The organism is Biomaibacter sp. TOL, from assembly GCF_059717795.1.
In genome coordinates this window covers 288358-519043 of sequence record NZ_AP046092.1, presented here as the reverse complement: position 1 = coordinate 519043, position 230686 = coordinate 288358, and the positions used below count along the sequence as shown (strand labels likewise).

Annotated in this window: 216 protein-coding genes, 1 other RNA gene, 11 pseudogenes, 1 riboswitch and 1 other annotated feature (1 of these 230 cut by a window edge); of the genes and pseudogenes, 195 read left to right on the top strand and 33 right to left on the bottom strand. The window is 43.8% G+C overall.

Going from position 1 to position 230686, the window contains the following annotated elements; all coding sequences use genetic code 11:
• Positions 1-187, bottom strand: partial view of a hypothetical protein gene (locus tag AC6I1H_RS02675; protein WP_497739486.1) — the 5' end (the start) only. It extends 347 nt beyond the left edge of the window; 187 of the gene's 534 nt are visible here — the first part of the coding sequence; the start codon lies at positions 185-187; its stop codon lies beyond the left edge, outside the window.
• 112 nt (positions 188-299) lie between these two features.
• Positions 300-491 carry a hypothetical protein gene (locus AC6I1H_RS02670; RefSeq protein ID WP_497739485.1) on the bottom strand — a complete coding sequence of 64 codons (192 nt, stop codon included), beginning with the start codon at positions 489-491 and terminating at the stop codon, positions 300-302.
• Between the two features lie 672 nt (positions 492-1163).
• On the opposite strand from AC6I1H_RS02670, the gene AC6I1H_RS02665 reads away from it, so the two are divergent.
• From AC6I1H_RS02665 to AC6I1H_RS02625, 9 genes are all read left to right on the top strand, one after another.
• Positions 1164-3047, top strand: a complete 1884-nt coding sequence (locus tag AC6I1H_RS02665; protein WP_497739484.1) for an anti-phage protein ZorA-like protein — start codon at positions 1164-1166, stop codon at positions 3045-3047.
• Positions 3048-3069: 22 nt separating this feature from the next.
• Positions 3070-3882 (top strand): OmpA/MotB family protein, encoded by an 813-nt coding sequence (locus AC6I1H_RS02660; RefSeq protein WP_497739483.1) that lies wholly within the window; start codon positions 3070-3072, stop codon positions 3880-3882.
• Positions 3872-5257, top strand: a complete 1386-nt coding sequence (locus tag AC6I1H_RS02655; protein ID WP_497739482.1) for an EH signature domain-containing protein — start codon at positions 3872-3874, stop codon at positions 5255-5257. Before AC6I1H_RS02660 ends, AC6I1H_RS02655 begins: the two co-directional genes overlap by 11 nt.
• Positions 5258-5279: 22 nt before the next feature.
• Positions 5280-8201 (top strand): DEAD/DEAH box helicase, encoded by a 2922-nt coding sequence (locus AC6I1H_RS02650; RefSeq protein ID WP_497739481.1) that lies wholly within the window; start codon positions 5280-5282, stop codon positions 8199-8201.
• Between the two features lie 294 nt (positions 8202-8495).
• Entirely contained in the window at positions 8496-8738 is a 243-nt protein-coding gene (locus AC6I1H_RS02645; protein WP_497739480.1) for a hypothetical protein, read from the top strand.
• Between the two features lie 227 nt (positions 8739-8965).
• Complete coding sequence (locus tag AC6I1H_RS02640) at positions 8966-12187, top strand: ATP-binding protein (protein WP_497739479.1); 3222 nt, start codon at positions 8966-8968, stop codon at positions 12185-12187.
• A 30-nt stretch (positions 12188-12217) separates the two neighbouring features.
• The gene (locus tag AC6I1H_RS02635; protein ID WP_497739478.1) at positions 12218-12829 is read left to right on the top strand and encodes a DUF7680 family protein; all 612 of its coding nucleotides are present in this window, start codon (positions 12218-12220) and stop codon (positions 12827-12829) included.
• Between the two features lie 12 nt (positions 12830-12841).
• Positions 12842-16096, top strand: a complete 3255-nt coding sequence (locus tag AC6I1H_RS02630) for a DUF1156 domain-containing protein (RefSeq protein WP_497739477.1) — start codon at positions 12842-12844, stop codon at positions 16094-16096.
• 28 nt (positions 16097-16124) lie between these two features.
• A complete protein-coding gene (locus AC6I1H_RS02625) occupies positions 16125-20039 on the top strand; it encodes a helicase-related protein (protein WP_497739476.1) in 3915 nt (1304 codons plus the stop codon).
• A 350-nt stretch (positions 20040-20389) separates the two neighbouring features.
• Here the strand turns inward: AC6I1H_RS02625 and AC6I1H_RS02620 are convergent.
• Positions 20390-21098, bottom strand: a pseudogene (locus AC6I1H_RS02620) (histidinol dehydrogenase); the annotation flags it as partial.
• 140 nt (positions 21099-21238) lie between these two features.
• Between AC6I1H_RS02620 and proB the strand changes: the two are divergent.
• The gene (gene proB / locus AC6I1H_RS02615; protein ID WP_497739475.1) at positions 21239-22078 is read left to right on the top strand and encodes a glutamate 5-kinase; all 840 of its coding nucleotides are present in this window, start codon (positions 21239-21241) and stop codon (positions 22076-22078) included.
• 56 nt (positions 22079-22134) lie between these two features.
• Positions 22135-23376 carry a glutamate-5-semialdehyde dehydrogenase gene (locus tag AC6I1H_RS02610; RefSeq protein WP_497739474.1) on the top strand — a complete coding sequence of 414 codons (1242 nt, stop codon included), beginning with the start codon at positions 22135-22137 and terminating at the stop codon, positions 23374-23376.
• Here AC6I1H_RS02610 and AC6I1H_RS02605 read toward each other — a convergent pair.
• Positions 23345-23761 (bottom strand): hypothetical protein, encoded by a 417-nt coding sequence (locus AC6I1H_RS02605; protein WP_497739473.1) that lies wholly within the window; start codon positions 23759-23761, stop codon positions 23345-23347. The two genes, AC6I1H_RS02610 and AC6I1H_RS02605, sit on opposite strands and share 32 nt — an antisense overlap.
• A 138-nt stretch (positions 23762-23899) precedes the next feature.
• Here AC6I1H_RS02605 and AC6I1H_RS02600 point away from each other — a divergent pair, with 138 nt between their 5' ends.
• The 9 genes from AC6I1H_RS02600 to AC6I1H_RS02560 all read left to right on the top strand — a co-directional run bounded on the left by AC6I1H_RS02600 (position 23900) and on the right by AC6I1H_RS02560 (position 32475).
• Positions 23900-25609, top strand: coding sequence for a sigma-54 interaction domain-containing protein (locus tag AC6I1H_RS02600; RefSeq protein ID WP_497739472.1), 1710 nt, complete (start codon positions 23900-23902; stop codon positions 25607-25609).
• A gap of 246 nt (positions 25610-25855) precedes the next feature.
• Complete coding sequence (locus AC6I1H_RS02595) at positions 25856-26764, top strand: bifunctional enoyl-CoA hydratase/phosphate acetyltransferase (RefSeq protein WP_497739471.1); 909 nt, start codon at positions 25856-25858, stop codon at positions 26762-26764.
• A 28-nt stretch (positions 26765-26792) separates the two neighbouring features.
• Entirely contained in the window at positions 26793-27836 is a 1044-nt protein-coding gene (locus tag AC6I1H_RS02590; RefSeq protein ID WP_497739470.1) for a Glu/Leu/Phe/Val family dehydrogenase, read from the top strand.
• 33 nt (positions 27837-27869) lie between these two features.
• The gene (gene buk / locus AC6I1H_RS02585; RefSeq protein ID WP_497739469.1) at positions 27870-28982 is read left to right on the top strand and encodes a butyrate kinase; all 1113 of its coding nucleotides are present in this window, start codon (positions 27870-27872) and stop codon (positions 28980-28982) included.
• 21 nt (positions 28983-29003) lie between these two features.
• A complete protein-coding gene (locus AC6I1H_RS02580; protein ID WP_497739468.1) occupies positions 29004-29249 on the top strand; it encodes a 4Fe-4S dicluster domain-containing protein in 246 nt (81 codons plus the stop codon).
• On the top strand, positions 29224-30282 hold the full coding sequence (locus tag AC6I1H_RS02575; protein ID WP_497739467.1) for a 3-methyl-2-oxobutanoate dehydrogenase subunit VorB: 1059 nt from the start codon (positions 29224-29226) through the stop codon (positions 30280-30282). Before AC6I1H_RS02580 ends, AC6I1H_RS02575 begins: the two co-directional genes overlap by 26 nt.
• Positions 30279-31028: a thiamine pyrophosphate-dependent enzyme gene (locus tag AC6I1H_RS02570; RefSeq protein ID WP_497739466.1), complete on the top strand. Its 750-nt coding sequence runs from the start codon at positions 30279-30281 to the stop codon at positions 31026-31028. Before AC6I1H_RS02575 ends, AC6I1H_RS02570 begins: the two co-directional genes overlap by 4 nt.
• On the top strand, positions 31025-31579 hold the full coding sequence (locus AC6I1H_RS02565; RefSeq protein WP_497739465.1) for a 2-oxoacid:ferredoxin oxidoreductase subunit gamma family protein: 555 nt from the start codon (positions 31025-31027) through the stop codon (positions 31577-31579). The genes AC6I1H_RS02570 and AC6I1H_RS02565 overlap by 4 nt, the downstream gene beginning before the upstream one ends.
• Positions 31576-32475 carry a radical SAM protein gene (locus AC6I1H_RS02560; RefSeq protein WP_497740694.1) on the top strand — a complete coding sequence of 300 codons (900 nt, stop codon included), beginning with the start codon at positions 31576-31578 and terminating at the stop codon, positions 32473-32475. The genes AC6I1H_RS02565 and AC6I1H_RS02560 overlap by 4 nt, the downstream gene beginning before the upstream one ends.
• Here AC6I1H_RS02560 and AC6I1H_RS02555 read toward each other — a convergent pair.
• Entirely contained in the window at positions 32472-33518 is a 1047-nt protein-coding gene (locus AC6I1H_RS02555; RefSeq protein ID WP_497739464.1) for a zinc-dependent dehydrogenase, read from the bottom strand. The two genes, AC6I1H_RS02560 and AC6I1H_RS02555, sit on opposite strands and share 4 nt — an antisense overlap.
• Positions 33519-33592: 74 nt before the next feature.
• Positions 33593-34441, bottom strand: a complete 849-nt coding sequence (locus tag AC6I1H_RS02550; protein ID WP_497739463.1) for a class II fructose-bisphosphate aldolase — start codon at positions 34439-34441, stop codon at positions 33593-33595.
• A gap of 214 nt (positions 34442-34655) precedes the next feature.
• Between AC6I1H_RS02550 and AC6I1H_RS02545 the strand changes: the two genes are divergently transcribed.
• The 3 genes from AC6I1H_RS02545 to AC6I1H_RS02535 are packed head-to-tail and all read left to right on the top strand — an operon-like array spanning position 34656 to position 36294.
• Complete coding sequence (locus AC6I1H_RS02545; RefSeq protein WP_497739462.1) at positions 34656-35771, top strand: aminopeptidase; 1116 nt, start codon at positions 34656-34658, stop codon at positions 35769-35771.
• 47 nt (positions 35772-35818) lie between these two features.
• Positions 35819-35965: a hypothetical protein gene (locus AC6I1H_RS02540; protein WP_497739461.1), complete on the top strand. Its 147-nt coding sequence runs from the start codon at positions 35819-35821 to the stop codon at positions 35963-35965.
• Entirely contained in the window at positions 35962-36294 is a 333-nt protein-coding gene (locus AC6I1H_RS02535; RefSeq protein WP_497739460.1) for a tRNA-binding protein, read from the top strand. Before AC6I1H_RS02540 ends, AC6I1H_RS02535 begins: the two co-directional genes overlap by 4 nt.
• 9 nt (positions 36295-36303) lie before the next feature.
• On the opposite strand, the gene AC6I1H_RS02530 is transcribed toward AC6I1H_RS02535, so the two are convergent.
• Positions 36304-36516 (bottom strand): DUF3006 domain-containing protein, encoded by a 213-nt coding sequence (locus tag AC6I1H_RS02530; RefSeq protein WP_497739459.1) that lies wholly within the window; start codon positions 36514-36516, stop codon positions 36304-36306.
• Positions 36497-37447, bottom strand: a complete 951-nt coding sequence (locus AC6I1H_RS02525; protein WP_497739458.1) for a ComEC/Rec2 family competence protein — start codon at positions 37445-37447, stop codon at positions 36497-36499. The genes AC6I1H_RS02530 and AC6I1H_RS02525 overlap by 20 nt, the downstream gene beginning before the upstream one ends.
• A gap of 159 nt (positions 37448-37606) precedes the next feature.
• Between AC6I1H_RS02525 and AC6I1H_RS02520 the strand changes: the two genes are divergently transcribed.
• The 4 genes from AC6I1H_RS02520 to AC6I1H_RS02505 all read left to right on the top strand — a co-directional run bounded on the left by AC6I1H_RS02520 (position 37607) and on the right by AC6I1H_RS02505 (position 40980).
• Positions 37607-38212, top strand: a complete 606-nt coding sequence (locus AC6I1H_RS02520; RefSeq protein WP_497739457.1) for a TetR/AcrR family transcriptional regulator — start codon at positions 37607-37609, stop codon at positions 38210-38212.
• 103 nt (positions 38213-38315) lie between these two features.
• Positions 38316-39053, top strand: a complete 738-nt coding sequence (locus AC6I1H_RS02515) for an HlyD family secretion protein (protein WP_497740693.1) — start codon at positions 38316-38318, stop codon at positions 39051-39053.
• Positions 39053-39847: an ABC transporter ATP-binding protein gene (locus AC6I1H_RS02510; protein WP_497739456.1), complete on the top strand. Its 795-nt coding sequence runs from the start codon at positions 39053-39055 to the stop codon at positions 39845-39847. Before AC6I1H_RS02515 ends, AC6I1H_RS02510 begins: the two co-directional genes overlap by 1 nt.
• Positions 39847-40980: an ABC transporter permease gene (locus AC6I1H_RS02505; RefSeq protein WP_497739455.1), complete on the top strand. Its 1134-nt coding sequence runs from the start codon at positions 39847-39849 to the stop codon at positions 40978-40980. The genes AC6I1H_RS02510 and AC6I1H_RS02505 overlap by 1 nt, the downstream gene beginning before the upstream one ends.
• Here the strand turns inward: AC6I1H_RS02505 and AC6I1H_RS02500 are convergent, their stop codons facing one another.
• Complete coding sequence (locus AC6I1H_RS02500) at positions 40981-41172, bottom strand: DUF1540 domain-containing protein (protein ID WP_497739454.1); 192 nt, start codon at positions 41170-41172, stop codon at positions 40981-40983. It abuts the gene before it with no gap.
• A 211-nt stretch (positions 41173-41383) separates the two neighbouring features.
• On the opposite strand from AC6I1H_RS02500, the gene hprK reads away from it, so the two are divergent.
• The 29 genes from hprK (at position 41384) to AC6I1H_RS02355 (ending at position 73591) form a co-directional block, all read left to right on the top strand.
• Positions 41384-42310: an HPr(Ser) kinase/phosphatase gene (hprK, locus tag AC6I1H_RS02495; protein WP_497739453.1), complete on the top strand. Its 927-nt coding sequence runs from the start codon at positions 41384-41386 to the stop codon at positions 42308-42310.
• 13 nt (positions 42311-42323) lie between these two features.
• On the top strand, positions 42324-43379 hold the full coding sequence (locus tag AC6I1H_RS02490) for a bifunctional phosphoglucose/phosphomannose isomerase (RefSeq protein WP_497739452.1): 1056 nt from the start codon (positions 42324-42326) through the stop codon (positions 43377-43379).
• 15 nt (positions 43380-43394) lie between these two features.
• Positions 43395-44144 carry a phosphatase gene (locus AC6I1H_RS02485; protein WP_497739451.1) on the top strand — a complete coding sequence of 250 codons (750 nt, stop codon included), beginning with the start codon at positions 43395-43397 and terminating at the stop codon, positions 44142-44144.
• 18 nt (positions 44145-44162) lie between these two features.
• Positions 44163-45014, top strand: a complete 852-nt coding sequence (gene dat / locus AC6I1H_RS02480; protein WP_497739450.1) for a D-amino-acid transaminase — start codon at positions 44163-44165, stop codon at positions 45012-45014.
• Between the two features lie 291 nt (positions 45015-45305).
• A complete protein-coding gene (locus AC6I1H_RS02475; RefSeq protein WP_497739449.1) occupies positions 45306-45563 on the top strand; it encodes a hypothetical protein in 258 nt (85 codons plus the stop codon).
• Positions 45564-45717: 154 nt separating this feature from the next.
• On the top strand, positions 45718-46629 hold the full coding sequence (murB, locus tag AC6I1H_RS02470) for a UDP-N-acetylmuramate dehydrogenase (protein WP_497739448.1): 912 nt from the start codon (positions 45718-45720) through the stop codon (positions 46627-46629).
• 26 nt (positions 46630-46655) lie between these two features.
• Complete coding sequence (locus AC6I1H_RS02465) at positions 46656-48323, top strand: hydantoinase/oxoprolinase family protein (protein WP_497740692.1); 1668 nt, start codon at positions 46656-46658, stop codon at positions 48321-48323.
• Positions 48316-49635: a histone deacetylase family protein gene (locus tag AC6I1H_RS02460; protein ID WP_497739447.1), complete on the top strand. Its 1320-nt coding sequence runs from the start codon at positions 48316-48318 to the stop codon at positions 49633-49635. The genes AC6I1H_RS02465 and AC6I1H_RS02460 overlap by 8 nt, the downstream gene beginning before the upstream one ends.
• A gap of 252 nt (positions 49636-49887) precedes the next feature.
• On the top strand, positions 49888-51210 hold the full coding sequence (locus AC6I1H_RS02455) for an AAA family ATPase (protein ID WP_497739446.1): 1323 nt from the start codon (positions 49888-49890) through the stop codon (positions 51208-51210).
• A gap of 125 nt (positions 51211-51335) precedes the next feature.
• Positions 51336-52106 (top strand): DeoR/GlpR family DNA-binding transcription regulator, encoded by a 771-nt coding sequence (locus tag AC6I1H_RS02450; protein WP_497739445.1) that lies wholly within the window; start codon positions 51336-51338, stop codon positions 52104-52106.
• A gap of 84 nt (positions 52107-52190) precedes the next feature.
• Complete coding sequence (locus tag AC6I1H_RS02445) at positions 52191-53711, top strand: sugar ABC transporter ATP-binding protein (RefSeq protein WP_497739444.1); 1521 nt, start codon at positions 52191-52193, stop codon at positions 53709-53711.
• Between the two features lie 167 nt (positions 53712-53878).
• Positions 53879-55402 (top strand): sugar ABC transporter ATP-binding protein, encoded by a 1524-nt coding sequence (locus tag AC6I1H_RS02440; RefSeq protein ID WP_497739443.1) that lies wholly within the window; start codon positions 53879-53881, stop codon positions 55400-55402.
• 68 nt (positions 55403-55470) lie between these two features.
• Positions 55471-56469, top strand: coding sequence for an ABC transporter permease (locus tag AC6I1H_RS02435; RefSeq protein WP_497740691.1), 999 nt, complete (start codon positions 55471-55473; stop codon positions 56467-56469).
• Positions 56470-56472: 3 nt separating this feature from the next.
• Positions 56473-57468 (top strand): ABC transporter permease, encoded by a 996-nt coding sequence (locus AC6I1H_RS02430; RefSeq protein ID WP_497739442.1) that lies wholly within the window; start codon positions 56473-56475, stop codon positions 57466-57468.
• Between the two features lie 77 nt (positions 57469-57545).
• A complete protein-coding gene (gene rhaS / locus AC6I1H_RS02425; RefSeq protein WP_497739441.1) occupies positions 57546-58628 on the top strand; it encodes a rhamnose ABC transporter substrate-binding protein in 1083 nt (360 codons plus the stop codon).
• A gap of 130 nt (positions 58629-58758) precedes the next feature.
• Positions 58759-59085 carry an L-rhamnose mutarotase gene (locus tag AC6I1H_RS02420; RefSeq protein ID WP_497739440.1) on the top strand — a complete coding sequence of 109 codons (327 nt, stop codon included), beginning with the start codon at positions 58759-58761 and terminating at the stop codon, positions 59083-59085.
• A gap of 274 nt (positions 59086-59359) precedes the next feature.
• A complete protein-coding gene (locus AC6I1H_RS02415; RefSeq protein ID WP_497739439.1) occupies positions 59360-59692 on the top strand; it encodes a hypothetical protein in 333 nt (110 codons plus the stop codon).
• Complete coding sequence (locus AC6I1H_RS02410) at positions 59683-59805, top strand: hypothetical protein (RefSeq protein WP_497739438.1); 123 nt, start codon at positions 59683-59685, stop codon at positions 59803-59805. Before AC6I1H_RS02415 ends, AC6I1H_RS02410 begins: the two co-directional genes overlap by 10 nt.
• Before the next feature lie 261 nt (positions 59806-60066).
• Positions 60067-60873, top strand: coding sequence for a DeoR/GlpR family DNA-binding transcription regulator (locus AC6I1H_RS02405; protein ID WP_497739437.1), 807 nt, complete (start codon positions 60067-60069; stop codon positions 60871-60873).
• 161 nt (positions 60874-61034) lie between these two features.
• Positions 61035-62249, top strand: a complete 1215-nt coding sequence (gene rhaI, locus AC6I1H_RS02400; RefSeq protein WP_497739436.1) for an L-rhamnose isomerase — start codon at positions 61035-61037, stop codon at positions 62247-62249.
• Positions 62250-62396: 147 nt separating this feature from the next.
• Positions 62397-63449 carry a class II aldolase/adducin family protein gene (locus AC6I1H_RS02395; protein ID WP_497739435.1) on the top strand — a complete coding sequence of 351 codons (1053 nt, stop codon included), beginning with the start codon at positions 62397-62399 and terminating at the stop codon, positions 63447-63449.
• 114 nt (positions 63450-63563) lie between these two features.
• Positions 63564-64829 carry a zinc-binding dehydrogenase gene (locus AC6I1H_RS02390; protein WP_497739434.1) on the top strand — a complete coding sequence of 422 codons (1266 nt, stop codon included), beginning with the start codon at positions 63564-63566 and terminating at the stop codon, positions 64827-64829.
• A 60-nt stretch (positions 64830-64889) separates the two neighbouring features.
• On the top strand, positions 64890-66176 hold the full coding sequence (locus AC6I1H_RS02385; protein WP_497739433.1) for a PHP domain-containing protein: 1287 nt from the start codon (positions 64890-64892) through the stop codon (positions 66174-66176).
• A gap of 142 nt (positions 66177-66318) precedes the next feature.
• Positions 66319-67143 carry an SDR family oxidoreductase gene (locus tag AC6I1H_RS02380; RefSeq protein ID WP_497739432.1) on the top strand — a complete coding sequence of 275 codons (825 nt, stop codon included), beginning with the start codon at positions 66319-66321 and terminating at the stop codon, positions 67141-67143.
• Positions 67144-67158: 15 nt separating this feature from the next.
• Positions 67159-68196, top strand: coding sequence for a zinc-dependent dehydrogenase (locus AC6I1H_RS02375; protein ID WP_497739431.1), 1038 nt, complete (start codon positions 67159-67161; stop codon positions 68194-68196).
• Positions 68197-68247: 51 nt separating this feature from the next.
• Entirely contained in the window at positions 68248-69669 is a 1422-nt protein-coding gene (locus AC6I1H_RS02370) for a rhamnulokinase (RefSeq protein WP_497739430.1), read from the top strand.
• A 187-nt stretch (positions 69670-69856) separates the two neighbouring features.
• Entirely contained in the window at positions 69857-71809 is a 1953-nt protein-coding gene (locus AC6I1H_RS02365; RefSeq protein ID WP_497739429.1) for an NAD(+) synthase, read from the top strand.
• 34 nt (positions 71810-71843) lie between these two features.
• Positions 71844-72677 carry a Cof-type HAD-IIB family hydrolase gene (locus AC6I1H_RS02360; RefSeq protein WP_497739428.1) on the top strand — a complete coding sequence of 278 codons (834 nt, stop codon included), beginning with the start codon at positions 71844-71846 and terminating at the stop codon, positions 72675-72677.
• Between the two features lie 83 nt (positions 72678-72760).
• The gene (locus tag AC6I1H_RS02355) at positions 72761-73591 is read left to right on the top strand and encodes an SDH family Clp fold serine proteinase (protein WP_497739427.1); all 831 of its coding nucleotides are present in this window, start codon (positions 72761-72763) and stop codon (positions 73589-73591) included.
• A gap of 29 nt (positions 73592-73620) precedes the next feature.
• Here the strand turns inward: AC6I1H_RS02355 and AC6I1H_RS02350 are convergent.
• A pseudogene (locus AC6I1H_RS02350) lies at positions 73621-73695 on the bottom strand (LytTR family transcriptional regulator DNA-binding domain-containing protein); the annotation flags it as partial.
• The gene (locus AC6I1H_RS02345) at positions 73694-73969 is read right to left on the bottom strand and encodes an accessory gene regulator B family protein (protein WP_497739426.1); all 276 of its coding nucleotides are present in this window, start codon (positions 73967-73969) and stop codon (positions 73694-73696) included. The gene AC6I1H_RS02345 and the pseudogene AC6I1H_RS02350, both read right to left, overlap by 2 nt.
• 196 nt (positions 73970-74165) lie before the next feature.
• Between AC6I1H_RS02345 and AC6I1H_RS02340 the strand changes: the two genes are divergently transcribed.
• A complete protein-coding gene (locus AC6I1H_RS02340; protein WP_497740690.1) occupies positions 74166-74261 on the top strand; it encodes a putative holin-like toxin in 96 nt (31 codons plus the stop codon).
• A 177-nt stretch (positions 74262-74438) separates the two neighbouring features.
• On the opposite strand, the gene AC6I1H_RS02335 is transcribed toward AC6I1H_RS02340, so the two are convergent.
• Positions 74439-74681 (bottom strand): ATP-binding cassette domain-containing protein, encoded by a 243-nt coding sequence (locus AC6I1H_RS02335; protein WP_497739425.1) that lies wholly within the window; start codon positions 74679-74681, stop codon positions 74439-74441.
• A gap of 199 nt (positions 74682-74880) precedes the next feature.
• Between AC6I1H_RS02335 and AC6I1H_RS02330 the strand changes: the two genes are divergently transcribed.
• Positions 74881-75471 (top strand): hypothetical protein, encoded by a 591-nt coding sequence (locus AC6I1H_RS02330; protein ID WP_497739424.1) that lies wholly within the window; start codon positions 74881-74883, stop codon positions 75469-75471.
• A gap of 90 nt (positions 75472-75561) precedes the next feature.
• Positions 75562-76131, top strand: coding sequence for a hypothetical protein (locus tag AC6I1H_RS02325; RefSeq protein WP_497739423.1), 570 nt, complete (start codon positions 75562-75564; stop codon positions 76129-76131).
• A gap of 56 nt (positions 76132-76187) precedes the next feature.
• Here AC6I1H_RS02325 and AC6I1H_RS02320 read toward each other — a convergent pair whose 3' ends face one another.
• Positions 76188-77360: a class I SAM-dependent rRNA methyltransferase gene (locus AC6I1H_RS02320; protein WP_497739422.1), complete on the bottom strand. Its 1173-nt coding sequence runs from the start codon at positions 77358-77360 to the stop codon at positions 76188-76190.
• Between the two features lie 127 nt (positions 77361-77487).
• Here AC6I1H_RS02320 and AC6I1H_RS02315 point away from each other — a divergent pair, with 127 nt between their 5' ends.
• Positions 77488-78465, top strand: a complete 978-nt coding sequence (locus AC6I1H_RS02315) for a helix-turn-helix transcriptional regulator (RefSeq protein WP_497739421.1) — start codon at positions 77488-77490, stop codon at positions 78463-78465.
• Between the two features lie 158 nt (positions 78466-78623).
• On the opposite strand, the gene AC6I1H_RS02310 is transcribed toward AC6I1H_RS02315, so the two are convergent.
• The 3 genes from AC6I1H_RS02310 to AC6I1H_RS02300 are packed head-to-tail and all read right to left on the bottom strand — an operon-like array spanning position 78624 to position 80797.
• On the bottom strand, positions 78624-78980 hold the full coding sequence (locus tag AC6I1H_RS02310) for a YlbF/YmcA family competence regulator (RefSeq protein ID WP_497739420.1): 357 nt from the start codon (positions 78978-78980) through the stop codon (positions 78624-78626).
• A gap of 3 nt (positions 78981-78983) precedes the next feature.
• Complete coding sequence (locus tag AC6I1H_RS02305) at positions 78984-79700, bottom strand: HAD family hydrolase (RefSeq protein WP_497739419.1); 717 nt, start codon at positions 79698-79700, stop codon at positions 78984-78986.
• Complete coding sequence (locus AC6I1H_RS02300) at positions 79697-80797, bottom strand: mandelate racemase/muconate lactonizing enzyme family protein (protein WP_497739418.1); 1101 nt, start codon at positions 80795-80797, stop codon at positions 79697-79699. The genes AC6I1H_RS02305 and AC6I1H_RS02300 overlap by 4 nt, the downstream gene beginning before the upstream one ends.
• Before the next feature lie 140 nt (positions 80798-80937).
• Here AC6I1H_RS02300 and AC6I1H_RS02295 point away from each other — a divergent pair, with 140 nt between their 5' ends.
• From AC6I1H_RS02295 to leuB, 17 genes are all read left to right on the top strand, one after another.
• Positions 80938-81717, top strand: coding sequence for a PHP domain-containing protein (locus AC6I1H_RS02295; RefSeq protein WP_497739417.1), 780 nt, complete (start codon positions 80938-80940; stop codon positions 81715-81717).
• A gap of 196 nt (positions 81718-81913) precedes the next feature.
• Positions 81914-82792 (top strand): RNase adapter RapZ, encoded by an 879-nt coding sequence (gene rapZ, locus AC6I1H_RS02290; RefSeq protein ID WP_497740689.1) that lies wholly within the window; start codon positions 81914-81916, stop codon positions 82790-82792.
• The gene (locus tag AC6I1H_RS02285) at positions 82782-83723 is read left to right on the top strand and encodes a gluconeogenesis factor YvcK family protein (protein ID WP_497739416.1); all 942 of its coding nucleotides are present in this window, start codon (positions 82782-82784) and stop codon (positions 83721-83723) included. Before rapZ ends, AC6I1H_RS02285 begins: the two co-directional genes overlap by 11 nt.
• Before the next feature lie 96 nt (positions 83724-83819).
• Entirely contained in the window at positions 83820-84785 is a 966-nt protein-coding gene (whiA, locus tag AC6I1H_RS02280; RefSeq protein ID WP_497739415.1) for a DNA-binding protein WhiA, read from the top strand.
• The gene (locus AC6I1H_RS02275; RefSeq protein ID WP_497739414.1) at positions 84778-85044 is read left to right on the top strand and encodes an HPr family phosphocarrier protein; all 267 of its coding nucleotides are present in this window, start codon (positions 84778-84780) and stop codon (positions 85042-85044) included. Before whiA ends, AC6I1H_RS02275 begins: the two co-directional genes overlap by 8 nt.
• A gap of 89 nt (positions 85045-85133) precedes the next feature.
• A complete protein-coding gene (locus tag AC6I1H_RS02270; RefSeq protein WP_497739413.1) occupies positions 85134-86432 on the top strand; it encodes a DRTGG domain-containing protein in 1299 nt (432 codons plus the stop codon).
• 9 nt (positions 86433-86441) lie between these two features.
• Positions 86442-89876: a DNA polymerase III subunit alpha gene (locus AC6I1H_RS02265; protein WP_497739412.1), complete on the top strand. Its 3435-nt coding sequence runs from the start codon at positions 86442-86444 to the stop codon at positions 89874-89876.
• A gap of 4 nt (positions 89877-89880) precedes the next feature.
• Positions 89881-90075 carry a hypothetical protein gene (locus AC6I1H_RS02260; RefSeq protein WP_120767537.1) on the top strand — a complete coding sequence of 65 codons (195 nt, stop codon included), beginning with the start codon at positions 89881-89883 and terminating at the stop codon, positions 90073-90075.
• Between the two features lie 14 nt (positions 90076-90089).
• Entirely contained in the window at positions 90090-91049 is a 960-nt protein-coding gene (gene pfkA, locus AC6I1H_RS02255) for a 6-phosphofructokinase (protein ID WP_497739411.1), read from the top strand.
• Positions 91050-91064: 15 nt separating this feature from the next.
• On the top strand, positions 91065-92474 hold the full coding sequence (gene pyk, locus AC6I1H_RS02250; RefSeq protein WP_497739410.1) for a pyruvate kinase: 1410 nt from the start codon (positions 91065-91067) through the stop codon (positions 92472-92474).
• Between the two features lie 624 nt (positions 92475-93098).
• Positions 93099-94763, top strand: coding sequence for a biosynthetic-type acetolactate synthase large subunit (gene ilvB / locus AC6I1H_RS02245; protein WP_497739409.1), 1665 nt, complete (start codon positions 93099-93101; stop codon positions 94761-94763).
• A gap of 5 nt (positions 94764-94768) precedes the next feature.
• Positions 94769-95272 (top strand): acetolactate synthase small subunit, encoded by a 504-nt coding sequence (ilvN, locus tag AC6I1H_RS02240; RefSeq protein WP_497739408.1) that lies wholly within the window; start codon positions 94769-94771, stop codon positions 95270-95272.
• A 2-nt stretch (positions 95273-95274) separates the two neighbouring features.
• Positions 95275-96273 (top strand): ketol-acid reductoisomerase, encoded by a 999-nt coding sequence (gene ilvC, locus AC6I1H_RS02235; protein ID WP_497739407.1) that lies wholly within the window; start codon positions 95275-95277, stop codon positions 96271-96273.
• Between the two features lie 50 nt (positions 96274-96323).
• Positions 96324-97841, top strand: coding sequence for a 2-isopropylmalate synthase (locus tag AC6I1H_RS02230; protein WP_497739406.1), 1518 nt, complete (start codon positions 96324-96326; stop codon positions 97839-97841).
• 13 nt (positions 97842-97854) lie between these two features.
• Positions 97855-99123 (top strand): 3-isopropylmalate dehydratase large subunit, encoded by a 1269-nt coding sequence (leuC, locus tag AC6I1H_RS02225; RefSeq protein WP_497739405.1) that lies wholly within the window; start codon positions 97855-97857, stop codon positions 99121-99123.
• Positions 99120-99620, top strand: coding sequence for a 3-isopropylmalate dehydratase small subunit (gene leuD / locus AC6I1H_RS02220; RefSeq protein WP_497739404.1), 501 nt, complete (start codon positions 99120-99122; stop codon positions 99618-99620). Before leuC ends, leuD begins: the two co-directional genes overlap by 4 nt.
• Complete coding sequence (gene leuB, locus AC6I1H_RS02215; RefSeq protein ID WP_497739403.1) at positions 99613-100680, top strand: 3-isopropylmalate dehydrogenase; 1068 nt, start codon at positions 99613-99615, stop codon at positions 100678-100680. Before leuD ends, leuB begins: the two co-directional genes overlap by 8 nt.
• A 324-nt stretch (positions 100681-101004) precedes the next feature.
• Here leuB and AC6I1H_RS02210 read toward each other — a convergent pair.
• Positions 101005-101154, bottom strand: a pseudogene (locus AC6I1H_RS02210) (IS3 family transposase); the annotation flags it as partial.
• 20 nt (positions 101155-101174) lie between these two features.
• Positions 101175-101477 (bottom strand): YjcN family protein, encoded by a 303-nt coding sequence (locus AC6I1H_RS02205; protein WP_497739402.1) that lies wholly within the window; start codon positions 101475-101477, stop codon positions 101175-101177.
• Positions 101478-101941: 464 nt separating this feature from the next.
• Here AC6I1H_RS02205 and AC6I1H_RS02200 point away from each other — a divergent pair, with 464 nt between their 5' ends.
• Genes AC6I1H_RS02200 through AC6I1H_RS02190 form a run of 3 tightly spaced genes read left to right on the top strand, consistent with a single transcriptional unit; the run spans position 101942 to position 104659 of the window.
• The gene (locus AC6I1H_RS02200; protein WP_497739401.1) at positions 101942-102223 is read left to right on the top strand and encodes a FitA-like ribbon-helix-helix domain-containing protein; all 282 of its coding nucleotides are present in this window, start codon (positions 101942-101944) and stop codon (positions 102221-102223) included.
• Entirely contained in the window at positions 102220-102612 is a 393-nt protein-coding gene (locus AC6I1H_RS02195; protein WP_497739400.1) for a PIN domain-containing protein, read from the top strand. Before AC6I1H_RS02200 ends, AC6I1H_RS02195 begins: the two co-directional genes overlap by 4 nt.
• 40 nt (positions 102613-102652) lie before the next feature.
• A complete protein-coding gene (locus tag AC6I1H_RS02190; RefSeq protein ID WP_497739399.1) occupies positions 102653-104659 on the top strand; it encodes a PAS domain S-box protein in 2007 nt (668 codons plus the stop codon).
• Between the two features lie 231 nt (positions 104660-104890).
• Here the strand turns inward: AC6I1H_RS02190 and AC6I1H_RS02185 are convergent, their stop codons facing one another.
• Together AC6I1H_RS02185 and AC6I1H_RS02180 are read right to left on the bottom strand one after the other, a co-directional pair.
• Entirely contained in the window at positions 104891-107851 is a 2961-nt protein-coding gene (locus tag AC6I1H_RS02185; RefSeq protein WP_497740688.1) for a GAF domain-containing protein, read from the bottom strand.
• 30 nt (positions 107852-107881) lie between these two features.
• Positions 107882-108633: pseudogene (locus tag AC6I1H_RS02180) on the bottom strand (ATP-dependent chaperone ClpB); the annotation flags it as partial.
• A 224-nt stretch (positions 108634-108857) separates the two neighbouring features.
• On the opposite strand from AC6I1H_RS02180, the gene AC6I1H_RS02175 reads away from it, so the two are divergent.
• From AC6I1H_RS02175 to ilvE, 9 genes and pseudogenes are all read left to right on the top strand, one after another.
• Positions 108858-109319, top strand: a complete 462-nt coding sequence (locus tag AC6I1H_RS02175) for a response regulator (RefSeq protein WP_497739398.1) — start codon at positions 108858-108860, stop codon at positions 109317-109319.
• Positions 109282-109677 carry a GGDEF domain-containing protein gene (locus AC6I1H_RS02170; RefSeq protein WP_497739397.1) on the top strand — a complete coding sequence of 132 codons (396 nt, stop codon included), beginning with the start codon at positions 109282-109284 and terminating at the stop codon, positions 109675-109677. The genes AC6I1H_RS02175 and AC6I1H_RS02170 overlap by 38 nt, the downstream gene beginning before the upstream one ends.
• A gap of 389 nt (positions 109678-110066) precedes the next feature.
• A complete protein-coding gene (locus tag AC6I1H_RS02165; protein ID WP_497739396.1) occupies positions 110067-110276 on the top strand; it encodes a hypothetical protein in 210 nt (69 codons plus the stop codon).
• Between the two features lie 65 nt (positions 110277-110341).
• Positions 110342-111250, top strand: a complete 909-nt coding sequence (locus tag AC6I1H_RS02160; protein ID WP_497739395.1) for a methyl-accepting chemotaxis protein — start codon at positions 110342-110344, stop codon at positions 111248-111250.
• Positions 111148-111555 carry a PDC sensor domain-containing protein gene (locus tag AC6I1H_RS02155; protein ID WP_497740687.1) on the top strand — a complete coding sequence of 136 codons (408 nt, stop codon included), beginning with the start codon at positions 111148-111150 and terminating at the stop codon, positions 111553-111555. Before AC6I1H_RS02160 ends, AC6I1H_RS02155 begins: the two co-directional genes overlap by 103 nt.
• Before the next feature lie 39 nt (positions 111556-111594).
• A pseudogene (locus tag AC6I1H_RS02150) lies at positions 111595-112581 on the top strand (IS1634 family transposase); the annotation flags it as partial.
• A 54-nt stretch (positions 112582-112635) separates the two neighbouring features.
• Positions 112636-112767: an EAL-associated domain-containing protein gene (locus AC6I1H_RS02145; protein ID WP_497740686.1), complete on the top strand. Its 132-nt coding sequence runs from the start codon at positions 112636-112638 to the stop codon at positions 112765-112767.
• A 648-nt stretch (positions 112768-113415) separates the two neighbouring features.
• Positions 113416-113678, top strand: a binding site (T-box leader).
• A gap of 52 nt (positions 113679-113730) precedes the next feature.
• Complete coding sequence (ilvB, locus tag AC6I1H_RS02140) at positions 113731-115410, top strand: biosynthetic-type acetolactate synthase large subunit (protein ID WP_497740685.1); 1680 nt, start codon at positions 113731-113733, stop codon at positions 115408-115410.
• A gap of 107 nt (positions 115411-115517) precedes the next feature.
• Positions 115518-116402: a branched-chain-amino-acid transaminase gene (gene ilvE, locus AC6I1H_RS02135; RefSeq protein WP_497739394.1), complete on the top strand. Its 885-nt coding sequence runs from the start codon at positions 115518-115520 to the stop codon at positions 116400-116402.
• A gap of 121 nt (positions 116403-116523) precedes the next feature.
• On the opposite strand, the gene AC6I1H_RS02130 is transcribed toward ilvE, so the two are convergent.
• On the bottom strand, positions 116524-117204 hold the full coding sequence (locus AC6I1H_RS02130) for a hypothetical protein (protein ID WP_497739393.1): 681 nt from the start codon (positions 117202-117204) through the stop codon (positions 116524-116526).
• A 180-nt stretch (positions 117205-117384) separates the two neighbouring features.
• On the opposite strand from AC6I1H_RS02130, the gene AC6I1H_RS02125 reads away from it, so the two are divergent.
• The 13 genes from AC6I1H_RS02125 (at position 117385) to AC6I1H_RS02065 (ending at position 132520) form a co-directional block, all read left to right on the top strand.
• Entirely contained in the window at positions 117385-117837 is a 453-nt protein-coding gene (locus tag AC6I1H_RS02125; protein ID WP_497739392.1) for a sigma-70 family RNA polymerase sigma factor, read from the top strand.
• A 697-nt stretch (positions 117838-118534) separates the two neighbouring features.
• Complete coding sequence (locus tag AC6I1H_RS02120) at positions 118535-119116, top strand: DUF6431 domain-containing protein (protein ID WP_497739391.1); 582 nt, start codon at positions 118535-118537, stop codon at positions 119114-119116.
• Between the two features lie 60 nt (positions 119117-119176).
• On the top strand, positions 119177-120526 hold the full coding sequence (locus AC6I1H_RS02115; RefSeq protein ID WP_497737976.1) for a transposase: 1350 nt from the start codon (positions 119177-119179) through the stop codon (positions 120524-120526).
• On the top strand, positions 120519-121322 hold the full coding sequence (locus tag AC6I1H_RS02110) for an ExeA family protein (RefSeq protein WP_497737977.1): 804 nt from the start codon (positions 120519-120521) through the stop codon (positions 121320-121322). The genes AC6I1H_RS02115 and AC6I1H_RS02110 overlap by 8 nt, the downstream gene beginning before the upstream one ends.
• A 237-nt stretch (positions 121323-121559) precedes the next feature.
• Complete coding sequence (locus AC6I1H_RS02105) at positions 121560-121928, top strand: type II toxin-antitoxin system MqsR family toxin (protein ID WP_497739390.1); 369 nt, start codon at positions 121560-121562, stop codon at positions 121926-121928.
• Positions 121929-121940: 12 nt separating this feature from the next.
• Positions 121941-122945: a type II TA system antitoxin MqsA family protein gene (locus AC6I1H_RS02100; protein ID WP_497739389.1), complete on the top strand. Its 1005-nt coding sequence runs from the start codon at positions 121941-121943 to the stop codon at positions 122943-122945.
• Positions 122946-123400: 455 nt separating this feature from the next.
• The gene (locus AC6I1H_RS02095; protein WP_497739388.1) at positions 123401-124426 is read left to right on the top strand and encodes a sugar phosphate isomerase/epimerase family protein; all 1026 of its coding nucleotides are present in this window, start codon (positions 123401-123403) and stop codon (positions 124424-124426) included.
• A gap of 21 nt (positions 124427-124447) precedes the next feature.
• Positions 124448-125950, top strand: coding sequence for a xylulokinase (xylB, locus tag AC6I1H_RS02090; protein WP_497739387.1), 1503 nt, complete (start codon positions 124448-124450; stop codon positions 125948-125950).
• 26 nt (positions 125951-125976) lie between these two features.
• A complete protein-coding gene (locus tag AC6I1H_RS02085) occupies positions 125977-127179 on the top strand; it encodes an ROK family protein (protein ID WP_497739386.1) in 1203 nt (400 codons plus the stop codon).
• Between the two features lie 120 nt (positions 127180-127299).
• Positions 127300-128400 carry a D-xylose ABC transporter substrate-binding protein gene (gene xylF, locus AC6I1H_RS02080; RefSeq protein ID WP_497740684.1) on the top strand — a complete coding sequence of 367 codons (1101 nt, stop codon included), beginning with the start codon at positions 127300-127302 and terminating at the stop codon, positions 128398-128400.
• A 195-nt stretch (positions 128401-128595) separates the two neighbouring features.
• Positions 128596-130119, top strand: coding sequence for a xylose ABC transporter ATP-binding protein (locus AC6I1H_RS02075; RefSeq protein ID WP_497739385.1), 1524 nt, complete (start codon positions 128596-128598; stop codon positions 130117-130119).
• Complete coding sequence (locus tag AC6I1H_RS02070; protein WP_497739384.1) at positions 130119-131285, top strand: sugar ABC transporter permease; 1167 nt, start codon at positions 130119-130121, stop codon at positions 131283-131285. Before AC6I1H_RS02075 ends, AC6I1H_RS02070 begins: the two co-directional genes overlap by 1 nt.
• 290 nt (positions 131286-131575) lie before the next feature.
• A complete protein-coding gene (locus AC6I1H_RS02065; protein ID WP_497739383.1) occupies positions 131576-132520 on the top strand; it encodes a hypothetical protein in 945 nt (314 codons plus the stop codon).
• A gap of 159 nt (positions 132521-132679) precedes the next feature.
• Here the strand turns inward: AC6I1H_RS02065 and AC6I1H_RS02060 are convergent, their stop codons facing one another.
• Positions 132680-132838 (bottom strand): hypothetical protein, encoded by a 159-nt coding sequence (locus tag AC6I1H_RS02060; protein ID WP_497739382.1) that lies wholly within the window; start codon positions 132836-132838, stop codon positions 132680-132682.
• 100 nt (positions 132839-132938) lie between these two features.
• Here AC6I1H_RS02060 and AC6I1H_RS02055 point away from each other — a divergent pair, with 100 nt between their 5' ends.
• The 10 genes and pseudogenes from AC6I1H_RS02055 to AC6I1H_RS02010 all read left to right on the top strand — a co-directional run.
• Entirely contained in the window at positions 132939-133334 is a 396-nt protein-coding gene (locus AC6I1H_RS02055; protein WP_497739381.1) for a stalk domain-containing protein, read from the top strand.
• A 146-nt stretch (positions 133335-133480) separates the two neighbouring features.
• Positions 133481-133879: a hypothetical protein gene (locus tag AC6I1H_RS02050; protein ID WP_497739380.1), complete on the top strand. Its 399-nt coding sequence runs from the start codon at positions 133481-133483 to the stop codon at positions 133877-133879.
• Positions 133880-133904: 25 nt separating this feature from the next.
• Positions 133905-134165: a hypothetical protein gene (locus tag AC6I1H_RS02045; RefSeq protein ID WP_497739379.1), complete on the top strand. Its 261-nt coding sequence runs from the start codon at positions 133905-133907 to the stop codon at positions 134163-134165.
• Positions 134166-134228: 63 nt separating this feature from the next.
• Complete coding sequence (locus AC6I1H_RS02040; RefSeq protein ID WP_497739378.1) at positions 134229-135647, top strand: DL-endopeptidase inhibitor IseA family protein; 1419 nt, start codon at positions 134229-134231, stop codon at positions 135645-135647.
• A gap of 268 nt (positions 135648-135915) precedes the next feature.
• A complete protein-coding gene (locus AC6I1H_RS02035; protein WP_497739377.1) occupies positions 135916-136047 on the top strand; it encodes a hypothetical protein in 132 nt (43 codons plus the stop codon).
• 237 nt (positions 136048-136284) lie between these two features.
• On the top strand, positions 136285-137070 hold the full coding sequence (locus tag AC6I1H_RS02030; protein WP_497739376.1) for a hypothetical protein: 786 nt from the start codon (positions 136285-136287) through the stop codon (positions 137068-137070).
• 127 nt (positions 137071-137197) lie between these two features.
• Positions 137198-137374: a hypothetical protein gene (locus AC6I1H_RS02025; protein WP_497739375.1), complete on the top strand. Its 177-nt coding sequence runs from the start codon at positions 137198-137200 to the stop codon at positions 137372-137374.
• Entirely contained in the window at positions 137337-137579 is a 243-nt protein-coding gene (locus AC6I1H_RS02020) for a hypothetical protein (protein WP_497739374.1), read from the top strand. Before AC6I1H_RS02025 ends, AC6I1H_RS02020 begins: the two co-directional genes overlap by 38 nt.
• A 121-nt stretch (positions 137580-137700) precedes the next feature.
• Positions 137701-139134 (top strand): leucine-rich repeat domain-containing protein, encoded by a 1434-nt coding sequence (locus AC6I1H_RS02015; RefSeq protein WP_497739373.1) that lies wholly within the window; start codon positions 137701-137703, stop codon positions 139132-139134.
• 10 nt (positions 139135-139144) lie between these two features.
• Positions 139145-139951, top strand: a pseudogene (locus AC6I1H_RS02010) (copper amine oxidase N-terminal domain-containing protein); the annotation flags it as partial.
• A 4-nt stretch (positions 139952-139955) separates the two neighbouring features.
• Here the strand turns inward: AC6I1H_RS02010 and AC6I1H_RS02005 are convergent.
• Both AC6I1H_RS02005 and AC6I1H_RS02000 read right to left on the bottom strand, forming a co-directional pair.
• Positions 139956-140375 carry a hypothetical protein gene (locus AC6I1H_RS02005; RefSeq protein ID WP_497739372.1) on the bottom strand — a complete coding sequence of 140 codons (420 nt, stop codon included), beginning with the start codon at positions 140373-140375 and terminating at the stop codon, positions 139956-139958.
• A gap of 3 nt (positions 140376-140378) precedes the next feature.
• Entirely contained in the window at positions 140379-140576 is a 198-nt protein-coding gene (locus AC6I1H_RS02000) for a helix-turn-helix transcriptional regulator (RefSeq protein ID WP_497739371.1), read from the bottom strand.
• Positions 140577-141138: 562 nt separating this feature from the next.
• Between AC6I1H_RS02000 and AC6I1H_RS01995 the strand changes: the two genes are divergently transcribed.
• From AC6I1H_RS01995 to AC6I1H_RS01935, 13 genes are all read left to right on the top strand, one after another.
• Positions 141139-141714, top strand: coding sequence for an RNA polymerase sigma factor SigX (locus tag AC6I1H_RS01995; RefSeq protein WP_497739370.1), 576 nt, complete (start codon positions 141139-141141; stop codon positions 141712-141714).
• 3 nt (positions 141715-141717) lie between these two features.
• On the top strand, positions 141718-142899 hold the full coding sequence (locus AC6I1H_RS01990) for a zf-HC2 domain-containing protein (RefSeq protein WP_497739369.1): 1182 nt from the start codon (positions 141718-141720) through the stop codon (positions 142897-142899).
• Positions 142900-142903: 4 nt separating this feature from the next.
• The gene (locus AC6I1H_RS01985) at positions 142904-143830 is read left to right on the top strand and encodes an ABC transporter ATP-binding protein (RefSeq protein WP_497739368.1); all 927 of its coding nucleotides are present in this window, start codon (positions 142904-142906) and stop codon (positions 143828-143830) included.
• Positions 143802-144644, top strand: coding sequence for an ABC transporter permease (locus tag AC6I1H_RS01980; protein WP_497739367.1), 843 nt, complete (start codon positions 143802-143804; stop codon positions 144642-144644). Before AC6I1H_RS01985 ends, AC6I1H_RS01980 begins: the two co-directional genes overlap by 29 nt.
• A 74-nt stretch (positions 144645-144718) precedes the next feature.
• Positions 144719-147355: a cation-translocating P-type ATPase gene (locus AC6I1H_RS01975; RefSeq protein WP_497739366.1), complete on the top strand. Its 2637-nt coding sequence runs from the start codon at positions 144719-144721 to the stop codon at positions 147353-147355.
• Between the two features lie 138 nt (positions 147356-147493).
• Positions 147494-147793 carry a hypothetical protein gene (locus AC6I1H_RS01970; RefSeq protein ID WP_497739365.1) on the top strand — a complete coding sequence of 100 codons (300 nt, stop codon included), beginning with the start codon at positions 147494-147496 and terminating at the stop codon, positions 147791-147793.
• A complete protein-coding gene (locus AC6I1H_RS01965; RefSeq protein WP_497739364.1) occupies positions 147790-148275 on the top strand; it encodes a macro domain-containing protein in 486 nt (161 codons plus the stop codon). Before AC6I1H_RS01970 ends, AC6I1H_RS01965 begins: the two co-directional genes overlap by 4 nt.
• A 167-nt stretch (positions 148276-148442) precedes the next feature.
• The gene (locus AC6I1H_RS01960) at positions 148443-149333 is read left to right on the top strand and encodes an MBL fold metallo-hydrolase (protein ID WP_497739363.1); all 891 of its coding nucleotides are present in this window, start codon (positions 148443-148445) and stop codon (positions 149331-149333) included.
• A 59-nt stretch (positions 149334-149392) separates the two neighbouring features.
• A complete protein-coding gene (gene typA / locus AC6I1H_RS01955) occupies positions 149393-151216 on the top strand; it encodes a translational GTPase TypA (RefSeq protein ID WP_497739362.1) in 1824 nt (607 codons plus the stop codon).
• A 38-nt stretch (positions 151217-151254) separates the two neighbouring features.
• Entirely contained in the window at positions 151255-151857 is a 603-nt protein-coding gene (locus AC6I1H_RS01950) for a hypothetical protein (protein WP_497739361.1), read from the top strand.
• Complete coding sequence (locus AC6I1H_RS01945) at positions 151821-152024, top strand: RCC1-like domain-containing protein (protein WP_497740683.1); 204 nt, start codon at positions 151821-151823, stop codon at positions 152022-152024. Before AC6I1H_RS01950 ends, AC6I1H_RS01945 begins: the two co-directional genes overlap by 37 nt.
• A 262-nt stretch (positions 152025-152286) precedes the next feature.
• Positions 152287-154536, top strand: coding sequence for an RCC1 domain-containing protein (locus tag AC6I1H_RS01940; protein ID WP_497739360.1), 2250 nt, complete (start codon positions 152287-152289; stop codon positions 154534-154536).
• A gap of 203 nt (positions 154537-154739) precedes the next feature.
• A complete protein-coding gene (locus AC6I1H_RS01935; RefSeq protein ID WP_497739359.1) occupies positions 154740-154970 on the top strand; it encodes a hypothetical protein in 231 nt (76 codons plus the stop codon).
• Here the strand turns inward: AC6I1H_RS01935 and AC6I1H_RS01930 are convergent.
• A pseudogene (locus AC6I1H_RS01930) lies at positions 154925-155068 on the bottom strand (type II toxin-antitoxin system Phd/YefM family antitoxin); the annotation flags it as partial. The gene AC6I1H_RS01935 and the pseudogene AC6I1H_RS01930 sit on opposite strands and share 46 nt — an antisense overlap.
• An 84-nt stretch (positions 155069-155152) precedes the next feature.
• Between AC6I1H_RS01930 and AC6I1H_RS01925 the strand changes: the two are divergent.
• Together AC6I1H_RS01925 and AC6I1H_RS01920 are read left to right on the top strand one after the other, a co-directional pair.
• Positions 155153-155359, top strand: a complete 207-nt coding sequence (locus AC6I1H_RS01925; RefSeq protein WP_497739358.1) for a hypothetical protein — start codon at positions 155153-155155, stop codon at positions 155357-155359.
• A 22-nt stretch (positions 155360-155381) separates the two neighbouring features.
• Positions 155382-155675 (top strand): hypothetical protein, encoded by a 294-nt coding sequence (locus AC6I1H_RS01920; RefSeq protein WP_497739357.1) that lies wholly within the window; start codon positions 155382-155384, stop codon positions 155673-155675.
• 38 nt (positions 155676-155713) lie between these two features.
• Here AC6I1H_RS01920 and AC6I1H_RS01915 read toward each other — a convergent pair whose 3' ends face one another.
• Positions 155714-155872, bottom strand: a complete 159-nt coding sequence (locus tag AC6I1H_RS01915; RefSeq protein WP_497739356.1) for a hypothetical protein — start codon at positions 155870-155872, stop codon at positions 155714-155716.
• Between the two features lie 357 nt (positions 155873-156229).
• Here AC6I1H_RS01915 and AC6I1H_RS01910 point away from each other — a divergent pair, with 357 nt between their 5' ends.
• From AC6I1H_RS01910 to dapB, 3 genes are all read left to right on the top strand, one after another.
• Positions 156230-157249: a biotin--[acetyl-CoA-carboxylase] ligase gene (locus tag AC6I1H_RS01910; RefSeq protein WP_497739355.1), complete on the top strand. Its 1020-nt coding sequence runs from the start codon at positions 156230-156232 to the stop codon at positions 157247-157249.
• A gap of 136 nt (positions 157250-157385) precedes the next feature.
• Positions 157386-157586 carry a hypothetical protein gene (locus AC6I1H_RS01905; protein WP_497739354.1) on the top strand — a complete coding sequence of 67 codons (201 nt, stop codon included), beginning with the start codon at positions 157386-157388 and terminating at the stop codon, positions 157584-157586.
• A 221-nt stretch (positions 157587-157807) separates the two neighbouring features.
• A complete protein-coding gene (gene dapB / locus AC6I1H_RS01900; RefSeq protein ID WP_497739353.1) occupies positions 157808-158566 on the top strand; it encodes a 4-hydroxy-tetrahydrodipicolinate reductase in 759 nt (252 codons plus the stop codon).
• On the opposite strand, the gene AC6I1H_RS01895 is transcribed toward dapB, so the two are convergent.
• Positions 158561-158920, bottom strand: a complete 360-nt coding sequence (locus AC6I1H_RS01895) for a zinc ribbon domain-containing protein (RefSeq protein WP_497739352.1) — start codon at positions 158918-158920, stop codon at positions 158561-158563. The genes dapB and AC6I1H_RS01895 overlap by 6 nt on opposite strands.
• Positions 158921-159070: 150 nt before the next feature.
• On the opposite strand from AC6I1H_RS01895, the gene AC6I1H_RS01890 reads away from it, so the two are divergent.
• Genes AC6I1H_RS01890 through holA form a run of 3 tightly spaced genes read left to right on the top strand, consistent with a single transcriptional unit; the run spans position 159071 to position 163985 of the window.
• Positions 159071-160645: a ClC family H(+)/Cl(-) exchange transporter gene (locus AC6I1H_RS01890; protein WP_497739351.1), complete on the top strand. Its 1575-nt coding sequence runs from the start codon at positions 159071-159073 to the stop codon at positions 160643-160645.
• Between the two features lie 29 nt (positions 160646-160674).
• A complete protein-coding gene (locus AC6I1H_RS01885) occupies positions 160675-163017 on the top strand; it encodes a DNA internalization-related competence protein ComEC/Rec2 (protein WP_497739350.1) in 2343 nt (780 codons plus the stop codon).
• The gene (holA, locus tag AC6I1H_RS01880; protein ID WP_497740682.1) at positions 163017-163985 is read left to right on the top strand and encodes a DNA polymerase III subunit delta; all 969 of its coding nucleotides are present in this window, start codon (positions 163017-163019) and stop codon (positions 163983-163985) included. Before AC6I1H_RS01885 ends, holA begins: the two co-directional genes overlap by 1 nt.
• Before the next feature lie 52 nt (positions 163986-164037).
• On the opposite strand, the gene AC6I1H_RS01875 is transcribed toward holA, so the two are convergent.
• A complete protein-coding gene (locus AC6I1H_RS01875) occupies positions 164038-164625 on the bottom strand; it encodes a hypothetical protein (protein ID WP_497739349.1) in 588 nt (195 codons plus the stop codon).
• A gap of 116 nt (positions 164626-164741) precedes the next feature.
• Positions 164742-165017 (bottom strand): 30S ribosomal protein S20, encoded by a 276-nt coding sequence (gene rpsT / locus AC6I1H_RS01870; RefSeq protein ID WP_497739348.1) that lies wholly within the window; start codon positions 165015-165017, stop codon positions 164742-164744.
• Between the two features lie 168 nt (positions 165018-165185).
• Here rpsT and AC6I1H_RS01865 point away from each other — a divergent pair, with 168 nt between their 5' ends.
• The 39 genes from AC6I1H_RS01865 to AC6I1H_RS01675 all read left to right on the top strand — a co-directional run bounded on the left by AC6I1H_RS01865 (position 165186) and on the right by AC6I1H_RS01675 (position 204713).
• The gene (locus AC6I1H_RS01865) at positions 165186-165512 is read left to right on the top strand and encodes a phage holin family protein (protein ID WP_497739347.1); all 327 of its coding nucleotides are present in this window, start codon (positions 165186-165188) and stop codon (positions 165510-165512) included.
• 13 nt (positions 165513-165525) lie between these two features.
• Complete coding sequence (gene gpr, locus AC6I1H_RS01860; RefSeq protein WP_497740681.1) at positions 165526-166500, top strand: GPR endopeptidase; 975 nt, start codon at positions 165526-165528, stop codon at positions 166498-166500.
• A 68-nt stretch (positions 166501-166568) separates the two neighbouring features.
• Positions 166569-167729, top strand: coding sequence for a stage II sporulation protein P (gene spoIIP, locus AC6I1H_RS01855; protein WP_497739346.1), 1161 nt, complete (start codon positions 166569-166571; stop codon positions 167727-167729).
• A 173-nt stretch (positions 167730-167902) separates the two neighbouring features.
• The gene (locus AC6I1H_RS01850) at positions 167903-168250 is read left to right on the top strand and encodes a histidine kinase (RefSeq protein WP_497739345.1); all 348 of its coding nucleotides are present in this window, start codon (positions 167903-167905) and stop codon (positions 168248-168250) included.
• 35 nt (positions 168251-168285) lie between these two features.
• On the top strand, positions 168286-170088 hold the full coding sequence (lepA, locus tag AC6I1H_RS01845) for a translation elongation factor 4 (protein ID WP_497739344.1): 1803 nt from the start codon (positions 168286-168288) through the stop codon (positions 170086-170088).
• Complete coding sequence (gene hemW, locus AC6I1H_RS01840; protein ID WP_497739343.1) at positions 170081-171220, top strand: radical SAM family heme chaperone HemW; 1140 nt, start codon at positions 170081-170083, stop codon at positions 171218-171220. The genes lepA and hemW overlap by 8 nt, the downstream gene beginning before the upstream one ends.
• Positions 171221-171310: 90 nt before the next feature.
• Positions 171311-172342 (top strand): heat-inducible transcriptional repressor HrcA, encoded by a 1032-nt coding sequence (hrcA, locus tag AC6I1H_RS01835; RefSeq protein ID WP_497739342.1) that lies wholly within the window; start codon positions 171311-171313, stop codon positions 172340-172342.
• Between the two features lie 92 nt (positions 172343-172434).
• The gene (locus tag AC6I1H_RS01830; RefSeq protein WP_497739341.1) at positions 172435-174021 is read left to right on the top strand and encodes a TCP-1/cpn60 chaperonin family protein; all 1587 of its coding nucleotides are present in this window, start codon (positions 172435-172437) and stop codon (positions 174019-174021) included.
• Between the two features lie 23 nt (positions 174022-174044).
• Positions 174045-174656, top strand: coding sequence for a nucleotide exchange factor GrpE (gene grpE / locus AC6I1H_RS01825; RefSeq protein WP_497739340.1), 612 nt, complete (start codon positions 174045-174047; stop codon positions 174654-174656).
• 13 nt (positions 174657-174669) lie between these two features.
• The gene (gene dnaK, locus AC6I1H_RS01820) at positions 174670-176547 is read left to right on the top strand and encodes a molecular chaperone DnaK (protein ID WP_497739339.1); all 1878 of its coding nucleotides are present in this window, start codon (positions 174670-174672) and stop codon (positions 176545-176547) included.
• 44 nt (positions 176548-176591) lie between these two features.
• Complete coding sequence (gene dnaJ, locus AC6I1H_RS01815) at positions 176592-177743, top strand: molecular chaperone DnaJ (protein ID WP_497739338.1); 1152 nt, start codon at positions 176592-176594, stop codon at positions 177741-177743.
• A 13-nt stretch (positions 177744-177756) separates the two neighbouring features.
• Complete coding sequence (gene prmA / locus AC6I1H_RS01810) at positions 177757-178701, top strand: 50S ribosomal protein L11 methyltransferase (RefSeq protein ID WP_497739337.1); 945 nt, start codon at positions 177757-177759, stop codon at positions 178699-178701.
• A 14-nt stretch (positions 178702-178715) separates the two neighbouring features.
• Positions 178716-179477, top strand: coding sequence for a 16S rRNA (uracil(1498)-N(3))-methyltransferase (locus tag AC6I1H_RS01805; protein ID WP_497739336.1), 762 nt, complete (start codon positions 178716-178718; stop codon positions 179475-179477).
• On the top strand, positions 179470-180774 hold the full coding sequence (gene mtaB / locus AC6I1H_RS01800; protein WP_497739335.1) for a tRNA (N(6)-L-threonylcarbamoyladenosine(37)-C(2))-methylthiotransferase MtaB: 1305 nt from the start codon (positions 179470-179472) through the stop codon (positions 180772-180774). The genes AC6I1H_RS01805 and mtaB overlap by 8 nt, the downstream gene beginning before the upstream one ends.
• Before the next feature lie 110 nt (positions 180775-180884).
• On the top strand, positions 180885-181229 hold the full coding sequence (locus AC6I1H_RS01795; RefSeq protein ID WP_497739334.1) for a histidine triad nucleotide-binding protein: 345 nt from the start codon (positions 180885-180887) through the stop codon (positions 181227-181229).
• 73 nt (positions 181230-181302) lie between these two features.
• Complete coding sequence (gene rpsU / locus AC6I1H_RS01790) at positions 181303-181485, top strand: 30S ribosomal protein S21 (protein WP_120766996.1); 183 nt, start codon at positions 181303-181305, stop codon at positions 181483-181485.
• Between the two features lie 11 nt (positions 181486-181496).
• Complete coding sequence (locus AC6I1H_RS01785) at positions 181497-181940, top strand: GatB/YqeY domain-containing protein (protein WP_497739333.1); 444 nt, start codon at positions 181497-181499, stop codon at positions 181938-181940.
• A 200-nt stretch (positions 181941-182140) separates the two neighbouring features.
• Positions 182141-182410: a sporulation protein YqfC gene (yqfC, locus tag AC6I1H_RS01780; RefSeq protein ID WP_497739332.1), complete on the top strand. Its 270-nt coding sequence runs from the start codon at positions 182141-182143 to the stop codon at positions 182408-182410.
• A gap of 18 nt (positions 182411-182428) precedes the next feature.
• Positions 182429-183664 (top strand): sporulation protein YqfD, encoded by a 1236-nt coding sequence (gene yqfD, locus AC6I1H_RS01775; RefSeq protein WP_497739331.1) that lies wholly within the window; start codon positions 182429-182431, stop codon positions 183662-183664.
• Positions 183634-184617 (top strand): PhoH family protein, encoded by a 984-nt coding sequence (locus tag AC6I1H_RS01770; RefSeq protein ID WP_497739330.1) that lies wholly within the window; start codon positions 183634-183636, stop codon positions 184615-184617. Before yqfD ends, AC6I1H_RS01770 begins: the two co-directional genes overlap by 31 nt.
• A 4-nt stretch (positions 184618-184621) precedes the next feature.
• Positions 184622-186709 (top strand): HD family phosphohydrolase, encoded by a 2088-nt coding sequence (locus tag AC6I1H_RS01765; RefSeq protein ID WP_497739329.1) that lies wholly within the window; start codon positions 184622-184624, stop codon positions 186707-186709.
• Positions 186702-187187, top strand: coding sequence for an rRNA maturation RNase YbeY (gene ybeY / locus AC6I1H_RS01760; protein ID WP_497739328.1), 486 nt, complete (start codon positions 186702-186704; stop codon positions 187185-187187). The genes AC6I1H_RS01765 and ybeY overlap by 8 nt, the downstream gene beginning before the upstream one ends.
• Before the next feature lie 4 nt (positions 187188-187191).
• Positions 187192-187560 (top strand): diacylglycerol kinase, encoded by a 369-nt coding sequence (locus tag AC6I1H_RS01755; protein ID WP_497739327.1) that lies wholly within the window; start codon positions 187192-187194, stop codon positions 187558-187560.
• 67 nt (positions 187561-187627) lie between these two features.
• On the top strand, positions 187628-188686 hold the full coding sequence (locus AC6I1H_RS01750; protein WP_497739326.1) for a DUF3048 domain-containing protein: 1059 nt from the start codon (positions 187628-187630) through the stop codon (positions 188684-188686).
• Positions 188687-188716: 30 nt separating this feature from the next.
• Complete coding sequence (recO, locus tag AC6I1H_RS01745) at positions 188717-189493, top strand: DNA repair protein RecO (RefSeq protein WP_497739325.1); 777 nt, start codon at positions 188717-188719, stop codon at positions 189491-189493.
• Positions 189494-190090: a stage II sporulation protein M gene (locus AC6I1H_RS01740; RefSeq protein WP_497739324.1), complete on the top strand. Its 597-nt coding sequence runs from the start codon at positions 189494-189496 to the stop codon at positions 190088-190090.
• A gap of 90 nt (positions 190091-190180) precedes the next feature.
• Complete coding sequence (ccpN, locus tag AC6I1H_RS01735; RefSeq protein WP_497740680.1) at positions 190181-190813, top strand: transcriptional regulator CcpN; 633 nt, start codon at positions 190181-190183, stop codon at positions 190811-190813.
• An 18-nt stretch (positions 190814-190831) separates the two neighbouring features.
• Entirely contained in the window at positions 190832-191656 is an 825-nt protein-coding gene (locus AC6I1H_RS01730; protein ID WP_497740679.1) for a pyruvate, water dikinase regulatory protein, read from the top strand.
• A gap of 1 nt (position 191657) precedes the next feature.
• Positions 191658-194297, top strand: a complete 2640-nt coding sequence (gene ppdK, locus AC6I1H_RS01725; protein ID WP_497739323.1) for a pyruvate, phosphate dikinase — start codon at positions 191658-191660, stop codon at positions 194295-194297.
• Between the two features lie 245 nt (positions 194298-194542).
• Entirely contained in the window at positions 194543-195544 is a 1002-nt protein-coding gene (locus AC6I1H_RS01720) for a deoxyguanosinetriphosphate triphosphohydrolase (RefSeq protein ID WP_497739322.1), read from the top strand.
• A 191-nt stretch (positions 195545-195735) separates the two neighbouring features.
• A complete protein-coding gene (gene dnaG, locus AC6I1H_RS01715) occupies positions 195736-197559 on the top strand; it encodes a DNA primase (protein WP_497739321.1) in 1824 nt (607 codons plus the stop codon).
• On the top strand, positions 197559-198674 hold the full coding sequence (rpoD, locus tag AC6I1H_RS01710) for an RNA polymerase sigma factor RpoD (RefSeq protein WP_497739320.1): 1116 nt from the start codon (positions 197559-197561) through the stop codon (positions 198672-198674). The genes dnaG and rpoD overlap by 1 nt, the downstream gene beginning before the upstream one ends.
• 54 nt (positions 198675-198728) lie before the next feature.
• Complete coding sequence (locus AC6I1H_RS01705; RefSeq protein ID WP_497739319.1) at positions 198729-199418, top strand: tRNA (adenine(22)-N(1))-methyltransferase; 690 nt, start codon at positions 198729-198731, stop codon at positions 199416-199418.
• Positions 199415-200527, top strand: a complete 1113-nt coding sequence (locus tag AC6I1H_RS01700; protein ID WP_497739318.1) for a Nif3-like dinuclear metal center hexameric protein — start codon at positions 199415-199417, stop codon at positions 200525-200527. The genes AC6I1H_RS01705 and AC6I1H_RS01700 overlap by 4 nt, the downstream gene beginning before the upstream one ends.
• A 63-nt stretch (positions 200528-200590) precedes the next feature.
• Positions 200591-201298, top strand: a complete 708-nt coding sequence (locus tag AC6I1H_RS01695; protein WP_497739317.1) for a zinc ribbon domain-containing protein — start codon at positions 200591-200593, stop codon at positions 201296-201298.
• An 18-nt stretch (positions 201299-201316) separates the two neighbouring features.
• Positions 201317-201742, top strand: a complete 426-nt coding sequence (locus AC6I1H_RS01690; RefSeq protein WP_497739316.1) for a ribonuclease HI family protein — start codon at positions 201317-201319, stop codon at positions 201740-201742.
• A 189-nt stretch (positions 201743-201931) separates the two neighbouring features.
• Positions 201932-202361, top strand: an RNA gene (gene rnpB / locus AC6I1H_RS01685) — RNase P RNA component class A.
• 356 nt (positions 202362-202717) lie between these two features.
• Positions 202718-203959: a three-Cys-motif partner protein TcmP gene (gene tcmP, locus AC6I1H_RS01680; RefSeq protein ID WP_497739315.1), complete on the top strand. Its 1242-nt coding sequence runs from the start codon at positions 202718-202720 to the stop codon at positions 203957-203959.
• Positions 203913-204713: a radical SAM protein gene (locus AC6I1H_RS01675; RefSeq protein ID WP_497739314.1), complete on the top strand. Its 801-nt coding sequence runs from the start codon at positions 203913-203915 to the stop codon at positions 204711-204713. Before tcmP ends, AC6I1H_RS01675 begins: the two co-directional genes overlap by 47 nt.
• Before the next feature lie 5 nt (positions 204714-204718).
• On the opposite strand, the pseudogene AC6I1H_RS01670 reads toward AC6I1H_RS01675, so the two are convergent.
• Positions 204719-205825, bottom strand: a pseudogene (locus tag AC6I1H_RS01670) (transposase).
• Positions 205826-206127: 302 nt separating this feature from the next.
• Between AC6I1H_RS01670 and AC6I1H_RS01665 the strand changes: the two are divergent.
• The 13 genes and pseudogenes from AC6I1H_RS01665 to AC6I1H_RS01605 all read left to right on the top strand — a co-directional run bounded on the left by AC6I1H_RS01665 (position 206128) and on the right by AC6I1H_RS01605 (position 219936).
• On the top strand, positions 206128-206352 hold the full coding sequence (locus AC6I1H_RS01665; protein WP_497739313.1) for a DEAD/DEAH box helicase: 225 nt from the start codon (positions 206128-206130) through the stop codon (positions 206350-206352).
• On the top strand, positions 206349-207923 hold the full coding sequence (locus tag AC6I1H_RS01660) for an S-layer homology domain-containing protein (RefSeq protein WP_497739312.1): 1575 nt from the start codon (positions 206349-206351) through the stop codon (positions 207921-207923). The genes AC6I1H_RS01665 and AC6I1H_RS01660 overlap by 4 nt, the downstream gene beginning before the upstream one ends.
• Before the next feature lie 117 nt (positions 207924-208040).
• A pseudogene (locus AC6I1H_RS01655) lies at positions 208041-208324 on the top strand (IS3 family transposase); the annotation flags it as partial.
• Between the two features lie 267 nt (positions 208325-208591).
• Positions 208592-208698, top strand: a riboswitch (TPP riboswitch).
• Positions 208699-208778: 80 nt separating this feature from the next.
• Positions 208779-209441, top strand: a complete 663-nt coding sequence (gene thiT, locus AC6I1H_RS01650) for an energy-coupled thiamine transporter ThiT (protein WP_497739311.1) — start codon at positions 208779-208781, stop codon at positions 209439-209441.
• 273 nt (positions 209442-209714) lie between these two features.
• Positions 209715-211148 (top strand): stalk domain-containing protein, encoded by a 1434-nt coding sequence (locus AC6I1H_RS01645; protein ID WP_497739310.1) that lies wholly within the window; start codon positions 209715-209717, stop codon positions 211146-211148.
• A 480-nt stretch (positions 211149-211628) separates the two neighbouring features.
• Positions 211629-212111 carry a hypothetical protein gene (locus AC6I1H_RS01640; protein ID WP_497739309.1) on the top strand — a complete coding sequence of 161 codons (483 nt, stop codon included), beginning with the start codon at positions 211629-211631 and terminating at the stop codon, positions 212109-212111.
• Between the two features lie 858 nt (positions 212112-212969).
• Positions 212970-213347 (top strand): hypothetical protein, encoded by a 378-nt coding sequence (locus AC6I1H_RS01635; RefSeq protein WP_497739308.1) that lies wholly within the window; start codon positions 212970-212972, stop codon positions 213345-213347.
• Between the two features lie 42 nt (positions 213348-213389).
• Positions 213390-214460 (top strand): PAS domain S-box protein, encoded by a 1071-nt coding sequence (locus AC6I1H_RS01630; RefSeq protein ID WP_497739307.1) that lies wholly within the window; start codon positions 213390-213392, stop codon positions 214458-214460.
• 2 nt (positions 214461-214462) lie between these two features.
• On the top strand, positions 214463-214831 hold the full coding sequence (locus AC6I1H_RS01625) for a GGDEF domain-containing protein (RefSeq protein WP_497739306.1): 369 nt from the start codon (positions 214463-214465) through the stop codon (positions 214829-214831).
• Between the two features lie 190 nt (positions 214832-215021).
• Positions 215022-215363, top strand: a complete 342-nt coding sequence (locus tag AC6I1H_RS01620; protein ID WP_497739305.1) for a response regulator — start codon at positions 215022-215024, stop codon at positions 215361-215363.
• A gap of 147 nt (positions 215364-215510) precedes the next feature.
• Positions 215511-217166, top strand: coding sequence for an IS1634 family transposase (locus AC6I1H_RS01615; RefSeq protein WP_497739304.1), 1656 nt, complete (start codon positions 215511-215513; stop codon positions 217164-217166).
• Between the two features lie 359 nt (positions 217167-217525).
• The gene (locus tag AC6I1H_RS01610; protein WP_497739303.1) at positions 217526-217723 is read left to right on the top strand and encodes a hypothetical protein; all 198 of its coding nucleotides are present in this window, start codon (positions 217526-217528) and stop codon (positions 217721-217723) included.
• 440 nt (positions 217724-218163) lie between these two features.
• A complete protein-coding gene (locus tag AC6I1H_RS01605) occupies positions 218164-219936 on the top strand; it encodes a DUF262 domain-containing protein (protein WP_497739302.1) in 1773 nt (590 codons plus the stop codon).
• Here the strand turns inward: AC6I1H_RS01605 and istB are convergent.
• Both istB and istA read right to left on the bottom strand, forming a co-directional pair.
• Positions 219922-220668 carry an IS21-like element helper ATPase IstB gene (gene istB, locus AC6I1H_RS01600; protein WP_497737815.1) on the bottom strand — a complete coding sequence of 249 codons (747 nt, stop codon included), beginning with the start codon at positions 220666-220668 and terminating at the stop codon, positions 219922-219924. The two genes, AC6I1H_RS01605 and istB, sit on opposite strands and share 15 nt — an antisense overlap.
• Before the next feature lie 3 nt (positions 220669-220671).
• Positions 220672-222150, bottom strand: a complete 1479-nt coding sequence (gene istA, locus AC6I1H_RS01595; protein ID WP_497739301.1) for an IS21 family transposase — start codon at positions 222148-222150, stop codon at positions 220672-220674.
• 246 nt (positions 222151-222396) lie between these two features.
• Here istA and AC6I1H_RS01590 point away from each other — a divergent pair, with 246 nt between their 5' ends.
• Entirely contained in the window at positions 222397-223212 is an 816-nt protein-coding gene (locus tag AC6I1H_RS01590; RefSeq protein ID WP_497739300.1) for a hypothetical protein, read from the top strand.
• Between the two features lie 750 nt (positions 223213-223962).
• Here the strand turns inward: AC6I1H_RS01590 and AC6I1H_RS01585 are convergent.
• A protein-coding gene (locus tag AC6I1H_RS01585; RefSeq protein ID WP_497740697.1) for an IS3 family transposase occupies positions 223963-225100 on the bottom strand; the annotation gives its coding sequence in 2 pieces (ribosomal slippage) (positions 223963-224826 and positions 224828-225100; 1137 coding nt in all).
• A gap of 732 nt (positions 225101-225832) precedes the next feature.
• On the opposite strand from AC6I1H_RS01585, the gene AC6I1H_RS01580 reads away from it, so the two are divergent.
• The 9 genes and pseudogenes from AC6I1H_RS01580 to AC6I1H_RS01540 all read left to right on the top strand — a co-directional run bounded on the left by AC6I1H_RS01580 (position 225833) and on the right by AC6I1H_RS01540 (position 230532).
• The gene (locus tag AC6I1H_RS01580) at positions 225833-226414 is read left to right on the top strand and encodes a DUF6431 domain-containing protein (RefSeq protein WP_497739299.1); all 582 of its coding nucleotides are present in this window, start codon (positions 225833-225835) and stop codon (positions 226412-226414) included.
• Positions 226415-226474: 60 nt separating this feature from the next.
• A pseudogene (locus AC6I1H_RS01575) lies at positions 226475-227475 on the top strand (DDE-type integrase/transposase/recombinase); the annotation flags it as partial.
• Positions 227476-227478: 3 nt separating this feature from the next.
• On the top strand, positions 227479-227826 hold the full coding sequence (locus tag AC6I1H_RS01570) for a Mu transposase C-terminal domain-containing protein (RefSeq protein ID WP_497740894.1): 348 nt from the start codon (positions 227479-227481) through the stop codon (positions 227824-227826).
• A gap of 18 nt (positions 227827-227844) precedes the next feature.
• Positions 227845-228645, top strand: a complete 801-nt coding sequence (locus AC6I1H_RS01565) for an ExeA family protein (RefSeq protein ID WP_497739298.1) — start codon at positions 227845-227847, stop codon at positions 228643-228645.
• A gap of 15 nt (positions 228646-228660) precedes the next feature.
• The gene (locus tag AC6I1H_RS01560; protein ID WP_497739297.1) at positions 228661-228969 is read left to right on the top strand and encodes a DUF6618 family protein; all 309 of its coding nucleotides are present in this window, start codon (positions 228661-228663) and stop codon (positions 228967-228969) included.
• A 210-nt stretch (positions 228970-229179) separates the two neighbouring features.
• Complete coding sequence (locus AC6I1H_RS01555; protein ID WP_497739296.1) at positions 229180-229347, top strand: ATP-binding protein; 168 nt, start codon at positions 229180-229182, stop codon at positions 229345-229347.
• A 63-nt stretch (positions 229348-229410) separates the two neighbouring features.
• Positions 229411-229845: pseudogene (locus AC6I1H_RS01550) on the top strand (Mu transposase C-terminal domain-containing protein); the annotation flags it as partial.
• Complete coding sequence (locus AC6I1H_RS01545) at positions 229838-230263, top strand: ExeA family protein (protein WP_497739295.1); 426 nt, start codon at positions 229838-229840, stop codon at positions 230261-230263. The pseudogene AC6I1H_RS01550 and the gene AC6I1H_RS01545, both read left to right, overlap by 8 nt.
• Positions 230264-230298: 35 nt before the next feature.
• Entirely contained in the window at positions 230299-230532 is a 234-nt protein-coding gene (locus AC6I1H_RS01540) for a hypothetical protein (RefSeq protein ID WP_497739294.1), read from the top strand.
• Positions 230533-230686 lie beyond the last annotated feature (154 nt).

The following is a 230686-nucleotide window of genomic DNA, read 5'->3' as shown; positions in this document are numbered from 1 at the left end:
GATATGAATGGCTGAAGACCTTGAGCAGATAAATGGCACCTTGATTTTGCGAAAATTCTGCAAGCATGTTCAAAAACTCCTGACCGTTGGAAGGTTTTATTACGATATGGCCCGTCATTTCAGCCCTGTAGTCGAATGCGGCCTCTGTGCCATACCCCTGCGCCGAGATTGCGATGGCTATTGACATAAATTCTGCACCCCGCCTTTCCGGTATATATTTCAATATATTCGTACCAAACTGACCCACCCTGGCTTTTTAAAATTAATCACTGGTATGGGGATACTGTAAAGCCCTGTTTTTACTGTCTTTCAGGCGGCAGCTGGATTATATAAGAATAGTGTAGTATCCTGTCTAGAACTACAGTGACAATAACATCTATGGGTAATGTCTTGGAGATATTATTGGATGAAACCGAAGGATTATCAAAGGTAGCTTTAAGATTTATTTTGTTAAAGAACTTTGCTTTCTTTTGTTTATTTGGTAAAATCATTAGAGGGAATTCTCCTTTCTGGGTGTTTTCCCTACTAACATTTTACCAGAAAAAAAGGGCGATTCCCATTGCTTTACTAAAAAAATATGAATCTTTTTTCGTTGTCAAAAGACGATGTATCAATGTTTTTTATATTTACTTATGAAATCAAAGATTAAAAAATTTCGTTATTATTTTTGAAGGAATTTTATCTTTTTTATCGAAAATATATCTTAAAAAAATTTTACTAAGATTATACATAAGGCGATTGGTAAATGGTAAACGTTTTTTATGTGTTGAATTAATTTAAAGTCTTAGACAAATTCAGAAAAAACCAAAATCAATGAATGTGAAATGTTCGCGACAAATATGTCGCGAATGATGCTTTTTTTAGGAGTATTTGCGACATTGTTTCGGTTAAAATGAATTTTCCGCTCTTTTGTCATTCTCACAAGTATTTCCGGTACAGGAAAGACAAATCTAATTAAGTTATTTGCGAGGTGCTGGGTGCGACGGGTGAAAATGGTAAATTTGAGCTTTATATCTGGAGAGAGAAAAACAACTTTAAAAAGAAATCCCAAGACTGGGAAAAAATCAAAGGGAGAGTTTAGAACCAACATATAACTATTGATAAATAAAAATTGATGAAATTGAGTTTGATTAAGTTTATTTATCAAAGGTGGTGTTTGCTAAATGTTTAGCATAATAGCAATGTGGACGGCTTCTTTTCAGGGTGCAATATTTATTTCTGCACTCATAGTTTCGTGGGCTGTTTATCATTTCATAACTTTTTTTGGTGAGACTAAGAAGCTTCTTATTCAACTAAAACAAGTAAATTCAAAATTGAAAGATTATGAAAACCCCACAAGTTTTGCAGAGGCCTTCGAAGAGTTTAATTTATGGGCATATAATCACGAACTGATAGGTGAGCTCTGGAAACAATTCCATGAAATATTAATCTTACCTGAACCAGATTTCCAACCCTTTGTTATACAAAAAAGTGTTGGGGCAGAAATGCTATTTAGCGAGGCAAATGTTATTCATCCCAGACTCAATTTGCGCTTTTACAATGCCTTTCCAAACTATTTGACCGGAGCTGGAATTTTAGGCACTTTTATCGGTTTAGTTTTTGGTATATTTCTTGCAAAACAAGGTCTTGCCTCAAATGACATAATACAGATGCGAGAATCACTCGGTGGTTTACTTGGAGGAGCTGACACTGCTTTTCTAACAAGTATTGGAGGGCTTTTTTGCTCCATTGCATTTTCCATTTGCGAGAAAAATAGAATAAGACAATTAAATGATGAGCTTGAAACTTTACGCAGTTATCTTAATAAATTGATTATTTCAGTTACCCCGGAACAATTAGTAATTAAAATGTACAATAATTCACTTGAACAAACAAGTGAATTAAAAAGATTTAATAATGAATTGGCGGTATCTATAGCTCAAGCTTTGGATGAGAAACTTGCAGGCAGACTAGTACCTGCACTAGATAAGCTGATTCAAACAGTAGATGGGCTGAGAGCTGACCGTAATTCAACAAATGAAGAGATACTAAGGCAAATGGTTAACGACTTCAAGATTACACTTAGTGAGGCAACCAATACAGAAATGAAAGATCTTCTACATACAATGAAAGAACTTATGAAAAACCTTACAACTATCGGTGATACCCTTGAAAAAAGCCGTGAAGGGTTGCTTAAAGGTTTAGAGGGCGGACTTGCAGTATTCCAACAGGGGGCAGAAGATGTTTCACGCCAATTTAAAGAGACGATTAGAGATTTTCGTTCAGAGATTACAGGAACTTCCCAAAAAGAGATTGAATTACTGTCATCAACTATTCAGAATTTGAACATAGAACTCTTGAATATTTCCGAAGCCATAGATAAAGGCCGTCAAAGCTTTGTCGCCAGTCTAGAAGGAGGTCTTGTAGCTTTCCAACAAGGTGCCGAAGATGTCTCCAAACTCTTCATTTCTAATTTCAAAGTGTTCCAGGATGCAATAGGCCAACTAAGTGCCAGTATAGAAAAAGCAGGAAATGTGGTTTACCAGGTTACGGAAATAGGTGATTGGTGGCGTTCCATTTCCAAGGAAACAACCAGTGAAATAGCCAGTTCTTTACTAATGCTTAGAGAGAGTCAAGACCGCTTGGGAAATATGCTCAATACAATTACCAAAACGCATGAAGAACTTCAGTCTTTAACCCTTGCATTAGATAATTGCGTGGCCACTCTGCAGAAGTCTTCCGAACAATTTGATGAGTCATCGCAAGCTTTACAGCGCCACAATGAACAGATCACCCGTGTTTGGCAAAGCCAAGAGTTACGGTTTGAAGGCCTTGATCAAGAACTTGGGAAGACTTTTCAAGCTATCGACAATGGGGTAAATGCCTATACTCAGCAAGTTAGAAGTTTTATAATGGAGATGGAAAAATTTCTATCAGATGTAATTCAAAAGCTATCCGGAGCTTTAGGTGAATTAAGCGAAGATATAGAGGAATTAAACTACACGGTAAAAGACCTGGTTGATCCGAGACGACAAAAAGATGGCGATTCTTATATTAAATCGGTCTGAGAAATTAAGAAGGTGATTCTATATGTTCAATCGGTTTAGTATTAATGTTCACCAAGAAGAGGCTGGCGACAACTACCTTGTGTCTGTTAGTGATTTAATGTCTGGATTAATTTTCGTTTTTATTTTAACTTTGTTGGTATTTGTTTTACAGTTCAAAGATGCCAGCGAAAAAAATCGTATTGCCGAGGAGCAGAAGAGGATTACCATTGAAAACTTGACGAATGCAAATGCTGTTAGACGACAACTTCTTGCAGAAATTCAAGATTCTTTATCCAAACGCGGTGTTTTAGTTAGGGTAGACTTGGAGCAGGGGATTCTGCATTTGCCGGAAGCCATACTATTCCCGTCAGGAAGCGCAACTTTTCGACCGGAAGGAGAAAAAAACATAAAAATATTGGCAGAAGTTTTAGCTAATGTCTTACCATTGTATACTGGTAGTCCTGAGGAAGATAGTGCCAATAGCGAAGAATCAAAGTACCAGGGTAAGTTAGAAGCAATTTTTATTGAAGGTCACACTGACGACCTCCCAATAAACACACCGCAATTTCCCAATAACTGGACACTTTCTGCCGCACGTGCTATTACAACATACCGGGCTTTAATAAGTATGGAACCGAGCTTGGAACAACTGCAAAATTTTGCAGGTCAACCTATCTTTAGTGTGAGCGGATATGCTGACCAGCGACCGGTAGTTCCTAATGTCGATGATTCCAGCCGGCAAATGAACCGCCGCATAGATCTTAGATTTATAATGGCCACTCCTAAGGTCCCTGAGCCAGTCAATATAATAGAAGAAGAACTTGAGAAAACAGGAGAGAGCCGAGATGTCCAATAACAAAATTATGTTACGTGAATTGGTTACGACCTGGGTTCTACCACCATTGCCACGTTTTCCAGAGCGTCCTGTTAAGCTCGAACAGGCCTGTAAAATTGTGGAGGAATGTTTTAGCGACATTACACCAAAACAGCCAACGAAATACGATCTCGAAGAGACCTTGCGAATCTTAAGACAAGCATGGTTATCGCGACACAAATTAGACAGAGTGGCCTACATTCATTTAAAGCGAGCACCTTATGTTTTATTTCTTGGAGAAAGGCCATGGCTAGGAGAAGATAGTAGGTTTTTACGGGAATACTTCCATATCGTCGCCCAGCGCCCCAGAGCGTCAGTTATCGCTGCTTTGATTCACGTCTTCTTACGTGACTATCCTCAAAATATCAACTCTTTTGAGGATTTACGGCGGGGGATAGCCTATCTTCTTGCGAAAACGGTCTCTAATCGAATTAAAGCTTGGCAGAAACGCTGCAATGATTTTCACCTCTTGGAAACAGATGATATAAACAAATTTACAAGCCTAATCTATAAAAGAGAAAATGAATCTATAGAAGAACTTTTAAAGAATGCCGGGTTAACTGGGGAACTTGCTAGAGGGGGTTTCTTGCAGTCAGTTTTTCTTTATTCTTTGGAAAAGATCAAGAAGAATCTTTGTGATAGACTATCAATGAACGAGCTTAAACGAATAATAGAATTTGCAACGCTGGAAGGCAAATTGCGTTTTCCCAGAGAAAAAGCTCGTCTTGCCGAAACGCTTCTAATGCCATTTGACAATAATGTTCCACCAATTGATATCAAAAACTTAATTAAAAAATTCCTTTTGGAGCAAATGGGACATCCTAGGCTGAAAGTGGGTGCCTGGGCTGGGGTATCGGAAGCAGCTCAAAATGTACTCTTGCGCTGGTTGGCAGAAGAGGCTATTGAAGACTTTTTTGCTCTACTTGATACTACATCTCTTGATCGTCATTGGAGGTACCGACGTGCTTTTTGGAAAGCATATTTAGATTATATAGATGATGCCTGGATCGTTTTAGGGACAAAGGTTTATCAATTAGCCAGACAGTGGCTTCCCAACCGTCGAGGGTCCTATGGCCTCCTTAAAGGAGCTTCCGATCAATCTGTCCTCCTTTTAAAGATTCAAGGTTTAACGGTGGCTGAATGGAGTCACAATGGTAGTTGCCGAATATGGGTCCATGGGAACAACTACGCACCCCCTCTTTATAGAAATTCTTATACTCGAGAGCAGCTTGCTTACGGAGAAGATGAGAGCTTTAAACATATTTATTCCGATAGAGGTTATTGGCAGAGCAAAATAGCTTCCTTTATTTACCAGTATACCAATATCAAGATTACGCCGCGAGACTATATGATTTAATTTGATATAGAGGTGACCATCTTTGGAAACCCAAATAAACTGGTCAATTGAAATTGACGGCGTGCAATTTTCAATAACCCGAAATTGTCAAATTCTATTGCCGGAACAATGGGCTTATGAAATAGCCCCTTCTTCTTCAAAAGTTAAATCTGCAATCCCGATTTTGCTTCGGCTATTGGAGGAAGAACGAATCAAGGAACTTTCTAACGGAGCGGTTCTATTGCCTCACAGCGTTATTGCCAACCTTAGTGAAACAGAGGCGTCGATGCTAGGCCTGCCACCAGTTGCGCCTTATAACTTAGTAATACAAGGAAAAGGTACAATCGACCAACAAAGTTTTAAATTTTTGTGGCGCTTGGTTGATAATAGAGGTAGAAATATAATCGGTCCAAAAATTAAAGGGGCATTTGTTGAGGTTGCTGGGCTTTCTTATCGTTTGGCTGAACCCCTTTATTCATTGATTTTAATTATGGAAAACTATAACGCTGCTCCACCGATGGATATAGAACAGCGGTTTTTAAAATGGGCAAAGATTAGAGAGCTTATATCTGACAATATCGTGGTTGATAGGTATTTAAAAGACATGAGGGTGGTTCTGGGCACAGCATTTACATTAGACGTTTACCTGAATGAACAAGGTGAATTGACTTTTGACCCTGTTCTTATTCGCAAAGAAGTTAGTTCTGCAAATGTTCCTAATGAAGTTCAATTTGAGAATGAATTATCTTCCGTTAAACAAATTCTTCCCGAGGCATATCAGAAAACATTTGCCAATCAATTTCGTAAGTTCTATGACAGTCGTTCTCGTTATGCACTAGGCGGAGGATGGTATCTTGTTATCGATAAACCACTTCAGAAGGCTCTATCCGTAGTGCGCAAAAAAATTGATGCACCTGAATCTGAACGTCGCTCCTTTTTAATGAATCCTTACGCAGCTTTACGCGAAGAACTTGGAGAAGTAATGGATTCTTTACTCCAGCCAGACCAGGATTTAGAGTATTTCTTAGACCAATTGTTTCATGAACCACCTGCATACGGGGAACGTGTCAAAGAGATTGGCCTTTGGACACCTAAGGTACTCCCTTGGATTATTCGTCCCAGAGAACCCTGGCTTCCACCTGAAGAAATGGGGGTTCGGATCGGTGAAAAGGAAGTACGGATTGATAGTCAGAATTTGGGAAAGCTGCGCGAGGAGTTGCAGGAAGCTATACAGGCCGGCAAATCGGAGATTAATTATCAAGATCAACCCATTCCTGCCACTCAGGAAACCCTTGAGGCTCTCGACATTCTAACCGAAACTATATCAGGCCAAGAACCCAAACGACCAACCGTACTCTTGATAAAAGATAATCTAGAGACTTTAGATTACACACGGCCACCACGTCCAGGCCGCGCAAATATAACGTCTGCCCCTACAGTGTTCGATCTTAATCGCCTTAAACCTCATCAAATAAAAGGGCTGCAATGGCTGAAAGAACACTGGTGCAAAGGAAGTCCTGGTGCCTTGCTGGCTGATGACATGGGACTCGGGAAAACCCTGCAGACCCTGGTATTTCTTGCTTGGGTTCAAGAGTTAATGAATTCTGGTCAAATACCAAGGGCTCCTTTCCTGGTGGTTGCCCCCACCGGTTTATTAAAAAACTGGGAAGACGAACATAATAAGCATCTAAGTAAACCGGGCCTGGGCAAACTTATTCGCGCTTACGGTGCAGGATTAAAAGCACTCAAACGTTCAGTTACTTTGGGAGAACGGGGAGAATTGTCCAAAGGAGTACCCCTCTTGTCTTACAAGGCGCTTGAGGAAGCCGATTGGGTATTAACTACTTATGAAACCTTGCGTGACTATCAACACAGCTTTGGTCGCATTCGTTGGGGAGTCATTGTTTTTGATGAGGCTCAAAAGATTAAGACCCCTGGAGCATTAATGACTGAGGCAGCAAAGGCTATGAATTCAGAGTTTGTTATTGCTTTAACTGGAACACCGGTAGAAAACAGGTTAGCTGATTTATGGTGCATCATGGATACTGTCCAACCTGGATACCTAAAAGACCTTAAATCATTTAGCAAGACTTACGAAGATCAATCTGCACAAGAAAACGGTGCCTTATTGGAACTTAAGAGTAGGATTGATGATGCTGAACCCGAACCGCCGAATCATCCAAAACCAATGCTTCGCCGTTTAAAAGGGGAACATCTTTCGGGCTTACCAAAAAAATACGAACATATATGCAAGGCGATTATGCCCAAAATTCAGGCAGAACTTTATTTGGAAACTATCAGAGACGCGAAAAATAGTGAAAGACATAAGGGTGCAATGTTAGAAGTCCTACATCGCCTGCGAAACATCTCCCTTCACCCCCTCCAATATGAAAATATTGACGACAACGAATTCATTTCAGCTTCTGCTCGATTAGTCCAGACAGTAAATATTCTTGACGAAATAAAAAAACGTGGTGAGAAGGCTCTTATTTTTTTGGAATCCATCGAACTACAAAGTGTTTTGCAAATTATATTTCAGCGCCGCTACCAATTACAATCACCACCACTAGTTATTAATGGCAGCGTATCTGGGGATAAACGCAAACGAAGGGTTGATGAATTTCAATCCAGGTCCGGTTTTGATGTTATGATTCTATCGCCAAAGGCCGGTGGAGTAGGTCTAACATTAACGGCCGCTAATCATGTAATCCATTTATCTCGTTGGTGGAACCCGGCGGTTGAGGATCAATGTTCAGACAGAGTTTATCGAATTGGTCAAAATAAAGAAGTTCATATTTACTACCCGATGGCTATACACCCGACTTTAGATAGACATAGCTTTGACATACGCCTACATGAACTCATTGAATCTAAGCGCAAACTTAGCCGAACTCTGCTGACACCACCTGTAGGAACCGATGAAGATATTAAACGTCTTTATGAACAAACGGTTGATTCTGCTTAAAATACCATAGCGAAGCGTAAGCTTTAGAAGGATACAATCAAAGCAAACTGGTTGCATACTCATGTATGGGTTATTTTGAGTTGTTGAGCAGGACAATTTTTAATAATCCTTATGCTTGTGCACAAGAGATTAGAAAACTCTATTTAGACCGAAAAAAATTATTTTATTCTTAAAAATGCGGCTTTTTGTTTTTAGCCTTAGAATAAAAATAGAGGTTTAATAAATAAAATTTCTGTATGAAATAACTTTATATTAACAGATTCAAAAGTTCGACATTAAAAGGAGGAGGTCATTATGGCAAATAGAGATGATTTATGTGATTGGTTATTAAAAGCTCTAAAAGCTAATAATGGTTGTGCTTCTATTGTTGATGTTTGCAAATATGTGTGGGAAAATTATGAGAATCAATTGAGAAACTCAGGGGATTTGTTTTTTACCTGGCAGTATGATATAAGATGGGCTGCTACACAGTTAAGAAAAAGCGGGATAATAAAAGCTGCTGAATTAAGTCCATCAGGAGTTTGGGAACTAGCTTAATTCTTTTTTCATTAATTGCATAAAAGTTGGATAATAGGTTTAAACCCACAAAAGCTCTCCTAGCCTAGGTCAAAATCTTGTGAGATTGCCATTCCAGCTTGAATCGACGATTTTGTTATTTTTTTTGGAGGAAATTGATGAAGTTTTATAGAACTAATTTATATTTAATTATTTTAGTTGGGCTAGACCCTATGTTGGGGGATTGAATAAGAATAGGAGGATGAACTGTGAAATCGGTACGGGATACATGCAAGCCGCGCTCCGAGATTCTGGCGGGTACATTTAACCCTGAAGTTTTCACGGCGTCGCTCAGCCCGATCATCGAGTATTATCGCACCGGTCGTGGTATTATTGACAGTATTTACACTAATGCGGAACTCTTCTTCCGTGAGGCAACGTATCCTACACAAGGTCTTCGCTTGACTCTGACAGAAGTTTTTGGCCGAATTGCGGGCGATATGACGGTTCCGGCTATTCACCGGTTGGAAACGGCCTTTGGAGGCGGTAAAACCCATACGTTGATCGCATGCACACATATAGCGTATAAAGGTACGGACCTGCGCGACGTTGTCCAGGATATAATTGATCCAAAGCTTCTTCCAGAGCCGGGTTCAGTGGCTGTCGTTGGCGTGTCGGGTGACGAAATCCCCGTACATAAGCCTAAAGGCAATATGCTGGTGCCTTACACACTCTGGGGTGAGATTGCTTACCAAATCGGTGGGGAAAGGCTTTACCGCGAAGTAGAAGAGGAGGCTACCTCTTATGCGGCACCCGGCAAAACGTATTTTGAAAGGGTGCTGAAAGACCAAAAGGTAATTATCATGCTGGATGAGCTGGCTCAGTATGCTGCGCGGCTTGAAGCGGCCCGGCCTGATGGTACAAGCCAGCTTGCCGCTTTTCTAATGGGGCTTCACAGTTATGCCCGCAATCATCCCGGTATTGCGATCATCCTTACACTGGCAAGTGCAACAGATGCCTTTGCCAGGCAGACGGAACTTTTAGCAAAACTCATCAGCCAGGTGCGCGGTGAAGAGGTGGGTGAAGATGATGCTCTTGGAATTGGCGAAAAAGCTGTAAGAGGTGTGGCCAGCGTAGTGGCTCGTGATGCCGTTCAGATCACGCCGGTACAAGCTGCGGAGATATCCTCCGTCCTCACCAAGCGGCTGTTTTCTTCGGTAGACCGTGACGCTGCGAGAGAGACCGCTGAGGAATATATGCGGATGTACCGCCGAAATGCCAATATGCTTCCCGACGAGGCCGCCAGTGAGGATTTTAAAAACCGTATGATCGCCAATTATCCGTTTCATCCAACCCTTGTGGATTTTCTTAACAAAAAGCTTGCCAGTGTCGAGAATTTTCAGGGCACGCGGGGTGTCCTGCGGGTACTTGCCCTGGCTATTCGCAGCTTATGGCTGAAACAGCAGGATGTACCCATGATTCACACCTGTCACCTGGACCTTCGCTCGGATCGAGTGGTCAATGAGATCCTGGGCCGGACAGGTAGTTCGGACCTGCTGCTCGTCCTCAACGCCGATGTGGGCAGCGTCGATACAGGCGCACTTGAGGGAGGCCACAGCAATGCGGAACTAGCTGACCGGCGCAATCCGCACCCCGAGGGCCATCCTCTCTATGAGTACACATGGAAAACTGTATTCCTGCACAGTCTGGTAGGACGCGAGGAAGGCATCGACTCCAAAATATTCGGAATTACCGAATCTGAAGCTCTGTTTAGTGTATCTTTCCCCGGTCTGACCCCGCCACAGGTTCGCACGGCACTGGAGGAGATCAATGAAAGCGCCTTTTACCTCCACTACGAACAAGGAAAATACTTCGCAAGTGAAGAGCCGACAATCAACAGCATACTTGCCAGAATCCGAAGGACTCTAAAGGCAGATCAGGTGAAGGGGCTGCTGGAGGCCACGGCGCGAAAGATCATAAACAAAGGCTCAGATCTATTCCACATTGAACACGATGTCTCATTGCCTGAGCATTTACCCGACGGGAAAGGCAGACCGGTGCTGGGGGTCGTTTCCCTTACTGCAGAGACAGTGGATGTTGAAGTTATAGTGACCACCAAGGGTGTTAATAAACCCAGGCAACAGCAGAACCTTATATTTCTTCTTGTCCCCGAAACCGTTACTGTAAAAGATACGAACTGTCAGCAGGAGCTCTTCTCAAGCCAGAGTAGAGCACAGGACGCCCGGCAGCGGATCGAGGGCATCGCTCGTCAGGTGTTAGCGATGCGCGTATTAATAGAAAAACCTCAGAGCTATGGCGTCAATCCTCATCGTCTGGAGGACGAAGATTTTCAAAAACGCTATCGTGAGAGAGAGCAGGCACTAATTACTGCCGTTTCAGGCCTCTATACCAGCCTTTACTACCCCTCAACAGCAGGGCACATCATCCGGAAAGAGATAAAGACGGCCGGAGGCGAGGGCGGGCTGCCTTTTATAGAGCAAATACGCCAAGTATTAATAAGCGATGGCGAGCTTCTAACCAGCCAAAACACGACCCAGGCGGATCTTTTGAATCTGAGCAAGCTTTTCTTTGAGCATGGTGACACTGTAACGCTGGAAAAACTGCGTGAGAACTTCGCCTGTGTGCGAAACTGGCCGGTACTGGAGAACTCCGGGGTTTTTGAGCAGATTATACGGGCCGGGGTTCAAAAGGGCGTATGGTGTGTCTTCCGAATGGGCGCCGAGGACAGCGTGAAGCCAGCCGAATTCTACCACCGGAACAACGAGATCCCTATGGGAATTAACCTGGCTGGAGCGGGTTACAGCCTCGTTACCATGCAGGGAGCAAATCAGCGCGGTTGGACCGAACCCCGTAAAGTTGATTCAGCCAAGGTACGAGAAGGTGTAGTTTATGCTGTTAGCCAAAGCGGAGTTGCTACGGTGAAGGAAGTGTCAAGGAACCTTGAGGATAAATACGGAGAAGTCCCAACTCAGGATTTTCAAGAAGCAGTAGTGGCGCTCGTAAAAAACGGCCGTCTGATGGCCTTCCGTGGCACACCGGACCAGAAAGAAAAACCCGACCTCATTCAGGGAGCCGGTGCAGCCCTTTATACCCCTCAGCCTGGAGATGTACTGATTACACCGGCAAAGGCTGCTGAGCTGGGATGGGTCACCGCTAATCGCCGCACGTTTATGCTTTCAGGCAAAGAAGGAGCCGAAAAACTTCTTCCCCTCCTTCGGCGTTTGGGCGCCATCTATAACAGGGGAGCCAGAACAACAATTGACAGCATGGATCTGGTAGACCTTGAGCTTCCTGAAGGTGGCACGATCCGAATCCAGCTTAGCGGCGTCACTCCTGGTTCCATGAAAGCCCTGGGCGAGCTATTTGAGGTATTGGATGGAATTGTAACAAAAGGAGAGCATACGGAGGGATTTCTTGAGATCGTTGACCCCGATGACGATTGCCCGTTCATCCAGGAGCTCAAGAAATGATAATGATAACAAATGTAGTGAGGGATACAAATGACAAACCAGAAATCTACTGCTGACTGGGACTTGGAGCGAGATTTCCAGCAACGCATCAAACCGCTTTTGGTACGGGCTCCCTGGGTCCTTCGGATAACCGAATATAAGGACAAACCTGCACCCGTTTTTGTGGTCAAGGAGCGATTTTCACCTGATGAAGACCAGAAGAAAAACGACAGGGGTACGGGTAAAAAAGTCCTGAAAGACCGGGGGCTGCTGTACGGCCAGGCCCTGCGCCGCTGTTTACCTGTAATCCGACTTATTCTCGGCGGCGTGTGTGATGATAAAGGGGTTCCGCTTGACCTGCAGCGGTTTGTCGATAATGGGCGCATCGCATTCCGGGGGAATCTGCCCCTGGACGAGGAGGCCGGTATTAAATTGTCGCTTATTTTTAAACTGCAGGAACGGGTAAAAGAAATGGACCGCGTTGAACTTATCGCCTGGCGCGTGGAGCGCTTCAGCCGCGAAGAAGCCGCCTACTGGCTTAGCCGGGTGACTCAATACGGTGAGGCGGCTAACCGGTGGGCGCAGGCAGGTATGCGCATAATGCTCGGGGGCCAGCCCGGGGACCAGGCGGTCCTTCATATGCTGGAAAAGCTGCGAAGATAGGGGGATGAAGATATGCGTGACAGCACGAACAAAACCGACGTCCGCCTAATCGAAGCGGGTTTTCCCTGCCACCAGGTGGGGGCAGAAACGCAGCGGGAACGTGGAGCCAGCTCAGCCCTCCCACCACTTTATTTTCTCCACGTCTGGTGGGCGCGGCGGCCGCTGACGCCGAGCCGCGCCGCCATCCTAGGTTCTCTCCTGCCCGCCGGAACGGATCCTGACTGGTTCCTTCGCCAGCTGGGCATCGAAAAGGTGCAGGCAATAGTCAACGGTGAGCCGTGGACACTTGTCGGGGATATACAAAATTACATTAAAACCGACGAATCAGGGTCTGAATGGTTATTTGTGGATGATGTAGTTCTCAGGGCAATTGAAAGAGAACAAAAACGCAGAGAAAAAAATAGAAATATAATCAAAAAACTATGTGACTCCGCCCCAGAACTATGCAATCATCCCATAATCATACGCTGGGCAAAGGATTCTCAGCCCCTGCCCCAACCCTGGCCGAAAAAAGGCGATCGCATTCAGATCCGACGGGTAGCTGCGGACCCGGCGCATGTGAATGAGAGAATTGAATTCCGAAAATTAGAGCGGGTAAGGAATGTTATTGGTGAGGATTTTAAATGGGACGATGAAGATCTTTATAGTTACAGTCGTGCTTATGTGCATAATGCTAATGCTACTCTGACTTCAATAAGTAAAAATATAACTGTTCTCGATCCTACTGCTGGTGGTGGTTCCATACCATTTGAGGCATTACGACTGGGGTACAATGTAATTGCAAATGATTTAAATCCGGTTGCTACCGTAATCCTATATGCTACATTGGACTATCCTACCCGTTATGGTTTAGAGTTGCTAAATGACATCGAAAAATGGGGTAAAAAGTTACTTGATGCTTTGGATACCAAAATGGATAATTTATTTAATTGTACCTCACCATTACCTCAGGAAGAATTGAAGATTCTAAAAACACATCTGAGCAACTGTTCGGAACTGATAACTGAATATGATGAAGAAAATGTAGTGGATTACTTATACGCTCGTCAGGTTACCTGCCCACATTGCGGCGGTGAGGCACCGCTTTTAAATACCTGCTGGCTTTCAAAAGAAGGCGAAAAGTGGGGTGTGCGGATTATCACCGACGGCCGGAAGAGAGGCGGTAAGGTCCGGTTTGAGACTTACCGCATCACGGGTAACCGCGGACCGAACGGTGAAGATCCAAACTTCGCCACGGTAAAGGACGGCGTCGGTTTATGCGTCCACTGCCGTCAGGCCATTCCTGCCGATGAAATTAAAGCCCAGGCGCGGGGCGAATCACCGCACGGCAGATGGCAGGACAGACTTTACTGCGTCGTGGCCGTACGCTACCAGCCAAAACTGGACAGAAATGGCCTGCCGGAGCGCTATGCCAGCGGTGAACGAGCCGGGGAAATCAAGACTGAGAAGGTACGATTCTTTCGGCCGCCCAACGAGAGGGACCTTGAAGCCCTGGCGGAAGCCGAAAGGCGCCTTCAAGAGCGCTGGCCCGAATGGGAACGGCAGGGGCTTATACCGACGGAAAACATCCCGCAAGGAAACGATATGCGGCCAGTTATATATGGCATGACGCGCTGGTGCGATTTGTTCACCCCGCGTCAGCTCCTGGGGCACCTTACCATGTTAGAAGAGCTTAACCGCCTTAAACCGGAAATCCTGGAGGAACTGGGCGAGGAGCGCGGCCGGGCTGTGATTACATATCTTCAATTTATGATCGATAAATGTCTGGATTACAACAGTAAGCAGACACGTTGGGAATATACTCGAGGAATTGTAAAGGGAACCTTTGGCCGCCATGACTTTTCACTCAAGTGGACATTTGGCGAAATGGTTTTTGCGGGTCCCTATTCCGGTGCGGCATGGGCTTTATCGCAGGTAGTTGATGCATATAAAGGCATAGCAGAACTGGTGGCACCGCTTCATGAAAAACTGGATGGAGAGGCTCCCCCGGTTACCATTCTGTGCAGCACCGCTGCCCATCTGAATATACCCGATCGTTCGGTTGACCTTATATGCATCGACCCACCCTATTACAACAACGTCCAGTATGCGGAACTGTCTGACTACTTCTATGTTTGGCAGCGGCGCACCTTACAAGATCTGTATCCGGCCATATTTAGACGGCGGCTTACCAACAAGACGGACGAAGCCGTTGCCAATCCGGCAAGGGATGGTTCCGCTGCCAGAGCAGCTAAAGAATACGAACGCCTGATGAGCGAAATTTTCGCTGAGTGCCGCCGTGTCCTCAAAGATGAGGGCATCATGACCATAATGTTCACTCACAAGACACAGGAGGCCTGGGAGGCGCTGACACGCTCACTGATTGAGAATGGCTGGACTATTACATCGTCGATGCCGGTCGAATCTGAAGCGGCAGAATCCATTCATCAAAAAGGAATGGCTGCAGCCGCTAGTTCTATTTTCCTGACCTGCCGCAAACGAAAGGAAGCAAATAACACACCCGCTACCTGGACCGGTTTCGGCGGCACCGGGGTCGCTCAGCGGGTACGTGAGGCCGTTCGTGAGGGCTTAAAAGAATTTGAACCGCTCAAGCTGAACCCGGTGGATGAAATGGTGGCAAGTTACGGTCGGGCGCTCCATGTACTTTCCGAAAACTGGCCGGTACTGGATGGCGATGAGCCGGTCAGTCCCATCTGTGCCATGAACGAGGCCAGCGCAGTGGTTGCCCAATACCAGATCTCACGACTGACGAATGGGCGCCTGCAGGTACATGACCTCAACCCGGAAGCAGCCGTGGCTTTGACGCTCTACGGTATTTTCGGCCTGGCTGATTTTCCCTATGATGAGGCGCTGAACCTCTCACGTTCACTTAATATCAGTCTGGAAGTCAAGGCCGCCGGATATAATGTAGAAGGGCGGATAATCGGGATTAATGATGAAAATCGGGTAAGACGAAATGAACGTTCCAATGCTGAGGACACTGGCTATCATGCGCCATTACTCCGCCGTGGGTCCAAGTTGCGACTGGCCCTGCCGGAAGAACGCAATAAGAAACGTATAGACAATCCTCAGACCGAATGGGATATTCTGCATGGGCTGACCCTTGCTTACCGACAAGGTGACATACCCGTTGCCCGTGTGTATCTGAGCCAACACGCGGAGGGCAAGGAACAGAAAATCTTAGACCTGCTTTCAGTTTGGGCGGCAAAAATGCCCAATAAAGAGCTGCGTCAAGAGGCTGAGGCAATTCTGTTCGGCCTTAAATGAATCAGAAGTTTTTTCGTGAGGGGATAACATGATTGGCCTAAATGAAGCCTCTTTGGAAAATAAGGGTCTGCGGTCCCGCCGATGGCTCCTTTCTTATAAAACATCTTCAACTATTATAAACGGTCGGCCTGTAGATATGTTACATGATTTCTACGTACCCGCTCTTCGCCTGGCGGTGCGATACGACCGCGTAGCCGGCTATTTCCGCTCGTCTTCCCTGGCCGCCGCATCAATGGGCTTTTCCGCCTTTGTCGGCCGAGGGGGAAAAATGCGCCTTATTGTCGGCGCCGACCTTGAACCCGAGGACGTGAAGGCTATTTTAGCCGGAGACCAAGAGCGGCTGGCGGCAAAGTTAAATGGTGAGTTCGACCGCCTTGATACTTGGCCAGAAGGCGTCCGAAACGGCGTGACACTGCTTGCCTGGATGGTGGCCCATGGCTATCTTGAGGTGCGTGTGGCTTTCCGGGTCCACAGGGAGACCGGTGAGCCGCTTCCTTTTGATGCTGTGGACGACGGCTATGTTCACGAAAAATGGTTCATTATGCATGATGAATTTGGCAACCGCCTGTACGGGTCAGGGACGCTGAACGAATCAAAGACCGCGCTTATGCTCAATGCAGAAAATATTGACATCCACTGCGATTGGTGGGGCGAGACGGATCGCCTCCGCGTTGACGAAGCTGTAGAGTCCTTTGAAAAATTATGGGATGGCAGGGTTCCCCACATGCCGGTGATGACCTTGCCGGAGGCCGTTCACCGCCGCCTTATCCGATTGGCGGAAGGCATAGACTTTCCAATGGAGGTAGACGGCACGAGTGCAGCACCCAGGATAGTGGAACCGCCATCGGCGATGGAACGGCTGAAGTTTGCCATACTTCGCGACGCACCGAAAATGCCAGGCGGACGTTTTGTCGGGGCAGAAACAGCTCCTGTAGAGCCATGGCCTCATCAGGCTATCGTCGTTCGGAGGTTGATAGAAACTTGGCCTTACTCATACTTGTTGTGCGACGAAGTGGGTCTCGGAAAGACTATTGAGGCGGGCCTTGCTTTTCGTTCTTTATACTTATCGGGCCTTGTGAAGCGTATCCTTATTGCCGCACCGGCGAGCCTTACACGGCAGTGGCATCGCCAGATGGCGTCGAAAATGCTGCTGTCCTTCGGTCTGGCGCGCACCATGCCGGAGACCTCTCATGAATATATTTTTCCCTTTAACGAAAATCGAACGGCGACTTCAATTTACGAGCCTGATCTGGTTATTGTTTCGACGGGACTGCTCGCCCGTCGCGAGCGAGCGGAGGCCATTTCCCGGGCAAAGCCGTTCGACATAGCGCTGGTGGATGAAGCCCACGCAGTTCGGCGGCGGAATCCTGCCAGCGGCTCCGAGGCGCATCCGGATTTCGGGCAACTTTATACCTGTGTAAAAGACTTTTTGCGCAAGAAGGCCCGAAGCTTGTGGCTGGCTACGGCAACGCCGATGCAGATCAACCCAGTAGAGGTATGCGACCTGCTGGCGCTGACCAATCGTGTAGGGGCGTTTCAGTTCGACCCATCATTAACATTGCAGTATTATGAAATTCTTGGCAGGCTCGTACGCGGCCAAGAACTCAGGGAGAAGGAATGGGAATTTCTGCGTCAAGTTGTAAAAGCAGTCCAGATACAGGATCCCCTGCTCTGGCGCTTTGTTGAGGAAAGTGTTATAGACGGACGCATCAGAACAACTCTACGTCAATGGCTTGAGTACGGGCGAATTCCCCGAGGTAGAGATCGTGAATTGATGTATCGCTTACTATTCAGTGTATCCCCGCTTTCACGGGTGATGCTCAGGCATACAAGACGGCTGCTGGAGATCTACCGAGACCACGGGCAATTACGACAAAATCTCGCCCGACGTCACATCCTGTCCATTCCCCGTATAATTTTTACACCGCAGGAGAAGCTCATTTACGATGAACTGGAGAAATATTGCGAGGGTTTGGCAAAGCAAATCCGCACTCACGGAGATCATCAGGCTCAGCAAATGGTTAGCTTTCTGTTGAGCTTCTTGCGGCTCCGGTTTGCGTCCAGCCTATACGCGCTGCGGGAGACGCTGCAGCGACGTTTGCGCAAGGTCGAAGCCACCCTCCGTCATCAGCTTGTTCAGGAAGAAGATGAATCAGGGACAGGAGTCTCTTCGCTGCAAGATCTGGTCTATGAAGGTGAGGACGAAGATGACCTGATGGCTGCCGTGTCTTTGCTAAAAAACAGGACTCAGGCCGACCTGGAATGGGAGCAGGAGCATCTAAAGAAGATGCTCGACAACATGGCCGACTTAACCGGGCCATCATCGAAAATGCAGGAACTTTTGAAAGTGCTTGACCAGCGTAAAGACCGGCATAATGGGCGTATTCGTCAAACAGTTATATTTACGCGTTTCTACGACACCCTCAAGGATATTGTCTCCCGGCTTCGCCAGGCAGACCCGCGCATGCTAATCGGTACCTATTCGGGAAAGGGAGCGGAATATTTCGATCCAGATAGTGCCCAAATGATACCTGTAGACCGTGAAGAAGTAAAGGAACGGTTCCTCCGGGGTCAAATCGATGTGCTCGTATGTACGGACGCGGCGGCGGAAGGCCTTAACTTGCAAACTGCTGATTGGCTTATCAATTTCGATCTCGGTTGGAACCCGATGAAAGTCGAGCAGCGAATCGGGCGAATTGATCGAATCGGGCAAAAGCACCAGGACATCTACATTCTTAATCTCTGCTATGCCGACAGCGCGGAATGGGTTGTGTACGAACGCTTGCTGTCTCGTCTGACTGAGGCAAATATGATAGTAGGTACGCAGCAAATATCCCTTCTTCCCGTTGAACCGGAGGATTTCCGTCAACTGGCCGAAGGAACGTTAACACCCGAAGAACTTGAGGCGCGCGCTCGAGAACGAATCGAACTGCAGCGAAGGCACACGGAGTCCATGGAAATTAATCCGCGAGAACTTTATGAGATCTACATGCGTATGAACCGATCGGATGATCGGCAGCGCGCTCCGGTAAATCTGCCGGCGATATGGGAGACGCTAAGCGGATCGAAATATTTGCGCAACTTGGGATGTGTAGCGTCGCAAGAGCCTGATAAGCCTATATTTAAAATATCCGGCATAGATGGTATTCCAAATGGAACTGTGCTTACTGTTTCGCGCGAGCTTTATGAAGAAGGTCTGTCCGATGGTAAAGTTCGTATACATTTTGCTTCATACGGAGATCCGTATTTTGAAGCAATTTTAAAGCACTTGGAGGAATTCAATCTCCCGGGGTGCGTTCGGCGAATTGTAGTTTCAGTTCCCGGTATGGATGGTGTTGAGGTGGTCGGTTATGCGGTTGCCTCTCGTGGGGCCGGTGGTATGCGCGAGATTCGATTGATTCGCTCATGGAGTGACTTAAAGGACCTGCATCTTTTAGAGGAGGAGACCCTGACGGAGACTGAAGTCGAACCGGTCAGAAAAGAACTGGAACGGATGGCAGGGGAGGAATTTGCCCCATATATTGCGGCGGACCGAGTCGAACGTGATAATTTACGCGCCGCCAGAGCGCAGGAGATACTGAATTTTTTGGTGATTCGAAATCTCCTTGATGTCAAGGCCAAGTTTGCAGGGGAAAGACCGCTTTTCGGGCCCGTTCTTCGTGAAGTTGCTTCTTTATACAACGATAGAGAGGAGATTCTGGTAACAGATTTGCCGAGGGACGTTCTTAAGATGCTCAGTGCGGATTTGCTTTTTAAGTGCCATGTGGCGAGTGGGGGTAAAACAGCCAACTTTTCGGTGCCGCGAATTTTGGCATGGGCGGCAAAAGATACTGCAAGCCGTCTGGCGGACAGCATGAAGGTGCGCAAAAGTGAGCTCTCTGTCGATACGGTATTAGCGCGTTTGCAGCGCGAAATTGAGATAAGACTACGCCAAATGCATTAATTCTTGTATTGTCTGCATTATACAAGACGGAGTCGGTATAATATTAGTGATGCCGATGTCGGCAGGTGTGAAGACAGTTGCTTCATCTCTCATCGCCCCCTCTCTGATGGGACATTTTTTTCTTCACACCGCCTTTACTGGCATCACATGAGACCGTCAGGAATCAAACCTGCCGGTCTCATATTTATTAATAAGAGAAGGGGACTACCTGCCTGAATTTTACAAACTTATTATACCAAAAATGTTGAAACTTATTTCTTTAATCACTTCTTGCTTTCAGTTTTTCCTGCGTTTGCAACCGCCTTGCAGCTATTTTACTTCAAGTGGATAAGTCCTGAAAATTTTATAGATTAGTGTTCCGAGAGGTTTCTCACCTCTGCCGCCAATTTGTCGAAGAGCCCTTCCAGTTCCGCCATGTGGCAGGCTGCGAGGGCAAGAAGTTTTGCATTTTCTTGTGTTATCTTCTGATAGCTTGATATCGTGATAAACGTTCCCACCAATACTCCCCAGTGTAGCGGGAGGCTTTCATTGTTGGGAGAATGTGATTGGTGCCGGAAACATAATATGTTCATCGGTGGTTATAAGTATCCCCCGGGCCTGGGGGTCATGTTCAGACTGCGCCAGCAGGTCCGCCGTTATGAATTTGAGGTTTGCGGCGTGATCGGCTATTATGAGCACTTCGCTGGGACCCGCCGGAAAATCTATTCCTACCGTGCCGCTCACCTGGCAGTTGGCCTCTTTGACCCATTGATTTCCGGGCTTTACTATGATATCTACTGGCTCTATGCTTTCTGTGCCGAAGGCCAGTGCTGTAATGGCCTGCGCGCCTCCCATACAGTATATTTCGGTAGAGCCGGCTATATCCATAGCAGCAAGAGTTGCGGGACGGATGGTGCCTGTAGCTCTGGATGGAGGCGATCATGTGGCTATCCTCTTGACCCCCGCCACCCGGGCCGGGATTATGGACATTAGTGCCGATGAAGGCAGGGGATAGTGACCGCCGGGCACATAAGCTCCGCAGGAAGCTACGGGGATTATGCGATGTCCCAGGATGACACCTTCTCTTTTATAATCATTTTATATTTTTTTACACAAAATTAAAGATACAATCCTGAAAATTAGTTGTAAAATTAAACACATGATGTTATAATTATACATATTTATGTATATTTATAAATTCAGCAAGCGAGGCGGGAACAATGAGCAACGAACAAAATATACCGTCAATAAATTTTTCCGGCAATTTTGCGTACAACATCATAGTATTTAAAGTTGGAACAACAACGCTGGTCCATGATAACGGCAGGCTTAATATAGCCCGGATGGAAAAGCTGGTGAGAGTGCTGGTAGATGTTAAAAACCGTGGGAAAAATGTGGTTCTGGTGACTTCCGGAGCAATAGGTGTCGGAGCGGGAAAACTGGGGATTAAAAATAAGAAAGACATAAAAATAAAACAGGCGCTGGCGGCGGTAGGTCAGGGTATACTCATGCAGTTTTACGAAAAACTTTTCTCGGAATATAACACCTCGGTGGCACAGATACTGCTCACAAGAGAAGACATTGAAAAGGGCCCCCGCCGTCAGAACGCCCTCAACACAATAAGGACGCTGTTTGATTTTGACATAATTCCAATAATAAATGAAAATGATACTGTTGCGGTGGACGAAATAGTGTTCGGGGATAACGACACCCTTTCGGCGGTAGTGGCTAGGCTCATCGGAGCGGATATATTAATTCTGCTTTCCGATATAGACGGGCTGTATACGGGCATCCCGTCTAAAAAGGGTAGCGTTAAAATTCCGGTAGTCGACTGCATAACTCCTGAGATTGAAGCGCTGGCAGGGGAGAGCGGGTCTGAATTCGGCACCGGCGGAATGAAAAGCAAGATTTTCGCAGCAAAAATAGCCACCCGCGCAGGGATAGCTATGGCAATAATAGACGGGACAAATCCGGAATTAATATATGATGTGCTGGAAGGGAAAAACCCCGGTACTTTTTTCGTGCCTCAGAAAAATTACAATGTAATCGGGCTATCATGATTTAGACAAGGTATTCAAGAGCATGCATTATTACTTTTTGAAACGGGGGTAATACTGTGGATATTTGGGAAATTGGAAAAAGAGCAAAAGAGGCTTCCAGAGTCCTTGCAGAACTTTCCGGTGATGTAAAAAACAGGGCTCTTCTTGAAATGGCGGAATCACTGTCGGAGGCGAAGCGGGAGATATTGTCAGCCAATGAAAAGGATATTGCCGCCGCCAGAGAAAAAGGCATGAGCCAAGCGCTGATAGACCGCTTGAAACTGAATGAGAGTCGTATCCTCAGTATGACAAGAGGCTTGCAAGCCCTGGCAGACCTTCCTGATCCGGTGGGTCAGGGCGAAGTGATAAAGCGTCCCAACGGACTTACCATCATGAGGACGCATGTTCCCTTCGGCGTTATAGGCATTATATATGAGGCGAGGCCCAACGTTACCTCCGACGCGGCGGGCATCTGCCTGAAAGCGGGGAACAGTGTAATCCTCCGGGGAGGTTCCGAAACTATAAATTCCAATAAGGCCATAGTTTCTGCCCTCGTTCTGGGGGCGAAAAAAACGGGGATTCCTGAAGGTGCAATTTCGCTCATAGAGGATACCGGGCATGAAAGTGCTATGGCTCTGATGAAAATGAGGGAATACGTCGACCTTCTTATCCCCAGAGGAGGCGCCGGCCTCATAAAGGCCGTGGCGGCCAATTCCACGGTTCCGGTGATAGAGACCGGCGTGGGAAACTGCCATGTCTATGTGGATGAAAGTGCGGACCTGAAAATGGCAAAAAATATCATAATAAATGCCAAGACAAGCAGACCTTCGGTCTGCAATGCTGCGGAGACATTGTTGGTGCATAAAGCGGTAGCCGGCAAGTTTTTGCCTGAAGCTCTGAACGCTCTGCAGGAAAAAGGAGTGGAACTCAGGGGATGCCCCGAAACATGTCAAATATTCCCTGGAATAAAACCCGCTTCCGAAGAAGATTGGGCTACGGAATATCTGGACCTTATACTTGCGGTCAAAGTGGTGAAAAACATCGATGAAGCCATAGAACATATTAACCGTTACGGCAGTTCTCATTCGGAAGCCATTGTCACCAAAAATTACGACAGTGCCAATGAGTTTCTTTCCCGGGTGGACGCCGCCTGCGTTTATGTGAACGCATCCACGAGATTTACCGACGGAGGGGAATTCGGTTTCGGAGCCGAAATAGGCATAAGCACACAAAAACTGCACGCCCGCGGTCCGATGGGTTTAAAGGAGCTCACCACGGTAAAATACCTCATTCTCGGAGATGGACAGGTTCGCCTTTGAGAGCCGCTTCTTTTAAAACCGGCAGCCAGCGGAAAAATTCTTCTACCGCTCTGGTGCCCAGTACGGGTATATGCCTGGGAGATGCCCCAGGTTCCGGGACCAGTTTATAATCTTCTGGAGGGAATGCAAAATAATGACAGTGGTCTTCCTCATATATCCAGTAGGGATAATAACCTTCCGCATCGTACCATTTCCCCCATCCCTGTGAATCCATCTCTTCAGGATCGCTGGCTACGAAGTAATTTTTTTGTTTTAAGATGTCCGTCAATCTTTTCAAGTTTACATAAAACGGCAGTTTTATATGGACTTTGTCATTTTTTATCTCATAGGGATAAACATCCCTTCCTTTTATGACCTCGCCTTTTGTGGCTTCTATTATCCGCAAATCGTTCACCTCATTTTTTTCGCAGTATCTGTCTTTTCTATTTTCTGTAATATTATACAGTTTAAACTGGTATTTTTAAGCAGGGAAATATTATAAAATGTAGAATAGTAATATATATAAATTATGAGGAGAGGCGCCATGCTTTCCATTGAAGAGTTCATTTCCATACTGGATGCCATCAGCGAAGGCCTGATTGCCGTTGACAAAAATGGATACATCACTATTATAAACAATTCTGCCGAAAAGCTGCTGAAATTGAAAAGGGACGAGGTGCTGGGCAAAAAAGTTTCGGAAATTGTTCCGAATACCAGGCTTCATATCATTTTGGAGACCGCCCAACCCGAGGTTAATCAATTTCAACATATAGATAATGTAACCATTCTGACAAATCGCATGCCGGTATTTGACAGAGACGGATGTGTGGCCGGAGCGGTGGCGATTTTTAAAGATATGACCGAAGTCAAACATCTGGCCGAAGAGATTACAAATTTGAAGGACATTCAGAGCATGCTGGAAGCTATAATAAATTCTACCCAGGATGCCATATCGGTGGTGGATGTGGAGGGCAGGGGAATACTCATAAATAAGGCTTACACAAAACTGATAGGTTTGACAAAGGAGGACGTTATAGGAAAACCGGCTACAGTGGATATCGCCGAGGGCGAAAGTGTGCACTACAGAGTTTTGAAGACCGGCAAGCCTTTGAAGGGGGTCCCTATGCTGGTGGGGCCCAACAAGAAGGAAGTCATAGTAAACGCCGCACCCATAATGGTGGGGGAGTGCCTCAGGGGCAGCGTCGCGGTGGTCCATGATGTATCCGAAATAAAAAGCCTTACGGAAGAATTGGATTTGATAAAGCGCCGGGTGCGCCATCTGGAGGCAAAATATTCTTTTGAAGATATAGTTGGCAAAAGCCCGTCAATTAGGGAAGCCGTTGAAGCCGCCAGAAATGCGGCCGATACCAGCGCCACCGTGCTTTTGAGGGGAGAGAGCGGCACCGGCAAGGAACTTTTTGCACATGCCATTCACAACGAGAGCGCGAGGCGACACCACCAGTTTATCAGGGTAAATTGCTCCGCCATTACAGACAGCCTGCTGGGCAGCGAACTTTTCGGGTATGCCGACGGCGCGTTCACGGGAGCAAGGCGCGGCGGAAGAAAAGGCCTTTTTGAAGAGGCCGATGGGGGCACCATTTTTCTGGATGAAATAGGGGAAATCAATTTAAACCATCAAGCAATGCTGCTCCGGGTTTTAAATGAAAAGGAGATAATCCGGGTGGGAGAATCAAGGCCAATACCCGTCGATGTGAGAGTTATTGCGGCCACAAATATCGATCTGGAGAAGGCAGTAAGGGCGGGAAATTTCAGAAAGGATTTATATTTCAGACTTAATGTTGTTCCCATCTATATTCCTCCCCTGAGAGAAAGAAAAGAAGACCTGCCTCTTTTGATTGCGCACCTTATAAAAAAATACAACCAGGAATACGGAAGGGCGGTGGAGGGAATATCCGACGAAGCTGTGGAATATCTTCAGGAATACGACTGGCCCGGGAATATCCGGGAACTGGAAAATGTCATCGGCAGAGCTATGATAAACATGAAATTTAGTGACATTAAAATAGAAAAAAAACATTTGCCGCAGTTATATATGGACACATATGAGGTAAAGAATAAGCCGGCTGAACGCATAGAATATATAAAGCCGTTGAAAGAAATGATGGAAGAAGCCGAAAAAGAAATAATAAAGGCCACTCTTGAAAAAGTAAACGGAAACAGAAGCGAAGCCGCAAGACTCCTGGGTATTTCCATAAGGAACTTTTTTTACAAATTGAAGAAATATAATTTATAGTGGGTGCGCAGGAAACCCCATGCCGATAATTGCATGCAAAAAAATGCACGGTCTGAAAAGACTTGCATTTAAAAATTTACCAAAAGCCCAATTTATGGGCTTTTTTAATTTATGAAAATGGGTACGAAATATGCAAATATGATTCTATTGTCAGGGTAAGCGGATACATAAGTGGATGATTATGGAGTGTTGAGTCTGAGAGCCGTTCCCTGACTCGTATTCGCATTCAAATTGAGGGGTGATGGTGTGAAACGATTGAAAGAATTGATGGAAAGCGTCGATTTATCGCAAGTGAAAATTATGGCCGTTATAAAGGCTGAAGACCCGGATGTGCTCAGGGCTGTAAAACGCACTATGAAAACCGGGCGCTTAAAATCCATACTTATTGGTTCGCGGGAAATTATAGAGCCTTTGATTAAATCTCTGGAAATGGATTGCGCCGATATTGAGCTTGTCGATGCAAAAGACTCCATTGAAGCCGTCGAAATCGGCGTAGACATGGCGGAGCAGGGGAAGGCTCACATGCTGATGAAAGGGCTTGTTTCAACAAGGGATTTTTTGAAGGGGATTGTTTCAAAAGATAAAGCCCTGGTAGGGAACAGACTGTTGAGCCATGTGGCGGTATTTGAATGTCCGGCACTTGAACGCCTTATTATGGTTACCGATGCTGCCATGAATATCAATCCGGACGTTGCCAAAAAATATGAAATTCTGAAAAACGGTCTTTGCGTGGCAAAAAGCCTTGGAACGACCCGGCCGAAGGTTGCTGTTCTTTCGGCTGTAGAAACGGTAAATCCCGACATTTCCTCTACCGTAGACGCAGCGGTATTGTGTAAAATGGCCCAGAGAGACGGGCTTTCCGCCATAGTGGACGGTCCCCTTGCTCTGGATATTTCGATATCAAAGGAAGCTTTACGGCATAAGGGCATAGTTTCGCCTGTGGATGGGGAAGCCGATATGTTGCTTGTTCCGGATCTGGTAAGCGGCAATATATTATATAAATCTCTGGTGTATTTTGCTGGGGCTAAAGTGGCGGGCATCGTAGCGGGGGCAAAAGTCCCGCTGATACTCACTTCCAGGGCCGATTCCGACGAGAGCAAAGCTTATTCAATAGCCCTGGGCATGCTCATGGCCAGTGTCGATTCTACTGTATAAAGTTAGTAAATAAAGAGGGGAAGATTTTATGGAGCTTTTCAATGAGACTTTTAAAAAGGGACATGAACAGGTAGTCTTTTGCAGCGACCCGGCGGCAGGCCTGAAAGCCATTATAGCCATTCATTCGACAACACTTGGACCGGCTCTGGGAGGTTTAAGAATGTGGGATTATCAGAGTGAAGAAGAAGCGCTCATCGATGTGCTGCGCCTTTCCAGGGGGATGACTTACAAAAACGCGGCAATGGGGCTCGGCCTCGGTGGAGGTAAAGCCGTAATCATTGGCGATCCGAACAGGGATAAGACACCAAAACTCTTCAGAGCTTTTGGAAGATTTGTAGAAAACCTTGGAGGAAGATATATTACGGCGGAAGATGTGGGGACCTGTGAGGAAGATATGAACTATATAGCGCAGGAGACCACGCATGTGGTGGGCCTTGCCGAAAAAAGCGGAAATCCGTCGCCTATGACGGCTTACGGTGTGTTTCTGGGGATAAAAGCCGCTGTGGAGTGGGTTTTTGGGAAAGATAACCTTGAAGACAAAAGTATAGCGCTGCAGGGCCTGGGGCATGTAGGCATGGAAGTGGCCCGTTTGCTTGTCGAATCGGGAGCTAAAGTGACAGCGACCGACATCTATCCGGATAGAATTAGAAGCGCTCGGGAAATACTGGGAGTTGAAATAGTGCAGCCTGAAAAGATATATGATGTGCCGTGCGATATTTTCTCACCGTGTGCCCTGGGTGCGGTGATAAATGAAAATACGATAGAGCGGCTGAGGTGCAGGATAGTAGCGGGCGCCGCCAACAACCAGTTGAAGGATGAGATTTTTGCAAAAAGATTAATGGATCGGGGGATCCTGTATGCTCCGGATTATATCATAAACGGCGGCGGAGTTATAAACGTTGCGGAGGAACTGTCTGGAATGCCTTACAGTGTCGAAAGGGTTTTCAGAAAGCTCTCCATAATACCGGCCAGGTTAAAAGAGGTCTTTGCCCTATCCGAATCAGAAGGCATCACAACCGCTGAAGCCGCCGATAGAGTAACAGAAAAACAGTTTGAAAAAGCACTAGTATAAAAATGTTTTCACAATGAAGGAGAGAAGGGTTTTATGGTGAATATTTCATATATAATTCTTGCTGTAAACCCTGGATCCACATCTACAAAAATTGCGATTTTTAAAGATGATGAACCGTTTATGACCGAAAATGTTAATCACTCTGTTGAAGAACTTAAAAACTTTGACAGGATTACGGATCAGTTTCTGTTCAGAAAGAACCTGATACTCGAAATGCTTCGACGGAGAAATTTTGACATGAAGGAGTTAGATGCCGTTGTTGGTCGGGGAGGCATCACAAGGCCGCTGGAAGGCGGGACATACATGGTGGACGAGTACATGTTTCATGATTTGAAAAGCGGTCACTATGGAGAACATGCCTCAAACCTTGGCGGAATGCTGGCTTACGAAATCGGGAAAGAACTTGGTATTCCGGCTTTTGTAGTAGATCCGGTGGTGGTCGACGAGTTGGAACCCATCGCGCGCATCACAGGGCTTCCGGAGATAGAACGCCGCAGCGTTTTCCACGCTCTAAACCAGAAAGCGATGGCCAGGAAGGCTGCATTCTTGATGGGCAAACGCTATGACGAGGTCAATATCATTGTGGCGCACCTCGGTGGCGGCATAACCGTAGGAGCTCATAAAAAAGGAAAAGTGGTGGATGTGAACAATGGCCTTGACGGAGAAGGGCCTTTTTCTCCGGAAAGGGCTGGCAGGCTCCCAGCTATGGACCTTGTAAAATTGATTTTAGAGGGCGGTCTGACATATTCGGAAATCAAGAAAAAGATAGCCGGCGGCGGGGGAATGGTGGCTCATCTGGGGACAAATGATGCAAGGCAAGTGCTGGCTATGATTGAGCATGGCGATGAGCGAGCCGGTCTTATCTTTGAGGCAATGGCCTACCAGGTGGCAAGAGAGATAGGCGCCTGTGCCGCCACCCTTGAAGGCCGGGTGGATGCCATTGTTCTGACCGGAGGACTTGCCTTTTGCGAGTGTTTCGTTAACTGGATAAAAGAGCGGGTGGCATTTATAGCCAGGATATATGTATTTCCTGGGGAAGATGAACTGGAAGCTCTGGCGCAGGGAGCGTTGAGGGTATTGAAAGGGATGGAGGAGGCGAAAAGGTATGATAGATTTCTGAAGGCGGCTGTTTGCACCGAAATATAATTCAGACAGGGGGCATCATATTTGAACAAGCTGATTATTGATAAAGACAGGTGTAAAGCGTGCGGACTCTGTATGGAAGTGTGTCCCAAAAAAATTTTACACTTTGATGTTTCTGTAGTAAACGCTCTGGGCTATCATCCGGTTGCTGCCGATGAAGGGTGCATTGCGTGCGGTTTTTGTTCGGTAATATGTCCCGACATTGTTTTTGCCATATACAAAGATGTAAAGGAGGAAGAGGCGGTTGGAAAAGCAGTTGATGAAGGGTAATGAAGCTCTGGCGGAAGCAGCCATCAGGGCGGGGTGCCAGTGCTTTTTTGGTTATCCAATCACTCCGCAGAGTGAACTGCCTGCCTATCTTGCCAGGGAAATGCCGAAAAGAGGCCGTGTTTTCCTGCAGGCCGAAAGTGAGGTAGCAGCTATAAACATGGTATATGGTGCGGCTGGAGCCGGAGCCAGGGTGATGACATCTTCTTCGAGCCCCGGCATAAGTCTCAAGCAGGAGGGGATATCCTACCTTTGCGGCGCGGAATTGCCCTGCCTTATTGTAAATATAGTAAGGGGCGGTCCGGGGTTGGGCGATATTCAACCAGCCCAGTCCGACTACTTCCAGGCCACCCGGGGAGGCGGCCATGGAGACTACAGGACTATTGTCTTTGCTCCGTCTTCTGTCCAGGAACTAGTAGATATGGTATATGATGCTTTCGATCTGGCGGACCTTTACAGAAACCCGGTGATGATCCTGGGCGACGGCATTCTGGGCCAGATGATGGAACCGGTGGTATTCAGGGAAAAACCCGGCAGGCAATTGCCGCCAAAGACGTGGGCCACAACGGGGATGAAAGGGCGAAAGCAGAATGTTATCAATTCTCTTTACCTTGACCCTGTCAAATTGGAGCAGCACAACTGGAAACTCTATAAAAAGTACAGGGAAATCATGGAGAAAGAATGTAGGTGGGAAATAATAAGCGGTGATGATGCCGAGTATTTTGTGGTGGCTTACGGCATCTGTGCCAGAATTGCCTTCTCGGCCGTAGAAATGGCGAGAAGCGAAGGAATAAAAGCCGGGCTCATTCGGCCGATTACTCTCTGGCCTTATCCTCACAAAGCCTTTGATGATGTTATGCATGCTGCAAAAGCATTTTTGACGGTAGAACTGTCTCTCGGGCAAATGATAGATGATGTAAAACTTTCCGTAAACGGGCGGGCGCCTGTTTACTTTTACGGAAGGCCCGGAGGCATGGTGCCTGCAGCGGAAGATATTTTCAACGAGATCCTCAAGATGAAGGAGGCGTCAAGATGAAGGCGGTCTTTGAAAGACCAAAATCCCTGCAGCCTACTAAAACCCACTATTGTCCCGGCTGCGGGCACGGCATTGCGCACAGGATTGTGGCTGAAGTCATTGACGAATTTGGCATTCAGGAAAAAACCATTGGAATTGCTCCTGTGGGCTGCTCAGTACTGGCGTACAATTATTTCGACATTGACATGCAGCAGGCCGCCCACGGACGGGCTCCAGCGGTGGCTACGGGAATAAAGAGGGTGTTGCCCGACAGAATCGTTTTCGCCTACCAGGGCGACGGGGACCTGGCGTCCATAGGTACCGCCGAGATTGTCCACGCGGCGGGCCGTGGGGAAAACATAACAGTCATATTTATAAACAACGCCGTATACGGCATGACCGGCGGCCAAATGGCTCCCACTACTCTGCTGGGTCAGAAAACAGAAACTTCTCCATATGGGCGGGATCCCAAATTTGCCGGATACCCCATAAAAGTGTGTGAAATGCTTTCTGTGCTGGATGGCCCGGCTTTTCTGGCCAGAGCGGCTCTCACGGATGTGAAAAATATCTTGAAAGCGAAGGCGTTTATAAAAAAGGCTTTTAAAATGCAGATAGAGGGCGCGGGCTTTTCGATGGTGGAATTGCTTTCCCCGTGTCCCACCAACTGGGGGATGGCTCCGAAAGATGCTATGAAATGGATCAGTGACGAGATGACAAAGGTATTTCCGCTGGGCATATTCAAACAATCAAGGGAGGTGCCGGAATGAAACTGGAAGTAATAATGGCTGGATTTGGCGGGCAGGGCATCATGCTTATGGGAGAGATTCTTGCCCACAGCGCCATGATGGAAGGAAAGGAAGTTTCGTGGATACCGTCGTACGGGCCCGAGATGAGGGGAGGCACCGCCAACTGTATGGTTGTAATATCAGATAAGAGGATACCATCTCCTATAATCTCCTCTCCGGATGTGTTGGTCGCCATGAACAAACCTTCGATGGAAAAATTCTCTCCGCAGGTGAAACCGGGAGGATTGATTATCCTCAATAAGGCCATGATCGATGTAAAGCCTGCCCGTTACGATGTTGAAATACTGGAGGTGGATGCCGGCGGGATAGCGGATGAACTGGGAAACATGAAAGTGGCAAACATGGTGGCTCTGGGCGCCCTTGTAGGGAAGTGCGGCATAGTGAAACCGGAAACTATCCTGAGTTCAATAGATTATTTTCTGCCTCCTCATAGAAAATCCATGTATGAGATAAATGAAAAGGCTTTCAGGAGCGGGATGGATATTCCATATTGGAAAGGCTTGACAAAATGAAGCATTTACTGGAAAAATGCAATCTATGCCCTCGAAAATGCGGAGTAAACCGCCTTGCTGGCGAAAAAGGCGCCTGCGGGGCTACAGCAGAAGTGTTGGTAGCTAAAGCTTTCCCCCACAGATGGGAGGAACCGTGCATCAGCGGAGAGAAAGGCTCTGGTACGGTGTTCTTTACCTGCTGCAATATGAAATGTATTTTCTGTCAGAACTACAGGATAAGTCAGGAAAGATTAGGGAAAGCCGTATCTACAGACGAACTGGCTGAGATATTCCTGAAATTGCAGCAAAAAGGTGTCCACAACATAAACCTAGTGACTCCCACCATTTATACGCCGCAGATAATTGAAGCCATAAAAACGGCAAAATCCGCAGGCCTTTCTATCCCTATTGTATGGAATTCCAATGCTTATGAGAATGTGGAGACGATAAAGGCCCTGGGCGGCCTGGTGGATATATACCTGCCAGATTTAAAGTATTTTGACGACGCTTTAGCTTTGAAGTATTCCGGAGCTCCAAATTATTTCCAAACCGCAGCTAAGGCCATTTCCGAGATGTCATCCCAGGTAGGCGAGCCGGTTTTCGATGAAAATGGGATTATAAAAAGAGGCCTCATCATTAGGCATTTAATATTGCCGGGCCATAAAGAAGATTCCAAAAAAATCCTCCGGTGGATAAGCCGCCATCTCCCAAAAGGAGTTTATATAAGCCTCATGTCCCAGTATATTCCGTATTACAAGGCGAAAAGCCATCCCGAAATTAACAGGAGGCTTTCCGCAGAAGAATATGATGATGTCATAAGATGTTTTTTCGAGTATGGCCTTGAAAATGGCTTCGTGCAGGAAGAAGGCGCCGCTTCGGACGAATATGTTCCGGACTTTGATCTGGAAGGCGTCTAGGGGTTTATTATTACTTTCAGGGCTTTTCCGCTGGAAGCCAGTTCGAAGGCCTCTTTGTATTGAGCAATCGGGAAGGCTTTTGTTATAAGGAGGTCCGCGTCTATTTTTTTGTTCTCAATCAGGCTCAAAACTTTTTTCATATGGACAACGGTGGAATCGGAAGTGCCGTGGACGAACAGTTCCTTATAATGGATGACGTTGCTGTCGATGGTGATGGTGGAGCGATCTCTGGGAAGGCCTCCGAAGAAATTTACCCTTCCCCGCTTCCTTGCGGCGGACAGAGCCTGTACCTGAGCTTCGCCCGAAGGGGCCGCCACGATGACCACATCGGCGCCATGGCCGTCGGTTTCCTCCATGACAGCTTTTACAAAATCCTCTATACCAGAATTCACCAATCTGTCGGCAACCTTTATTTTACCGGCTATCTCAAGCCGCTCCTGAGAGATTTCCGCTATTATGACTTTTGAAGCGCCAAGAACTCTGGCGATCATCGCATGGGTAATGCCTACGGGACCGGCTCCCACGACCGCTACCACATCATTCAAACCCGTGCCGGAAAGCTCCTGGCCGTTTAAAACACAGGACAGAGGCTCCACTATGGAAGCCTGTTCGTAGCTTACACCATCAGGAATGGGGATGACGCCTCCGGTCATGACCAGTTGGCCCGGTACGGCCACATATTCGGCGAAACTTCCGTCATACTGGTATGAAAGCGCGGTCTTATAATCGCAGAGATTTGTAAGACCCCGGAGGCAATAGTGGCACCTGCCACAGGGAACCGTCACGGAGAGCAGTACCCGGTCTCCTATGTTGAATCCCTCAACCCCATCGCTGACTTCCACTATTTCACCGGCAGCTTCGTGGCCCAGGACCCTGGGGAGTGTCATGCCGTGGGAAGAACCTCCCGCCTTTATATTTCTTAAGTCGCTGCCGCAGATGGCGCAGGCGTGAACTTTTACCAGCAATCCGCCCTTTGGCGCCGAAGGTTTGGGGATATCCTCCAATCGCAAATCACTTTTACCGTAAAGTCTCAATGCGAGCATCGAAATCACCTCTTTAAAAATGCTGCTGCCAATGGCGCTAAATATGCTCTTAAAGCAGCGGGGAATATATTCAACTAAGCTCTATTCTGACTGCCGCAGAGCCGAATCTTTTCTCTGACCAGCTGTTTCATCATTTCCATGGGCTTTTCATATATCTCATGGAGTGATGCGTGCTCGGGCAGTTCATATACCGAAAATTTCAGCCCCCTGTACAGGGCGATGCGAAGTTCGGTGGCGATATTCAGCTTGGAGATGCCTGCTTGTATCGCCGCTTTTATCTGGTCGTCGGGCGTCAATGAACCGCCGTGCAGAACAAGGGGCGTGTCGGTTGTTTTTGCTATGTCTTTCAGGCGGTCGATATCAAGCTGGGGTTGTCCTCTATACGGACCATGAGCGGTGCCAATGGCCACCGCAAGGGCGTCTACCCCGGTCTTTGCTACAAATTCCTCCACTTCGGACGGTACTGTAAAAAGGTTCTCTATGTCTTCATTCGAGTCCGAAAGCCCGACCCCCACATGACCCAGTTCGGCTTCTACACTGATTCCGGCAGCGTGGGCGAATTTAACCGCCTGGGATGTTATTTGAATGTTTTCAGAAAGCGGCAGGGTGGAGGCGTCCAGCATGACCGAAGTAAATCCGAGAGAAATATATCTTGCCACGGTATCAATATCTGCACCGTGGTCCAGGTGAATGCAGACAGGTATTCCGGAGTTGGAGGCCACTTCTTTCATCATGGGGACCAGATATCGCAAATTGCCATACTTCATGTCCGGATCAAGAACCATGGCAATGACCGGGGATTTTTCCTCTTCGGCGGTCTCCACCGCGGCCTTGAATGTTTCCAGATTATTTACATCAAAGGCCGGCACTGCGTATTTATTTTTTCGAGTGTCTGAAAGAATTTCTTTTAATGTTACAAGCATGAAAAACCCTCCTGTGATTGAACAAATGTTAAATATATGAAAAAAAGTGAGGTACATACTCTAAGATAATTCGCCAAATTATTTTAAAATCCTTCTCGATATAACCTTTCAAAACTTTATTTTGCTTGTAAATGCTTTTTTTTATGTTAAATTTATGTTAAAATTTTATAGACTCCGGCTAAACACAAAACAATATTCGAAAGGGGATAGAAAATTGCAGGATCCAAGGATTAAAAAATTGTCACACGAACTTATTCATTATTCGGTGGAATTAAAAAGAGGGGAAAAGATACTCATCGAATCCGGCCCCGGTGAAATTTCTCTCGTTCTGGCACTTATCCGTGAAGCTTATAATGTTGGAGCAAAGCCTTTTGTATCTTTGAATATGCAGCAAATAGATAGGGAAATACTCATGCATGTGGATGAAGAAACCCTGAAAATGATGGCGGATCATGACGCGGCCCGCATGAGGGAAATGGACGCCTATATCGGTATAAGGGGCGGTGACAACATAGCCGAACTTTCCGACGTGCCGCAGGAGAAAAAAGCCATGTATATGCAGCTTTATGTAAAACCGGTGCACGGCGAGATACGGGTTCCGAACACTAGGTGGTGCGTTCTTCGGTATCCCAACCCATCCATGGCGCAGCTGGCGGATACCAGTACCGAAGCCTTCGAGGATTTTTACTTCGATGTATGCTGCATGGATTATGCCAGAATGTCAAGAGCTATGGATCCTCTCGTCAAGTTGATGAATAAAACAAAAAAGGTGCATATCAAGGGTCAGGGCACTGATCTCACTTTTTCCATAGAAGGTATGCCCGCTGTAAAATGCGACGGCAAGAGAAACATACCCGACGGGGAAGTATTTACCGCGCCGGTTAGAGATTCGGTAAACGGAGTTATTTCTTACAATACCCCATCAGTGTACCAGGGTTTTACTTTTACAGATATTAGATTTGAATTCGAAAACGGGAAGATAATTAAAGCCACCGCCAACGACACCGAGCGTATCAACAAAATTCTTGATACCGACGAAGGCGCCCGATATATCGGAGAATTTTCCTTCGGTTTGAACCCCTATATTTTAAAACCCATGAAAGATACGCTTTTTGATGAGAAAATTGCCGGCAGCATACATTTTACTCCTGGCAAGAGTTACGAAGAATGCGACAACAAAAACAAGTCCGCCATACACTGGGACCTGGTTTATATCCAGCGGCCCGAATATGGGGGCGGAGAAATCTGGTTCGACGATAAATTAATCAGGAAAGACGGCATTTTTGTCCCAAAGGAACTTCAAGGATTAAACCCGGAACATTTAAAATAAAAAAGATGGGGAAAAGGATCCAGCAGTTATCATGGAGAAGATAAATATTGCTTTTGAAAGCCTTGACGAAAATAACAATGGTTGGAGATTATAATTATATAAACGGCAGACTGGGATTCCGGGCGGAACTGTATAAGATTGGCGAACGGTGGAAAATAACGAAAATGACCATAAAGGGAGATGATAGTGAGTGATTAGTTACGAGGATTTTGAAAAAGTGGATATGCGGGTGGGGAAAATCCTTAAGGTGGAAGACTTTCCCGAGGCCAGAAAGCCTGCATACAAGCTGACCGTTGATTTTGGGCAGGAGATAGGCATAAAAAAATCCAGCGCCCAGCTGACGGCCCTTTATAAAAAAGAAGACTTGATCGGCCGCCTGGTGATAGGTGTGGTTAACTTTCCGCCGAAAAGAATTGCCGGTTTTATGTCGGAAGTGCTTATCCTGGGGGTGAAGGATGAAGAAGGCCGGGTGATTTTGCTGCAGCCGGAAAGAGAAGCGGTGCTCGGAGAAAGAGTATTTTGAGAACAAACTTTATTCATCTTGAAAAATTTTTTCCCTCAGTATTCGTATATATTCTTTGCGGCGTAACGTTTCCTCTTCATCCACAGCCATGCTTTCAAGGTCGACGACATCGCCTTCCCTGGCTTTTTCCGGCAACAATTTTCTTTTTATGTTCATGATTTTTTTATCGTCGGTTTCAATTACGGCAAATTCACCTTCGAATCTATCGATAACACCGTACATATAAACCCTCCATTTTTATATTTTCTCCGTCACTGGTGACCAGTATGTTCCCGTTGTCGGCTGTGGTGTAAACTTTTACTCCGTGGTCGGCCAGGCGCTCTAGCGTTTCTTTATGCGGATGGCCGTAATCATTGTTTTTTCCGACGCTGATTATTGCGTACTCTGGAGAAACGGCAGATAGAAATTCTTTAGAAGTTCCAGAACTGCTGCCGTGATGGCCTACCTTCAGGACGTCGGCTTTCAAATCGTAATTAAGTTTCAGCATTTCTTCCTCCGATAACTTTTCGGCATCACCGGTGAAAAGGAAAGAAGTTTTATTGTAGGTCATCTTCAAAACAACGCTGTAATTGTTAAGGTCCTCGTATTTTTTGCTGTTCGGTGCCAGGAGTTCAATCTTTACATCGTCTTCCAGGGGTACGCTCATTCCGCCTCTGGCGCCGGTGATTTTTAAATTCCTGGCTGCGGCGGATGCGAGTACATCTTTGAAGGTTCGGGTTGTGGTAGTGACATTGGGCATATATATCTTTCCAATGTCAAAGGTGTTTATAATATCGTCCATGGCTCCAATGTGGTCTTCATGGGGATGCGTTCCAATTACCACATCCAGCTTTTTTGTACCCTGGTTTTTTATGTAATTTATAATGGTTTTGCCGTCATCATTGTTGCCTGCATCTATCAGCATGGTCTTGCCTTCGGGGAGTTTGATAAAGATGCTGTCAGCCTGCCCCACATCCATGAAAGTTACTTGCAAAAGATGGGAATCCAATGGCGAAATAGGAGTTTCCGTTAACTTATCTTCCGTTTGGTTTTGAGAGGTTTTTCCGGTTTCAGGAGAGGTTTGAATCGAACAACCCGATAAAAGTATTGTTATGATAAGAGTTGTCAGAAGCAGCAGATTAAAGATTTTTTTTCGGTGTAAAAAGTTAATCATTCGTCCAGTCTCCTTTTCATTGTTACAGATTAAATTATATCAGAAGATAATGATTTTGAGAATATATTTCACTTTACAAGAGAAATAAAAAGAATTATACTAAATGTAAGCAAGTAATTACTTACAACACTATATACTAATTTAAAAAAGGGGGTTGTTATGATGGACGAGACAGAGCAAAGGATAATCGAGGCAGCTATAAAAGTTTTTTCAGAAAAAGGTTTTTCAGGAACAAGCACCCGCGAGATCGCGACTGTAGCGGGAGTTAATGAAGTGACGCTGTTTAGAAAATTTGGAAGCAAGAAAAACATTCTCAATAAAATCATTCACAGAGCGGTGGAAGTCTATGGGTATCATGTGGTTGTCGAACCCGTGATGCAAATACTGGAAGATGAAAATATGGATCACCGCCAGAAGTTGATAAAACTATTGAAGAATCGTTATGACATCATCACGACTCATTATCCTCTTTTGAAAATTATGCTGCAGGAATCCGGTTTGAATGCGGATATCAGGAATCTATTTATTGAAAAGGTTGTTTCTAGAGCCAGGGCTTCTGGCGAAGAGTTTATTAAAAAAGCCATTGCCGAAGGGGATTTTAAAAAAAATATCGACCCGTGCATTGCGGTTCTTTCACTTATGGGAATGCTGATATTTCTCATTGTCTGGCAAAAAATGTTTTCGGAAGAGTTATCTGAACAGAAAATTGAAGGTAATATCGAAAAAATCGTGGACATCTTTTTAAATGGTGTATCAGCAAAGTAAATTCAAGAAGGTGAGCGAATGAAGCACGTTAAATTTTTATTATATATAATCGCTCTTCTATTTTTTTTTCAGCGGGTGCAGCAGCGTTTCTAAAGGAGATGTTATAAGTTTTTCTGGAACCATAGAAGCCGTGGAAGTGAATATTGTTTCTGAAATCGGAAGCAAGATAAACAGTATCCTCTTTAAAGAAGGAGATTCTGTCAGGAAGGGCGACCTTTTAATCCAGTTGGATGATACTTCACTAAAGCTTCAGCGGGATTCAGCAAAAGCCTCTGTTGAAATGGCAAAAGCGAAGCTGGACGAACTGCTGGCGGGCAGCAGGGATGAGTCAATAAAGGCGGCAGAAGCCAATGTAAAGCAGGCCGAAGCCGCTCTGGAAGAAGCTGAAAAAACCGAAAGCATCAGGGCAGCCAGAGCGTCTCTTTCTCAGGCTGAGGCCTCCCTCGCACTGGCCGAGGAAACATTGAAAAAAGCGAGTATATATTCTCCGATAGATGGAGTTGTATTGTACAGAAACTTTGAGATTGGCGAATCGGTATTTGCCGGTTCCACCATAATGACGATCCAGGACCCTGCAGATTTATGGGTTGAGGTATACATTCCCGAAAAGCTGCTGGGGAAGATCAAACTCCACCAGAAGTTGAATGTGAAGTTTGAGAACAGGATCTATTCCGGTGAAATCATATTCATTTCCCCCCAGGGGGAATTTACCCCCAGAAATGTTCAAGAAAAAAGCGAGAGGGAAAATATAGTGTACAAAGTCAAGGTTAAGCTGACATCAAAGGATTTAAAGCCGGGTATGGAAGTGGATGTGGAGCTGCCGAAAGGAGATGCGGAATAATGGAATATGCAGTGGAACTAAATGATCTTACCAAAAAATACGGTCAGCTTACGGCAGTTGATAATCTTAACCTCAACATACCCAGCGGCAGCATTTTCGGTTTTCTGGGCCCAAATGGTTCCGGAAAAACGACCACAATAAGGATTATATGCGGAGTCCTTTCTCCAACTTCAGGAAGCGGAAGAGTGCTTGGGTACGATATATTGAAGGATTCGGAACTGATCAAAAAAAATATAGGTTATATGTCGCAGAAGTTCAGCCTGTACGAAGACCTCACTGTGGAGGAAAACCTTGAGTTTTACGGTGAGATATATTCCATCCCTTCGAAGGAATTTAAAGTCCGCAAAAGCTTTATTATAAATATGGCGGGGCTTTCAGGCAGGGAAAAGACTTTGGCGGGAAATCTTTCAGGGGGATGGAAACAGAGACTGGCCCTGGGATGCGCCCTTATTCACAGACCCAGATTGCTGGTGCTGGATGAGCCTACTGCGGGCGTGGACCCGGTTTCCCGGAGGATCTTCTGGAAAATAATAAGAGAAGCCACCCGTCAGAACATAACCGTCATCGTATCTACCCATTATATGGATGAAGCCCAGACCTGTGACCTGATAGGATTTATATTTAAAGGAAAACTGCTTGATTTTGGGACCCCGGAAGAGATTATTAAAAAGGGGAAAGCCGAAAATCTTGAGGACATTTTTGTGAAATATGTGGAAGAGCTGACCGGCGAAAAAGTCGAAGACATATTCCAATCGGCAAATTTTTTATACGGATTAAAAAGAAGGAATGGCTGATGTTTAACTTGAGAAGGATTTATACGATTATTAAAAAAGAGTTCATTCATATAAAGAGAGACAGGGCAAGCCTTGCCATTGCTATTATGATGCCTTTAATAATGATGCTGCTTTTCGGATATGCAGTTAAAGTGGAAGTCGACCATGTTCCGACTGCTGTATGGGATGAAAGTCGCTCACGACAGAGTCGGAACTTGATACAGGCATACCAAAATTCAAATTATTTTGACATGGACTACTATGTTAAAAGCCGGGCTGAAATGCTGGAACTTCTGGACATGGGAAAGGCGAAGGCTGTAGTTCATATTCCACCGGAATTCGAGAAAAAGATCATAAGAGGCGAAACAGCTCCGGCAGAAATATTAATCGACGGCTCAGATCCTACGGTTGCCAGGACGGTCTTTTCCAGCGGTCTCATGATTGCCGAGAATTTTTCCCGTAAAATTTCCATGACCGCATTGTTGAAAAAGGGGGCATCGATTGTTCCTGCACCTGTGGATATGAGGCCCAGAATGATATACAATCCCACCCTGAGGGCGGAAATATTTACGATACCCGGCTTAATAGGACTCGTTATGCAGAATATAACCATCATGCTAACAGCTTTTGCCCTGGTGAGGGAGCGGGAAAGGGGGACCATAGAGCAGCTGATAGTCACCCCCATAAAGCCGGCAGAATTGATGGTGGGCAAACTTATTCCGTATATCTTTATCGCATTTCTTGATTTTACCATTTCGCTTTCATTGGGCGTATTCCTGTTCAAAGTCCCCGTAAAAGGAAGTTTGTTGCTGCTGTTTTTGCTTGCCATGGTTTTTATTATCGTAGCTCTTTCCATCGGCATTCTTATATCAACTATAGCAAAAACGCAGCTTCAGGCCATGCAGATGACAGTTTTGACAATCATGCCCAGCATTATCCTGTCTGGTTTCATATTCCCTCTGGAAGCGATGCCTTACACTATGCGATGGGCAAGCTATATCATCCCGGTGACATATTTTATCCGCATAATGCGTGGAATAGTAGTAAAGGGAGTCGGACTTAATGTTCTTTTTTATGACACTTTAATACTCACATTCATGGGCTTCTTATTGTTTGCCCTTGCTATTTTCAGATTCAGAAAGAAATTAGAATAACTAATCCCAACAGGAACTTCCGTCAGTGGTAATACATTTTTCTAAATCGTCATTTTTCTCATAGGCATCACAATAGGTGCCTTCTTTTGATGTACATCCGGGCCTGATGGAATTTACCATTACGTTTTCTGCGCAGCATTTACTGTCTCTGTTATATTTACAGGTGGAGACATTGCATTTTATGTTTGCCATGGAATACCCTCCCGACAATAAATTTTATTTCATTTATAGTATCCCGGGATTTGATTTAATTATTTATATGTTTTTGAAGGAATTCTATTTTCTTTTGTAGAATAACATTAACTATAACAGTTTTATGAGAGCAAATTTCAACTTGCCTCAATGTTTTTTAAAAGCCGTATCATGGAATAATAGTAGCAAAAAAAGGTGGAGGTGGTTTGTTTTGCAAAAAATAAACCTGAGAGATATAATGGAAAAAATGGACCTGGAAATCCTTTGCGAAAGCGGCAATACGCCTCCGGATATATATGTCTCGGATCTTAACCGTCCGGGATTGGAACTTGCGGGTTTTTTTGATTACTTTGCCTTTGAAAGGATACAGATACTGGGAATGACTGAAATATCCTTTCTTGAAAGCCTTCCGACCGAAACAAGAAGGGAGCGCCTGGAAAAATTGTTTTCCTATGAAGTTCCGTGCGTCATTATAACCAGAAAACTTGCGCCTCCAACAGAAATGATTGAAATTGCAAAAAAATACAGGAGGTATGTTCTGACCACTCCCGCGGCTACCACCCGGTTCATAAGCAGACTTACCGATTATCTTGAAAGCGCGCTGGCTCCCAGGACCACAATGCACGGTGTGCTGGTGGATATTTATGGAGTAGGCGTGTTGATACTGGGTGAGAGCGGTATAGGTAAGAGCGAGACCGCTGTGGAACTCATTAAAAGAGGCCACCGTCTGGTGGCGGACGATGCGGTAGAGATAAAACAAACGGCCAAGGATGTGCTGATAGGCAGCGCACCCGAACTTATCAGGTATTATCTCGAAGTGCGCGGCCTTGGGATTATAGATGTAAAGACCGTTTTTGGCGCCGGCGCCGTAAGGGACAATATAAAAATTGAAATGGTAATAGAGGTGGTGGAATGGGAAAAATATAAAGAAACCGACAGGTTGGGGCTTGTAGAAGAGAAAATAAAAATTTTGGATTCTTTTATTCCTAAAAAAACCATACCCATTCGGCCTGGCAGAAATTTGGCCGCAATACTTGAAGTGGCCGCCATGGATCACAGATTAAAAGACATGGGCTATAATGCGGCGCTGCAATTTTCCAGAATACTTTTCAAAGAACTCAATGATAAAAATAAATAATGGAGGTTTATGTATGCTGGATGATTTAAAAACCATAAAAAGTCTTGATAAAAGCGGAATGCTGGACTTAATCTACAATTTTCCGGAAACTAGCGAAGAGGCTATCAAAATCGCCCGGGATTCCATCAGAGGCTTGAGGTTTCACAGCATAATGAATGTGGTGGTTACAGGCCTTGGAGGTTCCGCTATCGGCGGGGATCTTCTCCGAATGCTATGTCAGGATCGATCAGTAATACCAATAATGGTAAACAGAGATTACACACTTCCGGCATTTGTGGATGAAAAGACTCTGGTCATAGCTTCAAGTTACTCCGGCAATACTGAAGAAACTCTCGCCTCTTACCAGGAAGCCCTGAAAAGAAAGGCCAAAATCCTGGTCATCACCACTGGCGGCGAATTGAAGAAAAAAGCTCTTGCCGATGAGGTGCCGGTCATAACAATTCCCGGAGGCATGCCTCCGAGAGCGGCTCTGGGGTATTCTTTCTTCCCGCTTCTGGTAGTCCTTGAAGAGCAGGGCATAATACCCAGGAAGCACTTTAAGCTCGATGAAAGTATCAAACTTTTGAAGGATATAAGGGGTCAATTTCATTATGAAACGCCAGAAAGCGAAAATCCTGCAAAACTTCTGGCAAGAAAGCTTTACGGAAAACTGCCGGTAATTTACGGCGTGGCAGGTGTTACGGAAATAATTGCTGTGAGATGGAAGGGCCAGTTCAATGAAAATTCCAAACACCCCGCATTTTTCAACGTTTTTCCCGAACTGAATCATAATGAAATAATGGGTTACGAGGGGGATAAGGATTTGCTTTCCAGAATGGAGATTGTGATTTTGAGGTCCCCCGACGAAATCGACCGCATAAAAAAACGCATCGAAATAACCAAAAGTTTAATCGAAAACACAGTCAGCGGAATTACGGAGATATGGCCCAGGGGAGAATCCTCTCTGGAAAGAATGCTTTATCATATAATTTTCGGGGATTATGTGAGCGCATATCTTGCCATTCTGAACCATAAAGACCCTACTGAAATAGATTTTATAAATACCTTGAAAGATCGCATGAAAAGTTGAGCTGGAGGAGTGAATATGATACTGGAAGTTGACACCCATTGCCATACCATTGCCAGCGGCCATGCTTACAGTACAGTGGCGGAAAACGCACGTGAAGCGGCAAGAAAGGGATTAAAAATGATTGCCATAACGGACCATGGCCCTGAAATGCCGGGCGGCCCCCACTTTTATTATTTCGGCAATATAAAAGTGTTGCCCCGTCAGATAGAGGGGGTTTATATACTGCGCGGCATTGAGGCAAACATAATGGATTACGATGGAAATCTGGACTTGCAGGAAACCTATTTAAAGAACCTTGACATAGTTCTGGCGGGCTTTCATACCTTGTGCTATACATGCGGCAGCGTCGAAGAAAATACCATGGCCGCAATTAATGCCATGAAGAACCCGTATGTGGACGTGTTGGTACATCCGGGGAATCCCGAATTTCCCATAAATATTGACAAAGTTGTGCAGGCGGCGATAGAATACAATGTGCTGATAGAAATCAATAACAGTTCTTTTACAGTCAGCCGCAGGGGCAGCGAGGAAAATTGTTTGCTCATTGCAAAAAAGGCGGCGGCTCTTGGAGCAAAAATATCGGTGGGAAGCGATGCGCATATCTGTTACGATGTTGGAAATTCCGACAAGGCTTTGAAAATAATAGAAGAGGCGGACATTCCTGAGGAAAATGTGCTGAACACTTCCGCAGAAAACGTGATAGCTTTTTTAAAGTCAAAGGGTCGGGACATTGTTCCGGAGTATAAATCCAGTGCAAAAATTTAACCTGAAGGAGGTTTGTTCATGTCGACTGTGGTGTATTTAAACGGTGAAAGGGTGGACTATGAAAATGCCAGGGTTTCGATTGAAGATAGAGGATTTCAGTTTGGCGACGGGATTTATGAAGTTGTGAGGGTGTACGACGGCAGATTTTTTTATCTTGACAGGCATCTTGCCCGCATGAAAAAGGGGGCGGATGAAATCTACCTCAACCTGGATTTCGGGGTAGACAATCTGGAAAAAGTTTGCCATCAGGCTGTAAAAGAGAGCGGCTTTAAAGATGCTTCGGTATATATCCAGGTCACCAGGGGAGCATATCCCCGCCAGCACGCCTTTCCGCCAGAAAGTTCGTGCACATGGGTGGTTATAGTGCGGGAGGTCAAAGCGCAGCCCCGAGAATATTACGAAAACGGCGTCACCGGCATAACGGTGCCCGATGAGCGCTGGAATCGATGCAATATAAAGACGGTTCAACTTCTGGCCAACAGCATAGCCAAAGAAAAAGCCAAAAAGGCGGGAGCCTACGAAGCCATTTTCCACCGGGGGGGATGTGTTACCGAAGCTTCCAGCAGCAATGTGTTCATAGTCAAGGATAAAAAACTTTTGACACATCCGGCCAACAACTTTATTCTTCACGGCATAACCCGTGGGGTGGTCCTTGAAATAGCCGGGAAGAACAATATCGACTATTCCGAAGAAGTATTTTCCCTGCAGGATTTATTCGAAGCCGAAGAGGTATTTGTATCCGGGACAATGACAGAGATCATGCCGCTGGTGAAAATCGACGGCAAGATTATCGGAGACGGGGTTCCGGGAGATATAACCCGAAGCATTATGAACTCGTATGAGCTACTTACGAAAACAGTCGACCAGTAGTTTTTTATTGAATAAACTTTTATGGAAATTAATATAAATAGGGTAAAAGGCTAGAGGGAGGAATAAACTGTGTGCAGGCGGCCGTTTACCCTATTTTTTCTTCTGGTTTTTGTCTTTGTATTTGTCGTTTCTATCGGTTGCGAATTTGAAAAGAAACATCCGGGCGTCTTTATTGATTTATGGCTTCTGAAAGTTGTCTTCGATTGAATAGTCGCTGACATTATGGGGAAAATAAGGTAAATAAAGTAATGCCAGAAAAATGTTTAAAAAATTGTATGCCGGAGGGTATGTATGGAACTTGAGGAAAACCAACTTATCGACAGAGTCGTCATGGGGCCGCCAAAAACGATTGGCAATATCACTTTTATACCCATACTGAGCGTTACCTTCGGTTGTTTTAAAAGTTTTGGAGCCGGTTTTGGAGGAAGCATTTCCCCGATAGCTTTTGTCACCATTGGTAAAGATGGAGATATGAGTTTCTATAAAATAGTCGCCGGAAAAGCCCCCGACGACATAATAAATGATGTCCGCCGAAACCGTGATGAATAAATAGACGATTCAGTTTTTATATCGCAATCATAATATATAATATAAAACCTCAGGAGTTTTTTTGAAAAATATGCAGGATTTATCTAGAATATATAGAAATAAAATATGATAGGCATTGTATATAAGTTTTTTGATTAAAAGAAGGGAAGGTAAAATGGAGGTTGAGCTGATATACCATAAATTGAAAAATTTTATACCCGAAGAAAGAATCAAAATAAATGAATCTATGAAAAACCATACCTCCTTTCGCATCGGCGGCCCGGCGGATATTCTGGTTTTGCCGCAAGATGTACAAGAGATTAAAGAGATTGTTGCTTTTTGCAAAGGGGAAGGAGTCCCTTTTTTTGTGATGGGGAATGGAACTAATCTTTTGGTAAAGGATAAAGGTATCAGAGGTGTCGTAATAAAACTTGCACAGAATTTTAATGACATAGAAGTAAACAAAAACTTAATAAGATGCAAAGCGGGAGTTGCCGTATCGACGATCGGCCGCGTAGCTATGGAAAACAGCCTGAGCGGGCTGGAATTCGCATGCGGAATTCCGGGCAGCGTAGGAGGAGCCGTTGTAATGAATGCGGGCGCCTATGGCGGGCAGATGGCGGATGTAGTGAAAAAGGTCAGTGTCATGGATTTTGAAGGCAATATCTACGATATGTCTAAAAATGAACTGGAATATTCCTATCGATATTCCGTACTTCAAAAAGGGGACAGAATTTTGCTTGATGTTGAAATGGAACTTTCACCCGGCGATTATAACGATATAAAAACCAGAATGGAAGATTTTTTGGCCAGAAGAAAGCAAAAGCAGCCTTTGAATCTGCCCAGTGCCGGCAGCGCCTTCAAAAGACCTCCCGGTAACTTTGCGGGATACCTCATCGAGAAGGCGGGACTCAAGGGTTATAGAATTGGCGGGGCGATGGTTTCAGATCTGCACGCGGGTTTTATAGTAAATATAGACAACGCCACATGCGAAGATGTATTGAATTTAATAAACCATATACAAAAGGAAGTGAAGCAAAAGTTCAATGTAGAATTGGAGCCTGAAATAAAAATACAGGGAGAATGAAACGCAAGGAGGCATGCAAATTGATTGTGGGGCTGGATATGGGGGGAACCCATGTGGATGCTTGCATTATAGACCGCGGAAATATTGTGGAGCAAGCCAAGACACCCACTGACCGCTCCGATCTTTTTGGTTCCATATGGGAGACATTGAATAGCCTGCTTTTGGGGAAAGATATTTCGAGCATCGAACATATCAATTTGAGCACCACGGTATCGACCAACGCCATAGTGGAGGAGAAAACCGTCCCCGTAGGAATGATTATAGAAAGTGGCCCGGGCATTGATCCTTCATTTTTATCTTGCGGGCAGGAGAACATTTTTATATCGGGTTATATCGACCACCGGGGGAGGGAGATAAAAGCCATAATCCCTGAAGAAATCGGGGAAGCGGCATCCCGGTTCAGGCGAAAGGACATAAAAGCCTGCGCCGTAGTAACCAAGTTTTCAATCAGAAATCCGATGCATGAAATTCAGATAAGAGAGATGTTGAAAGATGAATTCTGTCCCGTTACGATGGGACATACCCTTTCCGGGAAGCTCAATTTCCCGCGGAGGGTTTTTACCTCATACCTGAACTCTGCCGTGTATAAAGTATTTAAAGGATTTTGCGAAAGTTTTAAACAGGCTCTAGAAAAAGAAAAAATCAGCGCCCCCGTAAATGTGCTCAAGGCCGACGGCGGCACCGTCAGCCTGGATGCGGCGCAGGAATTTCCGGTATTTACCATTCTGTCGGGGCCGGCTGCAAGCCTCATGGGCGCATGCGCTTTCAATCCCGGCGACAAAGATGCGGTTTTTCTCGATATTGGCGGCACTACGACAGATATTTCTTTTGTAGCCGATGGCATTCCGCTTTTTGAACCTCTTGGAATAAGCATAGGCCATTTCAAGACGCTGGTCAGGGCCATATACAGTGTTTCCATAGGCCTCGGCGGAGATAGTGCCGTTTCGGTTGAGAAAGGAGAAATAAAAATTGGCCCGAGGCGGGAGGGATTTCCCATGGCACTGGGAGGCCCTGTACCTACCCCGAGTGACGCTATGATTCTGCTAGGCCTTCTTAATTTCGGGCAAAAAGACCGGGCGATATCAGCCATGAAAAATATAGGGGAACAGCTCGGGGTGGATGCGAAAACCGCAGCGCAAGCGATATATGAAAAGATGGGAGATATCATTAAACAAAAGGTGGACAGCCTTCTTGCGGATATAAACAGCCGCCCGGTGTATACGGTAAAGGAACTGCTGTACGGGAAGAGGCTGAAACCCGAGTATGTTTCTATTATTGGAGGCCCCGCCAGGGCGATGGCTCCTGTGCTGGAGAAAAAATTCAAACTCCCCTGCCGCGTCCCGGCATATTTTGAGGTGGCCAATGCGGTGGGAGCAGCCCTTGCTAAGACCACCGCCGAGATTACCCTTCTTGCCGATACGGCTGCAGGGACACTTTCGGTCCCGGAGATTGGCCTGTACGAGCGAATTGACAGAAATTTCACCCTGGATATGGCCAGGCAAAAAGCTTTGGAGCTTTTAAAGCAGAGGACTTCTATACTGGGAGCTGAGGGCAGCAAAACCGAATCAGAGATAACGGAGGAATCGAGCTTCAATATGGTGCGGGGGTTTTATACCAGCGGAAAAAACATAAGGATAAGAGCCCAGGTAAAACCCGGATTACTATATGAACTACGAGGTGTGAACTATGCTTAGGGCTAAGAATAAACTGGGTCTTGTTTTTTTCCCGGCTTTTGACTGGGCCATAAGCTCCACCCATCCCGAGAGGGAAGAAAGGCTGCTGTATACTCAGGACCAGGTATTTGAAGAGGGAATAGCCGATATTGAAGGGATCAAATTCTTTAATCCCGGCATGGCCACTGAAAAAGATGTACTGAGGGTGCATTTTTGTGTGCCTGACGTGATGTCACGGGTGACCGAGTCCCATCTCATTTCCGCCGGAGGTGCCATCAAAGCTGCAGAAGCCCTTATGGAAAAAGAAGTGGACAAAGCCTTTGCAATAGTAAGGCCGCCGGGACATCATGCCCAGAGGGTCGTCTTTGGCGATAGGGGCTTTTGCATCATAAATATAGAGGCGGTAATGCTGGAAAACATAAGACAGAGGTTTGGCCACCGGAGAATAGCCATAGTAGACACCGACTGTCATCATGGAGACGGCACCCAGGACATATACTGGAATGACAGGGATACCCTTTATATATCCTTCCATCAGGATGGCAGGACACTTTATCCCGGCACCGGTTTTATAGACGAGTTCGGCGGTCCTGCAGCCATGGGATACAATATAAATATACCCTTGCCTCCTGAAACTGGTGAAGAAGGTTTTTTATACGTGCTGGACAACCTCGTAATGCCCATACTGGAGGAATATAAGCCCGACCTTGTGGTGAATTCCGCCGGCCAGGACAACCACTACACAGACCCCATCACCAACATGAACTTTACCGCCCATGGCTATGCCGAGTTAAACCACAGGTTGAACCCGGACATTGCGGTCCTGGAAGGCGGGTATTCCATTGAAGGTGCCCTTCCTTATGTGAATCTTGGCATCATCCTGGCCATGGCTGGACTTGATTATTCACATGTGAAAGAACCGGACTATGATCCGGGGAAGCTTAAGCAATCTCCCCGCACTACCGAGTATATAAAAAAATTGTGCGAAACCATTTACCAGCGGTGGAGAAAAAAGGAAGATATTGCACGGGAGGCTCTAAAAACATTAAACGGCCGGGAGTATGTGGCAAGAATCAGGAATATATATTATGACACCGATGGCATCATGGAAGAACAGACGCAGAAGTTCAAAGTTTGTCCCCGCTGCTCAGGCGTAAATACCATCCATTCCCGCTCCGACTGGGGCTATGAGATATTCGCTGTCTCCATACCGAGGGATGCCTGTCCGGATTGTATTGACGAGGGATATAAAGCATATAAGGAAACACCGAAGGGCAAATACTTTAAAGTTTACCTGCAGGATAGGGTGAACGATGCATATATGAGTCAATGATTTTCATACTATTTAAGGTGGGGCAACCGGAGGACTTACGGAAGTTTTGAAAAAGTTAAAAGAATAAGATTTGGCAGCATTGAAAAATGCTGTCTTTTTTTATTAATGACTTTGGATAAATTTACTTGAATATCCTGAATGAAATGGTGGCCATAAAAGATAAAGATGAAAAGATAGAGATGAAGCTTGTTTAATATAACCCCTTAGGATATAATATAGTTAGTAAATTCAGGAAAAGAGAAGGGGATTAGTGTGCAGGATACCACAAGAAAAAAAGGATTACCTATCGGCATAGATGATTTTAAAGTATTGATGGAAAGAAACGGTTATTTTGTTGATAAATCTCTTTTTATTAAAGAAGTGATAGATGACATTTCGATGGTGAAACTTATCACCCGCCCCAGGCGGTTCGGAAAAACTTTGAATCTATCCATGCTCAGATATTTCAGTGGATTAAAAGGGAATCCCCATCTCAGGACAGCAGTAATCACCGGAATCTACCGAGTGGCAAAAGAGAGCATATTCTCTGGATTTAACAACCTGGAAGTCTACTCTGTTGTCAGTAATATTTTTGCGGACAAATTTGGATTTACAGAAACAGAAACAGAAGACATCCTTAGGTATTATAATATGAATGAAAAAATTAATGAGGCAAAAGAATGGTATAACGGATATGTTTTCGGAGAAGATACAATAATTTATAATCCTTGGTCAATTTTGAACTATGTAAAGCATAAAATATTTCAACCTTATTGGGTAAATACCAGCAGTAACGATATTATAAGAGATGTCTTAATTAAAACCGACAGTGATGTCAAAAAGAAAATGCAAGTATTGATGGAAGGCGGAGAGCTGAAAAATGAGATCATTGATACAAATACAAACTTCAGGGATATTCAGAGCAAGAAAATAATAGGTGAAGACGTATTATGGAGCCTGCTTTTAGTTAGTGGTTATTTAAAGTCGCAGAACCTGAGGTTTGAGAATGGATGTACGAAATGTGATTTAAAAATACCTGATAAGGAGATAAGAACCTTATATATAGATATTATTTCCGGCTGGTTTGAAAATGAAGTTACGACAGATAAGATAAAAGAGCTTTTAAAATATCTGGTAGAAGGAAATATAGAAGAATTTAAAGAAAGCTTTCAAAGGTTGGTCGATAAGACTTTTAGTTATTTTGACGTAGGCGAAAATGCAGCGGAAAACTTTTATCATGCTTTTGTTCTGGGTTTACTTGTAAATCTGGAAGATAAATACAGGATTAAATCCAACCGCGAATCGGGTGGAGGAAGGCCGGATATCATGATAATTCCCGTAGATAAAACAAAAAAGGGAGTTGTAATAGAATTTAAAACTGTAAAAAGCGGAGAAGATGATGTGATGGAGGAGAAAGAGAAGGAGGCCCTAAAGCATATAGATAGCATGAAATACGCGGAAGAACTTATTGATTGTGGAATTAAAGAAGCTGTTGAATTGGTTTTGGTGTTTTACAGAAAAAAAACACATGTCATGTGTATATTAGAAAGCTTACTTCATGAAATTTGTGCTTTTTGCGACTCTGATATATTTTAAGATATTAAAAGATGGATATTAAAGTGTATCCACCTTTTTTGTTCACAACAAAAAAATTAATCGCACACAAACGAAAATTATGTTAAAATATAATAATAATTGTTGATTTATGGAGAGATAATGTAATGTTTGCAATTGAGCGTCAGAATAAAATAAAAGAAATACTGTTTAAAGAAAAAAGGGTGGACGTTTCGGAACTCAGCAAACTTTTTGACGTGACGGAAGTCACTATCAGGCGCGACCTGGACAAGCTTGAACAGGACGGTTTCCTTATAAAGACTTACGGAGGGGCGGTCCTGAACGAGGAAGCTTTCAAAATCATCCCGGCCGATGAAGAAGAGTATGAAAATCTGGAGGATAAGCAATTGATAGGAAGCATTGCTTCCCATATGATAGAAAACGGGGAAGCAATCTTCCTCGGCCCCGGGACTACATGCCTTGAAATAGCAAAGAAAATTAAAGACAAGAAAATAACGGTTTTGACAAATGATTTACAGATAGCCCTTGAACTCAAAGATGCACTTGGAATAAAGGTTATAGTGTCCGGAGGGGATCTTATACCATCGACATCCATGCTGGTTGGCCGGTTTGCACATCAGGCGCTCGAAGGGATTTATATAAACAAGGCATTTATCGGTGTAAAAGGTGTAAACTTTGAGACCGGCTATACGCTCGACCGGTATGAAGAGGCCTTGTTCCTGCAGGAAGTGTACAAAATATCTCGAGAAGTAATCATTGTAGCGGACCATACCAAGTTCAATAAAATCGCCTTTGCCAAGCTGGGTGATTTGAAAATGGCCAAGAAGGTAATAACCAACAAACAGATACCCGATGAATACAAGAGTTTTTTCTTTGAACACGCGATAAAGCTTTATACCACTTACGAATTTGAATAATCAGCAAAGTTTCAAAAATGAAATGAATTACAAAAAAATCTCTGCGATTGCGTGTAAATTGTTGATAAATGCGGGGGACATATCTTGAGCTATTTTTTGGAAATGAGAAAAATAACAAAAAGTTTCAATGGCAATAAGGTCTTAAAGGACGTGGATCTTTTCGTCAGAAAGGGCGAAGTGCATGCGCTGGTAGGCGAAAACGGCGCCGGGAAATCGACGCTCATGAAGATTCTGGCCGGAGTTCTTCAGGCGGATTCCGGGGAGATTTATATTGAAGGAAACAAAGTTTTAATAAATAGCCCCAAACAGGCACATAATTTAGGCATATCGATGATATTTCAAGAAATAAATCTATTCCCGGATCTATCTGTAGCGGAAAATATCTTTCTCCAGAGAGAACCCTTCAGGAATGTCAAAGGCCCTCGGCTGATTGATTGGAAAAAAATGCATACATATACTCAGCAATATATCGATTATTTTGAGTTGAAGTTAAACTCTCGAATGCCTGTCAGGGCAATTACAATAGGAGAGCAAAAATTTGTGGAAATAATCAAGGCTTTATCCCAAAATGCAAAACTTATTATCATGGATGAGCCAACCGCTGCCCTTACGGAAAGGGAAGTCGAAATGTTGTTCAATGTGATAAGAGATTTGAAAAAACAGGGAGTTACTGTGATTTTTATTTCCCACAGGCTTGAAGAAGTCAGGAGAATATCGGACAACATCACTGTACTGCGGGATGGCGAAGTGGTGGAGACTGGAAGAGTGGATAGCTTTGATATAGAACAGATTATTAAAATGATGGTAGGAAAAGAGATAGAAGACAGGTATCCAAAGTTGCAGGTAAAAATCGGAAAAGAAGTGCTCAGGGTAAAAAGCCTGGGATTTAATGAAAGGATCAGAAATATAAACTTCAACCTAAAGAGCGGGGAAATTTTGGGGATTGCTGGTCTTAGCGGCGCAGGCCGAGGAACTCTGGCCAGGACGCTGTTCGGCATCAACAGGCCTTTTGAAGGGGAAATCATTATAAATGGAAGACTTTATAAGAGCATGACACCAGATATTGCAATAGATAACGGCCTTTGTTATGTTACTGGGATCGGAACAAGAGAAGGTCTCATTTTAAAAATGCCTGTGTCTCAGAATATTACCTTAACCAATTTAAACAGGATTTCCAAGAAGGGTTTTATAATTAATGTCGAGGAGATGAAAGCTGCAAAGGATTTGATTGTGAGATTAGAAATAAGGGCAGATGAAAAAGAAATAGCTCAAAATTTGAGCGGAGGCAATCAAAAAAAGCTCCTTTTTGCCAAGTGGCTCTTTGCAAATGCCAAGATTTTAATTATTGAAGACCCAACCAGCGGCATAGATATCAGTTCAAAAGTGGATATATACAATATTATCAATGAGCTGGTGCGATCAGGTGTCGCCATAATAATGATATCATCTGATATATCGGAACTTATAGGCATGTGCGACAGAATCCTTGTAATGTACAACGGGGAAATAAAAAAAGAATTTTCCCGTTCGGAAGCTACCCAGCAAAAGATAATGTATTATGCATCAGGGGGAGACGATTTAAAGAAAGAACAAAAACAAACATGATAATAAATAATCAAAAAATTTTTTTGAGCAAAAAGAGGATTTTTTATTTTTGCGTAGAATATTAATACTAAAAAATAAATAAACGCACATAAAAATACATTTAATGAAAGATTTAGTTTTATAATACAAAACAAAATAAAAAAACAAAAAGGAAAAGGAAAGTGGATATGGATAATTATATTTTGCAGCTTAAAGGTATTATCAAAGATTTTCCGGGTGTAAGGGCTTTAAGTAATGTGAATTTTGATTTAAAACATGGAGAGGTGCATGCCATTCTTGGTGAAAATGGTGCCGGAAAATCCACATTCATCAAGATTATTACAGGTGTACATCAGCCCGACAGCGGAGAAATTTTTCTAAATGGCCAGAAAGTTACATTTTCAAATCCAACTCTTGCCAGGGAAAAGGGGATAGCAGCCATTTACCAGAATATAACATGCTTTCCCGACATGACGGTGACGGAAAACATTTTTTTAGGGCATGAATATGTTGATAGAGGAACGAAACGCATCTTGTGGAAGCAGATGAATGAAAAAGCCAGGGAACTGCTCAGATCAATAGGCAGTGAAATAGATCCTGAAGAAAAAATGGGTAGTTTGAGTATAGCGCAGCAGCAGATGGTGGAGATTTCCAAAGCTTTGTCCCAGGATGCCAGGATACTTATAATGGATGAGCCTACCGCAGCTTTAACCCACAGAGAAACTAAGGAACTCTTTAGGTTAACCAGAAATTTAAAAGAATCCGGTACATCCATAATTTTCATATCCCACCGGCTCGATGATATCTTTGAAATTGCCGACAGGGTAACGGTTTTCCGGGACGGTTGTTATATAGGTACCTGGAATCTGTCGGAACTTACGAGAGACGATTTGATAAAACTTATGGTAGGCAGGGAAATAACCCAGCTTTTCCCAAAGAAAAAGGCAAAGATAGGCAGGGAAATATTGAAGGTGGAAGGACTCTGCAAAATGGGAATCTTTGCTGATATATCTTTCTGCCTGCATGAGGGTGAAATACTGGGGCTTACCGGGCTTATCGGTTCAGGAAGGTCGGAAGTTGCTCAAGCCATATTTGGAATAGACCCGGCCGACGAAGGCATTATATATGTAAATAATCATCCGGTAAAAATTGATAATCCGTTAAAAGCTATGAAACTCGGGATCGGTTATCTGCCGGAAGACAGGCAGAAACAGGGGCTCGTATTGCCGTTTTCTATAATGGAAAACATCACGTTGCCCGTAATAGATGATGTATCAAAGAGTGGCTGGCTGAATCCATCTAATGAATACATAACAGCCAAAAAACTGGCAGAACTTTTACAAGTTAAAGCAGCGAGCGTTTTTAACAAGGTTTATTCGCTATCCGGGGGAAATCAGCAAAAAGTTGTGGTGGCGAAATTGTTGGCTGCAAAGCTGAAAATCCTGATTCTGGATGAACCCACCAAAGGTATCGACGTAGGAGCAAAGGCAGCCATACATGAAATCATGAGCGATCTGGCCTGTCAGGGATTCGGAATTATTATGATTTCCTCGGAAATGCCGGAAGTTCTGGGTATGAGCGATAGAATACTGGTGATGCATGAAGGACGTATAACAGCTGAGTTTGATAGGTGTGAAGCTACTCAAGAAAAGATAATGAAGGCAGCTATAACCAAAGGCAGGTTTAAGGAAGAATCAGAACAGGCTTCTTAAAAGCAGGTTTTAAAACTCTAAGTATAAAATAGTTACAGTATAAGGGGTGGAAAATATATATGGCCCAGATGGCTATTAGAAAGGAAACGAGAATATCAAATATTGCTAAATTTAGAGAATTGGGATTATCAGGCTTTATAATATTACTTGCTGTGTTAGTACAATTACGCAATCCGAGTTTTCTGACAGTGGAAAATATTAATGATATGGTAAGAAATACTGCGATTCTCAGTATTCTTGCTATAGGTATGATGCTGGTCATAATTACGAGAGGTATTGACCTTTCAATCGGTGCGACGCTGGCCTTGTCAGGAATGATTTCGGCACTAAGCGTCAGTGCTAATCCTGATATAAAGCCCTTGCTGGCAATGATTATTGGAATGCTGATAGGAACGGTTTGCGGGGGAGTTATAGGGTTGCTTGTTTCAAAAGCCAGAATCCTCCCCATAATAGCAACCCTGGGCATGATGAATGTTTATCGAGGGCTCACATATATGGTTAGTAAAGGGAGATGGGTGAGTGCTTACCAGATGCCGGAAGGATTTAAAGGCATTGCAACAGGATCTATTTTAAAAATAAATACCCTGGTGTTTATAGCAATTATTATTTACATAATATTTTACTACTTTATCAACCACACAAGAACGGGGAGACAGATTTATGCAGTGGGGAGCAATCCGGAATCGGCAGAAATCAGTGGTATAAATGTTAGCAAAATATTGTTTATGGTTTATACAATAATGGGGGCTTTAGCAGGGCTTGCAGGCGTGTTGTGGGTTTCAAAATTTGCATCGGCTCAAGGTGATACTGCTGCGGGATATGAAATGACGGTTATTGCAGCTTGTGTTCTCGGAGGCGTAAATATAGCGGGAGGTTCAGGAAAAATTTCTGGAATTATCATGGGGTCTTTACTTTTGGGTATTTTGAATAATGCATTACCGATGATAAATGTTTCTCCTTTTTGGCAACAGGCGATTCAGGGACTTATTATCCTTATAGCCGTCATAGTGAATACCGTTGTCAAGAGAAGCGTAGACAGGAATAATCTCATGAGGAGGAAAATATGAGATATGAAGCAAAAAGACATTGTAGCGAAAAGAGAATTTAATTTAAAAGATTTTTTCTTCCAATGGGAATGGATGCTAATAATCATATTTATCATCATAAACATCATTAATTCATTCCTATCTCCCTATTACTTAAATTTTAAAGGCTTGCTCGATGCAACAATGACATTCCTGGACAAGGCGTTTATTGTTCTTCCCATGACTTTTGTAATAATACTCGGGGATATAGATATTTCAGTTGGCTCAACAGTTGCTTTATCTGCGGTGATAATGGCCGTTTTGTATAATTCAGGAATATCTATGGCATTAGCCATGATAATCTGCCTCGCAGTAGGCATTGTATGCGGCTTTATAAATGGCTTTTTGATAGTCAAATTTAAAGAATTGTCGGCAGTGATAGTCACGCTTTCCACAATGATAATATATAGGGGGATTGCCTATATAATCCTTCAAGATCAGGCGGCAGGCGGATTTCCTAAATGGTACAGTTTCCTCGGTTGGGGGCATGTGGGAGGCATCCCGTTTATCCTTATAGTTTTTGCGTTTTCCGCTGTAATATTCGGCCTGCTGCTCCACAAAACAACATTCGGAAGGCGCGTATTTGCCATGGGAAATAACATTACTGCATGCAGGTTTTCCGGGGTTCAGGTCGATAAGATCAAGATAATAGTATTTACACTCGCGGGTTTTATGTCCGCAGTTACTGCATTATTTCTTACTTCGAGGATGGGCAGCACAAGGCCAAATGTAGCGCAGGGTTACGAACTTGATGTAATAGCAATGGTTGTTCTCGGTGGTGTCAGTACAGCTGGTGGCAAGGGTAAAATAACAGGAACTATAATTTCTATTTTCTTGATAGGTTTTTTGCGCTATGGCCTGGGCCTTATAAATGTTCAGGCGCAGGCATTGCTTGTAATCATCGGTTTATTGCTTATATTTGCTGTAATGATCCCGAATTTAAAAATAGATGTGAAAAAATTTCTACATGCTTCAAAATGAGTGAAGCTGTAAAGTATATACAACAGTTATAAACTGTTTGTATATAAATTAAAATTAACAAATAGGGAGGAGAAAGAATGAAAAAGTCTTTAGCTGCAATTCTTATTCTCGCGTTTGTTATGGCTTTACTGGCCGGGTGCGGTGGTCAATCCCAACAGCCGGCGCAGCAATCCGGACAGACACAGCAGACAGAGCAATCACAGCAATCCAAAGAAAGTACGGGGTCAGCAAAGAAGTATGCTATTATAGTGAAAAGCACCGGAAATCCTTTTATGGAAAAAATGGCAGAAGGATTTAAAACTGCCATAGGAGAAGTCGGCGGTGAGGTGATTATCAAGGCGCCTGATCAGCCTACCGCTGAAGCTCAAATTCAAATGATAGAAGAACTTATTGCCCAGAAGGTTGATGTTATTGCTATTTCCGCAAATGATCCGGATGCTTTGCAACCTGCTCTCACAAAGGCTATGAATGCGGGTATTAAAGTTCTTTCATTGGATTCGGCTGTAAACAAAGATAGTCGTATGGTTCATATTCAGCAGGCGGACCCGGAACAGATAGGTCGTGTTGAAATCCAAGCCATTTATGAAATGATAGGCGGCAAAGGCGATATTGCAATTCTTAGCGCCACTTCTCAAGCCACAAATCAGAATACGTGGATTGAATGGATGAAGAAGGAATTGGAAGATCCAAAGTATAAAGACATGAAACTTGTTAAGGTTGCTTATGGTGATGATTTAAGGGATAAGAGTGTTTCCGAAACTGAAGCTTTATTAAAATCCTTCCCCAATCTTAAAGGTATAATTGCTCCCACTACAGTGGGAATTGCGGCAGCAGGCAAGGTTCTCACAGATAAAGGCCTGCAAGGCAAAGTATTTCTTACCGGTCTTGGGCTTCCCAGCGAAATGGCAGAATACATAGAAAACGGAGTTTGCCCATGGATGTACCTGTGGAATCCCATTGACCTGGGATATCTTGCTGGCTATGCTGCTGATGCCCTGGCGAAAGGGACAATTACTGGCAAGGAAGGAGAAAAATTTACAGCTGGAAAACTTGGAGAAAAAACGGTTACAAAAGCTGGAGACGGCGGAACTGAAATTATGTTGGGAGCTCCTTTCAAATTTGATAAAAACAACATAGGTGAATGGAAATCAGTTTATTGATAATGATATTCTATTATTAAAAATTATCAATCCTATCTACAGTAGAACACATCACAGAAAACGATGTGTTCTACTGATATTTCATCCCAAAAATCGATTTTTTATTTTAACTTTCACTGGAGGACGTTTTATGAAGAAAAGCAATAAATTTGCATGGACATGGACGGTAAAAAAAGAATACCTTGACGAATACGTAAGAATGCACCTTGACCCGTGGCCTGAGATTTTAGAAGAACATAGCAGGGCCGGCATAAAAAATTACTCGATATTCCAGAACGGAAATCAATTTTTTTACTGCTTTGAATGTGATGATGTAAAGGCAGCCTTTGATTATATTGCAAAAAGTGAAGCATGTCAGAAATGGAATGCCATTACCTCAAAAATGGTGGAGGGTTCATTTGACTTTAACGAGACCGAACCAATAAAACCAATGAGAGAAGTGTTTTATCTAGAATAGTGTGATAAGCAATATAAATCCTCAGTGAAGTTAAAAGCGGGTGCCAAGCAGGGTGCTCGCTTTTAACAAATATTACGTAAAAAAATTGAGAAATCTAAAATTGTTTTTGCATCCTTACATTTTTATGGCTTTTTGGTCATAATTAAACTTTGGAAAAATCGAATAGGAGAGTTATTATGAGCATTAAAAGCCTTTTTTCAAAAAACGATTTGATTAATATATTGACCAGGATGAACAAGCTATCTCTAATATACATACTGCATTGAAAGATTTCTTGGATAAGCAGATACAAGTAAGTGAAAAAGTGGAAGAGGTGTTTAACAATAAAAACCAGCTCATGGATTCCATTTCTGACATTGCAGCAGTAACCGAACAATCTGCCGCCACAAGTCAAATGGTGGCATCTGAATCTATGGAACAAAGCAACAAAGATGAGCTGATAATAGATATGATGAAAGCATTATGCAAACTAGTCTCAGACACGAATGAAAAACTGAATAAAATCAAAATACAGAATAATATAAGAACAAAGAAGCGTGTAGCCTTTATTTCTCTCGAGCAACAGGAATTTTACAGAGAAGTAGATTATGGGGGGAGATGGCGGTAAAACTGCTCAATAAGCTGTTTCAGGGAGAAAATGTCCCAGAATATGCAAACACAGGCATGTATGAAATAAATAAATCAAACATCAGTATTTTTGAACATGCAGTGAATGAATAGAAGGGGAAGTATATCTTCCGGATCGTGCCGAATCCGCACCGTTGACCTTAGTCGTTCGCGATGCAGTTATTTTTTAAGCGAGGGTCAAAATATAGCCATGAATTTAAAACTTTTATTTTTCCAATGAAAGATTATTGATAACAAAAAAATATTTTTTGATATCCCAAAAAATCTAGAGGATTTTTCGTTTGTTTATAGAATATATATAAAAAAGCATCGCAATGTAATAGATATTTTTAAAGGTTTTAAAGGAGGCGAGCCATGCGACCCGAGGAGCGGCGGCAGGAAATTATTAAACATTTGAATGAACGGGGCATTGCAAAAGTTACTGAATTAAGCGAGATATTCCAGGTTACGGAGGAAACCATTCGTCGGGACTTAGAATATCTTGAAGGCAAGGGTTATTTAAAACGCACTCATGGCGGTGCTTACAATATAAAACAGGTTCAGGAAGAGACGGCTTTTTATATCAGAAACATGAAAAACCGCTTGGAAAAACAAAGCATTGGAAAGGTTGCGGCAGAACTGGTCCAGCCGGGTGATGTCATAGCAGTGGATGCCAGCACCACAGCGCTGCAGTTTGTACATTTTTTGAAAGAAAAAAAGGACATCGTGGTTATTACCCATGCAATAAAAGTGGTGATGGCTCTGGAAAACAACCGTGACATTACGGTGATATGTACCGGCGGGACATTGCAGCCGAAGACCTTATCCTTTGTGGGACCTCTGGTGGAGAGGGCGCTTTCCAACTATAACATACGGAAGGCTTTCATTTCCTGCAAAGGCATAACTCTGGATGAAGGTATAACCGAATCTACGGAACTCCAGGCAAAAGTAAAGCAGGAGATGCTGAAGGCAGCAAAGGAGACTGTTTTGCTGGTGGATCACGATAAATTTGGGAAGGCTGCACTGTCAACTGTGGCTCCGGTAACGGCGGTAAATAAGATAATAACGGATGCGGGCACACCGAAAGATGAGCTGGATGAATTAAAAAAACTGGGCATAGAAATTATAGTGGCTCCAAGGCCGGATGAAACCGGCGGTGTAGCTGGTGCGGCAAGCAAGTAAAGTGAGTTTAAACAATAATCGGGCGGTTTTTGCAGCAAGTAGTGGTCGAAGTCGGACGTCAACCGAAAGAAGGATATCCCTAAAGCGCGTGTTCAAAATGTTGCATTTTGAGTCAGAGAACCGTCCCCTGACTCATTAAAAAGATTAAGGAGGTTTTGATAATGTCTAAAGAATATGAAGTATGGGAAGAGAGGCAAAGGGACAAAGGCATTGATGTGGAATGGGTCAAAAAGATGATTAAAAGCTTCAGGGTTGAGACTCCTTCCTGGGGCTACGGGGATTCGGGGACCAGGTTCAAGGTGTTCAAACAGGCTGGAGTGCCCAGAAGCCTGTTTGAGAAGCTGGAAGATGCGGCCCAGGTGCATAAATATACGGGCATCTGCCCTTCCGTAGCCATACATATACCCTGGGACAAGGTTGATGACTACAGTGAAGTGAAAGAATTCGCCGAAAGTCTCAGGCTTAAAATCGGCGCTGTAAACCCCAATCTTTTCCAGGAAGATGACTACAAATTCGGCAGCGTGTGCAATGCAAATCCTGAAGTCAGAAAAAAGGCGGTGGCCCACATGCTGGAATGCGTGGAAATCGCAAGGGCAGTCGATTCAAAGATCCTGAGCCTGTGGTTTGCCGACGGCACCAATTATCCGGGGCAGGGTGACTTCAGGGATAGAAAGCACTGGATGGAGGAAAGCCTGGCCGAGCTCGATGCTGCCATGGATGACGATATGAGGATGCTCATAGAGTATAAATTTTACGAGCCGGGATTTTATCACACGGATATAGCAGACTGGGGCATGGCGTACACCTTTGCTACAAAAATAGGCAAAAAAGCTCAGGTGCTGGTGGACCTGGGGCACCACCCCCAGGGGACCAACGTGGAACACATTGTTGCATTTTTACTGGATGAGGGCAAACTGGGAGGTTTCCACTTCAACAACAGAAAATACGGGGATGACGATCTCATAGTAGGTTCCATAAATCCCTATGAACTCTTCCTCATCTTTAAAGAACTGGTGGCGGGAGCCTACGATCCCGGGACGAAGGAAACCGCTCAAAATGTGGCATACATGATAGACCAGAGTCATAATATTGAGCCCAAGGTGCCTGCCATGATACGTTCGGTTTTGAATGTTCAGACGGCCTATGCGAAAGCGCTTTTAGTGGATAGGGAACATTTGAAGGAACGTCAACTAAATGGTGATGTCTTAGGGGCAGAAGCCCTGGTGAGGGAAGCCTTTGAGACTGATGTAAGGCCGCTTTTGGAAAATATCAGGGAGGAAATGGGTCTCGCTCCAGATCCCATGAAAGCATACCTTGAGAGCGGCTATGAACAAAAGAAGCTTGAAAGAGGTATAGGCGGCAAGGGCTGGGAGTAGGACTGCATTTACACGCCGAATTACGGGCATACCCCTGCAGAGCGAAGGAGCGGCTTAAAGCGTTTGGCTGAACGGTCAGGTGCCAGACCACAACCACCAGAATCGACTTTTTACACGAATAACTTTAAATGGAAAGAAGGTAATCCCATGAATGATGCTGCCTTTCAGGATCTCGAGATCATATCCCGGGCCGTGGGCAACTCCCCAGACATGGTGCAGGGGGGCGGAGGCAACACTTCGGTAAAACTAAATGATGAGCTTATGGCGGTTAAGGCTTCGGGCTATAAACTGAAGCAGGTGACTAGAAGCGAAGGATTCGTAGTGGTAAATTACAAAGATATTAAGGACTATTTTGACCGGGCGGATTTGGATTCCGGTATTGACTATGAAAAAGACAGCACTGCTTTTTTGAAAAAGAGTGTAGTTAAAGTTGAAGGATTAAAGGAACTCAGACCTTCTGTGGAAGCGGGCTTTCATTCGATTTTACAAAAATATGTGATTCATTCACATGCGGTCTATGTTAATATCCTCTGCTGCAGCAAAAAGGGTGAAGAAATCATCCGGGAGATATTTTCCGGCAAGCCCTATTGTTTCCTCTGGATTCCATATGTAAATCCGGGTTTTGCTCTTACTCTCAAGATACGGGAAGCGTTGGAGCGCCACATGAAAAGCGGCGGAAAGTTTCCAAAAGCTATATTTATGGAAAATCACGGCCTCATAGTAAACTCCGATAGACGTGAGGAAGTCATAAGACTCCATGAGGATGTAAACGGGTCTATAAAGAAATTCTTAAAACTAATGGAACCTTACCCGGAGATCCTTGTTGAGAAGATCGACGACGACATTTTTATGAGCCGCACCGCATATCTAAAAGACTTCTTTAAAAATAACAGCATCTCCTCTGATTTTTTTGATAAAAATGCCCTATACCCGGATCAATTAGTTTATCTGAACGATAACATCTCGCTGGATAATAGTGAAAATAAACTGAATATCAACACAAAAACCGGAGAAATAACTTATAGGACTTCTTTTCAGGAAGCTCTTACCATGGAAGAAACTCTACTTGCATATATTTATGTTTTGAAAAATATCAAAGAAAAAGGACTTCCCATAAAGAAAATGACGCCCGAAGAGATCAGATTCATCAAAAACTGGGAGAGCGAAAAATACCGTAAAGCCTTGATAAAAAGAAGTTAATTCTCCACCGGAGGCAGGATGAGCAAAGGTGCCGGGCCGTCTCCGGCAAATAAAACGGCTTTCTATGCTGGAATCGATGTTAATCAAAACATATTCTGCAAGGAGAGGATTTGCATGAAGACAAAAGCAGTAAGATTATACGGGAAAAATGACCTCAGGCTTGAGGAATTTGAGCTGCCGCTCATAAAAGACGATGAAATCCTGGCCCACATTGTATCGGACAGCCTTTGCATGTCTTCATATAAGGCGGCGGTGCAGGGACCGGAACACAAGAGGGTTCCAAAAGATATAGACAAAAGACCCGTCATCATCGGACATGAATTTTGCGGTGAAATTCTGGAAGTAGGGAAAAAGTGGAGCCAAAAATTCAAACCCGGCCAGAAGTTTACCGTTCAGCCGGCACTGAACTATAGAGGAACTCTTGCGGCACCAGGATATTCCTTCCAGTATATAGGGGGGGATGCCACATATATTGTCATACCCAATGAAGTTATGGAGATGAACTGCCTTTTGACTTACGAAGGTGAAGCCTATTTTTACGGGTCCTTATCCGAACCCATGTCCTGCATAGTGGGAGCCTTTCATGCCAGCTACCACACCGTCCAGGGTTCTTATGTGCATCACATGGGCATTGCAGAAGGCGGCAATATGGCCATGCTGGGGGCGGCAGGCCCCATGGGGCTGGGGGCGGTGGATTATGCCATCCATGGTCCGAGAAAACCTCGATTCCTTGTAGTGACCGACATCGATGATGCAAGACTTGCCAGGGCAGCCCGGATCATCACCGTGGAAGAAGCCGCCAAAAACGGTGTGGAACTCAAATATATAAACACTGCCGGCATCGAAAACGTGGATAAATACTTGGTGGACCTCACCGGCGGAAAAGGCTACAGTGATGTCTTCGTGTTTGCGCCTGTAAAACCCGTGGTGGAGATGGCCGATAAAATCCTGGGCAGGGATGGATGCCTAAATTTCTTTGCAGGCCCCACCAATCCCGCTTTTTCTGCGGAGTTTAATTTCTACAACGTGCACTACAACTCCACCCATGTAGTTGGCACCAGCGGAGGCAATACCGATGACATGATTGAATCCCTGCAGCTGATGGAAAAAGGTCTCATAAACCCGGCAGCAATGATAACTCACGTGGGAGGGCTCAACTGTGTGGTGGAGACCACCTTGAATCTCCCCAAAATACCCGGAGGCAAAAAGCTTATCTATACCAACATCGAAATGGAACTTACGGCTATTTCGGATTTCCGGGAAAAGGGAAAGACGGACCCGCTTTTTGCAAAACTTGCCGATATTGTGGAAAACAACAATGGTCTGTGGTGCACCGAAGCGGAAAGGTATCTGCTGGCAAATGCCAAACCAATAAAATAAAAACCCTTGCCACGTCATATGAAATATATATATATATATATATGGGAGCAAAGGAATATCATGGAAAAGAAATATGAGCGGTATATTGAGGAACTTAATAATGAGGATTTAAACATAAGACTTGAAAATCTTAGGAAACTTGCAGAAGCCATTGAAAATGGCTGCATATTGCGGCCCCAGACAGGCGATTGCGTGAACAACCATATTCACACCTTCTATTCCTTTTCACCCTATTCCCCCGCTAAAGCCGTATGGGCCTCATATAATGCCGGCCTTGCCACGTGCGGCATTGTAGATCATGATACCGTAAGCGGCGTTCCGGAATTCATAGAAGCGGGCAATATAATCGGCATAGCCACTACCATAGGGATGGAATGCAGGGCGGATTTTTCCCGGACACCCTTAAAAGGGAGAAAAATAAACAACCCCGATCAGAACGATATAGCGTATGTGACTCTACACGGTATTCCTCATACTCAGATAAATAAAGTAAAAGCATTTATTGAACCTTATAAGGAAGAGAGAAACAAGCGAAACCGGCTGATGGTAGAAAAGATAAACGGTACTATGGCCCCATCGGGCATTAAACTGGACTTTGATAAAGATATTGTTCCTCTTTCCAAAAATAATGAAGGAGGAAGCATAACCGAAAGGCATATACTTTTTGCCCTGGCAAAAAAATTGACGGAAAAATTCGGTAGAGGTTCTGAGCTTCTGGAGTTTTTAAAAACAAAAATGAAATTGCCCGTTAGCGAAAAGAATGAAAAATACTTGCTGGATTTGGAAAACGAATACTATCTCTACGATGTACTGGGAGTGTTGAAAAGCGACACATCATTCTTTTATATTAACGCCACCGGTGAATGCCCGGACGTGAAAGATTTTATTAAAATGGCGGATGAGGTAGGGGCCATCCCGGCGTATGCGTACCTGGGGGATGTAAAAGACTCTGTCACCGGAGATAAAAGAGCCCAGAAATTTGAGGACGGCTATCTGGAAGAGCTATTTGAGGTGTTAAAGAATGCGGGATTTAAAGCCATCACTTATATGCCCACCAGGAACAGTCTCCAACAGCTTGCAAGACTGAAGGCTCTCTGCAAAAAGTACGGATTCTTTGAGATAAGTGGCGAAGATATAAATTCTCCGCGACAACCTTTTATCTGCGACGCCTATAAAAAACCTGATTTTCGAAACCTTGTCGATTCCACATGGGCGCTTATAGGGCATGAAAAAGCTGCCACTCGGGATATCGAAGACGGCATGTTTTCACAAAGAACCATAAAAAAATATCCAGATTTGGAAGAAAGGATACAGATATTTAAAAAAATAGGTTTAAGCGACAGGTGATGAAAAATTTAATGTAAATGGTTTATGTGGCTGAGAGGCAAATGGCGAAGTTAGCATAACATGCAGCTTAACCGCGTATAGCTTTTCAGATGTACGGGTGATATTCTGTTTTATATTTTTATGTAAGATTGGAGGCATTAATATGGAAAAATCATGGCTTGGCCTTGAAGGCAAAGTCGCCATCGTTACCGGCGGCGCTTCCGGGATAGGGAAAGCCGTGGCCGAAGAGATGGCGGAACAAGGGATGCATGTGGTGGTATGCGATGTAAACCCGGCGGGGCAGGAAGTTTTAAATGAACTGTGCGGCGGTTCTGAAAATCATATGTTTGTTCAGGTGGATGTGACAAATGCTCAAAGCGTAGAAAATATGGTGCAAAAGGTCGTTGAAAAGTTCGGCAGAGTGGATATTCTCGTCAACAACGCCGGCATAAATCTGCCCAGGTTGCTGGTGGACCCCATGGATCCGAAGGGTAAATATGAACTGAAGGAAAAAGAATTTGACCTTATGGTGGCCATAAACCAGAAAGGCGCCTTCCTGTGCGCACAAGCGGCAGCCAGGGAAATGATTAAAAGAAATAGCGGGGTCATAATCAATATGAGCTCAGAAAGCGGGCTTGAAGGTTCCGAAGGCCAGAGCTGCTATGCCGCTACCAAGGCCGCTCTTTATTCCCTTACCAGGTCCTGGGCAAAAGAACTGGGGAAATACGGGATAAGGGTCGTAGCCCTGGCGCCGGGGATCCTGGAAAAGACCGCTTTGAGGACGGAAGCCTATGAGGAGGCACTGGCATACACCCGCGGAATAACTGTGGAGCAACTGAGAAAAAGCTATGAGAAAGTATCCATCCCTCTGGGAAGAGTGGGAACATTGAGAGAAGTGGCCGACCTTGTCTGCTTTCTGGCATCCGATAGGGCAAGCTATATACACGGCGTTACCTACAACATAACCGGTGGCAAATCCAGAGGTTAAAAACGGGGGAGAAAAATGAAAGCTGCCATTTTTGAGGGAATAGAGAAAATAGTAATTAAAGATGTCCCAATACCGAAAATGGACGACAACAGTGTCTTGGTGCGGGTGAAAGCCTGCGCTGTCTGCGGTTCGGATATCAGGATATTTCATCACGGCAATCCCAGGGTAAAGCCACCGCAGATTTTAGGCCACGAAATTTCGGGGGAAATTGTGGAAGTGGGTAAAAACGTGAGCAAATTCAAAGCCGGCGACAGGGTAGCCATGGGGGGAGATATACCCTGCGGCGAATGCGTATACTGTGAAAGCGGGATTGGTAACAACTGCAGCATAAATTATGCCCTGGGATACCAGTTCCCGGGCGGTTTTGCCGAATATGTGCTGTTGAACAGCCTAGTGGTAAATTATGGTCCGGTCCATAAGATACCAGATAATGTGTCCTATGATGAGGCGGCGCTTGCGGAGCCCCTGGCATGTGTGCTCAACGGGCTTGAACTTTCGAATGTAAGATTGGGTGACGTGGTCGTGATCATAGGCGCCGGCCCAGTGGGATGTATGATGATAGAGGTGGTGAAACGTATGGGCGCCGCAAAAGTGATTATGGTTCAGCGTTCAAAGCCCAGGCTGGAACTGGCCAGAAGATTCGGAGCGGATGTTTACATCTGTTCTTCTGAAGAGAACGCTGTGGAAAGGGTGCTTGAAGAAACCGGCGGGATGGGAGCGGATGTGATCATTTGCGCCAATTCTTCTCCTGAAGCCCAGATAGATGCCCTAAAGATGGCAAAAAATAGGGCGAGAGTCAATTTTTTCGGAGGGCTCCCCAGAAACAATTCTTTTGTGACACTTGATACTAACATTATACACTATAAGGGGTTGTTTGTGCACGGTTCCCATGGCGCATCGCCATCTCATCACAGGAAAGCTCTCGAACTAATAGGTTCCGGAGCCATAAAAATCGGCAATTATATTTCACATAAGTTTTGCCTGGACGATATCCTCGAAGGGTATAAAATGGCGGAAAGCCATTTAGGAATGAGGGTTGTGATAAACCCATGATATTCTAACGTCAAACATATTTTTTAGAATTTTATGAGGGAGGGATGGAGTTTGGCTACCATATATAATCTGGCGGCCGATTTCGGGGCATCCAGCGGTCGGGTGATACTTGGAAAATTTGACGGCGGAAAAATAGAACTGGAGGAAATTTACAGATTCCCCAATGAACCCGTAAGGATGGGCAAGAGGTTTTACTGGGATTTCCCAAGACTTTTCCACGAACTCAAAAACGGCCTGAAAAAGGCTGCCGGCGAAGGAATCGAAATATCCGGGATAGGCATCGATACCTGGGGGGTGGATTATGGTTTACTTGATAAAAACGGAGAACTGATATCCAATCCGATTCATTACAGAGATAATCGGACAGACGATATATTGGACGATATAGCAAAAACCATTCCGCTTGAAGAGATATACAATGTGACCGGAATACAGTTTATACAGTTAAATACACTTTGCCAGCTATACGCGGATTTGAAGTTCCGGCCCGATATTTTAGAAAAGGCTGATGCGCTGCTTTTTATACCGGATTTGTTTAATTTTTTCCTGACAGGCGAGAAATACAACGAGTACACGATAGCTTCTACATCCCAGATGCTGGATGTGTTTAAAAAAACTTGGGCTGTAGAAATGCTCGAAAGAATGTCGCTTCCGGCAAAATTCCTTCAAAAAATAATTATGCCGGGGAACATCATAGGGAGATTGATACAGGATGTTCGGGCAGAAGTGGGACTACCGGACATTCCGGTGATGTCAGTTGGAAGCCACGATACGGCTTCGGCTGTGGCCGCAACGCCACTGGAAGGAGAAAATTGCGCGTATTTGAGCAGTGGCACATGGTCGCTTTTAGGCATTGAAAGTAAAGAACCCATAGTGAATGAGAAATCTTTTAAAGAAAACTTTACAAATGAAGGCGGTCTGGAAGGCAGGATAAGATTTTTAAAGAATATAAACGGTTTATGGATGATTCAGCAGTTGAAAAAACACTGGCAGGAAAAAGGCATCGATATTGGATACAGCGAAATAAGCAAAGCTGCCGCCGAAGCAAAAAATGACAGCTTCGTTATAGACCCCAATGACAAAAGTTTTTTAGCGCCGCTTGACATGGCTTTTGCTGTGCAGCAATACTGCAAAAATGCCGGCCAGGGTGAACCTAAAGATATTGGAGAAATCGCCCGGGCTGTATACAACGGCCTTGTCCGGGAATATAAGGCAAGAATATCCGCTCTAGAAGATATCACAGGCAGAAGCATCGATGTGATAAACATGGTGGGGGGCGGAATTCAGGATGAATTTCTGTGCAGGCTCACGGCGGAAATCACCGGGAAAACCGTGCTGGCAGGGCCTGTGGAAGCGACGTCTTTGGGGAACATTCTGGCACAACTAATAGCCCTGGGAGAAATAAAAGACCTTTCTCAGGGTAGGGAAATTGTAAAAAATTCAATAAAATTAAAAATGTATACCGGAATTTAATACAAACATGTAAAATATATTCAATCAAACCACCCGTTTTGCGGGTGGTTTAGTCTTAATTTCGCATCTTTTCAGCTGCAAATTACATTTATTTATTCTAATTTAAAGTGCTTACAAATGTAGCTATTGTTAAAAGGATGATATATAATTAAAATAAAAATTAAAGAGTTATGAGAGGAAGAACTATATGGAAAATTTCGGATTCATACGGGTTGCGTCAGCATCACCCAGGCTTAAAGTGGCAAATACCGATTATAATATTGCCGAAATAGAAAAATTGATGCGGGAAGCCGCAGAAAAAAATGCGTGCATAATAGTTTTTCCTGAATTATGCATAACGGGTTATACATGCAATGACCTTTTTTTGCAGAGGCGACTGCTTGAAAAGGCCAAATCTGCGCTAATTGAGCTGGCGCACAAAACCCAAGATATCGATGTCCTGGCACTGGTAGGCTTGCCCCTTTCGATTGAAGGCAGGCTGTACAATTGCGCTGCAGCCGTTCAGAGGGGCCAAATATTGGGAATCGTTCCCAAGATGTTCCTGCCGAATTATAAGGAGTTTTATGAGAAAAGATGGTTTACATCCGGCTATAAAATCAGCAAGACTGTTTCGGAGATTTTATTTAATGACCGGGCGGTTCCTTTCGGCAATTTGTTGTTTCGAAACGAAAAATATGATATCACGCTGGGTGTGGAAATCTGCGAGGATCTGTGGGCAATTGTACCGCCCAGCTCATATCTTGCTTTAAGCGGCGCCAATATCATCGCAAATCTTTCCGCCAGCAACGAACTGGTAGCCAAAGCTGAATATAGAAGAAAACTCGTGGAGCAGCAGAGCGCCCGGTGCATCAGCGGATACGTATATTCGGGCGCGGGTGTACATGAATCTACTACCGATCTGGTTTTCGGAGGCCACTGCCTTATAGCGGAAAACGGTATTATCCTGGAAGAATCGGAAAGGTTCAACAGGGTGAGCGTCATCATCTATTCTGAAATAGATGTGGATCGGCTGGCGTCCGAAAGGCACTCCAACAAAAGCTTCGCCGATGACTATGACATGGAGGCTGGCCGCAGGATGTACAGGATTGTTGAATTCGGGTTTTCAAAAGAACTTGTGGCTGACGCCGATAGTTTCAATAGAAAAATTCACCCCCATCCCTTTGTCCCCGCGGATCCGGCTTCTGTGGACAAAAGATGCGAAGAGATATTTAACATTCAGACTGCCGGCCTTGCCAGGAGAATGGAACATACCGGTTCAAAGAAGGCTGTCGTCGGCATTTCCGGCGGCCTCGACTCCACTTTGGCGCTGCTTGTGACAGTCAAGACCTTTGACTTGCTGGGTATCTCCAGGCAGAACATTCAGGCTGTAACCATGCCCGGCTTCGGGACAACCGATATGACCTATTATAATGCGATTGATTTAATGAAATCTCTGGGGGTCGGCATCCGTGAAATTGATATAAAACCTGCCTGTTTGCAGCATATGAAAGATATAGGTCAGGATCCGGGCGACCATGATACAACATATGAAAACCTCCAGGCCCGGGAGAGGACCCAGATACTTATGGATATTGCCAACAAGGTTAATGGACTGGTGGTGGGGACGGGAGACCTTTCGGAACTGGCACTTGGCTGGGCCACCTATAATGGAGATCATATGTCCATGTATTCGGTAAACTGTGGAGTCCCCAAGACTCTGGTGAGGTTCCTGGTAAAATGGGTTGCAGATAACGTTGCAGAAGAAAACACCCGAAAAGTGCTTTATAGAATCATCGATACACCTATAAGTCCGGAACTGCTTCCTCCGGATGAACAGGGGCGCATCCGCCAGAAGACCGAGGATGAAGTGGGTCCGTATGAACTACATGACTTTTTTCTGTTCTATGCGGCAAGGTACGGTATGGCCCCCCGGAAAATACTTTTCCTGGCCACCATTGCATTCAAGGATAAATATGAACCCGAAGTGATAAAAAAATGGCTGAAGAAATTTTACCACAGGTTCTTTGCTCAACAATTCAAAAGGTCAGCCCTTCCCGACGGTCCAAAGGTGGGCAGCATAAGCCTTTCGCCCAGGGGAGACTGGCGCATGCCCAGCGATGCTGACAGCAGCATCTGGATAAAAGATTTGGAAGGTTTTTGATAAATACTTTTTCAGGTTTTAAAGGGGGTTTTTTATGTACCACATGCTTGTGACCGATATCGACGGCACGCTGCTTGACAGTGAAGGCAAAGTACCGGAAGAAACCAAAAAAATGCTGGCTATTTTAAGAGAGAAAAGAGGGTTTATTACCACCATTGCTACCGGTCGAATGCTGGCAAGGGCTGAATCTATTGCCCGGGAAATTATGATAAATGCCCCACTCATATGTTACAACGGCGCTCTCATAATAGACATTTATACCCGCCACCGAATACTTGAAAGGCCGATTCCAGAAGGAAAACTTGTGAAGCTCATAGAAATATTGAGGGCGGAGGGGTATGAGCCAATTATATATGAAAATGAAACTCTAAAAATTGAGAAATTTAATGAGAGGACTCAATGGTACATTAATGAATGTGAAAACATAGAATATAATGTGGTAGATGATTTAATGGATTATGTCAAACGAAAAAACCTGAGTTCTTACAAAGTATTTGCCGTGGGGGATTTGACTAGAACAGTCGGAGTTTCCGATGAACTGCTTTTAAAACTGGAACGGGACTTTGAAGTGAGTCTTTCGGATTCAAGCCATATGGAAATCAATCTGAAGGGCGTCACCAAAGGCAGCGCCGTAAAGTTTCTGGCTGATGCGTTTAAAATTGACAGCGCGGAAGTAATAACCATTGGAGACGGTTACAATGATATATCCATGTTAAAATACGCGGGGCTTGGTATAGCCATGGGCAATGCGGCAGAACATATTAAGGGCTGCGCAAAATACATCACCCTTAGCAACTGTGAAAACGGTCTGTTGGACATCGTAAACAAATTTATTGTGCCTCAGGAGAAGATAAACCTTGAAGACTAAGACTGAGTCAGGGGACGGTTCCTTGACTCATGACTCACCAAATGAGTCAAGGAACCGTCCCCTGACTCACAGGAGGTGTGCATATGTTCTGGAATTTTATCTGGCTGATTTTCCTGATATATTCATTTATGCCATTATTCAGACACAGGCAGATAGAAATAGCGCGGTTCCGCCTGATAAGGGAAATTGAAAAAAAGCGAAATTCAAGAGTAATCACTTTGATTCACCGGCAGGAATCCTTAAGCTTGCTGGGCCTTCCCATCAGCAGGTATATAAACATCGAGGATTCGGAACAGGTGCTTCGGGCCATAAGAATGACGCCCGATGATATGCCCATAGACATTATCCTGCACACGCCCGGAGGCCTGGTGCTGGCGGCAGAGCAGATAGCCCATGCCATCAATAAACATCCTTCAAAGGTCACCGTTTTCGTCCCCCACTACGCCATGTCCGGCGGCACCATGATTGCCCTGGCCTGTGACGAGATAGTGATGGATGAAAATGCGGTCTTAGGGCCTGTAGACCCTCAGTTAGGAAACTATCCCGCTGCTTCCATACTGAGGGTGGTGGCTCAAAAGCCGGTAGAAAGGATCGACGATGAGACCCTCATTCTGGCAGATGTGGCGGAAAAGGCCATGCGCCAGGTACAGCAAAACGTGTATGAGATTTTACGGGGCAATGACATGGAAGAAGAAAAGGCAAGGGAACTGGCCCGTATATTTACAGAAGGCCGGTGGACCCACGACTATCCCATTTCAGCCGAAGAGTTGAAAAACATGGGGCTTTCAGTTTCTACCGACCTGCCCACGGAAATCTACAAATTGATGGAGCTTTATCCTCAGACAGCGCAGATGCGCCCGTCGGTCCACTATGTGCCCATCCCTTACGAAAGAAAAACCAGCGAGAAAAAATAATACTAAAAAATGTACAATAAAAGCCCTGTTTATACGGCAGGGTTTTCTATTTTTTCAACCATTTCCATGTTCACAATGTATGATTTATGGACTCTATAAAAATTACCGTTTAAGGATGCTCAGGAAAACAGCTTGAAAATAACCCATCTGATCCAGCATAAAAAAGGTATTATTTAATAAAAAGATCGCTCCAAGAATTACTATGGTTATTTGTTTCATCTTTATTCTTACAGCAATGTCGGTCACTACATTTTTATCGGTACCAGCCGGCGCCCATTTCATGATTACAAAAAAAGACCTGCTATTAAGATCAGATCGCCCATCAATGTAAAAGGTAGCCTGGCACCAATTATCTTCACTGCCGCACTTGTAAAACATAGGACAGTAATGATTGGGGTATGAGAATTAGAGAATGGATGACATTTTGAAGAGGGGTGTAACTGGCGTATTTTGGGGGTTGAATGGCGTAATGGTTTGATTTGAAAACGGTCTTTTTTATTGTCGCAGTGTATTAAGTACGGTATAATTTTGCATAAGGTAATCGGATAAGCAGGGTGTGGTTGCCACCTCCTTGATGATAAAAGGAAGGAGGTGGTGCGGTATGAGTACATATGAGGCTCTGTCATTAATGATCGCATCCTCTATGTTTACCGTATCGCTGATTTCTTGATTATTGTTTTAATTAAGGCAATAAATAAAGGAAAAAAATAACAATCACCCTGCTCGGCCATAGGGTGATTGTTATTTAATAACCCGTGGCAACCGCACTATTGCGGTTCCGATTACCTCTTTATCTATATTATAACATTTTTTTTGCATATGTAAACAACAAAATATTCATTGTATTTTAGGGGTTGATTATTGCACCGTCCCGCAGCCTGATGCGCCTTTTGGCGTGAGCTATTACTTCCTGGTCGTGGGTTGCCACAACTACTGCCAAACCTTGACAGTTTAATTCGTCCAAAAGCTCCATTATGCTATCCCGCGTATCAGTATCCAGGTTCCCGGTTAATTCGTCTGCCAAAAGTACTTTGGGGTTGCGTATTAAAGCCCGGGCGACAGCTACCCTCTGCTGTTCACCGCCGGACATTTCTTGGGCGTCTATATGATATTCTGTTTGAAAGACCTACCCGCTCCATCAGTTCCATGGCCTTTTTCCTGGCTGAATTGTATTTTTCGTAGGGCAGCAATTGATATTTAGAAATATATGGAAGCGTAAAAAACATGCAGAAAAACAATTAAGAATGGCAATAATATATCTCGGAAATTCAAAAATGGAGGTGTCTTTTTTGGACAATCTACAGGCTATTCCCCATGCTTTTTCTGAGCAGAATACTGGTCTAGAAAATTTTTTTAAGCAGAGCCAGAAAAATTTTACAAATATAAATAATTTAGTTAAAAATATACAGGATAATTTACTTACCTTCAAGAATGATATTGATAACACATTGAAACAGATTGAAATGGATATCGAACAAAACAGGAACGTGCTCGCCAGGTGGGTAGATGGTTCCAATACCAAATTAAGGCAGGAACAAATTTCTCAAAAACGCATGGCCCTTCTGGAAGGTGTTAAAAAAATAAATGATGGTTTAACCCAATTTTCTCAGGAGCTTTCCAGGTATATAGATGAGTTCAATACCGCCTCCCGGCAATTTGCCATAAATTATAAAAATCTGGAAAACCAGTTAAGAGCCGGCATAAACGATATTCCGCTCCCGGTCTGGAATGAATCAACTGCTCCGGTGAACCCTGCCGTTCAGAATTTGCAGGATGCGCTGCAACAGGCCATAGATGCATTGAATACGGCTCAACAGGGCGTTTTGCAAAGAAAGGTTTTCTATGAATTGAACAGGTCTATAGACAATATGGTGCACTAAAACCCCGTTTTTGAAAAAATTTCATATATTATTCTGCTTATTCGAGGGAATATTAATATAGAAAGTCGATTTTTTGTTGGGGGTGCTAGATTGGCACGCAGGAAAGATTTAAACGAATATTTGCTTGAAAAGAAAGTGGATTCCGAGGTATCACATGAGCTAAACAACAGAACGGGCAGCACCGGTACCTATTATGCCGGCATGATAGGCGCCGGACAGCCGAAACAAGGAGGTTCTCAAATGATGCAAACTTCTCCACAGCAATTTCAGCAGCTGTTAAATCAATTGAAAAGTCAGGCCCAGACCCAGCAGCAGCAAACGGATGCTCAGGTAAACCAGGCAATTCAGCAGGCGATTAATGCGCTAACGCAGGCTCAGCAGAGCATCCAGACAAATCAGGTATTTTATCAAATGAACCAGCTTTTAGATCAATCGACGAAACAACTTCAGCAATTGCAGCAAATGCCACAGCAACAGCAACAGCAGCAACAACTCCAGCAATATATGCAGCAAATAAAAAACACCCAATCTCAGATAGAAAATACCCAGAGTCAGGTACAGAATACCCAGCAGCAGGCTCAACAGGCGCAGGAGGCAGCTCAGCAGCAGGCAAGGATAGCTCAGCAGAACAACGAGGCTGTTTCCCGATACTTTCAGTAAAACGGCAAAAGAGAGGTCCGTCAAAAGGCGCTCCTCTCTTTTTCGTTCTTTATAATTTACAGGACCTGCAGTATGAGAAATTTCAAATACCTGGTTTCTTCGGCAGGCATCAGTATGGGATGATCTTTTGCCTGAGTCCGGCTCTCCACAAGCCTGAGCCTGAGCCTGGCGTCAAAGGCCGCAGACTCAATGATTTCCCGAAAAAGGGCTTCGCTTACATGATGAGAACAGGACGATGTGACAAGATATCCGCCGGGTTTGAGCAGTTTTAAGCCTCTTAAATTTATTTCCTTATACCCTCTTACCGCATTTTCCAGAGCGAATTTGTTTTTGGCAAAAGCAGGCGGGTCCAGGATGACTACATCGAACTTCCGCCCTTCGTCATAAAACCGACGCAGTACATCAAAGGCATTTCCTTCGGCAAACCTGCATATGTGAGACAAATTATTAATTTCCGCATTTTTATTGGCATATTCTACGGCTTCGGCTGAAACGTCGTAAGCCAGAACATTTTTTGCGCCGAAGCGAGCTGCACAAAGAGCGAAAGCTCCGGTATAACAAAAACATTCGAGGACATTGGCGCCTTTTACCAGCGGTGCCAGTGCATGACGGTTTTCCTTTTGATCCAAAAAAAATCCGGTTTTCTGCCCTTTTTCCACATCAACATAAAACTTCAGGCCGTTTTCTTCGATAATTACTATAGGGTCAAATTTTCCGTACAGAAAACCCTTTTGCTGGGGCAATCCCTCAAGCTCCCTAACGGGAACGTCGTTTCGCTCATATATGCCCCTGGGGTTAAAGATTTCCTTCAACACATCCACAATGACCGGTTTAAACCGGTCCATCCCCAGCGCTAGAGTTTGGATGACCAGGATATCTTCAAATTTGTCCACAATAAGGGCGGGAAGAAAGTCCGATTCACCGTAAACAACCCTGAAGCTCCCGTGAAATTCCAGACTTTGACGGTACTTTAAAGCCGCAAGGATCCTTTTCTTAAAAAATTCCCTATCGATTACTTCATCTTTATTTTCGGTCAAAAATCTGACGACAATCTGAGATTTTGGATTTATATAACCCCTGCCCAGGAATTTTCCTTTAAAATTCACCACATCCACAATATCTCCGGGATTAAAATCCCCTTCCACGGTCTCAATCTCCGTTTTGAATACCCAGGGATGGCCGTGCTCGATTCTTTTTGAACGGTTTCTGGATAGAATCACTTTAGCCAAAGTCATTTTCCTCCGATAAAAAAATTTTGCATTGTTATTATACCATTTTTTCTCAAATATAGCACATATTTTGCAGGAATATGACATTTTTTATCGAATTTTAGAACAATGAAAGGAGCATTGATTTATGAGCAAATTTTCCCGCATGATAGATATAATGATGTATCTGCAAGCCCGAAATCTTGTAAAAGCGCAGGAACTGGCCGACATTCTTGAAACGGATTTAAAAACCGTTTACAGAGACATAGAGTCTTTGAGAACGGCAAACATTCCGATAGAGTCAAAACCTGGCAGGTATGGAGGTTTTTACATTCCTAAAGATTTTTACTTTAAGGCACCGAAGCTTACTCCGGAAGAAATCGCGGTGCTGTTCTTTGCAGGTGAAGTGCTTGTCAAGAAAAACGGGTTCATGTTTGAAAAAGATTTTAGAACCGCCCTTTCAAAATTGAAAAATACCCTGGCAAAAGATGAGATAAAAACTTCTTCGAACAAAATTTCTTCCATATCCTACGAAATCGAAACATTGAAAACAAGGCTGTGGGAAAATTTATTCTACATAATTGAAAAATGTATTTCAGAAAAGAAGAGCATCGAGGTTGAATACTATACCCTGAGCAGAGATGAAACAAAGCGGAGGATTCTGGATCCCTATCATTTGATTTACAAAAGCGGTGCGTGGTATCTTATTGCTTTCTGCCACTGGCGCAAAGATGTCAAGATATTCAGAGTAGACCGCATAAAAGCCGTAAATGAAACCGGAAAATCATTTGTAATTAGAAAAAATTTTTCGTTGAGAGAGTATCTTAAAAACTCATGGCAAATAACCCGGGGCGAAGAGGTTAACGTGATTGTGCGATTTTTTCCGCCTGCTTCCAGGATGGTGAGAGAAATGGAGTGGCTGCCCACCCAGAAGATTGTTGAAGAAAAGAATGGGACAATAATATTTTCTGCCAGAGTAAGCGGACTTATGGAAATAAAAAGATGGATCCTGGGTTATGGAAGCCAGGCTGAAGTGCTGGAGCCCCAGAGTTTGAGGCAGGAAATTTTTTCCGAAGCCGAGAAAATTTTAAGCCGATATATACCTGTTGATAACGGCATAAAATAGCCGAAAAAAAAGATACTTTTTTAACAATAAATTAATATTTTTATAACATTATCTTAATAAAGTCTTGCTAATATATAATCATCCACTGAATTTCAAACCGCTTTCTACCTCCTTATTTATTAAATTTTAAGCAAGCCCAATAAAAGGCTTGCTTATTTTTACTCATTTTTTGATTGTTCGTCAAAGTTTAGATCAAGCCCGACAGCCCTGGCGATAATGCCCTGAATATCGGCCATCAATACGGCAAACTTCGCTTCCGCTTCCAGGTACTGTCTTAATAAAGAATTATAACTTACGATGTTATATAAGTTTTCAAGATTTTTTTGGGCATCTTCCACAGGCTTGCCGGAAAGCTTTAAAGCTTCCACCTCGAGTTGCCTCGCCCTTAAATCTTTTAGCATGTTTTTAGCCTGGATGTCTTTTTCAAGTTCCTCTTTTGCCCTGGAAAATTCACGATATTCGGGGCACTGGCTCAAGGCGCGAGCCAGTTCGTGGGCCAGGTCATACACATTCATGCGTCATACCTCCTTTAATTTTTCGACAAAATCAAGAAGGTCGTTCAAGGACCCGCAATAATCGCATTTTATATCAAGATTTTTTCTGTTCAGCATATGGTCGGTCACCAGATATGTTTTCATCCCAAGCAGCCCGGCCGCCAGGTCCTCCTCCACATCGTTGCCTATCATTATGCATTCATCCGGGCTCTTTCGAATTCTTTCAAGGATTTCTTCATAATACTCCAGATGAGGTTTGGAAAAGTGCATGTTTTCATAGGTTGTAACGAGCCTGTACGGAAAATCGATGGCATCTATCCACCTGAGCCTTTCTAAAATGGCGCTTTCCGGGAAAATGGGGCTGGTGGCTATTACAAGATTATAACCCTTTTTTAAAGCAGTATTTAAAATCTTTGCCGCTACAGGATTTTTATTTACAATGCACGAAAGGGTGGGAAAGTCGTTTTTATAAAAATCGTCAAAAATCTGAATCAACTCTTTCTTTTTATCAGAGGGCATCCTGGGGAGAAAATCTTCCCAGAACACGTCCTTATTAGTCTTTGAAGGATTTAGGTCGTGAATCATGACATATGTAGATGACATAAGTTTCTGTATAAATTCTTCGGGCTCTATTAGTGAAGCAAGTTTTGAGGCAAGCAGTTTCAGATAATTGTCTATAAACTCATCGGTGTCTATGGGCAATAAAGTGCCGTCCAGATCAAAAAGCAGTGTGTCTATCATGGTCGAACCTCCTCGTGCAAAAAGTCGTTAGTTATTATTTCCGTAACTCCTGTCCCGGGTTCATTGCCCAGATGAAATATTGCGTTTTCGACTATGGCGCCGCCGATCACCGGGTCTTGCTTCAGATACATGGCCGAATCCAGGTCGGCTCTGGTTATATTCTTTACTCCGCAGGCAAGATGTACCGCAGGAAGTATGCTGGCTCTGGTCTCCACCATGCAACCCACCATGCATTCCATACCGGCGCTTTCAGCAATATGTGCTATCTGCAATGCTTTAAAAATTCCGCCGCACTTGGAAAGCTTTATATTGATAAGATCCGCCGCCTCTTTTTTAATGAGCATAATGGCATCCTGAGGCGTATGGCATGCTTCGTCGGCCATTATGGGGACATCCACGCTTTTCGTGACTTTTGCGAGACCGTCTATATCCCAAAAAGGGACAGGCTGTTCCACCAGCTCGATATCATATTCTTCGAGAGCCTTTATGATTCTGATGGCTTCCTTAGGCTTCCATCCCTGATTGGCGTCAAGACGTATTTTTACATCATAACCCACTTCTTCCCGAATTTTTTTTATGCGTTCCATATCCTTGGCCGGTTCTTCTCCAACCTTTACCTTAAGCGTTTTGAAACCTTTATTTTTAAGTTCCACCGCCTCTTTTGCCATGATTTCCGGTTCGTCGATTCCCAGTGTGTAATCGGTCTCCAGTACACCTTTATATCCGCCAAGAAACTTATATAAAGGCAGCCCCGCGGATTTTGCCGAAAGGTCATACAAAGCCATGTCTACTGCCGCTTTGGCTGCAGTGTTTTTAGTTATGATTCTATCCATTATTGCCGAAATTTTTTCCATATCGGTGGAGTCCTGACCGACTATGGCCGGTGTCAGAACTTCATTTATGACGTATTTTATAGATTCGAGAGATTCTCCCGTCACCTTCTCGGGGCCGGCGGTACCGCCTATACCGATCAAACCGTTTTCGCCGTGGGCATATACTATTATATTTCTGGCTACGGTGGTTGTCCCGTATGCCACTCTGAAAGGCTTCTTCATGGGAACCGCAACAGCTACCGCTTCTATCCCTGTTATTTTCAATTTATCACTCCCCAAAGATATTTGTCTGTGTAATAATATTCTACGGTTTTTTTGCCAATTCCTGCTTTAATGCAACGTAAAATCAAAAAAATAGATTTTGTCCATAATATATATTATACTATGTATAGAGGAGGAGTCACATGAGATTATGGGCTGACTTTCATACGCATACAATATATAGTCATGGAACGGGCACGATAAGGCAAAATGTAGAAGTTGCAGTAAAAAAGGGGCTTTCAGCCATAGGTATATCGGAGCACGGCCCCGCCAATATCGGCATAGGTACCGATCCTGACGACTTTGAAAGGATGAGGGAAGAGGTAGAAAATTTAAAGACAATTTTCAGCGGAATTCGCATATTGCTGGGTTGTGAAGCCAATATTATAAGCCTTGACGGCGACCTGGACATTTCAGATAAAATACTGGCCAAGCTCGATTATGTCATGGCAGGTCTTCATCCTATGGTATGGACTCGAAGTCTGAAGGATGGTTACCACCTGATGGTTGAAAACATGCTTCAATGGCGCATAGGATCGCTCAGAGAAAAGACACTCGACCAGAACACAAAAGCCTTAGTAAGAGCGGTGAAAAACCATAAAATAGCAATTGTTACTCATCCGGGCCTTCATCTGCCAATAGACACCGCTGCACTGGCGAAGACTGCTGCGGAATGCGGTACGGCACTGGAGATAAATGCAGGGCACGGGTATATGACCGCAGAATACGCAACAATAGCAAAAAAATACGGTGTCAGGTTTGCCATAGGCAGCGACGCCCATCGACCGTCGGATGTGGGGAATTTCAGAAGAGGTCTCGAAATAGCAGAGAAAGCCGGTCTGAATGAAAACGATATTATAAATGCTGTAAGGATTCCCGAAATATCCAGAACCCAAGGTGATTATTCAACATATGTCCCATGAATTGCAGTGCTGTTCCCTAACATTGACTAGTACACTATAACCATCCCGAAGCTGTAACTTAAGAATTATATTATAATATATTATTATATTATGTGAGAAGTGAGGGAAAAGATTTTTGCCTGGGTAAAAATCCGACTTAATTACACCTCATACCTCTCACTTCCCACGTCTCAAAGGGGGTGATAGAATGAAAGATATAAAATTCATAATCATAACCGGTCTTTCCGGTGCCGGACGCACCCTGGCATTGAGGGTGTTTGAAGACCACGGCTATTTTTGTGTGGACAATCTGCCGCCGGCCTTAATACCCACTTTTGCCGAACTTTGCAAGGAAAGTAGGAAAAGAATAAATAAAATAGCCCTTGTCATAGATATTAGAGGCGGAGATTTTTTCGACAGCCTTTTTGAAAGCCTCAAGGCAATGCACGACGCCGGATATACATATAAAATACTGTTCCTGGAGGCGTCGGATGAAGTTCTCATAAAAAGATTCAAGGAAAGCCGCCGCCGTCATCCGCTGGCGCCGGAAGGTCGTATAGTTGAAGGTATAATTTCCGAGCGCAAGAAAATGATAAGATTGAAGCAGGAAGCAGACTGCATAATTGACACATCGTATAAAACCCCGGGTCAATTGAAGGAAGAGATAGTTAGGAATTTTATAGAATCGGGAAAAGAAGAACCGCTATTGATAAATATAGTGTCCTTCGGCTTCAAACAGGGTATCCCCCTCGATGCGGATCTGGTTTTCGACGTGAGATTCATACCGAATCCGTATTATGTGGACGAACTTCGCTCCCTTTCGGGTGAAGACCCCGAAGTGAGGGACTATGTGATGAAATGGCCGGAAAGCAGGCAATTTCTGGATAAATTAAACGATTTAATTGAATTCCTGATTCCGTATTATATAAAAGAAGGAAAATCCCAACTGGTGATTGCCATAGGCTGCACCGGCGGCCGGCACAGGTCCATAGCCGTTGCCAATGAACTTTCCGCACAACTTAAATCCGCACATCATAAAGTAATAGTGAATCATCGGGATTTCGACAAAGATAGAGGTGAAACGAGTGAATCCTAATATTGTATGTGTTGGCGGAGGAACCGGGCTCCCAAACCTCCTCAGAGGACTTAAAAAATATACATCAAATATAACCGCCGTAGTTACGGTAGCCGATGATGGCGGAAGTTCCGGAATAATTCGAGATGAATTAAAAATTCCACCGCCGGGCGATATACGGAATTGTCTTCTTGCCCTAGCCGATACTGAACCGCTGATGGAAAACCTTTTTCAGTATCGTTTTACTGTGGGTTCATTTAAGGGGCACAGCTTTGGAAACATTTTTCTGGCGGCAATGACGGAAATGCTGGGGGATTTTGAACTGGCTATAAAAGAATCCAGCAAAGTTCTTGCGGTCAGGGGCAGGGTATTGCCTTCGACATTGGAGGACGTCATCCTTGAAGCCGAATACTCCGACGGAAGCACTGCTTGGGGAGAATCAAATATCCCTCAGCCCAGAAGGCAAATCAAGCGCATCCGGATAAGACCGGAAGATGCGAAACCTCTGGACGAAGCCCTGGAGGCATTGGAAAAAGCCGATGCTGTGATACTCGGGCCCGGAAGCCTGTATACCAGCGTGATTCCCAATCTACTCGTAAAAGATATGGTAAGGAGCATTGCAGAGTCTCGAGCAAAAAAAATATATGTGGTAAATATAATGACCCAACCCGGAGAGACCACCGGTTATTCCGCCTATGACCATGTACGGGCCATAATAGAACACTCAAGAAGCGACCTTCTGGAGTATGTGGTGGTCAATACCGGAAGAGTCCCGGAAGAATTGCTGCACCGGTATCTGGCTGACGGAGCGGGCCCCGTAATCTGCGATAGTGAAAAAATCCGAAAAATGGGTTATAATGTTGTGGAAGCGGATATTTTGAACTATACCGATGTAGTCCGTCACAGTCCGGAAAAGCTTGCGGGAATCATTATGAACATAATAAAAACATAAATTGCTACAGTCGAAGCTCAAGAAAATATTTTTATTTGGTAAGAAGGTTTTTCATTTTTTTTGTAGAATAACAATAAAGTTAAAGCAGGTGTCATTATGTCTTTTTCCTATGAAGTAAAGGAAGAGCTCGCCCGGCTTACTTCGGATACATGCTGCCAGCGAGCAGAACTTGCGGCTATGATTCGCATGGCGGGAAGCATAAAGATTACGGGCGGTCCAGGTAAAGCGGCGCTTCAAATTCAAACGGAACATGCCTCTACCGCCAGAAAAGCATTTAAATTGCTTAAAAATCATGTTAAGTCTTCCGTGGAGGTTGTCATAAGCAAGAACAATTTTTTGAAAAACCATGTAATGTATATTATATCTGTAAATATGGAAGAAGCGCGCGGCCTGCTCAAAGATCTGGGCATATTGACCGAAAGTGAAAAAAGGATAGGTCTTAAAGGCTCAATCCATCCGCTGCTGGTAAGGAAACGATGCTGTCGCAGGGCATATCTCAGGGGCGCCTTTCTCGGAGGCGGGTCGATTAGCGACCCTAAGGGACCATATCATATGGAATTTGTTACTATTGGAAAAAGGCATGCTTCCGCTCTTTCCCGGCTAATCAACAGCTTCGGGCTAAAGTCCGGGTTGATGGAAAGGAAAAACAGCCAGATGGTATACTTGAAAGATGGAAATAACATAGCCGATCTTCTCGGGATAATGGGCGCACACAACAGCCTGCTCAAATTTGAAGATATAAGAGTTATTAAAGAAATGAGAAACAGTGTAAACCGCATGGTAAATTGCGAAACCGCAAATTTAAACAAAACCGTTGACGCCGCGGTGAGGCAGATAGAATGCATAAAATTTCTTAAACAGCAAAACCTCTTTGATGATTTACCTTCAAATTTAAAACAGGTTGCCGAACTTCGGCTCAAGTTTCCGGATTTGTGCCTCAAAGAGCTGGGCCAGATGATGACCCCGGTTTTGGGCAAGTCCGGTGTGAGCTATAGATTAAAAAAAATAGAAAATATAGTAGAAAATTTACAGTCAATGAAAGGAGAAAAAAAACATGTTTGAAAAAAATGTTGTAGTCAAAAACAAAACCGGTTTGCACGCAAGACCGGCGGCATTATTTGTCCAGACCGCCAACAAATTCAAATCAGAAATTTATATTGAAAAAGAAGGCAAAAAAGTCAATGCCAAAAGTATAATGGGAGTAATGTCTCTTGCTGTAAGCCAGGGGACCGAGATCAAGCTTTCAGCTCAGGGAGACGATGAAAAAGAGGCTGTGGAAAAACTTATTGAACTGATAGAAAGCAAATTTGGGGAAGAATAATTTAAAAGCTACCGTGACGGTAGCTTTTAAATTAGGTATAATAATATGCAGAATGCGGAGGAATGTCCCCAATGTAGGCGGAGGAAAATATGACAAAGCACGAACAGATAATAAATCACATTAAAAATTTAAAAGTGGGCTCCAGGATTTCCGTAAGACAGCTGGCTCAGGAACTCGAGGTTAGCGAAGGGACAGCTTATAGGGCTATTAAAGATGCTCAGCTGGAAGGCTTTGTCTGCACAATGCCCCGTATCGGCACTGTGCGCATCGAAAAGAAAACCGATGAAGCTATCGAGAAGCTTACTTTTGCAGAAGTCGTGAATATTGTGGAAGGCAGTATACTTGGTGGCAGGGCTGGCCTTCACAAGCCTCTGAACAAATTCCTCATAGGCGCTATGGAAGTAAAGGAAATGGCAGAATACATCGAGCCCGAGAGTCTGCTCATCGTAGGCAACAGGAAGGACGCCCAGATGCTGGCGCTTAAAATGGGAGCGGCAGTCCTTGTGACCGGCGGGTTCGATGTGGATGAGGAAGTCGTAAAACTTGCGGACAGAGTAAACATGCCGCTAATTTCTTCATCTTACGATACTTTTACGGTTGCTACCTGTATTAACAGGGCCTTATACAAACTCCTGGTGAGAAAGGATGTAATCAGGGTAAAAGACGCTATGGTAAAAGACCCGGATTACCTCGACATGAATGCGACGGTGGGCGACTGGCGCAGGTTGCTCAAGTTGACACACCACAGCAAGTTCCCGGTGGTGGATGAGGAAAAAAGGGTGGTGGGGATCGCCACTACCAATGATATAGCCGGCCTGCAAGACGATATTCTCATAAAAGACGTCATGAGCAAAAACCCAATAGTCGTAGGCAGGGACACGCCAGTGGCCCATGCCGCCCATGTTATGGTCTGGGAAGGAATTGAACTTATTCCCGTAGTGGAGGATAAAAAGCTAATCGGCGTAATAACCCGTCAGGATGCCATAAAAGCGCTGCAAAACTTAAGCTTCCAACCCCAGATCGGAGAAACCGTCGACGGAATAATAATGAGCCGTTTTTCGTTGTCCAAGACCGAAAACGGCGTGAGAATGAAAGGCAAAACGGGCCCCATTATGTTAAATCCGTACGGTGTGGCAAGCTGCGGGGCTCTGATGACGGTTATGACCAATGCGGGGTTTGAAGCTTTCAGAAGCCAGAAGCGCATGGAAACCGTTCTTGACAGCTTTACTGTGTATTTTTCCAAACCAGTGGAACTGGAAGAAGAAATCGAAGTGACGGCTGACATAATCGATATGGGCAGAAAATCAGGCAAAGCCGAAGTAAATGTATACCACAGGGGTAAACTGGTGGCAAAAGCCCTGATTTCCGTGAAGGTCATCGACAGGTAGGTGAACGAAATGACTGACTTTGTTCATCTTCATGTTCATACGAATTACAGCCTGCTCGACGGTGCGTGTAAGATAGAAAGGCTGGCTAAGCGCCTGGTAGAACTGGGCGCAAAAAGCGCTGCCATCACCGACCATGGTGCAATGTACGGTGCTGTGGAATTTTACAAAACGATGAAATCCCACGGCATAAAGCCCATAATAGGCTGTGAGGTTTACATGGCAAAACGCACCATGGCAGACAATCAGCCGGGAATAGATGACGATCAATATCATCTGGTGCTGCTGGCGAAGGACAACAAAGGCTACAGGAATTTGATGAAAATTGTTTCGCTGGGATTTATAGAAGGTTTTTATTATAAGCCCAGGGTGGACATGCACGTGCTTGGACAGTACAGCGAAGGTCTGATAGCGCTCAGCGCCTGCCTGGCCGGAGAAATTCCGACACTGCTTTTGGCGGGTGAATATGAAAGAGCGCGGCAGAAAGCCCTGGAATTTAGAGAAATTTTTGGCGCAGATAATTTTTATCTAGAACTCCAGGACCACGGCATACTGGATCAGAAAAAAGTAAACGGAGATCTGATATCGCTCAGCCGTGAAACCGGTATCCCGCTTGTGGCGACCAATGATGTCCATTATATTTTAAAACAAGACGCCCCTGTGCATGATGCTCTGCTCTGCATTCAAACCGGCAAAACTCTGGAAGACGAATCCAGACTTAAATTCGCAACAGAGGAGTTCTACCTTAAATCCGCCGAGGAAATGCAAATTCTGTTTTCTTATGTACCCGACGCTCTGGAGAACACCATGCGAATCGCAGAAAGATGCAATGTGGAACTGGACTTTAACACACTGCACCTTCCGTCTTATAAAGTACCTGACGGTTACACCCAGGACGAATATCTTGAAAAATTGTGCTTTCAAGGCCTGGCGGAGCGGTATTCGAATATCACTCCGGAAATCAAACACAGACTCAATTATGAACTGGATACCATCAAGAGGATGGGATATTCCAGCTATTTTCTCATCGTCTGGGATTTCATAAACTTTGCCAGGAAAAATAGGATAATGGTAGGACCGGGCAGAGGTTCCGCAGCAGGGAGCCTCGTGGCATACTGCCTGCACATCACGAATATCGATCCCCTGAAATATAACCTTCTCTTTGAGCGATTTTTAAATCCGGAAAGGGTTACAATGCCGGACATTGATGTGGATTTTTGCTACGAGAGACGGCAGGAAGTGATAGATTATGTGGTGGAAAAATATGGAAAGGACCGAGTAGCCCAGATCGTGACGTTCGGAACAATGGCCGCCAGGGCCGCCATCAGGGATGTGGGCAGGGTCCTGGGATACCCCTATGGCGAAGTGGACGCTATAGCAAAGATGGTCCCTATGGAACTGGGCATAACAATAGATAATGCACTCACCCTAAATCCCGAGTTAAAAAAAATGTATGATGAAAAGGATAGAGTCAGAAGGCTTCTCGATATAGCGAGAGCCCTGGAAGGATTTCCGAGACACGCTTCAACCCATGCCGCCGGAGTGGTTATATCAAAAGATCCCCTGGTGGAGCATGTACCTTTGCATAAGATAGGCGACTCCAATGTGGCAACTCAGTATACCATGACCACTCTGGAAGAACTAGGCCTTTTAAAGATGGATTTTCTAGGTCTGAGGACTCTTACGGTAATCAGAGACGCACTGAACATAATACGCCATACCCGTAATATAGAGATTGACCTTGACACGCTGCCTCTTGATGATAAAAAGGTTTATGAGATGTTAAGTGAAGGCAGCACTGCGGGAGTCTTCCAATTGGAAAGCAGCGGTATGCAAAATTTGCTAAAGGAACTGAAACCCAGTGTTTTCGAAGATATCATAGCCGTAATAGGGCTTTACAGGCCGGGCCCTCTGGGCAGTGGAGCGGCGGAAGAATTCATTAAAAGCAAAAACGGTGAAAAATCCATCAAATACCTCCATCCGCTCCTGGAACCCATTCTTTCAGAAACCTACGGCATAATATTATATCAGGAACAGGCGATGAAAATTGCCCAGGAGCTCGCCGGTTTTTCACTGGCCCAGGCAGACATTCTTAGAAAAGCCATGGGCAAGAAAAAACAGGATGTAATGGCGGCCCAGAGGGCTTCCTTTATAGAAGGCTGTGTTAAAAATAATATAGACAGCAATACAGCGGCGAAAATTTTTGACGATATTTCCTATTTTGCCGGTTACGGTTTCAACAAGGCTCATACCGCGGCTTACGCGGTGATCGCTTATCAGACGGCGTATCTTAAAGCGCATTACCCGGTGGAATTTATGGCAGCTCTCCTGACCAGCGTTATGGACAACAGCGACAAAATAGCTTTTTATGTTAATGAATGCCGGCATATGGGCATTGAGGTGCTGCCTCCGGACATAAACGAGAGTTTCGACACTTTCACCGTCATCGGCAAAAAAATCAGATTCGGCCTGACTGCGGTGAAAAACGTGGGCCATGGGGTAGCTAAAGCGATTATCGATGAAAGAAAAAGAGGAGGCAGGTTTACGACGCTATGGGATTTTGCCGAAAGAGTTTCCGAAGAACTCAATAAAAAGACGGTTGAAAGCTTGATAAAAAGCGGAGCCATGGATTCCCTCGGAGCCCGGCGGTCGCAGCTTCTGAATATTTACGAGGAAGTATTGAGCGGAGCTTCCAAACAAGAAAAAAAGATGAAAAATCAGATATCATTATTCGAACTAATTGAAAGCCCTGCTCCTTCAGAGACACTGCCGGATATTCCCGAATACCCGAAAAGTCAACTGCTCGCCATGGAAAAAGAGATGCTGGGACTTTATGTCACAGGTCATCCGCTGAGAGAATTTGAAAAACAACTCTTGAATACGACGACATTTTATAGTAAAAATTTATATGAGGAGGATTGCGAAGACAATCTTCAGGTAGTGGTGGGAGGTATTATTGCAGGAGTTAAGACAAAAACTACAAAAAGCGAAAAAATAATGGCTTTTTTGACCCTGGAGGACCTCACCGGGACCATGGAAATCCTCGTGTTTCCGCAGACTTATGATAAATACCGTGCACTTCTTCAGGCCGATTTAAAAGTCATTATAAAAGGCAGAGTGAATTTTAAAGAAGATGAAACTCCGAAAATAATCGCTGAGGAAATCGCCCCGCTGGAAAAAGTGTCTCTTGAAGAAGACAAACAGGATATTTTAATTATATTTATCCGCGATATTGAATCGGATTTACTGAGATTGAAAGATTTTATCAGGTCTCATCCGGGCAGGACCAGAGTAGTTGTTTATTTACAGGAACAGGACAGATGTTTTTTGTTAAAATCCGGCCTGAATTCTTCGAAAGAAAATCTTGGACTTCTTCATGACTTATGGGGTTACAATTTAATTTTAGATAACGAAGGGTCAATAATAATTAATAAAAAGGAGGCTTGAATTCGTGTGGACTGTTATTTATATGGCAACAGATAAAGATACCGCGCAAAAAGTGGAGCAGGTACTGAAATCAGAAGGGATTCTGGTTAAGACCAGGGAAGCCATGCGCAGCAAAAAACACGGATGTTGCATAGAAATACTGGTGCCGGAATCCGAAGCTCAGGAGGCTCAGAAAGTAATTCTTGAAAAAAATTTATAAAAGGGGAGAGGCTAATGAAAAGGATAGGCGTACTTACAAGCGGCGGGGATGCGCCGGGGATGAATGCCGCTGTCAGGGCTATAGTTAGAAAAGCTGTATATTACGGGATAGAAGTTTATGGAATAAAAAAGGGTTATATGGGTCTTATTAATTCCGATTTTGTCAAACTCGATTCAAGTTCCGTGGGAGATATTGTCCATCGCGGCGGCACCTTTTTGAGGACGGCCCGGTGCGAGGAATTTAAGACCGAAGAAGGACAGAAAAAAGCTATAAAGAATCTGGAGGCTTTCGGGATAGAAGGTCTGGTCGTAATAGGCGGGGACGGTTCGTTCAGGGGAGCCATAGCCCTCTCCCGACAGGGCATACCCACAATCGGCATTCCAGGCACCATCGATAACGATATTCCCTTTACCGATTACGCCATAGGCTTTGACACGGCTTTGAACACGGTGGTGGAAGCCGTAAATAAAGTAAGGGATACGGCAACTTCTCATGAGAGGACATTTGTGATAGAGGTTATGGGAAGAGAAGCCGGACATATAGCACTTTATGCGGGACTTGCCAGCGGTGCGGAGACAATACTAGTTCCTGAAATCCCGTTCAATGTGGACGATATATGCAACAAGATTATCAGCGGCTACAGAAGGGGGAAGCTTCACAGCATCATCATTGTAGCGGAAGGTGCGGCCAGCGGTTTTGATATCGGCAATAGAATCAAAGAAAAAACCGGCTTTGAGACCAGAATTATAGTGCTGGGTCACCTTCAGAGAGGTGGGACGCCTTCTGCTTTTGACCGCATCCTCGCCAGCAGGCTGGGAGGAAAGGCGGTGGAGCTGCTCAAGGATAATATCGGGAACAAGATGGTGGGGCTTGTCAATGGAGAACTGCTGGTGACCGATCTTGAAAAGATACTTGTCACGCCCAAACCGCTGGATATGGAAATATATAAGCTGGCAGAAATTCTATCCATGTAAGGGAGTGTCGCCTTTATGCTCAAGACCAAAATAATATGCACTCTCGGACCGGCCAGCGAAAGCAAGGACGTTATCTCAGGGCTGATATCAGCCGGGATGAACATTGCCCGATTGAACTTTTCCCATGGAACCCATGAGGAACACATGAAAAGAATCAATAATTTGAGGGAAGCAGCGAAGGAACTGAAAGCGAATGTGGCTATCATGCTGGATACCAAGGGGCCGGAGATAAGGCTGGGCACTTTTGCAAAAACGAAGGCAGTCTTAAAAGAAGGCCAGGACTTTGCTCTGTCGCTGGTACCTGTAGAAGGGAACGAGGACCGTGTTTTTGTGACCTACAAAGATTTATACAAGTTTGTTGAAAAAGGCGACAGGATTCTACTGGCGGATGGCCTTATCGAACTTGAAGTGAAGGAGTCCGGGGAACGGGAAGTGTTGTGCAGGGTGGTAAACGGCGGCGAGATCAGCGATAAAAAGAGCGTCAATGTTCCCAATAAATCCCTTCCCCTGCCGGCCATTACTCAAAAAGACATAGAAGACATCCTGTTCGGTATCCGTATGGGTATCGACTTCGTGGCGGCTTCCTTTGTCAGAAAAGCTTCGGACGTTCTGGATATCAGAAGGATACTTGAAGAAAACGGTGCGGAAGATGTTCAAATAATAGCAAAGATTGAAAACCGTGAAGGAGTCAATAACATAGATGAAATCATCAGTGCCGCCGACGGAGTGATGATAGCCCGCGGAGACCTGGGCGTGGAGATTCCTGTTGAAGAAGTGCCTCTTATCCAGAAAGATATTATAGCAAAGTGCAATGAAGCAGGAAAACCTGTCGTAACTGCAACTCAGATGCTGGATTCGATGATACGCAACCCCAGGCCTACAAGAGCGGAAACTACCGATGTAGCAAATGCCATATTTGACGGTACCGACGCAATAATGCTTTCGGGTGAGACTGCTGCAGGCAGCTATCCTGTAGAAACGGTAAAAATTATGGTAAAAATAGCAAGAAAAGCAGAAGATTCAGTGCATATTAAAAAATACAAAGAGCCGAAAGTTATAAAAACCGTCACGGATGCCATTAGCCATGCCTCATGCTCAATCGCTCACGACCTGGGGGTCAGGGCCATAATAACATCCACAAAATCCGGATATACAGCCAGAGCGGTGGCAAAATTCCGGCCTGAAATTCCTATTATTGCTGTAACTCCGAGAGAAAAGGTCATCAGGACTCTGCAGATTGTAAGAGGGGTTTGGCCGCTGCAGGTCGAAGACACCCGTTCTACGGATGAAATGTTCAGGGAAGCGGTGGAAGGCGCTTTGAAATCCGGAATTGTGCGAAAGGGCGACATGGTGGTTATAACTGCAGGAGTGCCTGCAAATGTGACAGGCACCACCAATTTGATAAGAGTACATATCATTGATTAAGAGTAGAACGGGAACAACTTAAAAGAGTTTTATGTTAACAAAAAATTAACATATTGAGTATTGACATAATTCGAAAACTGATGATAAAATACATATCAATAAATAAGTGATGTCAGAGGTCATAATTTCTAGCTTACATCCCCTTTTTACTCCAGGGCTATTAATCAAATTGGTTATTGGTTATAGGAAGTGTACCTCAGGGTTCCGGCCGTAAGGTGTCAGCGACCGAGCGGTACAATCTAGGGTTATCCTTAGAACACCGTGAGCATAAAAAGCTCCAGCGGCAGGTTCCTATAAAGTATTGCTGCTGGATTTTTTATACCCAAAAATGTAATGACGGAGAGGAAAACGGAAAACCTGAGCGAAAGAGAGCCGGGGAAGGTGAAAGCCGGCCGAAGGTTGCCGTTTTGCGCTCGCTCCCGAACAGCCCGGATGAAACAGCAGTAGTCCGGCGCCGCTTTCAAGCGTTAAGATTGAAGTAGTTTAATCTACTTCCTGAGGCCCGAGCCGCAAGGCAGGGCAAAGCAGGGTGGTACCACGGGGTTAACTCCCCCCTCGTCCCTGGGAATTTGATTTCTCGGGGCGGGGGGGTTATTTTTTATCAAACAAAAGCGAGGTGGGAATATGAAAATTACTGCCGCAGAAGCATTGATAAGATCGCTGGAGATGGAAGGCGTAAGCGTAGTGTTCGGCTATCCCGGGGGAGCCATTCTTCCCGTATATGACTCCCTGTTTCATGCAAAAAAAATAAAGCATATCCTCACACGGTCCGAACAGGCGGCAGCTCATGCTGCCAGCGGTTACGCCAGGGTATCCCGAAAGGTGGGCGTATGCATGGCCACTTCGGGTCCCGGCGCCACGAATCTTGTGACCGGAATCGCAACAGCTTACATGGATTCGGTACCTGTGGTCGCCATAACCGGCCAGGTATCCACCAGCCTAATCGGCCGCGACGTTTTTCAGGAAGTGGATATTACCGGTGCCACGGCGCCTTTTACAAAGCACAATTACCTGGTTAAAAAAGCAGAAGATATTCCGCGAATCGTGAAGGAAGCCTTCTATATAGCTTCGACAGGGAGACCGGGCCCCGTGCTCATTGATTTGCCGAAAGATGTGGCAGAGACCAGAATAGAGTTCAAATACCCCGAGCAGATCGCACTTCGTGGATATAAACCGAAAACCGACGGACACCCGCTTCAGATTTCAAGGGCCGCCGAAGCCATCAACAAAGCTCAGCGACCCGTTATATGCGCTGGAGGAGGGATAAATTCCGCTGGTGCTGAAGAAGAGCTCCTGAAACTCGCGGAAAAGGCCCATATTCCAGTGGCTACGTCACTCATGGGCATCGGAGCTTTTCCGGAAGACCACCCTCTTTCTCTGGGCATGATGGGTATGCACGGCATGCCGTATGCGAATATTGCAGTAACGGAATCCGATCTGGTTATAGCCGCAGGAGCAAGATTCGGGGATCGATTGACCGGCAGGGTGGCAGGCTTTGCTCCAAGAGCGAAAATAATTCACATCGATATAGACCCGGCGGAAATAGGAAAAAATGTAAAGGCGGATATTCCCATAGTCGGCGATGTAAAGCGGATTCTCGCGGAAATACTGAAGGAGGTTCAGCCGAAACAGCCCGCCGAATGGAACAGCCGTATTGCTGAACTTAAGAAAAAATCTTTTTCATACAATAAGACAAACAAACTGTGTCCCCAGGAAATCATCGAGGCTCTCTCCGCAAAGACCGGCGGTGACGCCATAATTACCACAGAAGTTGGTTCTCATCAGATGTGGGTGGCTCAGTACTACAAATTTACAAAACCCCGCACCTTTATCAGTTCGGGGGGGCTTGGAACCATGGGTTACGGTTTGCCGGCAGCCATAGGAGCCAAATTCGCAAGGCCCGAGCAGAATGTAATCAATATATGCGGAGATGGCAGTTTCCAGATGAACCTGGCGGAGATGGCCACCGCCATGGAAAACAACCTTTCCCTGAAAATGATTCTGTTCAACAATAAAGGATTGGGCCTGGTAAGGCAGCTTCAGGAATTTTACTGCAAAAAGCGTTACAGTCAGGTGAATTTCGGTTTTGTGCCGGACTTCGTGAAGCTTGCTGAAAGTTACGGAATCAAAGCAAAAAGAATAGACAGCAGGGAAGAATTGGATAATGCTCTGGATGAACTTATTTCTGAAAAGGGATGCTTTTTGCTGGAATGCATGGTGGATATAAACGAAAATGTCTACCCCATGGTGTTGAATGGCTCACCCATCAATGAGATGATAGGAGGATGAAGCCTATGAAAACAACATTGTCGGTTCTGGTGGAAAATCATCCCGGTGTACTGTCGAGGGTGGCAGGCCTTTTCAGCCGCAGAGGCTTCAACATTGACAGTCTGGCGGTGGGCACCACCGAAAATCCCGAAATATCCCGCATGACTATCGTGGTGGACGGGGATGAATATATTGTCGAACAGGTAAAAAAGCAGCTGAACAAACTGGTGGATGTCATAAAGGTCAGCAAGATAATCCCTGAAGAGTCGGTGAGCCGGGAACTGGTCTTGATTAAGGTTGATGCAGAGCCTCAGGTAAGATCCGAAATCATTCACATAGCGGAAATTTTCAGAGCAAACATCGTGGATGTGAGCCGCAAGTCAATGATAATCGAACTTACGGGAGATAAGGATAAAGTTAGCGCCTTTGAAGAACTCTTAAAGCCTTTTGGAATCAAAGAATTGGTCCGCACCGGCGTAATTGCCGTGAATAGAGGAACAAAAACAATAAAAATTGAGGAGGAAGAATAATTATGGCGAAAATGTATTATGACAAAGATGCTGATTTGAAATTGCTGGAGGGCAAGACCGTTGCGGTCATAGGTTACGGTAGCCAGGGCCACGGTCATGCTCTGAATCTAAAGGACAGCGGAGTAAATGTGGTAGTAGGGTTGTATGAGGGCTCGAAATCCTGGAAAACAGCCGAAGAAGCCGGTTTGACCGTGAAGACCGTCAGCGATGCGGCAAAGGATGCAGACATCATTATGATGCTTGTTCCGGACCATGTGCAGGCAAAAATTTATGAAGAAGAAATAAAACCCAACCTTAAAGAGGGCAATGCTCTGGCTTTTGCTCATGGATTCAACATAAGGTACCATCAGATCGTCCCACCGGATTATGTGGATGTTTTCATGATAGCGCCCAAGGGGCCAGGGCATCTTGTGAGAAGAATGTATGAGCAGGGTGCAGGCGTTCCCTGCCTCATGGCGGTTGAAAGGGATTATACCGGTAGGGCAAAAGACATTGCTCTGGCTTATGCGAAGGGAATAGGCGGTACCCGGGCTGGAGTCATCGAAACCACCTTTGCGGAAGAGACCGAAACAGACCTCTTCGGCGAGCAGTGCGTACTATGCGGTGGTTTAACGGAACTAATCAGGGCCGGGTTTGAGACCCTGGTCAATGCGGGATATCAGCCCGAAATCGCATATTTTGAATGCCTGCATGAGATGAAGCTAATCGTGGATTTGATTTATGAAGGCGGTATCGGCTGGATGAGGTATTCAATCAGCGATACGGCCAAATACGGCGACATCACCGTCGGCAAGAGAATCATCAATGAGGACACCCGCAGGGAAATGAAGAAAGTGCTGAATGAGATCGTGACGGGTGAATTTGCCAGAAAATGGATACTGGAGAACCAGGCAAACCGTCCTGTATATAATACAATTCTTGCAAAAGAAGCCGAACATCCCATTGAAAAAGTGGGGGCAGAGCTCCGAAGCATGATGCCGTGGCTTAAAAAGCAGAAGTGAGATGTGAGAGGAATGGCATTGCTGATTTTCTAGGAGAGGAGGCATGTAAAATGGCAAGAAGAGTTGAGATTTTCGATACCACCCTGCGGGATGGAGAGCAGTCGCCGGGAGTTTCGCTGAATTCTCATGAGAAGCTGGAAATAGCCAAGCAACTGGCAAAACTCCAGGTCGATGTCATAGAAGCAGGATTCCCCATAGCGTCTAACGGAGACTTCAACGCCGTAAAGACAATAGCTGAAAATGTAAAAGGTCCCGTGATAGCAGGGCTTGCTAGGGCTAACTTTAAGGATATCGACAGGGCCGCCGAAGCTGTAAAAGCGGCGGAGCGGCCCCGTATTCATACGTTCATTGCGTCATCCCCGATTCACATGAAATATAAACTTAAGATGACGCCTGAACAGGTGCTGGAAGCTGCCATAGAAGCCGTAAAAAGGGCTAAATCTTATGTTGAAGATGTGGAGTTTTCGGCCGAAGACGCATCCAGGTCGGAAATAGAGTTTCTCTGCAAGCTGTTTTCCGCTGCCATCCGTGCGGGAGCGACTGTTATAAACATTCCCGATACTGTGGGCTACGCCACGCCGGAGGAGTTCGGCAAACTGGTGAAGACCCTTCGAGAAAGGGTTCCTGAAATGGATAAGGTAAAAATAAGTGTTCACTGCCACAATGATTTGGGCATGGCTGTGGCCAATTCCCTGGCAGCGGTGAAAAACGGCGCCGACCAGATTGAATGCGCGGTAAACGGCCTGGGGGAACGGGCAGGCAATGCCGCTTTGGAAGAAGTGGTAATGGCTCTCATTACACGAAAGGATATATACGATGTGGATTTAAACATAGACACAAAACACATTTACCGCACCAGTAAACTGGTGAGCACCCTATCGGGTATATATGTTCAGCCGAATAAAGCCATTGTCGGTGCCAATGCCTTTGCACATGAATCCGGCATCCATCAACACGGGGTGCTTTCGGAAAAATCTACCTATGAAATCATGACACCGGAATCCATCGGGCTTTCCTCAAACAGGCTGGTGCTGGGGAAACTCTCCGGCCGTCACGCTTTTGCCCAGAGGTTGAAAGAAATGGGATATGAACTGTCCGACGAAGAATTGAACAAAGCCTTTGAAAGATTTAAGGATTTAGCGGATAAGAAAAAGGAAATCACAGATAAAGATATAGAAGCGCTGGTGGAAGACCAGGTTCTTAAAATACCGCAGCTGATTACATTAGAATATTTTCAGACTTCCAGCGGGAATCAAACCATATCCACAGCTACGGTAAAGGTCAGAATAGGAGAAAAAAGTGTGGAGGAAGCGGCTACCGGTGACGGCCCCGTTGATGCCACCTACAGAGCTCTTGAAAGAGCATGCAATATAGATTGCAGGCTGGTAGATTATTCGATTAAATCTGTTTCCGGCGGCAAGGATGCTATGGGCGAGGTCATCGTAAAAATAGAAAAAGACGGCAAAACTCATACCGGCAGAGGCTTGAGCACAGATGTCATCGAGGCCAGCGCTCTGGCATACATCAACGCACTCAACAAAACCCTCGTAAACGGCAACGGTTCCTGAGGAGGTGTGCACCGTGGGCATGACCATAACTCAAAAGATACTTGCAAGACATTGCCATAAGGAGTATGTAGAGCCGGGAGAACTCGTCATGGCCGATGTAGATCTTGCTCTGGCCAACGATATCACCGGTCCTGTCGCCATAGAAGAATTTAAAAAGGCAGGCGCAAAAAAGGTTTTCGATCGGGAAAGGATTGCACTGATTCCCGACCATTTCGCACCGAATAAAGATATTAAATCCGCCGAACTCTGTAAAACATTAAGAGAATTCGCCCGGAATCAACAGATTACGCATTACTATGAAGTGGGAAGAATGGGTGTGGAACACGCTCTGCTGCCCGAGCAGGGCATCGTGCTTCCGGGCGATCTGGTGGTGGGCGCCGACTCTCATACATGCACCTATGGAGCTCTGGGCGCATTTTCCACCGGTGTGGGCAGCACTGACCTGGCTTTTGCAATGATGACAGGAAAATGCTGGTTCAAAGTCCCCGAAACCATAAAATTTATCTATCACGGCCAGCTAAACCCCTGGGTTACAGGAAAAGACCTCATCCTCTACACCATAGGAGACATCGGAGTGGACGGCGCCCTGTACAAAGCCATGGAATTTACGGGAGACGCTTTAAAGAACCTCACTATGGACGAAAGGTTTACCATGAGCAACATGGCCATTGAGGCCGGCGGTAAAAACGGTATCATGGAGCCCGACGAAGTGACTCTTGAGTATGTGAAATCAAGAGCAAAAAGAGATTATGAGATATTTAAAAGCGATAATGACGCAGAATACTGCCGGGTTATCGACTACGATGTATCGAAGATAGAGCCCCAGGTGGCGCTTCCGCACCTGCCGGAAAACTCCGTCAGTGTACATGAAGTCGGGGATATTTCGATAGACCAGGTGGTTATAGGGTCCTGTACAAACGGCAGAATAGAGGATATGCGCCAGGCTGCCCGGGTCATCAAGGGCCACAGGGTTCATCCGTATGTCAGGCTGATAATCATCCCTGCCACTCAGGAGGTTTACAGTCAGATGATAAAAGAAGGAATCATGGAAATTTTTATAGAGTCAGGTGCCGCTGTAAGCACACCTACCTGCGGACCTTGCCTGGGAGGATATATGGGAATACTTGCAAAGGGAGAAAAGGCAGTATCCACCACAAATCGGAATTTTGTGGGGCGTATGGGGCATCCCGAAAGCCAAATTTTCCTGGCAAACCCGGCGGTGGCCGCAGCTTCCGCCGTTAAAGGAAGAATAACTCATCCAGCGGAGGTGGCCGATATATGATATTCAGGGGTAAAGCATGGATTTTTGGAGACAATATCGACACTGATGTCATCATTCCGGCCCGTTATTTGAATACCACTGATCCGCAGGAACTGGCTTCCCATTGCATGGAGGATATGGACCCTGGCTTTCCAAAAAAAGTAAACCCAGGAGACATCATTATCGCAGGAAAAAATTTCGGATGCGGCAGTTCACGGGAGCATGCACCGCTGGCCATCAAGACCTGTGGGATAAGCTGCGTCATCGCACGGTCCTTCGCAAGAATTTTCTACAGGAACTCTATAAATATAGGCCTTCCAATCCTGGAATGCGAGGAAGCAGTGGATTTTGTCAAAGCGGGAGACGAACTGGAGATAGATACCGATACCGGTATCATTAAGAATCTGACTTCAGGCGGCTCTTATACTGCCATGCCTTTTCCCGATTTTATTAAAGGCATAATCCAGGCGGGAGGCCTGCTAAACTATGCTCGAAAGGCGGAAAATCGCGATGTATAAAATAGCTGTTCTGGCGGGAGACGGCATAGGTCCTGAAGTCATGGCTGAGGCTGTAAAAGTTCTCCACGCAGTAGAGAAAAAATTTGACTTAGAGTTTGACTTTCATGAAGGTCTTGCCGGTGGCGCTGCCATAGATGCTTATGGTATACCGCTGCCCGAATCCACTGTAAAGCTATGTGAGGAATGTGACGCTGTTTTGTTCGGAGCTGTGGGAGGGCCCAAGTGGGATGGCGTGGAGAGCCGGTTGCGGCCGGAAAGAGCCATTCTGGGCTTGAGGAAGCACTTCGGACTTTATGCCAATCTTCGTCCTGCCGTATTGTTTCCTGCCCTTATAGACGCTTCCCCAATAAAGCGGGAAATAGTTGAAAAACTAGACTTGTTAATCGTGAGAGAACTTACGGGGGGATTATATTTCGGCACTCCCAAAGGCAGGGATGAAAGCGGAGGAAAAGTCCGAGCCTTTGACACAATGACATATACTGAGCATGAAATTGAGAGAGTGGCGCATATAGCTTTTAAAGCCGCTCAAAAAAGGAAGAAACGCGTGACATCCGTAGATAAAGCGAATGTCCTGGAAACTTCTCGGCTCTGGCGGGAAGTGGTGGGAAAGGTGGCAAGAGCATATCCAGATGTAGAGCTTTGCCACATGTATGTGGACAATTGCTCCATGCAGATGGTGACAAGCCCTGGACAGTTCGATGTCATCCTCACCGAAAACACTTTTGGGGACATTCTCAGCGATGAATCCGCAGTGCTGACGGGGTCCATAGGGATGCTGCCATCGGCCAGCCTGGGGGATAAAAAACCTTACCTTTACGAACCAACTCACGGCTCAGCTCCTGATATTGCTGGCACAGGCAGAGCAAACCCCATTGCATGCATACTGTCCGCAAGCCTAATGCTGGAGTATTCTTTCGAGGCAGCCGATGCTTCAACCGCTATAAAACAGGCGGTAACCAGGACTCTGGATGAGGGCTATAGAACTTCTGACATATATACCGGAACGGAAAGACTGGTCTCCACCAATGAAATGGGAGATATTATTGTAAATTTTATTTGAATATTATTCTGGTATTGGTGAACTGAAGATAGATAGTATGGTGGCTAAAGATGTCAAGACATTTTTTTGACCTTGTATAAGGTGATTTTTTGCTCCTCCTTCCTTGTTTGGATTTAGTAATAGAATACATAAATGTTAAATATTAACTGGAAATTTTCTTTTAAACTTTTGGTAAAAAGCAGTAGCCGCAGCTGTGGATATGTGGGCAACGCTATGCATTGTCCAAGCAGTTGTGGGCCTTGCGGGTAACCCGAAGAGTTATCCATCAAGTCCACAACTGCGGCATATCCACGGCTGGTGAATATGTAGCCTTAATTACACTTCCTGATATTTGACGGTCCGCCAGAGGCTCTCTGTGAAAATGTTATCCATAGCCCGGCCACGACCATCCATGCTTATTTTTATCTGATTTTCAAGAAGCATTTTTGTGTATCGATTACTGGTGAACTGGCTTCCATAATCACTGTTTACAATGCACTAGCTCCAAAAGTTTCTCATGTGCCTGTGCCAATTGAAGTCACTGTCCATAAACCGACAGGACTCTTGTTTAAGTAAAAGAAATGCACTTCTTGACCCAATTGACGCTCATGATAACCCTCAACGAAAAATTGCCACCCGTAAGCCGTAGTAGCCCTGTGACGCTCGTAGAATCCCCCTGGTACAATTTTAACCTTCACTGCTGCAAAAGGGCTACCGTGTAGGGCAACATAAAAACGGATTGCCCCCGCAGGGGTAAGGTGAAAAACAATTACCAATAAAAAGATTAAGACTACTGTAAAAAATATTTTTTTCCGCACTTAATCCACCTCAAATTCTACGCATTTATTATCTACTGCGACTTAACCTCATTATACAATATAGTCCTCAACATACTTACGTTTTAATATAACTTTTACTATTTCACTACCTCATTAATATTTTTTTGTCTCTTAAATTCTGATTATTTTATGTTTTCACATATCAGATAGCGTCAAGTATTTTTAGGTTTTTTAAAAAAGACTCGATAAACAGCCAATTAATTTTAAATTATACATTTGACCTCACCTTCCTGTTGATTTTTTTAACTCGTTCTATTTGGAGAATGGTGAGGTCTTTTTTCTACATATAGCAGCCGTTTTCGAGCTAAATGATCTAATAAAATTTTACACTATCGCAGGATTTAACCAGTTCCCGATTAAGCTTTATATATTATTGCTATTGCAGAAGCATCAAATTAATGCTATAATGCAATCATAATGCAGCTATGATAGGGGGAGGCAAAATGGCAAGTTTAACTATACGCAATATACCGGAAAGCCTTCTTGAGCGACTGAGGAAGTTGTCAGAGGCTGAACGTAGAAGTTTAAACAGCGAGATTATAGTAATTCTTGAGAAAAGCCTTAGAGAATACACATCGGATTATGATAAAAATGTTATTTCTGTTGAAGCCCAGGTTGAATTATGGAACAAGCTTGCGGGTGAATGGGATGATTCACGTTCCACTGATGAAATTATCAATGATATTTTATCACATCGCACACCCGGACGTGAGGTGAAACTATGATACTTTTAGATACAGATGTCTGTGTTTCCCTGCTTCGAGGCAACAGGACTGTCATAGAGAAAAGAAAACAATATCCTGACCAAACTGCCGTGTCGTTTATGACTGTTGCTGAACTGTTCTATGGTGCGGAGAAATCCGGTAATCCCGCAAAGAATAAAAGCCTTGTTGAACAGTTTCTTATTACAGTTAACATTATAAATTCAAATAGAACGATAATGAAAAGATTCGGAAAGCTAAAGGCAAGTTTGGAGAAAAGTGAAGATGTGTTGGCAGATGCAGACCTTCTCATTGCCGCCACAGCATTAGAAACCTGCGATCTTCTTGTGACAGGTAATATAAAGCACTTTAGTAAAATAGGAGAGTTAAAACTTGAGAATTGGATAGGATAAAACTTTGTTGGATACCATTCCCGGAGGGGGGATTATATTCATGAATGCATCTATACCTAAGAAAATCCTAATTGTGGAAGACAGCAGGCTTAATGCACAAATAACGTCAGATATTTTAAGTAAATACGGATACAAAACAGAAATGGTACGTACAGGAGAAGAAGCTGTAGAAAAAGCCCGCAGCAGCCAAGGCACTGATCTCATCCTGATGGATATAGAACTTGGGAGGAAAATCGACGGGATAGATACGGCACGCATAATACAGCGGTTTAAAGACATTCCCATCGTATTCCTAACTGCCCATACCGGCAAAGAAATTATGGAAAAAATCCGGTCTGTTACAGGTTACGGCTATGTGCTGAAAGGTGTCGACGAATATGTGCTGGTATCTACAGTGGAAATGGCACTTAAACTTCACGAAGCAAATATCCGGGTAAAGCAAAGTGAAGAGCTGTTCCGCAATATGTTTGAAACCAATGAAGCGGTGATGCTGCTTATTGAACCGGAGTCGGGCCACATTATTGATGCCAACAGGGCTGCCTGTCGTTTCTATGGTTATCCGAAGGAAACTCTGCTGCAGATGGATATGAGAACAATTAATGTCTCTTCCAGCATAAATGGTGTCCAGGAGTGTATGGAAACTTTTAAAAACAACTGCAATCCCTGTGCCTGTGTCCATCGGCTGGCCAGTGGAGAAGAGCGGTTGGTTGAAATATATTCATCCCCTGTCAATTATCTGGGGAAGTTATTGCTTTATTTAATCATCTTCGACATTACCGCGCGCTGGCAGGCTGAAAAAGAATTAAAATTTTACCGGTACCTGTTCGAAAATTCACTGAACGAAATCTATATATTTCACCCCGAAACATTAAAATTTATTGCAGTAAACCGCGGTGCCAGAGAAAACCTGGGATATAGCCAGGAAGAACTGAATGAGATGACCCCCCTTAACCTGAAGCCAGATTTTGACCTGCAGAGCTACAGAGAGCTCCTTACTCCTCTATCTGAAGGGAAACAGAAGCGCATTATTTTTAACACAGTACACCGAAGGAAAGATGGTTCGCTCTATCCTGCAGAAGTTCACCTGCAGCTTGTAGAATTTATGAAAGAAAAAGTATATGTGGCACTTATAATTGATGTAACAGAGCGCAGAGCGATGGAAAAAGAACTGCAGGAAAGGAATAAAATTTTAAGCACTATAATGGAATCTGCGCGGGACGCTATTATCATGATTGACAATAAAGGGAATGTAACTTTCTGGAATCCTGCGACAGAACGGTTATTCGGTTACTCCAGGGAAGAAGTAATGGGTAAGGAACTGCACAGGTTGATGATACAAGATGAACGACTTTACGACGTATATAAGGAGGCATTCAAGAGATTTCAATTAAGTGGGAAAGGAAGTGCTGTAGGGAAAACGATTGAACTGAAAGCAAAGCATAAAGATGGTTATGAGATTGATGTAGAACTCTCGCTATCTGCTGTGAAAATTAAGGATGCCTGGCATGCATTGGGAATTGTGCGCGACATCAGCGAACGCAAAAAATATGAAGAATTGCTTTATCGGCAATCTATCACTGACCCTCTGACAAATATTTACAACCGGCGTTTTTTCATGCAGATGCTGGAACAGGAGATGGAGCGCACACGGCGGTACGGGAAGCCCTTTTCAGTTATTATGTTTGACCTGGACCATTTTAAGAGCGTAAACGACCGCTTCGGCCACGCTGCGGGGGATATGGTTCTCAAGAGTGTTGCTGATATGATAAAAGGAAGGATACGCAAAACAGACTATTTTGCGCGCTGGGGTGGAGAAGAATTTATAATTCTATTACCAGAAACTTCTGTGGAAGACGCAGCAGGTTTAGCAGAAGAGCTTCGAGAACAGCTGAGCAGCATGAACATACCGGAAGTAGGGGGTGTGACGGCGAGCTTCGGTGTAACAGGTTACAGATCATCGGATACAATTGATACCATCCTCATGCGGGCAGACAGCATGCTGTATGAAGCAAAAGATGCGGGAAGGAATTGCGTAAAAAGCCAGTAGAGAAGCGGTGACGAACTACGGGCTGCAGAGGTTATATGAAGCCCATAAAAAAACAAGAGAGCTTATTAAGTGTGTCGACTTTTCTCCTCATGCTCAAAAGTGTTGCCAGGAGGCACACGGAGCGAAAAACATAGGAGATAGGGATGAGGGCCGAGGCAAGGCTGAAAATACTTAAAAAATTTCACAGCTTGGCCCACTGTACTATCAACGGTGGGCCAAGCATGTTTTCACCTATGCCAGAATCTTTAAAAACGCCTCAACCACATGCGGGTCAAAGTGCCTGCCTGCTTCGTCCCTCAGATAGGAGCGTACTTTTTCCGGCGGCCAGGCTGGCCGGTAGGGACGGTCTGAACTTAGGGCATCCCACACATCCACTACGGCAAAGATGCGTGCCGCCAGCGGAATCTGTTCACCCTTCAGCCCTCGCGGGTAGCCGGTGCCGTCCCACTTCTCATGGTGGCAGTAAGGTATGTCCAGCGCCGGGCGTAAGTAGGCGATGGGAGATAACATCTCGTAGGCGTACTGAGGATGCCGGCGCATGATTTCCCACTCCTCTGGAGTAAGCGGCCCGGGCTTGAGCAGGACGCTGTCGGGGACGCCCATCTTGCCGATGTCGTGCAGCAGGGCTCCTCTGCGCACATGCACCAGCTCCTCTTCCTTCATTCCAAGCGCCCTTGCCAGGCGCAGGGTCATCTCCGTGACGCGCTGACTGTGGCCTTCGGTTTCCTTGTCCCGCAGGTCCAGGGCGCGCGACCAGCCCTCGATGGTAGAATCATATGCCAGGATCAGCTCCAGGTGGGAACGCTGCAGCTGGTCAATCAGAGCGACGTTGTCAATGGCAATAGCGGCCTGCCCGGCCAGAGCTTCCAAAAAATCCAGCCACTCTCCATCAGGGTCAGCGGGCGACCGGTGGCATACTTCCAGCACCCCCTGAATCTGCCCTTTTGCGATAAGGGGCACAGCACAGTAGGTGACAAAGCCTTCGTCCGCCAGAAGCGGGGCCTGGACCGGGTCGCGCTCGGCCTCGGGCAGGAAGGGAATGTATTTGGTGCGGCGTTCGAGGACTGCACGGCCGGCGTAGCCTTCTCCTAGGTGCAGGCGGACACGACGTAGAGCATCCGTGCGGAAGTTGCGCCAGGCGGCGTATTCCAGCGTCTGGGTGTGCAGGTTGAAGAGCAAAATGGCGGCAGCGTCCATGCCCAGTTGAGCGGTTATTTCGTCAAGTACCACGCTGAAAGTGACGCGCAGATCGAGACTCCCCGTGATGGCCAGGTCGATATTGCGCAGGGCATGCACGAACTTCAGTCGGCGCCGCGTCTCGGCAAACAACCGGGCGTTAGTAATGGCCTGAGCAGCCTGATCCGCTAGGCCCTGGAGCAGCGCCAGTTCTTCGACGGTAAAGTGGCGCACTTCTTCGCCTGAGGTGAGCAGGGTTAAAACACCGATGAAGCGCCCCTCCCGCTGCATCTTCACACCGATGCCAGTGCGGAGGTTGCAATCGACGCACAAGTCCGCCACGAGCCGGTCCGGGATGCTCCAAAGATCCGAAATTACAACGACCGACTCCCCATGGCAGATATACGCTTCATAAAGGGCCTGCGGAAGCGGTCTCATACGCTCGGCCAGTTCCGGCGGTAACCCTGAGCCGGCGGCCAGGTTGAGCGCGTCGTGCCGGGCGTCGTGCAACAGGACGGCTGCCACGGGTACATGGAGCGCGGCCCGGGTTTCCTCGCAAACCACCTGCAGCACGCGGTCCAGGTCAAGCTGGGCGTTGAGGCGGGAGGCGATGCGCAGCAACGCCTCGGAACGGGCGGCCTGGCGGCGGATTTCCTCCACCATTTGCTTGTGCTCGGTGATGTCGCGAACAATGCCTTGCAACAGCCCGTTGTCCAGCATTTTGATGCTTACCTCGACGGGTATGAAGGAGCCGTCCTTGCGCTTCAGCCGCCGCTCGACACGGATGGTTTTCCCGATCCGCAATTCGTCGAAGCGGATAAGCTGAGCGGGCAGGTCCTCTGGCGGAATCAAGTCTTGGATGCTGAGTTGCAGCATCTCATCTCGTGTATAGCACAACATGGCGCAACCGCTTGGGTTCACCTCCACAAGGCGCCCCTGTGCGTCGGCCAGGAAGATGCCATCGGAGGCCTGCTCCACCAGGGTGCGGTACTTCGACTCGCTCTTGTGCGACGCAATTCGGGCGCGCATGGACTGAACACCAAACGAGAGATTGTCTGCCAGTTTCCGCAGTAGCTCGACTTCGTCCGGCGAAAAAGCATCCGGTTCCGAAGCATAAATGTTGAGCGCACCGAACGTATGCCCTCCGGCACTGAGCGGCAGGGCAATGGATGAGGCATAGCCGCGCCGGGTGGCCTGCTCACGCCAGGGAGCGTAAGCGGGATTGGTCAGCATGTTTCTGAAAACCGCCGGCTGGCCGGTGCGTATGGCCGTGCCGGTAGGCCCGCGGCCGCTCTCGGAATCATCCCAGGTGATGGTTACCGTTTCCAGATAGCCTTCTTCAAATCCGGCCTGAGCCACCGCGCGCACCGTTTTGGCTGTATCCTGCTCAGCAAAGCCCACCCAGGCCAGACGGTACCCGCCATCCTCCACCAGCAGGCGGCAAACTTCCTGCAACAGCGTGGTTTCCTCCACTGCCCGCACTACTGCTTCGTTGCACTTGCCGAGCACTTTTAGGGCGCGGTTCGCCCTCCGGAGTTCTTCCTCCGCCAGCAGACTTTCGATGGCTGCTTTAAGCAGGTGAACCGCGGTTTCCACGATGGCTATTTCCGTGTTTGTCCACGCCCGCGGTTGGGACGCCGCCACGGCAAGTCCGCCGGTACGTTCCCTGTATTGGAGGGAGACGACGATGGAAGCCCGGATACCCAAACGCACTATCACATTTGCCAGAGGTACCAGTTCGGGGTGAGTCTCTCCGACCTTTTGCCAGTCGGAAACGACCTGCACGTGTGGGATGCTCAGGTTGGCTTGAGTAGCGGCTTGCCCGATCTCAAACACTTTCTCGGACAGTCCGCGCATCACCCTGTGGGGATGAAGCCAGATAATTCCCTTCTCCAGACCCACTGTCCGAAGTACGTGGTCGAGGCTGGTCTCTAAAAGCGAAAGTAAGTGGACGTGAGTTGCTGCGTTACCGGTCCCGGCGGTTGCAGTGTATGAAGCAACGTTTTTAAAATCCACAGTTTTTGCCTCCTTGAGTTTTGGAATTTTTATGATACAGTGGTGTAATGTATATTCGACAAAAAACGCTTTTTTCCTTGTTGTTGTCGACTCTAGATGAATACCTATCCACTGGCTTACCACCAGGGCTATTTCTTCTTCATCCACCTCTTCTTTTAAAAGAGCGTCTTTTGTATGCTCCTTCATCATGGCATTTTCTTCCTCGCTCAACCTTCTTTCTAGTTCGTTCGACCTACCGAATTTCAGTTCCGCCACTTTGTTTAAATCATATTCCCGGTTGGCTTTTTCAATCTGGATTTTAATTTCATCAATCTGTTTTTTTAGGTCGTGAATTCTTGTGATTAGGTCTTTTACCTTCATTAAAGCTGTTTCTTCTATCTGAAGCTGGGTAATTTTTCGCAGGATTTCATCCAGTTCCGCTGGCATGCTGCCGATTTCCGTCCGAAGTCGCGCCGCCGCTTCATCCATGAGGACTATGGCCTTGTCAGTAATCTATCCGGGATGTATCTGTCGGAAAGCACCGCAGCGGTGATGATGGTACCGTCTTTGATTTTGACTCCGTGATACATTTCGTATTTTTCTTTAAGACCCCTCAATATGGAAATGGTGTCTTCCACCGAAGGCGGCTCTACCAGCACTGGCTGGAAACGGCGCTCCAGAGCTTTGTCTTTTTCGATGTATTTTCGATATTCCTCTATGGTGGTGGCCCCGATGGTTCGAAGTTCGCCCCGGGCCAGCCTGGGCTTCAAGAAATTGCCGGCGTCCAGCGCACCCTCCGCGGCACTCCCCTTTTTGTACTTTAAGAAGCTGATAACATTTTGTTGTATGAAAAAAAGATTGTTTTTATTATTGTTTTTTAGAGGAATTTTGTTATTTTATGACGAATCGATTAATAGAGCAAAGACAGGTAAAAAAGGCCAGAAAAAGTATATCTAGAAAGGAGGACAATGAAAAGGCCGCTTTCTTTTTAAAGTTAAACGGTTCAAGGTGGCCTTCATAAAAGTATATGGAAGAAAAAAATGATAAAAAATATGTTCTTATAGTGGATGATTCCGCAATAATACGATTTATGGTCAAAGAGATATTGGAAGCAGAGGGTTATGATATTGAAACGGCCATTACCGCTGAAGAAGCAATGTTAAAAATAAAAAAGAATAAAGAATTATTTGACCTGGTAATAGTAGATATCAATCTACCGCGCCAAGACGGTTTTGCACTTATGGAGAAAATAAAATCATGTTCAGAATATAAAGATGTTCCTGTGATGATACTAAGCGGAGATGCCACAGCTTCCTCAGTTATGAGAGCGATAGAAATGGGTGCAGTAGAATATCTAAGTAAACCATTTAAAACAGAGGAACTTGTAAAACGTGTAGAAAAACTAATAGGTCTCCCTGCAGAAAAAAAATCTTTATTCAGAACTTCAAAGGTTGTTAAGAAGCGAAATAAACCGTGCCAAAAGAGGTAATCTAAATCTTTCTCTGATTCTTGTACAGTGCGAAAAAAAGTTTAAGAATGAGATTTCAGGGATTGCAGAACAAGTAAAGCAGAAAATTCGTGATATAGATACGGTATTTGAGATTAACAGTAATACTTTAGCTTTAATCCTCCCAATTACAGGAGCTAATGGTGCAATGGTTGTGATAAAAAAAATTAAGGATAGATTGCCCGGCAAGTGGCATTTTGGTGTGGCTACATACCCTGATAATGGCAAAGATGAACAAGAACTGATTAATTTTGCAAAAGAGAGCCTGATGAAGGAAATATCAAATTTAAAACCGGAGACGGCTGAAATAAAACAAAATCAAAATGGTAAGACTTCTTAGTTAGAGTAATTTTAGAAACAGTTAATAATTGCCTGTAAAAAATAACAAACCCAACCAAAAAAACAATAAACCATAACCTTTTACCAAAAGAATGAAGTGAAGAATAAAAAAACAAAGAAATAAAAAAACATACCAAAATAAAACCAAAAAAAGAGAAAAACCTCAGCCCAGATATCAAAATCATTATCCTTGGCGGCTTTTACCCAAACATCAAGCTGAAAGTTCATAGCAGCAAAATAAATAAAGAAATACCAATTCTTGCGGCTTTTAACCCTTCAGCGCTCAATTTCATAATCATTCTTAATACGCTCAAACGAGTGTTCCGAAGAAAACCGCATAGCATAAACCTTACGCCATGCCTTAGAATCCCTGGGAGTTTTAGTAACACTATGGTATCAAGATCCAACATCAACACAAAAGACCTTAAAATACACACAGGATCATATTTTACAGGCCTACCCATAGAAGAAGAAAAACACTTAGACAACAAAGAAACAGCAGGGTCCAGATTCAAAAACCAGACCTTAGTCAAAGACCTGGAGAAAGACATAAGCCTTTTTGAATTGACGGTCCACAACAAAGGAATCTGCTGGCTGTAAAAACTGTTTAAACTCAAGATGAGAAGAACATTTGATTTTCATCGCCATACTCCCAGGAACAGGCTATGAGTCTAGAGAAAAAGCTGCGCACACTGATACGGGATTACCAGCTAACAGCAGTTCAGGTTTTTTCCGCCGTAGAGCAGATGTCATTGGTAAGAGAAAACGCTAAAAAGGCTGTTTCCGCTTTTAACCAGCTACAGAAGGCGGCGGAGGTCATCTATAGTCTCGAAGATAGGTTAACCCAGGAAGTCTTGCAAAATCAAAGTTCACTAGATAATTGTCGAAAAGCATTGCAACAGGCCCTTGCGGCCATAGAGTGCATCTGTCTTTATTCCAGTAGAGTATCTGAAGAAATGACAGAGTTAAGGCAATCGGTCAGCCAGGTAGACGAGATTGTGGACAATATCGGGCAGATATCCCAGCGCACCAGGTTGCTCTCATTAAACGCCGCCATCGAAGCTGCCCGGGCTGGTGAGCATGGGCTTGGGTTCAATGTGGTGGCAGGGGAAGTGAAAAAACTGTCGGACCATACTCAGGAAGCTGTGAAGGAAACCGGTATTATCTTGTACAAGATCAAAGAGAAGACCAAACAAGTAATGGAACGCATCCAGACGGGGCAGGAAAGTATCAATGCGGGGGTACAGGCGATCGAAGAGGTTGAAGAAAGTATGACTCACTTTGAGCTTAAGATGGCTGGCGTAAAGTGCAAAGTGGACGAGGCCTATCACGAGATCAAAGAATATCTCTTACAACTGGGAACCGCGGTAGATATATTGGAGAACAGCTTCACCAGCATCCAACAAATAGGGCAGATGCTCGCGGAAGTAGCCCGTATAGTGGAAAGGAACGCTAATACAGGGGGTTTAGACTGGATAGCCGAGGAGGACACTTTAAAGAGGGACGGAGTGAAGCTAGAAGCCATAATAACTGCCTTACGGGAGCTGGCCTCCAGCCCGGAATCCAAATCTTAGAGCCTGACACTCACAGGGCGATACTTCTCGAATGGCTAGCTAAAAGGCCAGATGTAGAGGCGGTTTACTCTAACCGCAGTGACGGCTCTTTTATCTTCTCCCAACCGCCAGCCGCTCTAGCCAACGCCCGGAACCGCCTTTGGTGGCAAAAGGCCATGGCGGGCGAAGAGTATATTTCCCCCTTATATGTGTCAGCCATCACCCGGCAACCCTGTTGCACACTGTCTTTGCCCATACGGGATGGTGACGGCAGTGTCATTGGAGTCCTAGCGGCCGATGTTTCTCTTCGTGACCCCGATAAATAGTTTTGTACAGCCGGAAGTCAAGTATCATTTAATAAAGAAGACATTCTTTTTACCGGAGATAACGCTGTAGGCACTATCCCAAACTGCCTTCTGCTGAATAAAAACAACATCAGATTCATCGCACCCAGCCCTGCATCAAGCCTTTTTGAAGAAGCCATCCGTTCTGTTACTGTGGAAGAATTAGACGGTTGTATTTTTCCGGATAAAGATGGGACACCAAAATTTAAAGTAACAGAACGGGGAGTTTACATTCACCTTCAAGACAAAAAGAAACAACAAGAACTCAAAGACACCCCCGAATTCTGGGCTCGTTGCTTAATAATCTGGAGCAAGAGCCGTGCCAAGCTGGATCGAGAAAAAAGAGAAAAATACATGACTGATATAAAAGAACGACTGGAAGACATATCTGCAACAAAGTTAAACAAGCGGCGCTACAAAAACAAAGAGTATGCCCAAAAGCAGCTTGACAACTGCTTTCAAGGGCCAAAATCCTATCTTCGCCCCATCTTTGGCAATCCTACAGTAGAAGAAAAAGACGGTCAGCTCCAGCTTGTTTACAGCATAGATAAACAACTGCTGGCTGAGATAGAAAAACAAGATGGTCTTTATCCTGTCGTTACTAATGTCTATGACTACGAAAAATACTCTACAAGGGAACTGTTTCTGAGAACCCGAAAAAAATACAGTGTGGAACAACCCATGAGATACCTTAAATCGAAGATTAAAGTAAGGCCCATATTCTTACATAGAGAAGAACGGATTAAAGGGTTAACCCTGATCACGTTCATAGCTCTTATGGCTTACTGCATCTTGGAGCACCTTATCAAACAAAACATTGATCCAAAGGGAACCACCCACCAGCTTATGAAAGAATTTGCGGCCATAGTCTTTTCGGAAGGGGAGATGCTGGACGGTACTTATTTTTATACTGTCGGCAATGTAAAAGATCGGCATATCCAGCTGATATATAAGCTTGGGCTTGCTGTAGGAAGTTATGCTGTCCTTTCTGAGGTGCAGCAGGAGTAGATTCGTTTATTTGCTATCTGCTTGGAAGAATACGATGTGCCTAACCTGCGAATTATGGGCTTAGCTAATAAGTTAGGTAGGAGTATAGCCTCAGACCCTTACTTTGACCTGGAAACGAGAGCAAGGATATGGACATTCTGCTATTTCCTAGGTGATAACCTCTACTTGTTTATCGATATCGTGTAGAAGCGCAAGCAGGTCATCATAGCCCAGGCCATTGAAGCGGCGCCGGAGGTCCTGCAGGCGCTGGTCTAAGAAGAACGGGCCAGGGATGTAAAAGCGACCAAGCTGGTGCTGGAAATCGCTGGTCTGCTTCAACGGCTCGGGTCTAGTATGGCTCTACAAATGAACAAACCGCTACTAATTGAATATGGAGGCATAGTCGACGGTGAGGTTATAGAATGTCAGGAGGTCGGTAACGTAGCCCTGGTCGCCAGGCGTCACCAAATCTCCGAAAATACTATCCAGCAATTATCCTGTTGGTAGGCTTTGTTCCGATGGCCAGTAATGCCTATACCCATTCATCGTTTAGCCGGTCAATAATACCCTTCGCATAGTTACGTGGTTCGCATGGCGCGATCACTTAGTTAAAATATTACCGAAGAAGTTGTAGATCACTCACAGCGAAATCTTGACCATGGGGATGTGGTGTGAACATGTCCCTTAAAAGCCACCGTGAGTACCTTAAGACTATGCATAGCCGTTACTGCTGCACTACTCCTCGGACGGAGAAATCACTTTTTCAATTAAGTACAATATTGTAAATTTTATTTGAACATTTCATGGAAGTATTGTTTTCCGCTCCATTTAATGTTATAATTTATCACAATAGTGATAAAAGCCATGAAGAGAAGAGTAGCGGGAACTGCAGCGGCGAAAGAGAGTCGGGGTTGGTGAAAGCCGATGCCGGAGGTTCTCAGTGAAGATCATCTCAGAGCTGCCGGGATGAAAGCAAAGTAGTTCCGGCCGGGTCCCTGGTGGGAATTGGCTCCCGTTAGAGCGGCCGGGTATCGGGCCAAAAGCCCTGTACCTGTAGAGGTCTATACCGTGAGGTATGGATGAAGCAGGGTGGTAACGCGGAACCCTTCGCCCCTTTATGTAGAGGCGAAGGGTTTTTTGTTTGCAAAATTTTTTAAAGAGGTGAGAATAATGACCGGTGCGGAGCTTTTGCTGAGGACATTGGAAGAAATTGGCGTTGATACCATATTCGGTTTTCCAGGGGGATCAGCCCTGCCCATTTACGACGCTCTTTACAGTAACAGGAAAATACGTCATATTAAGACGGTGCATGAGCAGGGGGCGGCCCATGCAGCCGACGGCTATGCACGGGCTACGGGTAAGGTAGGGGTGGCTTTGAGCACCTCCGGCCCGGGAGCCACCAACCTGGTTACGGGCATTGCCACTGCGTATATGGATTCAATACCCATGGTAGCTTTTACCGGCCAGGTACCTTTGAGCCTGCTCGGCAAAGACTCTTTTCAGGAAGTGGATATCACCGGAGTTACTCTGCCCATAACAAAGCACAGCTTTATCATTCGGGATAAAAACGATATAGTGAAAAAGGTCAAGGAGGCTTTTCTGATAGCCACTACCGGAAGACCCGGGCCCGTGGTGGTGGATTTGCCGAAAGATGTGATGGCAGGGGAAGTAGACGAAGCAAATGTTAAAAAAGATGTGAACGGCTTTATGGCGTCTTTTACATCAAAACAAAAAGTTTCCGAAAGCTGGCAGAAAAAGCTGCATAAGGCTGCACGAATGATTGACGAGTCTGAAAGACCCGTTATTTACGCAGGCGGCGGAGTCGTGACTTCAGGTGCGAATCTTGAGCTTTTAAAGTTTGCGGAGAAAATCGGAGCCCCTGTCACTACAACGCTGATGGGCATAACTGGCTTTCCTTCTGAGCATCCCCTGTGCCTTGGAATGCTGGGTATGCACGGCACTGCATATGCCAATATGGCCGTTACAGAATGTGATTTGCTGATTGCTGTAGGAGCTCGTTTTGATGATAGGGTTACGGGTAAAGTAGATGCCTTTGCTCCTGGCGCAAAGAAAATCCATATTGACATTGACCCGGCTGAACTGGGTAAAAATGTGGATGTGGACCTTCCAATCAAAGGAGATGTAAAATCTGTTCTCGGAACGTTAATAGAGCTTGTATCACCTCGGAAGCTGGATCAATGGCTTGAGAAGATAGGCGAGTGGAAAAAAAATTATCCCATGAAATATTGCGACAGGGGCCTCAAACCACAGTATGTCATAGAAGAAATATCCCGAATAACTTCCGGCGACGCCATTATCGCTACTGAAGTGGGTCAGCATCAGATGTGGGCTGCGCAGTTTTACAAGTTTAAAAATCCCAGGAGCTTTATTACATCGGGAGGCCTTGGGACTATGGGATTCGGCCTTCCGGCGGCTATCGGAGCAAAATTGGGCAGACCGGACAAAGTGGTGTTTAATATAGCCGGAGACGGCAGTTTTGAGATGAACTGCCATGAGCTTATCACAGCCGCTAGCTACAACATTCCCGTAATAAATATAATTTTCAATAACAGGACCCTGGGGATGGTACACCAGTGGCAGGAAATGTTCTATGAAAAAAGGTTTTCGCATTCTGAACTGACGGAAATCACGGACTATGTAAAACTGGCGGAAGCCTGCGGGGCGACGGGATTCAGGATAACGGAAAAAGAAGAGGTGGCGGAGACGATAATTAAAGCAATGGAATTAAACAGGCCGGTTGTCATAGATGTCCGAATCGACTCAAAAGAAATGGTAATGCCCATGGTGCCCGCAGGAATGCCCATAAACCGCATGATTGGATTAGATTGATGTTGACATAATGTTAAAAAAGTATTATGTTAAATTTAACAACTTTACAATACGATGATTATGTGAAGTGCAAATATTATAAAATTTAAACCAGGGAGGTCTTCTTAATGAGCATTCAGGTTTACGTGAACGGGGAATACTATCCAAAAGAAGAGGCTAAGATATCGGTATTTGACCATGGTTTCTTATATGGAGACGGTGTGTTCGAAGGTATCAGGGCCTATGACGGTAGAGTTTTCAGACTGAAAGAACATATTGACAGGCTGTATAATGGAGCCAGAGCAATCATGCTCGACATCCCTCTTATAAAACAGGAAATGATCGAAGTGGTGCTGGAGTCACTGCGAAGAAACAGACTTAGAGATGCCTATATTCGGTTGATTGTATCTAGAGGAGAAGGAGACTTAGGCCTGGACCCGAGAAAGTGCCGCAAGCCCACAATAGTTTGCATTACCGACTCAATCGTGTTATACCCTGATAAAATGTACGAGGAAGGGCTTGAAATCATAACTGCTGCCACCCGGAGAAACCCGCCGGAAGCAGTCAACCCTCAGATGAAGTCCTTAAACTACCTGAACAACATAATGGCCAAAATTGAAGCAAACCTTGCCGGAGTTCCCGAAGCTTTGATTTTAAACGTTGACAACTATGTGGCGGAGTGCACCGGAGACAATATATTTATTGTTAAAAACGGGGTGGTTATAACTCCTCCGACCTATGCGGGACTGTTGATAGGCATCACCCGGGATGCTGTAATAGAAGCGGCTAAAAAAATAGGTATAAAAGTGGAAGAAAAATTATTTACCCGCTATGAAGTATATACTGCCGATGAGTGTTTCTTAACGGGAACTGCTGCCGAAGCGATCCCGGTGGTAAAGGTAGACGGCAGGGTAATAGGCGAAGGCAAACCCGGACCGGTGACCAAGCAGCTTCTTGCGGCTTTCAAAGAACTGATAAAAACTGAAGGCGAAAAGATTTATCCTGAGGAATAGAAAATATACAGGTCTTGAAACATAATAGTTTCAAGACCTGTTTGTATAACGAAAACCACCTGCTGCTATGCAGGTGGTTCCTAACGCGACAGGGGACGGTTCTCTCCCTGTCGCAAAAATATTATTCAGCTAATTTATCTGCAGCAAGCCGTTTTTTATCAATGTGTAATATAATAGTTTCATTCTTTTGCATATTTTTTTCATACCATGATATTATTGCTTCGTACTTAAAATCTTCCTGCCCCCGGGGAATGCTTGTGTCTTGCTCTTTTTCTTCCTGTGCTATGAAAATACCATTTTCAAACTTTGCAGATATAGAATGTCCGTTAATCGGAGATTTAAAGTAACAGTTGACATCATCCGTGTTCACATCATTTAAATTTTTCCCTTTATAAACCAATATCCAGTTTCTTTTAACTTTCATATAGTATTGATTTTTATTCTCACTATCCTTTTCGCAAATATCCGTATATTCATCAATATAAGTTACTTTCCAATTTTGACCTTCTCCTTTATAAGCTATTATGTTTTCATAACTAGACTCGTTTAGTATTTTTTCTATTTCTTGATTTGCCTTTTCTTCAAAGCTAATACTGCAACCACCTAATATGAAAACAAATAAAATGATGCTTAAAAGGACTGTTTTCCTCATAATATTAACCTCATTACATAACTCTTCGGTTAAATGGACGGATTTTATGGAATCATTTATATTATCTGGTGTAGCTGCATAAACGAAATTAAATGCCATCATGCAAAACACAAAGAAATGACTAATATTTTTTTTGTTTGTAGAGTGCACATCTGGATTCTTCCTTATGAATATTATTTTGAGATTTAATTGGTGATATTAATAATTTTTTTATAATCACCCAACGGAATCACCCTCTTTCCCATAAATTACCCCTCTACTATATAAAAGACATCGAGCCTCAAAAATTATTCCACAAAAACCCATATTTTAAAAAATTTTTTTAAAAACATGGAACTTTTTTCGAATTTTTTCGTCTTATATATAGGAAAATGCAAATGGGGCGTTTCCATGGAATCGTATATTGAAAAATGGATAAAATATAAAGCTTACCGGTTTTTGAAGAAAAACCATGAACAGAATAAAAGAGAGAAATTAATATTAAATTACCCGATTGTAATGGAAGATGAGGATAATAAAGTTGAGGCAATCGAGCTGGTAGCTGAAGAAGATAGTGTTTTTGAGGACCAGGCCCGCAATCGATTGATTTTGAGACAAGCTTTATCAATTCTTTTGCCTCTAGAGAGAAAAATTATTATCTTATCAGCGATAAGAGGTTACAATCAAGTCGAAATATCTAAAATGCTTGGAATCAGCCAGCCAAAGATAAGTAAGACAATAAAAAAATCCCTGGCGAAAATGAGGGATTATTTAAGCCACATGGGATACAAAAGAAAGGAATGATAAAAGTGCAATAAGAGACATGGCAACAAAAAGGCATTGATGAAGAATACATAACACAAAAATACATGCCTTTGATATTAAAATATTCCCGTTTGGCACCACAAAATATCAGGGAAGACCTTGAACAAGAATTGATTATGGAGATGATTGAGCTTTATAAAAAGGGCAGATGTCAATAATCATTAATTGGTATAAAATTTTATCTGGAAAGATATACAGATGGAAAATGGTCGAATTATAAAACATGGTCTACCATTGAGAACATAACACTTCTGAAGTATGGGGAAAGATAAATTCCGTTTCTGTACCAAAAGGTTATATGTATCGATTAAGAGCTGTTCATTCAGTTAAAGAAGGTAATGTGACAGAAACAGGCCAATCTTACAGTTCTGCAATAACAATAAAATAAATCTTGAAATGAGTTTTAGAGAGCAGAAATTTCTGCTTTCTTTATTGTGCTATTGTTTTTTCAAATTACAATAAATATGTAAAATTGATAATATTGTTTCCTCCCACTCTTTTTGTCTCCTTCCTGCTCAAATTTCCTGACCGTTTTAAGAAGGAATTTAACACCTATTGAAGAAATAAAAGAGAAAGAAGCAAGTCATGGGAGGGAGAAAAAAGAGAAAGCCTTCAAGTAAGGTGATAGTTTCCGACCTACCCTTACTGAAGGCCTTCTCCATAATATCAAGTCACTATGATTGTAACATTTTTAGGCTCAACAGTAAAGGAGTATCGTAATATTTTTTTGCATAAATTAGCTCAAATGAAACTACACTGTCCCATATGCGGTAGCGCCCTTGTAGGTTATGGGATGTACCTTAGGAAGATAAAGACAACGGCCGGGAAAGAAGAATTCCCAATAGCCAGATACTACTGCCCGGGATGCAAGAAAACCCATGCGATAATACCGGATTTCATCTTGCCCTATAAGCATTACCCGGCAAAAGTGATTGAAGAAGCGGTGGAAGATGTGGTGGAAAAACGGATTTCACCGGAATATACAGAGGGAGAGCAGGACATATCCACCACAAAACGCTGGGTAAAAACATTTAAACTCCTCTCAAGCGAAATTGTAGGCACTCTGGAGAGCATAGCGTTCAGACTGTATGGCAAGACGTCATCCATAGTCGGGGAAATAGAAAGCTGCTTTAGCCGTTTAAAAACCGTTTTAAAACTATTACCCGATATTCTTTCCTGCTGCCTGTTCGGAAAGATTAACACCTGGCTTTTCGTGGAAAACACAAACCTGTGGCTTTTAGGAAAAAAATCAACATAGTTTGCTCTTTTGGCCGTCTCCCCCTGGTGGTAGTCTTTAGATAAACAAAAAACAGGGGAGATGACCAAAATGAACAAAGAAAGTATGGAAAAAGCCCTGGAGCGCTTCGCACTAATCTCACCCCTTCTGGAAGAAGACCTTGAAGCAGCGGAAAGAAGGAAAAGAAGAAATGAAATACTGTCAAAAGGCCAAATCTCAGAGAGGACCCTGCGCCGCTACTTACAGGCCTACAGGCAAAAAGGCCTTAATGGATTAATGCCAAAAGAGCGCTCCGATAAGGGACAAACAAGAGCCATACCGGAAGATATCCTAAAAGAAGCCATAAGTCTAAAACAAGAACTGCCCCAAAGAAGTGTTACAAGGATACTTCAGATCCTGGAGGGGGAAAAGCTCATATCCCCCGGGGATGTAGCAAGATCCACCCTTACACGGTATCTTGCAAACTTAGGTTTAACCCAAAAAGAATTAAAGCAAAAAGAGCCCAAAGCCCTCAGGAGATTTCAAAAAGAGCACAGAAACAAATTATGGCAAGCTGACGTCAAATACGGCCCCTACCTTCCGGACCCGGCCAATCCAAAGAAAAAGATACGCTCATACCTCATATGCTTCATCGATGATGCCACAAGATTAATATGCCATGGTGAATTTTATCTAAATCAAAAGCTTCCCATACTGGAAGATTGTTTCAGGAAAGCTATACTTAAACGAGGCATCCCCGATGCGGTATATGTAGACAATGGCAAGATATTCATCTCACACTGGTTTAAAGTAGCCTGCGGTAAACTGGGCATCCGCCATATAAATACCCCAATATATTCCGCAGAGTCTAAGGGCAAAATTGAAAGAATTAACCGCACCGTAGAGGATTTTTTAGCCGAGGTAAGCCTCCAAAACCCCGGGACATTGGACGAATTAAACAAAGCCTTCTTTGCCTGGGTGGAAGAAGGATACAATCATCATTCCCACAGCTCCTTAGAAGGTGAAACCCCGGCCGGTCGATTCCAAAAGGATACCCGACGCTTGCGCTTTGCCAATATTGACGAGCTAAGGGATGCTTTCCTTCGAGAAGAAAGCCGAAAAGTTGATAAAACCGGCTGTGTAAAACTTTGCGGCAAAACCTATGAAGTGGGCCTTGAATGGGTAAGAAAGACTGTGGATTTACGCTATGACCCCTTTGACCTTGAAGAAATAGAAGTATGGCATAAAGGTCAAAAACGGGGTTTAGCAAGGCCGCTTATCATAGGAGAATACAATGAAGTGTCCTATAGCAAAAAAGATGCCCCAACTCCTCAAAAATCATCCGGTTCAAGACTTTTGAGCATATTGGAAAAACAAGCTCAAAACCGCATGAAAGACAAATTAGGTGCCATCCCCTTCCGCCGTATGGAAGGAGGGGAAAACAATGTTTGAGCCTTTCTTTGGATTTGAAAAAACTCCTTTTCAAAAAGATGTGCCTGTAGGAAAACTGTTCAGCACCCCGGCCTATGAAGAGTTAGTATCAAGGCTAAAATACACTGCAGAAAAACGCCTCTTTGCCCTAATAACAGGCGAAGTGGGCTCGGGGAAATCCACTGCTTTAAGAAAACTTCTTGAGCTTTTAAATCCGAATAAATACAGGGTTATCTACATCAGCGACTCAGCCCTTACCCCCAGGCATTTTTACTGGGAATCTTTAAGGCAGCTTGGATGTGAACCAAAGTTTAACCGGGGCCAGGCTAAAAGACAGCTTCATCAGGTAATATTGGACCTTGCGGAAAATGAAAGAAAAACACCAGTCATAATAATCGATGAAGCACACCTGTTGGATAAAGAAATGCTGGAAGAAATGCGCTTTTTACTCAATTTCCGGATGGACTCCTACAACCCTTTGAGTCTCATACTGGTGGGCCAGCCGGAACTTAAAAGGGTATTGCAGCTTCAAGTCTATGAAGCCATTGCTCAGAGAGTAAATCTCCGGTATCACCTACCACCCATGGACAGGCAGGAATCCAAAGAATATGTTTGCCACCATCTGAAGATTGCCGGAGCAACTTCCTCAATCTTCACTGATGATGCTCTGGATGTTATCTATGAATATTCCGGAGGCATTGCAAGAAAGATAAACAATGTCTGCCTTGCCTGTCTGCTTTCGGCCTCAGCCAGTCAAAAGCGTTTGATAGATGACCATATGGTCAGGATTGTAATTGAAAATGAGTTTGCGGTATAAGCTATTTATCCCTCAAAAGACGGCAGGAGTGAATGCTTGCCTCTTTTGAGGGGGATTTTCAAGGTCCGGGTTTTATGGTCAAATAAAGTGAGTTAAATTTGCGGACGTTCAATTTGAGCAGAATGCGGTCAGAAAGTGTGAGAGGCTACAATAATATATTATCTTATGATAATAATATGTTGCATATTTTTCAACCAAGACGTATAATATAACTGTAGAATCATGGAGGAAGAAACAATGGGGGTTATTACAACAAAAGAAGAAGTAATAGATTTTTTAAGAAAAATGAAAGAATGTATAAACAATAGTAGATATAGCTTCGAGCCAAGAGAAAAAAACTTGAATACCTTGGGTAAATTAGGATTGATGCCGACTCACGTAAAAGAATATCTTTTGCAGCTAACTTATAAAAACTATTTTAATGGACCGGAAACAGACAGAGATGAGAACAAACCTTCTGGAGAAATAATGCTTTTTGGAGCTAAAATAAATGATACGGAAGTATACATAAAAGTTAAGCTATTATCGCTGAACAACGATATCTTCTGCATATGCTTGTCTTTCCATGAGGCGGAAAAGCCTATATATTATCCCGAATGGGATTAGGGGGTAAATAACATGAGTTTTGTATTTTGTCCAAACTGCCTAATTAACGATAGCAGAATAATTTCCAAAAAAGAAACTCTTAATGTAAAAGGCGATAAAATCGATATAACATCCAATGTCCGAATATGCAATAAATGCGGTGAAGAAATTTTCGATGAAGAACTGGATAGTGCCAATCTAGAAAGAGCGTATGCTATATATAGAAAAAGATACGGCCTTATGACACCCGATGAGATCAGGAAAATTCGAGAAAAATACAGGCTAAGTCAAAGGGCCTTTGGGAAAATACTCGGATGGGGCGAAATAACGATTCATAGATATGAAACCGGCGCCATTCAGGATGAAGCTCACAACAATATACTTGAACTTTTGAAGAATCCGGAAAATATGAAAGCCATGCTTTTAAAAAATAGGGATAAATTGAACGACGCTCAATACAAAAGGGCAATGGCTGCAGTAAATCAAATGCTTTACGAAAATACAAATTCGACACTCTTCAGTCATATAAATGACACACTGCAGATGAAACCCGTAGATATATATTCAGGCTATAAAAAATTTGATCTAGAAAAGTTTCTAAACTCCATTCTTTTTTTCTCGACCAAGGATAATGAATTGTATAAAACGAAGCTTAATAAGTATCTGTTTTATTTTGATTTTCTAACATTCAAACACACAACCGTTTCTGCTACCGGTGCAAGGTATAAAAAATATCCGTATGGCCCGGTGCCCGAAGATTATGATTTGCTACTGTGGGTTGCAGAAAAAGAAGGTTATGTAGAAATACTGCCGACTCAGAAATACGATTATACGGGCGATATAATAAAGCCTCTGGCAGATTATGATGAAAGTATTTTTACGGAGGACGAATTTGAAATACTAAATAAAGTGCTGAACATGTTTATTAACAAAACTACCGCAGCAACATCCCAAATATCACATGATGAAGAAGGTTATAAACAAACGAAAGATAGAGAGCTTATTTCGTATGAATATGCAAATACCATGAAAGACTGATTCTTCAGCCTCATCATGTTAGGCAGTGAACTTTTCAGACCGACGTCCATATCCTTGATATGCGGTTGATGGCTGCAACCATGCTTATAATGTTGGTCATGCAGGTGGTATAATACCGGCCTGATATTCGCACAGCCGTCGTCAGCTTTATTACCGCAAGCTGTATGCGAGCGCAGCCCGAAGAAGCGGTGTTTCAGGTAAAGAAGCAGCCCAACAGATATCAAGGAGGATAGAAGGCCTTTGCCTGGAAACCCACTGCCATATACCTCAGCATTGCAGTCGGATGTGCTTCAAAGTAAAGGCCCGAAGAGGATATTACCAGGGTGATAAATAAAAGAGTTAAATTAAATGAACTTGCTGATAAAAAATTGTTTTACTTGGCAGGAATTTAAGAAAATGTGTAGAATATACTTTAATAGATTGTTGGTTGGATAAACAAACAAGGAGGTAAGAGGATGCAACGAGAAATAAAAAACAGTGTAGGGATTTGGGCTTTCGGAAGTAATGCCACAAGGTTTGTGCCGGGAGGTTATCATCTGGAGGCAAAAGATGAAACCATGGAAGCCAAGACCGAAAGAGCGGCAAAAGGCCTGGAGGAATATGTTGACGGGTTTGAATATCATTACCCCAATGAAATCAACGAAAAAAATGTAGACTCGGTAAACGGCATTTTAAAGAGCGCTGGGAAGGACATTTACTGCATAGCTCTCGGCCACCATGTAAATGAGAGGTATGCCCTCGGCTCATTTATAAATCCGGACCCTGCCATACGCCGGGAAGCTTTAGAAGTAGCAAAGGCCGGAATCGACCTTGCGGCTTCTTTGGGAGCAAATTTTATCATATGGCCCGGCGGAGAAGGATACAACTACCCTTTCCAAACTGACTACGAGGCCATGTGGAATCATTTCATTGATGCCATTTGCACCCTTGCGGAACATGCCAACAAAAAAAATGTCACCATCTTTCTCGAACACAAGAACAGCGAACCTGCCATGAAAATAGCCATGAGAAATATCGGCATGACCTTATATGTCATAAACAAGGTTAAGGAAAGAGGCATTGACACAAAAAACCTTAAAGTTAACATGGACTGGCAGCACCTAATCATGAACGGCGAAAACCTGGCCGAATACGCGCGGCTCCTCCACATGGAAGGCAGGATGGGCCATCACCACGCCAACAGCGGATGGGGAATTTTCGACGATGATAACATGGTGGGAGCTCTGTGCTTCATGCAGACTCTGGAACTGGCCAAGGAACTCCAGCTTATGGGCTACGGCACAAATGGCGAAAGGATAGGTTATGACCTTTTCCCATACACAGAAGACCAGATAGAAGCCGTAAAACAGAGCGTAATCAACTGGGAGTTTATATGGGACCTTGCCAAAAGGATAGACACCGATGAGCTGATAAAAGCAAAGAATAAAAAAGATGCGGTGATGGCATGCAGGGCGGTTTACAGGGCTATGGGAGCCAAATAATAGAATGGGGGCGAAAGCAAAGTGGCGTACCTTGGAATAGATCTTGGGACATCATCGGTCAAGATTGTACTGATGGATGAAGAGGGAAAGGTTGCGGCAAGCATTTCGAAGAATTACCCCATCAATTACCCAAAAAAGAACTGGGCTGAACAAAATCCGGAAGACTGGTGGAATTCTACAAAAGAAGGCATAAGGGAACTAATTGCAACAATCGGTACAAAGGCAGATGAAATCAAGGGTATAGGACTCAGCGGCCAGATGCACGGTTCCGTGCTGATGGATAAACAGGGAAAGGTGCTAATGCCTGCCATACTCTGGTGCGACCAGAGGACCCAAGAGCAATGCGAGTATATCACCGAAAAACTTGGGCAGGCTGCTCTTTCAAAGCATACAGGCAACAAGGCCCTGCCGGGTTTCACGGCTCCCAAGATACTCTGGATAAAAAAATACCTGCCGGATGTCTTTGAAAAAACTGCCCATCTGCTGCTTCCAAAAGACTACATAAGGTACAAACTGACCGGAGAATATGCCACCGAGGTATCAGATGCTTCCGGAACCTTAATGTTCGACGTGGAGAACAGAAAATGGTCAAAAGAGATAACGGAATTTATAGGGCTATGCGGGGATGTTCTTCCGCAATGCTTCGAATCTTTTGAAGTGACGGGAAAAGTGAGCCGAAAAGCGGCGGAAGAGACAAACCTCAGGCAGGGCATTCCGGTGGTGGGAGGAGGCGGAGACCAGGCAGCTGGGGCTGTAGGCACCGGAGCCGTAAAAAGTGGCATAGTTTCTGTAGCCCTGGGAACCTCGGGAGTTGTGTTTGCCAGCCAGGATACATACAATGTTGACGAACAAAACAGGCTTCACTCCTTCTGCCATGCAAACGGTAGGTGGCTTGTCATGGGAGTAATGCTGTCGGCGGCATCATGCCTGAAGTGGTGGGCAGAAGAAATCTGCAAAGTCGATGAAAAAAAAGGTTTTGACGAATTGCTGAGCGAAGCTGAAGGTGTCAACTCTGCAAGCAACGGCATCATCTTTCTCCCATACTTGATGGGTGAAAGGACTCCTTATCCAGATCCAGATGCCAGAGGTTCCTTTATCGGCCTGAATATCACTCACGACAGAGGTTATATGACAAGGGCCATCATAGAGGGAGTAAGTTTTGGCCTGAGAGATTCCCTGGAAATAATAAAAACTCTGGGGATTCCAGTCAAGGAGGTTCGGGTTACCGGTGGGGGCGCCAGGAGCAAGTTGTGGCGCCGGACTCTGGCAGATATATTTGACACAAACGTAAACATGATAAATGCCACCGAAGGCCCGGCCTACGGTGCAGCCATACTGGCAGCAGTTGGCACCGGCCAGTTTGCTTCTGTTGAAGAAGCCTGCGATGAGCTGATAAAAGTCACGGAAAGTGTAGAGCCGGTAGAAGAGAATAAAAAAAGATATGATGAAGTATATGAGATATACAAAGACATGTACCCTGTTCTGAGCCAAACTTTTCATAAACTAGCAGGGCTAAATGTCTGATACTAACTAAAAAACAGAGGTGCTACATGAAGACAGCCGATCAAATTCTTGTGAAACAAATAAACAAATCCCTCGTATTGAATTATATCCGAAAAAAGGTGCAGATTTCACGGGCGGACATATCAAAGAGGACGGGGCTGAACCGTTCAACCGTTTCCGCTCTTGTTGACGAATTAATATCCGATGGATTGATTGTAGAAGAAGGCATTGGAACTTCCAAAGGTGGAAGAAAGCCTGTAATACTTGCTATTAATAAAGAGGCGGGAAATATAATAGGCGTTGACCTGGGAGTCAATTATATACTGGTGGTACTGGTAAATCTTCTGGGGGAGATTATAAGAGAAAAAAGGATCAATATAAACCCGCGGGATTCTGTGGAAAAAAATGTTGAGGCGCTTCTTAACTTGATTCAGGAAGTATCAAATTGTGCCCCCAAAACGCTCAAGGGCCTCCTGGGCATAGGGATAGGGGTGCCTGGAATCGTAAATTACGAAAAAGGCCTGGTCTTGATGGCGCCCAATCTCAGATGGATGAATGTGGGCCTAAAGGACATAGTGGAACAAAGATTCAAAGTACCCGTGTTCATCGATAATGAGGCCAATGCCGGCGCGATTGGAGAAAAATGGTTTGGCCTGGGCAAAAAAGCTACCAACTTTGTTTACGTAAGTGCGGGCATAGGCGTGGGCACTGGAATCATAATAAACGATGAGCTCTATCGCGGATCTTCAGGCCTTGCCGGCGAGATGGGCCATATGACCATAGACATGAATGGAAAAGCCTGTTCATGTGAAAACCTGGGGTGCTGGGAGGAATATGCCTCAGAAAAAGCCCTTTTCAGATATTTGAAAGACCAATCCGCTTCCTTCGAAAAGAAATCAAAAATTAATTTAAACAGGATAGAACAAATGACAGTTTTTGATGTGGTGGACGCCGCCAAGTCGGGAGATCCCCTGGCCGTTTCTGCCTTCCGATGGGTGGGCAGGCACCTTGGAGTGGGAGTAGCCGGCATCATAAATACCTTCAACCCGGATCTGGTAATTATCGGAAATACCATTTCCATGGCGGGCGACATAGTCTTAGAAGAAGTAAAGAACGAAGTAAAACAGCGCAGCTTTATAACCAGATATTCCGAAGTTTCTATTGCCCTCTCGCGGCTTAACATGCATGCCTGCGCCATGGGGGCGGTATCGCTGGTTATGTCAAAGGTGTTTGCCACACCGGAGGTTTAAAACAGAAGTCAAGATTGGATTATAATAGCTGTTCTTCAAGGGGGGTGAGAATGAGAAAAGTTATTGCTTTAAACTAATCTAATTTTATTGAATTTTCAAAAGGGAGGCAAGAAAATGTTAATGTCAAAGGGATTGAAAGCTGTTGTTATTCTGAGCGTATTTTTACTGCTGCTTGCAAGCCTGGCGGGCTGCGCAAAAGCCCCAACCAGTGAAAGCCAGAGTTCTCAAAGCCAGCAGGCACAGGAGACTCCACAGCAGCCCGAGAAAATCAGGATAGGTCTCAGCATGGATGACCTGAGGCTGGAAAGATGGCAGAAAGACAGAGACTACTTTGTGGAAAAGGCGAAAGAATTGGGAGCCGAAGTTTTGGTACAGTCAGCCAACGGTGACGACCAGACCCAGATGTCCCAGTGCGAAAACCTGATAGCCCAGGGCATAAATGTTCTGGTCATAATACCGCATAACGGCGATGCCATGGCGCCCATAGTGGAAGAAGCTCACAAGTCGGGCGTAAAGGTGATTGCATACGACAGGCTGATAACCAATTCGGATGTGGATTATTACATCTCATTCGACAACGTGAAAGTCGGTGAACTTCAGGCGCAAGCCGTCGTAGACAGGGTGCCTTCCGGCAATTACTTCCTGATGGGAGGATCGCCCACCGACAATAATGCCAAACTGCTGCGGCAAGGGCAGATGAAGGTGCTGCAGCCCTTGATCGACAAAGGCGCCATTAAAGTGGTGGGCGATCAATGGGTAAAAGACTGGCTGGCTGAGGAAGCATTAAAGATCATGGAAAATGCCCTCACGGCCAACAAAAACAAAATAGATGCAGTTGTTGCTTCTAATGATAGCACAGCAGGAGGCGCAATTCAAGCCCTTGCAGCGCAAAAACTGGCGGGCAAAGTGGCAATTTCCGGCCAGGATGCCGACCTTGCCGCATGCCAGAGAGTGGTGGAGGGGACCCAGACGGTTACGGTCTACAAACCCATAAAATTGATTGCCACAGAAGCCGCTCAGCTGGCCGTTGCCGCTGCAAAAAACGAGAAAGTTGAAACCAACGGAGCCACAAATAATGGCAAGATCGATGTGCCCTCAGTACTCCTGACGCCAATACCGGTGAGCAAGGATAACATGGCTGAAACAGTTATAAAAGACGGATTCCACAAACTCGAAGAAGTTTATAAAAATGTTCCGAAGGACCAGTGGCCAAAAATCTAACTGAAAGAAGCCCGCATGATATTTTGCTGCGGACACGCCCGTACGCCGCTTGCGGCAGCAGTAGCCGACGGGATGAGCGAAACTAGTCCCGCTCCATAATACATGCGGGTCAAGTGAGTCTTTCAATGGGCTGAGGGGAATGAAAAAATCATTCCCCTGCTCATAAAAATCACTTGAACAAAGGCGGAGAGATATATGGATGATTTCATCCTGGAAATGAAGAATATAACCAAAGATTTTCCCGGAGTAAGGGCTTTAAACAACGTATGCCTGAAAGTAAAAAAGGGCGAAATACACGCCCTTTGCGGCGAAAATGGGGCAGGCAAATCCACCCTGATGAAGATATTGAGCGGAGTTTATCCCTGCGGCACTTATGAAGGAGAAATATTTTTAAACGGCAAAAAAGCAATATTTCATAGCGTAAAAGATGCTGAAAAATCGGGAATTTCTATAATACACCAGGAATTGACCCTGTTTAAGGAACTGCCCATTTACGAAAACATATTTGTTGGCAATGAACCGAACACCAGAGGCATAATAAACATCCACGAAAGCGTAAAAAGAACCACTGCCTTGCTGAAAGAGCTAAAGATGGATGTCAACCCATATACAAAGGTCAAGAACCTTGGGATAGGCCAACAGCAACTGGTAGAAATAGCCAAGGCGTTATCCAAGAACACACAATTGCTGATTTTGGATGAACCCACCGCCTCATTGACCGAGCTTGAAGTGGAAATATTGATGTCCATATTGAAACAGCTGAAACAAAAAGACGTAACCTGCATATACATATCCCATAAAATCGATGAGGTTTTCAGAATCGCAGATACAATAACTGTAATTCGGGACGGATGCACAATAGAAACCAGAGATGCTGAAAAAATTACAAAGGATGAAGTAATCAGACTTATGGTGGGGCGTGAAATTACTGACCTTTTTCCAAAAGAAGACCATGCCGTGGAGGAAGAATTTTTCAGTGTAAAAAACTTCGATGTATTCGATGTGAAAAATCCTGCAAGAAAAGTTGTAGATAACGCAAGTTTTAATCTGAAAAAAGGGGAGATTTTAGGAATTGCGGGGCTCATCGGCGCTGGGAGGACCGAACTTGTTTCGAGCATATATGGCTCCTATCCTGGGAAGTGGAATGGAGAACTATTTTTAAACGGCAAAAGGATAGTCATAAAAACCCCCCAGGACGCATTGAGATACGGCATTGCCATGGTGCCGGAGGATCGAAAAAAACTGGGCTTGATAGAACCGCTTTCAGTAAAAGACAACATAACGATAGCCAGCCTTGAAGATTACAGGGAAAGGCTTGATTCAATAAACAGCATGCGAGAGAACCTGGATTCTCTGAAAATTGTAAAGAAACTGCGCATAAAGACGCCCCATTTAAAGACACTGGTGAAAAATCTGAGCGGAGGAAACCAGCAGAAAGTTATTCTGGCAAGGTACCTGCTCAGAAAATTAAATATATTGATACTGGATGAACCAACCAGAGGCATAGATGTGGGAGCAAAATATGAAATCTACAGACTGATCAATGAACTCATCAGGGAAGGCATATCGGTGATTATGGTTTCTTCGGAGTTGAAGGAAATAATAGGCATGGCTGATCGGGTTATAGTTATGCATGAAGGAAAGATCAAAGGAGAATTCATAAATAAGAACCTGGACCAGGAGACTATCATGCAATGTGCTATAGGGAGGAGAAACTAATGGCAGTAAATTTGAATGAGACGCCCTCAACCGGGCGTGGAAAAAATATTCCGGGTTTCAATATAAGGACATATACGATGATAATAGCCTTGCTGTCCATATGGATCATCTTTACCTGCGCCACGAAAGGAGATTTTTTAACGCCAAGAAACCTGTCAAATCTTTTTAGGCAGATGTCGATAACCGGTGTGCTGGCCATAGGCATGACATTTGTAATAATTGCCGCTCAAATAGACTTGTCGGTGGGATCATTGCTGGGCCTGACCGGTGGTATCTCAGCCATACTCAACGTCTGGTACAACGTGAATGGGATATTTTCAATTCTAATCGCTCTTGTAGTAGGCCTTCTGATTGGAATCTGGAACGGATGGTGGGTGGCATACAAAAAGGTGCCTTCTTTCATCGTTACACTCGCAGGAATGCTGGTTTATAGGGGGATACTGATCGGGATTACAAGAGGCACAACCATCGCACCTCTGAGCCCTGAATTTAAATTTTTAGGCCAGGCATACCTCACAAACATCACAGGATATTTTTCGGGCGCACTGTTGATACTGGCCATCATATACAGTTCAGTAAAAAGCAGAACACAAAGAATAAAATATAATCTGGATGTGATGCCGGTGCCGCTGGAAATCGGCAAAACTGCAGGAATAATTATACTCCTTGTGGCTTTCATTGCAATTTTGAACCTTTATCAGGGCATACCATTTCCCATATTTATTTTGGCTGTGCTGGCCATTCTATTCTCATATATATTGAACAAAACGGTATTCGGCAGGAGGGTTTATGCCATAGGCGGAAATATTGAAGCCGCAAAGCTATCGGGAATTAATGTCAATAAAAACACCCTGATGCTCTTTGCCATGAATGGCCTGCTGGCAGCCACCGCAGGCGTCCTGCTGACAGCAAGGCTTGATGCGGCATCTGTATCTGCCGGGCAAAATGCCGAGCTTGATGCCATAGCCGCATGCGTCATAGGCGGAGCCAGCATGATGGGAGGCATAGGCACCATAAGCGGATCTATCATAGGAGCACTTGTCATGGCAAGCCTTGACAACGGTATGAGCATGTTGAATATAGAAACCTTCTGGCAGTATATAGTAAAAGGCCTGATACTTTTGACGGCCGTATGGATAGATATTTCATCAAAAAATAAGAGTTAAATGGGATTAACTTTTGCTGCACTCTCAAGTTTCCGCTTTTAGCACCCCTATCATGAATACTGTGCGAATTGGTATAATAGGCCCACTGAGCAATTGTTTCAAACCCTTGGGCTTTATGCTCGGGGTTTTTGTTCTGAAGGATGACGGAATTAGTTCCATATTTTTTTAAAAAAGACGGAACTTTTTCCGCCATTTTTCCGTCTATATATATAATGATATATAGTGGGAATGAACCTGAATGGTTGCAAATCCAATATTTAAAATAATTACAAGAATCAGGAGGAAAGATCATGAACAGTGAACTGGAAAAACGAATTCGGGAAGCGAGAGAAAAACGGGATACGGCTATAAGAATAAAGAAAAAATTGGATTCTGTTAAAAAAGATTTATCCCAATCAACGCAGAGAAAAATGGAATTAGCCGTGATTCTCGAGAAAGAAAGAAGAGATGTGGAAAATCTAAAACATTTGAGTCTTGCTAATGTTTTTGCCACCATCATGGGTAACAAAGATGAGAAACTTGACAAAGAACAGCAGGAGTATCTTGCGGCCAGGGTGGAATATGAAACATCTCAGAGAGTTGAACAAGAGCTTTTAAAGCAGTTAAAATCTCTGAGCTCTCAAATGGAATCACTGGAACACGCCGAGCAGGAGTATCAAATGCTCTTGAAAGAAAAAGAGGAAATATTGAAAAATAAGCAAAACCAGGCAGCGGGCGAACTGTTTCAGCTTTCCGAGGAAGAGGGGCGTCTTCAGGCCAGGGAAAAGGAACTCCTGGAAGCAAGAGAAGCTGCAGGTTATGTGCTTTCATCTCTGGGAAAGGTTTTGAACAGCCTGGATAGTGCCGCTGGTTGGGGAATATGGGATATGCTCGGCGGAGGCCTGATTTCCACTGCAATAAAACATTCAAAAATCGATGACGCCAGAGACGCCATAGCCGATGTCCAATACAATTTGCGACGCCTGCAAAGAGAATTGAAAGATGTCCAGATGGATACGGGTCTTGAAATAAACATAGATGGGTGTTTGACCTTTGCCGATTACTTCTTTGACGGGATCATAGTGGACTGGATGGTGCAATCCAATATCAATGAAGCACTGAACAGAGCCCGTGAAGTGAACGAAAGGGTAAAACGATTGAAGGATCGCCTGGAAGACGAGCTGAGTCAAAATGCCTCGGAAATGGCGCAATTGAGGCAAAGGAAAGAACAGCTGATAGAACAGACCATGATTTAAAAGAGGATTTTCGGATATTCTTTTCTCCAATAGCCGGAACATGGGGAGGCCTCGTAAATACACACCGCGAGTAGCCAAAGCCTTTTGTGCCTCTTTGGCAACGGTTTTGTGGTTTTGCCGCCGGCGGCTGTCACCGCATCTTCCGCAAATCGGGGCAATTCAACCAGAAACCTGCACGGGACGCGTCATGAGACCTGTGAGCAGGTTAACAAGATATCCCCTTTTACTCATTGTTTTTGGTCTGTTATATATCGTTCCTGACATAATGGTTCTCGTTTCTTCGAAATTTACCTGGTCTTCTTTAATATCTTCAATCATTCCTTTCCTCATATCCATTAGTCTTGTAATCGGAGGCATTCAAAGATATTTACGAATGAGAGACCGCAAGAAGAGTGAAAAATGAACGGAGGTTTTTAGAATGAATGTAAATTTTTTGAAGAAGAGCGGTATAATCATATTCGTGATTTCTATATTAATTATTAATACTTTTCCCGCTGCAGCTTTTGCAGATTCTATTCCCAATTATGACAACATCAAACTTCTTTTTACAGGGCCGTTTGCAGATCACGGCCCTTTTGGAGACGCTGCCCCTGTAATCATAAACGATGTCCCCAGGTTCATACTGACACCCCAAAAGGAAGGGCCGTTTATTCTGGGCGGCAGGGTATACCTTCCCATGCGCCTCGTATTTCAAATCCTCGGCTACAATGTAAACTGGCAAAAGGATAATCCCATCATCGAGATTTCGAAAAACGGTGAAAAAATAGAGGTAGACCGGGTCGGGAAAACGGTTCAAAAAGGAGAAAAAAAATAACGTCCGTGCCGATGCTTTTAATAAACAACCGGTATTACATAGCCCTGCGGGCCTTTTCCGAGGTGACGGGAGATGATATCCTCTGAGAAAGCGACACCCGGACCGTGATTTATAAGATTAAGGGTGCAAAAGGAGTGCTCCCTCCCGTGAGGATAATGGATATAAAATACGAGGAAGCCAGAGAATCTTACGCATATTTTGACAACGGTAAAATACATGAAGCTATCGTAGAGGGAAATAAGATTACCTATGCTCTTAAAAATACCTGCGGTGTTACCATCGAAAAATACAGCCTGATAAGGCTCTCCGACACGTGGAACCTTGGGGAAAACAAAAAGGCGTCTTTTCCCGGTGGCGGAAGTACGATTAGAGGATATGACGCTTATAAAAGAGAGTTGAAGCCGGGCGGCTTTACGGGTGAGCAGGAAATTTTTATTGCGTATGGCGACTACGAGATACTGATACTGGGTGTGGCCAGAAAGGACGAGTATGTAAATCAGGTGGACTCCATAGCTCTTCCGCCCGATACTGCAGGATGGGAATAAAGCTTGTGAAAGAGGAGGTTCCGGCATGTTTAAACTTTGGAATCATTCAGTCGGCAATGAAAAAAAGTTGGTTTACACCGCTACAGCGAACGGTCAATATTTAAAGATAATTGGAATATTAACTGAACAGGGTATTCCATACACCACAAGAAATAACAGCGTTCTTAGAAGCAGCGGCTTTCTGCAGGATCAATTTATTCAATATGAAATATTATGTAGACGAAAAAGATGCGGAGAGAGCAAAATCGGCTATTTTTTCATCGATCTAGTTTTAATATCGATCTAGTTTTAATATTGAGTGGTTTTCTTAAAATGTTATAATCGGTTACACGGAATAGGGGGTTTACGGATGAAACAGTCAAAAATAAAAATTAACTTGAAAGTCGTGTTAATGGTGTTATTAATCCTGTATTTTGGTTTCCGTGTTATCAGGTATGTACATTTTTCTCGGCCGCAGGAATTCGGAGAAATAGTTCCCCCGGACATAAACCTCTACAGGGGCTCTCTGATTGTTGAAAAAGCAGGCGATTCCAAATATGAGGGAGTAAGGCGGAGCAATGACATAAACAAAATATCCCAGCTCCTCAATTATTATAGGAAATTAAAGCTCCGCGAGACCTTATCGCGTGATTATGATAAAATGAATTATTACGACATATGCCTTCCGACGGAGCAAGGCCCGAACATCTCCGTGCGCTTTTTTAGGGACGGATATTTATCGGTGGAAAAGGGCGGAAAAATAAACTACTACAGGGTCCTGGATGGGAAAATCGACCTTGACTATATGGACCGCATGTTCGACTCCATGGAAAAGACAGGCACAACCGTGCAGCGAAAACTGGAGTTTCCCATGCCGCTGGAATTAACGGGCGTCCAGAGTATGGAGACGGATTTGAACGGTGACGGCATCCTCGAGCAAATATTTCTTTACTGTGACGAATACGCCGACCTTTTCAGATTGAGGATAAATAACTTATCGATAACCAGTTACGGCAGCCATATAGACAAAAAAATCGAGCTGGTGGATATCGATAAAAATGATACCGAAAAGGAAATCGCCATTCCGGAAAGCGGCCGCGATGGCAGGTGTGCCGTGTCCTTTTACCGGTACACCCCGGATAACATTATCTTTATCGGGAAAATTGAAGGTTCCCTCTACAATGGCGAAATAGTCATAAAGGGTGACGGGACGGTCCAGGGTAAAACCAAAGAAAAATATAAACTGCAGACTCATCATCTGTCAGGTGGCCTTCTTCTTGCTTCTGGCGCACCAGAAACAGAAAAAAACACTATGCCAAATGAAACACAAGTAAAATTAGCCTATCAACAAGCAGAAGAAGCGTATGGTTGGTTCGATATGACTACTATGCCAACAGATGATTCTGATTCAAAGGATTATAATGGAACAGCATATTACAGAGTTAAACATGAAACAATCAAAACTTATGCTGACCTAAAAAATCATCTGCAGAATTTATTTACTGATGATATTGTAAACCAACTACTTAGCCAATCAGACGCTTCTATGCATTACATGGATATTGATGGTGCTTTATATGCAATCCAAGCCGACCGAGGCACAGATATTAATAAAGGAGATGAAACACATCAGATTATCTATGAAAATGACAAGAAAATCATCTACCGTGTTGAGGTAGAAGTTATTGATCCGGATACACAAAAAGCTGTGGACAAAGAAACTCACGATTTTATATATGAAAATTTGAATGGCAAATGGGTTTTCAGTAAATTTTATTTAGTCAGATAGCCCCCGCCAAATGAGCATAATATGTGTCTGTTGTAAGTCGCATTATTTATACATACCCTCGAAGATGCTTTAGAGGACGGATTTGTGATAACAGCTCCGGCAAAAAACAGGGAGGAAGCTCTAAAGATTTCAACCGGGCTTATGCAGAAAAAACACAAGGTTAATTTTAAATAAGCGGCAGCGAACTGTTTTGAAGGCCCGGAATGAATTTTATGATATGAGCGCGCTTCATGTTTAGAAGAGAAACGATAAGAAGGTGAGTAAAACTGTGAAAAGACCAATTGCCATTTATATCGCCCTGTCATGGCTGGTAAGTGCCGGGGCCGGCATAATTGGATTCATGGTCACTATCGAAGCCCCGGTGGCTATGGGGCCATTTTGCGTTATTTCGGGTTTATGATCGATATCAAGTCCGCCGGGAGAAAAATTCCCGAGGCCGTGGTTTAGCAAGATATACCGGTCAGGGCCTGACACACTTCGCGTTGAATACCCTTATCACATCGGAGAATTCCATAAACACCCTGACGGCTATGAATATAGTGCCAACCAGGGCTTCTGGCATATTCGATCGGTGGTCGACATCAATAAAAAAACAGTAACCTCCTGGGAAGTAAAACAAGGTCCGGGAGGCTTAGAATTGACATACCCTCACCCTGTCAGGTCCGGCGACTTTCAAGCTATCTATGGGGACTTCAGGGAATCCATTCATATCACCGGGCCCGGTGCCGATGCCCGTATATGGTCCGCAGGCCGGGTAATCTGGTTCCAGAGTGTAAATCCGGACATTTTTTTGCAGCAGGTCAATGAAAGACAATATTTGCAGGTTTGGGACAGCTTCAAGGAGCAATTCATACGGTATGATATTCCGCCGGAGATAGATAAGATTAAAGATATATACTCAACGGACGCTATTTTCTCTGAAGAGAAAAAACTTTTTATCGCGGCCACTATGAAAAGTGACGGCAAGCTGTATTACTTTAAAGCAGACCTTGATGACTGCATCCTTGAAAGACAGCATGCCCTGGGCCGGTGGCGGCAGGAATTCACACATGAATGGAGCTTCAACGGCGATCTGGCATACAACTACCTTGCGGGCTGGACCGATGATGTGATTCTGGTGTACGGAGACGACGGCGGCCTCAGCGGATACCATTTCGATTCTTATTTATACTGTTTGGACAGAAAAACGGGCAGAAAGCTATGGTCGTATTATTTGAGCCATAAAGGAATGAGCTATTATTTCAGCAAAGATGGGAGATATATTTTTTTATCACAGCTTGCGGGTCCAAACGCAGCTTTGGCAAAAATAGAAGTCAATACGGGCCGCATAGTGTGGGAAAAACATTTCAACAATCAGATAAACATTGCTGGCTCAAATGGCATCGTGCTTGTGGCCCTGGACTATTTTTTTTATAAAATTTGATCAGGGCGACAAACAGACCATTGACTATCGTGTCCTTCGAGTTCTTAACGATGAGTATGCGGTAATAAACGACCTGAAATATCAAAAACCATCCGGATTCAGTTTGTATTCATTGGATAAGCATAAAGTGTTATGGAAAAAAGAGGCGCAGTTCAAATCTGCGGTGATAGAAGAAGACATACTGTATTATTACACGGATGATAAAGTCTCGGCTGTAGAATTAAGGACCGGCAAAGAGATATGGTCCGCTCCGTTTGTAACACAGAATGAGCAAAAAGGTTGGAAAAAAACCGGTCATCATTAAGGATAAACTGGTGATTGCCACATTTAGAGGCATATTTGCCTTTGATAAAAAATCCGGTGAATTTGTCTACAGGGTTTCAGATTTTTCGGTTGGCGAAGCAGAGGCAAGATTTTATGAAAATACTTTTGAAATGCTGACAAGGATAGGTGATGAACTGTATATAGGTTCTGATACAGGCTGCTTCAATAAATTGAAAATTGAGTGACAGATTAGCCTAAACCAGGAACTTTTTTATCGGGCTTTGCGTCTGATGTAATATGAAACGGAATTGTTGCACTTAAATTTGGCAGTTCATGTGCAATGATAAAAAAAGAAGGGAGACAATCATGATGAATTCTATGCCAAAATGTGTCAAGACTGGTATCATACCGAGAATTGAGGAATTTTACTTTATTATTACAAAGATTATTAAAAAAATATCTTTACCTGCTCTAGTGTGTACGGTAATGTTGTTTCAAGTATCGGCTGCAGCTGAACTCCGGGGCAGTTTCATACATTTTAAAGATGGGGTTCTGGAGACTGCTGTTCGGGAGAAATTAAAAACCACGGGGGAAATAACGGCAGAAGACATGGCCCGATTGACAGACTTGAAAATAGAGACGGGTGTGGTCCGGGACCTGACGGGGCTGGAATATGCATTGAGCCTGCAAAGCCTGATTATAAATAATACATCTATGATAAGAGATTTAAGCCCCCTCCGCGGTCTTAAAAACTTGCATACTTTGGTTCTGGGGGTGGGTGGAATAGTCGGCACACATCCCAATGAACTAAAAGAACTTCTCAAAAATCTACTTCCTGACGCAATTTTAGTAAACAATCCCTGCGGAATGATTCAAGATATTTCGCCCTTAAAAGACCTCACAAACATGAAAATCCTCAAATTGAACGGGAACCTTATCGAGGATATTTCTCCCCTGCGGGGAATGACAAACCTCCAGGAACTTTCTCTCTCCAATAATCTCATTAGTGACATATCGCCGGTTGAGGGCATGAAGAATCTCCAAAGGCTTGACCTCAGCGTAAATCGGATCAAGGACATTTCTCCCATTAAAGGTTTAACAAGGCTCAAATCCCTGACACTTCAGAACAACCAAATTGAAGATGTGTCCTCTATTGCAAATCTGACCGAATTGGAGGAACTCAATATCAATGACAACAACATAAAAGATGTCTCAAGTCTTTCGGGGCTCGGAAAATTAAATTATTTGGATCTTTCTCAAAATCAGATCCGGGATATATCTCCCATTTCAAATCTGCTGAGGTTAAGGGTCCTTCACCTTCGAAGCAATGAAATTAAAGATATTTCAACAGTTTCCCGCTTAAAAAATTTACAATACCTAAGTCTTGGTCAAAACTACATAGAAGACATATCACCTCTGGCAAAACTGACCGGAATAGTAAGCGTTGACTTGTTTAATAATAGGATTAAGGATATATCTCCTTTAATTAAAGCAGTGCCGGGACCGGGCGGTTCTGTGAATCTTTGGGAAAATCCCATTGATATTGATAAGTCGAAAAAATATTTAGATATACTTCAAAAAAGAGGTGTAAGCGTGGATTATGACAGGCAAGGTGAAACCTTTAAAGGCAGATCGACCAGGACTTCACCGGCCATTGTTATCAACGGGGCACAGGTAAGTTTGGACGTAGAACCGGTCACTGAAAAGGGCAGAATTTTAGTCCCCATAAGAGCCGTCTTTGAACGGCTGGGCGCCGAAGTAAAGTGGGATGGACAAACCAGGACGGTTACAGTAAAATAAGGATGAAAATACCGTCATACTTGAGTTAAATAAAAAATCGGCCATGAAAAATGATACTGAGATACCCCTGGATGTTCCGGCAAGGATGGTTAAAGGAAGAGTATTGATACCGGTAAGATTTGTTTCAGAGGCTCTGGGGGCTAAAGTGGACTGGAGGCCGGATGCCGGTATCGTGGACATAAAAGACATCTGTTTAGGAGTCTGGAACAAAGGGCCGGATGCTTTGACGTATGTAGGCCGGCAAGCCCCCTTTGATGTAGAATTATATCACCTTTCGTCGGGAGTTTGGCCGGAAAAGTTTGATGCCGGGCAGGATGTAATACTCAATTTAACACTGAGATATAACGCTGATTTAACCGATTCTCAGGGTAAGGAGCCCGAAACTCTCGATATAATAGAATATTCTCCTGTTATAACCATATATTCCGACAGGGATGTACCTGTGTGGGAAAAGGCCCTGCCCGCTTTAAAAGGGACCTTAAAACCGGGAGAATACTACAGCATTAAATTGGCGTGGAACCAGACCGATTTTTCAGGCAAACCCGTTCCGCCGGGAGGATACGGGGTTTTTCTTAAACCCGGATTAATCCATTATGCGGCTTCCGACGGAAACGATTACTTCCAGGTGGTGCATGATACAATAACAACTCAGACCGGTCTGACCATAGGCGGCATATGCCGATTTTATGTTGCCCTACACGGTAGCCCTTTTGCAGCAGCGAAGGTTAAAATTGTACCAGGGGGATTCTACGAGCGTCACATGGATACTACGGCTTACGGGTGGCAATTTTTCGTCGAGGGTTATCGTGAGCGTTAGATGATTAATATTTTTGTCCGTAGTAATAGGCAAAACCCATATTGAAGACAAGCTGAACGAGCAGGAGAACTGCCAGGGTCATGGATGCTTCTCTGAAGCCTGCCAGACCCGCCGCCAAGATACCAATACCTTCGATATAGAGCGTCACAGAATAAGTGGCTGAATTTGCTTTCGCCTTTAAAAAGAGTGTGCGCTCTTCATCTTTGGCAATTTCGACTTCCATCGCTCTTGCGGGGTTTTTAATCAATCGAAGGCAGGCAACAATACCCAGTATTCCGGTGGAGACAAGCCCGCCGGCTATCCCTGAAAGCACACCTTCTTTGAAACCGTCACTGAAATGAATAAAGATGGTGGCCAGCAATAAAATAATGCCGACAGCGGTTTGTATTAAAGCATAAATAAGCATCTTTTTAGCGTAATTCATAAATCATTCCTCCTCGAAAATAAATACTTGCTCAATCGACAATCCGAATATTTTGGCTATTTTATGGGCAAGGAGAATAGATGGATTGTATCGGCCGTTCTCAAGGGATATAATGGTCTGCCGTGTGACTTTGCAAAGTGACGCCAGCTCTTCCTGGGTCATGTGCTTTTCCCTGCGCAGCTCCTTAATACGGTTTTTCATATTTCACCTCCGGCCATGTTAAGCAAACTTTACATTTAAAGTATAGTTTACTTTACGTAATTTGTCAAGTGTATTTTACATAGCTGATTAAAAGAAATCGGGCACGAGGAATTTCTCTGTGCCCAATTCCCGGCTCTTAATTATTAATAGAAACTCATGGAATATAATAGAAAAACAGAGTACTTTTTTAAGACAGGCTTGGCTTAAGAATCAGTCTTTCATGGTATTTGCATATTCGTACGAAATAAGCTCTCTATCTTTTGTTTGTTTATAACCTTTCTACCATTGGAGAGCAGTTGGTTTTTGCAGCCTCTAAAGCATTGTCCAATAAGTTGCCAGCCAAGTGGGTGCCCCACCGTTTGCTTCAGTCAGCTGTGCCATCAACGGCAACCGCCATCGGCTTTTGCTAACGATATGGGTTAAGGCTGCCAAAAAGAACAGGTGTGGTAAAGTAAACAGTATTCGCAGCATGGGGTCGGAGATAACTTTGTTCTCAACCAGCTCTATCCCTTTCATATAAGGCAGTTTAATATCCAAGAAAGCCAGGGCCGGGCTTGGTTCTTTGTCTCATGCAACAGCCACCATAACTGGAATCATTGAGAATGTCACATTTTGTTATTTTGCTGTGTTTATATATATGGAAACCGGGCCCGGCGGAGGGGGTGTTCTTCTGGAGTTTAAAAAGATATTCATGGAATACTATGACAGGATCGAAAAGCAGCTTATATGCATGTTGCATGACCAGTATATGGCAGAGGACCTTGCGCAGGAAGTCTTTTTGAGGCTTTATGAATGCCCCCCGAAGAATGAGGAACATATAGGGGCATGGCTTTATAAGGTTGCGAAAAACCTGGCTTTAAATCATATAAGGAGTGAAAGAAACCGCATGTTGAGAGAGACCAGGGTGGGGGCTACGGATGCCCTTCCTGCATTTACGCCGTTTCAGCAGGACGATGCAATAGCCGTCCGCGAGGTTTTGCGCAGGATGCATGAAAGGGACAGGACCGTCCTGATAATGAAGCATTCGGGCTATTCCTACGCTGAGATAGCAAAAGTCATCAATGTTAAAAAGACTTCAGTAGGCACCCTTGTGGCCAGAGCCCAGAGAAGATTTAAAGAACTGTACGGGGAGGTGTGAAGCATGTGTTATGACGAGGGCATGATCCAGGCATATATTGATGGGGAGCTTTCCCCGAAAGAAATTCAAGAAGTTTGTAAGCACCTAGAAACGTGCGAAATATGCAGGGATAGGTTTGACGACCTGAAAAAAATTGATGCCTTTGTGAAGGGCAGGATTACCCTGAAGGAGATCTCAAATCCTCTCAACAGCGAGATGGCATGGGAGAGATTCAGGAGAAAGTTGGGTAAAAAATCTTATGAAAGACAGGGAGTGTTTTATTATATGATGAGGAAGTATAAAAAGCTGCTGGCAGGAACGGCTGCAGCAGTGCTGATTTCTTCAGCTATATGGGTGGCTCCGGTGAGGGATGCAGCAGCAGATTTTCTGAGCATTTTCAGGGTATCGCAATTCAAGACCGTAACCCTCACTTGCGACGATCTGGCAAATATACAGGATCAGCTGGAAGAAAAAGGCTTAAAGGACATAGATTTAAAACAGTACGGAAGGATAAAAATAGACGGAGGAGAAATGAAAAAAGAGTATCAAATTGATGATGACTCTTCTCTGGATAAGGCTTTAAAGTCAATTGAAGATGAAGTTGGTGTTAGCATATTGCCGCCGGAAGCTCCCAAAGGGTTTAAGCTTACAAATATACGTGTCTCAAATCCCGCGCGTATAGATGTAACCCCGGATGTTAAAAACCTCAATCAATTGATATCCACCTTCGGAGGGTCGACATTTTTCCCTGAAGCCCTGGATGGCAAGAAATTCACGATTTCAATAAACAATGACATCCTGTTGCTCTACGAAAGCTCATCAAAGCAGGAAGGCGTAACGCAGGATATAATCATACAGAAGACAAAGCTCCCCGACATTCATGTGCCCGATGGCGTTGACATGGATGCTGTAAGGCACGCGGTAATCTCCCTTCCGTTCATTCCGGAAAACCTGAGGAAACAACTGGCAGACATAAAAGACTGGAAAACAACGCTGCCGGTGCCTGTTGGAGAGGATACTGATGTCAAGGAAATTAATGTAAACGGCAACAGGGGCGTGTTCATGTCTGTGAAGCATATTAATTCTGTGAAGCATGTTGATTTTGCTGCAAATACCGTCATATGGTCCGACGGGGAATTCATGTACTGGTTAGCTTCTTCGCTGCCTGAAGACAAAGCACTTCAGATGGCAGAGTCTTTGAGGTGAAAAGATGGTTATAGAAACGTTCGACCTTACGAAGCAGTATAACGGCCGGGGCGGATGTACAGACATCCGCCTTGCGGTCGGTGAAGGGAAAGTCTTTGGTTTGCTGGGACCCAACGGCGCCGGTAAAAGCACCCTGGTAAAGACCCTGGTGGGGCTTTTGCAGCCCACTTCCGGCACCGCAAAAATTCTGGGCAGACCTCTGGGAGACACGGGAGTGAAAAGCCGCATAGGTTATCTGCCGGAAAACTTCAAGTACCACGACTGGATGTCTGGGCTGGAGGTCTTGAGATTCCATGCGGAGCTTTACAGGATGAAAAATCCCCAAAAAAGGATTTCCGAGCTCATCGACCTGGTGAAGCTCACCGACCATGAGAAAAAAAGGGTGTCTGGCTACAGCAAGGGCATGCAGCAGAGGTTGGGCCTGGCTGTGGCGCTTCTCCCTGACCCGGACCTTCTGTTTCTCGACGAGCCCACATCGGCACTGGACCCGGTGGGGAGAATAGAGGTGCGCGGGATTATTAAATCTTTGAAAGAAAAGGGTAAAACCGTGTTTTTAAACAGCCACCTGCTGAGCGAAGTGGAAATGGTGTGCGATGAGGTCGCCGTAATAAACCGGGGGAGGATCATTGCCCGGGGCGAACTTGCGGATATGCTGGAAGCGGGGACCCGAATGGAGGCCAGGATCTCGAACCCATCAGAAAATCTTTTGAACGCTCTAAAAGGGAAAACAGAACATCTGGAGCTCAAAGGCGATATGCTCATCTTCAAGGTAAAAGACCGGCGGGACGTGCCGGAAATCAACAAAATAATCGTGGAATCCGGGACTTTGCTGTATGAAATAAAGCCTGCAAACAATTCTCTTGAGAACTTTTTTGTAAAGCTGCTGGAGGAGGGCGGCAAACATGATGACGATAGCAAAATTCTCGTTTAAGGAAATGCTCAATAAAAAAGCCCTCGGCCTTGTAATTCTTCTTACCATAGTGTATCTCACTCTTTACGGCTTCGGCTTAAGAGAGGTTTACCGGCACGGTACTTCCAATGAGATATACAGGGCGGCACTTTCGTCACAGCTGATTTCCGTGGGGCTTTATTTTGCAAACTTCATTGTCGCGTTTCTGGTGGCTTTCTCGGCAGTGGGCGCCCTTTCGGGGGATGTGGAAAGCGGCGCCATGCAGGCTTTGCTGGTAAAGCCCATCCGGCGATGGGAAGTGGTGATTGGCAAGTTCCTGGGTATAGGAGCCATGATATCCCTTTACAGTGCCTTGTTTTTCACGGCCATTATCGCCTTAAATAAAATTCTGGGGGCTAAGATTATTATTCAAATTCCGAATTTAATACAGGGCATGTTGCTGTTCATACTGGGCCCCATTATCCTGCTTTCGGTGGCCCTGTGGGGCAGCTCCAGGCTTTCCACCCTCAACACCGGCATCCTAGTGGTGATGCTTTACGGATTTGCCATGGTGGGAGGTATGATGGAGCAGGTGGGTTCCATGATGGCCATGGCGGGACAAAAAATCCAGGGTCTCATAAATGTGGGTATCATATCCAGCCTCATCATGCCCACCGATGTGATTTTCCGCAAGATGAACTCCACCCTTTTCACCGGCGCAGGTATAAACTTTCTTTCGGGCGGTTTTTTCGGGGCCGGTTCCGAACCCAGCATCTGGATGATGGTGTATACAGCATGGTACATTATCGCAGCTTTATATATGTCGGCAAGGTATTTTGAAAAAAGGGACATATGAATAATTTAGACATAATCCCCGAAGGCCAGGCATAAGTAATTAAATGTAACATTAACCGGCGGAGGGGATTTTTAATGGAATATTTGGGCACAGATTTGAAAAAAGGCTTATCTAGCCGTGAGATACCTCTTAAAAAGAAACTGTTCGGAGAAAACCGGATTGAAGAAAAGCGCAGAATTTCTCCGTTGATGATTTTTATAAATCAATTTAATGACTTCATGACCATGACCCTCATAGGAGCCACCGTTATATCAGCCTATCTGGGCGAACTGGCGGATGCTGCTGCCATCACCGCCATTGTCGTCATTAACGGCTTTCTGGGTTTTATTCAGGAATACAGGACCGAAAAATCGCTTCAGGCTTTGAAAGAACTGGCAGCGCCTGTGGCAAAAGTACTGAGGGATGGGCAAATTAAGGTGATTCCGGCTAAAGATGTGGTTCCGGGAGACGTGGTACTGCTGGAAACCGGTGACAGGGTGCCGGCTGATGGCTTACTCATTGAAATACAGGGGCTTTCCATAGACGAGTCAATACTGACTGGGGAATCGCTGCCGGTGAAAAAGTCAATTGAACCCGGAGAAACCCCGGATATAAAAATTCACAGGGAAGATTTTGCCTTCATGGGCACCCTGGTCGTATCCGGCCGTGGCAGGATGATTGTGACCGAGACCGGCATGAGCACCGAGATGGGCAAAATAGCGGGCATGATGGAAGGGATAGAAGAAGAAGAGACGCCGCTGCAGAATCGCTTAAATGTCCTGGGCAAACAGCTAGTGATCGCCAGCCTTTTTATTTGCGCGATGGTGTCACTCCTTGGCATCATCCGTGGAGAAAAAACTTATGACATGTTCCTGTTTGGAGTAAGTCTGGCTGTAGCCGCCATTCCCGAAGGTCTTCCCGCCATTGTAACAGTTGTTTTAACCCTGGGAGTGCAGAGGATGATTAAGAAAAATGCGGTCGTAAGAAGGCTGCCGGCAGTTGAGACTCTAGGATGTGCCACCATTATCTGCAGTGATAAGACAGGCACTTTGACCGAAAACAAAATGAGCGTGCGAAAGATATTCATAAGCGGCGAAACCATAATGGTTGCTGGCACCGGTTACAGGCCTGAAGGCGATTTTATTTCATCTGACGGCAGACTTTTCAAAAAACCTGAAGGGGAACTAAGGCGGCTGCTGGAAATTGGTGCATCGTGCAACAATGCAGCAATTGAACAGCAAAAGGGCGGGCTGTTTAGGGGATTTTTAAACACCGGAGAACTGGTGACTTCCGGAGACCCCACTGAAATTGCCATACTTGTGGCGTGTTTGAAGGGCGGTGTTCAAAAAGAAAATGTAGATAGAAATTATAGAAGAATAAAGGAAATACCCTTTGATTCCGACAGAAAAAGAATGTCGGTAATTGTGAAAAACCGTAGAGGTGAAATCTATCTGTTCTTAAAAGGTGCGCCCGATGTCGTATTGTCCTTGTCAAACCGAATAGAAAAATACGGTCAGGTGTTACCGCTTGATAAAAAAACCGAAGAAGAAATTTTAAGAGTAAATGAGGATATGGGTAAGGAAGCCCTTCGCGTGCTGGCGTTTGCCTACAGGAAATTGAGTGTGCAGCAAATGGATGAACGAGACCCGGAGCATGACCTTGTTTTCGTGGGGCTTATGGGCATGCTCGACCCTCCAAGGCCCGAGGCTGCAAAAGCAGTGGAAAAATGTTTTTCAGCGGGCATCCGACCCGTCATGATAACCGGGGACCACAAAACCACTGCATGGGCTGTGGCAAGGGAATTGAAGATGATAGACATAGACAGTAAGATTCTGACAGGCCGGGAATTGGATGAAATGACTGAAGCAGAATTTGCAAACTGTGTGGAAGACGTGGCTGTCTATGCCCGCGTAACCCCACGTCACAAGCTTAAAATAGTAAGAGCCTTAAAAAAGAAAGGCCACGTTGTGGCCATGACCGGGGATGGCGTAAATGACGCTCCCGCTGTAAAAGAGGCCGATATCGGTATATCTATGGGTATGAGCGGGACGGATGTGACAAAAGAAGCATCCTCCATCATCCTGATGGATGATAATTTTGCCAGCATAGTGGCTGCGGTGGAAGAGGGCAGAATTATTTATGACAATATAAGAAAATTTATTAGGTATCTTTTGTCCTGCAACGCCGGCGAAGTATTGACCATGTTCTGGACATCAGCCCTGGGGCTGCCTCTGCCGCTTTTGCCTATTCAGATTCTATTGATGAATCTTGTAACCGATGGACTTCCGGCTATGGCTCTGGGGGTGGACCCTCCTGAAAAGGATGTAATGAATAGAAGACCCAGGCCAAAAGGGGAAAATATTTTTTCCGGCGGTTTTGTAAAAAGGATAATATACAGGGGCTTATTTATTAGCGTTGCGACGGTGGCGGCTTTTGTCCTGACTGGATATTACGGCGACGGAAACTTAACCCTGTCAAGGACTGCGGCTTTTGCTACCCTGGTACTTTCTCAATTGATATTTGTTTTCGAGTGCAGGACTGAAAAGCGCGGCATATGGGAATTCAATCCTTTTTCAAATATATCCTTGACTCTGGCTGTTTTGCTTTCGCTGATTATGCTTGTGGCGGCAATACATGTGCCTTTTTTACAGGATATTTTTCATACAATTCCTCTAGACAGAAACGTATGGATGCTCATAATATCGCTGGCAGGATTGAGTGCGCTGGCATAAACACTGCCTTATTTTAATTTATCAATATCAATATTGAAAAGCCTGTTTGTATGGGGAAGACTTTATTGATTTAACAGGCAGGAAATTTTAATATTTTGTGGAATAATTAATTATAGCACATGCCGGGGGGTTATAAATATGTTCAAAAATCTGGAATTTAGCATCAATCTTTATACCGAAGGTGAAAAATTTTTCGACATACTTAAAGCATTTATACGGGACTCAAAAAAGTCCCAGTGGCCCCATGAGAGAGAAAGAGCCATTTTCGCACAGGAACTGTTCAGAAAAGCCCTCGATACTTTTGAAGGAGGGATCAAAGCTGCTGAAAACAAAGCGGAAGAAGGATTTCATACCGAACAGGATTTGAAGCTCATTAAAGACATGAGAGCCAGATGCGATTACTGGAAGAAAAAATTTGAGGAGGTGGCAGTTGATTGATGAAAGCTGTTGTAGGGGATATAACCGGGGCTGCAGCCGACGTCATAGTCAATGCCGCCAACGGTATCGGCCCCATGGGCGGAGGGGTGGCCTATGCCATAAAAAAGGCTGGTGGCAAAATTATAGAAGACGAAGCTGTAAAAGTATGCAAAGAGCAAAACCCGCAGCCAGGGGATGTATATGTTACTACTGCCGGCAAGCTTAAAGCGAGGTATATTTTCCATGCGGTCACCATGAAATATCCCGCGGAGCCTTCCAGTGTTGAAATAGTAAAAAAATGCCTTATATCTATACTGGATAAAGCTCGGAACATGGGAGTAAAATCAATTGTGATTCCGGCACTGGCCACCGGCGTAGGTGGCGTTCCCAAAAAGGATGTGGCCCAGGTTTTCAAGGAAATTCTGGGGAAAATAGAGGATATCGATATTACGGTTATGGACATAAATCAGGATTTTATAGACATGTGCAATGCCGAAAAATAAAAGAGTCTTTATAAAAGCAGGAGCGCTCCTGCTTTTTTCTTATTTCTTGATTTTGCGATGATGGTTTTTGTATAATATATGAGTAAAGTTGTGCCACTGCATAAAATTTACTTTGCTTCTGACATCCGGCATCATACATAATGAAAAACAAACAGGGGGAAAAATAATTGGAACTCATCAAGCTTAGAGGTCATACTTATTATATCCCCGGAGCTACCAATGTGGGGGTTTACAGGTTCAAAAACGGCTTTTGCGCTCTTGTGGATACAGGCATTGAAAATACTGCTGGCAAACGGATTCTGGAGACGCTGGAGACGGCAAATTTGAAGGTGAAATATATTATAAATACACACGCCCATCCCGATCACTTTGGAGCAGATAACTTTATAAAGGAAAATCATACCGGCACGCTTATTGCAGCGTCGAAAAATGAAAAACTTTTTATGGAAAACAGTTCCATGGAAGGTATCGTGTTTTACGGAGCAAGTCCCATGCCTGGCCTTTCTGCAAAATTTGTGAAAGCCAAGGAAACTCGCGTAGACATGGAACTTTCGGAAGGGCCGGTGGAACTTTCTGACAGGAAATTTTCAATAGTGCCGTTAAAAGGTCACAGTATAGACCAGATAGGCGTTGTCACCGAGGATAATGTGATTTTTTGCGGGGATGCCTTTTTCAGCGAGGAGAAACTTTCAAAATATCCTTTTCCATTCCTTTTTGATATAAAGGAACAGTTTAAGACATTGGAGTTTTTGTTGGCTTCAAATTATGATTTTTACATCATTTCCCACAGTGATAAGCCCACTGATGACCCTAAGGCAGTGATTCAGAAAAATATCGACAACCTGAATGAAAACATAAACATGATTTTAGAATGCCTTGCTCAGCCTTTGACCAGGGAAGACCTGGCAGAAATGATAATAAAAAAGTATAACATTCCCATGAACGTTTCCCAGTACTTTATAACCATGACATCAGTGAGCGCATTCCTGACATATCTATTGGAACGACAGTCCATCCATATGGATATCATAGACGGAAAAATGTACTTTTATGTCTAGGCTAATAAAAAAATTTGCGATGCATATCTCAATTACGTTTATTTTAGGAGAGATAAAAAATGTTTTTGGAAAGAGACGATGTAAGAAATATTGCCATTATAGCCCATGTAGACCACGGCAAAACCACACTGGTGGACGGCATGCTGAAGCAGAGCGGTATTTTCCGCCAGAACCAGAGGATAGAAGAAAGGGTGCTGGATTCAAATGCACTTGAAAGGGAGCGGGGCATAACCATACTTGCAAAAAACACTGCCGTAACTTACAACGGCGTTAAAATTAATATAGTGGACACCCCGGGACATGCGGATTTCGGCGGAGAAGTGGAACGCGTATTGAAGATGGTGGACGGCGTCCTTCTTTTGGTGGATGCCTTCGAAGGCCCCATGCCGCAGACCCGCTTTGTGCTCAAAAAAGCTCTGGCTCTGGATTTGCCTGCAATAGTGGTTATAAATAAAATCGATAGGCCTGATGCCCGGATAAATCAGGTCCTGGACGAAGTGCTGGAGCTTTTTATTGAACTGGGAGCAAGCGATTCCCAGATAGATTTTCCGGTGGTTTATGCATCGGCAAAAGACGGTATAGCCAAGTCTTCGCTGGAAGAGTCTTCTGACAATTTAAAACCGCTATTTGATACCATCATAAGCCACATTCCCGCCCCTGCGGGGGATTCAGATGCGCCAGTTCAGACATTGATCACCACCCTGGACCATGATGACTATGTGGGCAGGATTGCCATAGGCAGGGTGTTTCAGGGGACTATTGTTTCAGGAAACGAATATGCCATATGCAAGAAAGATGGCAGCATCCAAAAGACTAAGGTAAGCAACCTTTATGAATTTATGGGGTTAAAGAGGCAGGAAATATCCCGTGCCACTGTAGGAGATATAGTGGCTGTAACAGGAATTCAGGATATAGACATAGGGGAGACCATAGCGGATCTGGAAAATCCCGTGCCTGTACCTTATGTAGATATTGATGAGCCGACTCTTTCCATGATATTCAGCGTGAACACCAGTCCGTTTGCCGGTCAGGAAGGCCAGTATGTCACATCAAGGCACTTGAGAGATCGGCTTTTCAGGGAAGCGAAGAGTAACGTTAGCCTCCGGGTAGAGGAAACCGAGAGCCCCGACAGCTTTAAGGTATCGGGCCGGGGGGAGCTACATCTGTCAGTGCTGATAGAAACCATGCGGCGGGAAGGATACGAATTCCAGGTATCCAGGCCCATGGTCATAATCAAGGAAATGAACGGCACGAAGATGGAGCCCATGGAATCAGTGGTCATAGACATACCGGAAGAATACATGGGCATCGTCATGGATAAGATGGGCGCCCGCCGTGGGATGCTTACAAATATGGAAAATATGGGCAACGGCACATTGAGGCTGGAATTCGAGATTCCTACCCGAGGGCTCCTGGGATACCGCTCGGAATTTATGACGGACACCAAGGGAGAAGGAATTTTGAACTCCGTTTTTGCCGGGTACATCCCATTCAAGGGTGAAATTCCCACGCGGAACCGGGGGGCTCTGGTGGCTTTTGAAAGCGGTGAATCCAACACTTACGGTCTTTACAACGCTCAGGACCGTGGAACCCTGTTTATCGGACCGGGAGTAAGAGTGTATGAAGGAATGATAGTAGGCGAAAATTCCCGGCCGGGGGATTTGGATATAAATGTATGCAAGAAAAAACATGTAACAAACCTGCGCTCATCCACCGCAGACGAAGCCTTGAGGCTTACTCCGCCGAAGGAAATGACCCTGGAAAAATGCCTGGAGTTTATAGAAGACGATGAACTGGTGGAAGTGACCCCCAAAAACATCCGTATGCGCAAAGCTATACTTTCCAGGCAGGACAGGGCCCGGAGCAGGGCAAGGGGAGTGTAGGAAAAGTTTATGGTATTTCGAAGAAAGTCCTCATAATAATGAGGGCTTTTTTAGTTACAATTATTGCCATATTGATATTCAGTGCTATTTGGCTGTTTTCCTATTATTATGTTACCTACGATGAATTCTATAAAATAGCTTTACAAATAAAAAAAGAATTTAATCCCAAAGGGTTTGATATTTTAACCAAAGATCAAGCTCATGTGTATTCCGACATTACTGTTTATCCTAATCCCAAATGGAGTTCTGCAAAACAAAGATTTAATGCTTATAATGATAACGCTATACAACCGAAGCAAATAACCTGTTATTATCGTCCCCAAAATATTGATGGCGTCATTTCTAAAATTATGTTGGTTTATTACCCGTATTCATTTAAAAAAGACTATATTATAGTAGATTATTATGACCATTTAAAAGAGGGAGCCGTAAAGCCAGATTATCAGGACATGTTGGTTACTCCTTATTACCAGGTAGGATTTAGTGAAAACGGTTATTATATTTTTGTAACATCATCATTCACAGAGGAATATCTAAAAAATAAAGTAATCCCCAATACTGAAAAGAAAAGAGCAGCGGAAGAAAATGCAAATCTGGTTCGCCAATTACAGGAATTCTTGATCACGAAATTACAGAAATAAATCTGCCTGAGAAAATACAGAAAATTTCAGCCGGCTATGACTATGCCATGGCTTTGAGCGATTCCGGAAATGTATACGTATGGGGCAATAATAAAAGCGGTCAATTGGGCCTGCCGGCGTCGTATATTGATTATAACGAGGCGAAAAAATGTCCCCAACCTCTTTAGGTGGCGGGCAGCGATTTGTTTTTCAGGCGGCGGGTTCTAATCCCCCGCCTCGTTGCAGCGGGTGTTGAAACTGCTCCGCAGTTTTTTCCAATGCTTAAATAGATAAAGTTAAACATCGACCGAAAAAGTTTAAAAATTGACAGTTAAAGTTCAAAAATATGCAGATAAGGGTGTTTAATCCAAAAATGAGTAAAATTGGTTGTATAATATAATTGATATTTCATTCATTTGAAGAAAACCGAATTGAAAACCGGAGGTATTTATGAAGAGCTTTATAAGGAAAAGCTTTATAAGAGTAGTTTGTTGCCTTTTGCTAGTCAATTTAACTGCTTGTTCGAATCCTGAAACCAGGCTATCCAGCCAGCAAGTTGCTGTTGGCGATGGTTTCAGTTTGCGTCTTTCACAGGATGGAACTCTTTATGCATTCGGCGGTGCAGCAGGGGATCAAGAGACTGAAATTATGCCCGGCAAAAAATTTAAAAAGTTAGACGCGAATCGCAGTTGCGCTGCAGTCATAGACGAAGAAGGCAATCTATATCTTTTAGGAAATATTGCTTTTTCACGTGAAAATGCCACAGAGGCAGGCAACGGCTACTTGACATCGCCGGCAAAACAACCGTTGGAAGAACCGGTACAGGATGTATCTGTAGGAGTGCAACATATAATTGCTGTAACCGAATCGGGGAAGCTTTACGCCTGGGGAAACAACGAATACAGTCAGCTTGGAGGAGTGGAAGATGCCAGCAGCAACAGTGTCCTGACACAGCCGAAACAGATAACCTGTGCCGGCAATGTATATTTTAAAAAAGCAACCGGCGGGCAATTATCATCTCTGGCAATCACCCGGGATGGAACGATCTACGAGTGGGGAAATTTTGATGTTCCCATAACGGGAGATATATTAGACCGGACGACGGTGATAGGGTATCCAAAAATAATTCCATCGTTGAGTAAAATCGCAGATGCAGACAGCGGATTTTTCTTTGATTTATTGCTTACCGAGGATGGCAAGGTCTTGGGGCGGGGCCATAATGAGTACGGGCAAAGCCAACCCGGCGGTGGGATATATATTGACCGGTTTACAGAAATAAATCTGCCCGAGAAAATACAGAAAATTTCAGCAGGATATGATTATGCCCTTGCTTTGAGTGACTCCGGAAATGTATATGTATGGGGCAATAATAAAAGCGGTCAATTGGGCCTGCCGGCGTCGGATATTGTACCGCCGACCAAGCTTGCGCTGAATGAGAAAATTGTTGCACTTTCGGCCGGCAGCAATCATAGTCTATTCCTCACCGAAAACGGTAAAAAATACGTAACCGGCGACAACACCTCCCATACCTTCGGTCCTTTAGATAAAGGGAACACGAATATGGAGAGCCTATATGTGACGAATTCCATGCCGCCTGAAAAGCCTGAGTTCTTTATACAGCTAAGTTCGGGATATTCTATGAGCGCAGCCATTGATGACAAAAAAAGAGCATACGTGTGGGGAAGTTCTTGGAATGGCTGCCTTGGACGTAAAAGCGTAACCGATATAGCAGAACCCACAGCCCTAGAGTTTTTTGATCAAAATTGCGCCCAAATCGACACGACCTTTGGAGTTACCACCATCCTTTTGGATAACGGGGACATCTATAACTGCGGCAATAATCAGAATTACCGGCTGGGCCTGGGACATTCACTGAACATGTGGGAACCCGCAAAAGTCGAATTGCCAAGCCCCGTATTTAGATTCTATGCCGGAACTAGTGCTACCATCGCACAAACAGTAGATGGAAAATGGTTTGCATGGGGAGATAACGAATTTGGCAGCCTCTTGACGGGAGACCAAGCGATATATTCCAAGCCGGTAAAAATAGACTTACCCTTTTCGGTGGAATCTATTTCCAGCCATACAACCCATAGTTTATTGCTCGATACAAACGGCATCGTATATCAGTGGGGAAGCCCTACTGACACGGAAAATCTAAAATTGGCCTTTCAAAAAGTTGACATACCTGAAAAAATAACCGGTATCGCCACATCTTCTAGCGGCTGCTTTGCTTTGTCCGAAGATAGGAATGTATATGCATGGGGCGATAATAGGAACGGAGCTCTCGGTCTGGCACAAAAGAAATTATACACCACGCCTTCAATGATACCGCTTAAAGCAAAAATTGCTGAAATAGCCGTATCTCCTGTCTTTGGAGTAGTGATGGCGCTCAGTACCACGGGGGAGGTTTACACCTGGGGCTATGATGTGCTTCGCAAAGGAACGGACGAAATCTTAACCAAACCCACTTTGGTCTCTCTGCCCGAGAAGATTTCAAGGGTTGTTGCCGGCGATGTTACGGCATATGCAATTTCACAATCCGGAAATGTTTATACTTGGGGAGGCGTAATTAACAATACCCAGGGGCATCCCCAAAGAACGCCGATTTTAATGCCCTTTAAATGTGCGCTGGAAAGACCTTATTTCTATGGATGGGACGAGGAAGAAATGCGGTATATACTATATTTCGAAGCTTAAGCGGAGGGAGGATAACATCCCTTCGCTTTAGCTTTCGGCTATTGTCTTTACCTGTTCAATGCCCTATCCATTTTTTTTGTAAATTCGTTAAAAAAAATGGAACCTTTTTGCCACTTTTTCCGTCTATATTTGTGGAAAAGAATTTGCCTGAATTTGGTAGTATATACCACCAAATTCGGGGAGGAAGGAGATATAGGCGGAAAATGAGCAATGCAGACATAGTATGTTTTGATCTTAAAGATGCAAATGAGACTGTTTTCCTTGATCCAAACGAAATTGTAATGGTCTGCTGTCTAAAAAATAAATTAGCCGAAATATATACAAAAACCGGGGAAACTTATACTATTAAAAATACTTTAAAGGAGATCGAAAGCAAGTTGAAGGGTTGCAAATCCGCATATTTTTCAAGACTTAACACAACCATAGACCCATAATCGTTTTTTGTCAAATATACAGGTTGTCCCTCCCTGACAACAATATCTTCAATATCCGGAAACTTATTCCTTAAATCAGAAACAGGTCTGATTTGAATTTATATATCCTCGGAAAAGACATTTTAAATTATTGAGTTACGGAAATAATAATCGTGAAAGTAAAATTTCAGGAGGGATATGCTATGGCCAAAAGAAGACTGCCGAGGGAAAGGGTTGAAAAAAATAGACTCATCCCCCAAATGCAGAAGATGAGATTCAAAGGGGACCTGGTGGACGATGAGCGGCCGGAAAACTATGAGCTATCCGAAGAATTTGCAAGAAAAAATCCTCTCAAAACTCCTCCCAACAATCTCACAAACAAAGACAAAGAAACGGAAGAAAAGGCCTGATCATGCAAAGGCAGGGATTTTTATGCTCAATTCCATTCGAGAGACTCGCACCGTAAAAGAAAGCCTGCATAATATCATGCTGGAAATCGCTGAAGAAACATACACCACTTTCTATGGCAATATCAGCGAAGACAATGCCATGGATATATTAAAACAATATCTCAATTACCATCAGGATGACGGCGTGCCGCAGGATGTAAAGATAAAGCATAACCGGAATACCCACACCGTAAACATATATGCCAACCTTCATTATCTGGACAATGAAAAGAGCTCCCCCAGGTATTATGCTGATGACGTAATCGACGGGCAATAGAGAAAGAAGTGACGGTCCATGGGACCGCCACTTCTTAATCATTTTTTTGCCTGGGGAATTTCAACTATATTGTCTATCTTATAGTTGCCGTATTGGTCTTTTTCCTGAACAGGGACAAATTTGAATACCCTGCTTTTTGAAAGGATTACACCTAAAGCCAATGTTAATGTAAATACTAAACTGAATTTCTTTAACAAGCTTAACCCCTCCTTTTTAATTGGGGACATTTCTCCGCATCCCGCAGTTTCCTGTCCTAGCAAAGGAGGTGTATCCCTTTTCCTTAATAAAAAAGTTTACATAACATATGTTAACATATATGAATGTTGCGGGCGACGGACACTTTCAGGAAACAGAGGCAGAAGATATCCGCCTTGTCATTTTGTTCCTGCAGGACTAAACTCTCGACAGAGATATGGTGCCGAGACTTCTCAGGCAGAAAAGCACTTTTTAGTGTGGCCGGACAAAATTTCATTGCGGCGATAGGATCATTCCGGCTTGTTCTATATCGAATAAAACAGTATAATAATGATATAGGAATCCAACGGAGGAAGATTATGTCTGCAGAAAAAACTATCGAAATAGTCCGCGACAAGCAGAACCCTGACCGGCTTCTCACGATGATGCTGCAAGCTGAGAGCGGTTATGTTTCCGGAGAGGAAATAAGCCGTAAATTCGGGGTAAGCCGTTCAGCCATCTGGAAACAGGTGAACCACCTGCGGGAAATAGGATATGAGATAGAAGCTTCCACGCGCCTGGGATACCGTATTTTAAAGTCGCCGGACCTGATGCTGCCCGAGGAAATCTGGTCAAAAGCAAAGCTTTCATTTCTGGGCGATAGGATATACTATTATTCCACAATAGATTCCACAAACACTCAGGCGAAAAAACTTGCACAGCAAGGCGCTCCTCACGGCGCTCTTGTAATCGCCGATGAGCAAACGGGGGGCAAAGGCCGCATGGGGCGGGCTTGGTTGTCGCCCGGAGGGACCGGCATATGGGTTTCTGTCATATTAAAACCGCAATTGATGCCGTTTGATGCGCCAAAGCTAACTATCCTCACTGCAGTGGCGGTTGCCGAAGCCATCAGGGATAAAACTGGCATCTTAGCCGAAATAAAGTGGCCCAACGACATTCTGATTGAAGGCAAAAAAGTGTGCGGGATATTGACGGAAATGAGTGCAGAAGTCGATGCGGTAAATTTTGTCGTCATAGGTATTGGAATAAATGTGAATAACGACTTTTTCCCCGAGGAAATAAGGAATAAGGCAATTTCGCTTAAAATGGCCGGAGGGGAGAAAGTAAGCCGTACAGATGTAATTGCAGGCTTTCTGGAAAGATTGGAATATCATTATAATGTTTCCATGTCGCAGGGGTTTGAACCGGTATTTGAAAAGTGGAGGAAACTTTGCCTCAATCTTGGAAAACCGGTGGAAATTGTTGCCGGAAGCAGGGTTATTACCGGAATTGCATTGAATATCGATGAACAGGGCGCCCTGATGATAAAAAAGAACAACGGGGGAATTGAAAGGGTTTTGAGCGGAGAAGTGTCGTTAAAGTATTGCAAGAGGCAGTGACCGACGATATTATCAAATTCCGCAAAGAATAAAAAACTCTTCGAGAGTTAAGAATAAAGTCAGAAGACAACTGCATTAGAAAGTAGCAGCCCTACACCGATAGAAGATGCCGTACAGATGATAAGGAGGATTTCGCGTGGACAGGGAGACGCAGATTGAAGAAATCATTGATTTTGTAAGCAGGCATAAAAGTTCTTATGCCAGCCGCACAGTATGTGCCAGGATTTTGGGCGACAGTTTTATGGGAATAGACGACGATGCCATAGATGAATTAAGAGCCAGGCTTCCCAGGACGGATAGCGATGAATTGGAAGCATGCTACTATATAATAAAATAAGGAAACTGTTCGGCATTATGCGCTGATGCAGCGGTTTTTAGCCGCTGAACGGTTTTAATGCCGCTGCCGTGATTCCGGGCCCAATGTTACAAGGCGTACATGGGCACCGGAATCTTTTTTTAAATTGAACTCAATTTTATGTAAAAAATTTTTGATTATGAAGGAACATTCTTCTTTTTATAGAATAATATATGTTTAAATAGTTTTGGAGGGATGTTTTTATGCTGGAGTTGATTCTCAGCGGAGCAAAAGGTAAGATGGGAAAGACTATTGCGGAGCTTGTAGAGACACAGCCCGATTTAAAGATCGCGGCGGGAGTCGATATTACCAGGGGAGAAGGAGTTTTTCCCATATACGACAGCGTGTACGAAATTGCGGAAAGAGCCGATGTTATCGTGGATTTTTCCAATCCTAAAGCTCTCGGAAGCCTTTGCGGATTTGCTCTGGAAAGGCAGATTCCTATGGTAGTAGGTACAACGGGACTTGCCGACGTACATAAAAAAATGCTGGCAGATGCCTCTAAAAAAATTCCGGTATTTGTCTCCCACAACATGTCTCTGGGTGTTTTTCTGCTTGTCACCCTGGTACGCCAGGCAGCCGCAGTACTTGACGATTTTGACATAGAAATTGTGGAAAGACACCACAATCAGAAGATAGATGCCCCCAGCGGTACATCTTTAATGATCGCCGACGCGATTAAAGAAGTAAGGGCGGATACCGAATATGTTTTCGGCCGGGCGGATAAAAACAAGAAACGTGAAAAGAGTGAAATAGGAATACATTCAATCAGAGCAGGTAACCTCGTGGGCGAACACCGGGTGATATTCGGCGGCGAGGATGAAACCATAGAATTATCCCATACGGTTACATCAAGAAAAGTCCTGGCCGCCGGAGCCCTGAGAGCAGCTCGATTTATTGTTTCACAATCTCCGGGATACTATAGCATGGCGGATCTGGTGAAAAGTCTCGGCGGATCATAACTTTGTGCCGCAATAGGGGCAAAAATTGTACCCGGGATTGACATAATTTCCGCAATTTGGGCAAAAACCGCCAGTTGAGCCCGCTTTTTTCAACCTGCTAAAATCTATTTCACCGCTGCGAATAATATCCGCCGCATATTCGCTTTCCACTTCATAAAGACTTCCGCAGCATCGAAGCCTTAAAAAATATTTGCGGTTCCATTTGAACAGGGGAATAAAAAAGAAATGAAAATAAGTGTAGTATTCTATGAATTCGGCTCTGGACAGCCTGCCGCAGGTCGGGCAGATAATATTGTCAAATTCTCTGATTAACCTCTCCTTGTTCTGTATGCCGAATATTCCTATAAAAAACATAATTACCTCCCATAAGTTTAGTTGCTTGTTTTTATTTTCATTGTACAATATTATAATATATATAGTTTTTTATGGCAAAGAGAGATTGATATGACAGAAATGGCTGTATAAAAATGCGTAGAATAAATGCAGGCAACAGGGGGTTAAAAGTTGAGAGTTAAAAAAAGCGGAATTTATAATACTTTGGTAAACTGGAAGAATTTTAAACAAAAACTTATTGCCGAAGGCCTCGCAATCGGCATTGCAGCGGGAGCTGTGGCTGCTCTGTACAGGTTTATTATAAAAGAAGCCGATCTATTTCGAGAACAAATTTATCATAATCTAAGGGCAAGCGGTAATTCCGCTATTCTTATCTGGTTTGTATTTCTATTGGCCACGGCCTATATTCTCGGTGTTATTGTAAAAAAAGAGCCGTCTGTGAGCGGCAGCGGTATCCCACAGGTCAAGGGCGTATTATCCGGCCAGATGCGCATGAACTGGATAAGGGTAATATTATATAAATTTTTTGGCGGCATCATCGCTCTGGGGGTTGGACTTTCCCTGGGGAGGGAGGGACCGTCGGTTCAGCTGGGAGCCGCAGCGGGGCAGGGCGTGAGCAGGATTCTTGGAAGGATAAAAGTAGAAGAGAAATACCTTATCACCTGCGGCGCCAGTGCAGGGCTTGCGGCAGCTTTCAGCGCTCCGCTGGCCGGCACCATATTTGCCCTGGAGGAACTGCACAAAAACTTTTCACCATTGGTTCTGGTGCCTGCCATGGCTGCATCAATGATGGCGGGGTTCATCTCCCATCAGTTTTTCGGGCAGGCGCCGGTGTTCAATTTTGGAAGGCTTGATCCGATACCGCTCAGATATTATGGCTATGTGTTTATAATGGGGATAATTATTGGAGTGTTTGGCGTTATCTTTAATCTGGCACTGATAAAAACTCAAGAAATATATAGAAAACTAACATTTCTCAGGCAGGAAACAAGACCCGTCATACCTATTTTTATGGCGGGAGTATTGGGATTTTTTATGCCCCAGGTTCTGGGAGGTGGCAATGCTCTAATAAATTCACTTGATAAAATCCAATATGCAGTAGGTTTTATTATCATTTTGCTTATAGTAAAATTTTTATTTACCATGATAAGCTATGGTTCGGGAGTACCAGGCGGCATATTTTTGCCTATGCTTGTCATTGGTGCGCTGGTGGGCGATGTCTATGGAACTTTTATAGTAAACGTTCTACACATAGACCCCGGATATGTCAAAAATTTTATAGTGTTGGCCATGGCCGGATACTTCTCCGCCATTGTAAAAGCCCCTATTACAGGCGGTATACTGATAACCGAAATGACGGGATCCTTTGTCCACCTTCTGGCATTGACCTTAATTTCCCTTACTTCCTATCTTACCGCCGACCTGCTAAATGGCGAAGCAATTTATGATCTGTTGCTGGACAGGATTCTTGATGAAAATAAGAAACGGCAAATTGTAAGTGGCAGCGATAGAAAAGTCTTGATGGAGATTCCGGTATGCGTAGGGTCCGAATTGGATGGGAAAAGGATCAGAGATGTGGAATGGGACCCGCACTGTCTGCTGGTTAGTATAAACAGGGGCACAACCGAAATCATCCCTAGGGGCTATACGAGAATTTATCCCGGAGATTATCTGGTAGTGCTTGCCGATAATGATAGGGCTGCGGAGATAAGAATAAAATTGACGGCAATGGCTGAAAAAACCTGAAGCACAGAGGCTCTAAAAGGGGTATTGTAATGTACCGACCGTTTTTATTTTCTGCTGTATTTTTTCTATCCGGAATAGTGGCAGGGTACTTTATTAAAAGCATCCGGCTTTTTTTACTATTTATCGCAATAAGTTTCTTTGGCCTGCTGTTTTCCAGAGGGAGAAAAACTAAAAGCATTTTAATCGGCATTATGATATTTTTCGCCGGTGCATTTTATTATAATTTCAGGGCTGCCGGGACAGCCGGCACCATTGTAAATTATGCCGGAAAGCAGCAAATTGTGGTCGGTATGGTTAACGATTCCCCTGCCATTGAAGCCGACAGGGCGAGATATGATATTAAGGCTTTGTATATATTAGAAAACAACAGATATAAAAAGGTATCCGGCAGGATACTGCTTTCGGTGCTTCGGGATGAAAAAAACCACTACATCTTCAGATATGGAGACGTGGTAAAATTTTCCGGAAAACTCAAACTGCCTCAGGAAAAACGCAACCCCGGCGGGATGGATTACAGAGCAAGCCTTTTGCAAAAAGGCATTTCCACCACCATGTTTTCCCGGGAAATAGAATATGTATGCCCCTATAATGCAAATTTGTTTATCAAAGCCGCATATTCTCTGAGAGAAAGGATTTCCGCATTTTATGAAAAGAATCTTCAACCAAACACTGCATCCTTACTGATGGGCATTGTCCTGGGCTTGAAAGGCGGCATTTCGGGAAATACCCTGAGGGCCTTTTCGGATTCGGGGACAATTCACCTCCTGGCAGTATCGGGGATGAATACTGCGATAATCTATGGAGCTCTCCAGTGGCTGTTTGACATTTTTCATATCTCCCGAATCATTTCGTTTCTGGCAGGTTCGTCGGCGATAATATTTTATTGTTTCATGGCAGGGCTTTCCCCTTCGGTTTTAAGGGCTGCCATAATGATAATGGTTTTAATGCTGGGCCGGGCGGCAGGAAGAAAAAACGACCCTTTAAACTCCCTGGGTCTGGCAGCGCAAGTCCTACTCCTGTTTAATCCGCTGTATCTTTTTTCAGTAAGTTTTCAGTTCTCCTTCGCAGCCACCCTGGGGATTATACTCTTTTATAAGCGCTTCAGGGATTTTCTTTCATCCCTTCCGCATTTTCTGAGAGATTCTCTGGCCGTGATAATATCCGCACAACTTATGGTATGGCCTTTTGCCGCGTATTATTTCCACAAAGTATCACTAATAAGTTTTTTTTCTAATCTGGCAATAGTTCCTGCCGTGGGCCTTATATTGATTTTGGGTATTGTATCGGGATTGATTGGGCTTGTTTTTCCACCGGTCGGAATTATACCTGTTAAAATAACAGGTGCGTTATTATCTGCTGTAGAGCACGCCGCAGTTTTCAGTTCAAAACTTCCATTTGCCGCCAGAGCAATACCAAACCTATCACCGTTTATTATCATACTTTATTTTATCCTTACAGGCGTGATTTTTAATATCATTCAACCACCTTTCTATAGCGCTCAGAAAGCAAGGAAACTTGCTTCAATAATGCTTGCAGTGCTGGTCTTATTCGTTATAATTCCCAAAAATTCCGGCCTTGAGGTGACATTTGTAGATGTAGGTCAGGGGGACTGCATCTTTATAATGACAGAAAACGGCAGTACGGTATTAATAGACGGCGGCGGAGTGCCATCATATTACAACGCAGATTTTGACGTAGGCTCGGCTGTTGTGGAGCCATTTTTATACGGCAGGGGTGTCGACCATATTGATGTTGTGGTTTTCAGCCATTTTGACGATGACCATGCCCGAGGGCTTTTGACTATTTTAAAAGATATAAAGGTGGACACGGTTATATACGGCAAACCTTCAGATTCTGCGATTTATAAGGATATGCTGGAAATCGTCCGCAAAAAAAATATAAAACTTATCCAGGCGGGCAGGGGCGACAAATTTTATGTTGGGAAAGCGGTATTCGAGGTAATAAATCCTCCGCGGGAAAACGCTTTTGCCGATGAAAACGACAATTCGGTGGTGCTGAAGATGACATGTGAAAACATCCGATTTTTATTTACGGGAGACCTGGGATTTGAAGGTGAAAGGCAGCTTTTGAATTCGGGATTGGATCTCGGAGCAGTGGTATTAAAAGCAGGCCATCACGGCAGCGCCTCATCCACTTCGGAAGAATTTCTTTCAAAGGTGAATCCTTCATTTGCCGTAATTTCCGCCGGCAAGGACAACGCCTTTGGGCACCCGTCGCCACGGGTCCTGGATTTGTTTAAAGAAAAAGGAGTCAAGGTTTTTCGAACAGACCTTCAGGGAGCAGTGACCTTTAAAATACAAAAAAACAATGTTAAAATATTTACATCAATACCCGGGGAGATTGAAGAGTGATGAAAAATATCCGGCTGTTTTTTGGCGAAGAAAAATTTTTAATAAAAGAAGAAATACGGAAAATAAAAGAATCCATGATCCCGACACATCTGGAAACCGTAAATTTTGTCGTGCTTGACGGCAGGACCGCGTCCGAAGATGAAATAATCAATACCGCCATGACGGTGCCGATGCTTCAGGATAATAAATTGATGGTGGTTTATGACGCTCGCTTTTTTGAAACTGCAGGAAAAGAAAAAGACGGGGAGGATTCCCATAAAAAGGACACTTTCATAGAACTTTTGCAAAACATTCCATTTTATACTCATTTGATATTTACATGCGAAAAAGCAGATAAAAGAAAAAAAATATTTAAATTGCTTCAAAAAGAAGGCACAGTCAGGGAGTTTCCGGCGCTGTCCCTCAAAGACAAGGCGGTATGGGTGCAAAAAAGAGCCGCTTTTTACGGCAAAAAGATGGATTTGTCTTTAGCATATTTTCTGGCTCAGAATACGGGGGACCTGTATCAAACCGAAATGGAGCTGAAAAAAATAATAGATTTTATAGGAGAAAAGACGGAAATACAAAAAAACGATATAGTAGCAATATTTTCTAATTCCCTTGAAAACAACATTTTTGATTTAACTGATTACATAGGCATGAAAAAACCGGCTATGGCCATTGGGATATTGCATGATTTGCTTTTAAAGGGCGAAAAAGGCATTGTAATCCTTTTCATGATATCGAAACACATCATGGACCTTATCTCTGTAAAGCTGCTCAAAAATGCGGGATTTCAGGACATGAAGCAGAGACTGGGACTGCATCCCTTTGTTCTTAAAAAAGCCGTTGAACAAGCGGCAAACTTTACGCTGGATGAATTGGAGCAAGCTCTAAAACTGTGTCAGCAAATGGACCTTGATATAAAGAAAGGGAGAATCGACGATAAAAAGGGTATTGAATTGCTTGTTGCAAAGATGACAAAATAAAACTATTAAATAAGAAGGTCACTTTTCCGGTTGAGAAAAGTGACCCTTTGATTTATTGATACCTGGGAGGCTGCTGGTCTTTGGCGGAAGCTACCGGCTGAGCAGTATGCTGACCGAATTCCTGATTATAAGCGGAAGTACGATACTGCTGCTGATTTTTTACAGGTGATACGGTTTGAGCAGTATGCTGACCGAATTCCTGATTATAAGCCGATGCCCTGTATTGTTCCTGGGGCCTTGCCGGTGAAACCGTTTGAGCGGTATGCTTTCCGAACTCCTGATTGTATGCCGCAATTCTCGCCTGAGAAGTGCCGGCATACATGGGCTGACCTGTTTGAGGTTGATACTGCTGGGTCACCTGTGTTGCAATATCCCGGCTGACCGAGGATAATTGCTGCAGCTGTCGCGAAAGGTCACTGCACATCCTCTGCATCATACTTAGCTGCTCCGTGGCTTTCTGCTCGGTCTGCTGCAGTTGTTGCAGTTTTTGAGCCGTGGCGGATTCTGCGGAAAATAATTGTGATAGCTGTGCGGCATTGTTCTGCTCAGCACGGGAGAGCTGGCTTACAATCTGGTTAAAATTATTTAGATTTTGCTGGAATTGTTGAATTTGCTGCTGTAAAGACATTACCTTATCCAAGTCGACCACCTCCAGGTATTTTTGAGATTAGAGACGTTCTAATCTCTTTTTTATTTTTTCTCAAAAAAGCTTAAATTAAACTGGAAAAAAATCGCGTAAGCGACGGCTTACGCTGATTAACTTACTGCTGTATTTGATTGAGACATCCTTCTGTAAAGACTGGATTTTTTACGAGCGGCGGCATTTTTGTGAATAACGCCTTTGGAAGCGGCCTTGTCGATGGCTTTTATGGCATTGGCCAGGCAGGCTTTGATATTGTCCGAATCGGCTGTTTTCAAAGCTTCGATAAATTTTTTAATGGAATATCTCACCTGAGATTTTACCAGATTATTTCTTAGCGTCCTGGTTCTGGCCTGGCGGACTTTTTTCTTAGCCGATGCTATATTTGGCAAAACTTTTCACCCCCTTGAAATGCTGAATATAATTTTATCATTTCATTTATTAAAAAGCAAGGGACAAAAAGATTTTGTGTGATTTTGATGTGGATAAATGTTATTTCTGTATATTATAAAAATCTTAAGGTTAATATAATAAAAGAATAAAGATGGAGGTGATAATAAATGGTAGGTATGATAATTAGATTTATAGTTTCAGCGCTGGTGTTGATGCTGGTAAGCTTCATACTACCAGGTTTCAAAGTGGCGGGCTTTACGGGAGCCCTGATTGCGGCTATTGTCATTGCCATACTGGGTTTCATTGTCGAAAGTCTTTTGGGAAACAAGATTTCCCCCCAGAACCGTGGGATAGTAGGTTTTATCACGGCAGCGGTGGTAATATATTTTGCCCAGTTCCTGGTTCCCGCCATGAACGTCACGTGGTGGGGAGCTCTGCTGGCTTCCCTGGTGATAGGTATAATCGATGCCTTTGTGCCTACTGAGCTTCGATAAGGAGGGGTAGATTATAGAGAAAAACATTCGCACCGATCTTGCCATCGAGGCAAGAGAGCTGACAGGCGGCGGTAAACTTGCGGGGGTGCAGGTGGAAACGGAAAAATCTGATGAAATGACCATAAGCAGGGTAAGGATAGAAAATGAAGCCGGTGCCGAAGCCATGGGCAAACCGATAGGCTACTATGTGACGCTGGAAGTGCCCCGCCTTAAAGAAAGAGATCCTGAGCTTACAGAGGAAGTCAGCAAAAACATGGCTGAAGAACTGAAGAATATGATAGAACTGCCGGAGGATGCCACCATCCTGGTTATAGGTTTGGGCAACTGGAATGTAACGCCGGATTCACTTGGTCCGAAAGTCATCGGCAGGTTAATTATCACCAGGCATCTTATGGAAATGATGCCTGATAAATATAGTACGAAGAATGGCATCAGGCCTGTCTGCGCTCTGGCTCCGGGAGTTCTTGGAATAACCGGCATAGAGACTGGAGAAATTATCAAAGGACTGGTAGAGAAGATCAAGCCCCGGCTTATAATTGCCATTGATGCACTGGCAGCCAGGAGCATGGAGCGCATAAGCACCACCATACAGATATCCAATACGGGGGTTTATCCGGGGTCCGGGATAGGCAACCGCCGCATGGGCATTACTGAAGAAACGATGGGGGTCAAAGTTGTAGCGATAGGAGTTCCCACCGTTGTAGATGCGGCCACTATGGCCAATGATACGCTGGACATGCTGATAGGACAGTTCATGCGACAGGCGCGGCCCGGCAGCGATTTTTACAGGCTACTGCAGGAACTTGATAAAGAAGAGAAGTACAGACTTATTCATGAAGTGCTTTCTCCTTTTGTGGGTCAGCTGGTAGTAACGCCGAAGGAGATAGATTCCTTGATAGACAACACCGCAAGGACGCTGGCCGGAGGTTTAAACCTGGCCGTTCATCCCGGAATAAGTTATGAGGAGGTGAGCACTTTTCTTCAATAACAGTGAGGCAAAAAAGCCTCATTTTTTTTGTGTACATTGAATATGTTTTAGAGAAGGAAGTGATGAGTTTGATAAGGTTTAAAGTTATAAAGATAAAAAAATACACGCAATTTGCAATCACAGGCGTTATATTGATGGTGCTTGTCGCTTTTATCGTCGGAGCATGGTTTTCCACAAAATCGATTCCGGCTTTCGGCTATGGAAAGAAGGTAGGCGTCGATACCGGTATTAATATTGTGCAGAGGTTGAGTGACGGGGTTTTCATGAAAATTATTTGCTGGGGCTTGCCTGTAATAGATGCCGCATCCGATGAGGGGATTTCTCCAATCAATTATGTCTTTCTCGCCAGGAATGCGTTCAAAATACTGACGAATGCGGATTTGGATAACCCAAAAAGCTATTTTTCATTTCAGGTTCCGATTATGAGTCTTGCCGCATCGGAAATGGTTTCAACACCCGGAGTGGAAGTGCCTGCAAAGGATCCTGCGGTGGTGGAAAATGAACATGAACCAGAGCAAAACCCTCCGGCAGCCCCGGAACCCGAAATGTCTGCAGAGGTGGAAAAAATCGTGTCCGTGAAAGGAAAACCACTGGTTTTGATTTACCACACCCACACCACAGAATCATATATGCCCTCAAAAGCATATAATTATAGACCAAAAGATAAGGCTTACCATACAGATGACCTTAATTTCAGCGTGGCAAGAGTCGGAAATGTGCTGGCCGATGAATTAACCAGTATGGGCGTTCCCGTTTTGCATGACAAAACAGTACACGACGTGCCCACATATATGACATCATATGCCAATTCGGCAAAGACCGTGGAACAGATTCTTAAAACCAATCCTTCCATAAAAATAATAATAGACCTCCATCGTGATGCTCCTGTAGTTGATCCTCAAAAATCCAGGGAATTGACAACAGTTAAGATCGACGGCAAGACCTATTCCAGGATTATGCTGGTCATAGGAAGCGACAAGGTGTTTCCAAACTCCCACTGGAAAGAGAACTACCGCTTCGGCATGATGGTCAATGAGAAACTGGAAGAACTGTACCCGGGCATTACCAGAGATATAGACTTGAGAGAACAGCGGTTTAACCAGCACCTTTCCAATAAAGCCATTCTGGTGGAAATAGGCAGTCACGGAAATACCATGGAGGAATCCATTGCATCGGCAAAAGCCTTTGCCAGGGCGCTTTCGGATGTTATAAAAAGTTTGACGCTGTAGAATGAAAATAAAAATATTGGCCAACAATAAAAAAATGGGAGCAACAAGCCCAAGAACAACATAGTCTCACTCCACAGTTTTCTTTGGTGTTGCCCCATTTTCAAGATATTATTGGTTTCGTAACGTTTCAGATGTTGAAAGTTAAAAGTAAGAGATTAGAAAGGTGAACATCCGTGAACTATAAAGACCTGTTGACATTGATTATAATCTTTCTTCTTGTTCTGGCACAGGGGCTCCGGCTGGCTGAAGCGGGAGTCTATTCCACCATGGGTGTGGACATGAGGCCCGCCAGTTTTGATTTTGATTTTGATTTACAGAGCAGGGTTTATGACATTTCTTTTATGGGCATGCGCCGGCAATTTACCGGTACGTTTAAAATCGCCGATTTCTATGCGGATAAAAAAATTATCTGTATAAAATTTTCAGGAATGGATTTTACCGTGCACCCTCTGATCGATTTGGGATTTATATTAAAGAGCGGGACAAATCTTGATAAAAAGTCCACCAAAATGTATAATTGAATGTAAAATGGCAAGTAACAAATGAGGTGGAATATATGTCTATACCCCGTGAAAGAATCAGGAACTTCTGTATTATTGCCCATATTGATCACGGAAAATCGACTCTTGCGGACAGACTCCTGGAATATACGGATACCATTCCAGCACGAGAAATGGAGGACCAAGTCCTTGATAAAATGGAATTGGAGCGCGAGAGAGGAATAACCATCAAAGCCCAGGCGGTAAGGATGATATATCATGCAGATGACGGACAGGATTATCTGTTGAATTTGATAGATACACCAGGGCACGTGGATTTTACTTATGAGGTTTCAAGAAGCCTGGCCGCTTGCGAGGGAGCGCTTCTGGTGGTGGATGCCACGCAGGGTATTGAAGCGCAGACCCTGGCCAACACTTATCTTGCACTGGAACACAACCTTGAAATAGTGCCGGTTATAAATAAAATTGATCTTCCCAGCGCCGATCCCGAGGAAACAAAACGAGAAATAGAAGAAATAATCGGCCTTTCCACTGAAGAAGCGGTTTTAACCTCGGCCAAAGAAGGCATCGGGGTAAAGGATGTACTGGAGGCTGTTGTAAGATTGATACCTCCGCCCAAAGGCCGCATCGAAGACCCTTTGAGAGCTCTGATATTCGACTCTTTTTATGACTCGTACAAGGGAGCCGTAGCCTTTGTGCGCGTAATGGAAGGGGAAGTATCCCCAAAAAAGGTCATTAAAATGATGTCGACGGGCAAAACTTTTGAAGTTACCGAAGTGGGGGTTTTTAAGCCGGACATGGTGGCTGTCGACAGCCTGAAGGCTGGAGAAGTAGGGTATGTGGTGGCCAGCATAAAAAATGTTACCGATACCCGGGTGGGCGATACCATCACCGATGCCGAAAGGCCTGCGGAAAAACCGCTGCCCGGCTATAAAAAAGCGGTCCCGGTAGTGTTCTGCGGCATGTACCCCGCCGAAGGAGAGGATTACGAAAATCTGAAAGACGCCCTGGGAAAACTGCGGCTGAATGACGCATCGTTGTTTTTTGAACCCGAAACTTCGGCGGCTCTTGGATTCGGATTCCGATGCGGTTTTCTGGGACTGCTTCATATGGACGTGATATGCGAACGCCTTGAACGGGAATATAATCTGAACCTTATAACCACTGCACCCAGTGTAATATATAAAGTCACGAAAACAAGCGGAGATAAAATCGATGTAGACAATCCTACAAATTTTCCGCACCCTACGGAAATAGAATATATTGAAGAACCGTATGTGGATGCGTCCATAATGCTTCCCACCGAATATGTGGGAACCATCATGGAGCTGTGTCAGGACAAGCGCGGGACTTTCAAGGATATGCAGTATATAAATCAAAAGAGGGTAATATTAAAATATGACATGCCTCTTTCGGAAATAATATATGACTTTTTTGATCAGCTCAAATCCCGGACCAGAGGATATGCTTCACTAGATTATGAAATTTCGGGCTATAAAAAATCCGATCTTGTCAAACTGGATATCCTTATAAACGGAGAAGTGGTGGATGCGCTTTCTTTCATAGTCCATAAGGACAAGGCGGCAAGCCGCGGCCGTCAGATGGTGGAAAAACTGAAAGAAGTAATTCCCCGCCACCTCTTCGAGATACCCATACAGGCTGCAATCGGGGGCAAAATAATAGCCCGGGAAACGGTAAGCGCCATGAGAAAAAATGTCCTTGCAAAATGCTACGGCGGGGATGTGACCAGAAAGAAAAAACTTCTCGAGAAACAAAAGGAAGGCAAGAAGAGGATGCGCCAGCTGGGCAATGTGGAAGTGCCGCAGGAAGCTTTTATGGCGGTTTTGAAAATTGAGTAGCCAAATGAATGATTTTTCGCTGTATATTCATATTCCCTTTTGCGCAAAAAAATGCAATTACTGCGACTTCAATTCATATGTTGCCCCGGAGCTGGTGTCATCTTATATTGAGGCTCTGCGAAAAGAAATTTTATTGTATAGTCATATAGAACGGCCTGTCAAAACCGTATATATCGGCGGCGGCACTCCGACTATTTTAAGCGAAAAAGACCTAGAAACATTGATAGATTGCATCTTGCGGCACTTTCACATAAAATCCGGCGCCGAATTTACCGTAGAAGCCAATCCAGGGACTTTGAGCCGTCGGAAACTTCTTGTTCTGAAAAAGCTAGGGGTAAACCGCTTAAGTCTGGGACTTCAAGCTTATCAGGACAGACTTTTGAGAATGATGGGCAGAATTCATTCTGCGAAAGAATTTGAAGAATGTTTTAAAATGGCCAGAGAAGCTGGATTTAACAATATAAATGCGGATGTGATATTTGGATTGCCCGGGCAGACTGTTTCGGACTTCATGGAGACCCTGGAATATCTGACGACGTTTTCTCCCGAACATATATCCTGCTATTCGCTTACTGTTGAAAAAGGCACGATATTTTTCGAAATGCAGGAGCGAGGGCTGCTGCAGCTCCCGAGCGAGGAAGAGGAAAGGGCAATGTACCATAAAGCCGTGGAGTATTTAAAGAGTCAGGGATTTATACACTATGAGATATCCAATTTTGCTATTCCCGGCCGCATGTCTCGACATAATATTGCCTGCTGGAAATATGAGGATTATTTGGGGCTGGGCGCGGGAGCCCATTCTTTTATGGATGGTCGCAGATTTTATAACCATCCTTCCCCTCATGAATATTTAAAAAGCCTTTCGCAAAATATGCTTCCAGTGGGAAATACGGAGTACCTGGATACAAAAGAGCAACAGGCTGAATTTTGCTTTTTAGGACTGAGGCTGATTGAGGGATTGGATAAACAAGATTTTAGAAGACGTTTTGGAAAAGATATCCATGAAACTTACGATGGCGCTATCCGAAAACTTGCGGTATCGGGCCTCCTTAAAGAAGATGAAATGCATCTTAAGCTTACCCCGAAAGGTTTGGACCTGGCTAACGAAGTATTTGTTGAATTTTTGCCTTAATCTTCTTGACAAAAAAAAACCGAAGTGATATTTTTTTAATTAGAATTTTAGCACTCTCACACAAAGAGTGCTAAAAAGAGGTGAAACTTTATGCTTGATGAAAGAAAGATGAAAATACTTTCAGCTATTATAGATGACTATATAGCTACGGCCGAACCGATTGGTTCCCGGACCATAGCCCGAAAATATCACATCGGAATCAGTCCTGCCACTATTCGCAATGAAATGGCAGACCTGGAAGAACTGGGATACCTTTCGCAACCTCATACATCTGCGGGGCGAATACCGTCAAACAAAGGATATAGGTTTTACGTCGACTTTCTAATGCCTTCAAGGAAGCTGGAAGAATATGAACAATCCCTTTTAAAGAGGCTTCTCAAAAAGCGCGTCAAAGAACTGGAAGACCTGATAGAAGAGGCCGGGAAGGTCATATCTAGACTTACAAGCTACACAGCCATCATTCTGGGCCCCCAGCTTGAATCCAGCAGATTGAAGCATGTGCAGATAATACGGCTGGAGGAAAAGAAAGGCCTCATGATAATAGTAACAAATTACGGTACAGTCACCCATCATATTGTAGAGATACCTCAAAATTTGACGGATTCGGATTTGCAGAGAATATCAAACGCATTAAACAGCAACCTTGCCGGGAAAGCTCTTGAAGAAATAACTCAGGAAGTTATGAATTCCATAAAAGATGACTTGATAGAATATGACAGTGTTTTAAATATTTTACTGGATCTGCTGAGGGAAAATCTTGACGATACAAAGGAGAACAACAAGGTATACGCGTCGGGAAGTTCAAAAATGCTCGAGTTTCCTGAATTCAGAGATGTGGAAAGAGCCAGGAATTTTCTGTCGCTCCTGGAACAACATGACCTGATCACGAGGGCTCTCAAGACTTCCTGCAAGCCCAACAACATAACGGTCACCATAGGAAGCGAAAATCCGTGGAGCGAATTTCAGGAACTGAGCATTGTCACCACAGGATTTTTTGTTGAAGATAAAAACCTGGGCATTTGCGGAATAATCGGCCCTACCCGTATGGAATACTCTAAAGTTTTCTCCATACTTGAAAAAGTGACGGATTATCTCAATAAAGCCATAACTTCATTATTATAATTAATATAAAGTATTTTTAAGCGGATTGCGAACCTCGACCCACTGGGCGGGGTTTTCTTCCGCAGCCGCAAAACATTAAGGAGGTTTTGATTTTGACGTTTAAGAACAACAACGCCCAGGAAGTGGATGAAAAATTGGCGGCACTCATCACAAACTCCAATGCCATAAGAGCCGTAGCTTCAGCCGTTGAGGGCACCATCGGGCCCAAAGGCCTAGACATAATGCTGGTTGACAGATTTGGAGAGGTTACCATAACCAATGACGGAGTCACAATTTTAAAGCAGATGGACGTAAACCATCCCGCTGCCAAAATGCTAATCAACATTGCAAAAGCCCAGCAGGAGGAAGTGGGGGACGGCACCACCACAGCCACCATTATGGCGGGAACCATGGTTTCCGAAGGGGTCAACCAGATTTTGAAAGGCGTACCGGTAGCAAGGGTCATAGAAGGTATAAAATTTGGTGTGAACAAAGCCCGGGAGATTCTGAGCGAAAGCATCATTCCTGTAAAGGATATAAACGACCCCGCACTGAAGAATATAGCCCTCATAGCCGGGAGGGAGCATGAGGATATAGCGGAGCTCGTTACAAAAGCGGCAAAACTAATCGGAGAAGAAAAGCTCAGAGAAAAGAATTTTAAATTAAAAGACATAGTGATGTCACGGGCGGGAGCAGAGAATGAGGTCTTCATGGGCATAATAATTGATAGGGAAAAAATGAATAAACAGATGCCCGACGAAATCACCGATGTCAGGGTGCTTTTAATAGACGATGCTCTGGAACCCGAAGAGATAGCACCGGAGGCCCTCAGGACTGAAGCGGGATTTGCCCGTTATTTGGAACTAAAGCAGGAATTCAAGGAGAACCTTAAGAAAATAATAGATTTGAACATAAATCTCATTCTTGTGGATAAAAATGTAAGCGACGAAGCTGAGGAACTTCTGACAGATGCGGGTGTGATAGTGCTGGAAAGGGTATCGAGAAAAGACCTGGAGAGGGTTTCGGAACATACCGGTGCAAGGATAATAAAGCGTATGGGACTCAAAAAACCAGCACAGGAGATACAAAACTATATAGGCCGGGCCGATAGGGTGTATGAAGACGAGAAACTGGAGCAGATAAGGATAGTGGGAGGCAAAGGCAAACCCATGGCCACCATCCTGGTGGGCGCTGCCACCGAGGAAATAGTGGGTGAAAGGGAACGCATAGCAAAAGACGCCGCATCCTCCCTGCAAGCTGCTGTGCTGCACGGAATGGTCCCGGGGGGAGGAGCCGTGGAAATGGCAGTTTCCCGGGAACTGGAAAAAGAAAAGGAAAAAATGAAGAGCATGGCTTCATACGGAGTTGAATGCGTGTGCACAGCCCTTAAAAGGCCTCTTGCCCAGATAGTGTATAATGCCGGATTCAACCCTCTGGAAAAGATGGAGGAAGTAAGCTTTACCCAATCAGAAAAAAACAGCTGCTCCATCGGCATCAACTGTGAAAGCGGAGAAGTGGCGGATATGGTGGAACTGGGAGTGCTGGATCCCGCTCTGGTAAAACTGCACGCCATCAAGGCCGCAGGGGAAGTCGCCGAAGCCATACTCAGGATAGATACAATAATCAAGAAAAAGGACGAATCAAATCCGGGCAAACCCGGGGCAGATGCGCCCGACGGCTTGGGGGATATGGACTTTTAAAAAAAGCAGGTGAGGTGATCTGAATGAATATAAAGCCCGGGGAAGAAAAAGATAAAGATATGGAAAATGCCCCGATAGAAAAAGCCGACAGCGATACTGAGAAAAACAATGAAGAGATAAAAAATGAAGAAATAAAAGAAGAAATAAAAGATAATGATGAAAGTTTAAAGCAAAAGCTTGAGACACTGGAAAAAGCAGTTGAAGATAAACAAAAGGAAATAGATGAATACAAGAACCGCTGGTACAGAGCCCAGGCGGATTTTGACAACTTCAGAAAAAGGACTCAGAAAGAAATTCAGGACATTCACCTTTATGCCGGAGAACAGTTGATTAAAGATATCCTTCCAGTTGTGGACAATTTTGAAAGGGCCATGGATTCCATAGAGGACAGGGAAAGCCCGATTTATAAAGGAGTCCAATTGATTTACCAGCAGCTCAAAAATGTGCTGGAGAGATATGACGTCAAAGAAATCGACGCTCTGGGGAAAGCCTTTGACCCCCGGTTTCACGAAGCGGTCATGCAGGTGGAAAGCCGGGAATATGAGAATGATACCGTAATTGAAGTTTTGCAAAAGGGTTACTTATATCATACAAAAGTCATAAGACCAAGTATGGTCAAAGTCGCTAAAAAATAACGGAGGTGTTTTTATGGGCAAAGTAATCGGTATTGATCTTGGCACTACAAACTCAGTAGTTGCATATATGGAAGGAGGTCAGCCTGTAGTAATCCCCAACAGCGAGGGATCAAGGCTTACGCCTTCTGTTGTGGCTTTCACAAAGGATGGAGAACGACTGGTGGGTCAACTGGCCAAGCGTCAGGCCATAACAAACCCCGAAAGGACCGTCATTTCCATTAAAAGACATATGGGTACTGATTACAAAGTAAATATAGACGGCAGGGCTTATACCCCTCAGGAAATTTCCGCCATGATTTTGCAGAAGCTAAAACAGGATGCCGAAAGCTATCTGGGGGAAAAAATAACCCAGGCTGTAATCACAGTTCCCGCTTACTTCACCGACAGCCAGAGGCAGGCGACAAAAGATGCAGGCAAAATCGCAGGACTGGAAGTGCTGAGAATAATCAACGAACCTACGGCTTCGGCCCTGGCTTACGGCCTCGATAAAGGCGAAGACCATACAATACTGGTGTATGACCTGGGAGGCGGCACTTTCGATGTTTCCATACTGGAGCTCGGCGATGGAGTCTTTGAGGTAAAAGCCACCAGCGGAAACAACCGGCTGGGAGGCGACGATTTCGACCAGCGCATCATCGATTATGTGGCGAATGAATTCCAGAAGGAACACGGCATAGATTTGCGGAAAGACCGCATGGCCCTCCAGAGATTGAAAGAAGCGGCGGAAAAAGCCAAAATTGAACTGTCCAGCATGGTGACCACCAACATCAATCTGCCTTTCATCACCGCCGATGCGAGCGGTCCCAAACATCTGGACATTACCCTCACCAGGGCTAAATTTGAAGAGCTTACGCGAGACCTGGTGGAGGCCACCATTGGGCCCACTCAGAGGGCTTTGAGCGATGCGGGGCTTAAACCCCAGGACATCGACAAGGTCATTCTGGTGGGAGGTTCGACCAGGATACCCGCGGTTCAGGAAGCCATTAAAAAGTTCATCGGTAAGGAGCCGCACAAGGGCGTCAACCCCGACGAAGTGGTGGCCATGGGTGCAGCCATCCAGGCGGGCGTGCTGGCGGGCGAAGTACACGATGTGGTGCTTCTGGATGTCACTCCTCTTTCCTTAGGGATAGAGACCCTGGGAGGCGTGTTTACAAAGCTTATAGAAAGAAATACCACCATACCCACATCCAAGAGCCAGATATTCACCACCGCGGCCGATGGCCAGACGGCCGTGGATATTCATGTGCTTCAGGGCGAAAGGCCTATGGCAGCCGACAACGTTACCCTGGGCAGATTTCAGCTTACCGGAATTCCTCCGGCTCCTAGAGGAGTTCCCCGCATCGAAGTAACCTTTGACATCGACGTAAACGGCATAGTGCACGTTTCCGCCAAGGATCTGGGCACCGGCAAGGAGCAAAAAATCACCATAACTTCATCCACGGGTTTGAAGGAAGAAGAAATACAGAGGATGGTCAAAGAGGCCGAAAAATACGCCGAAGAGGACAGGAAGAAAAAAGAAAAGATTGAAGCAAAGAACCATGCGGATTCTCTGATATACCAGTCCGAAAAGATGCTGGGAGATCTGAAGGATAAAATAAGCCAGGAAGATGCGGATAAGGTGAAAAAAGAAATAGACAATGTCAGGAAATCTCTTGAAACCGATGATGTCGAAAAGATAAAGAAAGCCACCGATGATTTAACAAAGGTGTTTTACGATATTTCGTCAAAACTGTATCAATCCACAGGCCAGGGCAACCCGGGCGCAGGTGCAAACTTTAACCCCGGAGCCGGGGCGAATCCATTTGGTGGCGGAGCCGCCGGTGAAAGCAAAAAGGATGAAAAGGTAGTGGATGCGGATTATAAAGTGATGGATGACAATGATAAGAAATAAAAGCGGGCTCTTTCCGGGCCGGCTTTTAACTGGAGTGATGCCGATTGGCCAAAAGAGACTATTATGAAGTGCTCGGCGTCAGCAAAGACGCATCGGAAGACGAAATAAAAAAGGCTTACAGAAAACTCGCGCGCCAATATCATCCCGATGTAAACAAAAATGACAGGGATGCCGCAGAAAAATTCAAGGAAATAAACGAAGCTTATGAAGTGCTGAAAGACCCCGAAAAGCGGGCCCGGTACGACCAGTTCGGCCATGCCGGCATGGGCCAGGGCGATTTTGACGCCGGCAATTTTGGCGGATTCGGCGATTTTGGAGACTTCGGCAATTTCGGCGGAGATTTCTTCGGGGACATCTTTGAAAACTTTTTCGGGGGCGGCTTTGGAGGAACAAGACGGCACGGGCCTGTTCGCGGCGCTGACATACTGTATGATCTGGAGATTTCCCTGGAAGAGGCCGCAGCCGGCATAGAAAGAGAAATACAGGTTGCCCGTATGGAAAAATGCGAAAGATGCCAGGGCACCGGCGCAAAACCGGGCACACATCCCAGGACATGCCCGGTATGCGGTGGCACCGGCCAGGTGAAAAACGTGCAAAACACGGCCTTTGGACGGTTTGTGAACATAACCACCTGTTCAAGATGCGGCGGCAAGGGGACCATCATAGAAGAACCGTGCCCTCACTGCAACGGCAGAGGTCTGCTGAGGGCGCAACGAAAAATAAAGATAAAAGTCCCCCCCGGAGTCGATACCGGTTCCCGCCTCAGGGTAAGCGGGGAAGGAGAACCCGGCGAGCGCGGCGGACCGCCGGGAGACCTCTATGTGGTGATCCGGGTCAAACCCCACAAACTTTTCATAAGGCAGGGAGACGACCTGATTTACGATGCAAATATTTCTTTTGTGCAGGCGGCACTTGGTGATGAAATCGAAGTGCCTACATTGGATGGCAGGATAAAGTTGAAGATACCCGAAGGGACACAGCCGGGTACGAATTTCCGCCTGAAAGCAAAAGGTATTCCGCATATAAAGGGATACGGCAGGGGAGACCTGCATGTCAGGGTAAATGTGGTCATACCAGAAAAGCTGAACGAAAAACAAAAGGAACTCCTTAGAAAATTTGCCGATATCAGCGGCGAAGAATTAAAAGGTCCGTCAAAAGGATTTTTCGGCAAGATGAAAGATGCCTTTGGCGTGTAGCCGGGAGGTAAACATGAATTGGGTTGAAATCAAAATCAAAACTTCCACCGAAGCCATTGAAGCCGTATCAAATATTTTTTATGAAGCCGGCGTTATGGGTGTCGTCATAGAGGATCCGAGGATTTACCTTAGACCTCAGGACGAAAATCAGTGGGATTATATAGAAATACCTGAAGGCATCGATTTCGAAGAAGCCGTGGTAACCGGCTATCTGGTGGAAGACAGCAGTCTTGCCGAAAGAGTCAGAGAGATCGAGGAAAGGGTAAAGCGGCTCCCGGAGTATGGTTTGAACATAGGCAGAGGTGAAATGGCCGTTACCACCGTCTCCGATACGGATTGGGCCAATGCATGGAAGAAATATTATAAACCTACGCGCATCGGGAAAAGCCTCGTGGTAAAACCTTCCTGGGAGGAATACCGGCCGGAGGCGGGAGAAATCGTGATAGACCTTGACCCCGGCATGGCCTTCGGCACCGGCACACATGAAACAACAAGGCTTTGCATGGAACTTTTGGAAAAATATATGAAAAAAGATTTTACTGTGATAGATATAGGCTGCGGTTCGGGCATACTGTCCATAGCCGCTGGAAAGCTGGGAGCTTCCGAGGTGGTGGCCGTAGACATAGATGAAGTATCGGTGAAGGTTGCACAGGAGAACGTGGAAAGAAACAATTTAACCAATGTCGTAAAGGTGGTAAAAGGCGACGGATTGAGAAACATTTCTTTTAAGGCGGACATAATAATGGCCAATATCATTGCAGACGTCATAATTGATTTGAGCGGGCAAGTGCCCCTGAACCTGAAGGAAGGCGGCTTTTTTCTGGCGTCGGGAATTATAAAAGACCGGAAGCTTTCAGTGGTGGAAGCCTTGGAGAAAAATGGTTTTGATGTGATTGAAGAGTCCGAAAAGGGCGAATGGGTTGCATTGACGTCAAGACAGGCCCCCATCGGAAACTGATGGGGGTGAATTTTATGCCCAGATTTTTTGTCTTCAAAGAGTTTTACATAAATGACATGGTCGTGATTTCCGGAGATGACGCCCACCATATAATAAAAGTGTTGAGGCATAAGCCCGGGGATATTCTCAAGCTTTCCGACGGCAAGAATACTGAGGCCGTAGCAGTCATAGAGGAAATAGATGCGAAACATATTCAAATAAAAACAAAAATTATAGAGAAAGATATAAAAGAAAAAACAAAACCAATCATAACCCTGTTCCAAAGTTTACCCAAAGGGGACAAACTGGATTTCATCCTTCAAAAAAACACGGAAATAGGCGTATCGAAATTTGTCCCCATAATAACCGAAAGGACCGTTGTGGAACTTTCTCAACAGAAACTTTCAAACCGGATGCAGCGGTGGAAAAAAATAGTGATGGAAGCTTCAAAACAGTGCATGCGCCTGGATATACCGCAAATAGCAGATGTGAAAGGTCTTGACGAGAGCCTTAAAACTATAAAAGATTATGACATTGCCATCATACCCTGGGAACAGGAGAAATCATGCTTCTTGAAGAACGTTTTGATTGAAGCAAAGAACAATAATGCTATAAAAATAGCAGTTTTTGTCGGCCCAGAAGGGGGCTTTACGGGCGAGGAAATAGAAAAAGCAAAAAGTTTCGGGGCTGTGCCTGTAAGCCTGGGTCCACGGATTCTGAGGTCCGAAACCGCTGCCATAGCGGTTTGCGCTGCAATAATGTATGAACTGGGTGAACTAGGAGGTAAAAATGCCTAAAGTAGCTTTTTACACCCTCGGATGTAAGGTAAATCAATATGAATCCGATGCCATGGCCGAACTTTTTAAAGAGCGCGGCTATGAAGTAGTGGATTTCGAAAGCCGGGCGGACGTTTATGTCATTAACACATGTGACGTGACTAATGAAAGCGCCCGAAAGTCGAGGCAGATGATAAGAAAAGCCTCCCGGATAAACCCTCATGCCAGGGTGGCGGTTGTGGGCTGCTATGCGCAGCTCAAGTCCGATGAGATATCCCGAATACCAGGCGTGGATGTGGTTATTGGAACAAAAGACCGCAGGCGTATAGTGGACCTTGTGGAGGAGTCCGTTAAAAGGCATGAACAAATCATCCAAGTGCAAGACATTATGTGCGAGAGGAACTTTGAAGAAATCGCCTTCAAAGGTTTAAGACAAAGGACCAGAGCCTTTCTCAAGATACAGGAAGGATGCAATATGTTCTGTTCATACTGCATCATTCCCTATGCAAGAGGGCCCGTCAGGAGCAGGCCGATGGAAAGCATTATAAAAGAAGCGAGAGAACTCGCCGCAGAAGGATTCAAAGAAATAGTGCTGACGGGAATCCATCTGGGATTGTACGGGCATGACTTCGGTGGAAAAGGCCTTCATTTGCTGGAAGTGGTGTACAGGATTTCCGGGATTGAAGGCATAAAGAGAATCAGGCTGAGCTCCATCGAAGCTCTGGAACTCACCGGTGAGTTTGTCGAAGGGCTCTCTAAACTCAAAAATTTCTGCCATCACTTTCACATACCACTTCAGAGCGGCTGTGACAGCGTGCTCGAGCGTATGAACCGCCGCTATACCACCGCTCAATTCAGAGAAAGGGTTGAATACATCCGGCGAAAAATGCCAGATGTTTCCATAACCACCGATGTCATAGTGGGATTTCCGGGGGAAACACCGGAAGAATTTGACATAACCTTCAATTTTATAAGGGAAATTGGGTTTTCCCGGCTCCATGTTTTTCCTTTTTCACCCAGAGGAGGCACCCCTGCCGCCGAAATGCCCAACCCTGTAAAAAAGAGTGTGAAGGAAGAGAGAAGCCGCCGGCTTATAGATTTGAGCTGGGAACTGGAAAAAAAATTCCGGCAAAAATTTTTGGGCGAAACGGTGGAAGTATTATTTGAAGAAGAGACGGATATTAACACCTATGAAGGACTGACGGGAAATTACATGAAAGTCGCGGCTTCGTCCAGAGAAAACCTTCACAATAAGCTTGTGCCGGTGACTCTCAAGGAAAATGCTTCCGATCGCCTTATTGGTGAAATCCTTAACTAACAAATTTTAATTCCGGATAAAAAAATTTTGCTGCAAGCAGGAAATTTGGCCTTTGGTGTGGAATAATTTTAAGAAAAATATTTAATTAGTCCAGGGTAAGGAGGTGGAAAGTGATGGACTGTATTTTTTGCAAAATTGCACAACATGAAATACCGGCGAATACCGTCTATGAGGATGATGATGTGATAGCCTTTAAAGATATTAACCCTCAGGCCCCCATCCATCTCCTGATAGTTCCCAAAAAACATCTGGCTTCCATAATGGAAATAAATGACCAAAACGGAGAAATTTTAAATAAAATCATCCGCACGGCACAAAATCTCGCCAGGCAAAATAATATAGATAATAAGGGATTCAGACTGGTAGTCAATACCGGCGATGATGGAGGTCAAACGGTAGGCCATCTGCATTTTCATCTTCTTGGAGGCAGATTTATGACATGGCCTCCAGGTTGATGTTGACGGAAGTGTTTCAAAACTTTATAATAAAGTATGTTCCAGCAAACGAGCGCGGAGGGAGGGAGTAAAAATGGCAGAAGTAAGAGTAGGGGAAAACGAATCACTGGACAATGCACTTCGGAGATTCAAACGCCAGTGTCAGAGAGCGGGTGTGCTTTCAGAAGTCAGGAAACGTGAACATTATGAAAAACCCAGTGTGAGAAGAAAGAAAAAATCTGAAGCAGCCAGAAGGAGAAAATTTCACAAGTTTTAAGGAGAGATGACATGTCTATAAAAGATGTGTTAAATCAGGACATGAAGGCTGCCTTAAAAGAGGGCGATAAAGACAGGTTGTCGGTGATAAGGATGGCCAGGTCCGCTATTCTTTACGCCGAAAAGGAAAGACTTCATGAACTGGATGACGGAGAGGTCATAGAAGTACTATCCCGTGAAGTAAAGAAACTAAAAGACGACAGGGATGAGTTTGAGCGGCTCGGCAGGGCCGAACAGGCTCAGAAGCTGGGACAAGAAATAGACATATTGATGAGTTACCTCCCTCAGCAATTGACCGATGATGAAGTGGAAGAAATAGTGCGTCAGAGCATATTTGAAGTCGGAGCAAACAGCGCAAAGGATATGGGCAAGGTCATGAGCACCATCATGCCAAAGGTAAAAGGAAGGGCCGACGGCAGAGTTGTGAATGCTATTGTAAGAAAGCTGCTTCAATAAAAAGGAGTCAGAAGCTTAAACCGAAGGCCGGATGCAAGAAGGATTTGCCGCCAGGCAAATCCTTCTTTGGGTCCACCGCATCCCCGGCGGTGAATATATAATAAATTAAGTCCGCATAAGCGGGCTTTTTTTGTAATTAATCTTGCATTTGAAGAATAAATTTTTAAAGAATCCATATTGAGTTTTAAGAAGGGATTTAAATGGCCGACGGAATCAAAAAACGAATTTCCGATGCTCTGGACCTGCCCGGGGATATTGTCCTGAATCTTCCGAGGATTACCATAACCGGCAGCGTTGCGGTATTTATCGAAAACCACAGAGGCATAGTGGAATACACCTCAGACAGAGTCCGTTTGAATACGGGTGAAAGAGCTTTGATTGTAAAAGGCGAAGGCCTTCTCATAAAATCCCTGGTGGCTGACGAGGTAACCATAGAGGGCCGCCTCAAATCCATAGAATTTGAGGATTGAGTCCGAGGGGGGTCGGAAGTGCTGCTCATCAGGCTGTGGAATTATTTTCGGGGATATGTTATTATAAAAATAACCGGCGAGTATACTGAAAGGCTCCTGAATCAGGCCGCACTGAAGGGGATATATCTGTGGGATATTAAACGCCTTGACGGTAAAACTTTGACAGCCGGGGCGAATGCACGCGACTTTTTCAGGTTGAGCCGTTTAACAAGGAAAACGCACTGCCGGATTTTTATCCTCCGCAGGATGGGCATTTTCTTCATGTTGAACAGGTTGCGAAGGAGAAAAGTGCTTTTGGCGGGAGCCGTGCTGTTTATAGCCTCAATATATTTTCTATCTTCATTCATCTGGAGCATAGATGTCATCGCCCAGGACCCCGAAATAAAAAAGGCGGTTGAAAGCGATTTGAGGCGGTGGGGGCTCAAAGAGGGCATATTCAAGTACAATCTGGATAAAAAGTATTATATGAATAAAATCTTACAACAGCATAAAGAGATTGCCTGGGGAGAAATTCGGATAAAAGGCTCCAGATTGGTGGTTGAACTGGTTAAAAAGAAAATGCCTCCGGAACTTGAAGAAAATTCACCTTGTGATATAATAGCTTCGAAGGATGGTATTATTGAAGAAATCATACCTCTCAAAGGAGAAGCGCTGGTAAAACCTGGCGATACCGTAAGCGCAGGGGATATATTGATAACCGGCAGGGTTTTGATAAAATCGGACCGAAAGGAAGACGCAGAGCGGCAGAATCAATCCGACATGCTGCTTGTTCATGCCAGGGGCATTGTAAAAGCGAGAACATGGTATCAGAAAGCTGTCGGCGTGCCTCTGGTAATAGTGGAAAGGGTTCCTACGGGACGGGTTAAAAAGGCGTACAGATTGCAGCTGGGGAAAAGCGCATTGAGTTTTCAATTGGGAAGTATCCCGTTTGCGCTTTATGAAACGGAAACCGTCGGTCAAACCAGGCTGCTGCCCGAAATCCTGGGAGATATTAGATTCAGCGTAATATATTACCGGGAAGTACAGTCGAAAAAAAAGTTCATCGGAGTGGATAAAGCCGCTCAGGAAGCTGAAAAACAGCTTATGGAACATCTGAAAAGCCTTCCGGAAGATATTAAAATAACCAGGAAAAAGATGGATTTTTCACTGGACTCCGACGGAAAAAACGTGATCGGAACCATGACTTTAGAAGTTATTGAAGATATAGGCAAGGAGGAGAAAATTTGGGGAAGAACCTTGCAGAATCGAGGGTGACGGTAGATAATATCGCCAGTCTTGCATTCCTGTTCGGAAACAGGGACGAAAACATAAAATTCATAGAAGAAATATTTAAGGTTAAGGTCCTGACCCGGGACGGCAATGTAACCATTTTGGGCGACACCGAGAATGTGGAATCGGTACGGAAACTTTTCACACGTTTGATGGAAGTCATAAGAGGAGGTAACCAGTTGACTTCGGCTGATGTAAAATATTTCGCGGGCCTTGTCAAAGATGGCGAAGAAGAGAAAATCACCGATTTATATGATGATGTTGTATGTTTTACGCACCGGGGAAAGCCCATAAAGCCCAAGACTTTAGGTCAGAAGCTGTATGTTCAGGCTATAAAAAACAACGATATAGTCTTCGGAATAGGCCCTGCCGGCACCGGCAAAACATACCTGGCCATGGCCATGGCGGTGACTGCCTTCAAGGAAAAGGAGGTAAACAGAATAATCCTTACAAGGCCCGCGGTGGAAGCAGGAGAAAAACTCGGCTTTTTGCCGGGCGATTTGCAGGATAAAGTGGACCCGTACCTTCGGCCGCTTTATGACGCCCTGTATGACATCCTGGGAGTTGAGTCCTTCCGGCGCCTCATGGAAAGGGGATTGATTGAAGTGGCTCCCCTGGCGTATATGAGGGGAAGGACCCTGGACGATTCCTTCATCATCCTGGACGAAGCTCAGAATACCACTTCCGAGCAGATGAAAATGTTTCTTACCAGACTGGGGTTCGGTTCCAGGGCGGTGGTTACCGGAGACATCACCCAGATAGATTTGCCGAAGGGTGTATTTTCCGGTCTTGAGGAAGTAAAACAGGTACTGAAAGGTATCAGGGGCATCGAATTTATATATCTTGACGACAGGGATGTAGTGCGCCATGAAGTGGTGCAGCGAATTATAAAGGCCTACGAGAGATTTGAGGAAAAGCGCCAGCAAAGCGGGGAGTGATTTTGTGGCTGTAGGCAGTAACTTGAGCCCAAAAAGGGTCCACGTGGCGTTGTTCTACAATAAAGTCGCAAGGAAAACGATGATGGGCCTGTTTTTCTTTCTGGCATTGACGGCTCTGGTGTATGCCAGTATATTGCCCCAGAAATATGATATAAAAGTGGGGGATGTGGCGCAGGAGGATATCAGAGCGCGCAAAGATGCCATAAACACCGTCGCCACACGGAAACTCCGTCAGGCTGCGGCGGATTCGGTGTCTAAAAAATATATACTCGACCACAGTATCACCCTGGAGGCTAAGGATGAAATAACAGAGATTTTTTCCAGTATAAAACAGATAAGATCCAGGGATTACCTGGATGAGCAGGGAAAGATAGATGCTCTAAAGCGCATGATAAATAAAAACCTGGCCGAGGAGACTTATGTACAGGCGATAAAAATGGATAATTCCAGCCTGATGGAACTGGAAACTATTACAAAAGCCGTCCTGGAAAAGGTCATGGAAGGCGGTGTAAAGGAGGATTCCATAGACAGGGCCAAAACCTATATTATTGAGGAATTTCGAAATATCAAGCTTCCCCAGGAATTAAAAAACATGGGGGAAGACATAGCCTTTTCCGCAATTAAATACAATATGGTTTATGACAGGGAAGCCACTGAGAAAGAACAGCAGGAAGCCATGGATTCCGTGGAACCGGTAAAAATAGCCCGAAATCAGATATTGATCGAAAAAGGGGCGACCGTGACCGCCGAACAGAGAGAACTTTTAAAAGAACTCGGTCTGTTGGCCCAGGACAAACGCGCGAATTTGAGCCTTCTTGCAGGAACTATGCTGATGGCGGCAATACTGGAAGGAATCCTCATATTCGCCATATATTTCTTTCACAGAAAAATGTTTGAAAATGAGCTTTACTTAAGCCTGCTGGCGCTCATCATTCTATCGACGCTTATTATTTCTATCGCTGTAAAGACCATTTCAAATTATCTTATTCCCCTGGCCGCCGGCAGCATGCTAATATCAATTTTGATTAACCCTTCCATCGCCCTTATTTCCAGCTTTATTATGAGCATAGCGGTAGGTGTGGTGCTGGGCAATGACTTCATTATTTCTACGGTGGCTTTTCTAGGCGCCGTAGTGGGAGTTTTTTGTACGGTCAGAGTGTCGCAGAGGGTCGACCTCACTAAGTCCGGAGGGATCATAGGTCTTGTTGATTTTGTTCTCATCATGGGCATGGAACTTTTGAACAACGATCCCTTCTGGATTGCAATAAAACAGAGTTCGTGGGGTATTGTAAGCGGCCTTTTTTCGTCGGTGCTTACAATAGGCACCCTTCCGTTTCTGGAAAGCGCCTTTGATATAACAACTTCCATAAAACTGCTGGAGCTGTCGAATCCAAACCAGCCGCTGCTGAAAAAACTGATGATCGACGCTCCGGGGACCTATCACCACTCCATCATAGTGGGAAATCTTGCAGAGGCCGCAGCGGAAGCCGTTGGGGCGGACCCGCTTCTAGCCAGGGTAGGGGCCAATTACCATGATATCGGAAAGCTCAAGAGGCCGTACTTTTTCATCGAAAACCAGCTGACATCCGATAATCCCCACGACAAGTTGAACCCAACGCTGAGCGCCCTTATAATTACATCTCATGTAAAAGACGGCATAGAGACGGCAGGGGAATATCGGCTTCCGGCTGTGATAAAGGATTTTATTTCTCAGCACCACGGTACCACGTTGCTTTCGTACTTTTACAATAAAGCTGCCTCCGGGGATAAAATACCAGATGAGGCCGGCTTCCGGTATGAAGGCCCCAAGCCCCAGACAAGGGAAGTAGCCATCGTGATGCTTGCGGATTCTGTGGAAGCGGCAGTAAGGTCCATGTCGAGCCCTACGCCGGGCAAAATCGACGGCCTTATCCGGCAGATTATAAAGGAAAAACTTTCTGACGGGCAGTTGGATGAAAGCGACCTGACATTGAAAGAACTGGACAGAATAGCTGGAGCGTTTTCCAGGGTACTTACCGGCATATTTCATACCCGCATAGAATATCCCGATAGATTGAAAGAATTGGAGGGAAAACAAGCCAGAAATGCCTGAAATAATCATTGGAAACCGGCAGGAAAAAATTGACATTGATACCGAACTTGAACGATTACTTGCGGATATTTTAAAGTTCGCCCTAACGGAAGAAAAGGTTCCGCAGGATGCTGAAGTAAGCGTCGTGCTGGTGGATGACGCATATATCAGGGAGCTGAACCGACAATATAGGACGAAAGACACGCCCACCGATGTGCTTTCTTTTGCCATGAGAGAAAGCGTCCCCGAAGAAGAGGCTATCGAAGGAGAACTCGAAGCCGAAAAACTCCTGGGGGACATAGTGATTTCGGTAGAAAGGGCCAGGGAGCAGTCGGAAGAGTACGGCCATTCCTTTGAAAGAGAGATGGGGTATCTGGCGGTTCACGGGCTGCTGCACCTCCTGGGATATGATCATGAAGACGAACACGATAGAAAAATCATGCGCGAGAAGGAAGAAGAAATTTTAAAAGCTTTTGACCTGAAAAGAGAGGCAATCTGACAATATGAAAAAATCAAGGACCCTGTTTGAAAGCTTCAATTACGCTATTGCGGGTATAATGTATTCTTTTAATACCCAGCGAAATGTCAGAATTCATTTTTTCATGGCGTTCCTGGTGCTTGCCGTAAGCCCTTTTTTCAATTTGAGCGCCTTTGAACTACTGATAATTATCTTTACCATAGCTATGGTGATAATAACCGAAATGATAAATACGGCCATCGAAAACACTATAGATATGGTAACTGAGAAATACCATCCGCTGGCGGAGATCGCCAAAAATGTGGCTGCCGGTGCGGTGCTTATAGCAACTTTAAACGCACTGGCGGTAGGCTATCTTATCTTTTGCAGGAGATTGTTAAAGATTTTCCTTTAATGTGGATGTTAACTCTGACCACGACGGAATTCCGGAATATATGAATGACAGAGGCAGGAGGAAAAGAATGTTAAAAAATCGATGGATTTTCTTCGCTATTATTGTTTTAATATTATTTTTACAGACAGGTTGCGGCAAAAAAAATACGGATTTAGCGGCTCAAAATCCTACAGATGCAGGGAATTCCGGGCAAACGGTTGAAAATCCTTCCACTGCGCTGCCGGAATCTCCAAAAACCGTAAATCCCCTAACCGGTTTGGCAGACTTAGATGTAAGATACATAAATCAAAGGTCTTTGGCGGTCATGATAGAAAACGAATACCACGCCAGGCCCCAGTCGGGATTGGACAAAGCGGGCGTTGTTTACGAAGTGCTGGCGGAAGGCGGGATAACAAGGTTTCTGGCAATTTTCCTTGGGGCGGATGTGGAGGAAGTGGGACCCATAAGGAGTGCCCGGCCATATTTTATCGATTACGCCATGGAATATGACGGCGTATATGTACATTACGGTGCAAGCCCCCAGGGTTATTCGGATCTGAAGAAATTAAAAATCGATGATATCGACGGCATATATGACAAAGTTACATTCTGGAGGGACAGCTCCCGCAGAGAGCCTCACAACGCATACAGCAGCATCGAAAAAATGCTTAAAACCTCTGAAAAGCGGGGATATTTGAAACCGGTAAATTTGAAAGTATGGAACTTTAACGAAAAAGATACGGCTCCTGATGGCGAAGCCCTGGAACAGTTTAAACTAACATATTTTAACAATTACAGCGTAAGCTATACATACGATTCCGATAAAAAGGCTTATGAACGCTTTATAAACGGCAAGCCCCATACCGATAGAAAAACCGGGCAGCCCATCTTTGTAAAAAACATCATTATCCAGTTCAACGACACAAAAGTGATGGATAAAGAGGGACGCCTCGAGATAAAGACAACAGGTTCTGGCAAAGCGTATTACATAAGTGACGGCTTCTGTAAGGAAATCAAATGGGAAAAGAGTTCCAGAAGCGCAAGGACAATATATGCCCTGATGGATGGCACCGAACTTAAAATAAATCCCGGCAACACCTGGATTCAGGTAATGCCCCAGTGGGGAAAGTTTGATAAAGGCAAGTAAAAATTTATCGCGAGATGGAGAGAAAAATCAATGGGTCTTTACAGGACCGATGCCATAGTTTTGGGACACCGGAATATCGGTGAAGCGGATAGGGTACTGACGCTTTTTTCCCCCGCAAAAGGGAAAATACATGCAGTAGCCAGGGGTGTGCGCCGGCCGCATAATCGCCTGCTCGGAGGCACCCAGATTTTTACTTTCAGTAATTTCCTCATTATGGAAAGCAGGACACTTGACAGCATAAGCCAGTGCGAGATAAAAGAATCTTTCCACAAAATCAGGGCAAATCTGGAGCGCATGGCTTACGGGTTGTATTTTGCGGAAATGCTCAGGGCGTCTACCCCTGAAGAGGATAAAAACCGCGATCTCTTCAACTTCTTTCTAAAAACATTATATTTCCTGCAGGAATGGAACGACCTGGAGCTTTTAAGCCGTATATATGAGATCAAACTCATGGCTATCCAGGGTTTTGCTCCCGAGGTTTTCCGCTGCGTGAGCTGCGGAGAAAAATTGTCAGAGAGAATGCGGTTCAGCAGCAACCTGGGAGGTGTACTCTGCTTTCGATGCCTTAAAGATGATGTCAAAGCCGTGGACATAAGCTACGAAGCTGTGAAGGCTCTACGGTATTTCATAAAGAAACCTTACAGAGAATTAATCAGCCTTGATTTGCGAGAGGATGTAAAGAAACAATTGAAAAATGCCTCTCATCCATTTATACTTCATCATCTTGATCGCAAGTTAAAAACTCTAGAATTTATCAATGACATTAACAGACTTAAAGCGCCAACCGGACCGACAGGAGGGAATTGAATGGAAGCAATATGGGATTCGTTTAAAGGAAAGAATAAGTATATCGCTTTTATGGTATTTCTATTTATTTTCGGTGCAATTCTGGGGTATCTTGCATTTCAATACAATCCGGAACTGGTTACCAGGAATATGGATAGGCTTCTTGGAAACATCCTGAAAATAAGCAGGGCCATCGGCAGGCAGAATAAGCTATATATCACAGGTTTGATTTTTCAGAACAATATAAAAGCGTTGCTTCTTATGATGTTCGGCGGGGCGTTGCTGGGCCTTGCGCCTTTTTTCGGCATCCTGTTCAACGGTTTTGCGATTGGGATAGTTTACGCCCTGAATTTTCATCAGGGAAGATCCCTTGCTTTTTTCCTGGCGGCGATGCTTCCTCACGGCATACTGGAACTGCCGGTGATAATACTGGCGGCCGCTTTTGGCCTCAAAACGGGGATTGAATTGGCCTTCCCCGGGAAATGCAGCCGCATGGAGCTCTTTAAGAAAAACCTGCAGGATAGCGTGCTGGCCCTTGGCATCCTTGTTCCCATGCTTTTCATGGCAGCCGTTGTTGAGGCGGCCGTAACCCCTTATTTTGCTAAAAAATTTATATAAAAAAGAGGAACTTCTTGTTAAATGTAGTATATATATAATTGATTTTTTGTGTACACTAACTATGGCAGCAGGGGAAAGGAGTGAGGTTCAATAGAATTAACGCCCAGACAGGCTAAAATAGTGGAGATAGTAAAAAGAAACGAGCCCATAACCAGCGAACAGATAGCAGAGAAACTGAATTTGACTAGAGCCGCTTTAAGACCGGACCTTTCTATTTTGACCATGTCGGGCATTCTAGATGCACGACCAAGAGTGGGATATTTTTTTTCAGGCAAGGCCGCAAGGAATATAATCTCAGAGAAAATAAACAAAATAAAAGTGGACGATATAAAAGCTGTTCCTGTGGTCGTTAAAGAAGAATCTTCAGTTTATGACGCCATTGTGACTCTTTTTCTGGAAGATGTGGGCACTCTATTTGTGGTACAGGAAGATGGAAGCCTGACCGGCCTTGTTTCCCGCAAGGATCTGCTCAAAATTGCCATCGGCAATGCAGATATTCACAAGATACCGGTAGGCGTCGTCATGACAAGGATGCCGAACCTTGTGACTGTCACGCAGGAAGAAAGCGCCTATGATGCAGCCCGAAAGATAGTGGACCATCAGGTGGATGCCCTTCCGGTGGTTAAAATAGAAAAGGAAGGGGATAAAGTAAAATACAAATTGGTGGGAAAGGTTACAAAAACCACTATAACAAAACTGTTCGCGGAACTGGGCAAGGCTTAGGAAAGGGAGGGATCAACGATAATAGAAAAAAATAACACTCCAGTAGTGTTTGCGGTTTCCGATTCCATCGGTGAGACTGCCGAGCTTGTTACCCGGGCTGCCATGATTCAATTCAATTCCGGCCATGTGGAAATCAGGAGAATCCCCTATGTGACCGATGAGGAATATGCCAGGGAAGTCATTGAAGAAGCCCGGGAAGTGCCCAACTGCGCCATAGTGTGCACAATAATTCTGCCTGAAGTCAGGCGGCGCATCATCGAACTTGCCAGGCAAAATAATATACACATAGTGGATTTAATGGGGCCTATGATGGATGTCCTTTCAAAGATAACTGACCTTAAGCCCCGGCTGGAACCCGGCCTGGTACATAAAATAGATGAAGATTATTTTAGAAAGATGGAAGCCATTGAATTTGCCGTGCAATATGATGACGGAAAAGACCCCAGAGGCCTGTCGAGGGCTGATGTGGTGTTAATAGGCGTGTCCAGAACATCAAAGACCCCCCTGGCTCTTTATCTCGCCCACAAGAGGCTGAAGGTGGCCAATCTGCCCCTGGTGCCGGAAGTTGCACCTCCCGATGAACTGTTCGAACTGCCGCCCCGGTCAGTTATCGGCCTCACCATAACCCCAGAAAAGCTCAACGAAATCCGCCGTGAAAGGCTCAAAGCCCTGGGGTTGAGCTCGGATGCCAGCTATGCGAACCCCGAGCGCATACATAAAGAGCTGGAGTATGCCGAAACCATAATGAAAAAAATCGGCTGCCCAAGAATTGATGTTTCAAATAAAGCAGTGGAAGAAATTGCCACGAGAATCCTGGAAATTATAAGGAAAGGGGAATTTTAAAATGACCAAAAAATATGTTTACAATTTTAGAGAAGGCAAAGCAGATATGAGGAGTCTGCTTGGCGGCAAAGGGGCAAACCTGGCCGAGATGGTACATATCGGCCTTCCGGTGCCCATGGGCTTCACAGTGACGACCGAAGCCTGCCTCAATTACTACGAAGAGGGTGAAAAGATTTCGGATGAAATCTTGACACAAATTTTTGCCGCGCTGGATGAACTTGAAAAAGAAAACGGGAAGAAGCTAGGCGACCCGCAGAATCCCCTTCTGGTGTCGGTCAGATCAGGCGCTGCAATTTCCATGCCTGGCATGATGGATACGATTTTAAACCTTGGATTGAATGACGAAAGTGTCAAAGGGCTAGCTGCTGTCACTGCCAACGAGCGCTTTGCCTATGACAGTTATAGAAGGTTTATCCAGATGTTTGGAAATGTGGTTCTGGGCATCGAACACGAAAAATTCGAGTCAAAAATCGATTCGGTCAAAGCAAAGAAAAACGTTACCCAGGATACCGAACTTTGTGCCGAAGACTGGCAGGAAGTTATTAAGCTCTATAAAGAGCTGGTAAAAGAGGAAACCGGCAAGGACTTTCCGCAGGATCCCAAAGAACAGCTTTTGATGGCCGTGGAAGCTGTGTTCAAATCCTGGAACAACCAGAGGGCGAAGGTATACCGGAAGATAAACAAGATTCCCGACACTCTTGGCACCGCAGTAAATGTCCAGACCATGGTCTTCGGCAACAAAGGAGACGACTCCGGCACAGGTGTAGCCTTTACGAGAAATCCCTCCACCGGGGAAAAGAAGGTTTATGGAGAATTTCTTATGAACGCCCAGGGCGAAGATGTGGTGGCCGGCATCAGGACTCCAAAGAACATTTCCGAACTTGAAAGCGTTATGCCCGAAGTTTTCGAGCAGTTTACGGGAGTATGCAAGCTTCTGGAAAACCATTACAGGGACATGCAGGACATAGAGTTCACCATAGAAAACGGAAAACTCTACATGCTTCAAACCAGAAGCGGCAAGAGGACCGCTCAGGCCGCCGTCAAGGTTGCGGTGGACATGGTGAAGGAAGGACTCATTACAAAAGAGGAAGCGCTGCTTCGCGTGTCTCCCGAGCAGGTAGTGTCACTGCTGCACCGCAGGATCGATCCATCCGCCAAAGTGGAGGTCATAGCCAAGGGGCTTCCGGCTTCTCCAGGAGCAGGTTCCGGACATGTGGTATTTGACCCCGACGAGGCCGAGGAGCTGGGAAATCAGGGCCAGAAGGTAATTCTTGTGAGGACCGAAACTACCCCCGATGACATCCATGGTATAGTAGTGGCCCAGGGCGTTCTCACAAGCCGTGGAGGCATGACCAGCCATGCGGCAGTGGTGGCCCGGGGTATGGGCAAGCCCGCCGTATGCGGATGTGACGCTATAAAGATAGACACTGAAAAAGAAGAATTTCAAGTCGGGAAACTCATAGTTAAAAAAGGCGATATAATCTCCATAGATGGCGCAACGGGCCAGGTAATACTGGGCGACGTCCCAATGATCGACCCCATTTTGTCGGATGAATTCAAGGAACTTCTCGGATGGGCCGATGAAGTAAGAAAAATTTCCGTAAGAGCCAATGCCGATACGCCCAACGATGCCAGGGTGGCCCGGGAGTTTGGGGCCGAGGGTATAGGGCTGTGCAGGACCGAGCACATGTTCATGGCTGTGGACAGGCTCCCGGTAGTCCAGGAGATGATAATGTCTGACACAAAGGAAGAAAGAGAAAAGGCTTTGGAAAAATTGCTGCCATTCCAGCAGGAAGACTTTGAAGGCATCCTTGAGGCCATGGAAGGCCTGCCTGTCACCATTCGACTGCTGGATCCGCCGCTCCATGAATTCCTGCCCAACGCGGAGGAACTCATTACCGAGATAGCGGAACTCAAAGCGGCCGGAAATACGAAAGAACTTGAGAAAAAACAGAACATGCTCAAAAAAGTTCGCTCGCTGCACGAATTTAATCCCATGCTGGGACTTCGCGGCTGCCGCCTTGGAATCCTTTATCCCGAAATCTACGCCATGCAGGTAAAGGCTATCTTTAAAGCCGCATGCAAGCTCACAAAGCGCGGCTTGAAAGTGGAACCCGAAGTGGAGATCCCTCTGGTAGGCCACGAAAACGAACTCAAAGTTATGCGTGATTTGGTGGAAAAGACGGCCGCCTCAGTGCTCGAACAGGAAGGGGTAAAGCTCGATTACAAGATCGGAACCATGATAGAAATTCCGAGGGCCTGCGTCACCGCCGGAGAAATCGCAAAACATGCGGATTTCTTCTCCTTCGGCACCAATGATTTGACCCAGACTACCTTCGGCTTCAGCCGTGACGATGCCGAGGCTAAATTCATGCCTCACTATATAAATGAAAAAATTTTAATCGACGACCCATTTATCGTTCTCGACAGAAATGGCGTCGGCTCCCTCATGAAAATGGCGGTAAAATCCGGCCGGGAAGTCAAAGAGGACCTGATGGTCGGTATCTGCGGCGAACACGGTGGAGAACCAAGTTCCGTAGAGTTCTGCCATATGATTGGTCTTGACTATGTGAGCTGCTCACCCTTCAGGGTTCCTGTGGCAAGGCTTGCGGCGGCTCAGGCACAGCTAAAGAATAAGTAAATTAAAAGATAAATAAAATGATAAGTAAACAAAAAGGGGCGAAAACCGCCCCTTTTGTTTGAAGACATGGGGACGGTTCTTTTGTCTGCGTTTGAGACACAAGAACCGTCTCCGTATCTTCGTCTCCGTGTCTTCGGAGATTTTTTTGAGCAAATAAAAAAGTGTTTAGCACATTTATAATTAAAAGAGGAAAAATGAAAATTGTATAGAATAATAAAAAAGGTACTTTTGTCGGAGGGGCGGGTATGAATTTCAGAGAGCGCACCGAAAAACTTGAAGAAGAAATCCTTTCCCCCTATGCCGCTCTGAGCAGCCGGAGCAGGGGGAGAATGGTCCCTGAAGAAAAGTGCAGCGTACGCACGGAGTTTCAAAGGGACCGGGACAGGATACTTCATTCCAAGGCTTTCAGGCGTCTGAAGCATAAAACACAGGTATTCATTTCTCCTGAAGGCGATCATTACCGGACCCGTCTCACCCATACCCTGGAGGTTGCCCAGATAGCAAGGACTATCGCAAGAGCGCTGCGCCTGAATGAAGACCTTACAGAAGCTATCGCTCTGGGGCATGACCTGGGGCATACGCCTTTCGGCCATACGGGGGAAGAAGTCCTCAACCGGCTTATGAAAGCCGGTTTCCGTCATGAGGAACAGAGCCTCCGGGTGGTGGATATCCTGGAGAGTCGCAAAGGTCTGAATCTGACGTGGGAAGTAAGAGACGGTATAATCAATCATACCAGCAGGGGAGCTCCCCACACGCTGGAAGGCCAGATTGTAAAGATTTCCGACTGGATAGCATATATAAATCACGATATAGATGACGCCCTGAGAGCCGGAGTGCTGAAACCCGAAGACCTGCCGGAAGATTTGATAAGAATCCTGGGGGAAAAGCACAACCGGCGCATAGATACCATGATAAAAGATGTGATCGAGGAAAGCATGGATAAACCTATCATAACAATGAGTGAAAAAATAAAAGAGGCCACAACGGCTTTAAGGCAGTTTATGTTCGACAAAGTTTATGTAGGGTCCAGCGCAAAAGCACAGGAAAATAAAGCCAAGGTCATGTTAAAACTTCTTTTTGAATTCTTCCTGGAAAATCCGGACAAAATGCCCGAAGAATTCAACGCAATATCCGAAAAGGAAGGGGCGGAAAGGGGCGTTTGTGACTATATAGCGGGCATGACCGACAGTTTCGCTCTTGCCAAATTCAACGAATTTTTCATGCCTTCACCATGGCCTTTAAATTAGATAAAAAAATTAATGCAAAAAAAGAAGGAATAATAGACATTGACGTAGAATATTGTGTATGTAAAAAGAAGATGGGAGGAGATTTTATCCGACAATCCGTTTTTTGCACGGTAAATGTCTTAAAGCAGATGGAAATTCATACTCCTCATCTTTGACATGGGGGATTTTTTTTTAAAAGCCGGTGGTTGTGAATGGGGTTTTATTCTGAAGACATTATAAGTGAAATACGTTCAAGAGCGGATATAGTGGAGGTCATATCGCAATATGTTTCTCTGCAAAAGCGCGGTGAAAATTACGTTGGGCTGTGCCCCTTCCATTCTGAAAAAACCCCATCATTTCATGTAAGCGCTGAAAAGCAGTTGTTTTACTGCTTTGGATGCGGCGCCGGTGGGAATGTGTTTACATTTCTCATGAAAAAAGAAAATCTCAATTTCCCCGAGGCTGTCAGACTGCTTGCGGACAGGTTTCAGATAAGCCTTCCTTCGGGTGAATATGACAGGGGATTGACCCGAGATTTCCAACAAAAACGAGAACAGCTGCGTTTAAATAAATTGGCGGCAGAGTTTTACCACAATGTTTTGCTCAACACAAAAGAAGGTAGAAGAGGCCTAGAATATCTTAAAAAAAGGGGAATAACACCCGAGACTGTTGAACGGTTTCGATTGGGATATGCTCTGCCCGTATGGGACAGCCTGATCAGGTATTTTCAGTCTCAGGGCGTTGACATAAATACTTTGCAAAAAGTGGGACTCGTTATAGCCAGAAAGGATGGAAAGGGTTTTTATGACAGGTTCAGGGACAGAATCATGTTTCCCATCGAAGACGCTACAAAAAATGTGATTGGTTTTGGCGGCCGGATAATTGGGGCCGGGGAGCCAAAATATTTGAATTCTCCGGAAACCCCCGTTTTTTCCAAGGGAGAAAATCTGTATGCCATTTCGATGATAAAAAAAGATCCAGAATTGGATGTAATTGTAGTGGAGGGTTATATGGACTGCATATCCCTGCAGCAGAGCGGTTTTACTCAGACTGTTGCGTCTTTAGGTACCGCTCTCACCCAGATGCAGGCAAAACTGTTGAAAAAGTACACCGGCAGCGTAGTGCTGGCCTACGATACAGACTCTGCGGGCCAGGCGGCAACCCTGAGAGGCATGGAAATCCTGGCGAAAGAAGGCCTGAACGTAAAAGTCTTGAGGCTACCGGAAGGAAAAGATCCAGATGAGTTCATACGAAAAAATGGCAGTGAAGCCTTCAAAGAGCAACTGTCTGGAGCGCTGGAACATGTCGACTATAAACTGTATCTGGCAAAAAAAGATGCAGACATCACAAACTCCGCCGGTAAACTTAAATATATAAGAAAAGCCGTCAGAGTTTTATCAGAAATTGAAAATGAAGTGGAAAAGGAAGTATATATTCAAAAGACAGCATCGGAATTGAATATCCCGGTGCAGGTGTTGAAAGACGAAATAAAAAAGAATCGTTTTCCAGACAATGGATTTAAGTATAAAAAAAGCCCAACAAGGGATAATAATAAGGAATTTAGCAAAATATCACACATAACGGGAGCTTACAAGGCCGAAAGGATGATAATAAAACTTTTTATAGAGAACGAAGCAGTCAGGGAAAAGATTGTTAAAAACCTGATTCCCTCAAATTTTCTAAATGAGAGGACGCGCAAAATAGCCGACGTATTATTTGAAATGATGCGAGATGGAAGACACATAGAAAGAGATGAGGTGTTTAACCATCTGGACCAGGACGCCTCATCGGAACTGTCGGGCATAATCATGTCGAATTCGGAATTTCAGGAAGATGAAATGATAGATTCCCTTGTGAAGAAAATTAAGGAAAATTATCTGAAACATGCCATAAAACAGGTAAGGGAACAAATAAAAAAGGCTGAGGCCGTTGGAGAAAGAGAGGAGACCATAATTCTTTTGAATGCGTATCAAAAACTAAAATCCCAAATGGATGAATTGAAGGCTAATCTTACTGCGGAGAAGGGGGGAGTATAATGGCAAAAGCAGGTAAAGAAAATGTAAAAAAATCTCGAGATGATAAAATGAAAATCGTAAAAGACCTGATTGAAAAGGGCAAGAAAAACGGCATGCTGTCATACAAGGAAATCCTTGATGCTCTTGAAGATATGGAAGATCTTGATGCCGAACAGATCGACAAAATATACGAATCGCTGGAGGAAATGGGTATCGAGATCATCAACGATACCGAAGATGTGCCTGCAGAAGTGGTTCTGGAGGAGATTCCCGAAGAGGAAATTGATTTATCGGTGCCTGAGGGTGTTGCTATCGACGACCCCGTAAGGATGTACCTGAAGGAAATCGGCAAAGTGCCATTGCTCTCCGCCGAAGAGGAAATCGACCTTTCCAGACGCATAGAAAAGGGAGACAAAGAAGCCAAAAGGCGTCTGGCAGAAGCCAATCTCAGGCTGGTGGTAAGCATCGCCAAAAAATATGTAGGCAGGGGGATGCTGTTTCTTGACCTCATTCAAGAAGGAAACCTTGGCCTTATGAAAGCTGTAGAAAAATTCGATTACCGCAAGGGATACAAATTCAGCACTTACGCCACATGGTGGATAAGGCAGGCCATAACCAGGGCCATCGCCGACCAGGCCAGGACCATACGGATACCTGTGCACATGGTGGAGACCATCAACAAGCTCATCAGGATCCAGAGGCAGCTTCTTCAGGAACTGGGGCGCGACCCGCTTCCGGAGGAGATAGCCGAGGAAATGGAAATGCCTGTAGAAAAGGTCAGGGAGATAATGAAAATTTCCCAGGAACCCGTTTCCCTGGAAACACCCATCGGCGAGGAAGAGGACAGCCACCTAGGGGACTTTATCCCAGACGAGGATGCCCAGGCTCCCGCCGACGCCGCAGCTTACCTGCTATTGAAAGAACAGCTGGAGGATGTGCTGGAAACCCTTACACCGAGGGAGGAAAAAGTTTTGAGGCTCAGATTCGGGCTGGATGACGGCAAGCCCAGGACTCTTGAAGAAGTGGGCCAGGTATTCGGTGTAACCAGGGAAAGGATCCGCCAGATAGAAGCCAAAGCCTTGAGGAAGCTCCGCCATCCCAGCAGGAGCAAAAAACTGAAGGATTTTCTTGAGTGATTTAAAATAGTGGGGCAGTGTCTCCACTTTTTTTGCAAAAAGAATGAGGTAAAGATGAAAATAGATCTGAACAACAGGTTGTTATCGATTGCGAACATGATTCCCAGAGGGCATGTGGTGGCCGATATCGGCACTGATCATGCGTATCTTCCCATATATTTAATTCAAGAGAGCATTTCCCCCAGGGTTATCGCCACAGAGATAAGGCAGGGCCCATACAAAAGAGCCCTTATAAACGTCAGGAAAGCCGGGCTTCAAGATTTTATCGAGGTGCGGTGCGGGCCCGGACTGAAAGTTTTATATCCGGGGGAAGCAGGGACCGCCGTTATAGCCGGCATGGGCGGTGAAACCATAGCGGGTATCATACGGGAATCAAGGCCGGTGGCTGACTCCCTGAATCTTATGGTGCTTCAACCCATGAGAAACCTGGCCAATCTCAGAAAAAATCTTTTCGCCATGGGGTTTAAAATAATTGACGAGGACGTGGCTATCGAAGATTCAAGATACTATGTGATAATGGCGGTATGCCGTCAGCCTCCGGGTCCTTTTGACGACGTCGACATCGCCGTGGGGCCCGTGATTCGCCAAAAAAAGACCTCCGGAGCCCTGGCATATGTCGAGCATAAAATAGCGGTCCTTGAAGGGCTGATAGAGCCTCTGAAAACAATAGAAACCGCCCCGGGGCAAAAAGCTCTGGCGCAGTATGAAAGAGAGCTTAAGATGTGGAAGGAGGTATTGAAATGATTTCCTGTCAAACCGTAGTAAACATGATAGAAAAACTGGCGCCCAAAAAAATGGCCCTGGAATGGGACAACCCGGGCCTTGCGGTGGGAGACTTTGCGGCAAAAATAAATAAAATCCTTATAACGCTGACCGTCACTTTCGAAGTGATAAGCTATGCAGCAAAAAACGGATTTAATATGATTATTTCCCATCATCCCATGATTTTCAAACCCATCAAGTCTCTAAGAAGGGACCTGCCGCTCGGAAAAATGTTGTATGAAGCCGTAAAGCATGACATAAACATATATTCCGCCCATACCAATCTGGATATAGCACAAGACGGAGTCAACGATGTGCTGGCCGGGGTCCTGGAACTGGAGGATGTCACCCCGCTGAAAAAAACATCCGAGGAAGCGCTGAAAAAAATAACGGTTTTTGTGCCCAAGGGTTACGAAGACGCCGTAAGAAATGCCATGGGAGACGCGGGGGCAGGATTCATAGGCAATTACAGCCACTGCAGTTTCAATGTGGCAGGAACAGGAACTTTTAAACCCGGCGAAGGGACAAAGCCGTTTATCGGCGAAAAAGGGAAGATTGAAACTGTGGAAGAGGTCAGGATAGAGACCATAGTCCCCGAAGCCCTTGTCAGAAAAGTAATAAATGCCATGATAAAGGTGCACCCGTACGAAGAGGTAGCATATGACATATATCCCCTGGAAAATACGGGAAAAGACTTCGGCCTGGGCAGAGTTGGAAAAATGAAAAATCCCGTTTCTCTGAAAAGTTTATGCGAAATCGTAAAACAAAAACTTTCCATACCTTATGTGAAAGTAAGCGGGGAGCCGGCTAGAGAGATTTCAAAAGTGGCGGTCTGCGGAGGCGCCGGAGGGGATCTGATTTCTGCCGCCGCCTTCGCCGGGGCGGATGTACTCATCACCGGCGATGTCAAATATCACGATGCCCTGGAAGCAAAAGCATCAGGGCTTGCCGTTATAGATGCGGGTCATTTTTCAACCGAAAACCTGGTGCTGCCGGTGCTGGTCCGCCATCTGCAGACAGAGTTGAGTCTTGCTGGAGAAAATATTGAGATTCAAATTTACGAAGATAAGGATCCTTTTAGCATTGTTTAGAGAATAGGAAATAAAGCCTATTCTCTTTTATTTTTTAAATTAAAACTATAAGGAGGGACTTGAATGATAGGCGAACAGCTTCAAAAGCTCTACAACCTCCAGGAACTGGAGAAACAATCCCAACAAATGGAGGCCGATTTAAAAAAACATTCCGGCAAAAAAGAACTTAGGGATTTAAGAAAAGCAATAGAACAGGCAGAAATATCCTGCAATGATATGGGCGAGAAAATCGCTGCCTTAAAAAAAGAACTGGCAAGAACAAATCTTAAATCCAAGGAATTGGATAGTGAAATTAAGACGCTGGAAAAAAAGATTTACAGCGGGGAAGTAAAAACCATGAAAGAACTGAGCAAACTCCAGGGAAAGCAGGAAACCGTACGAAAAGCCGCCGATGAAAATGACGAAAAAGCGTTGAAACTTATGGAAGAACTGGAAGAGCTGGAAAAAATATTTTATAGGGAAAAACAGGAAGTGATAAATATGAAAAGGGAATACAATCAAAAAAGATTGAAAACCTTAGAAGAAATTGATAAAATAAAAGTTGAACTGGAGAGAGTAAATAAAGAGAGGGATAAGCTTTTGACCAATATCTCTTCAGAGCTTTTAGACAAATACGAAAAGGTAAAAAAACAAAAAAAAGAACCTGTTGCCTTTGTTCTAAGCGGCAAATGCAGCGGATGTAGAATGGAAGTGTCGGTTATGGTAGCTCGGGAGGTGAACCGTCACGAGAGCATAGTTTATTGCGAAAGTTGCGGAAGAATTCTCATTTAGAATATTGCGGGAGGTAATATGAGAAAGATCACAGTTTATACTGATGGAGCTTCCCGGGGCAATCCCGGAGATGCGGGAATTGGCATTGTTTTTATCGACGAAAGCGGTACTGTAGTTAAAGAAATAAGCGATTACATCGGTCAAACCACCAACAACATAGCAGAATATACCGCTCTGATCAGGGCACTAAATGAAGCCATTGAGATGAATTGTGACGAGATAGACATCATTTCCGACAGTGAGCTGATGGTAAAACAATTAAATGGTGAATACCAGGTTAAAAATGAAGGTATTAAAGGCTTATATAAACAAGTTCAGGATCTTCTGAAAGAATTCAAATCATATTCCGTTACCCACGTCCGGCGCGAACAGAACAAGAGAGCCGACGAACTGGCCAACCGTGGAATAGACGAAGCCCTGGACGAGGAAGAAATAGAACTGTAATTTAACAGTCGCATCACAGTCAACCTTGTTAAAATTACCAGTATACTAAAATAAAAGACTGTGATTAGACGACTGCAGCTCCAAGGGAGCTGCACAAAGTCGCATCACAGTCAACCTTGTTAAAATTACCAGTATACTAAAATAAAAGACTGTGATATAATATAATTCCTCCAAAGCAAATCATAATGATGAGCAGGTTAGATGGTCGCGAGCTTCGGCTCGAGGAAAGTCCGAGCTCCACAGGGCAGGGTGCTGGGTAATACCCAGTGAGGGTGACCTCAAGGACAGTGCAACAGAGATATACCGCCATTCAGATGCCAGAAGTCGGATGTGGGAAGTCAGAATTAATGCGAGCATAAGATAATTGTTGCTCTAGTCTGACTTCTGACCTCCGATTTCTGACATCTGTTGTGGTAAGGGTGGAAAGGCGAGGTAAGAGCTCACCAGCGGAATGGCGACTTTCCGGCTATGTAAACCCCACCTGGAGCAAGACCAAATAGAGGAGCAATTGCGGTGGCCCGCCGCGCTCCCGGGTAAGGTCGCTAGAGGTGTCAGGCAACTGGCATCCGAGATAGATGACCATCCACGACAGAACTCGGCTTACAGACCTGCTCGCTTCAAAGATAAAAACGCCTTTCAAAGGGCGTTTTTTTGTATAAAGAAGTTATATTTATTTAATTGTTGGGCAAGAAAATTGCAAAAAAAAGGATTTAAATTTGGGATAGAGAATATAATAAAACATCTATACCACTTTGTTGTATTTCCATAGTAATTTTGGTAGTCGGTACCCACATCTCCTGATTCCTGGGGTGGCCGATGCCTGTTCCACTCTCAAAACTACTATTAAAATAATATGTCCTTTGTTTTTTTATAGTCAAAAATGGAGAAGATTTTGGTCAAAGGGATTTACAAATCTTCTTCAATGTTATATAATGGAAACAGAACATATGTTTTCGCGGGATAGGGGGATAACAAATGAAGGCTACAGGGGGTTTTTTTAAGAAAAAAAGAAAATGGTCTTTTATTAAAGATAGTATACTTGAATGGTACCTAACTCCCTATTTTGCAAAAATATTATCTACACGTAAACCTGTTGTCATAGTGGATTGCATTGCCGGTATGGGGAAGTTTGAGGATGGGAATGACGGCTCTCCTTTGATTATTGCAAAAAAGATTCAATCTATACTTAATGAAGGTAAACGTACCGATATTTATGGGTTTTTTATTGAGAAGAAATATGCCAAAGAACTAAAGGAGAATCTTAACGGTTTTGTAAATTGTAAAGTGATTGAAGGAACTTTTGAGGAAAATTTTGACATCATACTTAAACCCAATAGAAATATATTTTTATATATAGATCCTTACGGAATTAAAAGTCTTGATTTTAAAAGATTTACCAAATTAAAGGATAGTGGTTTTTATTCCTATGAAATGCTGATGAACTTCAACTCCTTCGGATTTCTACGGGAAGGTTGCCGCTTAATGAAGTACCAGTATAGTATCGATTGCATTGATTGTGCCAATGACGATGATGTATTTTATGAGGTAGAACAAATTGATACTCCAAGTGGTATTAAATTACTAAACAGTATTGCGAATGGTGAGTACTGGCAAGACATCCTTGCGAAGTATCATTTAGGCGAATATAATATGTTCAAGGCTGAAGAGCTTTTTGTAAGCGAGTATATAAAAAGATTAAAGAACGAGAAAGTTTTTAAATACACTGTTAATATCCCTGTAAAGCTTAATACGACGAACATACCTAAATACCGATTGATTTTCGGCACAAATCACTATGAGGGATTATTCCTTATGTGTAATAATATGAACAGAAAATGGAAACAAATATTGGATAACCAGCGGAACGGTCAAATGGTGCTGTTTGAGTATGATTACCCTGATAGAAGTATTATTGGAGATTTTGACTTGAGGAAAGGAGTAATTTCAATATTAAAAAAACAAGAGTGTCCTTTGAAACTGATTGATCTATATTGCAAGCTTATTGAAAAGTTCGGCATTGCATACTCATTATCAGACTTTAGGGCAGCCTTGAAAGATATGGAAGATGAAAAGATTATTAAAGTAGATCGAACCCCCTCGAAAACAATAACTGGTAGGCCTGCAGTCGGATTTGATTATAAAAAATATAAAATTGAGGTGAAACTAACCGATGAAGCAAGTTACAAAATACATATCGAGGAAAACTCTACTGTATAAGACGGGTGTAGAATATGGTGATTATACTATAAACCATGTGCAGGGATGTTCGCATGGATGTCGGTACCCATGTTATGCTTTTTTAATGGCAAAAAGGTTTGGCAAAATATGCACATATGAAGAGTGGCTTGAGCCGCAAGTGGTTCAAAATGCGTTAACTTTGCTTGAAAAAGAGATTCCAAAATTAAGGGCAAAAATCAAATCGGTACATCTTTGTTTTACTACTGATCCTTTTATGTTTGATTATCCTGAAATCAACAAGTTAAGTGTAGATATAATTAATATGCTCAATAGTGCGGGAATTAAATGTACTGCATTGACAAAAGGCATGTTACCCAAAGAACTTGCGGATTTAAGCAAGGAAAACGAGTATGGTATAACGCTTATTTCGTTGAATGAAGATTACAGGAAAAAATATGAGCCTTATTCGGCTACATATCAACAGCGAATAGAAAGCCTTTATTACCTACATGAAAAGGGATATAAAACCTGGGTAAGCATTGAGCCATATCCTACACCAAATATAATAGATCAGGATTTTTCCGAAATACTAAAATCAGTTGCTTTTGTCGATAAGATTATTTTCGGAAGGTTAAATTATAATCCAAAGGTTACAGAGTATAAAGGCTATAAAACATTTTATGATTTATTAAGCGAACAGGTAATAGAATTCTGTAAGTCAAAAAATATGGAATATCATATCAAAGATGGTACGATGTCAGATAAAGAATGTAGGGATACGGCCGTAATATAATTTACTCAACTTTCGCAGGAACAAAGTGCCAACTTTTTCTTAAGGAAAGTGGGCAGACAAGACATAAAATAATCTAAAAACTCACTGATTGCTTCCTTTGAAAGCACGAGCTTTTCACGCAAAGCAGTCTTAAGAGCATCAATCAATAGCTACAAAGCTTCCATGAACTTTATATCCTGAAGCTCATCACAGAAGTAATAGAACAAGCCTCCTATAGTCCGCAAATCCTTGTTATTGCGGTTTTCAACAGCCAGCATGATGTACCTTGCAAAAACAATAGTAGTATGGGCAACAATGGAATCATAAGAACGCCCCTGAAACTCTTTTGCAAGACTAAGGTAAGACTTGCATATCCTGAAAAATATCTCAATATCCCAGCGCTTGCCATATATCCTTATGATTTCTTCATCAGAAAGCGTTGTATCTGTAGAAATAATGGCAAGCCAGTTGCAAGATCGCCTTGAAAACTGTAATAAATTTTCTCCATGCCCTTAACCATGGCTATGACGTTAAGGTTTAATCCGAGGATCTTCAACAATATGCTTGGGTAAGTAAACCAGCTATCAAACAGCACATATTTTGCAGGGATGTTATTCTCCACTGCCTGTTTTAGCAGGTCTATCATGGCATCGGTTTCTTTCGCGAGTGAAGAGATTCGGCGCTTGTAGCCTATGCTCCTTTTATCAATTTCACTGTTCATAGGTTGCAACCTGTTTTCAGAAGTTTGTGCACTCAAGAGGTTGAAGCCGAGCGGGATGAAGGTATTTCCATCAGACCATCCAAGGGTGAGAAGTCTGAACCCCTTAACGTATTTTTGTGCCACATGGTCTCTTACTCTGGCTAAAAGTTCGACAACCTTGCTTCTATTCCTACTGTATATAGAATCGTCTATTATTCAAATTGGAATTTTGCGACTCCAGAATCCTGTAAAGATTCTTACCGGAGAATACAAGAATGAACAGGAACTTGAAAACAGCATAGCATGAAATTCCCTTTTTCTTATAGAAATTGCTCTGTTTTAGTAGGAACCATATGCGATTTTCTTTTAAAAAATTGTCAACAGTTGAGGAAAAGCGGTTTTCATTTTCGTTATAATGAGATATAATGGACATTGCAAGGATCTTCCTTTCTTGTATATTTTGTCCAATTCCATTATATCACAAAAAGGAAGCTCCTTGCATTTTTGTTTGCTTATTTTTATTGATTTATCAAGGTTTGTACCTATAGTTTGATCTGCGAAAGTTGAGTTGAGTAATATAATAATATAATGTCAACATGACTAAATATAATTGCTTTTATCTTTATTTACAATGCCGTTGAAAATTTATGTCAATAAATAACATTGTACCGGAACAGTGTTTACGTCAGTTAGTAAAACAAGGTAAAAAATACGGCGGTTTAATGTGAAAAAGCATTGAACGGATGTGATGATTATAGCGATATATTTATAACGGCGCCTACGGGTTCGGGCAAGTCTCTGTTATTTCAATTACCGGCCATACAAAGTGCTGAAAAATGGAAAGCCGTCACTATAGTTATAACACCATTAATAGCATTAATGAGGGACCAGGTAACTAAATTGACGGAAGAAAATGAAGTAGAATTTGCTACATTAATTGATAGGGAGGGGATACTGTGAAAAAGTTTTTATGCTATTTAACTGCACTGGCTATTTTCGCCGTCATATTTTCTGCTCAAGTCATGACATTTGCCTCGGAAGCATCGGAATATGGTCAGAAAATACCGTTTATAACTAGTGATATGGAAGATGTGGATTTTGAGTTTGAAAATTTATATGCTGTGATAAAAGGAGAAAACATTGAGTTCATAATAAAATTTTCCGGTAAAATTCATTTTTATTCTTTTTTTAATCCGCCAGACGGTAATAAAATTATGATAGCAGGTGAAACAACCGATAAGCAAAACCAGAACGGCATCATAAGAATAAGTATCCCACTTGAGGAATTCAAAAAATACGGTGAAATTACCATACAACTTAGAGACGAATATTCAAATGCGGGCTGGATATTTTTGCGCCCGAAAGTGTTAGATTATGATTCGATACCTAAAGTTTTCAGCTTTAAAGACCCAAAATTTGAAAGTTTGGTAAAAGAAGCGATTGGTAAGAATTCAGACGATATTTTTGTCAATGAATTATCTAATATCCGCAAACTGGATATCAGTCAAAAACAAATCACTGACATAAGCGGCATAAAATATTTATCCAATCTTGAAGAATTGAATATGGCTAACAACGGAGTCGCTGATATCAGTGAGCTAAATGTATTAAAGAATCTCAAAGTCTTAAATGCAAGTTCAAATGTCATTAGCAATATAGATGCCTTAAAAGGACTAGAAGCGTTGACCATATTGGATTTGTCACATAACCAGATAGAGGACATTTCAGTGCTGTCCTGTTTACCCGACCTGGTTTCTCTAAAGATCAATGATAATAACATCAGGCACATAGAAGCTTTAAGGGATCTAAGCAAATTAACTTCACTATTTATTGGGAACAACCCGGTTTTAGACTATGAGCCGGTATCATCGATATATAAGAATATAAAAGAATGTGATTTTGGAGCAAAAATTATTGAATACAAGATCAAGAATGGAGAAATAAATGATCTAAATATGGCAAAGGAATATGAAAATGAGATAATTACATACGTGACATCAAGGTTTAAAGATATTAAGCGGAATGATTGGTTTATAAAGAACGTGTCCTATCTTGTCGGTTTGAATATAATTGATGGTTATCCGGATGAGACATTTAAACCGGAAGGAAATGTTACAGTCGATGCTTTTTTGAAGATGGTTGTGACCTCATTGGGCTACAAACTGGCCAATGGAAGCGAGTATTGGGCAACTCCTTATATAGAAAAGGCAAAGGAACTGGGACTTATTATTGAAGGGGAATACACGAGTTATACATTACAGATTACCAGGCAGGAAATGGCTAGAATTATAATAAGAGCTCTTAATGAAGATTATAATGAGGATTTAATACAGCATGCCAAATATCTTAAAGATTATGATAAATTCAGTGATGAGTATAGAAAATATATTATAAAAGCTTACGAGATGGGCATCATTACCGGTTATCCGGATGGTTCTTTCAAACCGAATGAACTTGCTTCCAGAGCCACAGCAGCTGTGATGATCAGCCGCATGCTGGACAGAAGCTTAAGAGTTCTCCCCGGTGAGTAAACACAAAGCAACACCGACGGTTCTTTCACGAACCGGGGGCTAGTTCCCCGGTTCGAATTTGGTATGAGTTGCCAGGAGGGTATAATGATCCCAGAAAACAAGACAGATAAAAAGGTCAAATATGGATACCGCAGGATGACAACCATTCTGAACAGAGATTATGGCATTCTTATCAACCGAAAAAGGACCCGCCGCTATATGAGAGAATGGGTATACATGGTTTTTGCTCCAGCCCCAACCTCAGTAAGCGCCTACGTGGTAAATACGTGTATCCTTATCTGCAAAATGGTCTGAACATTGACCGGCCGAATCAGGTATGGTCTGTAGATATAATATAATGCCGGATGAAGCGTGGCTTTCGTATATGGGCTGCCATCATAGAATGGTATTCCCCATATATCGGTTAGCTTTGCGTTGTTATGGAATATAATTGAAGACTATTTTTTAGGAAGAGATGAAAGAATATCAGCGTTTTTAGGTATTAGCTGAATTCCAAGTATTTTGTGTAGTATAAATTACCCTTTTTGGCTTATTTACCCAAAAAATCATTAAAATAGGGCAGTATTCTATCGATATGAAAATTGATAAATTTATAAAACCGTGATATACTAAAACATAATAAACAAATTTTTTATATCTATAATCCTTATTCAATCAAATCAATAGACTATGTCCACTAGGGGAGCGGATAGCTGAGAAAGCAAGGGTAAGCCCTTGCTGACCCTTTAAACCTGATCTAGGTAATGCTAGCGCAGGGAAGTGGCTTGAGAAAAAGCCGTGACTTTGCGTTACGGCTTTTTTATCTACTCTCCGGACATAGCCAATTCGCTATGGGATGGAGAGGAGGTGATTTATGTGAACTATCTTGTCAGTGTATTTCAGGACCTGACCGAGCTTACCCCCCTTACCCTTTCATTGCTGGCAGCAATTGTGTTGACGGCGGTGCTGCTTATGATATTAGGGCCAAGGGCAAATTTCAATTCCAGGGCCATCGTATATGGAGGACTGTGCACGGCCATAGCCTTTGTGCTGTCCTATGTAAGATTGTATCACTGGCCTCAGGGCGGGTCGATAACCCCTGCCAGCATGCTGCCCATGTTTGTCTATGCCAGTATATTCGGGCCCGCCGCTGGAATAGCTGCAGGGGCTGTTTACGGCATCCTGCAACTTATACAGGATCCTTTTATTGTTCACCCGGTCCAGGTGCTTCTGGATTATATTATAGCCTTTGCCGCTCTAGGCCTTGCGGGCTTCTGCAGAAAGAATATAAGTGCAGGCGTATTGCTGGGAGGATTTGGCCGCTTTTTCTCCAGCTTTCTTTCCGGCGTCATATTTTTTGCTTCCTATGCGCCGGAGAATATGAGCCCCGTAGTCTACTCCATACTGGTGAACGGCATGATTATCGGGACCGATACCCTTATTTGCTTTGTTGTATCGCTCCTGCCGCAGGTCCGGACTCTGGTGGAAAGATTAAAAAAGAACGTCGCAACCCAGGCGGGTCAACAGGTTTACAATTAATCTGAAAAATGCTGCTCAAAACGGTGTAGAAGCTGGAAAATAGGAAGATAGGAGCTTAAAAGTGCAAGTATAAAAAGGCAAGAAATGTAAGGGAAGGGGTCTTAATGCCTCTTCTCTTTTTAATTGCGCTGCGTGCCTTTCAAATCCGTATTTTGCCGGATTGTAAAAGTCCGGTGCCGGTAGCTTGACATTGATTTGTTAACCCATTGAGTAAAGTGCCGTTTTTATGGTAAATTATTGATATCGAACACCACAAAATGGGGGTCTTCAAAAATGTCCTTCAAAAAAATTTTACCGATAATAGCTATTTTGACAGTTTTCTTCAGCTTTTCAATAGGTTTTCATGGCCAGGCGGCTTCCCAGGAAAATATTAAAATCTACATAGGCGGCGAGGAAAAATTGTTTGATGTGCCGCCTCAAGTTTTCAACGGTTACACCTTCTTACCCATGCGCGGCATCTTTGAAAGCCTTGGTGCACAGGTTTTCTGGGATAACGCCCAAAGACGAGTCACCGCCGTCCGCAAAGCTGTTAAAATATCGCTGAAGGTGGGCGAAACCTCTGCTACTGTCAATGGCAAATCCGTTAGATTGGACAAAGCTCCTTTGGTCTATAAAGGTACCACTATGGTGCCGGTGAGATTTGTCAGCGAAGCCCTGGGAGAAACGGTGGAGTGGGACAAAAACGCCCGCTCGGTGTACATCGGCGGCAGGCCCTACATATCATCCGAGACAAAGCAGGTTAAAGTGAATGGAAAAACCTTTAACCTCAATATAGTAAGGGTAGATCTGAACAATAAGAAAATCGGCATGAAAATTGTGCTGGCAAAGGATGCCCTGGGCTTTACAGAATCGTTAAAAGATATAGCAAAAAGAAATCATGCTCTGGCAGCCATTAACGGTACATATTTTAATGCCTACGAAGATTTAAAGGAACCTACGGGCAATATTATGGTAGACCATCGGGTGGTGCACCTGGGAAACTACGGAACTACTTTCGGTTTTACCGATGACAATCAGGTCAAATTTGATGTGGTTAAATTTGAGATAGACGGCATTACGAACAAAGATGGCCGGGACATAGAATGGGCACCCTATGCAATAAACCGAACTCCTCCTGCAAATTTAAGCACCATAGTGTTATATACTCCAGATCGTGGAAGTGAAACTCGGTTTAATAGCGGAATCTCGGTCGTGGTGGAAAACGGCGTTATCACCAAACATTTAAAAGGAAATGTTGTTATTCCCAAGAACGGGTTTGTGGTGAATCTTTCGGGCACCGAAACCAGGTACCTCGATAGATTCCCGATAGGAGGCAAAGCTTCGTTTTCACCGGCATTTGAACCATCCGGCACCGATGTATCCTTCTGGCAAAAAGCCGCCGGAGCTCTGGGAGTCGGCCCCAGGCTCATTACCGATGGAAAAATTACTGTAGATCCCATAAGTGAAGGGTTTTCCAGCGAAAAAATATTGAGTTATTCTATGGCAAGAAGCGCCATCGGGGTTACGGCAAACAATATGCTTCTTATGGTGACAGTAAACAGGGCAACCATACGAGAACTGGCATCCATTATGCATTCTCTGGGAGCCTACAATGCCATGAACCTGGATGGCGGAGCTTCCAGTGGACTTTATTATGGCGGCAGATACCTTACCGCTCCGGGTAGGGACCTGAGCAATGCATTGATAATATATAAAAAGAATGATTGATTATAAAAATACTCAAAGGTGTGGCGCACCTATAAGTCATAGAGAAAAGAAAATCCAAGAAAGAAAAACAAAAATAATTTTCGTGCCTCAGCTCTGAGGGGTATCCCACTTCTTTATTTTTTCCGTAGTTACAAGATACAAAATCTTCTAGGGCTTCATCCGTAGGATATTCGGTCTTAGTTTTAGTGACTTTTTCGTAATTGTCTATGGTAGCCTTTTTATTTCAAGACATTAATTCAATGCATCATATTGCAATTAAGCACACGTAAAATTAGAAGAAAAACTGAACGAGCTTAGCTTTAATATGCGTTTGAATTAAACTTTGACGAATCCCTCTTTTCTTTATCCATTATTCTTGACTTATTTATCCATTATGTTAATATATTATTATAAAATTCATAGGAAGTATAACTAATGGGTAGTTATTTTGAAGAGGTTATAAAATACTTTTTCACTATTTGTGGGGATGGTAAGATTTAAATGGTTATTCGCAAGCTTTTGATTATTTTATTAATGGTTCTGCTTTTAACCGGCTGCAGTCAAAATTCCTCTAATCTTATTTACAATAAAGAAAAAATTGATATGATAGATATCCAGGGAGTCAATGAATCAAACTCTACAGTTCATTACCCACCAATAGAAGATTTACCCACAATAAAAAAGATATTAAGTTTGATAGATAATATCGAAGTTAGAAAATTATCACCAGATGAAGAAAATAAGATTTTAGTTAACGGTAAAAAAATGCAGCAAAAAGGCAACTACTTTATTTCATTTGATAATACAAAAGAAACCAGTCCTGCAAAATCTCTCTGCGGGCTTCTTATTATTTTAAAAGAAGGTAAATTAATTTTCTCGGATATAAAGACAATGACAGGCAAACAGAGAACCGTTTCATACATTCCGGTTGATGATGTTTCGGACATAGTCCAGGAGTTGTTAAAAATAATAGAAAATCGCTAAAATGAAAAGTTCAATATGGTTATATTAGTTATATTCAGGGCCTGTTTTTGATTAATAATCAATAAAGTAGTTATTCAAGTTATTTTGTATTGCTATTTTTATTCCCAAAGATGCTGTGAAGTGTATCAATAATTGCAAAAGTACAAGAAATTATTATACCTCCAAGAATATATAATGCAGTTTTAATAGTCGATAATGAATTTATAACAATATGTGGATTTCTAAGAAAAAAGGACATCAGCTATCCCATATGATAAGAGAAACATTAAATAGATTGTTAGAAGACCTATTAAGATATACTTTATATATTTTCTCTGATCCATTTGAAAGCCTCCTATGATTTTTTACAATGCTATTTTATTAAAATATTCTACGGAAGTAAATATTTTTTTTAACTTCCGTAGAATATTTTGTCACTCTGCGACAAGGGACGGTTCTAGTTTTGTCGCATTTGAGAATCTAAATACAATATTTTTACTGATACCAAAGATCCTTACCAATTCTTTGATGGCCATTCACGACTTCTTCTTGATATTCAGTAAAACTATATACTCTTTCTTCTCTGTCTTTTTCTCATTCAGGCTATATCCAAGGCTTTTCAGTAATTTTTCTATCATATGATCTGCGTACGATCCGCATTTAACCGGTTTTCTGGCTTTTCAGCTTTATTAACTATATCTATGAATTCGTCTTTTAAAATAATTTAAAACAAGGGAGGATGTGACAAAAGATAGAATCATCCCCTGTCGTACATTGACAGCGGGAGTGCGACAAATGACGAACCGTCCCCTGTAGCACCCGGAAGTACCAAGAAAATTGAAACACTTCGCAAGACAGAGATCGCGCTGGGCGCGGGGAATGTTTGAAGGGCTGAAAACGGCAGGTCCGTGGAAACAGCAGAGACTGTTTTCCATATTTTTAATCAGCATAGATATTTTGATTCCATTAATAGATATTGCTTTTACTTTTATTTGGATACCTGGCCTAATATTAGCATTTTTTGGTAAATATTACATTGTAGGACCTTACACCCTTTTTGTGCTTCCTTTAAATTTTCTGGTAACCCTGCTTATGTACATATATCAAAAAAATGTTTTTGATTTTTTAAATTTGAGAGTCCGAAAAAACAGAGCAGGATATTTGGTTTATTTGTTATTTTATCAAATAATACACTCTCCTATTGCAGTCTGGGGTTATATCCAGGAACTTTTGAAAATGCGTAGAATATGGAAATGATATATTTTATTCCATGAAGTGAATTACCGGAGGTATTAATTGATGAATGCATCTATACCTAAGAAAATCCTGATCGTGGAAGACAGCAGGCTAAATGCACAAATAACGTCAGATATTTTAAGTAAATACGGATACAAAACAGAAATGGTACGTACAGGAGAAGAAGCTGTAGAAAAAGCCCGCAGCAGCCAAGGCACTGATCTCATCCTGATGGATATAGAACTTGGGAGGAAAATCGACGGGATAGATACGGCACGCATAATACAGCGGTTTAAAGACATTCCCATCGTATTCCTAACTGCCCATACCGGCAAAGAAATAATGGAAAAAATCCGGTCGGTTAAAGGTTACGGATATATTCTGAAAGGTGTCGACGAATATGTGCTGGTATCTACAGTGGAAATGGCACTTAAACTTCACGAAGCAAATATCCGGGTAAAGCAAAGTGAAGAGCTGTTCCGCAATATGTTTGAAACCAATGAAGCGGTGATGCTGCTTATTGAACCGGAGTCGGGCCACATTATTGATGCCAACAGGGCTGCCTGCCGTTTCTATGGTTATCCGAAGGAAACTCTGCTGCAGATGGATATGGGAGCAATTAATCTCTCTTCCGACATAAATGGTGAGCAAGAATATATGGAAACTTTTAAAAACAACTGCAATCCCTGTATTTGTGTCCATCGCCTGGCCAGTGGACAAGAGCGGATGGTTGAAATATATTCATCCCCTGTCAATTATCCGGGGAAGGTGCTGCTTTATTTAATCATCTTTGACATTACCGCGCGCTGGCAGGCTGAAAAAGAATTAAAATTTTACCGGTACCTGTTCGAAAATTCATTGAACGAAATCTATATATTTCACCCCGAAACATTAAAATTTATTGCAGTAAACCGCGGTGCCAGAGAAAACCTGGGATATACCCAGGAAGAACTGAATGAGATGACCCCCCTTGACCTGAAGCCGGATTTCGACCTGCAGAGCTACAGAGAACTCCTTGCTCCTCTATCTGAAGGGAAACAGGAGCGCATTATTTTTAACACACTACACCGCAGGAAAGATGGTTCTCTATATCCTGCAGACGCACGCGGCGGAATGGGAAGCCGTTTTCAATAATTATGCTCGACTTAGACCACTTCAAGAACGTAAACGACCGTTTCGGCCACGCTGCAGGGGATATGGTTCTCAAGAGTGTTGCTGATATGATAAAAGGGAGGATACGTAAAACAGACTATTTTGCGCGCTGGGGTGGAGAGGAATTTATAATTCTTTTGCCAGAAACTTCTGTGGAATATGCAGCAGGTTTAGCAGAAGAGCTTCGAGAAAGGCTGAGCAGCATGACCTTACCGGAAGTAGGGCGTGTGACGGCGAGCTTCGGTGTAGCCGGTTACAGAACATCGGATACAATTGATACCATCCTCATGCGGGCAGACAGCATGCTGTATGAAGCAAAGGCTGCGGGGAGGAATTGCGTAAAAAGCCAGTAGAGAAGGGGTGACGAGCTAGGGGCAGCAAAGATTTATTAATCACCACTCTGGTTTCCACCGTAGACAGCATTTCTGTCTTTAAACGTACCTTGTAAAAAAGGCCAGAAAAAGTATATCTAGAAAGGAGGACAATGAAAAGGCTGCTTTCTTTTTAAAGTTAAACAGTTCAAAGTGGCCTTCATAAAAGTGCATGGAAGAAAAAAATGATAAAAAATGCATTCTTATAGTGGATGATTCCGCAATAATACGATTTATGGTCAAAGAGATATTGGAAGCAGAGGGTTATGATATTGAAACGGCCAGTACCGCAGAAGAAGCGATGTTAAAAATAAAAAAGAAGAATAAAGAATTATTTGACCTGGTAATAGTAGATATCAATCTACCTCGCCAAGACGGTTTTGCACTTATGGAGAAAATAAAATCATGTTCAGAATATAAAGATGTTCCTGTGATGATACTAAGCGGAGATGCCACAGCTTCCTCAGTTATGCGTGCGATAGAAATGGGTGCAGTAGAATATCTAAGCCCATAATTCGCAGGTCACCGAATTCGTATCATGGCAAGTAAAAACACACAAAATTTTATCAAGAAAAGCTAATAGGCAGAATATTCTGAGAAGGTACAAGCCCACTCAATGTCGAATATATACAATAACTTCTGATATTGAGGTGGGAACAGCATGGCTAACAAATATTACCATAGGCGGCAAGACCGTCCGCCATTACGGACTTTTAATCCCCGGCCATCTAAAATATTCAAATTCAAACAAGAAAAGATCCTGGGCTCCTTGTACCTGATAAAACCCTTGTTGGAGAGAATGAACATCAAATCAACTATCGATTCTATCATCCCCGAACGTAAAGAAAACGGACAGATACTTACCACTGGAGAAGTAGCAGAAATACTTGTAGCCAATCGCCTGCATCATCCCCTGCCGATGAAAGATATACAAACCTGGGCAGAGGTATGCGGCATCAAAGAATTATTCGATGTTGAGCCGAACAATCTTAATGACGACAGAATCGCAAGATGCCTGGAAGATCTTTCACAGTATTTTGAAGAGATCCAGACAAAGCTGGTCATGAAAATCATTCAGGAATTCAATCTGCACCCCGAAGAAATTCTATGGGACACAACTTCCATCTACTTCGAAGGAGACTATGATGAAGCCGAGATTGTGCAATTCGGTTACGGAGACAAACCGGACTTAAAACAGATAAAACTTGCCCTGAATGTAGAAAAAGACTCCGGTGTACCCTTGCGGGGCAGCGTTATTAAAGGCAATCTGAACGATCCATCCATTGTAGTGGAGAACATGAAAAAACTACGCAATCATCTTAATAAAGAAGACATTCTTTTTACCGGAGATAACGCTGTAGGCACTATCCCAAACTGCCTTCTGCTGAATAAAAACAACATCAGATTCATCGCACCCAGCCCTGCATCAAGCCTTTTTGAAGAAGCCATCCGTTCTGTTACTGTGGAAGAATTAGACGGTTGTATTTTTCCGGATAAAGATGGGACACCAAAATTTAAAGTAACAGAACGGGGAGTTTACATTCACCTTCAAGACAAAAAGAAACAACAAGAACTCAAAGACGCCCCCGAATTCTGGGCTCGTTGCTTAATAATCTGGAGCAAGAGCCGTGCCAAGCTGGATCGAGAAAAAAGAGAAAAATATATGTCTGATATAAAAGAACGTCTAGAAGAAATAGCTACAACAAAGTTAAACATGCGGCGCTACAAAAACAAAGAGTATGCCCAAAAGCAGGTTGACAACTGCTTTCAAGGGCCAAAATCCTACCTTCGCATAATCTTTGGCAATCCTACAGTAGAAGAAAAAGACGGTCAGCTCCAGCTTGTTTACAGCATAGATAAACAACTGCTGGCTGAGATAGAAAAACAAGATGGTCTTTATCCTGTCGTTACTAATGTCTATGACTACGAAAAATACTCTACAAGGGAACTGTTTCTGAGAACCCGAAAAAAATACAGTGTTGAACAACCCATGAGATACCTTAAATCGAAGATTAAAGTAAGGCCGATATTTTTACATAGAGAAGAACGGATTAAAGGGTTAACCCTGATCACGTTCATAGCTCTTATGGCTTACTGCATCTTGGAGCACCTTATCAAACAAAACATTGATCCAAAGGGAACCACCCACCAGCTTATGAAAGAATTTGCGGCCATAGTCTTTTCGGAAGGGGAGATGCTGGACGGTACTTATTTTTATACTGTCGGCAATGTAAAAGAGCGGCATATCCAGCTGATATATAAGCTTGGGCTTGCTGTAGGAAGTTATGCTGTGCTTTCCGAGGTGCAGCAGGAGTAGATTCGTTTATTTGCTATCTGCTTGGAAGAATACGATGTGCCTAACCTGCGAATTATGGGCTAAGTAAACCATTTAAAACAGAGGAACTTGTAAAACGTGTAGAAAAACTAATAGGTCTCCCTGCAGAAAAAAATCTTTATTCAGAACTTCAAAGGCTGTTAAGAAGCGAAATAAACCGTGCCAAAAGAGGTAATCTAAATCTTTCTCTGGTTCTGACACAGTGAGAAAAAAAGTTTAAGAATGAGATTTCAGGGATTGTAGAACAAGTAAAGCAGAAAATTCGTGATATAGATACGGTATTTGAGATTAACAGTAATACTTTAGCTTTAATCCTCCCAATTACAGGAGCTAATGGTGCAATGGTTGTGATAAAAAAAATTAAGGATAGATTGCCAGGCAAGTGGCATTTTGGTGTGGCTACATACCCTGATAATGGCAAAGATGAAAAAGAACTGATTAATTTTGCAAAAGAGAGCCTGATGAAGGAAATATTAAATTTAAAACCGGAGACGGCTGAAATAAAACAAAATCAAAATGGTAAAACTTCTTTAGAGTAATTTCGGAAACAGACAATAATTCCCTGTAAAAAAGTAACAAACCCAATAAAAAATCAATACCATACCTTTTACCAAAACGAGTAAGTGAAGAATAAAAAAAGAAACAAATAGAAAAACATACCAAACAAAAATCCAAAAAGAGAATAACAATCAAACCCTTTAAATTTTTAAAAGATAAAACATCGAGAAAATATTTAACTTCGGGATTCAATACCATCCGCTTCAATTATGGGGGCGATCAAAAAAAGTTAAGTATGATTACAAGCGGATATTCGCAACAATCACAAGTATACTCAATCATATCTCATGATATCTATAAATATCAGCTATTTTTGCAACAGAGAGGAGTGAAGGTAAAAAAAATAGCCATCTTTAGAGGGCTTGAGAATAAAGGAAACTGAGTTTCCGAAAATCTACATTAATAAATAGGGGGTAAGTAGATGGCAAATTGGGAAGACTTAAGGATAATCGACATGGTCGAAAAGATTCAAAAAGAAGAGATTGTTTTGCCTGTGATTCAAAGAGAATTAGTATGGGATGAAGAAAAAATAGAATTACTTTTTGATACAGTATTAAGAGGGGATTCCTTTGGAGCAATTATGACTCTTAAAGATTGGAGGGGAAAAGAGCCTTTATTTGAATATAGGCCTTTCATTAAAGACTATACTAAAGGTACTTTTATTTTTTCAACTAAAACCGATAAACTATCAAAAGATATATCTTATGTTATAGATGGTCAACAAAGATTAACTGGATTCTACATTGGACTAACAGGAAGTTATAATGGCAAAGATTTATATTTTGACTTATTAAGCGAATGGGATAAGGAAGAGTTTTATTTAGAGTTTGCATCAAACCCTAATGAGTTGAAGAATAAGTTGGATATGTCTGATGGGGATGGGAAAAGGAGGACTCTTTGGTATAAAGTTAAAGACCTATTTTCACAATTAAAGAAAGCTGGTGGGCAATATAAGTTTGTAGTGAATCAGATTGTAGAACAATATAAAAATATGAATCTCACAGAGGAAGAGAAAGGAAGAATAAAAGATAATATTGAAATTTTTAATACTCAATTTTTGAACTCTAAAAACCTTGGTATTTGTGAAGTTATGATAAATTTCGAAAAGGATGTTTCTTGGAACCGCAGAAAAGCGGTTGAATTGTTTAGAAGATTAAATCAAGGCGGGACAAGATTGAGTGCATTGGACTTAATGGCATCAACCTTAAAAAGTTTCAGTGCAGAAAATGAAAAATTTTTATATGACGAGACTAAGGAATTTTTAGACATTGGTTTAGGTCAAGATGAAATAATTAAATATATATTTATCCTGCAAGATAATCATAGAAAAGAGCTGACCGACATAGAAGAATCTGATTCAGATTTTATTCAGAAAAACAAAGATAGAATTTTGAATTCTTTGAGAGGGGTAAAACAATTTTTAAAGGCATCAAAATTATATGACTTTTTTGCAGAATATAAGCCATCAGTCATCCCTTTATATTTTATTGGATACCATCTTTTTCATAAAACTAGCGTAAAAACACAGGATTTGGAGAATTATTTTAGTGACGTGGAAAGAAATAAGGATTATAAATCAATATACAGATGGATTTATCTATCACTTCTTCAAAAGGTTTTTAGAAGAAGAGGTGCCGGTTGGATCGCTTATGAAACAGGAATAAGAAAGATACTTGAAGTAATGAAAAACTACAAAGATGGTGATTTTCCAGTAGATGAACTTTTTGATGTTTATATAAATCATCCACTTTATTTTTTGCATATTATAGATGAAAATAGGTTAGATGATTATGACTTTGATTTTCTTATGTATGTGATATATGGTAAAAAATTTAGAAAGGAAGATATAGATCATATTCATCCATATTCTATTTTGATAAGAAAAGGGTTTCAACCTGATGAACTAAATACTGTGTTAAACTATCAACTATTAGATTATAGTATTAACCGTGGGGATAAAAACAAAAAAGAACTTAAAGATTGGATAAATACGTTGAGTAACAAACAAGATTATTTAAAAAGACATTTAATTCCGGACGATCCCGATTTATGGGTAAGCGATAAGTATAAACAGTTTTTAGAAGAGCGTAAAAAGCTTATCAAAGCAAAGTTAGTGTTATTGTCAATGAAAAACCCGCAAAAAAGGGAAAGAAAATCCATCACCCTAAGGGCAATAAATTTATTGTTTGTTTAGCTGTTCCTTCTGCTCCTTCATTCTATAACTTTCTCCCTTGATCAAAACCAGGTGACAATGATGAACGATTCTATCAAGTATAGCAGATGCAAGTATAGAATCCCAAAATATATTACCCCATTCGTCAAAAGTCTTATTTGAAGTGATTATCAAAGATCCTTTTTCATATCTTTGAGAGATGATCTCATAAAACTGGTCTACAATATGCTCATTTAGTTTTCTAAATCCCAGTTCATCAAGGATTAAAAGGTCAGGAGATAAATAATATTTAAGCTTCTGGCTATAAGAATTATCCGCTTTTGAAGCAAATAGGGTGGCCATCATATCCGAAACAGTTGTAAATATTACTTTATACCCTTGATGCAGGGCCTTTATCCCAAGACTTATGCTAAGATGAGTTTTGCCGGTCCCGGGTGGGCCGATAAACACTATATTTTCCTTCTTGCATATATATTCGCATGTGGCCAAGTTATATATTTCCTGCCGGTTTAATGTGGGCTGAAAGTTGAATTCATATTCCTCAAGGGTTTTGGTAAATGGAAAATGAGCTTTTTGAAATCTTTTTTTGTAACCGTTGTCTTTTCGATTAGCAAGTTCATCGTCAATCAGGAGCTCAAGAAATTCCATATAAGATAATTTTTCTTTTATCGCCTGTTCATTTCTGACTTCAATACTCTTTGCAGCACCGGATAATTTTAAATCTCTAAGGTTTTTTATCAATGTACTGTTCATGTTCTATTTCACCTCCTTCAGATACAGTAATTGCTGATACTCTGAAAGAGGCCGGGCACATTCATTTAAAGAATTGGTGGTGATTAAGCTTTCTGTATTTTCCAAGGGGATATTAAAGAGCCCTTTTTCGCATATATTCTTTACTGTCTGGTATTTTACGGAATTGAAGGCAATAGCCCTCATACAAGCTTTTTCGATCTTTTCATTGCCGTATTTTTCTTTTAGCTTAAGTATGCCATATATGGGTTTTCCCCAATAATTTTCCTGCTCAGCTATGATTCTGTCAAAGAACTCAAGTGCATTAGGACCAATACTTGCCATTTTATTTCTGTAGGTGTATTGAAGTTCGGTTTTTGTTATCACCTTATACCCCGGGTAATGGGAGGGGTTGGTAGAAAATTCGCCCCTGCCCTTTAGCTTTAAGTGTGTTGCTATTAATTCATTGTTGCCGTATATCCTTATCACTTTTTCAGATACCTGAACCGTTACTTCTTTATTGATAAATTGATACGGTACTGAATAAAAGTTGCAGTCGTAATTTATATGGCAGTTGCTGTTGACTTTTCTTGTGACCCACATGGAAAAATCATATTCCTTAAACGGGAGGATACCAAGAACATTTCTTTCTTCTTTTTCAAATACTTCTTTAGGGATCTTTTTTGTTGTTCCGTGGACTCTGATGTTGCAAATATCCTTAAGCCATGTATTTAAGGCATCCTGGCATTCTTCAAAGGTGTTAAAATTTCTGCCTTTGAAAAAGTTGTTTTTTACGTATTTTACTCCGGATTCTATCTTGGCTTTATCGGTAGGGGTCTTTACCCTGCATGGTATTGATGAAAAATTGTAGTATTTGCTAAACTCCTGATATTGTTTCTGGTATACTGGCTCATAAAAGTTTGCTTCAAGTATGGCTGCTTTTAGGTTATCTATCTTTACTGTTTTTGGTACGCCGCCGAAGTATTTAAAAGCATGCTCATGGCATTTGATGAAGGTTTTTACTTCCTGATCAAAAACTATTTCACAATACATGAACCTTGAATAGCAAAGGATCATGCAAAATACCCATGCTTTCTTAAGTTTTTCTGTAAGATCAGGTATTTTGCCCACGTATCCAAAATCCACCTGGGCTTCCTCTGCTGGAAGGGTATTGTTGACCATATACACTTTAACGTTAGATTGCTTGAATTCTCTTACGTATTTTTTGATAGTATCGTAGGAGCCTGTATAACCATATTCACTGCAAAGATCCTGATATATCCGCTGGGCAGAAAGTTCTTGATTTACCTTTGTATCAATTATTTCTTTAAATGGGTCTATGATAGTGGGAACTTTCTTCCTTTTAATTTCTTCTTCGTTTTCTATTCTTTTTAAGATTTCTCTAACGGTTCCCCTATCTATTTCCAGCATTCTTGCTATTTGTGATTTATTGTAGCCTTTGTCAAAAAGTGTCTTTATTGTAGTATACATATTTTCCCTCAGCACCTTTCTAACCTCCTTTGGTAAAAATATCCTTATCAATATTCTTACCAAATGGGCAATATTTAACGTTTTTACTGAGGGATTTTCCTTCCCATTTTTGATGGATTTATTTTACCATTAACAAGTTAGAGAAAAAATTAGAAGTATAAAACAACATTGAAGGAAAAGTGTATAAATACTGCTAGTTGAGGGGTTTAAGTCGTTTAATTCCCAATAATCGGGGGCCAGTACAAAAGGAAGGTGGTCTAATTGGCTTTTCCAATCAAAGTGGCGGATGAGGCGTGGATTGGCTGCGCTCTGCTTCACTATGAAAATCCGCACCGCAAAGATTTTACAACGAAAGAAATTGTGAGTAGAGTAGCTCAGGAAGATATTTTTGGGGTTATTCGTCCTGGGGTAAGGGTGCATGTTAATCAGCACTGTGTAGCCAACAGGCCGGCAAATCCTGGTAATTACCGAATGCTTTACGAAACCAGAGCAGGTTACAGAAGACTGTGGGGGCCTGGAGACGATTTTCATCCTTCTAGGGCATCAGGCAAAACTTGTCCGGATGCTTCGGATATCCCTACTAAGTACCATTTCTTGCTTGAGTGGTACCGAAATTGGGTTACCGGGAATAACTCAAGTTCTATATCTACGAATGTTTGCCTGGAAGAAAATGAAAAGGATTGGGCTCAAAGCTCAGAATCTTCAACAAATAGAGAAGCTCATGAGTTTGAAGCTGAGGCACGCAAACGGATGAGCGAATTTTTCGGTGTGGAATTAAGTCTGGGAACGTATCCAAACGTACCAAAGAAGTTCGATATGGTATCACCAGATAGAAATATTGTCGGAGATGCGAAATATTATACGCTTGTACGCGGTTCGCAAATACCACCAGCTAAATTTTCTGCTATATCCGAGCATGTGTGGCTGCTCGAAAAAACAAATGCCACAACTAAGTTTCTTGTTTTTGGTAATGACAAGCGGGTGCCCGAAGAGTGGTTGGCAAGGTACGGACACCTGACAGCTGACGTGGAATTTTTCTTTTTAGACCCGCAGGCTGGGGTGATAAGGCTTAAGTAGTAGAGAAACTAAGAGATTGGAGTGGAAGTATTTCCTTAATAATAGAGTGAACTGAAAAACCAGATTGTAATCGAAAAACGATCTTAGAGAGCAGGCATTATCAAATTGCTCCCTACAATGATTGTTTTTATTGTTAGCATTCTAAAAGGCAAAAGGTGGCATAATTGGTTCAAACAATGGTGATTAAAATACCTAATTCTTAACCAGAATGTGTTTAACAAAAACAATGCAAAAAGAAGGGATTTTAGGATTTTTATTGAATATAGTGAATGAGAACTGGAAGCTATCTCTCAACCTAGATGGTAGTTCACTTTCGTCTATAAACCGCGACTCATTGCATAATTGCAGTCGAAGAAGCATTAAGCGAAAGGAAAAAAGTGGGGATATATCGAATAATGTAGATGATAATACTTATTCCCTAGCGCAAATCACCAAGTATATTATATGGTGGCTAAAGTTGTCAAGACATTTTTTTGACCTTATATAAGGTGATAAAATTCTCATCCTCCTTTGTTAAAGTTTGGTAATATAATACACAAATGTAATATATTAACTGGAAATTTTCTTTTAAGCTTTTGGCAAAAATTAGTAGTCGGAGCTGTGTGATACTGTGGATAAGTCGAGCATGTCTTTTGCGAGACTTATCCAAGGCACTGTGGAGCTTGTGTGCAAGTCTTGTTTTTCCGACTTGCACACAAATCCATCAGGGCCGGCAGTATCAACAGCTGGTAGTTATTCAGCTGAAGGTATTTATTCAAAATCTTTCAATGTATAGTTCCCGTAGTATACTTCTGCTGGCGTTAAATACTTTAATGATTGATGGGGCCTGTAGTTGTTGTATTTGTCAAAGAACCTTGTGAGGCTTATGCGAGCTTCTCTTGGGCTTGCATAATCGTTTATGTATACTTCCTGGTGTTTAACGGTACGCCAGAGCCTCTCTGTGAATATATTGTCCATAGCCCGGCCACGGCCATCCATGCTTATTTTTATATTGTTTTCGAGCAATATATTTGTGTATTTAAGGCTTGTGAACTGGCTTCCCTGATCGCTGTTTGCAATCTCTGGTTTGTTGATTTTTAATGCCTTGTTGAGGGCTTCTAATACGAAGTCTACTTCAAGGGTATAATCCAGTTCCCATGCCACTACGTACCTTGAAAACCAGTCCATGAAGGCTACAAGATACAGCCAGCCATTTTTCATGGGGATATATGTTATATCGGTGCCCCATATGTGGTTTGGGTATTCTGCCGTGATGTCACGGAGCAGGTAAGGGTATATCTTGTGCTCATGGTTGCGGCGGTAAAGGTTCGGCCCGGGTCTGATTGCGGATATCCCCATTTCCCGCATATATTTTTGTACCGTTGGCCTGCTGATTTTAAAGCCATTACGGTTCAGTATGGCTGTAATTGGTCTTGAGCCCATATATGGGTCATCTGTGTATATACGGTCAATTTCGTGCTTTATAGCGATTTCCTCAGGTGAAGGTGGTACAGGCTTGTAGTAAAGGCTTGAACGGTTTAATGAAAGAAGTTCTGCCTGGACCGTAAGTGGCAATTTCCGGTTTTCAAAGTCCACAAGTTCAATTCTTTCAGCTCTAGTCGAGCTTGATGCCAGATTTTTTTTTGAGCCAGTTGAGCTTAGTGGAAAGCTCACCGATTTGTGTGTAAAGTTCTTGAATATGGTTTTTTAATGCCTCTTTTTCTTTATCCCCCTTTCTGCGGCCATCTTCAAGAAGTTGAGGAAGAGCTTCTAATGCCTCCTTTTTCCATTTTATCAACTGGTTTGGATGAACTTCATACTCGGATGCGATTTGGGAAATGGTTTTTTCTTCCTTAAGAATTTCCAGTACGACTTTGGTTTTGAATTCTCCTGTGTATGTTTTTCTCATATGACTATTATACAATCTATCACCTTAAAGCAATCCGTTTTTTTGTCTGAATTTCTTTATCCATTATATTATTTTGAGGAAGACGATGGAAAAAGAAATTGTCAGGGACCTTTGATTATATTGATGGGACCCATTCATGCGGAACATCATAGCCAACATTTACTTGCTGATAGAAGTAAAAATAATGGATACCTACGCTTATCATTACCGTCATAATTTTGTTAATAAACTCAAGCGGTTATTTCCCCGGGAAAGTAGTTAAAAAATTGATAAGATGGGCTCTTTGCCTGTATATAGCAGTCTCATTAATTCACGCTTTCTGGATAATAAAAGCTATAATTTTGTTGCCGCAAGCGGTTAATATATGTTCTGCCAAGTTTTGCTTAGATACGAGCACTCAATAGGTCACTTTTGGTGCCGGAAGGCTTACGGCGACGATCGACGACCTTAGGATTTACAGGATATAGGGGAAACCCAGCTTCCAGCAAGAACTGAATAGGTAATTTAAACCCTCTCTGATATGAGGTATAGTGAAAGCTGTTTCCTCCCACTCTTTTTGTCTCCTTCCTGCTCAAATTTCCTGACCGTTTTAAGAAGGAATTTAACACCTATTGAAGAAATAAAAGAGAAAGAAGCAAGTCATGGGAGGGAGAAAAAAGAGAAAGCCTTCAAGTAAGGTGATAGTTTCCGACCTACCCTTACTGAAGGCCTTCTCCATAATATCAAGTCACTATGATTGTAACATTTTTAGGCTCAACAGTAAAGGAGTATCGTAATATTTTTTTGCATAAATTAGCTCAAATGAAACTACACTGCCCCATATGCTGTAGCGCCCTTGTAGGTTATGGGATGTACCTTAGGAAAATAAAGACAACGGCCGGGAAAGAAGAATTCCCAATAGCCAGATACTACTGCCCGGGATGCAAGAAAACCCATGCGATAATACCGGATTTCATCTTGCCCTATAAGCATTACCCGGCAAAAGTGATTGAAGAAGCGGTGGAAGATGTGGTGGAAAAACGGATTTCACCGGAATATGCAGAGGGAGAGCAGGACATATCCACCACAAAACGCTGGGTAAAAACATTCAAACTCCTCTCAAGCGAAATTGTAGGCACTCTGGAGAGCATAGCATTTAGACTGTATGGCAAGACGTCATCCATAGTCGGGGAAATAGAAAGCTGCTTTAGCCGTTTAAAAACCGTTTTAAAACTATTACCCGATATTCTTTCCTGCTGCCTGTTCGGAAAGGTAAACATCTGGCTTTTCGTAGAAAACACAAACCTGTGGCTTTTAGGAGAAAAATCAACATAGTTTGCTCTTTTGACCGTCTCCCCCTGGTGGTAGTCTTTAGATAAACAAAAAACAGGGGAGATGACCAAAATGAACAAAGAAAGCATGGAAAAAGCCCTGGAGCGCTTCGCACTAATCTCACCCCTTTTGGAAGAAGACCTTGAAGCAGCGGAAAGAAGGAAAAGAAGATGCCAAATACTTTCAAAAGGCCAAATCTCAGAGAGGACCCTGCGCCGCTACTTACAGGCCTACAGGCAAAAAGGCCTTAATGGATTAATGCCAAAAGAGCGCTCCGATAAGGGACAAACAAGAGCCATACCGGAAGATATCCTAAAAGAAGCCATAAGTCTAAAACAAGAACTGCCCCAAAGAAGTGTTACAAGGATACTTCAGATCCTGGAGGGGGAAAAGCTCATATCCCCCGGGGATGTAGCAAGATCTACCCTTACACGGCATCTTGCAAACTTAGGTTTAACCCAAAAAGAATTAAAACAAAAAGAGCCCAAAGCCCTCAGGAGATTTCAAAAAGAACACAGAAACAAATTATGGCAAGCTGATGTCAAATACGGCCCCTACCTTCCGGACCCAGAGAATCCAAAGAAAAAGATACGCACATACCTCATATGCTTCATCGATGATGCCACAAGATTAATATGCCATGGCGAATTTTATCTAAATCAAAAGCTTCCCATACTGGAAGATTGTTTTAGGAAAGCTATACTTAAACGAGGCATCCCCGATGCGGTATATGTAGACAATAGCAAGATATTCGTATCCATATGTTTTAAAATGGCCTGTGCAAGGCTAAACATAAGACATATCCATACTATGCCGTATAGCGCTGAAAGCAAGGGTTATGTTAAGATTTACATAAGAAGGGCAAAATTGAAAGATTTTTCAATACAGTCAGAATGCGATTTTTAAGCGGGCTTGACATTAACTCTTTAAAAAGCATCGACGATCTTAATTTAAGGTTTAAAATATGGCTTGAGGAGGACTATCAGAGAAAAAAACACAGCGCACTTAACATGAGCCCCCTGGACTTTTTTATGGCTCAGGTCTCTCGAGTAAAACTCGTAACTGACATAGAACGGCTAAATGAGAATTTCCTTTTAAGAGTAAGCCGCAAGGTAGCAAATGATGCAACGCTTCAGATTGAAAAGATCCTTTACGAGACAGAGCAGAGATTTGCCGGCATGAGGCTTGAGGTAAGATACGACCCTGAGTGGCTCAAAAACTTTTCAATGCCAATTCTTCTATACCATGAAGGGAATAAGGTAGGCGAGGCTTACAGGGTAAACTTTCATGACAACGCTCATGTAAAAAGAAAATATGGCGGCAACAGAAAAAAAGATGAAAAGATAGCAGATGATACGGCATTTAATGAAAAAACTCCAGATGCATCCATATCCTTTACCGATATGATGGATTAACGGAGGGAGATAGAAAATATGTTTACACAATATTTCGGGCTAAAATACAACCCATTTGGCAAGGAGATTGCCGCACAAGATTTATTTAATAGCCAGGACATGACTGAACTTGCTGCAAGGCTTAAATATCTTCAAAGCACAAGAGGAATAGGCCTTGTTGTCGGAGAACCGGGAGTTGGGAAATCAACAGCCCTTAGAAAATATGTAAATGAACTTAACAAATCTCTTTACAAACCCTGCTATTTTGCCCTGTCAACCCTGACGGTAAAAGAATTTTACCAGGCTCTTGCAATGATTCTTGGGGAAACTTGCTGTTACAGGAAAGTGGATTTATTTAGAAAGATACAGGGAGCAATTACATCGTTCTACTATGAGCAGAAGATGACACCGGTTATCATACTTGATGAGATTCAGATGGCATCCAATGATGTGCTTGAGGATTTGCGGATGATATTTAATTTTAACATGGACTCTCAAAACCCGTATATATTGATACTTGCGGGCCAACCCCATATAAAAAACAAGCTGGCGCTCAACATAAACAGCGCTTTAAGGCAGAGGATTACGGTAAAGTATGTATTACAGGGCTTAAAAAAGGAAGAGATGGAAAGCTACATAAAAAGCAGGTTAAAAATTGCGGGTGTTACGGAAGAGATTTTTAATCCTACAGCTTATGAAGCCATATTCGCCATAACAAAGGGTCTGCCCAGGATGGTAAACAATATTGCAACAGCCTGTCTCATATGCGCATGTGCCAGAAAGCAGCGTGAGGTTGATGAAGAAATTGTATATCAGGCACAGGCTGAGGTAAATCTTTGATGGGAGGAACACAAAATGCGGTTTAGATGTTTTATGAAAAAGGGAAAGCAAAACAAAACATGGGATGGCATAATTACAAAGTTAAAAAGCTATGGCAGCCACTATGAAATGAGGATAGAGAGCCGTTCTGGAATAATGGTCCTTTTTGGCAGAACATCCTGCGTCTACTTTGCATGCATGCCTGATTTTAATGCAGGATGCCACCTGTCTGACCCCAGGGATAGGTTCTGGAATGCTGAGCGGTTAATAAATTCAATTGGGGAGGTGGATGGAATAACTATCGCGTATGCTTTGGAAGCTATAGTGGATAAAATATCCTGTTAGCATTCCATATTGAACAGAGCGGTGCATAATACTGCTCTGTTCTATTTTAGATAATCATAGACTTTTTAATTCTGCTGTTAATTCTAAGGCAATTTGAGAATTTTTCTATGGACCTTCCAATTTAATGCGATAAATTATCCTAAATAATGGTAAAAATGTGCCGTTTTAATTTGAGAATATGGGATGAATTAATTTGAGAAATGACAATCTTTGATAATCACTTCAAATAAGACTTTTGACGAATGGGGTAATATATTTTGGAATTCTATACTTGCATCTGCTATACTTGATAGAATCGTTCATCATTGTCACCTGGTTTTGATCAAGGGAGAAAGTTATAGGATGAAGGAGCAGAAGGAACAGCTAAACAAACAATAAATTTCTTGCCTTTAGGGTGATGGATTTTCTTTCCCTTTTTTGCGGGTTTTTCATTGACAATAACAGGGTGAAACCCCGGCTGCTCGATTCCAAAAGGATACCCGACGCCTGCGCTTTGCCAATATTGACGAGCTAAGGGATGCTTTCCTTCGAGAAGAAAGCCGAAAAGTTGATAAAACCGGCTGTGTAAAACTTTATGGTAAAACCTATGAAGTGGGCCTTGAATGGGTAAGAAAAACTGTGGATTTACGTTATGACCCCTTTGACCTTGAAGAAATAGAAGTATGGCATAAAGGTCAAAAACGGGGTTCAGCAAGGCCGCTTATCATAGGAGAATACAATGAAGTGTCCTATAGCAAAAAAGATGCCCCAACTCCTCAAAAATCATCCGGTTCAAGACTTTTGAGCATACTGGAAAAACAAGCTCAAAACCGCATGAAAGACAAATTGGGTGCCATCCCCTTCCGCCGTATGGAAGGAGGGGAACACAATGTTTGAACCTTTCTTTGGATTTGAAAAGACTCCTTTTCAAAAAGATGTGCCTGTAGGAAAACTGTTTGTCACCCCAGCCTATGAAGAACTGGTATCAAGGCTGAAATACACCGCAGAAAAACGCCTCTTTGCCATCATAACAGGCGAAGTAGGCTCGGGGAAATCCACTGCTTTAAGAAAACTTCTTGAGCTTTTAAATCCAAATAAATACAAAGTTATCTACATCAGTGACTCAGCCCTTACCCCCAGGCATTTTTACTGGGAATCTTTAAGGCAGCTTGGATGTGAACCAAAGTTTAACCGTGGCCAGGCTAAAAGACAGCTTCATCAGGTAATACTGGACTCCTACAACCCTTTGAGTCTCATACTGGTAGGTCAGCCGGAACTTAAAAGGGTATTGCAGCGAAAAGTTATGAAGCCATAGCTCAAAGGGTAAATCTCCGGTATCACCTGCCACCCATGGACAGGCAGGAATCCAAAGAATATGTTTGCCACCATCTGAAGATTGCCGGAGCAACTTCCTCAATCTTCACCGATGATGCTCTGGATGTAATCTATGAATATTCCGGAGGCATTGCAAGAAAGATAAACAATGTCTGCCTTGCCTGTCTGCTTTCGGCCTCAGCCAGTCAAAAGCGTTTGATAGATGACCATATGGTCAGGGTTGTAATTGAAAATGAGTTTGCGGTATGATGCATTTTCCCTCTATGAGTGGGCAAGGGTCAAACCTTACCTACTCGGAGGATGTTTTCAAGGTTCAGGTTTCTATGGTCAAATAAAGTGAGTCAAATTTTCGGACGTTCACTTTGAGCAAAATGCGGTCAGAAAGTGTGAACGGCTACACTAG

What these genes read in the sequence shown, in the direction of transcription:
- AC6I1H_RS02485 (WP_497739451.1), top strand. Translation starts at nt 43,395, where the DNA reads ATGATACTGGAAGTTGACACCCATTGCCATACCATTGCCAGCGGCCAT.
- AC6I1H_RS02105 (WP_497739390.1), top strand. Translation starts at nt 121,560, where the DNA reads ATGGGGGTTATTACAACAAAAGAAGAAGTAATAGATTTTTTAAGAAAA.
- rpsU (WP_120766996.1), top strand. Translation starts at nt 181,303, where the DNA reads ATGGCAGAAGTAAGAGTAGGGGAAAACGAATCACTGGACAATGCACTT.
- leuB (WP_497739403.1), top strand. Translation starts at nt 99,613, where the DNA reads ATGTATAAAATAGCTGTTCTGGCGGGAGACGGCATAGGTCCTGAAGTC.
- AC6I1H_RS02015 (WP_497739373.1), top strand. Translation starts at nt 137,701, where the DNA reads ATGATGAATTCTATGCCAAAATGTGTCAAGACTGGTATCATACCGAGA.
- ilvE (WP_497739394.1), top strand. Translation starts at nt 115,518, where the DNA reads ATGAGCATTCAGGTTTACGTGAACGGGGAATACTATCCAAAAGAAGAG.
- AC6I1H_RS02570 (WP_497739466.1), top strand. Translation starts at nt 30,279, where the DNA reads ATGAAGGCGGTCTTTGAAAGACCAAAATCCCTGCAGCCTACTAAAACC.
- AC6I1H_RS02060 (WP_497739382.1), bottom strand. Translation starts at nt 132,838, where the DNA reads ATGATTGAAGATATTAAAGAAGACCAGGTAAATTTCGAAGAAACGAGA.
- holA (WP_497740682.1), top strand. Translation starts at nt 163,017, where the DNA reads ATGAAAAATATCCGGCTGTTTTTTGGCGAAGAAAAATTTTTAATAAAA.
- AC6I1H_RS02510 (WP_497739456.1), top strand. Translation starts at nt 39,053, where the DNA reads ATGGAATATGCAGTGGAACTAAATGATCTTACCAAAAAATACGGTCAG.
- AC6I1H_RS01640 (WP_497739309.1), top strand. Translation starts at nt 211,629, where the DNA reads ATGGTTATTCGCAAGCTTTTGATTATTTTATTAATGGTTCTGCTTTTA.
- AC6I1H_RS02560 (WP_497740694.1), top strand. Translation starts at nt 31,576, where the DNA reads ATGAAGCATTTACTGGAAAAATGCAATCTATGCCCTCGAAAATGCGGA.
- dapB (WP_497739353.1), top strand. Translation starts at nt 157,808, where the DNA reads ATGCTGGAGTTGATTCTCAGCGGAGCAAAAGGTAAGATGGGAAAGACT.
- AC6I1H_RS02440 (WP_497739443.1), top strand. Translation starts at nt 53,879, where the DNA reads ATGGATAATTATATTTTGCAGCTTAAAGGTATTATCAAAGATTTTCCG.
- recO (WP_497739325.1), top strand. Translation starts at nt 188,717, where the DNA reads ATGGGTCTTTACAGGACCGATGCCATAGTTTTGGGACACCGGAATATC.
- AC6I1H_RS01935 (WP_497739359.1), top strand. Translation starts at nt 154,740, where the DNA reads ATGAGCAATGCAGACATAGTATGTTTTGATCTTAAAGATGCAAATGAG.
- AC6I1H_RS01750 (WP_497739326.1), top strand. Translation starts at nt 187,628, where the DNA reads ATGTTAAAAAATCGATGGATTTTCTTCGCTATTATTGTTTTAATATTA.
- AC6I1H_RS01690 (WP_497739316.1), top strand. Translation starts at nt 201,317, where the DNA reads ATGAGAAAGATCACAGTTTATACTGATGGAGCTTCCCGGGGCAATCCC.
- AC6I1H_RS02305 (WP_497739419.1), bottom strand. Translation starts at nt 79,700, where the DNA reads ATGATAGACACACTGCTTTTTGATCTGGACGGCACTTTATTGCCCATA.
- lepA (WP_497739344.1), top strand. Translation starts at nt 168,286, where the DNA reads ATGTCTATACCCCGTGAAAGAATCAGGAACTTCTGTATTATTGCCCAT.
- AC6I1H_RS02490 (WP_497739452.1), top strand. Translation starts at nt 42,324, where the DNA reads ATGCTGGATGATTTAAAAACCATAAAAAGTCTTGATAAAAGCGGAATG.
- leuD (WP_497739404.1), top strand. Translation starts at nt 99,120, where the DNA reads ATGATATTCAGGGGTAAAGCATGGATTTTTGGAGACAATATCGACACT.
- AC6I1H_RS01940 (WP_497739360.1), top strand. Translation starts at nt 152,287, where the DNA reads ATGAAGAGCTTTATAAGGAAAAGCTTTATAAGAGTAGTTTGTTGCCTT.
- AC6I1H_RS02195 (WP_497739400.1), top strand. Translation starts at nt 102,220, where the DNA reads ATGATACTTTTAGATACAGATGTCTGTGTTTCCCTGCTTCGAGGCAAC.
- AC6I1H_RS02385 (WP_497739433.1), top strand. Translation starts at nt 64,890, where the DNA reads ATGGAAAAGAAATATGAGCGGTATATTGAGGAACTTAATAATGAGGAT.
- AC6I1H_RS02110 (WP_497737977.1), top strand. Translation starts at nt 120,519, where the DNA reads ATGTTTGAGCCTTTCTTTGGATTTGAAAAAACTCCTTTTCAAAAAGAT.
- rhaI (WP_497739436.1), top strand. Translation starts at nt 61,035, where the DNA reads ATGTCTAAAGAATATGAAGTATGGGAAGAGAGGCAAAGGGACAAAGGC.
- AC6I1H_RS01580 (WP_497739299.1), top strand. Translation starts at nt 225,833, where the DNA reads ATGATTGTAACATTTTTAGGCTCAACAGTAAAGGAGTATCGTAATATT.
- AC6I1H_RS01630 (WP_497739307.1), top strand. Translation starts at nt 213,390, where the DNA reads ATGAATGCATCTATACCTAAGAAAATCCTGATCGTGGAAGACAGCAGG.
- AC6I1H_RS02190 (WP_497739399.1), top strand. Translation starts at nt 102,653, where the DNA reads ATGAATGCATCTATACCTAAGAAAATCCTAATTGTGGAAGACAGCAGG.
- AC6I1H_RS01675 (WP_497739314.1), top strand. Translation starts at nt 203,913, where the DNA reads ATGAAGCAAGTTACAAAATACATATCGAGGAAAACTCTACTGTATAAG.
- AC6I1H_RS01865 (WP_497739347.1), top strand. Translation starts at nt 165,186, where the DNA reads ATGGTAGGTATGATAATTAGATTTATAGTTTCAGCGCTGGTGTTGATG.
- ilvC (WP_497739407.1), top strand. Translation starts at nt 95,275, where the DNA reads ATGGCGAAAATGTATTATGACAAAGATGCTGATTTGAAATTGCTGGAG.
- AC6I1H_RS02065 (WP_497739383.1), top strand. Translation starts at nt 131,576, where the DNA reads ATGAACAGTGAACTGGAAAAACGAATTCGGGAAGCGAGAGAAAAACGG.
- AC6I1H_RS02340 (WP_497740690.1), top strand. Translation starts at nt 74,166, where the DNA reads ATGATAAAAGGAAGGAGGTGGTGCGGTATGAGTACATATGAGGCTCTG.
- AC6I1H_RS02345 (WP_497739426.1), bottom strand. Translation starts at nt 73,969, where the DNA reads ATGTTTTACAAGTGCGGCAGTGAAGATAATTGGTGCCAGGCTACCTTT.
- AC6I1H_RS02520 (WP_497739457.1), top strand. Translation starts at nt 37,607, where the DNA reads ATGATGGACGAGACAGAGCAAAGGATAATCGAGGCAGCTATAAAAGTT.
- dnaG (WP_497739321.1), top strand. Translation starts at nt 195,736, where the DNA reads ATGGGGTTTTATTCTGAAGACATTATAAGTGAAATACGTTCAAGAGCG.
- AC6I1H_RS02310 (WP_497739420.1), bottom strand. Translation starts at nt 78,980, where the DNA reads ATGAATGTGTATGACCTGGCCCACGAACTGGCTCGCGCCTTGAGCCAG.
- AC6I1H_RS02160 (WP_497739395.1), top strand. Translation starts at nt 110,342, where the DNA reads ATGAGTCTAGAGAAAAAGCTGCGCACACTGATACGGGATTACCAGCTA.
- AC6I1H_RS01910 (WP_497739355.1), top strand. Translation starts at nt 156,230, where the DNA reads ATGTCTGCAGAAAAAACTATCGAAATAGTCCGCGACAAGCAGAACCCT.
- ilvB (WP_497739409.1), top strand. Translation starts at nt 93,099, where the DNA reads ATGAAAATTACTGCCGCAGAAGCATTGATAAGATCGCTGGAGATGGAA.
- AC6I1H_RS02475 (WP_497739449.1), top strand. Translation starts at nt 45,306, where the DNA reads ATGGAACTTGAGGAAAACCAACTTATCGACAGAGTCGTCATGGGGCCG.
- AC6I1H_RS02175 (WP_497739398.1), top strand. Translation starts at nt 108,858, where the DNA reads ATGGAAGAAAAAAATGATAAAAAATATGTTCTTATAGTGGATGATTCC.
- AC6I1H_RS02200 (WP_497739401.1), top strand. Translation starts at nt 101,942, where the DNA reads ATGGCAAGTTTAACTATACGCAATATACCGGAAAGCCTTCTTGAGCGA.
- AC6I1H_RS02085 (WP_497739386.1), top strand. Translation starts at nt 125,977, where the DNA reads ATGAAGACAGCCGATCAAATTCTTGTGAAACAAATAAACAAATCCCTC.
- AC6I1H_RS02410 (WP_497739438.1), top strand. Translation starts at nt 59,683, where the DNA reads ATGGCGGTAAAACTGCTCAATAAGCTGTTTCAGGGAGAAAATGTCCCA.
- AC6I1H_RS01885 (WP_497739350.1), top strand. Translation starts at nt 160,675, where the DNA reads ATGTACCGACCGTTTTTATTTTCTGCTGTATTTTTTCTATCCGGAATA.
- whiA (WP_497739415.1), top strand. Translation starts at nt 83,820, where the DNA reads ATGTCTTTTTCCTATGAAGTAAAGGAAGAGCTCGCCCGGCTTACTTCG.
- grpE (WP_497739340.1), top strand. Translation starts at nt 174,045, where the DNA reads ATGAATATAAAGCCCGGGGAAGAAAAAGATAAAGATATGGAAAATGCC.
- pyk (WP_497739410.1), top strand. Translation starts at nt 91,065, where the DNA reads ATGCTCAAGACCAAAATAATATGCACTCTCGGACCGGCCAGCGAAAGC.
- ppdK (WP_497739323.1), top strand. Translation starts at nt 191,658, where the DNA reads ATGACCAAAAAATATGTTTACAATTTTAGAGAAGGCAAAGCAGATATG.
- AC6I1H_RS02165 (WP_497739396.1), top strand. Translation starts at nt 110,067, where the DNA reads ATGGTATCAAGATCCAACATCAACACAAAAGACCTTAAAATACACACA.
- istB (WP_497737815.1), bottom strand. Translation starts at nt 220,668, where the DNA reads ATGAACAGTACATTGATAAAAAACCTTAGAGATTTAAAATTATCCGGT.
- AC6I1H_RS02460 (WP_497739447.1), top strand. Translation starts at nt 48,316, where the DNA reads ATGCTTAGGGCTAAGAATAAACTGGGTCTTGTTTTTTTCCCGGCTTTT.
- AC6I1H_RS02115 (WP_497737976.1), top strand. Translation starts at nt 119,177, where the DNA reads ATGACCAAAATGAACAAAGAAAGTATGGAAAAAGCCCTGGAGCGCTTC.
- AC6I1H_RS02565 (WP_497739465.1), top strand. Translation starts at nt 31,025, where the DNA reads ATGAAACTGGAAGTAATAATGGCTGGATTTGGCGGGCAGGGCATCATG.
- AC6I1H_RS02070 (WP_497739384.1), top strand. Translation starts at nt 130,119, where the DNA reads ATGGCAGTAAATTTGAATGAGACGCCCTCAACCGGGCGTGGAAAAAAT.
- AC6I1H_RS02665 (WP_497739484.1), top strand. Translation starts at nt 1,164, where the DNA reads ATGTTTAGCATAATAGCAATGTGGACGGCTTCTTTTCAGGGTGCAATA.
- proB (WP_497739475.1), top strand. Translation starts at nt 21,239, where the DNA reads ATGAGCAACGAACAAAATATACCGTCAATAAATTTTTCCGGCAATTTT.
- AC6I1H_RS02335 (WP_497739425.1), bottom strand. Translation starts at nt 74,681, where the DNA reads ATGTCCGGCGGTGAACAGCAGAGGGTAGCTGTCGCCCGGGCTTTAATA.
- dat (WP_497739450.1), top strand. Translation starts at nt 44,163, where the DNA reads ATGTCGACTGTGGTGTATTTAAACGGTGAAAGGGTGGACTATGAAAAT.
- AC6I1H_RS01990 (WP_497739369.1), top strand. Translation starts at nt 141,718, where the DNA reads ATGTGTTATGACGAGGGCATGATCCAGGCATATATTGATGGGGAGCTT.
- AC6I1H_RS02315 (WP_497739421.1), top strand. Translation starts at nt 77,488, where the DNA reads ATGAGCAAATTTTCCCGCATGATAGATATAATGATGTATCTGCAAGCC.
- AC6I1H_RS01625 (WP_497739306.1), top strand. Translation starts at nt 214,463, where the DNA reads ATGCTCGACTTAGACCACTTCAAGAACGTAAACGACCGTTTCGGCCAC.
- AC6I1H_RS02100 (WP_497739389.1), top strand. Translation starts at nt 121,941, where the DNA reads ATGAGTTTTGTATTTTGTCCAAACTGCCTAATTAACGATAGCAGAATA.
- AC6I1H_RS02590 (WP_497739470.1), top strand. Translation starts at nt 26,793, where the DNA reads ATGGAGCTTTTCAATGAGACTTTTAAAAAGGGACATGAACAGGTAGTC.
- AC6I1H_RS02625 (WP_497739476.1), top strand. Translation starts at nt 16,125, where the DNA reads ATGATTGGCCTAAATGAAGCCTCTTTGGAAAATAAGGGTCTGCGGTCC.
- prmA (WP_497739337.1), top strand. Translation starts at nt 177,757, where the DNA reads ATGAATTGGGTTGAAATCAAAATCAAAACTTCCACCGAAGCCATTGAA.
- AC6I1H_RS02505 (WP_497739455.1), top strand. Translation starts at nt 39,847, where the DNA reads ATGTTTAACTTGAGAAGGATTTATACGATTATTAAAAAAGAGTTCATT.
- AC6I1H_RS01605 (WP_497739302.1), top strand. Translation starts at nt 218,164, where the DNA reads ATGGCAAATTGGGAAGACTTAAGGATAATCGACATGGTCGAAAAGATT.
- buk (WP_497739469.1), top strand. Translation starts at nt 27,870, where the DNA reads ATGGTGAATATTTCATATATAATTCTTGCTGTAAACCCTGGATCCACA.
- AC6I1H_RS01985 (WP_497739368.1), top strand. Translation starts at nt 142,904, where the DNA reads ATGGTTATAGAAACGTTCGACCTTACGAAGCAGTATAACGGCCGGGGC.
- AC6I1H_RS02450 (WP_497739445.1), top strand. Translation starts at nt 51,336, where the DNA reads ATGTTTGCAATTGAGCGTCAGAATAAAATAAAAGAAATACTGTTTAAA.
- AC6I1H_RS02355 (WP_497739427.1), top strand. Translation starts at nt 72,761, where the DNA reads ATGTTCTGGAATTTTATCTGGCTGATTTTCCTGATATATTCATTTATG.
- AC6I1H_RS02600 (WP_497739472.1), top strand. Translation starts at nt 23,900, where the DNA reads ATGCTTTCCATTGAAGAGTTCATTTCCATACTGGATGCCATCAGCGAA.
- AC6I1H_RS02095 (WP_497739388.1), top strand. Translation starts at nt 123,401, where the DNA reads ATGCAACGAGAAATAAAAAACAGTGTAGGGATTTGGGCTTTCGGAAGT.
- AC6I1H_RS02055 (WP_497739381.1), top strand. Translation starts at nt 132,939, where the DNA reads ATGAATGTAAATTTTTTGAAGAAGAGCGGTATAATCATATTCGTGATT.
- murB (WP_497739448.1), top strand. Translation starts at nt 45,718, where the DNA reads ATGGAGGTTGAGCTGATATACCATAAATTGAAAAATTTTATACCCGAA.
- AC6I1H_RS02005 (WP_497739372.1), bottom strand. Translation starts at nt 140,375, where the DNA reads ATGAATTACGCTAAAAAGATGCTTATTTATGCTTTAATACAAACCGCT.
- AC6I1H_RS02265 (WP_497739412.1), top strand. Translation starts at nt 86,442, where the DNA reads ATGACTGACTTTGTTCATCTTCATGTTCATACGAATTACAGCCTGCTC.
- AC6I1H_RS02045 (WP_497739379.1), top strand. Translation starts at nt 133,905, where the DNA reads ATGTTTAAACTTTGGAATCATTCAGTCGGCAATGAAAAAAAGTTGGTT.
- AC6I1H_RS02365 (WP_497739429.1), top strand. Translation starts at nt 69,857, where the DNA reads ATGGAAAATTTCGGATTCATACGGGTTGCGTCAGCATCACCCAGGCTT.
- AC6I1H_RS02435 (WP_497740691.1), top strand. Translation starts at nt 55,471, where the DNA reads ATGGCTATTAGAAAGGAAACGAGAATATCAAATATTGCTAAATTTAGA.
- AC6I1H_RS01620 (WP_497739305.1), top strand. Translation starts at nt 215,022, where the DNA reads ATGGAAGAAAAAAATGATAAAAAATGCATTCTTATAGTGGATGATTCC.
- AC6I1H_RS02395 (WP_497739435.1), top strand. Translation starts at nt 62,397, where the DNA reads ATGAATGATGCTGCCTTTCAGGATCTCGAGATCATATCCCGGGCCGTG.
- AC6I1H_RS01720 (WP_497739322.1), top strand. Translation starts at nt 194,543, where the DNA reads ATGAATTTCAGAGAGCGCACCGAAAAACTTGAAGAAGAAATCCTTTCC.
- AC6I1H_RS02295 (WP_497739417.1), top strand. Translation starts at nt 80,938, where the DNA reads ATGAGATTATGGGCTGACTTTCATACGCATACAATATATAGTCATGGA.
- mtaB (WP_497739335.1), top strand. Translation starts at nt 179,470, where the DNA reads ATGCCTAAAGTAGCTTTTTACACCCTCGGATGTAAGGTAAATCAATAT.
- AC6I1H_RS01565 (WP_497739298.1), top strand. Translation starts at nt 227,845, where the DNA reads ATGTTTACACAATATTTCGGGCTAAAATACAACCCATTTGGCAAGGAG.
- yqfC (WP_497739332.1), top strand. Translation starts at nt 182,141, where the DNA reads ATGGCCGACGGAATCAAAAAACGAATTTCCGATGCTCTGGACCTGCCC.
- tcmP (WP_497739315.1), top strand. Translation starts at nt 202,718, where the DNA reads ATGAAGGCTACAGGGGGTTTTTTTAAGAAAAAAAGAAAATGGTCTTTT.
- hrcA (WP_497739342.1), top strand. Translation starts at nt 171,311, where the DNA reads ATGCTTGATGAAAGAAAGATGAAAATACTTTCAGCTATTATAGATGAC.
- AC6I1H_RS02000 (WP_497739371.1), bottom strand. Translation starts at nt 140,576, where the DNA reads ATGAAAAACCGTATTAAGGAGCTGCGCAGGGAAAAGCACATGACCCAG.
- AC6I1H_RS01540 (WP_497739294.1), top strand. Translation starts at nt 230,299, where the DNA reads ATGGACAGGCAGGAATCCAAAGAATATGTTTGCCACCATCTGAAGATT.
- AC6I1H_RS02380 (WP_497739432.1), top strand. Translation starts at nt 66,319, where the DNA reads ATGGAAAAATCATGGCTTGGCCTTGAAGGCAAAGTCGCCATCGTTACC.
- AC6I1H_RS01975 (WP_497739366.1), top strand. Translation starts at nt 144,719, where the DNA reads ATGGAATATTTGGGCACAGATTTGAAAAAAGGCTTATCTAGCCGTGAG.
- typA (WP_497739362.1), top strand. Translation starts at nt 149,393, where the DNA reads ATGTTTTTGGAAAGAGACGATGTAAGAAATATTGCCATTATAGCCCAT.
- AC6I1H_RS02360 (WP_497739428.1), top strand. Translation starts at nt 71,844, where the DNA reads ATGTACCACATGCTTGTGACCGATATCGACGGCACGCTGCTTGACAGT.
- AC6I1H_RS02390 (WP_497739434.1), top strand. Translation starts at nt 63,564, where the DNA reads ATGAAGACAAAAGCAGTAAGATTATACGGGAAAAATGACCTCAGGCTT.
- AC6I1H_RS02420 (WP_497739440.1), top strand. Translation starts at nt 58,759, where the DNA reads ATGAAGAAAAGCAATAAATTTGCATGGACATGGACGGTAAAAAAAGAA.
- AC6I1H_RS02145 (WP_497740686.1), top strand. Translation starts at nt 112,636, where the DNA reads ATGGGCTTAGCTAATAAGTTAGGTAGGAGTATAGCCTCAGACCCTTAC.
- AC6I1H_RS01950 (WP_497739361.1), top strand. Translation starts at nt 151,255, where the DNA reads ATGAGGGCTTTTTTAGTTACAATTATTGCCATATTGATATTCAGTGCT.
- AC6I1H_RS02645 (WP_497739480.1), top strand. Translation starts at nt 8,496, where the DNA reads ATGGCAAATAGAGATGATTTATGTGATTGGTTATTAAAAGCTCTAAAA.
- AC6I1H_RS02075 (WP_497739385.1), top strand. Translation starts at nt 128,596, where the DNA reads ATGGATGATTTCATCCTGGAAATGAAGAATATAACCAAAGATTTTCCC.
- AC6I1H_RS02275 (WP_497739414.1), top strand. Translation starts at nt 84,778, where the DNA reads ATGTTTGAAAAAAATGTTGTAGTCAAAAACAAAACCGGTTTGCACGCA.
- AC6I1H_RS01970 (WP_497739365.1), top strand. Translation starts at nt 147,494, where the DNA reads ATGTTCAAAAATCTGGAATTTAGCATCAATCTTTATACCGAAGGTGAA.
- AC6I1H_RS01615 (WP_497739304.1), top strand. Translation starts at nt 215,511, where the DNA reads ATGGCTAACAAATATTACCATAGGCGGCAAGACCGTCCGCCATTACGG.
- AC6I1H_RS01545 (WP_497739295.1), top strand. Translation starts at nt 229,838, where the DNA reads ATGTTTGAACCTTTCTTTGGATTTGAAAAGACTCCTTTTCAAAAAGAT.
- ilvB (WP_497740685.1), top strand. Translation starts at nt 113,731, where the DNA reads ATGACCGGTGCGGAGCTTTTGCTGAGGACATTGGAAGAAATTGGCGTT.
- AC6I1H_RS01695 (WP_497739317.1), top strand. Translation starts at nt 200,591, where the DNA reads ATGATAGGCGAACAGCTTCAAAAGCTCTACAACCTCCAGGAACTGGAG.
- AC6I1H_RS01740 (WP_497739324.1), top strand. Translation starts at nt 189,494, where the DNA reads ATGGAAGCAATATGGGATTCGTTTAAAGGAAAGAATAAGTATATCGCT.
- AC6I1H_RS02120 (WP_497739391.1), top strand. Translation starts at nt 118,535, where the DNA reads ATGATTGTAACATTTTTAGGCTCAACAGTAAAGGAGTATCGTAATATT.
- AC6I1H_RS02670 (WP_497739485.1), bottom strand. Translation starts at nt 491, where the DNA reads ATGATTTTACCAAATAAACAAAAGAAAGCAAAGTTCTTTAACAAAATA.
- ilvN (WP_497739408.1), top strand. Translation starts at nt 94,769, where the DNA reads ATGAAAACAACATTGTCGGTTCTGGTGGAAAATCATCCCGGTGTACTG.
- AC6I1H_RS02020 (WP_497739374.1), top strand. Translation starts at nt 137,337, where the DNA reads ATGAGCAAAAAGGTTGGAAAAAAACCGGTCATCATTAAGGATAAACTG.
- AC6I1H_RS02635 (WP_497739478.1), top strand. Translation starts at nt 12,218, where the DNA reads ATGACAAACCAGAAATCTACTGCTGACTGGGACTTGGAGCGAGATTTC.
- AC6I1H_RS02530 (WP_497739459.1), bottom strand. Translation starts at nt 36,516, where the DNA reads ATGTACGGTGTTATCGATAGATTCGAAGGTGAATTTGCCGTAATTGAA.
- rpoD (WP_497739320.1), top strand. Translation starts at nt 197,559, where the DNA reads ATGGCAAAAGCAGGTAAAGAAAATGTAAAAAAATCTCGAGATGATAAA.
- AC6I1H_RS02270 (WP_497739413.1), top strand. Translation starts at nt 85,134, where the DNA reads ATGACAAAGCACGAACAGATAATAAATCACATTAAAAATTTAAAAGTG.
- AC6I1H_RS02655 (WP_497739482.1), top strand. Translation starts at nt 3,872, where the DNA reads ATGTCCAATAACAAAATTATGTTACGTGAATTGGTTACGACCTGGGTT.
- AC6I1H_RS01785 (WP_497739333.1), top strand. Translation starts at nt 181,497, where the DNA reads ATGTCTATAAAAGATGTGTTAAATCAGGACATGAAGGCTGCCTTAAAA.
- AC6I1H_RS01645 (WP_497739310.1), top strand. Translation starts at nt 209,715, where the DNA reads ATGTCCTTCAAAAAAATTTTACCGATAATAGCTATTTTGACAGTTTTC.
- AC6I1H_RS02500 (WP_497739454.1), bottom strand. Translation starts at nt 41,172, where the DNA reads ATGGCAAACATAAAATGCAATGTCTCCACCTGTAAATATAACAGAGAC.
- AC6I1H_RS01705 (WP_497739319.1), top strand. Translation starts at nt 198,729, where the DNA reads ATGAAAATAGATCTGAACAACAGGTTGTTATCGATTGCGAACATGATT.
- AC6I1H_RS01560 (WP_497739297.1), top strand. Translation starts at nt 228,661, where the DNA reads ATGCGGTTTAGATGTTTTATGAAAAAGGGAAAGCAAAACAAAACATGG.
- AC6I1H_RS01610 (WP_497739303.1), top strand. Translation starts at nt 217,526, where the DNA reads ATGGTTGTGATAAAAAAAATTAAGGATAGATTGCCAGGCAAGTGGCAT.
- AC6I1H_RS01805 (WP_497739336.1), top strand. Translation starts at nt 178,716, where the DNA reads ATGCCCAGATTTTTTGTCTTCAAAGAGTTTTACATAAATGACATGGTC.
- AC6I1H_RS02550 (WP_497739463.1), bottom strand. Translation starts at nt 34,441, where the DNA reads ATGCTTGTAACATTAAAAGAAATTCTTTCAGACACTCGAAAAAATAAA.
- AC6I1H_RS01700 (WP_497739318.1), top strand. Translation starts at nt 199,415, where the DNA reads ATGATTTCCTGTCAAACCGTAGTAAACATGATAGAAAAACTGGCGCCC.
- xylF (WP_497740684.1), top strand. Translation starts at nt 127,300, where the DNA reads ATGTCAAAGGGATTGAAAGCTGTTGTTATTCTGAGCGTATTTTTACTG.
- AC6I1H_RS01980 (WP_497739367.1), top strand. Translation starts at nt 143,802, where the DNA reads ATGATGACGATAGCAAAATTCTCGTTTAAGGAAATGCTCAATAAAAAA.
- AC6I1H_RS01920 (WP_497739357.1), top strand. Translation starts at nt 155,382, where the DNA reads ATGCTCAATTCCATTCGAGAGACTCGCACCGTAAAAGAAAGCCTGCAT.
- AC6I1H_RS01635 (WP_497739308.1), top strand. Translation starts at nt 212,970, where the DNA reads ATGTTTGAAGGGCTGAAAACGGCAGGTCCGTGGAAACAGCAGAGACTG.
- AC6I1H_RS02630 (WP_497739477.1), top strand. Translation starts at nt 12,842, where the DNA reads ATGCGTGACAGCACGAACAAAACCGACGTCCGCCTAATCGAAGCGGGT.
- AC6I1H_RS01925 (WP_497739358.1), top strand. Translation starts at nt 155,153, where the DNA reads ATGGCCAAAAGAAGACTGCCGAGGGAAAGGGTTGAAAAAAATAGACTC.
- AC6I1H_RS01755 (WP_497739327.1), top strand. Translation starts at nt 187,192, where the DNA reads ATGAAAAAATCAAGGACCCTGTTTGAAAGCTTCAATTACGCTATTGCG.
- AC6I1H_RS02125 (WP_497739392.1), top strand. Translation starts at nt 117,385, where the DNA reads ATGGAACTTTTTTCGAATTTTTTCGTCTTATATATAGGAAAATGCAAA.
- AC6I1H_RS02660 (WP_497739483.1), top strand. Translation starts at nt 3,070, where the DNA reads ATGTTCAATCGGTTTAGTATTAATGTTCACCAAGAAGAGGCTGGCGAC.
- AC6I1H_RS02430 (WP_497739442.1), top strand. Translation starts at nt 56,473, where the DNA reads ATGAAGCAAAAAGACATTGTAGCGAAAAGAGAATTTAATTTAAAAGAT.
- ybeY (WP_497739328.1), top strand. Translation starts at nt 186,702, where the DNA reads ATGCCTGAAATAATCATTGGAAACCGGCAGGAAAAAATTGACATTGAT.
- AC6I1H_RS02405 (WP_497739437.1), top strand. Translation starts at nt 60,067, where the DNA reads ATGCGACCCGAGGAGCGGCGGCAGGAAATTATTAAACATTTGAATGAA.
- AC6I1H_RS02040 (WP_497739378.1), top strand. Translation starts at nt 134,229, where the DNA reads ATGAAACAGTCAAAAATAAAAATTAACTTGAAAGTCGTGTTAATGGTG.
- AC6I1H_RS02230 (WP_497739406.1), top strand. Translation starts at nt 96,324, where the DNA reads ATGGCAAGAAGAGTTGAGATTTTCGATACCACCCTGCGGGATGGAGAG.
- AC6I1H_RS01895 (WP_497739352.1), bottom strand. Translation starts at nt 158,920, where the DNA reads ATGTTTTTTATAGGAATATTCGGCATACAGAACAAGGAGAGGTTAATC.
- AC6I1H_RS02375 (WP_497739431.1), top strand. Translation starts at nt 67,159, where the DNA reads ATGAAAGCTGCCATTTTTGAGGGAATAGAGAAAATAGTAATTAAAGAT.
- AC6I1H_RS02555 (WP_497739464.1), bottom strand. Translation starts at nt 33,518, where the DNA reads ATGCTCGCATTGAGACTTTACGGTAAAAGTGATTTGCGATTGGAGGAT.
- AC6I1H_RS02525 (WP_497739458.1), bottom strand. Translation starts at nt 37,447, where the DNA reads ATGATTAACTTTTTACACCGAAAAAAAATCTTTAATCTGCTGCTTCTG.
- dnaK (WP_497739339.1), top strand. Translation starts at nt 174,670, where the DNA reads ATGGGCAAAGTAATCGGTATTGATCTTGGCACTACAAACTCAGTAGTT.
- pfkA (WP_497739411.1), top strand. Translation starts at nt 90,090, where the DNA reads ATGAAAAGGATAGGCGTACTTACAAGCGGCGGGGATGCGCCGGGGATG.
- rhaS (WP_497739441.1), top strand. Translation starts at nt 57,546, where the DNA reads ATGAAAAAGTCTTTAGCTGCAATTCTTATTCTCGCGTTTGTTATGGCT.